Source organism: Mesorhizobium sp. P2_B5 (assembly GCF_056404775.1).
In genome coordinates this window covers 885643-1105835 of sequence record NZ_JBFUDJ010000001.1, presented here as the reverse complement: position 1 = coordinate 1105835, position 220193 = coordinate 885643, and the positions used below count along the sequence as shown (strand labels likewise).

The following is a 220193-nucleotide window of genomic DNA, read 5'->3' as shown; positions in this document are numbered from 1 at the left end:
GCGTCGTGCTGGTCGGCGACCATATCGGCGAGTTCGGGCCGGGCTATCTGGCCATTGTCGGCGGCGGGCTGCCGCATGACTGGGTGACGTCGGTGCAACCCGGCGAGCTGATCGAGGGCCGCGACATCGTTCTGCAGTTCGATCCCGAAAGGCTGCGCGGATCGGCCGGGCTGCTGCCGGAACTGCGCGAGTTGGAGCCGTTCCTGGAGCGGTCGCTGCGCGGCATCGTTTTTCACGGCAAAACCGCGCTCGAAGGCGCCGCGCTGATGGAGCGGATGGGCACGGTGCACGGGCTTGCCCGGCTCTGCCTGTTCCTTGAGCTGGTCGACCTGCTGGCCAGGACCGACGAATACGAACTTTTGTCGTCGCCGGATTTCTCACCCGCCCTCGATGCAACCTCGCTTGATATCATCCAGCGCACGCTGACCTATCTGTTCCAGCATTTCGCCGAGGACCTGAAGCTGCCGGAGGTGGCGGAACTGGCCGGCATGAGCGAAAGCACGTTTTCGCGCTTCTTCCAGAAGAACACTGGCAACTCCTTCAGCGACCACATCGCCAAGCTCCGGCTCTGGCAGGCCTGCAAGCTGCTGGCCGACACCGATATTCCGATCACCGACATCTGCTTCCAGGTCGGCTATATGAACATCTCCAACTTCAACCGCGCCTTCCTGCGCAAGCACAAGATGACACCGTCATCCTATCGCAAGCTGTCGCGGCAGCGGCTGACGATGCGTGCCTGAAAACCGCCTTTCCCGGCCCATCGGTACTCACCTGACGGACACCGTCTCCGCGGAGCCGCTTTTGCAGCGCACAATGCATAAAAGTACAGGTCTGCTGCAACGGGGCTTCTAGCGCGGCCTTTAGCAACTCCTCATTTTGGCGATGGGTGGCTTGTCGCTCGGGCGATGGCGAGGATCGCGCAATCCGAGGACTTCCGCTTCCTGCGACTGTTCCTGGAGGAGAAAATCAATGAAACCAATTCGGCTCGCTGCGAGCTTGAGCGCAGCTTTCATGCTCACCACCACCCTCTCGACCATGGCGCTGGCGGCGCCGGTCTGCTCGGCGCCGGTCAAGGTGCTGGCGCAGCCGCGCGACGGCCTGACGCTGCTGGAAGAGTCCAAGGACGAGTTCCAGAAGCTGGCCGGCGCCAGCTTCCAGATCGACTATCTCAACGAGAACGACCGCCGCGCAAAGTCGCGGGCCGACGCCTCCACCGTCGGCAATTACAACGTCTATTACGTCGACGAAGCCAATGTAGCGCTGTTCGCCTCGTCGAAGTGGATCGTGCCGCTGGCCGATTATTATCCGGCTGATTACGACTATGCCGATTTCGATCCGGGCCGACAGAAGGTCGCCACCTATGACGGCAAGGTGTGGTTCGCGCCGCTGACCGGCGGCGGCGACCTGATGGTCTATCGCAAGGATGTGCTGGAGGCCGCCGGTATCCAACCGCCGAAGACGCTGGACGAGCTGATCGCCGACGTGCCGAAGCTGACCGATCCGGACAAGGGCATGTATGGCATTGCACTTCGCGGCGCGCGTGGTTCGGGCGCCAATGTCTGGCGCTGGATGCCGTTCTTCAAGGCCTATGGTGGGAAATGGTTCGATGGCGACAAGCCGGCTTTCAACTCCGAGGCTGCCGTCAAGGCGACCGAGACTTATCTGAAGCTGTTCAAGGACTCCGCGCCCGGCACACAGACCGGCAGCTGGGATGAATCGACCGGCGCGTTCCTGTCGGGACAGGTCGCCATCCTCGTCGAATCCACACCGCTGTCGGGCATGGCGGTCGATCCCAAGACGTCGCAAGTGGTCGGCAAGATCGGCTTCCTGCCGCCGCCTTCGCCGCTCACCGGCGGCGGTTATGGTCATGGTCTTGCCATTGCTGCCAAGGCCAATGCCGATGACGCCGCGAAGAAATGCGCCGGCCTGTTCATTGCCTGGGCGACGTCGAAAGAGAACGAGAAGCGCCGGCTCGACGCGCACCAGTTCGGCGAGCTCAACCGCACCAGCATCCTGTCCAGCAAGGAGTTCGCCGACATCTATGGCGCCGATCTCGGCCAGGCACTTGCCGAGACCGGCAAGGTGACGGCGGTGAACTTCTGGCAGGATCCGCGCTGGCCGGATCTTGGCGACCGCTGGGGCATCATCCTGGAAGAGCTGGTCACCGGCACGCGCACCGACGTCAAGGGCGGCCTCGACGAGCTCGAAGCCTACGCCAACGAGTTGATGAAGAAGAAGTAATCCTCCCGCCCGCGGCGCGCGGTCCACGGCATTCGACTGATGCCGGGACTTGTGCGCCGCGGGTCTCCGCATTCCCGAAAGGCACAGCCCGAGGATAGGCAATGCGCCGACGCTCTTCCCTGCCCACGACGTTTCTCGTTCCAACGCTCGCCATTCTCCTGGTGCTGTCGATGGTGCCGACGCTTTACGCCATCGTCATCGCCCTGCAGAACCGAGAGCTGAGCTCGCCGGACTATTCCTGGGTCTGGCTGTCGAACTTCATCGATCTGTTCCTCGACCGGCGTTTCCTCAACGCCGTCTGGGTGTCGGTGAAATGGGAAATCGTCACCGTCGTGGCGACAATGGTGGTGGCGATCGGGCTCGGCGTGCTGATGTTCGAAGTGGCGTCGCCGCGGCTGCGCAACATCTACTGCCTGCTGTTCATCATCCCGGTGCTGTTGCCGCGCGTATCGGCAGCCTTCGTGTGGAAGTTCGCCTATCATCCGCTCTACGGCATCGCCACCTACCCCTACCGGCTCATCACCGGTGGACTGATCTTCGATCCGCTGTCGAAGCCGTCGACGGCCTTGTTTGCCGTCGCCTCGGTCGATGTCTGGCAGTGGGGACTGTTCTTCGCCGTCATCGTGCTGAAGCTTTTGGAGACCTTGCCGCCGCAGCCGATCGAGGCGGCGCGGCTCGACCACGCCAAACGCTGGCAGATCCATGCCTATGTGACCTTGCCGATGCTGAAGGCGCCGCTGATCAGCCTGATGTTCGTCAAGATGATCGAGTCGTTGCGTTCCTTCGACCTGATCTATGTGATGACGCGCGGCGGGCCGGGCGTGGCGACCGAGACGCTCGACATGTACGCCTTCTCGCAAGGCTTCATCGAATCCGGCAAGGTGTCCTACGCCTCGGCCATGGCGGTGCTGATGATGATCGCAACCGTCATCACCTTCACCATGCTGTGGAAGCGGGTGCAGGCATGAGGCCCCATCGCACAAGATTAGGCCTGATCATCGGCAAGACCATCCTGGCCTTTGCCGGCTTCATGGCGGTGTTTCCGCTCGCCTGGACCGCACTCAATTCGCTGAAGAACAATGTCGACATCATCACCCGCGTGCCGCGCCTGGTGTTTTCGCCGACATTCGACAACATCCGCTACATTATTGGCCGCGACAGTGTCATGACCGGGCTCTACAATTCGGTCATCGCCTGCGGCTGCGCGGTGCTGATCGGCGTCGTGCTCGGCCTGCCGGCGGCCTACACGGTGGCGCGCTATCCCAACCGCTTCGCCGGCGACATCCAGTTCTTCGTGCTGTCGCTGCGCTTCCTGCCGCCGGTCGCGGTCGCCATTCCATTGATGGTGATCTGGCTGCAGATCGGACTCTACGACACTTTGCCGGCGCTGATCGTCACCTACTCGCTGCTCACCATCTCGGTGATTATGTGGCTCGCCATCCCTGCCTTCCAGGCAGTGCCGAGGGAAATCGAGGAAGCGGCCTTTGTCGATGGCTACGGGGCCTATTCGGTGTTCTGGCGGATCGCGCTGCCGGTTGCGGCGCGCTCGCTGATCGGGGCCGTGGCCTTCAGCTTCGTGCTTGTCTGGAACGAATTCCTGATCGCACTGATGCTGTCGAGCTCCAACGCCAAAACCTTGCCGATCGTCGCTTCCGAACTGTCCCAGCAAGGCATGAACGTGCCGTGGGGCATCCTCAATGCTTCGGTCGTGCTGTTGTCGCTGCCGCCGCTGCTGTTCCTCGGCGTGCTCAGCGGCTTCCTGAATTCCGTTTTCCGGCAAAAAAAGACTTGATGCGAGGACTGACCGATGCGGGCACTGGTGCTTGAGAAAAAAGGCGAACTGTCGCTGCGCGAAATCGCGCTGCCGCTCGACGTCGGACCGGACGATGTCAAAATCGCCATCCACACGGTCGGCGTCTGCGGCAGCGACGTGCACTATTACACGCACGGCGCCATTGGCAGCTATGTCGTGCGGGCACCTATGGTGCTCGGCCATGAAGCCTCCGGAACGATCGTCGAGGTGGGCGCCAATGTGGAGACGTTCAAGGTCGGCGACCGCGTCTGCATGGAGCCCGGCGTGCCGAACCTGTCGTCGCGCGCGACAAGGCTCGGCATCTACAATGTCGATCCCGACGTCAGCTTCTGGGCGACACCGCCGGTGCATGGCGTGCTTGCTCCTCAAGCGGTGCACCCGGCCGCCTTTACCTACAGACTGCCCGACAATGTCACCTTCGCCGAAGGGGCAATGGTCGAGCCCTTTGCCATCGGCATGCAGGCGGCCAGCCGCGCCCGCATTGTTCCGGGTGATGTCGCCGTGGTCGTCGGCTGCGGCCCGATCGGCATCATGATCGCGCTTGCCGCCCTTGCCGGCGGCTGCTCGAAGGTGCTGATCTCCGATTTCTCCGCCCCCAAGCTCGAGATCGCCGCGCAATATGCCGGCATCGTGCCGGTCAATATCGGCGAGCAATCGCTGGCCGATGCCGTAGCGGCCGCGACCGACAATTGGGGCGCGGACATCGTCTTCGAGGCGAGCGGCAGCCCGAAGGCCTTTGCCAACCTGTTCGATGTCGTGCGGCCCGGCGGCGCGGTGGTGTTGGTCGGGTTGCCGGTCGAGCCGGTCAGCCTGAACGTTCCGGCGGCGATCTCCAAGGAAGTGCGCATCGAGACGGTGTTCCGCTACGCCAACATCTTCGACCGCGCGCTGCAGCTGATCGCTTCGGGCAAGGTCGACCTCAAGCCGCTGATCACCGGCACCTACGCCTTTGCCGACAGCATCAAGGCATTCGAGCGAGCGGCGCAAGGCAACCCGCAAGACGTCAAGCTGCAAATCCTCCTTACCGGCGAGAAGGGCTGATCATGTCCGCGATCGTTTGTTCCCATGTCGACAAGGCATACGGCGCCACCACCGTCATCCGCGACCTGAACCTCAGCATCGAGGAGCACGAATTCGTCGTCTTCCTCGGCCCGTCCGGCTGCGGCAAGTCGACCTTGCTGAGGATGCTGGCCGGGCTGGAGGATATCAGCGGCGGCGAGGTGTCGATTGGCGGCAGAGTGGTCAACGATCTCGAGCCTGGCGACCGTGGAATCGCCATGGTGTTCCAGAACTATGCGCTCTACCCGCACATGACGATCTTCGACAACATCGCCTTCGGCCTCAAGCGGCAGAAGGTGCCCCCGGCCGAGATCCAGAAGCGGGTCGAGGCGGTGGCCAAGACGCTGGGCCTAGAACCCTACCTGGCCCGCAAGCCGACGGAGCTTTCCGGCGGCCAGCAGCAGCGCGTGGCGATTGCGCGCGCCATGATCAAGACGCCGAAGGTGTTCCTGTTCGACGAGCCGCTGTCCAATCTCGACGCCAAACTGCGCAACCATATGCGGGTCGAGATCGCCCGGCTGCATCAGTCACTGAAGACCACCACCGTCTACGTCACCCACGACCAGCTCGAAGCGATGACGCTGGCGGACCGCATCGTTTTGCTCAAGGACGGCGTTATCGAGCAGATCGGCTCGCCGGCCGAGATTTACAGGCAGCCGGGCAATCTGTTCGTCGCCGGCTTCATCGGCACGCCGAACATGAATTTCATCGAAGTGGCGGTCGGTCGGAAGGACGACCGCTGGGCGCTGACCGGCGCCGGCACGACCTTTTCCATCGAAGGCTCCGGTTTCGACCTGCGAGGCGTCCATAGCGCGGTGCTTGGGGTCCGGCCTCCGGACCTGAAGACCGCCGACGCCGGGGACAGCACCAACCTCCTGCAAGGCACTGCCGACCTCATCGAGTTCCATGGCAATGACGCGCTGGTGACGTTCGCCTGCGGCGGCAAGGAGGTCAGCGCGCTGGTGCCGGCCCGCGAGTGCCCGGCTTTGCGCGCGCCGGTGCGTTATACATTCGAGGAGGAGAGCGTCCACCTGTTCGAGGCGACATCAGGTGTATCCTTGCGCAGAGCGCAGAAGGCCTAGCTGATCGCGTCGAGCGCCTGTCGCTGGCGGTGCATTTCGAGGAAAATCTTGTAGTCGCGGTCGAAACGACCTGAGGCGGCCGGGTTTGACCGCCGCTTCTTGCCGCCCTGCTGCATGGCGACGCAAGCCGCGTTCAGGTCCGGGAACAGTCCGGCCGCGGTGGCAGCGACCATGCCGGTGCCGAGCAGCACCGCTTCGTCGGCCAGCGGCTCGATCACTGCGCAGCCGGTGGCGTCAGCATAGAGCTCCATCAAAAGCGGGTTCTTGGTGTGGCCGCCGGTGACATGCAGCGTGTCGATCAAGTAGCCGTTCTCGTTCAGCGCCTCCAGCACGTGGCGCACGCCGAGCGCGATGCCGACGGCGGTGCGCCAATAGAGCTTGCACAGGCTGTCGAAGGAGGAATCCAGCGTCAGCCCGCTGACCACGCCGACGGCGTGCGGGTCGGCAAGCGGCGAGCGGTTGCCATGGAAATCCGGCAGCACATGCAACCTGGCGGCAAGCTTGTCGCCCTCGGCCATGCGTAGTTCGGCGACGCGCCTGGCAATTTTGGCATGCATGGCTGCATCCGGCTCGCCGCCGGCGCCGTGCCAGCGGATGATGTGGTCGAGCAGCGCGCCGGTGGCTGACTGGCCGCCTTCCGATAGCCAGAGTTTTGGAAGTGCGGCGCCATAGTACGGGCCCCAGACGCCGGCAAAGGGCTGCGGGTCGGGCGACATCGCCATGACGCAGCTCGATGTGCCGGCGATCAGCGCCAGATGGCGGCCGATATTCTGTTGATCGCCGGCAAAGCCGCCGAGCACGCCAAGCGCGCCGGCATAGGCGTCGATGACGCCGGCGCCGACCCGGCAGTTCTCGGTCAGGCCAAGGTCCGCCGCCGCTTCCGCCGAGAGCGTGCCAATATCGGCGCCGACCGCACTCGCCTTCTCCGGCAGGTTGCCATGCTCGAACAGATCGCTTAGCCCGACCGTCTCGAAGAAATCGCGACGCCAGCCGGCTTCTTCGTGCGCGAGATAGGTCCATTTGGCGGTCAGCGTGCATTGCGAACGCGCCAGCGAACCGGTCGCCTTCCAGGTCAGGAAATCGGTGAGATCAAATAGATAGCCGGCTTCATGCCATGTGCCGGGCAGATTGCGCTTCAGCCACATCAGCTTCGGCGTCGCCATCTCCGGTGACATGACGCCGCCGATATAGTCGAGCACGGCGTGACCGCTTGCCGTGCACTCGTCGGCTTCGGCAATGGCGCGGTGGTCGAGCCAGACGATGGTGTCCCAGCGCCGCTCGCCCGTCACCGACACGCTGAGCTGGCCGCCATCCCTGTTCAGCACCACCAGCGAGCAGGTGGCGTCGAACGACATGCCGACAATGTCTTCAGCTGACACGCCGGCCTTTTCGCGCGCGGCGCGCACCGCGATGCACACCGCCGACCAGATATCCTGCGAATTGTGCTCGGCGTGATCGGCCTTCGGCTGGTTCATGACGATCGGATGCTCGGCGCGGCCGAGCAAGGTGCCTGACGTGTCGAGAATGCCCGCGCGGGCGCTCCCGGTGCCGACATCGACCGCGCAAACGAAGCTTTTCGTCAAGATGCTTTTACTCTCGCTCCCAGGCCTGCAATCAGATCGGGCAATTGCAGCATGTCAGCGAATATAAAGTCCGGTTCACTCGACGCAAGCCGCGCTTTCAAGGCCGGGTTGCCGGCGTGCGAACCGCCGGTGAAGGCAAAGACGCGCATGCCGGCGGCCCGGGCCGCGGCGATGCCGGCCGGGCTGTCCTCGACGACAAGGCAGCTGCTCGGATGGGCCCGCATCGAGGCGGCGGCGTGGAGAAAAAGATCCGGCGCCGGCTTGCCGCGCGCGACCATGGCGGCGCTGAACAGATGTGGCTCGAGCAGGCCGAGCAGGCCGGTGACGTCGAGCGCATAGCGGATGCGGTCGAGCGTGCCCGAGGAGGCGACGCAGCAAGGTACGCCCAGTTTCGGCAGGACCTCCCTGATGCCGGGTATCGGTTTCAGCTCCTCGCGGAATTTGCGCATCAGTTCGACGCGCATGTCGGTCAGATGACCGTCGGTGATGTCGATCGCGAAATCGCGACCGAGAATTTCGCGCACGCTTTTCATGCTCTTGCCGAGGAAGTGCTCGTAGGCGACGTCCTCGCTGACCGAACCGCCGGCAGCCGTGATCATGCCAAGCAGGGCCGAGACCGACAGCGCCTCGCTGTCGACCAGCACGCCGTCACAGTCGAAGATGACCAGTTCGGGCGTCATTGCGGCTCGCGTCAGAGCTTGCCGGCGATGTAGCGCGTCAGCGTCGCGCGCGCACCATTCGCCCACAGAACCTTGAGCGCATGGACAAAGGCCTCGGCGAACGGCGCCGAGCGGCCGACATCGCCATAGATGTCCTCCATCGCAAGCCAGGCGCCGGGCTTGTCCTTCGCCGCCTTGGCGGTGGCCTGCAGCCGGTCCCAGCTCGGATCGTTGGCCTCGATGACGGCGCCGCTGTCGGTGGTGCCGAAGCAGTAGCGGCACCACAGTGCCGATTCCAGCGCGAGACCCGCAACGCTTTTGCCGGCTTTCAGCCGGTCGGCGATGGTTGGGATGATGAATTTCGGCTGCCGGTTGGAACCGTCGAGGCAAAGCCTTCGGATGGTATCACCGATCTTCGGGTTGGAGAAGCGGTGCTCGATGAGCTGATAATAGTCCTCCAGCACGGTGTTCGGCACTGGCGGCACGGTCGGAATGATCTCGTCATGTTCGAGCTTGGCGAGGAAGCCGCGCACCAGCGGCTCCTGCATCGCCTCGTGGACGAAATGGATGTCCATCAGTCCCGCCGGATAGGCGATGGTGGCATGGCCGCCATTGAGGATGCGGATCTTCATCAGCTCGTAAGGCGCGACGTCCTTGACGAATTGGACGCCGACCTTCTCCAGCGGCGGACGGCCGTCGGTGAAGTGATCCTCCAGCACCCATTGCTTGAACGGCTCGCAGAACACCGGCCAATTGTCCTCGAGGCCGAACTCCGTGGCCAGGATGCCGCGCTCGCGATCGGAGGTGGCCGGCGTGATGCGATCGACCATGCCATTCGGGAAGGCGACGTTGTCGCTGACCCAGTTGGCCAGATCTTCGTCGATCAGGCGGGCAAGGCCGATGACGCCGTCCGACGTGACATGGCCGTTGTGGGGGATGTTGTCGCAGGACATGACGGTGAACGGCACGATGCCGTCGGCGCGGCGGCGCTTCAGCCCGGCCAGGATGAGGCCGAACACCGTCTTCGGCGTCGTGCCGGCCTGCGCGTCGGCGACGATGTCGGGATGGGTCGGGTTGAACTTGCCGGAGGCCGGATCGATGAAATAGCCGCCTTCGGTGATGGTCAGCGAGACGATCTTGATGGCCGGATCGGCAAGCTGGTCGATGATGGCATCCGCATCTCCGGGCGTCAGGAAGTCGATCATGACGCCGGTGACGCGGGCGCTCATATGGTCGGAATCCTGCTCGACCACGGTGGTCAGCCAGTCCTGCTCCTGCAGCTTGGAACGGCCGATTTTCTCGCCCTCGAAGACGCCGGCGCCGATCAGCGCCCAATCATGGCCAATGCCCGCATTGAAGAGGTCGTCGAGATAGACGGCCTGGTGCGAGCGGTGGAAATTGCCAACGCCGAAATGGACGATGCCGGCTTTGAGCCTGGCGCGGTCATATCTGGGACCGGCAACCTTGGCGGGGAGCTTGGCGAGGATGGAGGAAGAGAGTTTCATGGTCATCTGCTTTTACCCTTTGGCCGGGCTGCGGCCTGCGTAATCCCGGCCTCTTCTCCCCGTGGAGGGACGGGGAGAAGAGTGCCTTCGCCCCTCAACTCATCCACTGGCCACCATCGACATTGCAGGTCTGGGCGACGATGTATTCGGCGTCATCGCTGGCCAGGAACACGGCCATGCCGGTCAGGTCCTCCGGCTTGCCCATGCGGCCGTAAGGCACGCCCTCGCCGACCAGCCGCTTCTTCTCGCCCTTCGGCCGGTTCTCGAATTTGGCGAACAGCGCGTCGACCTCATCCCACATGTCGCTGTCGACGACGCCCGGCGCGATGCCATTGACGTTGATGCGGTGCTTGATCAGGTCGAGCCCTGCCGACTGGGTGAGCGAAATGACCGCGGCCTTGGTGGCGCAGTAGACGGCGACCAGCGGCTCGCCGCGCCGTCCGGCCTGGCTGGCGATGTTGATGATCTTGCCGCCTTTGGCGCGTGCGATCATTGAGCGGGCTGCGGCCTGCAGCATGAACAGCGTACCGGCGACGTTGACCGAAAACAATTTGTCGTAGCTCGCCTTGGTGATCTCGATGATCGGCGCCAGGTCGAACAAAGCGGCGTTGTTGATCAGTATGTCGAGGCCGCCGGTTTTTGTCTCGACCGCCTTGACCGCCGCCTCGATCGAAGCGAGGTCGGAGACGTCGAGCCTGACCGCATAGGCCTTGGCGCCAATCTCAGAGGCTGTCTTTTCGGCAGCCGCCAGATTGATATCGGCAATGGCGACGGTCGCGCCCTCGCGCACATAGGCTTCGGCGAAGGCCCTGCCGATGCCGCGCGCGGATCCGGTAATCAGCGCCGATTTGCCTTTCAGCCTCACTGCGTCAGCGCCTTTCCGTCGGGGCCGAAGCGATGCATCCGAATCTTGTCGGGCGTGAGGTAGATGGTGTCGCCGTGACGGACAGGCATTTCGCCGTCGGCGCGCACGGTCAGCGTGCCGACGCCATCGGCCTGGACGTGCAGGAAGGTGTCGGATCCGAGATGTTCGGCAACGCCAACAGTGGCCTTCCAGTCGCCCGCCGTGGTCGAGATGTTCATGTGCTCGGGACGGATGCCGATGGTCTTGGCGTTGTATTTGGCGGCCGGCGCGCCTTCGATCAGGTTCATCTTCGGCGAACCGATGAAGCCGGCCACGAACAGGTTCTTCGGCGACTTGTAGAGCTCCATCGGCGAGCCGACCTGTTCGATGTTGCCGGCGTTGAGCACGACGATCTTGTCGGCCATGGTCATGGCTTCGATCTGGTCGTGGGTTACGTAGATCATCGTCGTCTTGAGCTGATGGTGCAGCTCGCTGATTTCCAGCCGCATGGTGCCGCGCAGTGCGGCATCAAGGTTGGACAGCGGTTCGTCGAACAGGAATGCCGAGGGCTGGCGCACGATGGCGCGGCCGATGGCGACGCGCTGGCGTTGGCCGCCGGAGAGTTGGCCGGGTCGGCGTTCGAGATAGTTGGTGAGGTTCAGCACCCGGGCCGCATCCTTCACCTTCTTGTCGATCGTCGCCACATCCTCGCCCGCCATCTTCAGCGGGAAGCCGATGTTCTTGGCCACCGTCATATGCGGGTAGAGCGCATAGGACTGGAACACCATGGCCAGCTTGCGCTTGGCCGGCGCCTCGCCGGTGACGTCGCGGCCATCGATGTTGATGGTGCCGCCGCTGGTGTCCTCAAGGCCGGCGATGAGGCGCAGCAGCGTGGACTTGCCGCAACCCGACGGACCGACGAAGACGACGAACTCGCCATTCTCGATGACCAGGTCGAGGCCTGGAATGATGACCGTCGATCCGAAATGCTTGGAGACGTTCTTGAGCGTGATGTTTCCCATGGTTTCCTCCCCGAGGGGTAACTATTTGGTTTACGCAATTCCGGACGGAAAACCGCTACACACTTTTCCTGGAATTGCTTTAGCCGGTTGCTTCAGGCAGTTTCGGTTTACTTCACGGCTCCGAACGTCAGGCCGCGCACCAGCTGCTTCTGGCTGAACCAGCCCATGATCAGGATCGGGGCGATCGCCAGCGTCGAGGCCGCCGAAAGCTTGGCCCAAAACAGGCCTTGCGGGCTTGAGAACGAACTGATGAAGGCCGTCAGCGGCGCGGCCTCGGTGGTGGTCAGACGGATGGTCCAGAACGCTTCGTTCCATGCCAGGATGATGTTGAGGAGCATGGTCGACGCTATGCCTGGTACCGCCATCGGGGTCAGCACATAGGCGATCTCGCCCCACAGGGTAGCGCCGTCCATGCGCGCGGCTTCGAGGATTTCGCCAGGGATTTCGCGGAAGTAGGTGTAGAGCATCCAGATCACGATCGGCAGGTTGATCAGCATCAGCATGACCATCAAGCCGATACGGCTGTCGAGCAGGCCGGTGTCGCGGAAGATCAGGTAGATCGGGAACAGCACCGCGACCGCCGGCATCATCTTGGTCGAGAGCATCCACATCAGGATGTCCTTGGTCCGTTTGCCCGGCGAGAAGGCCATCGACCAGGCGGCCGGAACCGCGACGATCAGGGCCAGGATGGTCGAGCCGACCGAGAGCAGCACTGAGTTGAAGAAGAACTTGAAGTAGCCGCTCTGCGCCTGGACCTCGGTATAGCTCTCGAACGTCCCCGATGGGATCAGGGCAAAGCCCTGGATGGCCTCCTGCTCCGACTTGAACGAGGTGATGATCGTGTAGAGGATCGGGAAGAAGATCAGCAGGGCGACGATCCAGGCGGCGCCGGTCGCAATGACCTTGTGTTGGGTGGTGACTGCACGTGCCATCGTATCCTCCCTTACTTGTCCAGGTTCTTGCCGACCGCGCGCATGGCGAAGAAGGCGACGATGTTGGCGAGAATGACGGCGATGACACCGCCGGCGGATGCCTGGCCGATTTTGAACTCCAGCAGCGCCTTCTGGTAGACGAGGAAGGGCAGGTTGGTGGAGGCGTAGCCGGGGCCGCCATTGGTGGTGACCAGGATCTCGGCATAGACCGACAGCAGGAAGATGGTCTGGATCAGGATGACGACGGTGATGGCGCGCGACATGTGCGGCAGCGTCAGATAGATGAAGCGGCTGACGAAGCCGGCGCCGTCCATCTCGGCGGCTTCCTTCTGCTCGCCGTCAAGCGACTGCAGGGCAGTCAAAAGGATCAGCGTCGCGAAAGGCAACCATTGCCAGGCGACGATGATGATGATCGCCATCATCGGATGCTGCCCGAACCAGTCGATCGGTTGAGCCCCGAAGAAGCGCGCAATGTCGGCGAAGACGCCGTATTGCGGATGCATGATCATGTTCTTCCAGACAAGCGCCGCCACCGGCGGCATGACGAAGAACGGCGAGATGACGAGGATGCGCACGATCCCCTGTCCCCACATCGGCTGATCGATCAAAAGCGCCAGCAGGATGCCGCCGATGACGGTGATCAGCAGCACGCTGCCCACCAGAACAAGCGTGTTGAGGATCGACTGCAGGAAGGCCGGGTTGGAATAGAACAGCGCGTAGTTGGAGAAGCCGACGAACCCGTCGCGGATCGGATTGAGCGGATTGTACTGCTGGAAGGAGAACCACAGGGTGATGACCAGCGGCACGATCATCCAGACGAACAGCAGCACCACGGATGGCGCCATCATGAAACGGGCAAGCGAACGGGTCTGCTGAGTAGCCATGACGGTCACCCTTCAAGGTCAGCCAAATTTTCAAGTGCGTGAAAGAGGCCGCCCGAACTGGGATTCGGGCGGCCGTTGCCGGCCGGGAAGGCGGCCGGCAGTCGGCACCGGGAGGAGCCTTACTTGATATAACCGCCTTCGGTCATCGTTGCCGTGGCGGCGTCCTGGGCCTGCTTGAGCGCATCGTCGACGCTCGACTGGCCGGCAAGCGCCGCCGAGAAGAGCTGGCCGACGGTGGTGCCCAGGCCCTGGAACTCAGGGATGGCGACGAACTGGACGCCGACATAGGGCACCGGCTTGACGGTCGGATGCGTCGGGTCGGCAGCGTTGATGGAGTCCAGCGTCATCTTGGCGAACGGAGCCGCCTTCTGGTACTCGGCATTGGCGTAGAGCGAGGAGCGCGTGCCCGGAGGAACGTTGGCCCAGCCTTCCTTCGCCGCGACGAGCTCAGCGTAGTGCTTGCTGGTCGCCCAGGAGACGAACTTCTGAGCCGCATCAGCCTTCTGCGTACCGGCGGGAATAGCCAGAGACCATGCCCACAGCCAGTTGCCGCGTTTGCCCAGACCGTTGTCGGGAGCAAGAGCATAACCGACCTTGTCGGCGACAGTGGAAGCTTTCGGGTCAGAGACGAATGAGGCGGCGACGGTGGCGTCGATCCACATGCCGCACTTGCCCTGCTGGAACAGCGCCAGGTTTTCGTTGAAGCCGTTGGACGAGGCGCCCTCAGGACCGTCGGCCTTCATCAGATCGACATAGAACTGCAGCGTGTTCTTCCATTCCGGCTGGTCGAACTGCGGCTTCCAGTTCTCGTCGAACCAGCGTGCGCCGAAGGAGTTCGACATGGCGGTCAGGAAGGCCATGTTCTCGCCCCAGCCGGCCTTGCCGCGAAGGCAGACGCCGTTCACGCCATTGGCGCGGTCGGTCATCTTGTCGGCGGCCTGCTTGATGAAGTCCCAGGTCGGGGCATCGGGCATGGTCAGCCCTGCCTTCTCCATCAGGTCCTTGCGGTACATGACGAAGGAGCTTTCGCCGTAGAAGGGCGCAGCATAGAGCTTGCCGTCGACCGAGAGGCCGCCGGCGATGGCCGGGATGATGTCCTTGGCGTCATAGTCGTCGCCGAGCTTGTCGAGCGGCAACAGCCAGCTCTGCTTGGCCCAGATCGGAACCTCGTAGGTGCCGATGGTCATCACGTCATACTGGCCACCCTTGGTGGCGATGTCTGTGGTGACACGCTCCCGCAGCACGTTCTCTTCGAGCGTGACCCAGTTGAGCGTGATGTCGGGGTTAGCCTTGGTGAAGTCGTCCGTCAGCTTCTGCATGCGGACCATATCGCCGTTGTTGACGGTGGCGATGGTGATGGATTCGGCATGCGCGGCGAAAGCGAAAGCGCTGGCCGACAACAAGCCCAAAGTGAGCGTGCGAAGTTTCATCAAATTCCTCCCATGAACCAAGATGAGCATTTGCCTTGGTACTGAGCAATTACTCACTTGGGATTAATTATGTCAAGACGGATTCGATGCTGCAGCGCAGCAAGTGGGGTGCCGCGCGGTGTCGGGCGGGGAGAGAATATTGAATGGATTCGGGGTAGCCCGTCGGGGCGCGAACATCAGGGCGGCTTGCCATCGCAACCCCATCAATCATGGGGCTAGGGGCCAGCCCTCAGCCGTGGGCCGGGTAGCTTCCGATGGAATATTCGAAAACCCGGCCGTCGCGAGTTTGATTGGCTCTGGTCAGCGTTTCCGTCACCCGGATCCAGCTAGGTTCGTCCTTGCGCAGCCTAACTTCCCGGCCGATTGCCTTTACGGCAGCTTGAAATGGCGTGAATGCTTCGATCGCGTGCGTCACGCGCACGGTGTTGTTTTCGATTTCTTCAACGCGATAGACTTTCATCAGCCCGCTGATCGGTCCTGTTTTCAACTTGCACAGGATTGATCCCGTTCAATTGGCCGCCACAACCACGAGCCCAAGCCAGACAGGCGATATCGACAGTGTTTTTCTCAGGCTTGGTTAACCGGGCTGCCCGATAGCCTGCTTGTCCCCGAAAAGCGAAGCTTTCGTGGATCTGCGACTCGACCTTGCAGAGTTCACTCCTGGAACCATTCCGCGAATCGCTCGGCCTTATGCGCAGGCGATCTCGGCCAGGATCCAGTCGCGGAAGGCCTTTATCTTCGGCACGTTGCGGCGGGCCGTCGGGTAGACCAGCCAATAGGCGTGGCCGTCGTCGCCAACCAGGTCGAAGGGCTGGATCAGGCGGCCGGCGGCGAGCTCGGTCTTGAACAGCGCCGTGGTCAGGATCGCCACGCCATGGCCGGCGATCGCCGCATTCGCCTCATAAGCCTGCGCGCCCATGCTGGTACCGGTGCGATTGGCAAGTTCGTCCGCCGGCACGCCGGCAAGGGCGAACCATTCCCGCCACCATATGTCGCCGGGATCGAGAATGGGCAGTTTGAAAAGGTCGGCCGGTTCGTGGACGCCACCAATGCTGGCGGCGAGCGCCGGGCTGAGCACCGGGGTGAAATCGGCCTTGAACAGAAGGTGCGTTTCCACCCCCGGCCATTTGCCGCTGCCGGAGCGGATGGCGATGTCCATGTCCTCGCGGGTGAAATCGATGACCCTGTTCGAGGTATCGACGCGCACCGCAAGCGACGGGTGCGACAGTTGGAAGGAGCCGAGGTGCTGCGCCAGCCAGTTCGAGGCGAAGGTCAGCAGCGTCGACACGCAAAGCACGCCATCGGCGCCGCCGCGTGCGGCCGAATACGCGCTGCTGATCAGACTGAACGCCTCGCTGACGGCGGGCGCCAGGCGCTGTCCGGGTTCGGTCAGCACGATCTGGCGCGGCCGGCGCAGGAACAGCGGCGAGCCGATGCGCTCTTCCAGCAGCTTGATCTGATAGCTGGCGGCGGCCTGGGTCATGCCCAGTTCCTCCGCGGCCTTGGTGAAGGATAGATGCCGCGCGACGGCTTCGAACACCCTGATGGCCTGCAGCGGCGGCAGCTGGGCAAGCTGTGGTGCCTTGAGTTCGGGCATAAGCCCTCCTTATGAGTCATAATCGACGTTTGATTGGAAGCCGGAGCCGATCAGACCGATATCTGGTGTCGACGATCAATCCAGTTCAAGCATAGCGGAGGCTGAAGATCATGACCACGGTACAGGAAAGACTGCATTCTACCCCGGCACAGAGCTGGTTTTCCGTGCTGGCGCACGAATTTTCCCAGCTTGTGAACCGCAAGCGCGGCTATGTCGACGTCAGGGACCTGTCGCCGCATCTGCAGCGCGACATGGGTTTCCTCGATGGCAACGACGTTCGCGGGCGGCATAAATAGCCGTGCCGATTTTTGTCGCCAGCTCAGGCGCTGTCGAGCAGGGCCGTGGCGGTCCGCTCGTCGGTGATGAGGCCGTTGACCAGCCGCCGGTTCACCGCCGCCAGAATGCCCGGCAGCTTGCGCTCGCCCATGGCCAGCGCAATGACGAGCGACTTTTCGCGTGACGGCAAAGCGGCCGACGATACCCGGTCGTTGGTGATGCCCTCGATCATGCGGCCTTCCCGGTCGAACACCCAGCCGACGATCTCGGCGACGCCGCCGGCCTTTTGCAGCGCCTTCAATTCACTTTCCGAGATGAATCCGTCCTCGTAGAGCGGCGCCTTCGGGCCGAGATCGCCAATGCCGACAAAGGTGACGTCGGCTTCCGCGGCAAGCGCCAGCGTCGGCTGGATCATCGGCTGGGCGAGCAGCATCTCGCGCTCCTCCGGCGATGAGGCGATGACCGGCAGCGGCATCGGGAACGAGCGCGCCTTGACCCTGTCGGCCATGGTGAAGATGACGTTGTAGAAGGCGGCAGAACCGTCGGGCGAGATGTTGCCGGTCAACGACACCACCTTGTGCTGCGAGCATTCCATCGGCGGCAACTGCTCGATCGCCGCCTTCAGCGTACGGCCGGTTCCGATGGCCATGACGATCGGCGTCGGCGACCTGAGCCGCCGTTCGATCTCGGCCGCGGCCGCCTCGGCAATGCCGATCGTGGTCGAGGACGAGGTCGGATCGCTCGGCACTACTTCGACCAGGTCAAGCGCGAAGCGCGACCTCAGCCGTGCGGCAAGGTCGAGGCAGTTGGCGATCGGGTGATCAACGCGCACCTTGATCAGCCCTTCCGACACCGCCAGCGACACCAGCCGCTGCGCTGTCTGCCGGGAAATGCCGAGCGTGGTGGCGATCTGGTCCTGCGTGTTGCCGGCAACATAATATAGCCAGCCGGCGCGCGCCGCCTCATCCAGCCTGTTGCTGCCACCGTCCTGCCGCGAATTCAAAGTCTTCCTCCCAGGCCCGCCCCTTTTGGGCGATGCCCATAGTCTTGCAGGGAATGGGCCGGTGCGCAATTGTCTATGCAAAGGGCAATTGCTTGCCGCGTTAACCCGATTGCGACGAGGCAATCGCCACGCCCAAAATCGCCTGCATATGGCTTCGGCGGTTTATCTCCCGGTACAAACGCTTTAAGGGGATCGGCAAAAGGAGCCTCGCGCATGACGCCGAAAGCGGTTTTCTGGGATATGGACGGCACACTGGTCGACAGCGAGCCGCTGCATGAGTCCGCCCTGGTGGCGGCGCTGCGCAGCGTCGGCATCGCGCCGCCGGTCGACCTGCATGAGCGGGTGCTGGGCATCGCCGCCGGACCGGTCTACGAGATGCTGCGCAGCGAGTTCGGCCTCGACCTGCCCTTCGACGACTGGATCGTACGCAAATATGACCACTATCTGCCGATGGCCGAGACGCTGAAGCCGCGCCCCGGCGCGATCGAGGTGTTCAACGCATTGCGCGCGCTCGGCGTGCAGCAGGCGGTTGTGTCCAATTCCGACCGGGTGATCGTCGACGCCAATCTAAGCGCCGTCGGCCTGATCTATCCCGGCATGCGCACGATCAGCCGCAACGACGTGCGCGAAGGCAAACCCCACCCCGAGCCCTTCCTGCGCGCCGCGTGGCTGGCCGGCGTCGATCCTGCGGATGCGGTGGCGGTCGACGACAGCGTGACCGGCGCCACATCCGGCCTGGCGGCGGGGATGCGCACGATCTTCTGGCCGGAAGCGCCAATGGAAGGACCGCCCGGGGCTGTGGTGATCAACAGCGCGGAAGAGTTGCGGGCTCAGTTGGGGCTCTAAGCGTCAGCATTGGGGGAAGGGCGGCGAGACTGAAACCAGCCCCCTTCTCCCCGTCACTATACGGGGAGAAGGTGCCGGCAGGCGGATGAGGGGCAGCGCTGACTTGGCAAAGCGTCGGCGTCCAGATGCTGATTTCTGAAACCTTGGCGCTGCCCCTCATTGTCCTGCCGGACATTTCTCCCCGTATAGTCACGGGGAGAAAGTGGCTGTGTTGATGGTTTCGCCAACTACCGGCGTTGCGAAATGACCTCTCAGCTCCGGTAAACCGGCTCCTCCTCGTCGAGGATCGCCTTGAGCTCGGCAAGATGACGCTCGGCCTGGCCTGGATAGTCGTCCATTTCGCTGGCGGCCTTTTCGGCAATCGCGTCGGAGAGCGTGCGCAGCGGACGGCCGGTCCACAGCGCCTTGATGTAGGTTTCGGCGGCGCGCTCGAAATAGAACATGCGGTTGAAGGCATCGGCGACGGTATCGCCGATGACCATCACGCCATGATTGCCCATCACCATCACCTTGACCTTGGGGTCGGTGAGCAGCTGCGAGCAGCGCTCGCCCTCTTCCTCGAAGGCCAGCCCGCCATAATGGGCGTCGACGACATGGCGGTTGAAGAACATTGCCGAGTTCTGGTCGATCGGCGGCAGGGTCGAATCGGCCAGCGATGCCAGCACGGTGGCGTGGATCGAATGCACATGCATGGCGCAGCGCGCATGCGGGACGTTGCGGTGGATGGCGCCGTGCAGGCCCCAGGCGGTCGGGTCCGGCGCATTCGGGCCGGACAACGTCTCGGGATCGTTGGCGTCGATCAGCAGAAGGTCGCTCGCCTTGATGCGCGAGAAATGCACCTGGTTGGGGTTCATCAGGAATTTGGTGCCGTCCTCGTTGACCGACAGCGAGAAATGATTGGCCACCGCCTCATGCATGTTGAGCCGCGCCGTCCAGCGGAAGGAAGCGGCGAGATCGACGCGCTCTTCGTAGTAGGGCAGGTTGGTCAGCGTTTCCTTCTGCAGGCGGGCGATGCTCATCTGAAAACCTCCGTTTTCGAGAGAATGCCGCGCCCGACCGTGGCCAGCAACGGCAAACTGCTGGGTCAGGCTGTCTTGCGTCAGGCCGCCGTGCGAGCCGACTGCAGCCCGCCATGCTCGACGATGAAGTCGATGACCTCCTGCAGGCCCTTGCCGCGCGACAGGTCGGTGAAGCCGAACGGGCGCTTGCCGCGCATGCGGGCGGCGTCGCTCTCCATGACATCGAGGTTGACGTTCACATAGGGCGCGAGATCGCTTTTGTTGATGATGAGGAAATCGGAACGGGTGATCGCCGGCCCGCCCTTGCGCGGGATTTCCTCGCCCTGGCAGACCGAGATGACATAGAGGGTCAAGTCGGCAAGGTCGGGCGAGAAGGTGGCGGCAAGATTGTCGCCACCGGATTCGATGAAGACGATGTCGAGATCCGGAAATCTTTTGTTCAGCCCGGCGATCGCCTGCAGATTGATCGAGGCGTCCTCGCGGATGGCGGTGTGCGGGCAGCCGCCGGTCTCGACGCCGACGATGCGGTCTTCGGGCAGCGCCTGCAGGCGGGCCAGCATCATGGCGTCTTCCTTGGTGTAGATGTCGTTGGTGACCACGGCGATGGAAAAGTCGTCGCGCAGCGCCTTGCAGAGCTTTTCCGTCAGCGTCGTCTTGCCGGAGCCGACGGGGCCGCCGATGCCGATGCGAAGGGGACCGTTGGCCTGGGTCATGCCGAAAACTCCGTTATGGCGAGAATTGCGAAGCTGAGCCCGATCAACAGGCACAGCGGCGAATAGAGACTGGTATCGAGCCGCGCAAAAGGTTGCTCCGGCGCCAGCCGGCGCCACCAAGGGGTGAAGCCGGCAATGCCACGACCGAGGAAAACCAGCCCGATGAGCAGCGCTGTGGCGGCGAGGCCTTCCCTTGGAAAGGGCGAAGCAAAGACGTCTTCAAGCGCCAGCGGCCACAGCGTTGCCAGGCACAGGCACGCGGCAACGGCAAAACAGGCAAAGGGCGTCGGCATTTCGTCGACGCCGCGAAAGCCGACAACGGCGTGGGCGCAGGAAGCACCGTCCCTGCCCGGCCAGATGCCGCCAAGACCCCAATAGACATGCAGCGCGGTGATCAACAGCAGGACGGCCGAAAGGGCGAAGGCGAGCGTGGTCATGAGCGGAACAGCCTGGAGTATTGGGTCTCGTGCTTCATCGCCATGACATCGGAGACGAAGGCGCAGCCGCCGAGATCGTCCAATGTCGAGCCGGCGGCACGCACCGCGGTCGCCAGCGCCAGCGGCTCGAAGCCGGCGAGCAGGGCGGTGGCTCCACTCTGACCGACCACGCCGAGCCGGATAGCCGCCTGGACGAGGTTGGAGAAGAAGGCCTGCAGGAAGGCGGACAGCGCGTCCTGAAGCGCGATGCCATTGCCGCCGGCAATTGCGCCGACAGCGACACAGTAGGCGCATTCGGCCGGCAGACGCTCCAGCACCGGATTGGGCCATGCCGAGGCCGCTTTCAGGAAGGCGGCGCCTTGCAGCATGGTTTCGGTGTGGCGCTCCTGCGAGCCGGCCAGCGCTTCGGCGAGATCGGTGATCTCGGCGAGATCGCCGCCGTCGCGGGCGCGGCGCCAGGCCTCTGTGAACAGCACGGCGTCGTTCCAGCCCGAGCCCATCTCGACCAGCGTTTCGAGCCAGGCGGCGAGACTTCCGCTGTCGGCCACCAATCCGTCATGCACGGCGCGCTCGAGACCATGGCTGTAGGAGAAGCCGCCAACCGGAAAGGCCGGCGACAGCCACGCCATCAGCCGCAGCAGAGCGATGCCGGAAGGCTGGTCAATCATGATCGTGATGATGCCCGTCATGGGAATGGCTGTGGGAATGAGAATGCGATTCGCTATGTGAGTGAGAGTGAGCTTCGGCGTGGCCGTGTGCATGCGCTTCGGTATGCGCGTGACCATGATCATGCCCACCGGAGTAAGCGCCGCGCACCGGCTTGAACGGTTCGGAGACGTCGCGCACCGTTGCGCCGAGCCCTTCCAGCATCGCCTTGATGACATGGTCACGCAGGATCAGGATACGGCCGGCCTCGATCGCCGCCGCCAGATGCCGGTTGCCGATATGCCAGGCAAGCTCGGTCAGGTGCAGGCCATCGCGGGCGCGGATGTCGTAGACCTCTTCGGGTGCTGCTGTGATTTCGACATGGCGGCCGTCTTCCAGCACCAGCCGGTCGCCATCGTTCAGGGTCACAGGCTCGGGCAGGTCGACCAGCACCTTGCTGCCGTCGGTAAGTTCGATGGCGCGGCGGCGCAGATGGCGCTCGTCATGGGGCAGAACGGCGCGGCCGGATGGCGAAGCGGCACCGGTTTTGCCGGCAGGCAGCACCGAGACGGCGCGCGGAAATTTGGTGAAGTCGGTGTTGAGGTTGAGTTTCATCGCATGGCTCCACCATTGGCTTGCGCCCGCGCCCGGGCAGGCCGCGACAGCACGCGGTCGAAATAGGCGTTGACCCGCTCGGACTCGATCGGGAATTTTCCGGCGCGGGCCCAGTTGCCCATGTCGCCCAACAACACGTCGACGGCGGAGAACCGGTCGCCGAGCGCAAATGGCTTGTCGCCCAGCCGGCGATCAAGCGCCTTGGTCTCGGAGGCGAAATCGTAGACGGCAGCAGGGCCGACATCGACCCGCACTTCTTTCGGCAGCAGGAAGCGATGGCGCACCTTGTTCCACAGCGGCGCCTCGAACTCCGACTGGGCAAAATGCATCCAGGAATCCATCTCGGCGCGTCCGGCGAGGCCGGGATTGGCGCCCAAACCCTTGTCGACATGTTTGTCGGCGAGATAGACGCAGATCGCCGCCGAATCCGTCACCGTCAGTTCGCCGTCGATGAGGATCGGCACCTTGCCCGACGGATTGAGCGCATAGGCTTCCGGCGAGCGCAGTTTGACCTCGACGAATTCATAGGGCTGACCGAGTTCCTCGAGCATCCAGAGAACGCGGCTGACCCGGGATCCACGCGATCCGATGGCCTTGTACATGGTTGAACCCTCTTTCTCCTGGACCGTAGACCATCGCGCTCGCTCAGACGATGGTGTCGAAGAGCCGCAGGATGAACGAGACCTGGTAGATCAGCGTGCCGACGACAAAGGCGATGTGGAAGCGGCGGTCCCGCACCAGGATGGCGGCAATGCACAGCAGGACGAAAACCGGCGTTCGGAACAGATATTCATTGCCGTAGCGGGCAAAATGCTCGGGACCTTTCAGCAGCGTGTCGACGACATCGAGCAGATAGGTCGTGGCCAGCAGGCCGAAGAACCAGCCGCGGCGCGAATAGAAGAAATCCTCGTAGCTGGTGTAGTCGAGCATCGAATCCGGAAACAGCAGCGCGCACAGCAGGAACAGCGTGATGGCGTAGAAGATCAGGAACAGGTACTTGCCGAAGGTCCAGACCTCTATGGTGTAAAGGCCGAACTCCCACCACCAGAAATGCACCAGCAGCAACAGCATGGAGGCGACCCAGGCGAGGTGCACGGGATAGAGCCTGTATTGGCCGGGATGCTGGACAATGCGCGCGAGCCCAGACAGCAGGCGCGTGACGCCGAGGCCGATCACCATGCCCATGACGATGCGGATATGCGGGAAGATGTCGTGGGCGGACGCTATTTCGGTGGCCATTCGTCCGTTCTACCGGCTGCTTCGACAATTGCAGCTAATCATACCAGAGCCACAGCTTTCGGTAACCGGCCGGAACGTCAACCTGCTCAGCGGGCAGATGATCTACATCTCCCTCCCAGGTTTCGTCCGGCTCAAAGCCTGACGGCAGCCAGCCAATGACGTGTTCTTCGCTGGCGCGCGTTGTTATGACGACCTTGTCCGAGAACGGCCATTCTCCATCGTCACATTGCACGATTGCTATTCGAACGTCGTGAACGTCAGGCCTTTTTCGTATCGACTGAAATGCCGCCAGAACCGTATCATTGTCTGGATCTTCCGGGCTGTTGCACAGCAATCCGGCTTCGCCCTCAGCTCCATCGAAATATTCTTCCAAAGTGACAAGCGGCATGGCAAGCGGAGCGACGCCGCCATTGTATTTTTGCAGCGCGCCCATCCTGGAAATCAGGGCTAGTTTCTTTTGCTCGTCCATGATGGGTCCGATGCTTCGCGGGCGCACCGACCCTAAAACAGAAAATACCGCTGCGCCATCGGCAGCACGGTTGCCGGCTCGCAAGTGAGCAACTCGCCGTCGGCACGGACTTCGTATGTCTCGGGGTCGACCTCGACATGCGGCGTAGCGTCGTTGAGCACCATCGAGTGCTTGCCTATACCGCCGCGGGTGTTTTCCACCGCAACGAACTGCTTGTCGACGCCGAGGCGGCCATGCAGGCCCGACTCCAGTGCTGCCTTGGAGACGAAAGTCACCGACGAATTGGTCCTGGCCTTGCCATAGGCGCCGAACATCGGGCGATAGTGCATGGGCTGCGGGGTCGGGATCGAGGCATTGGGATCGCCCATCGGGGCCGCGGCGATCATGCCGCCGATCAACACCATGTCAGGCTTCACACCGAAGAAGGCCGGGTTCCACAGCACCAGATCGGCGCGTTTACCGACCGCGATCGAGCCGATGTCCTTCGACAGGCCGTGGGCGATGGCCGGGTTGATGGTGTATTTGGCGATGTAGCGGCGGACGCGGAAATTGTCGTTGTTGCCGGTCTCCTGCGGCAGCGAGCCGCGCTGGCGCTTCATCTTGTCGGCGGTCTGCCAGGTGCGGATCGCCACTTCGCCGACACGGCCCATGGCCTGCGAGTCCGAGGAGATGATCGAAAAAGCGCCAATGTCGTGCAAAATGTCTTCCGCGGCGATGGTCTCCTTGCGGATGCGGCTTTCGGCGAAGGCGATGTCCTCGGGGATCGATGGCGACAGATGGTGGCAGACCATCAGCATGTCGAGATGCTCGGCCAGCGTATTGACGGTGTAGGGCCGGGTCGGGTTGGTCGAGGACGGGATGACGTTGGGCAGGCCGCAGACCTTGATGATGTCAGGCGCATGGCCGCCGCCTGCGCCTTCGGTGTGGAAGGCATGGATGGTGCGGCCCTTGATTGCCGCGACGGTGTTTTCGACAAAGCCGGATTCGTTCAGCGTGTCGGTGTGGATCATCACCTGCACGTCGTAGTCGTCGGCGACCGACAGGCAGCAGTCGATGGCCGCCGGCGTCGTGCCCCAGTCCTCATGCAGCTTCAGCGAACAGGCGCCGCCCAGCACCATTTCCTCAAGCGCCGCCGGCAACGAGGCATTGCCCTTGCCCGACAGGCCGATGTTCACTGGAAAGGCGTCGAACGACTGGATCATGCGCGCCATGTGCCAGGGGCCTGGTGTGCAGGTCGTGGCCAGCGTGCCATGCGCCGGGCCGGTGCCGCCGCCAAGCATGGTGGTGATGCCCGACATCAGCGCCTCGTCGATCTGCTGCGGGCAGATGAAGTGGATATGCGCGTCGAAGCCGCCGGCGGTGAGGATCTTGCCCTCGCCGGCGATGATCTCGGTGCCGGGGCCGATGATGATGGTGACGCCGTCCTGCGTGTCCGGATTGCCGGCCTTGCCGATGGCCGCGATGCGCCCGTCGCGAAGGCCTATGTCGGCCTTGAAGATGCCGGCTGTGGCATCGATCACCAGCGCGTTGGTGATGACGGTGTCGACCGCGCCGCCGGCGCGCGACACCTGGCTCTGGCCCATGCCGTCGCGGATGACCTTGCCGCCGCCGAATTTCACCTCTTCGCCATGGATGGTGAGGTCCTTTTCGACCTCGATGAACAATTCGGTGTCGGCAAGCCTGACCTTGTCGCCGACGGTGGGACCGTACATCTGCGCATAGGCGGCGCGGGTGATTCTAGCCATCAGTCAATGCTCCTCAAAACGGTCTGGCTTCAGCCGAATTCCACATCGTCGCCATCCAATGGTCATGCAATGACCCGCTCGGCGACACCTTCTGATCCCATTTGGCCGTTGAGGTGGGCGTGCCACCCCAAACCAACCGTTTGCCAAATCCTTGGCCCATTCGATGGAAGGAAAATCCATGCGCAAAATCATCGTTCTTGCAGCCGCCGCCACGCTCGCCTCCGCGACCATTGCCGGCGCCCAGCAGCAGCCGGCGCCGCAACCGAAACCAACCGCACCTAGCGCTCAGCCGGCGGCGCCGGCGATCCAGAGCGTCAACATCGTCGATATCACCGAGCTGCCGGAGGCCACCCAGACGCAGGTCAACCAGGTGATCGCCAAGCGCGGCGATGCCGGGCTGCAAAAACTGCGCAGCTCGATCGATGCGACACCGCAGCTCAAGTCGGCGCTCGAAGCCAAGGGGCTCACCTCGGCACAGGTGGTCGCCGCCAGCATGACCACCAATGGCGCGCTGACCCTGGTCACCAAGAAGGCGAGCTGACGACAGCGCCCGGCGGGCCGATACCCGGCCTGCCGGCCCTATTGCGGAGGGAACCTTCGCCGGACGGGAGTCGTTTGGCTTCTTTGGCGCCGAACGGCGTTGCGCAGAAAAGTTCGCCAGGAGCGATCTATGCCGACCATTCCCTTTGCCGACCCCAGATGGCTCCAGACCATAGCCACTTGCGTGTTCCTCGCGGCCTACGGACCGCCCGCCGCGCAGGCCGTTGAAAGCGCGGACACCGTCAACCGGATCGTCGGCTCCGATGTCCGCCAGGAAGAGGCGCGGACGACGACGGAGACCGGAAAGCTCATCGCCGCGATCGAGCGGACGCGTGAAAACATCGGCACGGTACGCAAGACATCCAAGCTCGACACGGTGGATATCGTCTTCCTCACCGACGCGGCGCGCAGCGAAGGCGGCCCGCCGCCGGCCGTCGAGAGCAAGGTCAGGCAGCATCAGGACGATATTGCGGAATTGCGCAAGGAGATCGACGCCAACGCGCTGCTGTTCAATGCTATCGATTCCAGGCGCGTGCTTGCCGAGGACGTCCTCGCCGTCGAATTCGACGGCCCCGCAGGAATCGTCATCTATGCAGCGGCCAGGCCATCGAACTGATCTCAGGGCGTTCGACCCTGTCGATCTCACAGCTTACCCATGATTTTCTGCTGGAAACCGTAGACCTCGCGTTTTCCGCCGAGCGGCACCAGCGTGACGTCGCGCTGCTGGCCCGGCTCGAAGCGCATCGCCGTGCCGGCGGCGATATCGAGACGCATGCCGCGGGCTTTGTCGCGGTCGAATTTCAACCCCTCATTGGTTTCGAAGAAATGGTAGTGGCTGCCGACCTGGATCGGCCGGTCGCCGCTGTTGGCGACTTTGAGCGTTACGATCGGCAAACCCTTGTTGAGCTCGATGTCGCCGCTTGTGGTGATGATTTCGCCGGGGATCATCTCAGGCCTCACAGAACGCCGAAGACCAGGCCAACGCCGACCGCAGCACACGCCGCGCCGGCGGCACGGGCAAGGCCGCGAAAGCGCATGCCGAGACCGAGGCCGGCGGCGATGCCTATGGCATGGAGAAGCACAGTGGCAGCGGCAAAGCCTGCCATATAGTCAAGCCCGCCGGCATTTTCCGGCACTTCGGTGCCATGGGCATGGCCATGGAACAGCGCGAACAGGCCGATGATGGCGACGCCGGCCGAGACCGGTAGGTCGACCGCCAGCGCAACCAGCAGGCCAAGCGCGACGACGGAGGCCAAAATGCCCGGTTCGACGAAAGGCAACGGCATGTGCAGCATGCCGAGCGCGCCGCCGACCAGCATGACGCCGACAAAGACCAGCGGCCAGGTCCAGATCGCCTTGCCACCCTTGAGCGCGGCCCACAGGCCGACGGCGATCATCACCGTCATATGGTCGAGCCCGGACAGCGGATGCGCAAAGCCCGCCGTGAAGGACGAGGTGGCGCCGATGCCGACATGGGCATAGGCGGGCATGGCCGCCGCCAGCAGCAGGATTGCGGCGAGCGTGGTGCGTTTGGTTGAGCCAGATATCATCGGTCTTCCCTTCCAAGTCACGGTAACAATCACGCGGCCTTGCAGCCCTCGGCCTTGAGCACACGTTTGGTCGAGGCCGGATATTTCTTCAGCTTCTCTGCCGGCCGGATTGGGCGGGCGGAAAAATTGCCGCCGCAATTCGGACAGACGCCGCCCAGCACATTTTCAGCGCAGTCGGCGCAAAAAGTGCATTCGAAGGTGCAGATCAGCGCATCCGTCGCTTCCGGTGGCAGGTCCTTGTCGCAGCATTCGCAGTTGGGCCTGAGTTCGAGCATCGTTTCCTCCTCACCTGATCGGTTCGTGCACGGTGACCAGCTTGGTGCCGTCGGGAAAGGTCGCCTCGACCTGGACGTCGTGGATCATCTCGGCGATGCCTTCCATCACCTGCGCGCGAGTGACGACATGGGCGCCGGCCTCCATCAGTTCGGCGACCGGGCGGCCGTCGCGGGCGCCCTCGACGACGAAATCGGTGATCAGCGCGATCGCTTCGGGGTGATTGAGCTTGACCCCGCGTTCCAGCCGCTTGCGTGCCACGATCGCCGCCATGGCGATGAGCAGCTTGTCTTTTTCACGCGGCGTAAGGTTCATGCGCTTTCCTGGATTTGGCCTGGATTTGGCTCAGAGTGACCATAATTTGGGCAGACCGGCCCGCCCGTTGAGCAGTTCGACGAGCGGAACCAGCCGCTTGCGCAGCTGGTAACCGTCCTCGGCAAACAGCCTCGCAAGAAGCTTGCCAGATCGTTTCACGCTCCAGGCGCTGGCATCGCCGTCGGCGCCGATAATGTCGCGGGCCGGCTTGAGCAAGGTTTCGGCATGCGGCGAAACCATCAGCAGCGTCGCCACGGCAATGGCGCCGCCGGCAACCGCCGGGCGGCCAAGGGCGGCTGCAATCGCCGGCCCGATGCGGAAATCCTCGGCATGAATGAGCGCGCCGTCCCGGCGGACCCGCCAGCGGTCGTGGAAATGGCCTTGCGTTGCCTGTTCGCCCATGGCCAGGCGGCCAAAGACGGTGGCCTCGAGCAGCAATGCCTCGCCGCCTGCGGCAAGATCGACTTCCAGCGTGCGGGCAAAGGCCGAGCGGTCGAAGGCGATGGTTTCCTGCGGCAGCCAGGCAATACGGCCATCCGCGCCGACGCCCAGCTTTACCCGCACTTCGGCACGGTCGCTTTCGGCGCGATAGATCTTTTCGCAGGCCTGGGTGGTGATCGAAGCGGAGGCACCTGGCCCGACATCGATCTCCCAGCCGAGCCGATCACCGCCAGTCAGCCCGCCCGCGGTGTTGATGAGCACGGCTTCGAGCGGATCGGCCGCGACGGCCGGCATCCGGATCTTGGCCGATCCATCCTGATAGAGGCGCGACAGCCTGGTGCGGCCGGCACTGACGCCGCATGCAAGCCGAGCAGCACCAGCGACGCGCTGGGCCGGCAGCACCGCGGTCAAGCCATGTTGCAACGTATCCATCGCCCCAACGTTAAGCACTCCGGCTGCTTTGTCGATATGTAGCTTGTCGATATAGCTTGTTGCTTGACAGCGTTTCCGTTTCTATAGAGGGAGCCTCTTTGGAACGGTCATGCCGCGCCTGGCGGGGTTTTGAAGGCGACGGCGATTTTCAGTCCAGGCAACAGGGGCGCCAACCAATCGGCACCCGAAATGATAAAATTGGGGAAGGAATCGAATGGCTGACGAGCTGGCAACGGAAATCATCGCCAAGATCAGGGCACATGCGGAGCCCGGCGGCGAAGAGATCACCACCAATACGGAATTGACCGCGCTTGGCATCCATTCCCTGGAACTGACCGAGATCATCTTCGATCTCGAGGAGCAGTACGGCATCGAGATCGAGATGAACACGGTCGATGCCTGGAGCAATCTGAAGAATGTCGGCGACATGGTCGAGGCTGTTCGCGCGCTGATCGCGAAGAAAGCCTGAATGCACAAGCGAGTCGTCATTACCGGCATAGGCGGCATATGCGGGCTTGGCACCAATGCGCCTGCGATCTGGAACGAAATGCGCGCAGGACGATCGGCGATCGGCCAGATCGACAACCCGCTGCTGCATGATTTGAAGGTCAAGGTCGGCTGCGAGATCAAGGCGATGCCGGACCATGGCATCGGCCACAAGCAGACCGTGTCGATGGACCGCTTCAGCCTGCTGGCGGCGATAGCCGCGCGCGAAGCCATGCAGCAGGCCGGACTGACGTCGGATGAAGCCACTACGTATCGCATGGGCACCGTCGTCGGCGTCGGCGTTTGCGGATGGGAGGCGATCGAGGAGAACTATCGCGCCATCCTGATCGACGGAAAGAACCGTGCCGGCATCTTCACCGTACCGAAAGTGATGCCAAGCGCTGCGGCCGGCCAGGTCAGCATGGTGCTTGGCCTGCGCGGGCCGGTGTTCGGCGTCACCTCGGCCTGTTCGTCGTCGAATCACGCCTTCGCCTCGGCGGTCGATCAGATCCGGCTTGGCCGCGCCGACGTCATGGTCGCCGGCGGCACCGATGCGCCGCTGGTCTGGGGCATTCTAAAGGGTTGGGAAGCGCTGCGCGTGCTGGCGCCCGACACCTGCCGGCCGTTCTCGGCCGACCGACAGGGCCTGTCGCTGGGCGAAGGCGCCGGCATGGCGGTTCTGGAAACCTACGAACACGCCATGGCGCGCGGTGCCGACATTCTGGCCGAAATTGCCGGCGCCGGGCTTTCCGCCGACGCATCCGACATCGTCGCGCCGACTGTCGAAGGGCCTACGGCGGCGATGCGCGCCTGCCTGGCCGACGCCGGGCTCAACCCCGAGGACGTCGACTATCTCAACGCCCACGGCACCGGCACCAAGGCCAACGACCAGATCGAGACGGCAGCGATCAAGCGCGTGTTTGGCGACCACGCCTACAAACTCTCGGTGTCCTCGACCAAATCCATGCATGCACATTGCCTCGGTGCCTCGGGTGGCCTGGAGATGATCGCCTGCGTGATGGCGATCCGCGAAGGCATCGTGCCGCCGACGGCCAATTTCCGGCAGGCCGACCCCGATTGCGATCTCGACGTCACGCCCAATGTGGCGCGCGAGCGCAAGGTGCGGGCGGCGATCAGCAATGGTTTTGCCTTTGGCGGCACCAATGCCGTGATTGCGTTCAAGTCGGTCTGACGGCGGGCGGCTGGCCGTGAACCGTTGGTAAACACGGTGTGTGCATCGCCGGCCGGTTGATCGGCAAACACGTGGCGGATAATCCTTCGCAACCCGCCAAACGGCGCGACGCCAGCGCCAAATTCCCGACCGGAGCTTTCGATGACCGACCTGTCCGCTTTTCCGATCACCAAGCGTTGGCCGGCCAGCCATCCCGATCGCCTGCAACTCTATTCGGCGACGACGCCGAACGGGGTGAAAGTGTCGATCGCGCTGGAAGAACTCGGCCTGCCCTACGAGGCGCATCTGGTGGACATCGGCAAGGACAAGAGCTGGACGCCGGAATTCCTGTCGCTGAACCCGAACGGCAAGATTCCGGCCATCATCGATCCCAATGGCCCGGGCGGCAAGCCGTTTGGCCTGTTCGAATCCGGCGCGATCCTGCTCTACCTCACCGACAAGACCGGCAAGCTGATCCCGGCCGATCCGGTGCGGCGCTACGAAACCATCCAGTGGGTGTTCTTCCAGATGGCGGCGATCGGGCCGATCTTCGGACAGGTCGGGTTTTTCAACAAATTCGCCGGACGCGAGATCGCCGACAAGCGGCCGCTGGATCGCTATCGCAACGAATCGCGGCGGCTGATCGGCGTGCTAGAGACAAGGCTGAAAGGCCGCAGCTGGATCATGGATGACGATTTTACCATCGCCGACATTTCAATACTGGGCTGGGTGCGCAATCTGATCGGCTTCTACGAGGCGCGGGAACTCGTCGGCTTCGACGATTTCCCCACCGTTGCGGCATGGCTGGAGCGCGGCCTGGCGCGGCCTGCGGTGCAACGAGGCCTCACCATTCCAGCTAAAGGCTGACGAGCCGAGCTACTTTGCCTTGGCTTTGGCCTTGGAGCCGCCTCTGCCCATGACAGACGAGGCGAGCGATGCAGCGCCTCTGGCCGTGGCGACAACCGCGCCGGCGGCAACGTTGGCTACATTGCGCATGGTGCCCACCGGGCTGCCGCTGGCTGCCGGCTTCTTGGCCTTGGCAGGCTTTGCCGCCACCTTGGCCGCTACGCCTGGCACCACCTTCTTCGGCGCCGCCTTGCCGAAGGCCGGCTTTGCATCCTTGGAGCGCTCCGCAATTGCCGGGCCGGCGCCTGCTTTTGCCTGGGTGGCCTTGGCTGGCGTTGCCCTGGATTTGGCGGCTGCGGGTTTTCTTGCTTTGGTTGCCATCGGACGAAATCCCTCTGTGGCTAAGTTGCCTCGTCAGCGATAACGACCTGAAAGTCTTAAGGTTCCCGTTCGGAAATCCTGAGAATTATGCGGGATCGCCCACAACAAGGTCGGCGGACCTTCGCCGGCCAAGCACGCGGTCGATGTTGGGCATGTCGTTGGAGGCGATCCAGGCGCGTGCGTCTTCGTCCGAACGGCCATGTTCGTGCCAGCGCTCCAGCAGGCGGCGCTCGAGTTCGGCGCGCGGCACATCGACAAAGATGGTGAAGTCGAACAAAGGCGCCAGCCGCGACCACGGCTCCTCGTCGAGCAGCAGGTAATTGCCCTCGACCAGGATGAACTTGGCCTCGGCGGCGACGATAGAGGCTGCGGCGCGCGACAATTCCATGCTGCGGTCGAACACCGGAATGGCGATGTCGGGTTCGCCCGAACGGATGCGCTTCAACAGCGCCTCAAAACCGGCGAAATCGAAGGTTTCGGGAGCGCCTTTTCTTGGCCGCAGGCCGCGCTGGTTGAGCACGATGTCGTCATAGTGAAACCCGTCCATCGGCACGACTTCCGAGGCGCCTTCCGGCAACAGATCATGCAGGCCGGCCGACAGCATCGACTTGCCGGCGCCGGGCGGGCCGGCAATGGCGACGATGAAGCGCTTCGCCTTGCCGGCGCGCTTGAAGATGGTGGCGGCGAGGTGGGCGATTTCGGACATGAGAGCCTCTTTTGCAGCCAGATGGTTTCAGCCGCATCTTGGCGGCTGTTGGCGGAAATTTCAAACCGGGATTTGGATCGTCTGGCCAACAGCCAACGGTCCAGGTCAGCGCCGCCCCTCATCCCCCTGCCGGGACCTTCTCCCCGTATAGTGACGGGGAGAAGGGGCTGGCCGCGACCTCGCGCATTTCTTGCAATGTCGAAGATTAGCGAAACCGTCGGCGACATCACCCCTCTCCCCGTCACTATACGGGGAGAGGATGCCGGCAGGCAGGTGAGGGGCAGCGCTAGCGTTCGAAAATCAGCCGTGCTTGCCGATACGCAGGAAATCGCTGTCGAAGGCGACGTCGCGGGTCGAACCATCGGCTCCGGTGAGACGCATGTGACCTGATGTTGTCGCGATATCGCGCGGCGGCTCGCCGCTAGCCTGCGGCAGCGCGCCGATGACATGGCGGAAGGAGACTTCGCCGCCGAGCGCAAAGGCGGTCGCCACGCCTTCGCGCTTCAGCCAGTTGTCGCCGATCGAGGCGGCATGGCCGACGGCGGCGCGGCCGTCCTCGATGCCGAGCACGCCGCGATGGCGGCCGCTCCACGGCGCATAGTCGCGGCCGCCATTGCTGAACCACAGCATGGTGACCGGCAATTCGACCGGGTTCTTCAACACCAGCACCAGGTCCTGTTCGGCCCGGCGCGCCAGCGCCGTCCAGCCCGGACCGCCATGATCGGCCTCAACCATGGTGATGAAATCCTCGCGCTGATCCTCCATGCGGTAGTCGGTGAGATCGAGCGTGCCGCCGCCGGTGGCCGGGAAGCGCGTCAGATCGGTGGTGCGCGCGGGATAGGCAAGCTTGAAGCGGCCGCGGGCCGGATCGGGCTCCAACGGTGTGTCCAGCGTTGCGGCAAAGCGCTTGGGCGAAAAGGCCAGCCGGCCGCCGTCGCGCATCGCCGTCATCGGATGGTGAGCGGCGGACACCGCGCCCGACCCACCGGAAAAGACATGCTCCTGGTAGAGGAAGGGATGGCCATCCCGAAGCGTAAAGATCTTGTCGACCGAGGCGCCCATGACCTGGCGGCGCAGCCGGAAGATGGCCCGCCAGCCATCGGATGTCGCTTCGCTGGCAACGATATCCCAACCGCTGTTGGCCGGCCAGCCATGCAAGGGTGCTGCCTCGATGTCGCTGGCCGAAAACGGCGCGCAGAGGAAATCGCCGGAAAGCCGCACGGTGCCTTCGGGCAGGTCCGGCGGCAGCGTCTCGCCGGCGTCGATCCAGGGCGCGCGGTGCAACGGTTTCAGCTGGCGGCCATCGCTGTCGACGGTCATGTCGGCGATATGGCCAACGGTGAGGTCGACCGTGACCGAGATGCCTTTTGCCTTGATCGTGACCGTATCCATCCGCGCACCTGCTGATTCTGATGGCAGCGAACAAACCCGCTCCGCGCAGCTTGCGCAAGCGCAGCTTCCGGCATTTTGCATCATACCAGTTCGCTGCCGTCCTGGAGGGCGCCAAGGTTGTCAAAGGTCGGCGCCGCCCCTCACCTGCCTGCCGGCATCCTCTCCCCGTATAGTGACGGGGAGAGGGGCGCTTTCGTCGCGACTTTCGCCAATCACCAGCGCTGCAAGAAGGGCGCCGGCGTTGCGGCCAGCCCCTTTCTCCCCGTCACTATACGGGGAGAAATGCCCGGCAGGGCAATGAGGGGCGGCGCAAACGGTCGGAACGGCAAGGCATATAGACCAAGACCGGCCCTGCCCCCTACTGCCGCTTGTATTCCCTGACCGGCGACTTGGTGCCGTCGGTGTAGGTGACCTGCACCGCCATCGACGTCACGCTGTCGGCGACCTTGAAGTAAGGCTGGTAGTCATAAGGGATGGCGTAGGGATCCTTCTTGTCGCAAGGCGGCAGCTTGATCTCCTTGTCGAGCGCGGTGCCGTTCAGGCTGTAGCGCAGCTCCTTTATGCCGCAACGGTATGACAGCATCTGCGAGAAATAGACCAGGCCGTGATTGCCGCTGGCATCGAAGGCGATCCACGAGGTCCAGAACTGGTCGAGGATCTGCTTGTTGCCCTGCTGGAGTGCGGCTTCCGGATCGAAACTTATGTTGAACGGCCCGGTCTCGCGGCCCCTGAGATCGAGATATTTTACCCCGATGATGGTGGCCGTGGTGCTGTCGGGCAATTCGAAGCTCGGATTGGGCATCGGCTTGCCGGTGCGCTGGTCGTTCATCGCCATCAGCCCGGTGTCGGTGAACGGACCTGATTCACCCAGGCGCCAGGAGATGCCGGTCGCCGCCTCGGGCAGCGAGATGGAAATTGTCCAGCCGGCATTGGAGCGCATCGGCGTCAGCGACGGGGCAAAACGGGTGGAGTCGAGCACGTCGCCAAGGGCCGTTAGCCGGCTGCGGCTGTGGTCGAGCCAGTCGGCAAGCTCCCTCTGGTCGACGAAATGTTTGAGCAGCCCGCCATCCTTTTCATAGGAGACGAATTTGGTCAGCGCCTCGGCTTCGCCGCGCTTGTCGGACAGCGACTGGACACCGAGGCGATCCTCGGAAAACTCCTGCGCGAGCAGATAATAGGCCGGCGCGAAATCCGGATTGGCCGCGATGAAGGCGTTGAGCTTGTCGAGACGCTGGGCATCGTCGAACTGCAGGATATGGACCAGCTTGATCGACAGCGCCTTGCCCTTGTCGGCCAACTGGCCGAACACTTCGCGCGCACCGGCCTTGCCGTCCTGCACGCGCAGCAGCGTGGCAAAGCGGGTGTAGGGGTCGACGGCGTCGACGTCGAAGCCGGCAAAGGCGAGGTAGGAGCGGCGGGCATTGAGCATGTCGCCGGACAGCTCGTAGACGCGGGCATTGTGGTAGAATTCGTCCGGCCGCTTCGGCTCGGCGATCGCGCCGCCTTGCGCGGCCAGTGCGGCAAAGCCCTTGGCGATGGTGTCGATCGAGGCGGCGATCTGCTCGGTGGTCGCCTGCAGCTTGTCGGCCTGCTCGGCCTGTTTTTGCTGCCCGGCAGCGAGCGTTTCGGTGGTCTGCTTGACCTGATCGACGGTCTTTTGCGTCTGCGCGCCCTGCTCGGTCTGCTGCTGCTGATTCGACGCAATCTCCTCGCTCTTTTTCGCTACGGCATCGGTCGATTGCTTGACCTGGTCGACCGTCTGCTGGGTCTGCGTGACGGTTTGCTCGATTTTGGCCACCCTGGCCGAGACGATGCCCATCTGCTGCTGCAGTTGCGCGATGGCCGGCACCAGGCCGGCGATGATCCCGTTCTGCGAATTGGTCTGCTGCTGCAGGCCGTAGACGCCGCCGGCGACGGCGGCCGCACTGGTGGCAAAGATCAGCGCCGGCAGCGCCTTGGCGGCCAGCACCAGTCGCAGAACAATGGCGATGGCGATGATGGCGGCGGCAACCGAGGCGACCAGCGCGATATAGGCGGCGAACGGCGCCAGCGGATTGAGAATGTCGGAAGCAGCACCACCGATGAAGGCGACGCTGCCGGCCCATTTGCCGGTGCGGCCGAGTGAAGCCCTGATAAGAGATGGCGCAGCCGCGCCGATGTCACCGGTCGTCATGTCAAACCCCCAAAGCAATTGCCGCGCGCAGTGTAGCAGCGCAACCCCGTCGGCAAAACAGGACAGGAAACGGGCGATTTCGGGGCGGGCACCAAGCGCGAGTTCCTCGCCCCCACAAAGTGGGGGAGAGGTGGCCGCGAAGCGGCCGGAGAGGGGGCTTCGTAAAGCGCCATCCGGCAAACGAAGATCCTGGAGCCTGTTCTGCGCGGTCGGCGCCATTCCCCCTCTCCGTCTCGGCTTCGCCGAGCCACCTCTCCCCCGCTCCGCGGGGGCGAGGAAAACCAGGCTTGTGCGTTAACCAAATGGACGAAGGCAATGGGTTAGGCTAGGTTCCGGCCCTCTCAGCAACGCCGGACTTGCCTTGCCCGATTTCCATTTCCCCGCCCTCCTCCAGAGATTTGTCGCCGCCTTGGCGCTGCTGGTGTTCGTTGCCGGCTGCAGCACCACGGCGCCGCCGGAAAGCGTGCTGGCGGTGCCGGCGCCGCAGGCGAAATATGCGGCCATCGTCGTCGATGCCAGCGGCAAGACGCTGTTCGAGGTCAGTTCGACGGCGCAACGCTATCCGGCGTCGCTGACCAAGATGATGACCCTCTATCTGCTGTTCGAGGCGCTGGAGTCCGGCCGCGTCTCGAAGGAGACGCAGATCGCGGTCTCCGACAATGCAGCCCGGCAGCCGCCGACCAAGCTGCGCTTCAGGCGCGGCGAGAGCATCGATGTCGATTCGGCGATACGGGCGATCGTGGTCAAATCGGCCAATGACGTGGCGGTGGCGGTGGGCGAATATCTTGGCGGCTCGGAGGACCAGTTCGCCGCCATGATGACATCGAAGGCGCGCCAGATCGGCATGACCAGCACCGTCTTCCGCAATGCATCCGGCCTGCCCGACGCCGGCCAGCACACGACGGCGCGCGACATGGCGGTGCTGGGCATGGCGCTGCGCGCCCGCTTCCCGCAACAGTTCCACTATTTCTCCGAAAGCGATTTCATGTTCCGCGGACGGCTGGTGCGCGGGCACAACGACATGCTCGGCCGGGTGCGCGGCGTCGACGGCATCAAGACCGGCTATATCAGGGCCTCCGGCTACAACATCGTCACCTCCTACAATGCTGACGGCCGCAGGCTGATCGTGGTGGTGATGGGCGCTGACAGCGCCCGCCAGCGCAACGACCATGTCGAAGCGCTGATCCAGCGCAGCCTCTCGCCAGCGATGGCCGATACGAAGACGCGGCTGACGTTTGCAGGAGGCCAGCCGGCCGCGTCGCCGCTTCCCGGTCTGCCGCCACCTGGCTCGTCGCTTCCTGGCTTGCCTGGCTTGCCGCCGCCCGGTTTGCCGACGCAGTAGACCTTGTCGTTGCGGGAGAGAAACTCGGAAACGCCGGCRGGACAGCACCCCCCTCTGCCCTGCCGGGCATCTCCCCCTCAAGGGGGGAGATCAGACGTCACAATGGCTTTCGCCAGCCTCCAATCGAGAAGCAGAGCCGCCGGAGCTGCCAATCTCCCCCCTTGAGGGGGAGATGTCCGGCAGGACAGAGGGGGGCCGCGAAGGATCGCTGCCTCTCTTAACTCTGCGGCAGGCGCGCTTGCCCCTACCGCACCACCAGCACCGGGATCTCCGTCAGCGACACGACTTCCGCGGTCTGGCTGCCCAGCACCAGCCTGCCCAGTCCGCGGCGGCCGTGCGAGGCCATGACGATGAGGTCGCAGGCCTCGGAGCGGGAGACGTCGAGGATGGCCTCTGCCGGCGTCCTGTTCTCGATGTGCAGGGTCTTTGCACGCACACCGAGCGCGTCGGCCCGGGCCTTGCACTTGTCCAGCACCTCGCGGCCATATTTGCGGGCGTTTTCCTCGTAATTGACCAGCTCTTCGGCGGCGACATAGCCGGCCATTGCCCCGCCCCAGGCCAGTGCCGGGAACGGCTCGGAGACGTTGACGAAGGTAACAGTGGCGCCGAGGCCCTTGGCCAGTTCGAGGCCGTGGGCGACGCCCTTGGCAGCGAGTTCCGAACCGTCGGTGGCGATCAGGATATGTTTGTACATGACGACAACCCCTGTTGTGGGGCGATCCAGTGCCCCTGATGGCCTGACCAAGCTTTTGTGGGCGATCAGACTTGGTACTGATGTAGTTCGCCGAGCCGGCCTACCACAGGGTCAAGATGAGGCCAGCCGCCGATGACCATGACGCCAGGGTGGACCATCGCAGATGGCGCTCCCCCTCTCCGTCTCGGCTTCGCCGAGCCACCTTGCCGGGGCGAGCCACGGGTCTCGCCCGTCCTTCGGACCCCCCGCTCCGCGGGGGCGAGGAACCCAGGCTTTTGGAGGCCGCGACATTGGAGATTAGCGTTTCCTCGCCCCCATGAAATGGGGGAGAGGTGGCCGCGCAGCGGACGGAGAGGGGCTGCCACTGCCCTATGCGATTGCAGGCAGGCTGGCGGGGCCTGATCACAAGAACTTGCACGGACGCTCGATTTGCGCCGCAGCGATAGCTATGCCGCGCCGGCTTGGCGTATCGTGGGGCCGACAGCAGGAGCCGGTATCATGAGCACCGTCCCAAAACCATCCGAGCAGGCCGACAGCGAAAACGACAGCGGCGGCGAGTATTTCGAGGCGCCGCCCGCCCACGAAGCCGAACTGGTTGCCGACGAGGCGCTCGAAGCGCCCGATGTGCCTGATACCGAACCCGCCGAACCTGGGCGCCTGAAGCCGAAGCGAAAACCGTCGGCGATATCGGGCCGAAAATTCCGCAAGCGTGACCTGGTGCGCATCGACGACCTCAGGCCGAGCCTGGCCGACCGCATCCGCGCCGACCATCCCGACCTGCCGCGCGGCGCCCGCATCAGCCGCGAGGAGCTCGGCCGCTACCGCATGCGCTACATGGAGGAGTTGCTGCAGCAGGAGCATGGCGAATTCTCCGAGCTCGACCGCCAGGTGGTCGAATCGATCGCCAGACAGGACACGATTTCGGAAAACTCGGAAGAGGAGTTCGAGGAGCACAGGTCGTTCGCCGACCGTGTCTCCGACAATATGGCGGCCTTCGGCGGCAGCTGGTGGTTCCTGATCTCGTTCGGCAGCGTGCTTGCGGTATGGATCGGCATCAACCTGCTCGAGGGCTTGCAGAGCGCTTTCGACCCCTACCCCTTCATCCTGCTCAACCTTCTGCTCTCCTGCATCGCCGCCATCCAGGCGCCGATCATCATGATGAGCCAGAGACGGACGGAGGCCAAGGACCGCCTGCGCTCCTTCAACGACTACCGGGTGAACCTGAAAGCCGAGCTGGAAGTGCGCCATCTGCACGAAAAGCTCGACTATCTGATCTCGCGCCAATGGACGCGGCTGGCCGAAATGCAGCAGATGCAGCTGGATGCGATGCATGAGTTGACGGGGGCGAAGAAGGCGAAGCGCACCACGCGCCGGGTGCGCAGGAGGGTGGCGAAGGTGGAGGCGGCGAGGTGAGGCCCGCGTGCCGGACGATAAGCCAATTGCCTGGCTTTTCGAGCAATGAGCGGTGAAGCGCCGCCTTCGGGCGGAGTCCTCGCGGGCCTTTTGAAGGGCGCCCGAAAGACGGAGAGCCCGCGATGGGCGCTCGCGATCGATTGCCCGGTGACGGCAATTGTGCTATTATTTTGGACATGGTGCTGATTTGCGCCAGCGACCCGCCGCCGAGGCGGGTTTTTCGTTTTCCGGCTTGCGGGCCTTCGGGCTTGGCTACCCATCGGTTGGATCCTGAAGGATTCGAACCTGCTTGCCTGAGGGCGCCATTTCAATTGCCCGTTGAAGCCCGCGCCGGCTTCCGCTAAGAAGCCGTGGCTGGCCGGCCTATCGGCTGGTTCGTTTTCAGGTCTCCTGAAGGCACCCGTAGCTCAGCTGGATAGAGCGCTGCCCTCCGAAGGCAGAGGTCACAGGTTCGAATCCTGTCGGGTGCGCCAAGTCTAATCTTCGAACCCGGTAGATTCCATCTTGAATCTCAATTGCTTTGCGTTGTCACGCACCACGCCGACTTCACTCTCGGCAAAGCCGTCGCTCGCCTCGGCCTCGATTTCGAGCGTCAGTTTCACCTTGGCGCCGTGTGTGCGCTGAAGCTCCATCACCACAGCGTTGAGGATTGCGTCGAACGATTTGACAGGACGAACCATGTCGAGCTCGACGGAGCCATAGAAACGTCGAGGCTTGCCGGGCGCGGACGATAGAGTCACGGCAGGATCGAGACCGCTCGGCTGGGGCGTGGGACCAGGCAATGACCCTGGCTCTGGCTGCGTCGCCGCCACGCCTTGGTCCTTCAGTTGCTTCTGCGCCTCGGCTTCACGGACGATCATCGCCGTCGGAGGGAGGAATTCGGGAGGGTTTTTTGCCCAGATGAGCTTATGGTACTTTTCTGTAGCCTCGTCGAAGCCATCGGCATAACCGAACTGTGGATCGAATTTCGCAACAGCATCGCGAATGGAGCCCTCCAGTACGACCCTATCGCGCAGCTTCGGCAGGTAAACATAAGCCGCAAACCAATCGGCGATTTCGGCGACCGTCAGGTGCGGGCGATCTTCTGGCCAGATCGGTCTGAGCGCGAGCCAGAGGCGCTCGGTGCCCAGCTTCTCCAGGACGATCCCGTCAGCCTTTGCCTTATCATAGACGACATGTGGGATGGCGGCCCTGTCGCGAGACGAGATCAGGCTGTGTTCTAGATCGAAGGGTTTTCCGGCTGTTTCGCTCTTCACCGGATAAAGAATATGGCTCCAGGCAGCGCGGATCGCTTTTATCGCCGACTCGCGGTTCGTCTTAGCCTTGTCCTTTGCGTCAGCGGCTTGCGCCTGCGTCATTTGCTGCTGAAGGCGATCGTCCTTGTCGATGGAGGCCCAAGCGATCGACTTGCGCGTTACTTCACGGGCGGTGTCTAGGTTCGCCTCATCGGAAGCCACAAAAATAAGCGTATTACGCAGGCGTCGCTGGGAAGCACGGCAACGCATCAGTGCGTCGGTCACTGCGTCTGTCGCCGACGACTTTAGAGCGCCTCTTCCGGCATGAGCCAAAGCCGGGCTCAGGATTACCAGCGAAAGCGATTGCGCCTCATCGATCGTCACTGGATCGTCCGGTGCTGCGAAGATGCGATGGAAGCCGGCTTTGCTGCCCGCGTCTTCGCGAAGCACGTCAGCTATTGCCGCGTCGACTTCGTGATCCGGCAGCGCCTTTGCACGATCATCGGCCAGACGGTTCAGCGTAGGCTGGGTCGAAAACCAATAGCGACCGGCTTCTTCATAGAGATAGGTGGCTCGCTCCGTCAGTTCCCGAAGCGCTTCACCGAAGATCGCCAATTGATCTCCAGGCTCAGCGCAGGCGAGGCGCAGACCCTGACCTGTGAGACCGGCATTCGGTTGGCCGACCAACGGGGCCGAGCAGATGAATACAGACCGCGCAGCACGGGTCGCGGCGCGCAGCTGCGAAATTCGTCGCGAAGGATTTGCTTCCATCCGGTTCGGTAGGGAGCCGTCGCCGTCGACCTCCTTGTCGACGACCGAGCCGAAGGCCGGATCGAGAGGATAGAGGACGCTCACTCGCACGCGTTCATGCGCAACTGGCACCCGCGCCGGCGTGATCAACGGATCACGCATCTGTCCATGCCAGAGGACGCCGATAACGTTCGCCATGAAGCGCAGCACGCCGCGCGTACGCTGAAATTTTTCCAGGCTGGCCCAATCCTTTGACAACCGATCGAAGAGTTCAGGGTGGATCGGATAGGAAAGGCGCAGCAGTTCGAGATAGCGTGCTTCCTTGGCCTCGGGAGGGAATTCAGCAGGGTTTTTCCTATAGAGATCATGGAAGGCTTTGACGGTTTCGTCTCGCGCCTTCTCCCCGTCCGCATCAAGTGGCTGGAACAGACGCCGCCTGATGATCTCATAGGTTTCGTCGCCGGAGGCGGGCAGCCAAGCTGATTGTACGCGGCCAAAGATTTTTTCAAGGCGAAGCAGTGCCGCCTCGCCGCGCGGTCCACCGGCCTCCGCATTGCTTTCTGGCAGTGATCCGACGATCAGAATGCCAGGCACCATCTTTGCCGCTTCGGTGAGCGACTGGATGAAGGACAAGAAGGCCTCGAAGCGGTCGTCGTCAAGTTGGCGGGCGAACATCGTCAGTTCGTCGAGCAGGATCACGCTCGGTCCGGCGAGCTTAAAGACTTCGACCATCAGTTCGGAGCCGGGGCTTGTGCGCGCGGCTTCGGCTTCAGCGACAAGCTTCAACCCAGCATCGCCCGCAATCCGCCAGGCGATGTAGCCCCAGAGCGTATTGACGCGAGGACCCTCTTTGAGGTTCAGCGACACGTCGGCGCCCTTGGAAGAGCCAACAAACACCGCCATCTTCGGCTTCGCCAGCGACGTCACGCCTGCCCGATCAAGAACCTCCGCCAGGCCGGGAAGACCTCGTGGGTCGCCCCCTTCTTTCAGATGTTTTACAAGATGGAAGATCGCCAACATGGTGTGCGTCTTGCCGCCGCCAAAGGCAGTTTGCAGGCCAATTACCGGATCGCCGCCGCTGCCGCCAAGCCTTTGCGCCGCTGTGGTCAGGACACGCTTCAAGCCTTCGGTGAGAAAGGTGATACCGTAAAAGGCGCTCGGCGTCGCATAGCCTTCGCCAGCATAGCCGGCGTCGACGGCGAACAGATCGGCGGCGAATTCGGCTTCCTTGAAACGGTTTGCGATCACATCGGGGTGTGGTAGCGCGACTTCGATCCAGGGCTTCAGGGTCTTGCCGGGTTGACCATCCTCGTCAGCGCCTCGTGACAGTGTCAACGTGGACTGAGCTGGCGTCGGCGCCGGTGCGATTTCGTGCTCCGGTGCTCGTGCCAGTCCCGACTGGCGCTGGCCGTCATAGAGCTTCCTTAGCTCTGCGACTTCGCTTTCTGGAGCCTTCACGAGCTTTAAAAGCTGGTGCATGGCATCGAGATAGCGCAGCGCCTCGTCGTCCTGTAGGCCGAGAGCGAGATGCGAGATGGCATTCCGGGCTTCGAGCGCCATCGACGCGAAGTTGCGCGCCTTGTGCTTGTCGGGGCGCGCGAACGCGTCGTCGAACACTTCGCGCCAGCGATCGATCATGGTCTTGACGAGGCCATAGGCATCGAGTGGCGCGTTCGGCGCCCCGCCAACGGCGCGGCTGGCATAGTGCAGCCAATTTACGCCGTGGATTCCCTTCATCCGAGCCTCGACAAACGGCGTCAAGCCTCTCTGCAGATGGAAGAGCCCACCTTGAACCCGTTGCAGCGTTTCTTTTTCAGCACTCATGGCGTGAACCAACCCGCTTTGTTTTGGCCACAGAGGAAATCGACCGCGATTCCTTGCGCGTTCAATGCGGCGATATTGTCGATCCAATCGCTGTCGGTCGCGTTGGTGACAGGGACGCCAGTTTTTCGCGCCAGCGCCGCAAACTTGCGGTCGGAGGGGTCGAAATTCGCCAGTGCCGGGTCGTTTGGAAAGTCGGCATACTCGCCGCCAGCGTTTAGTGCCAGCGCGACTCTCCGAACACGCGCCGGATTGTATTGATGTTGATAGACGTGCTGCAGGAAGAGTGCGCCCAAGCCATAGGGGCGGCTTTGCTGAAGCGCCTGTGCGTATTCTTGCCGTATAGCATCGGCATCATCGATAAGCACAATATGCTCACTGCGCGCCGTGGCGATGAAGATCATGCAAGCGTCAATGCAGCTCGCCACGACACCACCGTTCTGCTGGTTCGCCACGACTGCAACGTTTGTGTCCACGATAACCTCGGTCATTGCGTGGCTTCGCTCGCGCGACGCCGCTCAATCCGCGTAAGCTCGGCGGCGGCGACCTCATCGAAGGCGTCGCCCATGAACTTGTCCGGCCAGTTGCGGATGTTTCCGAATTCGTCGAGATCCAGCGGAACCAGCGTCGAGACGCCGCCATCGGCCTTCGCAAAGAACAGCTTAACCTTGTCTGAGGACAGGTCTCGCGGTGTGGCGCTGGTTGGAGGCTTAGATTCCGCGATGCGACGTTGCAATCTCAACAGGAGATGCTCCGAATGGCTCTCCAAGATCACCTGCAAACGCCGATGAATGGCGGCCTGGATGATCGCGTCGGCAAGTCCGGCTTGGGCGAGAGGATGCAGATGAATCTCGGGCTGTTCTAAGATGACGGTGGCGCCCTCGGGAACGTATTGCAGCAGTGTGATGACGGGTAGAACTTGGGACACGCCGGTGCCGACATCCGTTAGCGGCACCGAAGGGCCACCGGCATGTGTGCGGACTTTTGCGATCCAGCGGTTCGAACCTGGAGCGACCTCCACAATCGAAAAGCTATCGATCAGCCCAAGATGCTTCAGCCAATATGCGACGACTTCCTGAAGCGGCCTCCGTCTTTTTTTCGGACCGAGGCTGCGCTGTTCGTCAACCGCAGTTGCGGCCACCAGGGCCTCGATCGTGCGTTCCCCTGCGTTCCCCACGTCGATCGGTCTTGTGCCTGTCCAGATATAGTCGCGCGAGGGGCGAACCCGCAGCGGGCCTAGATAGTAGAGATTATCTATCTCGCGCTCGTATGCGGCCTCCAAGTCGGAAAGCAATTGAGCATTCTGATAGTAGGTTCGCGCCTGATCCGGAAAGGCGTAGGATCGAACCGGTCCGGGGAGCGCCCAAGCCCGTCCACGGTTCCTGATAAACTCAAAATTGCCACCCGCCGAAACAAGCTCGTAGTCCGAAGATGAGTCCGGTTTCACTGCAAGACGAAAGCTGATGCCGCTTAGCGAGTATTCAAGAAAACTCGATCGCATCGACAGCGTGCCGGTCTTGGGGAGGCGATCCGCCACAACCTCCGAGCTTATACCGAAGATTTCTCCGCCCGCCGCAATGGCGGTCTTTGACCCCGTTGCGTCGACAAGCGTCAGCTTCTCGCGCGGCCGGAAGCGGATATCCCACTGAAGTCGCTTATCGATGTCTGCAGCGTTTATGATATCGGAATATTGCCCGAGTTCGACGTAAGACCCATTGAGTTGGAGTACTGTTGCGCGGTCGCGCTCCTCGCGCGTTTGCTTGAGCATGAGCAGGAATTGGATCAGGCTCGATTTTCCAGATGAGTTCGTCCCGAATAGACCGGTGACAGAGGCGAAGCTAATTTTGGCCTCGCGCCAGGATTTGAAATTCCGGAGATCGAGCGATTCGAGCACGGCCGGTCCCCTTACAACAGATTGAGCTGCGGCTCGTCGACGCTTGTCGAGCCGGCATCTTCGAGCTTGGGCCATTCCTGTGCGAGTTCGTTATAGACGAGTGCTTCGGCGGCCCATCCTTTCTGAGTGGCGATCTCGAACAGGCGATAGGCAAGCGCGCGCGCGTCGGCCGCTTTTGGCCCCATATCCGCAACAAGGCGCCCGGCTGCGGAACCACCACCGTCTTCGGCATTGAGAACGCGCGCCGTATGCTGCACGCACTCCCAGACCGTGAGCTGCTTGTCTGCGGACGGAAGCCAGTCCTTGGGAAGTTCGCCTCTGGGAGTGAGTGCGGTGCGGCCACGCAAGTCCTGAAATACGTCCGATGCAAAGAGAGCGTTGGTAGAGATGTTTTTGGCATTCGCCAAGGTGATCAGTTCGCCAGAGGGCTTTGCATCGAAGCCGTAAGTTGCAAACCAAGCAAGGGCGACCTGTGTCTCGGCGTCGAAGGCGGCGTCAAGCTCATTCTCGATCTCTTCCCACACGCGATTGATCACCGAAAGCGCGGTCTTAACAGGCATCGCGCTGTCGTCATCCTCCAGCACTTTTGCGTGGCGTGAGAACACACCCATGCCGGGGCCGATGACGGATTGCTGCATGTCCACCGGGCCAACACCAGCCTTTCGGATATCGTCGATCGCACCCGGTAATTCGCGCTTGAGGACACGAATAAAGTCCGCACGTGTGATGACGGCAGCGGCAGTAGCGCGCTTTCGGCAGACAAGGACGATGGAGGAGGCAAGAGCGTTTGTGCCGCTGCCGATCATGCGGTTAGCCATCTCCGTGCGCATTGGCCACGTGCCATCGATCACAAGTCCGGCTTCCACTACGGCCTGAAGGAAGGAGGCCCAGCCCGCTGAGGTGATACCATCCGCGCCGGCTTCTGCCTGCTTGAACGCGTAGTAGACTGCCAGCGGTTCTCCATCAGTCGCGGCTTCGCGCATGGCAGTTAGGGCCTCGCCCATGCCCGCCATGAAGAAGGCTTCCGCACTGTCCTTGCCTCCGTGGCGATAGGGAGTCGCGACAAGCTCGTCCGCCTTTGGCGTCGTCAGTCGTCGAAAGAGATCGGGCCAAATGCCCAATAGGGAGCGTCGGAGCCACACGTAGAAGAAGTCGGAGAGGTCAGCATATCCGATATTGTCATAGTAGGGTGGATCGGTTGAGATCACGACAGGGCGAACAGGAAATGAGTTTTTCGATGCATTGATATTGAATATCTGTCCCGATACATGCCCTTGCGACGATCCTATTCCGTCAGCTACATACTCGATTGCGGTCGTGAAGTTGCCCGACGAGGAGCTGAATATATTAGGCTCCACAAAATCCCACGTCATAGCAATTGCCTGGCGCGCGAATGTATTTCTAATGATCTCTTTTGATGAATGCCAGGTGGCAATAGCAGAATTGTAATCGACTGATTTGCTGATGCCAAACGCTAAGTAAGTCGCTATGGCATCCGCATATGCTTCCGCGCCAGTTCCGCCGTTGTGGAGACGCCGGCCGTCAGAGGTGAGGTCCGTGGCGCTGGCATCGGCGAGTGCCTTCCCCCATGCCTCACCTACCAGATCAGAGAATGTCGCTAGAGCCACGAGCTGGCGAGGGGTGAAAATGTCCACATACTGCTTCATTCCGTAGCCCGGGGGCGAGAACCAGCGTGGATTGTCGGGCATGTCTACAGCAATGGCAGAAACGTCCTCGGGGTGGGCGGACGCGGCGATTTGTTCGTGCTCGGCCGTTGGCGAGAGATAGACACGAGTCTTGTTGCCTTCCGCAACAACGGCCATGAGCCGGGCACCGAGTCGTTTTGCCATTCCTTCGCTGCGCACATGGTCTGGCGAAATAGTCGCTCCAGACAGGACGCAGTAAAAGTTCGTTCCCCGTCCCGTCTTCGTCCCGCTCTTCAAGCGCTCCTCATCTCCTTTTGTCAGCTTGCCGGTCTGCACCTCAAAACGCCAACCGTCTTGAGCGGCTGCGTCGACCACTAGCTCCACCCATGCCTTCTTGCCCTCCTTCGTAGAGAGCATGAAGGATGAGGCCAGCGGCACCATAGCGCCCTTCGCACTTGGGTCTGGGGAGCGAACGGTGCGCGCCCAAAGCCAAGCAATGACGGTCGCGTTTGATCCGTTGGTCAGGGTCGCCTTTGGATAGAGATGGCCGACGCGCTTCTCGGCTTCTTCGCGCATCCATCGGCCGTAATAGCGAACATCGTCAGCAAGACCCTGTGCCCCCTTACCGTTCCATTTGCCGCCGCGCATAATTTCGGCGCGCGACTTTGGATTCACTGGAGGCCTGCCGGCGAACTTCGGCGGGATCTCCACCAGCGCCTTGCCGATGAGAACGGCGACAGGATTCAAATCCGAACCATAGGCACGCAGGCCGAGGCGCTGCGCCTCAAGTGGAATGGACCCACCACCCGAGAAGGGATCATAAATCGGCGGCGCCTTGGTTTGCAGGTAGTCGAGGATTGCCTTGCCGTCGCCCTTGGAAGGCGGCTCTTCGCCGAGTCCCAAGGCGACCGAGCGCGCGATTTCCCAGCGGGCGGCGTTCAGAATCGTTTCGTTGTTCGAGGCCTCCCACGGAACCATGTCTTCGATGACGCGATGAAGCCGTCGACGCTCGATGTCCTGCGCTTCCTCGGTCGGGAAGCGATCGGGCCAGCTTGAGGGGTCATCTACCAGTTGCGCAAACAGAACGGCACGACAAGCGGCCAACGGGCGGCGCGCCCACCAAAGATGGAGCGTCGAAGGATGCCCGTGCCGGATCGACTTCTCCCGCGCCGAGGCGACGTTGATCGCTTCGAGCGGGATCGACACCTCGATTAGTTTCTTGCGCGGGGCCGTTACCGTCATACCAAACCTCTACTTATTCCCAAAAGGGCCGGTTCGGCTTACGCGATCACGGAAGGCCTCCGAGGGAATCAGGGCCTCAAGCCGGCCCGGAGCCTAGCGATAGCAGATCACGCACGTCGAACACTACCGCCGTTTCCGCAAAACCCAATTCCCTGTTGAAGAAACGACGCACATAGACTGGCTCGCGCACGAAACCGGCGTCAATTTGAACGATCGCAAGAATAAAGGCTTCGGCCGCATTCAGGGAGGCCAGGATCTCGTTTTTGGTCAGGATGACCTCGCGCCCGTCCGCCTGCCGACCCTTGACCTCAATGAAGCGCAGATGGCCGGCCTTGAGATCGCGGCTTTCGATATCCCAGCCCTTCTTCTCGGCCGAGACGTCCAGAGGCTCATGGCCGAGCGCGCGCTCGGCCGCGAAGACGGCCTCCATGGCAAGGCGCTCGGTCTCGGCACGCGCGATAGGGTCTTCTTCAAATACGTTCGGTTTGGTGGCTGGAGCGGTTGCAGCCCGGGACTTCAAGAGCCCGCCAGGGATCACCAGCGCGGCGCCTTTCAGAACCGGCGGCAAAGCGGAAATCTGGCGCTCCCGGTCTAGTTCCGACTGGCGTCGATGCAGCCGCTCCACGAGCCGGGCGGCCGTTGCTTCCGCGTTCTGGGCGTTGATGCGCTGTTCCTTGCCGGCGCGCTCTTCTTCGCGAAGCCTAGCGGCGCGGGCATCCCAATAGTTGATCTCACGGTTGAGGCGGGCGCGCACCTCGCGCTCCACCTTATCGATCTCGGCGATCCTACGCGTTCTCACCTCGTTGAGATGGTCGGGAACTAGCGACCGCACGGCGTAGCCGAGCGCTTGAACCTCTACATTGTCCGAAAGCCAGGGCGCGACGATTGCCTCAGCAACGGCCACGCGGTCCTCGGCGGTGATCGGGCGGCAATCTAGATAAGGAGCGGGCCCACCGTCGGTCGCTGATCCGTCTTCCTTTAGGAACAGGAACTGAAGTCGCTGGGAAATGGCGCGAGGCTCGCCCGAGCGGCCAACCCGTCCGTCGCGGATTGCATGTTCGAGATAGACGAGGAGCTTTGGCTCGACGCTTTCGTCTGCATCGTCCACCAGCACGCCGCCTTGGTTCAGGAGCGGCTGGAAACGCTCGAGGATAACGTCGACCAGCGATTCGAGCAGTGGATGACCTGGCGCCACGAGTTCGGCCTGCGGTTGTCCGATGATTAGGGATTTTTCAAAGGTGATGCGCGCGTAACGATCAAGCACCGGATCGGAACGGCCGATCAGCCGGTCGCGCTCTTTCAGGATCGACGGCACTCGCAGGATTTCGAACCGGCCTTTCTCCCGCTCGGCAATCCGCCCGCCAAGCATGGTGAAGGCTTCGCGAAAGAACGAACCGATGAAATGCGGTTGCAGGCGTCGCGCCGCCGCGCGCTCCATTTGCTCCCGGATTTCGGCGACCGAACTCGGGTTCATACCCTCGGAGGTTAGTTTGCGTTCGGCGACCAGCCTCTCGATGGCATCCACATCTACTGCGCCATCTACTTTTCGGAAAAGCTCCGCTCTCTTTTCCGGCCGGTCACCGTAGCGAATTGCCTCGACAAGGAGATCGCGCAGCGCGTGGCCTTCGAACAGTTCGCCAAGCACGTCGTAGACTTTGCCACCAAGCGCGGCGCGAGCCTCTTCAAGCTTTTCAAGCAGGCGACGATAGACTTCGCCTTCGCGCGTATTCGCAGCACAGAGGTTCCAGAGGTGGCAAACCTCAGTCTGGCCGATGCGATGGATGCGGCCGAAGCGCTGTTCGATGCGGTTGGGGTTCCAAGGGAGGTCGTAGTTGACCATCAGATGCGCGCCGCGCTGAAGGTTCACCCCTTCGCCCGCGGCGTCGTTTGCGATCATCACGCGCACGCGCGGATCGGAATTGAAGGCAGCGATGGCGCCGCGCCGCGCTTCGCGCGCGATGCCACCATGGATCACGACCACGGCCGAAGGATCGCCCACAAGTGCTGCGATTTTCTGTTGCAGATATTCGAGCGTATCCTTGGGTTCGGTGAAGATCAGCACTTTGCGACGCAGGCCGGTCGTCGCGTCGAGCATCAGCGGCTCGTCAAGGATGGATTCGAGCTCGCGCCATTTAGCGTCCTGGCCGGAAAGCTTGAGTCGTAGCGCGCGGCCCTCGAGATCCTTCAGAATAAGGATCTCGGCTTCGAGCTCGGCAAGCGTCGCAGCCGCCGTTGCCTGATCGACGATCTGTTCCTCGGCGGCTTCCGCTTCCGCGCCCGGCACCTCATCAAGGTCGTCTGGATCGTAACTGGGCAGAACCGGCGCGTGGGTTAGTGGCGCCGAGCCGGTTTGGCGCATCAGTCTTTCTTCATGCAATCGGTCCTCCAGGCGCTTGCGGCGGCGTTCCAGCGAGCGGTGGATCGCGGCCGGCGAAGAGGCAAGCCGGCGCTGAAGGATCTGCAAAGCGAAGCCAACATTCGACCGACGTTTATCGTCGCCGGTCCGATCCGCGCGGTTCATTTCCTCGCGCACATAGGTCGTCACAGCCTGATAAAGATCGGCCTCGACTGGCGACAAGGCGAAACTGGCGGTATAGGCGCGGCGCTCCGGAAACAGCGGCGTGCCGTCGAAGCGATAGAGTTCTTCCTTGGTCAGACGTCGCATCATGTCAGATACGTCGGCCTTGTGAACGCCTTCGCGGAACCGGCCTTCGAACCGGTCTGCATCGAGCAATCCCATGAACAGCTGAAAGTCGGCTTCCTTGCCGTTGTGTGGCGTTGCGGACATCAAAAGGAAGTTACGTGTGCGGGTCCCAAGCAACTTGCCAAGTTTGTGACGCTGGGTTTCCTTTACTTCGCCGCCGAAATAGGACGCGGCCATGCGATGCGCTTCGTCGCAGATGATCAGATCCCAATCGCCTGCGGCTTCAAGCTTGGCCTTCAGCTCGTCGGAACGTGCCGCCATATCCAGACGAACGATCAGACGGTTCTTTTCGACGAACGGGTTTCCAGTGACGGAGGCTTCGATTTGATCGCGCGTCAGGAGATCGAAATGGAGGCTGAACTTTTCGGCCATTTCCTCTTGCCATTGTTCGACAAGGCTTCCAGGTGCGACGATCAGGCAACGTTCAAGGTCGCCTCGAATTAAAAGCTCCTTGATCAGGAGCCCTGCCATGATCGTTTTGCCGGCGCCTGGATCGTCTGCAAGCAGGAAACGAAGCGGCTGTCGTGGCAGCATCTCTCCATAAACAGCCGTGATCTGGTGCGGCAACGCCTCGATCTGCGAAGCGCTTACTGCAAGATAGGGATCAAAGAGGTGGGCGAGGCGGATGCGATATGCTTCGGACGCTAAGCGCAGAAGGCCGCCATCCGCGTCGAAGGCGTAGGTGCGGCCAGCAGCTATGAATTCAAAGCCAATCTCTTCACCACGGTAGACGAGCCGCTCGGCGACTTTCCCGCCCACCCTGAAAACCAGGTTAAGTGCGTCAGCTCCGAATTTGGAAACAGAAACAACCTCCGCAATACCTGTGGCGTCGAGACCTTTGATCCGCGCACCGGGCCTGATTTCTTCGAACGTGCTCATCCATTTTCCTTGGTCGGAATGCTACGCGCTTGCTGTAGATAGAAATGTCGGGGCCGTTGACGGCGCGCTTAAGATCCATTCGGCCAGAAATTTGGTTAGGTCCTTCGACATTTTGGGGTAAGACCAAGTCTCGCTCCACTTTTCGGTGTGGCCATGGCGCAGCCTCACCCAATCGTAAAGAGCATCATGTGGGCACAGGTACCAGTGTCGGCTTGCGCCTAGATGATAGGTGCGATTGGGAAAAAGCATCCACAGATCGCGATTTCCATATCTCTTCAGGTCGACCGCTGCTCGCCCCTTCAGTTGAACACCCCTAAGCTCTCGGCCCGGTGCTCTAACGACCAAGTCTTCACCCTCAATATCAGCTTCTGGGCGATATACTCGGTAGCCGCATCTTATCAGCAGCGCGGTCGCCTCAGCACGATTGGCCGCCTCCACGGCATTCGATGACAACTGCATTGTGGAAATCCCCGATGCATAAACAGCATAGTCCCCAGGGCTGATAGACAACACGAATGCACCGATTTGAACAGGGATGGCGGTCGCAATGCGAATCCATAGCCTGTATCTCTTTGTTTTGGCGCAATTCCCAAGGGAAAGCGCTCACACTTTCTTGGAATTGCTCTAATCCGCGACCCTAGAGGCGGCGCGCTTCATGTGCGCGCCTACCGGGCCGGGAGCCAGCCTGCGGCTTCGAAGAACCCGGGCACGTCATCCAGCCCGTGGGCGATGGCGTCGGGCTGGTAGTCGGGTGGCGGGCGCCGGCCAGTGCCGCGGTCGACCCACACGGCGCGGAATTTGAGATCGCGTGCGGCTGTCAGGTCGAGATGCGGGCTGGCGCAGATGTGCACCAGCTCGTCCCTGGTCACACCGAGGGTTCGCCAGGCATGTTCGAAAATCTGCCGCGACGGCTTGTAGGCCTGCGCCTGCTCGGCGGTGATGACCCGGTCGATGGCGCCACCCAGCTGCGCGACGTTGCCGGCGATGATGGCGTCATCGGTGTTGGAGATGATCGCCAGCCTGAAGCCGGCATCCTTTAGCCGGCGCAGCGTTGCGACGACTTCGGGAAAAGGCGGCATCTTGCCGATCGACGAGGTCAGCAGTTCGGCGTCATCGGCCGCCGCTTCCAGCGAGAATTCACGCAGCGCCAGCCGCAAGGCCTTTGCCGTGACGGCGGCGAAGGACAAATGCGGCCTGGTGTGCTCAAGCTCGTGCTCGTGCCGGTCATAGACGGGGATGAAGTCTTCCGCTTCGATCTTGCGGCCCTTGCGCGCAAGGATCGTTTCCATCGCCGCCATCAGGCCTTCGTCCCACTGGATCAGCGTTCCGTAGCAATCGAATGTCAGCCAGGTCGGGCGCGGCCCGTTCAATGCCATTTGGAGAAACCTCAGGGGAAAGTCGCCTGGACACTGGCAGCGATTTCAGTCATTTGAAAATTAAATGTTGCGATAGGCTCAAGTGGAAATTCGAATGGATCTGGATCTCGATCTGTTACGCAGCTTCGTCGCGGTGGTCGAAACCGGCGGTTTTACGCGCGCGGCGGAGCGCGTTCACCTGACGCAGTCTACCATCAGCCAGCAGATCAAGCGGCTGGAGGACAGCGTCGGCCACAGCCTGCTGGTGCGCGAGCGCGCGCCGGGCGGCGTGCAGGTCACCGAAGAGGGCGAGGTGCTGCTCGGCTATGCGCGCCGGCTGCTGTCGATCTCGGCGGAGGCGGAAGCGGCCCTGCGGCAGCCCACGGCGCCGAAGACAGTGCGGCTCGGCGTGCCGGAAGATTTTGCCGGCCGCCGGCTGATCGACCTGCTGTCGGGATTCTCCAGGGCCTCGCCGCATCTGCGGCTCGACACCGTCAGCGGCTGGAGTTTCGAGCTGCGGCGCCTGCTGGACAATGGCGAGATCGACCTGGCGCTGATCAAGCGCGAGCCAAGCGACGCGCCTTGCCTGGGGCGCTGGGAGGAGACGCTTGCCTGGGTAGCCGGCCCGTCCGGTGCGCTCGACGCCGACCCCGTGCCGCTCGCCATGTTTCCGCAAGGCTGCATCTACCGGCAAAGGGCGACGCGCGCGATCGAGGCGGCCGGGCGGATGTGGCGCATCGCCTATACAAGCCAGGGGCTGATCGGCGTGCAGGCGGCGGTGGCGTCGGGGCTGGGCATCAGCCTGCTGCCGGTGGATGCAGTGCTTCCCGAGCACCGGCTGCTGCGCGCTGCCGACGGTTTTGCGGAAGAGCCGCCGTCGGAGGTGGCCTTGATCGCGCCCTCGCAACGGCTGGATGCGCCGGCGCGCGACCTGGCCGCGTTTCTGGTCGCAAACATCGGCAGCATTCTGCATGGCTCTGTCGCCCGGCCGAAGGAAGCGCGGCGCCCGGTCGCGGCCTTGCGCTAACTGGTTTCGGCGCTAAAACGGGAAAGCGTCTCGGCAGCGCGCAGGCTTGAGGCCAAGCGTGCCTGGAACAGAATAGAGCCTGCCCGGACCAAACCTTGGTTTGGTCGAACGCAAGCCCGGAGCGAACATGCGGACAAGGGATCGCTGCTCATCCTGCATCAGGATGACGGCGAATATTTCCAGGTTTCGTTCATGGCAGAGTTTGACGCATGAGGCGTAGTCAAGTGTCGCTTCATCCGCGCAGGCAGGGCCGCCACCCTGCAAATATGGACACAGCCCAAGATCCGTCTCTTGATGCCAGCGATAAAGTTGCCGCGCCCCGGGCGTAAAGCGGGTCGTTCCCTGTTGCTGCGCCTGTTGGGAGAGCAGAGCAAGGTTCGCTTCGCATTGAGCAAGCTCGCCAACCGCCCTTGTGGCAGCCGCTGACCACGATGCGCCTGCCGCAAACCCCATTGCCGGACACCGGCCGGAACTGTCGCTGGAGATTGCCGCAACTATCGGCACCGCCAAATCCAACGTAAGCCGCAGAAGCCGCAATTCCCGACCTTGTTGCCGAAGCCAGTCCTCGTAAGAAGATACAGTGTCGCTTGCCGTCGACGTCGGATCGATTCGAGGCAGAACAAGTCGATTGTACCACCAGATTGAGGTCGCATCTCGCTCTATCAGCTCGAGAAGTGCGCTCATCGCAGCGTCCTCAGGGTTGATGCCCAGCGCAAGTCCGTTCGAGTCGGCAGCCGGCAAAGATGATTGCTTGCCACCGGGATCATATCCGAGGAAACACAGCCCCGCGGGCACCCAGGCTTGCTCCGTACCGAGCTTGTCGTCACTCAGGATCCAGTCTTCAGGCGCGGAGCTATCCCAGCGGGCCGGAACCATGTTGCGGGGCTGTCGGCTCCCGGCCTCTCGCCGGTCATATTGCTCTTCGCTGAAAAGAAGGATGCCGGGCGGCTCGACGACCCGCCCATGAATCGCATTGGCACACGACCGGAGAATTCGCCCCTCGGGAACGATCTGGGCGAAGTAGGTCTCGTCCGCCTCATAGAGGCAGCCTTGCAGCGCCTGCTCGACTGTCGTGCCCCAACCAGACACGAAGTAAGTGCTCTCATCGCCATCCCTGGCGGCGCGAACGCGGCCGGCCGCCACCGTGAGAGGACAGCCGAGCAATGGGTCCGAGATCACCACCGGGCCATAGAGAAGACTAGACCCCACGCAGACCTCGAATGTGCGTATCTTTCGCGTGGCGAGCGCTTCTGAACGGATTTCGCTCTGTCGCACGCCCGAAGCTCTTGGTGCAGCAGTTTACACGCTGCCATGCGCGATAGCATCATGCAAATGTGCTAAAGTACGTTCGGACGTCCGACCCGAGGTATGGATTGACCCCAAAGCCTGGATTGACCGCAAACAACGGCACCCTGAAGCGACGCCTGACTGCGATCGTGGTCGCAGACGTTGTCGGCTATTCGCAACAAATGGCGGAAGACGAGGAAGGCACGTTCACCCGCGTCCGAGCGCTGATGCACGACGAGATCCCAGGCTACGTTCATCGGCATGACGGCCGCGTTGTAAAGAACACCGGCGACGGTATCGTAGCGGAGTTCCTCAGTGCGGTCGAAGCGGTCCGGTGTGGGGTGGCAATCCAGGCCTATCTCGCAAGCCCCGAGCGGCCGTCGCCCGGTCTGTCGCTTCGGATGGGCATAAATTTCGGCGACATTATCGTCGACGGCGACGGAGACGTGTTCGGCGACGGTGTCAACGTGGCTGCACGCCTTGAACAGATCGCGGCCCCCGGAGGCATTTGCCTTTCGGCAAAAGTGCATGAGGAGGTCCGCGCGGGGCTGCAATTGCCCTTCGAATATTGCGGTGACTTTCTGCTCAAGAACATTCCCCGACCCGTGGCAGTCTACTCGCTTATTCACAGACCCGACGGCCCCGCTCCGAGCATCGGCGCCGGGACTTCGGGCTCGAACACGCCGTCGATCCTGGTCCGCCCATTTGTCAGCACCGGCGGCGTGGAACCCTATTTCAGCGAAGGGTTCACGGAAGACGTCATCACCGAGCTGACGCGGTTCACGCAGCTCTCCGTCGCGTCATATCATACCTCGATGCGGCTCAAGGATGTGGAGCTGCCAAAGCTGGTCTCGGATATCGGACTCGATTTCGAGCTTGCGGGGCGAATCCGCAGGATGGGGAAGCGTATCCGCCTGTCGTGCGAACTGGTTGACGCGACGTCCGGCGGCGATGTTTGGGCCGAGCATTATGACAGCGACGATCAGGACATATTCGATGTGCAGGACGAACTGGTCCGCAAGATCGTGGGCACAGTTATCGGCCGCCTCAAGGCCGCGGGTGCTGAGAAGGCGCGGCGCAAGCCGCCGGCCAACCTGGCGGCCTATGAGTGCGTGCTGCGCGGCAATGCCCTGCCGCTAGGCGACCTCGCGTGTGAAGCGGAAGCAAGGCAATGGTATCAGCGCGCCATCGACCTCGATCCGACCTATGGGCGCGCCTACGCCAAGCTGGCTCACTACAAGCAGCTGGAATGGTTTCGCGACATGGGATCTTCCGATGCCCTGCTCGACGAGGCGCATGCAATTGCCAAGAAGGCGGTGGCGCTGTCTCCTAACGATCCGGTTTGCCTCAACATTCTCGGCTGGGTGTTGCTGCACCGGCGAGACTTCGACGTCGCCGCGCAACTCTACGCACGGGCCCTCTACCTCAATCCGAACGATCCCGAGCAGGTTTCCTATCTCGGCACCCTCTACACATTTTGCGGCGAACCGGATCGCGCCATGCAATGGTTCGAGCGGGCGCAAGTGCTCGATCCCCTCTATGAACCATCCTGGTATTGGCCGTTTCGCGGCATCGTCCACTTCATTGCGGGCCGGCCCGACCAGGCATTGGTCGCTTTGAGCCGTTCGTCGACAATGCCGACATGGGTTACGGCCTACATGGCCGCTTCGAGCTCGGCGCTTGGCCGGGACAGCGACGCAAAGTTGTATGCGGCTCGCGTGTTGGCGGGTACGCCCAGCTTTTCCTGCAGTCGATTCGTGGCCAAGGAGCCTTATCGGCTGGAGGAGGATCGGGCCACGCTGTTCAAGGGGCTGCTCGCCGCCGGGCTGCCGAACTGAAATTGAAGTCTGCTATCGGCAGCCGAAAAGGACCGCGGACGCAAGCTCTTCATGATAGTGCCGACCCTGTGCGTTGTTGTGGTACGTCCCGAGGTAATTTATCAGGTCCTCTCGGGTGACAACGCCTTCCGGCAGGGCCGGCAGGACCACAGTCAGCTCCGTTGGGGCATCGCACACCAGTTTCACTTTCGCGTCGACGAACTGCTCCAACACAATCTTAAGTTCGCTTAGAAGAGTAGCGTCATTCAGGTCTTTTACTTTCGACACTACGCCATTCTTTAGATCTTTGCCTTTGTAGTTGATATTGGCACCAGCAAGATCAACAACGCGAAAGGTTTTGCCCGAAGTGCCCGGGGTGATCGTCCCTACCTTCACGCTTCGAAGGCCGCCAGTCTTGTCTTCAGTGCGCAGAGCTATCACGTCACCGGACGCGAATGCGTTCTGCATGTCGACGGTTATAGTCAACTGACTTGTCGAATCTACCACTGATACAGTCGCCGTGAACGCGGGCGGCAAAGCCTTCAGCCACGCCCCCACGAGCGCCGCGCCAATCTCCTGAGCCTGTCGGCCCTGCTTGAGTTTCACCTTAGGCACAAGCGTTGCTCCCCGCGCTTTGAGGCGTGCGAAAACAACCTAGGCTGCTTTTTCTTTGGCTGCAAGAAGAGCCCTCGAGCGGTTCGCCTCCAAAGCTTTGCCGTGGACAGAAAGAGCTATTGGGAGCATGCTGCCAGTCAGTCGACCAGCAGATGGTGGGGATCCATGAGGTTCGCCTGGCTTGTGACTTTTCTCGCCGCCACCCTTTTCGCGGCCACGATCGTGCACGCGGACGAAGACCCGGACGGGCCGCAAGTAACGCAACACACATTCATCGCGCCACTTGCAGACAAGGACAGATTTGGATCGGTTATCGCCAGCCTGAACAAGATCAATCTGTCGGGGGACGCCCTGCAGGCCGTCGACATGCCGGACCTGGGATTTAGCCTGGTCACGGGAAGCTTTACCGACGAGGAAGCGGACAAGCTTCTGTCGGAAGGGTATCAGGAACCGGACTCCCTGGAAGTAAGCCTGTTCGCGGATGGCGGTTGCGAAGCACGCAGGCCGCTAGCGCCTGTGACGGGTGACAAGCTCGTGCCGCCGAGCGTTTGCAGTGTAGTCGGGTCGCCCAGTCCTGTGACCAACGGGTCCGCGGTCTGGATCATCGATAGCGGCGTCGACGAAGACATCGTCACAAAAGGGCTTCTTAATATTTCGGAACGGATCAACTGCACGGTCACTCCATGCAGCACGACCATGGGCGTGGCAGACAGTCAAGGTCACGGCACGATGGTCGCAGGCATCGTTGGTGGAATGCGCGTGCCAGGTACGACAAGTGGAGAATACCTTGGCATCGTTGGGGTCAGCCCCGGGGTGCCACTCAAGATTGTCAAGGCATTTGAAGGCGTGAAGTCGAAGATCATCGGACCGCCGCTTGTCGCCCTGAAATACGTTCTTGACAATGCGTCCCCCGGCCAAATCCTGAACATCAGCTGGGGCTCGCAGTTCATGGAGACCGCGAGGAATGGTGGCCAATTAGGCCAGCTTGGTCTGATGGACAAGCTGCTGTTTGCGATCGCAAACAAACAAGTCCGTATTGTGATTGCGGCGGGCAATGCGCGGGAAGACGACGAGGCGTCGTGGGTACAGTCCTTTTTCCCGGCGAATGCGTCGGAATATCTTTCTCCAAACCCGACGCAAGGCTTCATCAAAAGTGTCTCGGCATCCGACAGCACTTATATCCCGACCGGCACCATCGTCATTGGCGCGTGCAGCGCCGTGTCAGCCAATTGGTGTGATCTGCTTTGGGATGGCGGCGCTTTTGGCGCGGCCATGTCCGAGCCAGGCGTTGGCGTCCAGGTGCTTTGGCGGAGCAAAAATCACGAGCTAAGACAGAATATCTGTTCGGGAACGTCCCTTGCCGCTCCAGTCCTGGCGGGACTGCTGGCTCGGCCCACTGCGAATTTGCAGAAGGTCCCGATCAAAAAGAGCGTGATCCCAAATGCCGATCCACTTGGATATTCGACACGCGGAACGCCGGACGTCACTATTCCGGATTATCCGAAATGCAATTGACGCGCCGCACAGCCCTCCAGGGTTTGGGTCTTACCTCGCTGTTTGCGACCAGCGCAGGGCTTGCTTCGGCGGTTTTTGCCGGCGACAGCCACCCGCGGCTGCTGGTCGTCCACCTTCGGGGCGGACTTGATGCGCTGGCCGCGCTGCCGCCCCATGGTGATCCGGATTTCCGGCGGGGGCGAGGCAGGGCGAGAGAACTTGACACCTCCGACGACGCGTTCGGTGTGAAGCTTGATCCACTGTTTGCGCTTCATCCGGCGTTGGAACCGCTTGCTCGGTTCTATTCGGCCGGTGAATTGCTGATCCTGCCCGCGACGGGCATCCCGGGTATCGGGAAATCGCATGACGCCGCGCAGAGGGTCCTGTTCGACGGCGATATCGACGGCGGCGATTTTGGCTGGCCAGGAAGAGCCGCTTCGGTTCTGTCGCAGGGAAGGCAAACAATCTGGCGTGCAGCGCCGGCCGACGTGCCAAATGACGCGCTTTTCGATCTTGTGTTGGCCAATCCGGGACTTGACATAGCCCGCCTCTGCCTCGGTGAGGCGTGCGGTTCAGCCGGAGACGTGGTGCAGACATTGCTTGCGCGGCGACAGGCGCTGAGTGCCGCCGGCTTTGCCGCAGCTGCGACCTCCGCGGGGCAGGCGCTGTCCAAGCCGGACGGTCCGCGCGTGGCCCTGCTGCAGTTGGACGGCATCGATACCCACGTTGCTCAGGGAGAGCGTCTTTCGGCGACCCTTGGGACATTGGCGCGTGGTGTCGTCGCGTTCTCGGAAGCGGCAGCCGCAATCTGGCGCCAAACCGTTGTGCTCGGCATTACGGAATTTGGGCGCTCTGCCCACTTCAACGAACAAGGCGGCACCGACCATGGTGGTGCCAGCGTCGCGTTGTTGATGGGTGGTGCGATAGCCGGTGGGCGGATCGCGGGTCGCTGGCCCGGATTGGCGGCAGATCAGCTCCACGAGGGGACCGACTTGGCGGTCACCACCGATGCCCGCTCGATCGTCAATGCGGTGTTGAAAGATCATCTTGGACTCTCAAGCCAGGCAATGGCGATGGTCGCTCCCAGCGCATCGGGCCTTCAAGCAATCAAAGGCTTGTTTCAGACTTGATGCACCCTTGGCAGAACGCGTAGCGGCGCCGACATCAGCTTGTGGGGGACCACACGCCCGGGATCGACGCGATCGCGGCGCCTAGAAGCCGAAGAATTCCTTGCGCAGGGCGTCTTCGTATTTTGCCTTCAGGTCGAGGACCTTGCCGCGTATCTCGTCTTCCTTGAAATGCGCCGCTTCCCATGTGTCGACCTCTTCGACCGAATGATTGACGGAGGCCAGTTCCTCTTCCTGCTTGATAGCCGCTATCCACTCTTCCACCGCGGCCTTGTAGGCGCTCTGGAGTCGGTCGAGATTGTCCGCCGGCATGGCACGCTCCCTTGTTGAGACCGCCATTTTTAGGTCAACCCTATGAACGGACTAAGACAGCCAGCAGGCCACGGGCCGTGGCGTTAACCACCCTTTGTGTCGGCTAAATTGCCCCTCTGGCCTTTTGTCTCAGCCGCTCTATCTGGCTGATGTTAGCCTTATCCTCTGATGGAGGTTTTGATGGATCGGCGATCATTCTTGACAGCATTGTTCGGCGTTGCGGGGGCCGCGGCGCTTGCTACGACGGTTCGGCCGCTCGAGGCTATGGCCGGGGTTCCCAATGTCGGGAACGGCATTCTCGATGAGCTCGACAAGCAGGATGCCAATGCATTCGATGACGACGAAGGCCCGGGCGATGTCGAGCAGATCTACCATCGGCGATGGCACCATCGTCGCCACCACCGGCGGCGCGTGTGGAGACGGCACTGCCGCAGGTTCTGGCGCTATGGCCGGTGGCACAGGCGCTGCTATCGCAGGCGCTCCTATGTCATCTTGCGATTCTAGCCGCAGGCTGATCCCAGGGTTTGGATAAATCCTGCCCAGCGGCGCAAATATTGAAACAGACCCATCCCGATTTGCTTCGGGATGGGCAGATCAGGCTTGCCCCGCCACCGCTGCCACCGAGTCCCGCTCGACCAGCGGGCATTCGAGCTTGGTGATGGGATAGCGGCCGCGGCCGGGCGGCGGCGGCACTTCGAGCTGCTCGATCGCCCATTGGCCCATGGCCATGTGCGGCAGGATGGATGTCGTCAACGGCGGGAACAGATGCCTGGCGATCTCCTCATCGTCATAGCCGACGACGGAGATGTCCTGCGGTATGTGCAGGCCGGCCTCCTTCAGCGCTTCGTAGCAGCCGATGGCCGTGCGGTCGTTCTGGCAGAAGATGGCAGTCGGGCGGTCTTTCAGCGCCAGAAGCTTGACGGTCGCGGCATAGCCCGCACTTGCCGACCAGTCGCCTTCGACCACCAGCTCCGGATCGAACGGGATGTCGGCGGTGGCGAGCGCCCTGCGGTAGCCTTTCAGGCGGTCCTGCGCGGCCTGCATCCAGGGTTCGCCGGTGATGGTGGCGATGCGGCGGTGGCCGTGGCCGATCAGATGCCGGGTCGAGCTCTGGCCGCCGGCGATCTCGGAAGGAACCACGGCGGGGAAGGCATAGTCGGATGTGTAGCAGTTGAGCAGGATGACCGGGATGTCGAGGCTGTAGAGGAAGTCGGGCGCCGTGATCTCGCGGGTAAAGATGGTCATGTAGATCAGCGCCGAGATGCCGCGCTTGGTGAGGGCCGCAATGGCGCGCGGCTCCATGACGGCGTCGCCCATGGTCTGCGCCACCAGCAAGACATTGCCGGCGTTCCACGACGCCTGGCGCGCGCCCTCGATGGCGACGACGGCTTCCGGACTGGTCGCCAGCTGGTCGACGGCGAAGCCGATGACGCCATCAAGCCCTTCGAAGGCGGGAACCGGTTTGCGCAGCGCCGAGAAGGCGGGCGCGGAATAGCCGAGCGCACGCGCGGCGTCGATCACCCGCTCGCGCGTCTGCTGCGACAGCCGGATGCCGGGCGAATTGTTGAGCACGAAAGAGACGGTCGCCTGCGAGCAGCCGGCAGCCCTGGCAATATCCGTCATGGTGACGCGGCCGCCTTTGGCGGTTCTCGCCGGCGCCTTGCGCCGCCGCGCCGCGTCGCTGGCCGGGCCGTCCGGGTCAATCGTATCGCTCATGGCATTCGTGTCCCCAATCCACGGCCTGTCTAGCGGCAGCCAGTCAGGCCGACAAGATGGTTCGGCGCCATCCACTAATAGAAGTCGCCGGATATGATTATGTTTATTAGCAGCTTCAGCTCGCTGCCGCTACGCCTCTCCGTTCGGTCGTAACTCAACAATTGCAAGGCATCCGCTTGGACGCCGCCGAAGCGGCGCACCTTGGGAGAACGAGCCCCGCCGCCTTGCCAGCGCCCTCGCATGAGACCCTTTACTAATACTGTTTACTAATACAAAAATGCGCTGTAACGTCAATCCGCCGCGTCCGGTCCGGCTGGGACCCGCGCGGCGAGAAGTGCGCGTGAATGGCCTGATGGCGAGCGGGGATTGCGTCCGCAAGCTCTGTCTCGGACATGTGATATGTCAGACAAATCAGACTATTTACGAGCATGGGATGAGTCTCTAAAGTCCGTGATCGCGACTGGAACGACGCCATTCTTTCAGTGCCGGGAACCCCTGAGGAGGAGGGCGTCCAAATCGCAAGCGGCAAATCAGTGAATGCAAGATCGGTTCAGTCCGACGACTGGACCAAAACGGGAGGTTGAACATGAAATCCTTGATACGACATGCATCCGTAGCCACGGCAGCCCTGCTGCTGGGCCTGACCGCGACAGCCATTGCGCGCGCCGACGACAAGCCGACGCTGGCCTTCGTCGTCAACGGCGCGTCCGACTTCTGGAAGGCGGCGGAAGCCGGCGTCAAGAAGGCGCAAGGCGAGTTGCCCGACTACAATCTCGAACTCAAATATCCCGAGCAGTCCTCGGTCGCCATCCAGCAGCGGCTGATGGACGATCTGGTGACTGCCGGCGTCAAGGCCATCATGGTCTCGGCCGTCGACCCCAAGACCTCGACCGACGGTCTGAACAAGATCGCCTCCGAGACGGCGCTGTTCACCACCGACTCCGATGCCCCGCAGACCAAGCGCGTCGCCTATATCGGCTCGTCCAACATCGACGCCGGCAAGCAGGCGGCCGAGATCGCCAAGAAGGCGATGCCCGACGGCGGCAAATGCCTCGGCTTCGTCGGCCTGCTCGGCGCCGACAATGCCAAGGAACGCATCCAGGGCATGAAGGACGGTCTCGCCGGCAGCAAGATCGAACTCGTCGACGTGCGCGGCGACGATATCGACCAGGCGCGCGCCAAGAAGAATGTCGAGGACGCGCTGGTCGCCAGCCCCGACATCACCTGCATGGTCGGTTTCTACTCCTACAACACGCCGCGCATCTATGAAGCGCTGCGCGACGCCGGCAAGCTCGGCTCGATCACCGTCGTCGGTTTCGATGACGATCCGATCACGCTGGGCGGCGTCAAGGAAGGCACGGTGGCGGCGACCGTCGTGCAGCAGCCCTTCGAATGGGCCTACCAGGGCATGAAGCTGATGGCCGCCTATCTCAAGGGCGACAAATCCGGCATTCCGGAAGGCGGCCTGATCATCATCCCGACCAAGATCATCGGCAAGGACGATGTCGACGCCTATGCGGCCAATCTAAAGGCGATGTCCGGAAACTGAGGCTACGAGCGGTTACGCCGGCTCAAGGTTCGCCTTGGGCCGGCGATCGTGTTGACGGGCGGGCGAAGGCCCGTCAGTCTGCTGAAGGGGCCATTTTGGCCCAGCGGCTGCTGGCAAGCGCGATCAAATTGTGGCTTGATGAACTATTCCGACACATCCATTGCAGCGACTACCCCGTTCCTCGGCCTCGAGAACGTGCGCAAGACCTATCCAGGCGTTGTCGCGCTGGACGGCTTTTCCATGGAGGTCAGGCCGGGTGAGGTCATCGGCCTGGTCGGCGAAAACGGCGCCGGCAAATCGACCTTGATGAAGATCCTCGGCGGCGTCACCCGGCCGGACAGCGGCACCATTACCGTCGACGGCGTTGCGCATGACGGGCTTAGCGTCGAAGGCAGCCTGGGGTCGGGCATCGCCTTCGTCCACCAGGAACTCAACCTGTTCGAAAACCTCGACGTCGCCGCCAACATCTTTTTCGGCCGCGAGCCGTTGCGTGGCGGGCCGCTGCGGCTGGTCGACCGCGCCAGGCTGCGCGAGATGGTGGCGCCATTGTTGAAGCGCGTCGGCGCCAATTTCTCCGCCGATACGCCGGTCGCCGACCTGTCGCTGGCGCAGCAGCAGATGGTCGAGATTGCCAAGGCGCTGTCGATCAAGGCGCGGCTGGTCATCCTCGACGAGCCGACCTCAAGCCTGCCGATCGCCGAAACCGACAAGCTGCTCGACGTCATCAAGGCGCTGAAGGCCGATGGTATCAGCGTCATCTTCATCTCGCACCGGCTGCACGAGGTCGAGCGCGTCGCCGACCGGGTGGTGGTGTTGCGCGACGGCATGCTGGCCGGCACTTTGCCGAAGAGCGCCATCAACCACGACCAGATGGTCAAGCTGATGATCGGCCGCATGCTGAAGGAGCGCGAGAAAGCGTCCGAAGCGGCGCGGGCACCGGGCGCGACGGCGCTATCGGCCAAAGCTGTACGCACCCCCGCCTACCCTGCCCGGCCGGTCGATCTCGACGTCAGGCGTGGCGAAATCCTCGGCCTTGCCGGCCTTGTCGGCTCCGGCCGGACCGAACTGGCGCGGGTGTTCTTCGGCATCGACAGAACGCTTGGCGGCGAGCTCGAACTCGACGGCAAGCCGCTTGTCCTGGGCTCGGCGGCCGATGCCGTCGCGCACGGCATTTTTCTCGTCCCGGAAGACCGCAAGCTGACCGGGATACTGCTCGATTTGTCGATCGCGCAAAACATTTCGCTGCCCAATCTGCCGGCCCATGCGAAGCGCCAGCTGGTGTCGGCAAATGCCGAGACCGTCACCGCCGAGAAGCAGAAGAAGGATCTCGGCATCAAGGCGCCATCGGTGCAGACGCGCACCGGTACGCTGTCGGGCGGCAACCAGCAGAAGGTGGTGCTGGGCAAGTGGCTGGCGATGAACCCCAAGGTGATGATCCTCGACGAGCCGACGCGCGGCATCGACATCGGCGCCAAGGCCGAGATTTACGGGCTGATGCGGGCGCTGGCCGATGCCGGCGTCGCCGTGCTGATGATCTCCAGCGATATGGAGGAGGTGATCGGCGTGTCTGACCGCATCGCCGTCATGCATGAGGGCCAGATTTCCGGCATTCTCGACAAGGAACAATTCAGCCAGGAAAACGTGCTGTTGCTGGCGGTCGGCAAGAAGCCAAAATAGCATTTTGCTTTGCCGCGGGTCGCGCGGAACATTTTTGCAGAACCTGCTCAAGCGGGCATTGGGGAGAAGACGATGAGCAAGAAAGATCTCGGCCTGCTGATCCTGATCCTGGTGGTCGGAGCGGTGGTGGCGATCATCAACCCTCGCTTCCTGCTGCCGATCAACCTTGCCAACACCTCTAACCTGATCGGGCTGTTCGGCATCCTGTCGATCGGCCAGGCCTTCGTCATCATCACCGGCGGCATCGAATTGTCGGTCGGCTCGGTGGTTGCGCTGCTCGGTACGCTGTTCATCGACTTCATCGCCGTGCGCGGCCTGGGATGGCCGATTGCGCTGCCGCTGATCCTGGTGCTCGGCGGCATCATCGGGCTGGTGCATGGCTGGCTGATCACCCGGCTCAAATTGCAGCCCTTCGTGGTGACGCTCTGCGGCCTGCTGATCTATCGCGGCGTGGCGCGCTTCTACACCGCCGACGGCACCGCGGGCTTCGGCTTCGGGCAGAATTTTCCGGAGCTGGAATTCCTCACCGCGGGTCGGTCATGGGGCGTGCCCAACAGCTTCATCGCGCTGATCGTCATCGCCATCGTCATGTGGGTGGTGCTGCACCGCTCGGTATTTGGGCGCTATCTCTACGCCATCGGCAAGAACGAGGAAGCCGCGAAATATTCCGGGATCCGCACCGGCCGTGTCGTCATGGCCGCCTATGTCATCTGCGGCGTGCTGACGGCGCTGTCGGCGATCTATTTCGCCATGTATACGCGCTCGATTTCGCCGGCCAGCCATGGCCAGTTCTATGAACTCTACGCCATCGCGGCGGCGGTGCTCGGCGGCTTCTCGCTGCGCGGCGGCGAAGGCTCGCTGGTCGGCGTCATCCTCGGCACCGTGCTGCTGCAGGAGTTGCAGAACCTGGTCAATCTGCTCGGCATCCCGTCTTCGCTCAACTTCGCGGTGATGGGCGGCGTGATCCTCATCGGCGTGCTGGTCGACCAGCAATGGGGCGTGTTCCGCGCAAGACGGCTGATGCTCGACGCAAGCCGCAAGGGCGCCGTGGCGGCGGAGTAGCGCTAAATTACCCCCGACATGTCGGAGAACGCCATCGCCTTGCGCAGCACTTCGGCGAAGCGTTCGCCGGCGGCTTCGCGCGGGCCGCCATTGTCGATGGAGGTGACGCCGGGTCCGGACAAAGCGACATTGGCGCTGCGGGCGAGGCGGGCGAGCACTTCGCCGCGCGATTCGCGGCCGCGCTGGGCGAGCCGTTCGGCGAGGATCTCCGGGGCAGCGGTGATCTCGACTACAGCCAGATTGGCATAGCGCTCACGCAGAACCGGGATGACCGCGCGCGACACATTGGCGACCGCGACGTGGCCGTTGGCAATCGACCAGTCGACATCGGCCGGGATGCCGTAGCGCAGACCGTGCGCCTCCCAGGAAATGGCGAAGGCGCCATCAGCCTCGGCCTCGACAAAGGCGGCGTCGGCCAGCGTGTCGTGGTCCTCGCTCGCGGCGTCGCTCGGCCTGGTGATGACCCGGCGCACGAACTCCAGCCTTGTCTCATCGGCAAACAGCGCCTTGGCGTAGCCGATCACCGTATCCTTGCCGGCGCCGCTCGGGCCGACGACGGCGACAAAGACGCCGTTGCGGACCGGAAAGGCCTCGGCGGTGAGTTCGCGCTCGATCGACGCCGAGACCATCAGGCGACTCGGCGTCCCTGGCGCCAGACGGTGCGCACGACCGGCACATGGTCGTCGACGCGCACGCGCACCAGGTCGGCGCGGCGGCCCGGTTCGATGACGCCGCGATCGCCGAGGCCGATGGCCTCGGCCGGGTTCTTCGACACCATGGCGACCGCCTGCGGCAGTGAAATGCCTTCGACGACGTCGCCTAGAAAGAAGGCCGACTGGATCAGGCTGAAGGGAATGTAGTCGGACGACAAGATGTCGAGCAGTCCGTCGGCGGCCAGCGTGCGGGCCGAAACATTGCCGGAGTGCGAGGCGCCGCGCATGACGTTGGGCGCGCCCATCAGCACTCCGAGCCCAGCCTCCTTTGAAGCCTTGGCCGCTTCCTGCGTGGTCGGGAATTCGGCAACGCGCACGCCTTGCTCAATCGCCTCGTCGACATGGCCTGATGTGGCGTCGTCATGGCTTGCCAGCACAATGCCGCGCTCGTTGCAGGCGGCTGATATCGCTACCCGGTTCGGTCCCGAATTCTTCGCCGATTCCGACATGCGCTTGTCGCAGAACAGCTTGAAGTCGCGATCGGTCAGCTTCAGCTTGCGCTGATAGTAATAGGCGTAGGTCTCGAGGTTGACGAACTGGCGCTGTCCCGGCGCATGGTCCATCAGCGACGCCAGTTTGACCCGCTCATCGCCGTCGAAATTGGCGAAGGCCTGCAGACAGTCCGGCGCCGAGACCTCGCAGCGCAGATGCAGGAAGTGGTCGGCCCGCAGGCGATCCTGCGCCACGCTGTCCTCGATGGCATCGGCCAGCTTGCGGATGTCGTCGGAGGTGAGATCCGCATCCTCGTCCATGCCGACGCGCAAGGCGTCGAGCACCGTGGTGATGCCGGCGGTGGCGACCTGTGCGTCATGGGCGAGCACGGCGGCGATCGGGTTCCAGCGCACTTTCGGCCGCGGCGCATAATGGCCTTCGAGATGATCGGTGTGGAGCTCGACCAGGCCGGGGATGATGTAGTCGCCGCCCATATCCTCGTCGGTCCGCCCGGTGCCTGCGTCGATGCCGGCGATAAAACCGTCGCGCAGTACGAGCGAGCCCTCGACGATCTCGTCGGCAAGCACGATGCGGGCATTGGTCAAAACGGTCTCGGCAGTCATCTCAGGCAGTCCTTGGGTTTCAGGCGAAGTGGTCAGGCGGTTTTTCTCGCCGCGCGGCGGCCGAGCGCATGATGGGAGAGCACCATGAACGGGGCGCCCGGTTCGGTTTCGACAAACAGCGTCAGTGCATCCACCAGCACCGGCTGCTGCAGCACCTCTGCGAACAGGCTGTCGATTGCTGCGCGCAGACGTAGGCTTTCCTGTGGCCCGGCCCGGCCGGACAGCGTCATGTGGAAGCGAAACGTCTCGAAGACATAGGGGTAGCCCCACTGGCAGAGATTGCGGAACTCGGCCGGCTTCAGCGAATCCGGGCTGCGGCGCTCGATCTCGGCCTCGGTCAGCGGTGCGCGAAAACGGTCGAACCCAAGCACGACATCATCGGCGAAACGGTTGAGCGGCGGCAGCGGGCCTTGCGGCACCAAAGCGAAGAAACCATCGATCTGGCTGACGACAAGGCGCGGGATGGTGACGGTAGGCATCGCTTCGGCAAAGGCGTCGAGGGCGGCACGCAGCGAGGTTTCCGTCTCGTTGGCCGCCAGCCGGAAGGGCGCCTTCAGCGTCGCGTGGAAACCGTAGCGGCGCGCCGATGCGGTATGGAAGGCGACTTCCGCCGCCGACAGGTCGCCCACCGCTTCGACCGGCTTTGTGGCGGCGCCGAAAGGGTCGCGTCCCAGCCAGTTGGCGGCGAGCCGCGCCAGTGGCTCGTCCTGCCTTGGGGTGAAATAGATGGCGTAGCGCATCGAAAATCCTCGTTAAAGCGCGCCGCCTCTTGAGGGCTCGATGCGGCGCGCTTTAAGTCTATTTGCTTCGGCATGTCGTTATCCCAAAACCGCTGCGCACTTTTGGGCGACATGCACGTCCCCGCTGCCATAGGTGATTTCCATGACGGATTGACGAAGCTTCTGCGGGATTTCGAAGGCAAATCGACCAGGCAAGTCCTTAGCCGACGATTTTTCTCTGCTGAACCAATAGCTTCGGCTGTTCAGGCCTTCATCAGCCATTCGTGCTCGGCCGCGTTGTGGAATTTCCACGTCCGCTTCGGACCGGCCATGACGTTGAGATAATAGAGGTCGTAGCCATGGCAGGCGGCGCAGGGGTGGTAGCCCTTGGGCACCAGCACGACATCGCCGTCCTCGATCGCCATCGCCTCGTCCAGCTCGCGGGCGCCATTCTTGTCGGCGTCGGTGTAGACGCGCTGGAAGGCGAAGCCCTGCGGCGGGTTGAGGCGATGATAGTAGGTCTCCTCGAGATAGGATTCGGCCGGCAGATTGTCCTGGTCGTGCTTGTGCGGCGGGTAGCTCGATGTATGGCCGCCGGGCGTGATGACCTCCACCACCAGCAGCGAGTCGGCCGGCTTGCCCTCCGGCAATATGTTGGTGACGTAACGCGTGTTGGTGCCCTTGCCGCGCACTTCCTGGCCGAGATCGTCGGGTGCGATGACGCGCACCGGCAGGCCGCCGCCCAGGCCCGGCGCCGAGCAGACGGCGAGTTCGAGATCGGTGTTCGCAGTCACCGACCAGTCCGACCCCTGCGGGATATAGACCGACCATGGCTTGCCCTCGAAGGGCGACATGCGCTCGCCCAGCAGGCCGAGTTCCTGGCCGCCGGCTGTTCCCGTGCCCTTGCCGGTGACGAACACCAGGCAGACTTCGCGATCGCCCGTCTTGCCGGAAGCGGTCTCGCCCGGCTTCAGCCGGTGCAGGTCGAAGCCGACATAGGTCCAGCCGGCGCTTTTGGGCGTGACATGGGCGACGCGGCCATGGCCCTTGTCGGCTTTGACGAGCAGTTTCGACATTGCGGTCATTCCTTCGGTTCGGCGCCAGTCTTCGGCTCGACCGGAGGCTTCGCCCCGTCGACCGGCTTGTAGAGATAGAAGAACTGCCAGACGGCGTAGGCGGCGAAGCCGAGCGCGATGACGCCCCAGAACGGCGTTCCGGAGGCGAACTCTATTCCGGCCCAGATCACGCAGACGGCGACGACGGCAACGCGCCGCCACAGCGGCCGGAAGAATGGGTGTTCGTAATCTTTCATCGGGCCAATCTACAGCAAGCAGGCTCGGCGGAAAGCCATCGCATCAGACATTGGGGAACCCTTGCGTCTCGACCGTGTAGCCGGCTGCCGTCATCACCCGCATCAGCTCCTTGTAGCCTACCTGGGCCATCTTTAGCGGCGGATTCTTCTTCGGGTCCTGCTCGGCCTCGACGACGAACCAGCCTTCATAGCCATGGTCGGCGAAGCGCTGCACGATGGCGCCGAAATCCAGCGAGCCATCGCCCGGCACAGTGAAGGCACCGAGCGCCACGGCATCGAGGAAGGACTGTTTTGTGCGGTCGAGCCCGTCGATCACGGCCATGCGCACATCCTTCACATGGACATGGCTGATGCGCTTGTGGTGGTTGTCGATGGCGCGCAGCACGTCGCCGCCGGCAAAGGCGAGATGGCCGGCATCGAGCAGCAGCGGAATGCCGTCGCCGGAATGGCGCATGAAGGCATCGAGTTCCGGCTCGGTCTCGACCACCGCCGCCATGTGGTGATGATAGGACAGTGGCATGCCCTGCTCGGCGCACCATTCGCCGAACTCGGTCAGCCGCCTTGCATAGGCCTTCATCTCGTCGCCCGACAATTTCGGCTTGGTGGCAAGCGGTTTGGAACGGTCGCCCTGGATCGAGCGGCCGACCTCGCCATAGACAATGCAAGGCGCGTTGACCGCCTTGAACAGGTCGATCATCGGCTGGATGCGATCCTTGTTCTTGCCCATGTCCTCGTCGACCAGCGTGCCGGAGAACCAGCCGCCGCACAGCGTCACGTCGGCCTTCTTCAGGATCGGCAGCATGACAGCGGGATCGTTGGGGAAGCGGCGACCCATTTCCATGCCGGTGAAGCCGGCCGAGCGCGACTGGCGCAGACATTCTTCCAGCGAGACGTCGTCGCTGAGTTCGGCAAGATCGTCGTTCCACCACGCGATGGGGGACATGCCCAGTTTGGCTTTCAAGTCGTCACTCCGGATTGAAACAGTTCACTCTTTTGCCGCCGGCGCTGCCCCTCATCCGCCTGCCGGCACCTTCTCCCCGTATAGTGACGGGGAGAAGGGGTCTAGCCGCGACCTCGGCGTCTTTCTTGCGACGACGGTGATTGGCGAAACCGGTGATGACAGCGTCCCTCTCCCCGTCCCTGTACGGGGAGAGGATGCCGGCAGGCAGGTGAGGGGCAGCGCCCACTTCAGTCACCCACGCTCTGCATCTGCCGCTTTTCGTCATAGGCCTTGCGCGCCGCGTTGACCTGGCTGCGCGCGGAGACTTCCGGCACCGCCACATCCCACCAATGGCCGCCGGCATCGGTGGAAACAAGCGGATCGGTGTCGATGACCAGAACGGTGGTGCGGTCGTTCTTTTTCGACTTCTGCAGCGCGTTTTCCAGGCCGGCGATTGATGGCACTTTTTCGGCGATTGCGCCCATGCTGGCGGCATGTGCGGCGAAGTCGATGTCGGGCAGGATTTCGTGGCGCGAGTCCTTCAGGAGGTTGTTGAAGTTGGCGCCGCCTGTGGCCATCTGCAGCCGGTTGATGCAGCCATAGCCGCGGTTGTCGAGCAGCACGATGATGAGCTTGAGGCCGAGCATCACCGAAGTGGCGATCTCGGAATTCAGCATCAGGTAGGAGCCGTCGCCGATCATGACGACGACCTCCTCGTCGGGCTTGGCCATCTTGGCGCCAAGGCCGCCGGCAATCTCGTAGCCCATGGTCGAGAAGCCGTATTCAGCGTGGTAGGAGCCGGGCGCGCCAGCCTGCCAGAGCTTGTGCAACTCGCCGGGCAGACCGCCGGCGGCATGCAGCAAGGTCACGCCGGAGCCCAGGGTGCGCTGCACGGCGCCGATCACCTGAGCATCCGAGGGATAGGCGGCATTGGTCGAGGCCGTTACCTTGCCGGCATCGGCCTGCCAGGCTTTCTTGCCGGTGGCCGAATTGTCGGTCCAGGCGGAAGGCGCCTTCCAGCCCTTGAGCCCAGCACCGAGTTCGGCGAGCCCTTCGGCCGCATCGGCGACCAGCGGCAAAGCCCGGTGCTTGCCGGCATCGAAAGGCTGCACATTCAGCCCGATGATGGTCTTGCCGGAATTCTTGAACAGCGCCCACGAGCCGGTGGTGAAATCCTGCAGGCGCGTGCCGACGGCCAGCACGACATCTGCCTCTTCCGCCAGCCGGTTGGCGGCAGAAGTGCCGGTGACGCCGACCGCCGCCATGTTGAGCCGATGATTGTCGGGCAGCGAGGATTTGCCGCCTTGCGTCTCGCAGACCGGAATGCCGGCGCCCTCGGCGAATGTCGCCAGTTCGCCGGAGGCCTGCGAATAGAGCACGCCGCCGCCGGCTATGATCAACGGCTTCTTTGCGCCCTTGAGTGCCGCCACCGCGGCCGCCAGTTCGCCGCGGTCCGGGCGCGGCCGGCGCTGGTGCCAGACGCGCTCGGCAAAGAAGCTTTCGGGATAGTCATAGGCTTCGGCCTGTACGTCCTGGCAGAGCGACAGCGTCACCGGGCCGCACTCGGCCGGATCGGTCAGCACTTGCATGGCCCGGCTCAGCGCCGGAATGATCTGCTCCGGCCGGGTGATGCGGTCGAAATAGCGCGACACCGGACGGAAGCAGTCATTGACCGTCGCCGTACCGTCGGAAAAATCCTCTGCCTGCTGCAGCACCGGATCGGGGATGCGGTTGGCGAAGACATCGCCCGGCAAAAACAGGACGGGCAACCTGTTTACATGCGCAAGCGCCGCCGCCGTCACCATGTTGAGCGCGCCGGGGCCGATCGACGAGGTCGCGGCCATGAAGCGGCGGCGGAAATTAGCCTTGCCATAGGCGATCGCCGCATGCGCCATCGCCTGTTCATTGTGGGCGCGGAAGGTCGGCAGTTCATCGCGCACCTGATAGAGCGCCTCGCCGATCCCTGCGACATTGCCGTGGCCGAAAATCGCCCAGACGCCGCCGAAGATCGGCACTTTTTTGCCGTCGATCTCGGTCATCTGTTTGCTGAGAAAGCGGGTCAGCGCCTGCGCCATCGTCAGGCGGATTGTCTTCGTCATAGTGTTTTCCTCCGCAGTCCTGTGCCGCGCCTTTATGCTGCTTTACGGCCACGCGCGGCAAGCCACGCTTCGGTCAACTGTTCGAAGCGCGACGCCATGTCGGCGATCGCCTCGTCATCCGACATCTTGCCGGCCAACCACTGTTCGGCGGCGTGGACGAAGATGGTGCGGCCGACGGCGAAGCCCTTGACGATCGGCGCCTTGGCGGTCGCGGCGAAGGCAGCTTCCAGCTCGTCCTGCGGCGCTTCCAGCCCAAGCAGCACGACGCCACGGCACCACGGATCGTGCTTGAGGATGACGGCCTCGATCTTGGCCCAGGCGCCGGCCGAGGCCTGCGGCTCGAGCTTCCACCAGTCCGGCTTGATGCCAAGCGCATAGAGTTCTTCCAGCGCGCGCGGGATCGTGGTGTCGTCGAGCTTGCCGTGCTTGCCGGCGATGATTTCGACCAGCAATTCCCGCCCGACCTTCCGCGCCGCCTCGAACAGCGCGCGCAGTTTCTGCTGCTGTTCTTCCTTGAGCGCCGCCGGATCGTCAGGATGGTAGAAGCACAGGCATTTGATGCAGTGGTCGACCGGCCATTCCACCAGCTGCGAACCGATGTCCTGTGAGAATTCGAAGCGCAGCGGCCGTGAGCCCGGCAGTTCGACGGGACGGCCGAGCCAGGCAAAAGGATGGCGGGCGAATTCGAACATCGCCTCGCGGCCGTGCTTCTCATCGATTAGCATGCCATAGCCGTCACGGCCGGCGGCGACTTTTGCTGCCGCCTTGACCGCCAGCACCTTGAAGTCGCGGATGCGGGCCGGATCGGCGCCGGTCTTGGCCGCGACGTCCTCGAGCTGGACGCGATGGTCGCAGGCAAGCGCCATCATCGAGGGGATGTCGCGCCGGCGTGTCGTTGCCCAATGGATGTGGTTGATCGCCTCGTCCTTACGCAAAGCGAGATGCTTGCTGCCGTTCTTGAGGAAGAACTGCAGCTCCTCGAAGGTCGGATATTCCGGCGCGCAGAGCAGCCGCGACACGGCAAAGGCGCCGCAGGCATTGGCCCAGGTCGCCGCCGTCGCATGGTCTTCGCCACCCAGCCAGCCGCGCAGGAAGCCGGACATGAAGGCATCGCCGGCGCCGAGCACATTGTAGATCTCAATCGGAAAACCCTTGCCGACGACGCCGTCTTCCAGATCGTCGCTGATCGGCCCGTCATAGACGATGCAACCCATCGCGCCGCGCTTCAGGACGATGGTGGCCGAGGACAGCGCGCGGATGGTCTTCAGCGCGCTCAGGCAATCATCGGCGCCAGACGCGATCATGATCTCTTCCTCGGTACCGACGATGAGGTCGCAATCGGGCAGCACGGTCTTCAGCTGCGACGAGACGCGGTCGGACTTCACATAGCGCTCAAAGCCTTCGGCATGGCCGGCAAGACCCCAGAGGTTGGGGCGGTAGTCGATGTCGAACACCACCTTGCCGCCCTTGGCCTTGATGATGCGGATCGCCTTGCGCTGGGCGGCGTCGCTGTTGGGCCGAGAAAAATGCGTGCCGGTGACGACGATGGAACGCGCCGAGGCGATGAAGGCTTCGTCGATGTCTTCCGGTGCCAGCGCCATGTCGGCGCAGTCCGAGCGATAGAAGATCATCGGCGAGACGCCTTCGCTCTCGACCGAAAGCAGCACCAAAGCCGTCAGCCGTTCCTTGTCGGTCTTCAGACCGTCGACATTGACGCCTTCACGCCGCAGCTGTTCGCGGATGAAGCGGCCCATCTGCTCGTCGCCGACGCGGGTTAGCAGCGCCGAGCGCAGGCCGAGCCTAGCCGTGCCGACGGAGATGTTGGCCGGGCAGCCGCCGACCGATTTGGCGAAGGAGGTGATGTCCTCCAGCCGCGAGCCGATCTGCTGGCCGTAAAGGTCGACGGAAGCGCGACCGATGGTGATGACGTCGAGCGGCGCCTGTTTCGCGTCCACGGCTTCGCTCATTGGAACCTCCCGTCGGTCTTGTTGTCTTGGGCAACGCAGTTGGGGGACACGCGCGAGCGGCAGCGTGACGCCACCAATATGAAATAATAATTCCAATCCATAGTCAATATGGAATGAGCATTCCTTCTCTTAAAAGTGGCACAAAGGGGTGGGGACTTCGGGGCCGGCTCCGTTCACCAGGGGAGCGGGCCATCGTCGTTGAAATACCCCGCGTTCGGACCGTCGGCATCCAGGGTCGCCAACCGTATGACGATCTCAGCCGCCTGCTGCACAGTACGATGCCCCTTATAACCATTCAGGTCGGTTGCGGTATAGCCCGGCGCCGCCGCGTTTACCTTGATCCCTTGCGTAGCCAGTTCCCGGGCGAAGGCAACAGTGACGGCATTCAAGGCCGTCTTGGAGCTGCCATAGCCCAGCAGGTTGACGGCATGATTGGCGGTGGCGGGGTCAAGCGCGCGTCCGATGGACCCGGTGGAACTGCTCACCATGACGATGCGCGCGGCCGGCGCTGCAAGCAGCAGCGGCAGGAAGGCCTGGGTGACGCGGATCGGCCCGAACACATTGACCTCATAGGTAGCCTGGATGTCGGCAACACGCTGCTGGCTTGGCGGCGGGTCGTAGTTGATAGCGACACCGGCATTGTTCACCAGCACGTCAAGGCTGGCGCTTTCCGCACTGACGGTTTTGGCGGCGGCCGCCACGCTGTCGTCCTGTGTGACATCCAGCTCAAGCCATTGAACGTCCAGGCCTTCGGCGCGCAATTCCTGCGCTGCCGCCATGCCGCGTTCGGCATCCCTGGCGCCGAGCCACACCTTGAAGCCCATCGTCGCCAATCGTCGGGCAATTTCGCGGCCGATGCCCTTGTTGGCGCCGGTAACCACAGCACCTTTCGATGTCGTCATTTTAGAGCTCTCCTTCTGTGCATGTCGAAGACCCTGAGATGGCGTATCCTTGGCAACGTCGCGCGCCGAAACCTCTCCCGCTCTTGCCTGATCCTCTCACGACGGTTGCGCGGCGCGTGTGGATGCGCGATGCTCGTGCCATGAGCGAGGCGCTGCGGGAGCTGATCGATATCGCCGGCCGCCATGCGCGCGGGCGACGAACGGCTACGGCTATTCCTCGCGTTTCCATCGGCCGCAGCGAAGTCACTACGGCACCAGTGGCGGGCGTGTGGGGTTCGGGGATCCTGTTCGTGCTGCAGGGCGCCAAGACGGTTCTGATCGGCGACCGGGCTCTTCGTTACAATCCAGCCAGCTATTTCATATACACTGTCGAGACGCCGACCATCAGCCAGTTGGTCGAAGCGAGCGTCGCGCGTCCCTACCTCGCCATCGGCTTCACCCTTGACCTGCAGGCTGTTGCGGCGCTTCTCGTCGAGCACGAGCCGGCGCTTGGCGGCGACGGTTTCTCCACCTCGCCCGTCAATGACGATTTGATCGACGCATTGCGTCGCATCATGCGGCTGCTCGACCGGCCGGCCGAGATACCCGTGCTTGCGGCAGCGCTTGAACGCGAGTTGCTGTTTCGGCTCTTACAAGGACCGCAGGGCGGGAAGCTTCGCCAGCTTGCGCGCGCCGATGGCCATCTGTCCCGCATCGGCCAGGCGATCGCCTGGATCCGGACGCATTGCCATCAGCCGATCCGGGTCAGCGACCTCGCCCAGATCGCCCATATGAGCGAGGCTGCCTTTTACCGTCACTTCAAGACGGCGACCGCGATGAGCCCGATCCAGTATCAAAAACAGATAAGGCTGCTGGAGGCCCGCCATCTGCTGCTCGCCCAGCCAGGCAATGTGGCCAGCGTCGCCTTTGCCGTCGGCTATGAGAGCGCTTCCCAGTTCAGCCGGGAATATGCCCGTCAGTTCGGGTCGCCGCCGGCGCGTGACGCGGCGCGGCTTTCGGCGGCAGGCGAGACTGCCGTAGAGGTGATCTAGGCCTTGCGCTTGCGGCTTGCGCTTCGCCGCTTCTCGCCGACGCCGACGGTCAGCGCCATGGCCAGCGCCATGGTTGCCGACAACGAGCGGAAGCCGGCGAAATCGGCCTCGGCAACCTCGAACCAGACGCTAGCGAACTGCGCCAGCGGCGAAAACGAGCTGTCGGTGATGGCGACGATCGGCACGCCCTGTTCGGAAATGGTGCGGGCTTCCTCGATGGTGGCCGGCGCGTAGGGCGAGAAGCTGATGGCGATGACGGCGTCCGCCGGCGTGGCAAAGGCGACCATTTCGGCGTTGAGGCCGGCGGCGGATTCGATCAGCTGGTTGCGGATCTTCAATTTGCCCAAAGCATAGGCGATGTAGCTTGCCACCGGATAGGAGCGGCGCTTGGCGAGCACGTAGATGGTCTCCGCCTTGGCCAGCAGCGAGATCGCGTCTTCCAGATGCGCCTCGTCCAGCGTGCGCGAAATGTCGTTGAGCGAGGTGCTGGCGGCGGCGACGAAGCCGTCGAAGATGGCGCGGTGGCCCGCACCCGCATCGGCCTTGGCGCGCAGCGCCTGCAAGCGCTCGTCATAGGAGGAGTTGCGCTCGCGCAGCCGCTCGCGAAACACCTGCTGCAGGCTGGTGAAGCCGTCGAAGCCAAGCTGCTGGGCAAAGCGGATCAGGGTCGAGGGTTGCACACCGGCCGAAGCGGCGATGCTGGCGGCGGTGCCGAAGGCGATGTCATCAGGATTGTCGAGCGCGTAGGCGGCGATCTGGGCGATGCGTTTGGGCAAGGTTTCACGCCGATCGAGGATCGTGGCGCGCAGCGTCTCGAAATCGCGAGGTACCCGTTCGTCCATCGTCGGCCCGTCCAAGCTCATCTAGAGCATGATGCCGAAAAGTGTGAAGCGGTTTTCGGACAACATCATGCTCCCTCTTTGAGAACGTCCTCTGTGCCTCATCATAGCGAGCCTGCGCAAGAACGCCATAAAAAATGAGGCAGACATTCCATTTCAGAACAAAATGGACTAATTCATCCATCGAGGATTTTATCCAGTGGAGAAGAAGATGGTCGGCGTCGGTCTTATCGGCACGGGTTTCATGGGCAAGTGCCACGCCATAGCGTGGAGCGCCGTCGGTGCCGTCTTTCCGGATGTCGCCAAGCCAAAACTGGTTCATCTTGGCGAGGTCAATGAGGAGCTTGCCGAACGGAAGGCGGGCGAGTTCGGCTTTGCCAAGGCCTCCGGCGACTGGCGCGCGGTGGTCAACGATCCCGAGGTTGATATCGTCTCCTTGACCACACCCAACCAGTTCCATCCGGAAATGGCCATCGCCATCCTCGAAGCCGGCAAGCATTTGTGGTGCGAAAAGCCGATGGCGCCGAGCTTTGCCGACGCCGAGGCGATGGCGGCCGCGGCGAAAAAGTCGGGCAAGGTTGCAGCGCTGGGCTACAACTACATACAGAGTCCGGCGATCCGCCACATCGGCGCGCTGCTCGACGAGAAGATCATCGGCGAGGTCAACCATCTGCGCATCGAGATGGATGAGGATTTCATGGCCGACCCGGAAGCGCGGTTCTTTTGGAAGCATGAAGCCGCGTCGGGCTATGGCGCGCTCGACGATTTCGCTGTGCATCCGCTGTCGCTGGTCAGCACCCTGTTCGGCCGTGTTGCCCGCGTCATGTGTGACATGTCCAAACCCTATGCCGACCGCCGGGTCGACGCCGGCGGCCGCCGTGCAGTCGAAACCTACGACATCGCCAGCGTGCTGATGCATCTGGAAAACGGTGTGGCCGGCACGCTGCTGGTCAACCGCTCGGCCTGGGGTCGCAAGGGCCGCATCGCCATCCAGATCTTCGGCTCGAAGGGATCGATCCTGTTCGACCAGGAGCGGATGAACGAAATCCAGCTCTATGTCACCGCCGATCGCCCGACGGAACAGGGCTATCGCACCATATTGGTGGCGCCACACCACAAGCCCTACGACGCCTTCCTGCCGGCGCCCGGCCACGGCCTCGGCTTCAACGATCTCAAGATCATCGAATGCCACGAGCTGCTGACACGGCTTGCCGGCAAGCCGGCGCGGGTGATCGAATTTGCGGAAGGGCTGGAGATCGAGCGCACCGTGCACGCCATGGCAAGGTCGTTCGAGGAGAAGCGCTGGGTGGATGTGCGGTAGAACCGTTCACTTCACCCGGAAGCAGCCACGACGTTCGTCTCCCAGCCGTCGACCCAGACCTGCCGCAAACGATCGCCTTCGCCCTTGAAGCGCAGGCCGGTCGGCTGGCAAGCCTCGATGCGGTCGCTGCGGAAATTGCGGATCGCCTGGCGCAGTTCGCACCAGGCGACGATGTTGGCGGTCTCGGCATAGTAGATCAGTGCGATCGGGCGGATCAGCCGCTCGGAAGCGCGGCCCATTTCGTCCCGATAGGAGAGGTCGAGCTTCTCCTCATCGCGGATGGCGCGCCGCACCAGCGCCAGATCGATCGTGCCGATTGCGGGCGCGGCGAACCCCCAGACATGCAACGCATTGGCGTCGAACGCCTGACGCAAGGGCGGTGGCACCGCGCCGGCGATCTTGGCGCTGACGCGCTTGGCCGCCTGCTTGAGTTCGCTGTCGCCCGTGCGCTCCAGCAGCGCCAGCGACAGCACGATCGCCTCCATTTCCTCGATCGAAAACATCAGCGGCGGCAGATCGAAGCCGGGGCGCAATATGTAACCGATGCCGCGCCCACCCTCGATCGGCACGCGCATCGCCTGCAGTGCGGCGATGTCGCGATAGATCGAGCGGACCGTCACTTCCAGCTGCCCGGCGATCATTGCCGCCGTCACCGGCTGCCTTGCCAGCCGCAGGATCTGGATGATCTCGAACAGGCGCGACGCCTTGCGCATTTCCTCTCCCGATCAAAACGCTACTGACACATCCCCGTCAGTTGGGATGATCTATTGGACTGCCTACGGGCTTGAAAATCAACAAATTCCTCAACCGGCACACTGGCAGGAAGCGACAGGCAACTGACATGAGTTATGCAGAGAATCTCTGGCTTTTCTTTATCCTGCTGTTCGGCATCATCATCGTGCCCGGCATGGATATGCTGTTCGTGCTTGCCAATGCACTGACCGGCGGCGGCAACAGAGGGCTTGCCGCGACCGGCGGCATCATGACGGGCGGCATGGTGCATACGCTGAACGGCGCCGTCGGCGTCGGCCTGCTGATGCATTTCGTGCCGATCCTCTACAACCCGCTGCTGATCGCCGGCGCCGTCTACATGGCCTATATCGGCCTGACGCTGATACGCAGCTCGATCAAGGTCGGCCAAGACGGGCCGGCCGGCAGCCGCTCCGCATGGAAGGCGTTTCGCCAGGGGCTGGTGATCTGCCTGATCAATCCCAAAGCCTATCTCTTCGTCTTCGCGGTCTATCCGCAATTCCTGAAGCCGGCCTATGGCCCGATCTGGATGCAGGCGGCCATCATGGGATTGATGACGGTCGCCACGCAATTTGCCGTCTATGGCGGGCTCGCGGTGTCAGCCGGGCGCCGCCGCAATCTGCTGGTCGCCAATCCGCGGGCGACCATATTTGCCGGCCGGGCGGCCGGACTGCTTCTGGTTGTGGTTTCGGTGCTGACCGCCTGGCACGGTTTGAAGGCGGCGTGATTGCTGCTACCCGCCGCATTGCAATCGCCGCCTATTGCCTGGGCCCTTGCGCTTTGCGAATACCCCCACCCTTAATCCTCCCGGGGCGAGCCACGGGTCTCGCCCGTCCTTCGGACCCCCACAAGGGGGAGGGAGACTGCGTAGGCGCTGAAACCCAGCAAACCAGCAGAAGTTCGGTTTCGATGATGGTACGCGGCAGCGTTCCCTCCCCCTTGTGGGGAGGGTTAGGGTGGGGGTGCGTGCCGAGCAAACGCCGGCAAGCGTCAAGCCGCTCCCTGCCGGCTCTCCAGCATGGCGCGGCGGGTTGAGCGGCGCCATTCGACGGCGCCGGCGAGGCCGTGCAGCACCGTCTCGGTGGTCGCCCAGTCGATGCAGCCATCGGTGATGCTCTGGCCGTAGACGAGCGGCTTGCCGGGCACCACGTCCTGCCGGCCGGCGACGAGATTGCTCTCGATCATGACGCCGATGATGCGCTCGTCGCCCGCCGCGACCTGGCCGGCCACGTCGGCCGCCACCTTGGGCTGGTTCTCCGGCTTCTTGGCCGAGTTGGCATGGCTGACATCGATCATCAGACGAGGGGTGACGCCGATGCGGGCGAGTTCGGCCGAGGCCGCCTCGACGCTCGCCGCGTCATAGTTGGGCTGAACGCCGCCGCGCAGGATGACATGGCAGTCCTCATTGCCGGTAGTTGCAGCAATGGCGCTGCGCCCGCCCTTGGTCACCGCCATGAAATGATGCGGTTGGGCAGCCGATTTCACCGCCTCGGCGGCGATCCTGAGATTGCCGTCGGTGCCGTTCTTGAAGCCGACGGGGCAGGACAGGCCCGATGCCAGCTCGCGGTGGATCTGGCTTTCGGTGGTGCGCGCGCCGATGGCGCCCCAGGCGACGAGGTCGGCAATGTATTGCGGGATGGTCATATCGAGGAACTCGGTCGCTGCCGGCAGGCCGAGATTGTTGACGGCCGACAAGACGTTGCGCGCCATGCGCAACCCTTTCTCGATGTTGAAACTGCCGTCGAGGTCGGGATCGTTGATCAGGCCCTTCCAGCCAACCGTGGTGCGCGGCTTCTCGAAATAGACGCGCATGACGATCTCGAGCCGGTCGGACAGGGTCTCGCGCAGCGCCGCCAGACGGCTGGCATAGTCAACGGCCGCGACCGGATCGTGGATGGAACAAGGGCCGACGATGACAAGCAGTCGATCGTCGGCCCCCGTAAGAATGGAATGGATGGCGTTGCGCGACGTGGCGACGGTGCGCGTCGCCGTCAGCGTGCGCGGTATCTCGCGCATCACCTCTTCCGGTGTGCTCAATGCCCTGATTTCGGTGACCCGAAGGTCGTCTGTGGTGGTCAACACGGCTTTCTGCTCCTGTTTTTTAGGAGACCTGCCGGCTGAAACAAAAAAGCCGCCAGGTCTGGCGGCTGTTCGGACTTGTTGCTGCAATCTTCAGATCGAGCGCAATCCTCCCGCCGCCAGCGAGCTGCTAAAGTACCAATACGTGGCGGACAGGTTGATCATGAGGCTCATATAGTCGATGCCGGGGTGTTTGTCACGTGCCGTAAATGAGGTTGGCGAAATCGCCGGCGAGAGCGCCCCTCTCCCCGTCACTATACGGGGAGAGGATGCCGGCGCAGGCAGGTGAGGGGCGGCGCTGGCGTCGGAGGATAGGACGGGGGCGAAAAGCGCTACTTCAATCGACCCTGTAACTGTTAAAGTCGGCGCTGCCCCTCATTGCCCTGCCGGGCATTTCTCCCCGTATAGTGACGGGGAGAAAGGGGCCGGCCGCGGCGCCGGCCTTACTCCGGTGATGTCCCCGCAACATTCTGGTCGTAGTCGACCAATGACCCGGTCATGACGCCGGATTGCGGGCTCACCATGTAGCTGATCAGCCGTGCCAGTTGATCCGGCTTCACCAGCTGGCCCATCGGTTGGCCGGCCTCGGCCTTGGCCAGCCAGTCGTCGGATGCGCCGTGCCATTTCTTCTGCACGATGTCCTCGCCTTCGGTGTCCATCCAGCCGGGCAGCACGGCATTGCAGCGGATGCGGTTGAAGCGATAGGCGTTGGCGACATTCTTGGTCAGCGTCGCCAGCGCGCCCTTGCTCGAGGAATAGGGAGCCAGGAAGGACTGGCCGCAATGCGCCGACATCGACAGCACGTTGACGATCGAGCCGGGTGCCTTCTTCTCCAGCAGATGCGCCACCACGCCCTGCATCAGGAAGAACGGGCCACGCACATTGGTCTGGAAGATCTGGTCGAAAACCTCTTTGGAGGTCTCGACCAGCGAACCGCGTGCGGAGGTGGCGGCGGCGTTGACCAGCCCATTGATGGTGCCGAAATGCGAGATCGCGGTGGCGACCGCGCGCTTGCAGTCGGCCACTTTCGAAACGTCGGCGCTGATGAAGATGGCGTCGACACCGGCTTTCTTGAAGTGGGCGACCGCCTTGTCGCCCTTCTCCTGCGAACGGCCGATGAGCGCCAGCGCCCGGCAGCCCTCGTCGGCCAGCGCTGTGGCGACGGCAAAGCCGATGCCTTGCGCGCCGCCGGTGACGATGGCGCGCGTCTTCGAATTGCGATCGGCTGATGTGCTCATCGCTCTGCTCCTGTGGGTTCTTACTTGTCGAGACGGACGGTCTTGCCTGACGTCGCCGACTTCAGCGCCGCATCGGCCAGCTTCAGTGCCACGAGGCCGTCGGCGCCGCTCGGCGATGCCTTCTTGCCCGAGGTTGCGGCGGCGATGAAGGCGGCGATCTCGATGGCGTAGGCGTCGAGATAGCGGGTCATGAAGAAATCGTGCAGCGGCGGGCGCGTATAGCCCTTCTCATTGGCCAGTTCGATCGACACCGGCCGCTGGTTTTCGGCGGCGACCATGCCCTTGGAGCCATGCACCTCGATGCGCTGGTCGTAGCCATAGGTGGCGCGGCGCGAGTTGGAGATGACGGCCTGTTTGCCGGACGCGGTCTCGAGGATGACGCTGACGCTATCGAAATCGCCGGCTTCGCCGATCTTCTTGTCCACCAGCACCGAGGCATGGGCGCTGACCGCTACAACCTCCTCGCCGAGGAGGAAGCGTGCCATGTCGAAATCGTGGATGGTCATGTCGCGAAAAATGCCGCCCGAGCGCTTGATATAGTCGACCGGCGGCGCGCCCGGATCACGCGAGGTGATGGTGACCATTTCGACAGTGCCGATGGCGCCGTCGTCGATCGCCTTGCGCACGGCGGCGAAATGCGGATCGAAACGCCTGTTGAAGCCGACCATCAGCGTCGCCTTGGCCTTGTCGACCACGGCCAGGCATTTTTCCACGCGCTTGACGTTAAGGTCGATCGGCTTCTCGCAGAAGATCGCCTTGCCGGCCTTGGCGAAGCGCTCGATCAGATCGGCATGGGTGTCGGTCGGCGTGCAGATGACGACGGCGTCGATATCCTTTGATTTTTCAATCGCGTCGATGGTGCGCACTTCGGCGCCATAGGCAGTCGCCAGCTCGGTCGCCGCCTTTTCGAAGGCATCGGCGACGGCCACCAGTCTGGCCTGCGGGTTGGAGCCGACGGCGCGGGCGTGGACCTTGCCGATGCGGCCGGCACCGAGGAGGGCGAAACGAACAGTCATGGAGTATTTCCTCTAGGGGGATGGGTTCGAGAGAGTTGTGTCTCCACCTTCCCCTGAGGGGAAGGTGGCAAGGGTACTTCTTGTTTTGGCGCAATTCCGGACGGAAAACCGTTTCACACTTTCCCGGAATTGCTCAGCGCGTCGGATCGTCCCGGAAACCGGATGATCATCCTGTTTAGGCCGCGAGTTCCGCCTCCCCGGTCTTGGCGCCGGTGATGTAGGAGACGATGTCGTTGCCGTCGGTGTTTTCCTTGCGCAGATTGGCGACGATGCGGCCGCGCCGGAACACGACGATGCGGTCGCACAGGTCGAACACCTGGCGCATGTTGTGGCTGATCAGGATCAGCGGCTCGCCATTGTCCTTCAGTGTGCGGATGATGTTTTCGACCTGCGCCGTCTCTTGCACGCCGAGCGCTGCCGTCGGCTCGTCCATGATGATCAGCTTGGAGGCGAAGGTTGCGGTCCGGGCGATCGCCACGCATTGCCGCTGGCCGCCCGACATGTGGCGGATGGTGTTCGACAGATTGGGGATTTTCACCGCCGTGCGGATCAGCGCCGCCTCGGTCGCCTTGCGCATGTATTTGCGGTCGAGGATCGAGAACGGGCCGAGGTTGAACAGCACCTTTTCGCGGCCGAGGAACAGGTTCGACGGCACGTCGAGATCGTCGGCGAGCGCCAGGTTCTGGAACACGGTTTCGATGCCCGCGGTGCGGGCCTCGATCGGGCCGGCAAAATTCACTTCCTTGCCGTCGAACCAGATCTGGCCGCTGGTGCGCTGTTCGACAGCGGTGATCTGGCGCACGAAGGTCGATTTGCCGGCGCCATTGTCGCCCATGATGGCGACATGTTCGCCCTTGCGCAGCTCGAAATTGGCGCCTTCCAGCGCATGCACGCCGCCATAGCGCTTGGTGAGGTTTTCGGTCTTCAGGACGATGTCTGACATGGTCAAGCCCTCAATGCCCGCATGCGTTGACGCCACTGGTCGAGCACGACCGCGCCGACGATGATCACGCCCTTGACCATCTCCTGATAGTAGGCGTCGAGGCGCAGGAAGGTGAAGCCGGAAATGATGACGCCGAAGATCAGCGCGCCGATCACCGTGCCGATGATCGAGCCTCGGCCGCCCGACAGCGAGACGCCGCCGATGACCGCCATGGCGATGGCGTCGAGCTCGTACATCACACCCATGCCGGACTGGGCGGTCAGGTTCTTGGAGCACAACACGACCGCGGCGAGCGAGGCAAGAATGCCGGCAATCGTGTAAACGAGGATCTTGTGATTGGGGATCTTGATGCCGGACATGCGCGCGGCATCCTCGTTGGATCCGATGGCATAACAATGCTTGCCGTAGCGCGTATAGGTCAGGATCAGCTGGAACAGCACCGCCAGCGCCAGGAAGATGATGACCGGCCTCGAGCCGGTGCTGATGGCGGCAAAACTGTCGGTGGGAAACGAGATCGGCTGGCCTTTGGACCACCATTTGGCGATGCCGCGCGCGGTGATCATCATGCCGAGGGTGGCGATGAATGGCGGGATGCGCGTGTAGGCGATCAACGAGCCGTTGATCAGGCCGGCGAGCATGCCGCAGCCGATCGCAACCAGCACCGGCACGATGACCGGCAGGTCGGTCCAGCCTTGCGCCAGGAACATCGCCTTGGGGTTGGGGTTGCCGTTGACCGTCGCCACCTGGGCGAAGCTCATGGCGATCATGGCGGTGGCGCCGACAATCGAACCCGAGGACAGGTCGATGCCGCCGCAGATGATCACTTGCGTGACGCCAATGGCGATGATGCCGACGATCGACACTTGCAGGATGATGATCTGCAGGCGGGCCTCGTTGAAGATGCCGGCGACGTTGTCGCGGGTGTTGAACAGGAAGGAGTCGCCGAGAAAGATTCGACCTATCAGTTCGAAGACGACAACGAGAATGATGAGCGCCAGGAAGACGTTGAATTCGGCCGGCCATGTCCGCTTCTTCGCGTCATAACTGACCCCGCCGACGCCATGCGATGTCTGTGACAATCTTCGATCCTCCGTCAGCCACGGTCGTTCCTCGCCGCCTTGCCGGCAACGAGGGAAGAAGGAGCGGCGCTGTCTTTCGTGTGAGAGCGCCGCCCCGTATGCGTACGGCTCAGTTCTTCTTCAGGAACTTGTCGATGTTGGCAGGCGTCACGAGCTGGAAGGGCACGTAGACCTTGTGCTCGACCTTTTCGCCCTTGGCGAGCTTCAGGGCCGCATCGAGTGCGCCAGCGCCCTGGCCGGCCGCGTCCTGGAACACTGTGACGTCGAGGTCGCCGGCCTGCATGGCTGCAAGCGCGTCCTGAGTGGCGTCGACGCCGCCGACGACGACCGACTTCATGTCGACGTTGGCGGCCTTCATTGCCTGAATGGCGCCGATGGCGCTTTCGTCATTGTTGGCGATGACGCCGTCGAACGGCTTGCCGGTCGACAGCCAGTTGGTCATCAGGTTCTGCGCTTCGTCACGGTTCCAGTTCGAGGTCTGCTTGTCGATGATCTTGATGAAGCTGCACTCCGGCGTGGCGATGACATCGTCGATGTCCTTGGTGCGCTGCACGGCGGCCTGGTTGGAAAGCTCGCCCATGATGACATAGACATTGGCTTCCTTCTTGCCGGCTTCCGTAAACAGGCGGCAGACTTCCTTGGTTTCGAGCGTGCCGGAATCGGCCTCGTTCGAAGCGACGAAAGCCTGGTTGTCCGGCAGCGTGTCGACATTGACCGGCTCGCGGTTGACATAGACGAGCGGGATCTTGGCTGCCGCCGCGGCATCCGACATCGCCTGCGTGGCCGAAGTGTCGACCGGGTTGACGATGATGGCATCGACGCCCGAAGCGGCGAAGTTCTTGATCTGGTCGAGCTGCTTGGCGACGTCGTTCTGTGCGTCTTCGACCTGCAGCTCAACGCCGCTCATGCCCTTGGCCTGCTCGATCATGCCGTTGCGCAGCACGGTCAGGAAATTGTCGTCGAACTTGGCCATCGACACGCCGATCTTGGCGGCAAAAGCGGACGAACTCATCAGCGCCGCAAAGGCGACGCCCAAAATCAGTTTCTTCATTGTGTTTCTCCTCCACATTTGGTGTCCGGCTGCACCGATCTACCCGGAATCCCCGATCGCCCGAGGAATCTCTCCCTGATATCGTCTCTGTTCCGGATGGCGCTTTCCCAAGGATTGGAACGCCAGGCTCCCTGTTTGAAACAGATGTTCCGGAACGAAAGAACCAAAATCCCTAGCTGGTGAAATATTTATTCCATTTTTCGGAGACGTCAAGAGCCATTCCAAAACCGGGTGAAGGATTTTCGGGAGGGTGGATGATCGAAGCCGAGCCTAAGCTGGGACAAAAAAGGGGATCGAGACCTCTGCTGCCGACAGTCGCCACCGTCCGCGATTTGCGGAAGACCACCCTGACTTCGTCATCCTAGGGTGGAGCAGTCGCGAAGCGACGTCGCGGAAACCCTAGGATCCATGCCGCGACGGCGGCGAGGGGCACAGCGGCCCAGAATGAAGGTCGCGCTCACCAGAGTCAGTTCTGCGCCGTGGCATCGCGCAGAAGTCACGGCATGGATCCTCGGGTCTGCGCCGCGTCGCTTCGCTCCTTGCTCCGCCCGTGGATGACGAAGGCGTAGATGTTCCGGCCAATCGCCAACGTCGAGACCCCTAAATATTCTCCGGCAGATAAATATCGAACGGCAAAAACGTCTGGCCCGGCGCGTTGGCGGCGCCCGTCTCGATGGCGTGGGCCATCAGGTCGACCAGTTCGCGGCTGAGTGCCGCCAGCGGTGTCGAGATCACCATGGTCAAGATGCCGTCCGCCAAAGCCGCGCGCGACACCGCCGTGATCTCGTTGCAGATGACGGCCGGCATTTCGGTGGGCTTTGCTTGCCTCAGCGCCGCGACCGCGCCTTCCATGCCGCCGCCGGCGACATAGCAGCCGACGAGATCGGGGTGGCTGCCGAGAAGATTGAGCAGAGTGTCCTGGGTGATCTCGTTGGCCTCCAGATTGACCAGTGTTTCCAGCAAAGTGAACTCCGGCGCCTGCTCGCGGAAGAAGGAGCGGAAGCCGATCTCGCGCAGTTCATGGCCGTGGAAGCGGTGGCTGCCGACGAACAGCGCGACCTTGCCCGGTCGCTTCGCCGCTTTCGAGATCATCCATGCTGCGGTGCGCCCGACCTTTCGGTTGTCGAGGCCGACATAGCCCTCGCGAATGCCGGCCGCGAAGTCGGACAGCAGAGAGAAGACCGGCAGGCCCTTGGCCTTCATCTCCTCGACGGCGACCGTCACTGTCGGATGATCAGGCCCGACCAAAGCGACGGCCCGGCATTTGGAAGCCAACTTGCGGGTGCGCTCTACGATTTCGTCGGGGGCGAGCGAGTCGGCGAAATCGATCATGGCGACGCCACGAAAGCGCGGCGATTGAGATACGGCCAGCTCAAGTTGGCGCGCGAATTCACTGTAGAAGACGTAATTGCCCCTGAGCAGCAGGACGCCGAGCCGATATTCCGGCAATTCATGGCGCAGGCGCTGCTTGATCAGGCCGGCGGCGTGGTAGCCGATCTCGGTCGCCGCCTCGTAGACGCGGCGCGCCGTTTCCTCGCGCACCGGCAGGCGGCTGTTGAGCACGCGATCGACCGTGGCAACGCTGACGCCGGAAATGCGCGCCAGGTCCGTGATGGTCGGCCGTTTTGCCATGCTCGCCTCGTTGGATTCCTCCGAAGCACGCTACATCATTCTGATAGGAAATGATAGAAACTATCTTTGTGATGTTGAGTCTATCATCGCTCGGCGGTATTTTCACGCTCGAAGCCAGGCTGGCATTCGCTGGAGCGAGCCGCCGTTTGCCGTGGGAGGCAATCATGACCGCAACACCGTCCCGGCGGGACTACAGCCTGATTGGCCGCGACGCTCAACTCGCCGTCGAGACCGGACTTTCGGCGGCCGATTGGTATCACACCGACATTCCGCGCAAGCAGATGAAGGAGCTGATGCAGCGCTCCGACGGGCCGGCGATCCGCGACACCGCGATCTGGCTCGCCGCGCTGATCCTGAGTGCCGCCGGCGGCGCCTGGTTCTGGGGCAGCTGGTGGTGCGTGCCGTTCTTCTTCGTCTATGGCGTGCTCTACGGCTCTTCGACCGACTCGCGCTGGCACGAATGCGGCCACGGCACCGCCTTCCGCACGCAGTGGATGAACGATGTGGTCTACCAGATCGCCTGCTTCATGATCATGCGCAATCCGGTGACCTGGCGCTGGAGCCACACGCGTCACCACACCGACACCATCATCGTCGGCCGCGATCCCGAAATCGCCGTCATGCGGCCGCCGGACCTTTTGCGCGTGGTGCTCAACTTCTTCGGCATTCTCGACGCCTGGCATGCGATGACCGACATGGTGCGCAATGCCGCCGGCGTCATCAGCGCCGCCGAAAAAACCTTCATTCCCGAGCAGGAGCAGCCTAAGGCGATCCGTGTGGCCCGCATATGGCTCGCCATCTACATCGCGACCATCGGCTTGGCCCTCTACCTGCATTCCTGGCTGCCGCTGATGCTGATCGGCCTGCCCCGCCTCTATGGCGCCTGGCATCACGTCATGACCGGCCTGCTGCAGCATGGCGGCCTCGCCGACAATGTCGTCGACCACCGCCTGAACAGCCGCACGGTGCTGATGAACCCGATCAGCCGCTTCATCTACTGGAACATGAATTACCATGTCGAGCATCACATGTTCCCGATGGTGCCCTATCACGCGCTGCCCAGGCTGCATGCGCTGATCAAGCACGATCTGCCGGCGCCGACGCCGTCGATCCTGGCCGGCTATCGCGAGATGATCCCGGCTTTGCTGCGCCAGCTGCGCAACGAGGACTATTTCATCAAGCGCGAATTGCCACCGACCGCCAGGCCGTACCGCGACGAATTCCACAACGATGCCGTCGCCGCCGCGGCGGCGGAATGATAGCGGCGATCCGATTTTCGGGGAGGTACAAATGAGCGACTGGGTCGAGGCCTGCGCGGCCGGTGACATTGATGAAGAGGATGTGATGCGCTTCGATCATGGCGGCCGCACCTTCGCCATCTATCGCAGCCCCGACGACGATTATTTCGCAACCGATGGCCTGTGCACGCATGAGAAGGTGCATCTGGCCGACGGGCTGGTGATGGACGACATCATCGAATGCCCCAAGCATAATGGCCGCTTCAACTACAAGACGGGTGCTGCGCGCGGCGCGCCGGTCTGCGTCAACCTCGCGACTTATCCGGTTAAGGTCGAGGCGGGTAAAGTGCTGATCCAGATCGGATGATGGCGATGCAAGCGGGGATGGTCATCATCGGCGCCGGCGAATGCGGCGGGCGGGCAGCGCTGACGCTGCGCGAGCTCGGCTATGACGGGCCGGTGACGCTGGTCGGTGACGAACCGCATCTGCCCTATGAGCGGCCCCCTCTGTCCAAGGACGCGATGACGAGCGATGCGCCCGAGATCAAGGCGATCGCCAGCGACGCAATGCTGGCCGAGAAATCGATCCGGCACATCCATTCGGTCCAGGTGGTGACGATCGACCGTGCGGCACATGCGGTGTGGCTGTCGGACGGTTCGGTCCTGCCCTATGACAAGCTGCTGCTGGCGACAGGCTCGACACCCCGCAGGCTGCCTATGCCGGGGTTGGGTGCGCGCTGCGTCTACCTTCGCACATTTGCCGACGCACTCGCCATTCGCCAGCATCTGAGTGCAGGCAACCGCGTCGCCATCATCGGCGGTGGCTTCATCGGTCTTGAACTCGCGGCCTCGGCGCGCAAGCTCGGGGCTGCGGTCACCGTCATCGAGGCGCAGCCGCGCATCCTGATGCGCGGTGTGCCGGCGGAGATCGCCGAGATCATCCATCAGGCGCATGAGGCCGAAGGCGTGACCATTCTCACCGGTCTGGGTATCGCAGCCATCGCCGACGATGGCACCGAGGTGTGCATTGCGCTCGCCGACGGACAAGAGATCGTTGCCGATCTGGCCGTCATCGGCATCGGCGCCGTGCCGGTCACCGGGCTTGCCGTCGAAGCGGGTCTGACCATCGACAATGGCATCGCCGTCGACGCCACGCTGCGCACTGGTGACCCGGACATCTTTGCCGCCGGCGACTGTTGTTCGTTTCCGCTCGCTGTCTATGCTGGCCGCCGCGTGCGGCTGGAGGCCTGGCGCAACGCCCAGGAACAGGGTGCGCTGGCAGCGAGGAACATGCTGGGCGCCGACGAGGCGCATGCCGCGGTGCCGTGGTTCTGGTCGGATCAGTATGGGCTGTCGCTGCAGATCGCTGGGCTTTCGGACGAAGGCAACCGCACGGTGCGCCGCGACCTCAGCGATGGCGCCTTCATTCTTTTCCACCTGGCCGAGGACGGCAGGCTGGTGGCGGCAAGCGGCATCGGCCCCGGCAATGTGGTGGCACGCGACATCAGGCTGGCCGAGATGCTGATCGCCAAGCGGGCGAGGCCCGCGCCGGAGGCGCTGGGGTCGCAGGATGTGAAGCTGAAGTCGCTGCTGGCGGCTTGATTGACATAGTCGTCAGGGGTTGTGCCGCCTCCTCATCCGCCTGCCGGCACCTTCTCCCCGTATAGTGACGGGGAGAAGGGAGCTGTCGCGGCCCTCGGCGCCTCGTTGAAAATTGGCGAAAGCATAGACGAAAGCGTCTTTCTCCCCGTCACTATACGGGGAGAAATGCCCGGCAGGGCAATGAGGGGCGGCGCAGACCTATTGAAAAGGTTCGGCTTCCACGCAACAGGTCACGAACCCTGGGCGCCCCTAAAACAGCGCCTTCAGCTCGTCCAGCTTGTCGTTGACCAGCCAGCCGTAGTAATTCTCTTCCGGCAGTTTCACCGGCTCGCCGGCGGCGCGGCGCTTGTCGTTCTCGGCCTTCAGCGCATAGGCGCGCTGCTCGGGATTGCCGACATTGTAGAGCGTGGCGGTGAGCCCCGGATTGCCCGAAATGTCGAAGCCGGCAATGCTCTTGTAGGCGTCGATCGATTTCTTGATCGTCGCCGCGACGTAGGGCAGCGTCAGGTCCGGATCCATGATGGTCTTGTAGACTGAATTGGGGTCGGCGACATCGAGCTCGGGCAGTCCCGAAACCTTGTGGACGAGATCGCTCATCTGCAGCGCGGTCAGCGGGTTGAGCTGGCCGAGGCCAAAGGTCTGGCCGGCATAATAAGGCTGGAAGAAGGTGGCGCCGAAGCGGTCGTTGGGAAAGCTGGTGCCGCCGACGGTCTTGCCGCGGAAAGAGTGGTTCCACACCTGCTCACGGCATTCCCACAGATCGTAGCTGTCGGGCATTGTGCATTTCTTGAATTCCGGCCGCTGCACGAAATCGGTGATGTCCTCGCCGTCATAGGCGAAGGACAGCTTGCTGGAGAGGTAGGAGATCGCCTTGACATAATAGGTCTGCAGCCGGTCGTAGGCGTCGACATTGTAGGTGTGTTCGCCGACGATGGCGCCGACGATGTGCAAGGGGTTGATGCCGTAAGCGGCGGCCGCCTTCTTGATCTTGGCGCGCAGTTCGGCATCACTCTGCAGCAGGTCGTACACCTTGCGGTATTTGGCCTGGAACGTGGTGTTGGTGGCCCGGGTGCGACGGCTCGACGCCCCGGGTATGTCGGGCTGCACGGCGTTACGGTTGCCTGCCGGAACCAATGTTGCCGCGTCGGCGGCGAACAGCGTCGCCGCCAGCGTCAAGCCGAGAATGATCAGGATCAGTTTTTTCATGCGCCGCCGCCTGCAATAATGCCGCGCAAACTAGGGTAGTGCTCCGGGTTGAGTCGAGAGCGCCCCGTCACACGGCAAGACGAAAGGTGGCCGCATGATACCATCCGGCCACACATAATGTTGTGTGCCGGAAATTGTTGCCGAAGCATCGGCCCAAAAATCGGAACCGATTTTTGGAAAGTCCGATGCGTCGATTCAATACTGTTAGAGCGACCTTTGCGCGCCCGAAGGACGTGCGGCGCTCTACCGGCGCCGGACTGATCCGGCGCCCCCGTTTAAAGGATGAATCGCGACAAATCTGTGTTTCTGGAGAGGTCGCCGACATGCTTTTCCACATAGGCGGCGTCGATGGTGACGCTGGTGCCGTTGCGGTCCGGCGCATCGTAGGAGATCTCGTCCAGCACGCGCTCCATCACCGTCTGCAGCCGCCTTGCGCCGATGTTTTCGACGCTGGCATTGAGGTCGACGGCGATGCCGGCCAGCGAATCGATGGCGTCGTCGGTGAAGGCCAGGTCGACGCCCTCGGTCTTCATCAGCGCGATATACTGCTTGATCAGGCTGGCCTCGGTCTCGGTGAGGATGCGGACGAAATCGTCCTTTTCCAGCGCTCGCAGTTCGACGCGGATCGGCAGGCGGCCCTGCAGTTCCGGCAACAGGTCGGACGGCTTCGAGACATGGAACGCGCCCGAGGCGATGAACAATATGTGGTCGGTCTTCAACGGCCCGTATTTTGTCGCCACAGTCGTGCCCTCGATCAGCGGCAGCAGGTCGCGCTGCACGCCTTCCCGCGAAACGCCGGCGCCCATCCCGCCTTCGCGCGAGGCGATCTTGTCGATCTCGTCGAGGAAGACGATGCCGTCGTTTTCCGTCGCGTCCAGCGCCCGGCGCACCACCTCGTCCTGGTCGAGCAGCTTGTCGGACTCGTCGTTGACCAGCAGCGCGTAGGACTCCTTCACCGTCGTCTTGCGCGCCTTGGTCTTCTTGCCGCCCATCGCCTTCGACAGCATGTCGTTGATGTTGAGCACGCCAACGCTGCCGCCCGGCATGCCGGGAATCTCGAAGCCGGGCATGCCGCCAGTGCCGGTGTCGGCAACTTCGATCTCGATCTCCTTGTCGTCGAGCTCGCCGTCGCGCAGCTTCTTGCGGAAGCTGTCGCGGGTCGCCGGGCTTGCCGTCTTGCCAACAAGGGCCTCCAGCACGCGTTCCTCGGCATTGATGTGCGCGCGCGCCTTGACGTCCTCGCGCATCTTTTCGCGCACCAGGCCGATGGCGATCTCGACGAGGTCGCGGATGATCTGCTCGACATCGCGGCCGACATAGCCGACTTCGGTGAATTTGGTCGCCTCGACCTTGACGAAAGGTGCTCCGGCGAGCCGCGCCAGGCGGCGCGATATCTCGGTCTTGCCGACGCCGGTCGGGCCAATCATCAGGATGTTCTTCGGCATCACCTCTTCGCGCATCTGGCCTTCCAGCTGCTGGCGGCGCCAGCGGTTGCGCAAGGCGATGGCCACGGCGCGCTTGGCGTCCTTCTGGCCGATGATGAAGCGGTCGAGTTCCGAAACGATTTCGCGGGGAGAAAATGTCGTCATATCACTAAATTCCACTTTGCCACTGCTTGATGGACTCGAACGGATGCAGCAGCATGATCACGTTGAGCGTCAGATTGTCCCGGATGAGGTAGCCGACACCCAGTTCGAAGATGAGGGCGAGGCCGACGACGACTGATATAGGTAGCTTTCTGGCCATCACAAATCCCAACACCATGGCCAGTGTGTCGGACACTGAATTGATGATCGAGTCGCCGTAGTAATCCAGCGAAATAGTGCCGGCGCGGTAGCGCTCGATGATGAACGGGCTGTTTTCCAGGAGCTCCCAGCCGCCCTCGATGACAACCGCAAAAGCCAGGCGCAGGCCGATCGGCGAGCGCGGAAACAGGAACCAGGCCAAGGCGTAGAACAGGAAGCCGTGGATGATATGCGAGAAGGTGTACCAGTCGGAAATGTGCTGGGAATTCTCCGAACTGTTCACCACCCCGTGCCAGAGTTTGACGTAGCCGCAGGTGCAGATCGGCGTGCGGCCCATGCCGTAAAGCGCGCCCGCCTGGAAGATGAGCATAGCGAGCACGAGCAGAAGCCCCATCCGCCAGCTGTCTTCATAGGCCGAGCAGTTCTTGTCCCTGCCCCGTGTCGTCATCAGGTTATTCCCCCTCTTGCGCGTCGCCTTCGGCATCGACCGCCATCAGCACGACGTCCCCATATTGCGAGTGCCTGCGGTCGATAGGCCTGAACCCTGCCTTTTCATAGGCCCGGATGGCGCGGCCATTGTCGGGATGCGGATCGATGATGACGCGCGGCGCGCCTTCCTCGAACAGCTGTTCCACGAACTGCCTGACGATGGCCGAGCCGTGACCTTTGCCGATAAGGTCCGGCACGCCGATCGACAGATCGATGCCAAGCGTGCCGAAAGGCTGGTCGGCATAGGGATGACCGTCCTCCAGATGCGGATCGTAGCTCTGCAGATAGGCAATCGGCTTGCCGTCGAGTTCGACGATCAGCGGCTCGACGGAAATCGAGTCGATATGCTCGCGGATTCCGGCGATTTCCGTCTCCGGATCGTCCCACCACTCGGCGACATGCGGCTCGGCCAGCCAGCCTGCGATCATCGGCAGGTCTTTTTCCACAACCGGCCGAAAATCGTAGAGCACCGGCGGCTCAGGCGGCATCGAGCGTTTCGATGACGAAATTGTTGTTGGTGTAGACGCAGATGTCGGAGGCGATCTGCATCGCCTTGCGGGCGATCTCCTCGGCATCCTTGTCGGTGTCCATCAGCGCTCGCGCGGCGGCGAGTGCATAATTGCCGCCGGAGCCAATGGCCATGACGCCGAATTCAGGCTCGAGCACGTCGCCGGTGCCGGTCAGCGCCAGCGAGACCGACTTGTCGGCCACCAGCATCATGGCTTCCAGCCGGCGCAGATAGCGGTCGGTGCGCCAGTCCTTGGCGAGCTCGACGCAGGCGCGCGTCAGCTGGTCGGGATATTGTTCGAGCTTGGCTTCCAGCCGCTCCAGCAAGGTGAAGGCATCCGCCGTGGCGCCGGCGAAACCGGCAATGACATTGCCGCCCTTGCCGATGCGGCGCACCTTTTTGGCATTGCCTTTCATGATGGTCTGGCCAAGGCTGACCTGGCCATCGCCGGCGATCACCACCTTGTTGCCCTTGCGCACCGTCACGATGGTCGTGGCGTGCATGGTCAGTTCATTCGACATTTATAGCTCCGATTCGCGCGATCCCGATAAGGCGATTGGCGCGGTACGAGTGATTTCGATCGGCCATATGTATGCATGGGGCGGGTGATTGCAAACCGCCTCCGCTACCGGCGATAGCGATCCGCATCGCAACTGGCAATCGCCGGATCATGCTGCTAGAAGGCTTTCGTTTTCAAGCAAATGAGCGCTTGGAGGCATTGTGTTTCCGTTTCGCCCCCAGTCGTTTGCCCAAAGACAAGGATAAGGTCATGGCGTCCCGTTCCGCCGAAGTCAGCCGCAAGACCAAGGAAACCGAGATCGCGGTTTCGGTCCATCTCGACGGCACCGGTATCTCCGACATGTCGACGGGCGTCGGCTTCTTCGACCATATGCTCGACCAGCTGTCTCGCCATTCGCTGATCGACATCACGGTCAAGGCCAAGGGCGACCTGCACATAGACGACCACCACACGGTCGAGGACACCGGCATTGCGATCGGCCAAGCGCTGGCCAAGGCGCTGGGCGAGCGGCGCGGCATCATGCGCTATGCCTCGATCGACCTTGCAATGGACGAGACGCTGACGCGCGCTGCGATCGACGTGTCCGGCCGGCCGTTCCTGGTCTGGAACGTCGCCTTCTCGTCGCCGAAGATCGGCACGTTTGACACCGAACTGGTGCGCGAATTCTTCCAGGCGCTGGCGCAGAATGCCGGCATCACGCTGCATGTCACCAATCACTATGGCGCCAACAACCACCATATTGCCGAGACCTGCTTCAAGGCGGTGGCGCGCGCCCTGCGTTTCGCACTGGAGCGCGACACGCGCCAGCCGGACGCGGTTCCCTCCACCAAGGGATCTCTGAAAGGGTAGGCTGATGGCCATCTATGTCGTGATGGAACCGCCGGGCCGCACCGAGGCGGCCGACGCAACCATTTTTGTCCGCGACGGGTTTTCCTGGCTGGCTTTTCTGTTTGCGCCGCTGTGGCTCGCCTGGCACCGGCTGTGGGTCGAGGCCGCGCTCGCCTTCGTCGCCATGGGCCTCATCTCGCTGCTCGGCCAAAGGCTGGGACTGGATTGGGCAGGCTCGGCGCTGTCGCTGCTGGTCTCGCTCTATATCGGCCTGGAGGGCCAGGGGCTGCGCATCGCGGCCCTTCGGCGCCGGGGCTGGCATGAATGGGGCGTGATCGAAGCCGACAATCCTGACGGTGCCGACATCCGCCAGGCGCTGGACGCGGAGGCGCAGGCGGAGGAACAGGCGCCGCTGCCACGCATCGTGCCCGATGCCAGTCTTGCCCGGCCGGCGCAGACCGGCCTGACGCTCGGGCTGACCCATACGCCGGGAAAAGGCTGACATGCGGGTTGCGATCATCGATTACGGGTCGGGCAATCTGCGCTCGGCCACCAAGGCCTTCGAGCGCGCCGCGCATGAAGCCGGCATTGCGGCTGCCATCGAGCTTACCGCCGATGCCGAGCGGGTGCGCCGCGCCGATCGCATCGTGCTGCCCGGCGTCGGCGCCTATGCCGACTGCGCGGCAGGCCTGCGCGGCGTGGCCGGCATGTGGGAAGCGGTGGAGGAGGTGGCGATCGCCAAGGCGCGGCCGTTCCTCGGCATCTGCGTCGGCATGCAGCTGATGTCGCAGCGCGGCCTGGAAAAGACCGTGACCAAGGGCTTTGGCTGGATTGCCGGCGACGTCAAGGAGATCGCGCCGACAGATCCGGCGCTGAAAATCCCCCAGATCGGCTGGAACACGATCGATCTGGAGCGCAAGCACCCGCTGTTTTCCGGCATTGCGACCGGGCCCAAGGGCCTGCACGCTTATTTCGTCCATTCCTATCATCTTGACGCGACAAAGCCGGACGAGGTGCTGGCCGTTGCAGACTATGGCGGCCCGGTAACGGCTGCGGTCGCCCGCGGCAACCTCGTTGGCACGCAGTTCCATCCCGAAAAAAGCCAGGCGCTCGGCCTGGCGCTGATCACCAATTTCCTGCGCTGGAGACCCTGATGAGCAAGAAGGGCTACTGGATCGCGCTGGTCGATGTCCGCGATCCCGAGATCTACAAGCAGTACATCGAAGCCAACGCCAAAGCCTTCGCCAAATATGGCGCGAAGTTCATCGTTCGGGCCGGGCGCTATGAAAACCCTGAAACGTTGACCGGCAATCGTCATGTCGTGGTCGAGTTCGAATCCTACGATGTGGCCGTGGCCTGCTATCACTCGCCGGAGTATCAGGAGGCGTCGAAATACCGGCTTGCCGCCTCGACCGGCCATTTCGTTATCGTTGAGGGCGCCTGATCGTGATCCTGTTTCCCGCGATCGACCTCAAGGACGGCAAATGCGTGCGTCTGAAGCACGGCGATATGGCGACCGCGACGATCTACAATGACGATCCTGCCGCGCAAGCCAAGGCCTTCGAGGACCAAGGTTTCGAGTGGCTGCACGTCGTCGACCTCAACGGTGCCTTCAAGGGCCAGAGCGTCAACAGCGCGGCGGTCGGCGCCATCCTCAAGGCGACGAAGAACCCGGTGCAGCTTGGCGGCGGCATCCGCACACTGGCGCAGATCGAGGACTGGCTCGACCGCGGGCTGGCCCGCGTCATTCTCGGCACCGTGGCGGTGCGCGACCCCGACCTGGTGAAGCAGGCCTGCAAGGAATTCCCGGGCAAGATTGCCGTCGGCATCGACGCCAAGGGTGGCAAGGTGGCGGTGGAAGGCTGGGCCGAGGCCTCCAGCCTCGGCGTCATCGAACTGGCGCAGAAATTCGAGGGCGCCGGCGTTGCCGCCATCATCTACACCGACATCGACCGCGACGGGGTTCTGACCGGCATCAACTGGGATGCCACGATCGACCTCGCCGAGGCCGTGTCGATTCCGGTCATCGCCTCGGGCGGGTTGGCCTCGATCGCCGACATCGTGCGCATGACCATGCCCGACGCAAAAAAGCTCGAAGGCGCCATCTCCGGCCGCGCGCTCTATGACGGGCGCATCGACCCGGCCGAGGCGCTGGCGGTGCTGCAAGGCAGGACTATGGAGACCCGCACGTGAAAATCTCCATTATCCTGGCCTCCTATGACAGCGGCCACTATCACGGCGGCATGGGCCAGGGACCGGACGCGATCGTCGCCGGCGGGCTCGTCGATGCACTGACGCTGGCCGGCCATGACGTCGTCGTTACCGACATCGGCAGGGTTGGCGACGAGCAGGAGCGCGAGATCGCAACCGGCTTTGCGGTCTGCAATGCCGTCTGCGGCGAGGTCCGCATCGCCCTGGACCGCGGCCGCTTTCCGATCGTGCTCGCCGGCAACTGCCTGACATCGGCCGGTGCGGTCGCCGGCGAAGATGCCGATGCGATCATCTGGGCCGACCAGCATGGCGACCTCAACACGCCCGAAACCTCCGTCTACGGCTTTCTCGACGGCATGGCGCTGGCGACGGTCCTGGGCCTGTGCTGGAAGCCGATGGCCTCTTCCATCCCCGGCTTCAAACCGATCGATCCGGCACGCTGCGTGCTGGTCAATGCCCGCGACCTCGATCCGGCCGAACAGGAGCTATTGAAGACGCTGCCGGTCATCCGCGCCGAATGCCCGGACTGGGCAACCGCCTGCGGCAGGCTGAAGGCACCGGACGCAAAGCGGGTGCACCTGCATCTCGATCTCGACGTGCACGATCCCGAGGCGTTGCAGGCCAACCGTTACACCACGCCGGGTGGCCCGGAGCCGAAACAACTGCGCCAGGCTGTGTGCGGCATGGCCGGGCTGCTGCCGATTTCCGGCATCACCATCTCGGCCTACGATCCGGCCTTCGACGCGAAGGCCGAGGTTCCGCCGCTGGTCGGCGAACTGCTCACCGAATTGCTGGCGACGATGGAGAAGCGCTGATGCTGAAGGCGCGTGTCATCCCTTGCCTCGACGTCAAGAACGGCCGCGTCGTCAAGGGCGTCAACTTCGTCGATCTGATCGATGCCGGCGATCCGGTCGAGGCGGCAAAAGCCTATGATGCGGCCGGCGCCGACGAGCTTTGCTTTCTCGACATCACCGCGTCGTCCGACAACCGGGAAACCATCTTCGACGTCGTCGCCCGCACCGCCGAACAGTGCTTCATGCCGCTGACGGTCGGCGGCGGCGTGCGCCAGGTGGCCGATATCCGCAAGCTGCTGCTGGCCGGCGCCGACAAGGTGTCGATCAACACGGCGGCGGTGAAGAACCCGGATTTTGTCGCCGAGGCCGCGGACAAATTCGGCAATCAGTGCATCGTCGTGGCCATCGACGCCAAGAAGGTTTCCGCCGCGGGCGAGAGCGACCGCTGGGAGATCTTCACCCATGGCGGCCGCGAAAAGACCGGCATCGATGCGGTCGAGTTTGCGCGAAAAATGGTCGATCGTGGGGCCGGTGAGATCCTGTTGACCTCGATGGACCGTGACGGCACCAAGGCCGGCTACGACATTGCGCTGACCCGCGCGATCGCGGATGCGGTGCGCGCGCCGGTGATCGCGTCGGGCGGCGTCGGCACGCTCGATCACCTGGTCGAGGGTATTCGCGACGGCCACGCCGGAGCCGTGCTGGCGGCATCGATCTTCCATTTCGGCACCTACACGATTGCAGAAGCCAAGGCGCATATGGCCAAGGCCGGCCTGCCGATGCGGCTGGACTCATCCGTCGATCGGCCCTAGAGCGTTTCCGGCTAAGAAAGGCTTGCTACGCGCCATGGCTGAATTCTCGCTCTCCGAGCTGGAGACAATCATCGCCCAACGCGCCCAGTCCGGCGACCCGGACTCGTGGACGGCGAAACTGTTTGCCAAGGGCATGGACAAGGCCGCGCAAAAGCTTGGCGAGGAGGCGGTCGAGACCGTCATTGCCGCCGTCAAAGGCGACAAAAAAGCCCTCGTTTCCGAAAGTGCCGATCTTATATATCATTGGCTTGTCGTGCTTGGGATTGCGGAGGTTCCGCTGGACGACGTACTGCGCGAGCTCGAGAGCCGTACCGGCCGCTCGGGCGTCGCCGAAAAGGCTTCGCGGTCGAAGGGTTGACCGCTAGGGCCGGATGATTTCAGGCCAAGGCCTGAAATCTGAATCCGTCTCTAAATTAAAGAAGGAGCATGATGTCGTCCGAAAACCGCTTCACACTTTTCGGCATCATGCTCTAGAGGGCAGGAAACTCGATGGACCAGCTCGCTCCGACCGAGAAATATTCCCCCTATCGTTTCTTCTCGGCCGAGCAATGGTCGAACTTCCGCGCCGACACGCCGATGACGCTAAGCGAAGACGAGATCAACCGTCTGCGCTCGCTCAACGACCCGGTCGACCTCGAAGAGGTCAAGCGCATCTATCTGTCGCTGTCGCGCCTGCTGTCGGCCCATGTCGAGGCCAGCCAGCTGCTGTTTCGGCAACGCCAGGCCTTTTTCAACGCGCTGGATGTGGTCAAGACGCCGTTCATCATCGGCATTGCCGGTTCGGTCGCGGTCGGCAAGTCGACCACGGCGCGCGTGCTGAAGGAGCTTCTGGCGCGCTGGCCGTCGAGCCCCAAGGTCGACCTCATCACCACCGACGGGTTCCTGCTGCCCAACGAGGTGTTGCGGCGCGACAATCTGATGGAGCGCAAGGGCTTTCCCGACAGCTATGATGTCGGCGCGCTGCTGCGTTTCCTCTCGGGCATCAAGTCGGCGCAGCGCAATGTCCGCGCGCCGGTCTATTCGCATTTGACCTATGACGTCATTCCCGGCGAGTTCGTCACCATCGACCGGCCCGACATATTGATCTTCGAAGGCATCAATGTGCTGCAGCCCGGCAAATTGCCGAAGGACGGCAAGATCGTGCCGTTCCTGTCGGATTTCTTCGATTTCGCCATCTATATCGATGCCGACGAAAAGCTGATTCATCACTGGTACATCGCCCGCTTCATGCGGCTGCGCGAGACCGCCTTCCGCAATCCGGACTCCTTCTTCCACCGCTATTCGCAGCTTTCGGAAGACGCCGCGCGCGCCATTGCGGAAGGCTTGTGGGCCAACATCAACCTGAAAAACCTGCGCGAGAACATCGTGCCGACGAGGGCGCGCGCCGACCTCATCCTGCGCAAGGGCGCCAATCACCTGGTCGAGGAAGTGGCACTCAGGAAACTGTGAAATCCCACCCTATTGGTTGAAATCAAAGGCTATAACTTAAAGTCATCTTAACCCAGACTTGCCTATTGTTGCGCCTGATCCGCGGGCTTGGGCAGGCAATGAACGCGCCATTCCTTCATATCGATCGGCCAGCAGCAGGCCCCACCGTGCGTCCGCAGGACGGGACGGCGACCGTTGCGCTGATCGTACCGGTGCACAATGAGGAAGCCGCAATCGCACCTTTCCTCAGGGCGGTGTACGCAAGCATCGACCCGTTGAAGGAAACGTTCGAGCTCATCTTCGTCAATGACGGCAGCACCGACGCCACGCTCGAGCGGCTGATCGAGGCGCAGCGCGCCGATCCGCGCATCCAGGTGATCGACCTGTCGCGGAATTTCGGCAAGGAAGCCGCGATGACCGCCGGGCTCGATTGCTGCGACGCCGACGCCGCCATCCCGATCGACGTCGACCTGCAGGATCCGCCGCATGTCATTCCGCTACTGATCGAAAGATGGCGCGAAGGCTTCGAGGTGGTCCTGGCCAAGCGCACGGACAGGTCGAGCGACAGTTTTGTCAAGCAGCGCTCCGCTTCGATGTTCTACCGCGTCCACAACTGGATCGCGCAGCAGAAGATCCCGCACGATGTCGGCGACTTTCGCCTGGTCGATCGCCAGGTGATCGAGGCGCTGCGTGCCTTGCCCGAGCGCCGCCGCTTCATGAAGGGCCTGTTCGCCTGGGTCGGCTTCCGCACAGCGACTGTCGAATATGTCCGCGACCAGCGCATCGCGGGCCAGTCGAAATTCTCCGGCTGGAAGCTTTGGAATTTCGCCCTAGAGGGCATCACCAGCTTCTCCACCGCACCGCTTGAGATCTGGACCTATGTCGGCGCTGTTATCTCGGCCTTGTCGTTCCTCTACGGGCTGGTGATCGTCGCCAAGACGATGGTCTTCGGCGTCGATGTGCCGGGCTACGCATCGTTGCTGGTCAGCGTGCTCTTCCTCGGCGGTATCCAGCTGCTCGGCATTGGCATCATCGGCCAGTATCTCGGCAGGGTCTATGCCGAGATCAAACAGCGCCCGATCTACATCGTACGACGCACATTCGGGGGTACCGGCTGATGGAACTCGACGCCTATCGCAACATGGCGGCAACCGAAGACAGGCATTGGTGGTTCTGTGGACGCCGGGCCATCGCCGAGGCCGTCATTCGCAACCTCGGTCTGCCGGAAGGCGCGAAAATCCTTGAGATCGGCGCCGGCACCGGTGGCAACATATCGATGCTGGAGCAGTTCGGCGCGGTTTCCGCGGTCGAGATGAGCGATCTGGCGCGGCAGATCGCGCGCGAAAAGACCGGCCGCGACTTTCTGTCTGGCCACCTGCCCGACAACATCCCGGTCTCACCGGCAAGCTTCGACCTCATCTGCCTGTTCGACGTGCTGGAACATGTCGCCGAGGACGAGGCCTCCCTGGAGGCGATCCGCCACATGCTGAAACCGGGCGGCCGGGTGGTGTTGACGGTTCCGGCGCATCAGTGGCTGTGGAGCACGCATGACGTCGGCCTGCATCACATGCGCCGCTATTCGCGCAGCCTGCTGCGCGGACGCATCGAGGCCGCCGGCTACCGGATCGACCAGCTGACTTATACCAATGCGGCGCTTTTCCCCGTCGCTGCGCTGGCGCGGCTGGCGGACCGGATGCGCAAGCCGGCGCGACCGTCCGGCCATGCAACGCCGCCTGGGCCGATCAATGCGGTGATGCGGGCGATGTTTTCAGCCGAGCGCCGCATTGTGCCGAACGCCGCCTTGCCGTTCGGCGTTTCGTTGCTGGCGGTGTTTCGCAACGACGCCGCGTCCGATAGCCGTCGCTTCGGCGACAGGCTTGCGGCCTGACCGCATCATGCCCGGCGTTGGCTTGTATCGTCGCCTGTCGCGCTTTGCCCTGATTGGCATAGCATCGACGCTGATTTATGCGATTTGCGCTTTCCTGCTGTCAGCACTTCCGGGTTCCGCCTTGCCGGCGGCGTCGGCTTCGGTCGTCGCCTACATCATTGCGGCGTTCTTCTCCTATGCCGGCCACAAATACGTGACCTTCGTCTCGTCGGGTTCGCATGGATTCGAAGCCCCGCGCTTCTTTCTACTGACAGCGATTGGGCTCGGTTTTTCCTGGTTGCTGCCGCTGATCCTGGTCAATGGTCTTGGTGCCAAACCGGTGATGTCGATCGCTGTCATCTGCGTCGTCGTGCCGGCGTTCAACTATTTCGTCCTCGATCGGTGGGTGTTCGCGCCCGCCGCCAGGATAAGGGCAGCATCATGAGTGTCTCGAACGACGTTGGTGCCCTGAACGGCTGGCGCAGCCAGGATCTGGCGACGTCGCTGTTTTCCAGTCGCAATCTCCTCGCCTTCGCCGCCATCACGATCTTCTCGGTGGTCTATCAGACGCGCTGGGGAACGATCCCGGACACGAGCTGGCTGATCACGGTCTGCGAACGTATGCTCTCTGGCGAGCGACTTTATTCCCAAATCTACGAGACCAATCCTCCGTTCAGCGTATGGCTCTATTTACCGCCCGTGGCTGCGGCCAAGGCGCTTGGAATTGAGCCGGAAATCCTGGTTCACGCTTGGACATATCTGGCTGCACTTGTCGGGCTTTCGTTCTCGGGCGCGATCGTCAAGCGCGCCGGCTTTGCCGAAACGGCACCGTTGTTTGCGCTGGCGCCCGCCTTCTACGCGATGTTGGTGATCTTTCCCGGCAATGCCTTCAGCGAGCGCGAGCACATCGGCATTGCGCTGTTCATTCCGTTGTTGGCGCTTCATGCCTGGCGCGCACGGGTAGATGCGGCGGCGCCACCGAGTTCGGGTCTTGCCGTACTTGCCGGCCTGTCAGGCAGCGTGCTGCTTCTTGTCAAACCGTATTATGCGATCATGGTGCTGGCGCCGGCGCTGCTCGTTGCAGCGCGTCGGCGCAGCTTGAGGCCAATTTTCGCCCTGGAGCACTGGGTCATCGGCGGGGTCTGCGTTGCCTATGGCGGGCTGATCACACTGATCTACCCGGAATTCCTTCGCGACGTTTATCCGCGGCTGGCGGAGGTTTATTCAAATATCACCATTTTCTGGCCTATCGTTGGCCGCTACGTTTTCGCGTGGTTTTTTTTGCTGACCTCCGTTTGCCGGCTCTGGCCGGCCAGGCGGTTTCCCGAGTTGGCGGCGGTAGCATTGACCGCATCTATCGCCGCTATGTTTCCGTTGTTCTATCAGGCAAAAGGTTGGCCCTATCACGCCTATCCAGTCAATTTTTGCATGGTGGCATCCATTCTTTGTTTGCTGGCAATTCCGAAGTCGGAGCGGCAATCGTCGTTTTTGCTGCCCTTTTTGTCAGGTCCAACACGTGCTCTGGGGTTGGCGGGCCTGGCGGTCGCCTTCCTTCCATATTGGATCACGCTGAAGCCAGACGCGGCGCTGTTAGCCACCACGCGTGCCGCGACCTATCGACCGACGGTCGCGTTGATGGGTTCCGACCTATCGGCCGGACATCCGTTGGTTCGAATGATCGACGGGCAGTTCGTTTCTACCCATGTGAGCGATTGGCTGGGAGCGTTCTCGCTCTATCTGTCCATGGCGGCGATCCTATCCAATGATGCCGCCAAAGCGACGCATTATGATGCGATCGTGGTGCGCTATGCTGAAAGCAAGCGTGAAGAGTTCGAGCGCCTGCGTCCTGATATCATCATCGTCGAGAAAGACGACGCCTACTGGACAAACCGACTGAAGGAACGTTTTGGCTTTGGTACCATCCTGGCCCAATATCATTGGCTCGCCGAAAACGACGCTGTGCGTGTCTATCTGCGCAACGACTACATCCGTCCCACTCCTCCGCCAGATAAGCTCGTTATACCGCCCGCGTCACCCGTCGCAGCGTCAGATTGATGCGGCCGCCATTCTTCAGCAGCGCCGAGGTCGACGGGTAGATGCGGTCGACGCCGTGGAAGCAGAGCCGGCCTTCACCGCCGAGCACGACGACATCACCGCTTTTCAGTCTGAACGATTTGGTGCCACCGTCGCGCGTCGTCTGGCCGACCCGGAACAGGCAGTCGTCGCCGAGCGAAACAGAAACCACGGGCGCCGAGAAATCGGCTTCGTCGCGATCCTGGTGCAGGCCCATCTTGGCATCCTGCGTATAGAAATTGACCAGGCACGCCTCCGGCGGATGCGGATGGGCGGAGACCTCCTGCCATAATTGCATCAACGCATCGGGGATCGGCGGCCATGGCTCCCCGGTCAGCGGATGCGTCGGCTGGTAGCGATATCCCAGTTCCTTGTCGGTGACCCAGCCGAGCGAGCCGCAATTGGTCATGCGCACGCTCATCTCCTTGCCGGTGCGCGGCATCGCCGGCACGAACAGCGGCGCTTGCTGCACCACCTTCCTGACCTCTTCGACCAGCGCTTCCTGCGCCGCGCGGGGTAGGTAACCAGGCATATGGCGGACGCCTTTAGGCAGAACGAGCATGGCTCGGCGGTTTCTCCAGTTGAAGGGCCAACAATGCCACCGCCAAACACAAACGGCGACCCGAAAGCCGCCGTTTGTCGATCAGGACCGATTTTTAGAGCATGATCCCGAACCGAAGGACCGCGCCAGCGAAAAGTGGAATCCGGTTTTCGGAAAAGATCATGCTCAAACAAAGAGATAGAGTGGTTCGGCGTTTCCGTGAAACGATGAACCGCTCTAGTCAGACATCGAGGACCGGGATGCGCAGGACCTGGCCGGGGTAGATCTTGTCAGGATGGGTGAGCATCGGCTTGTTGGCCTCGAAAATAACGGTGTTCTTGGCGCCCTTGCCCTTGCCGTAGCTCTTTTCGGCGATCTTCCAGAGATTGTCGCCCTTCTTGACCGTGTAGAAGGTCGGTTCCTGGGCTGGCGCCGCCTATCGCTGCGCAATACCGGCAGGCGCCGCTCCGAAGGCCTGCGCGCACAGCGCCTGCAGCTTCGGGAACACATGCTTGCCGCCGGCGATCACCTGCGCTCCCTGGGCAAGCACGGTCATCGGGTCCGGCTTCAGCACCATGCCGCCGGCCTCTTCCACCAGAAGCATGCCGGCCAGGCAGTCCCAGGCATTCATGTGTTCCTCGACATAGCCGAGCAGCCGGCCGGATGCCGCATAGGCCAGCATCAGCGCGCCCGATGCGTTGCGGAAGAAGACGCCGCCTTCTGCCATGATCAGGCCGATCAGCACGGTGACATGCTTCGTCTCCGCGCGGTTCGACAGCCCGGTGCCGACCGATCCTTCCCCGAGGCTGGCGGTGCTGGCCTTGATTGGCCGGCCGTTGACGAAGGCACCGCCGTCGCGGCGGCCGTGAAAAGTCTCGCCGGTCGACGGCTCGTGGATGACGCCGACGACCGCCTCGCCATCCTTGGCGCAGGCGATGACCACACACCAGGCCGGAATACCGCGCACGAAGTTGGCGGTGCCATCGATCGGGTCGATGACCCAGACATGGCCCGTCGATCCCTCAACCGCGGCATGTTCCTCGCCGACAATGCCATCCTGCGGATAGGCGGCGGCGATCGCCGCGCGGATGAACAGTTCGACCTCGCGGTCGCCATCGGAAACCAGGTCCTGATGGCCCTTGCTCTCGATGGTCAGGTTTTCGAGGTCGCGGAAGTATTTCAGGCCGAGTTCGCCGGCGCGTCGCGCCAGATCGATGGCGAAATGCATGCGCTGGTCGAGGTCATGGGTCACGGCAAGGCTCTTGGCTGAGGAAGGCGTCTGCCCTTAGCAGACGAGCCTCTCCTGCAAAAGCTTCACTGGCGACTCACGCGGCTTGCGACAGCGATTTGTGCGCCTCGGCCAGGATTTCGAACGAACGCACGCGCGCCGCATGGTCGAAAATCTGCGCCGTCACCATCAGCTCGTCGGCGCCGGTGCGGCGCACGAAGGCGTCGATGCCTTGCCGGACGGTTTCGGGCGATCCGACGACGGCACAGGACAGCGCTTGGCCGAGCATGGTTTTGGCCATCGGCTCCAGCGTCTGGTCATAACCCTCGACCGGCGGCGGCAGGCGGCCCGGCCGTCCGGTGCGCAAATTGACGAAGGCCTGCTGCAGCGAGGTAAAAAGCAGTTTTGCCTCGGCATCGGTCGGCGCGGCGAAAACGTTGAGGCCGAGCATGACATAGGGCTTGTCCAGCTGTTCAGACGGCTGGAAGCGTGAGCGGTAGATGTCCAGCGCATGGTCGAGCTCGGCCGGCGCGAAATGCGAAGCAAAGGCATAGGGCAGGCCAAGCATGGCGGCGAGCTGCGCGCCATAGAGGCTTGAGCCGAGAATCCAGACCGGCACCTTCTGGCCTTCGCCGGGCACAGCATGGATACGCTGACCTGCCTCGGCCGGCTGGAAATACCCCATCAGCTCGACGACATCCTGGGGGAAATTGTCTGACGCCTCGAGGTTGCGGCGCAGCGCACGCGCCGTGCCCATGTCGGTGCCGGGCGCGCGGCCGAGGCCGAGGTCGATGCGGCCGGGGTGCAGTGCCGCCAGCGTGCCGAACTGCTCGGCGATCACCAGCGGCGCATGGTTGGGCAGCATAATGCCACCGGCGCCGACGCGGATCGTCTTGGTGCCGCCGGCGACATGGGCGATGACGACCGCGGTCGCCGCACTGGCGATGCCGGGCATGTTGTGGTGCTCGGCCAGCCAGTAGCGCTTGTAGCCGAGCTGCTCGGCATGGCGGGCGAGGTCGAGCGAATTGGCCAGCGACTGCGAGGCGTTGCTGCCTTCGACGATCGGCGACAGGTCGAGAACGGAAAGAGCGGTCATGGGCCTCAAGCCTTTACAATGTTCAACTGCCGGACCTTGGTTTCGAAGGCGGCGCGGTCGGGGATGATGATGTCGAGCTGGCTTTCCAGAATGTCGGCGAATTCCGCCGCTGTCGCGATCTCGCGTTGCTCGCTGCGGCCGCCGACATGATGCGTCGACAGCCTGGCGTTGCGCAGCGCATAGCGCCGGTCGGGCAAGGCGCGCGCCGCAGCGACGGAGGACAGGAAATGCGAGGTCGGATGGGTCGAGACGAAGTAATTGGCGACCGCATAATCGACCTCATAGGTCGGTTGCATGTCGAAGCGGTGGAGTGTCTGCCAGTCGCCGCCGACATTGGCTTGTACCCGAAAATGATCTGACGTCTCGATGATGCGGAATGTTTCGTGCGGGGTCTGTTGTTCGAGGCCCGGCTCGAGCAACAGCGGCGCGGTCATTGTCAGGCCGCCAAAGCCGACATCGGCAATGTAGGTCCTGCCGTCGAGCTCGATCCGCAACAGCATGTGGCTGCGCGGGGTAATGGCGTCCTCCGGCAGACCCCTCAGAACCCGCGCCGCGAGGCCGCTGACCTCGAAGCCCAGCGCCTTCAGCGCATGCATGAGGATCAAATTGTGTTCGAAGCAGTAGCCGCCGCGGCGGCGCGCGAAAATCTTGTCCTGCAGCGAAGCGAGATCGAGCTTCACCGCGATGCCCAGCAACGGATCCATGTTCTCGAAGGGGATCGCTTGCGGGTGCTGCCGGTGCAGCACCTTCAGCGTGTCGAGCGACGCATCGATCGGACCGCGATAACTGATCCGGGCGAAATAGGCGTCGAGGTCGAAGGAGGCGTCGGTCATGGCAGGGTCCGGCTTGACCGGCTCGATATAGGCACTCGATCGGAAGACGACAAACAAGAGACGACAAGCAAGAGGCGGCAAGCAGTACCGGCCTCTATGCCTGGGCCTCGCCATTCTCCTCGGCCGCTTCGTCCTCCACCACGACCGCCGTCTGCTGTGCGGCGAGGAAGTTGCCGACATGGCCGAGGCCTTCGAAATGGTCGCAGAACACCTTGATGACGACCAGCAGCGGCACGGCCATCAGCGCGCCGACAAAGCCCCACAGCCAGGACCAGAAGGCGATGGCAATGAAGATCGCCACGGCGTTGATCTCGAGGCGCCGGCCGACCACCATCGGCGTCACGAGCTGGCCCTCGATGATGTCGCACAATAAGACAAAGGCCGGCGCCAAAAGCGCGTAGGAGATGGTGTCGAAGCTGATCAGCGCCATCACCGAGACAAGCACGATGGTCAACATTGCGCCGACATAGGGCAGGAAGTTGAGCAGCGCGGCGGCGACGCCCCAGACCAGCGGATTGGGCATGCCGAGCGCCCACAGGCCAAGGCCGATGACGGCGCCGAGACCGGCATTTATGATCGTGACGGTAAGCAGATAGTGCGAGATTTCGCGCTCGACGTCATAGACGACGCGCAGCGCCCGCTTCTTTTCGCTGAGGCTGGCGAAGGACTGGATGATCTTCTCGTAGAACATCGTGCCCGACGCCAGCAGGAACAGCGACAGCACGAAGATGATGGTGAAGCTTGTGCCTGCCGCCAGGACATTGCTGGCGGCCGCCGACAGGATGCCGGACTGCGCCAACGCCACTTTCTGGATGCCCGGCTCCTGCGAGGTCTCGGTCATCTGTTCGATCTGATGCGAGATCTGCATGATCCTCTCGAGTGGACGCCGCAATTGCGCCAGCCGCTCCGTCAGTTGCTGGCCGATCGACGAAGTGTTGTTGAGGAGGTCGATGACCGGACCGCTGAGCAGGTAGCCGGCGATGGCAACGACGCAAACCGACAGCACGACAAGCAACGTCGCCGACACCACTTCGGGAATGCCGCGCTTGCGCAGGAAGCGCACGATCGGCGTGAGCGTGAGCGTCAGCAGGAAGGCGAGAATGACCGGCATGAAGAAGGCGCGGGCGAAATAGAGCGCGTAGATCGCCATCAGGATGAAGATGCCGATGAGCAGCGAACGCATCAGGTGCGTGTCCGCGCGGGCAACGACGCGCGCCTCTTCGGCCTCGGCAAGGACTGCGCCCAAAGCGGCGGGTTCGGCTTTCATCGTTTTCCCCCCGGCAGCGCACCGCAATTGGTGCATTCCGCTGACGGAAACGCCTCTACCGCCTCTAGGTTCCGTTAGCCGGCAAGGCCAACAATCCAGACGACGTCGTCGAATTACGCGGCGGGCGCCGTTACCGCCGGCGCCGATTTCGCCGTTTCCTTGCGCACGATCGGCGCCACCTTGGTGCCGTAGAGTTCGATCGCTTTCATGATCTTGGCGTGCGGCATGGTGCCGATCGCCATCTGCAGCAAGAAGCGATCGTTGTTGAAGATCTTGTGCTGGGCGACGATCTTTTCCGCCACAGCTTCAGGATTGCCGACGAACAGCGCGCCGTTTGGGCCACGCGACTGATCGAAATGCGCCCGCGACGTGGGACCCCAGCCGCGTTCGCGGCCAATGCGGTTCATCACTTCGGCTTGCGGCCCATAGAAATCGTCGGCCGCCTGCTCGGTGGTCTCGGCGATGAAGCCGTGCACATTGATGCTGGTGGCGAGCCCCGTGGGGTCGGTGCCGGCACGCTTGGCAGCCTCGCGGTAGATGTCAAACAGCGGCGCAAAGCGCGCCGGCTCGCCGCCGATGATGGCCAGCGCCAGCGGCAGGCCGAGCACGCCGGCGCGGGCGGCCGATTGCGGCGTGCCGCCAATGGCGATCCAGATCGGCAATTTGTCCTGCAACGGGCGCGGATAGACGCCGCGGTCATTGATCGGCGCACGCAGATTGCCGGACCAGGTGACTTTCACGCTGTCGCGTATCGCCAGCAGCAGGTCGAGCTTTTCGGCGAACAGCTCGTCATAGTCTTCGAGATTGTAGCCGAACAGCGGGAAGGATTCGATGAACGAACCGCGCCCGGCCATGATCTCGGCCCGGCCGCCCGACAGAAGGTCGAGCGTCGCGAACTGCTGGAAGACGCGTACCGGATCGTCGGAGGACAGCACGGTGACCGCGCTGGTCAGCTTGATGCGTTTGGTACGTTCAGCGGCGGCGGCCAGCGCCACCACCGGTGCTGAAGCGGCATAGTCGGGGCGGTGATGTTCGCCCAGACCGAAGACGTCGAGGCCGACCTGGTCGGCCAGCTCGATCTCTTCGATCAGGTTGCGCAGCCGCTCGTGCGGGCCGATCGCGCCGGGGCCGGGCTCGGGACTGACGTCGGCAAAAGTGTAGAGACCGAGTTCCATGATCTGTCATCCAATGGTTGGGTTTTGCGGCTAGAGGTAGCGACCGAGCCGCCTTGCCGCCAGAGGGGAGGATGGTGAACAGTGCATGTCGGTTTCAGCCAGCCTCTGTCGGCTTTGGTCGGCAAAAGCGCGTCTCCTGTCTGCAACAGCGTAGAATTTCATGGCTGGCATTCCGTTTTGGCGCTTGAACTATCGGTTTTCGCGCGTATGTAAGCGTCGCGAATTGACTTCAGGGAAGTGGACTTGGCTATCTACAGGGAAAAAGACATTTTCGAGCGGCGCAATGCCGCGAACGAGGCAAAGAAAGCGCTTCTGGAGCGCTTCAAGTCAAAGCCGGCGGCAGATGATCCTGCGGTCCTGGCAAGACAGGCCGAACGCAAGGCGATCCTCGAGGCGCGTGAAAAGCGCGAGGCCGAAAAGGCCAGGCTGAAGCAGGAAAAGCTGGCACGCGAGGCGGTCGAGAAGGCCGAGCGCGAGGCAGCAGCCGAAGCGGCGCGTATTGCCGCCGAAGAGGCAGCGCAGGCTGAAGCGAAGATCAAGGAAGCCGAAGAAAACGAGCGCATCGCCCGTTTGCTGGCCGACGAAGCCGAACGCAAGGCCAAGCGCGACGCACGCTATGCGGCGCGCAAGCAGCGCACCGGCCGGACGCCTCCGGGCTTCTCCGCCCGTTAACGCTTCGATCGAAACGATCGGACATCAGGGTCGCCTTCCAGCGGCCCTGAGCGTATTTGTGCGCCGATTTCCTCGGTTGCTTTGGCTTAAAGCAATTCCAGGAAAAGTGTGAAGTGGTTTCCCGGGAAAAGTGCGTAGCGCTTTCCCTTGGGAATTGCGAAAGACAAAGATAGAGCAGATCGCCGTTTCCGTGAAACGGTGAACTGCTCTAGGCGGCGAGCTTCAGCCCCATAATGCCGCAGACAATGAGCGCAATGCAGCCGAGCCGGATCGCGGTTGCCGGCTCGCCCAGCAGCCAGATGCCGAGCAGCGCCGTGCCGACCGTGCCGATGCCGGTCCACACCGCATAGGCCGTACCGACAGGCAGCGTCTTCAGCGCCAGACCGAGCAGCCCCAGGCTGACGATCATCGACGCGACGGTGAGCACCGTCGGCAGCGGCTTCGAGAAGCCGTCGGTGTATTTGAGGCCGATCGCCCAGCCGATCTCGAACAGGCCGGCGAAAAACAGAAAGACCCACGACATCGGGATGCCCTTCATTCCATGAGGATGGCGGGTCGTCCCGGCCGGTTTTTTCGGGGAAGGCGCGAGGTCGTCCTCGCTGCCTCGATATAGGCGGCTTCGCCTGCCCGATCAACAAAACACCGGCGGCATTGCTCATGCCGCCGGTGTAAAAATCTGCGCCGAAACGGATTGCCCGGATGTCGGTCCGAGCGACTTACTTGTCCTTGAGTCTGATCGCCTTGACGGGAGGCGCCTTGAGCGCCGGAGCCGCGGCGGGCTTCTTGGCGTCCTTCTTCGGCTTGCGGGCTTCCTTGCCGGCCTTCATCGCACCTTTAGCCATGATTCGGTCCTCCAATTGCTGGGACGCCAAGTGAAACAAGAGAAACGCCGGACTGCAAGAGGCTAGCCGCTTGTCGCCGGCGCCAGCGGCCTGCTTTCAACCGGTTTCTAATTTGCTCGTAAACCATGCCGGTCCGTGCCATGGTTGTCTTCGCACTGCAGCATCCGCCATGCCTTCGCCCGGCGATGATCAGGCAGTCCGGTCAGGACGACAATGCGAATCCGCATCGGCAGCGAGATGAGTTTCGATTTTCCGCAGGAAACGCCGCTGATCGCGATGCTCAACGTCCACTACTCCAGGGCATCCGATCTCGAGCGCCCGGATTTCCTGATCTCCAACCCGCCGGTGCCGATCCAGAGCTATCGCGACAGTTTCGGCAACTGGTGCAACCGTTTCGTCGCCCCGCCCGGCCGCTTCACCTTCGGCACCGATTCCGTGATCCGCGACCCCGGCACCTTCGAGATGGGCGACCTGATGGCCTGGCAGTACGAGGTGCGCGACCTGCCGTCAGACACACTGCTGTTCCTGTTGCCCAGCCGCTTTTGCGAGAGCGATCTGCTGGCCAGCGAAGCCTGGCGGCTGTTCGGGCACACGCCGCTCGGCATTGCGCGTGTCCAGGCGGTCTGCGACTTCGTTCACAACCACATCGTCTTCAGCTACGGCAATGCGCGGCCTACGCGCACCGCGGCCGAAGCCTATCGCGAGCAAAGCGGCGTCTGCCGCGACTTTGCCCACCTCGCCGTCACCTTCTGCCGTGCGCTCAACATCCCGACGCGCTACTGCACCGGCTACATCAGCGACATCGGCCTGCCCAAACCCTGGGCGAGCATGGATTTCGCCGCATGGATGGAGGTCTATCTCGGCGGTCGCTGGCATGTCTTCGATCCGCGCAACAATTCCCCGCGCATCGGCCGCATCCTGATCGCTTCCGGCCGCGACGCCGCCGACGTGCCGCTGACCCATATTTTCGGGCCGGGCACGCTGGCCAGCTTCAAGGTCTGGACGGACGAAATCATCGAATAGCGGCGTATTTTTCTCCAGCCAGCCTTCAAGGGCCTGAACGACCGGGCTTCTGGCGCGTTGTGATGCCCGTGGAGCGTCGGTCGCAGGGCCGTTACATTGGGTGCCTTGGAGGGACAGGATGGCAGCGCATGGCGGGTCGAAGACGGTCATCTACGCGGCACTTGCCGGCAATCTCGCCATTGCACTGACCAAGTTCGTCGCCGCCTCCTTCACCGGCAGCTCGGCCATGCTGTCGGAAGGCGTGCACTCGCTGGTCGATACCGGCAATGGCGGCCTGCTGCTCTACGGCATACACCGCGCCGCCCGCCCGCCGGACCGAACGCATCCGCTCGGCCATGCCCGCGAGCTGTATTTCTGGAGCTTTATTGTCGCTCTGCTGGTTTTTGCGCTCGGCGCCGGGGTGTCGTTCTACGAGGGGGTCATCCACATCATGGCGCCCGAGCCGGTCGCCAATCCCAAAATCAATTACATCGTGCTCGGCCTCTCGATGCTATTCGAGGGCAGCTCCTGGTATGTGGCGCTGAAGGAGTTCCGCCAGCAAAAGGGCAAGCAAGGCTGGCTGCAAGCCGTGCAGTCGAGCAAGGATCCGAGTGTCTACACGATCCTGTTCGAGGACAGCGCCGCGCTCCTTGGCTTGGTCGTTGCCTTCGCCGGCATCCTGGCAGCGGAGCTGCTGGAAATGCCTGAGCTCGACGGCGCCGCCTCGATCGGCATCGCGGTGATCCTCGGCGCCACCGCCATCTTTCTGGCGCGGGAAAGCAAGGGCCTGCTCATGGGCGAGCCGGCCTCGCCCGAGGTGCAAGCCAAGGTGCTGGCGTTTGTCCAGCAGGATCCGGCGGTGCAACGGGCCAACGGCGTTCTCACCGTCCATCTCGGCCCGCAAGAGATCGTCGCCGGCCTCAGCATCGAATTCGAGGACCATCTGACGGCGCCCGAGATCGAAGCCTGCGTCGAGCGCCTGGAGGCGCGGCTGAAGAAGGAGATGCCGGAGATCACCAGGCTGTTCGTCAAGCCGCAGACGACGGGAACCTGGGAACACAGGCGCAAACAGGTCGAGGCGGCATCGGACTAATCCTGGACCAGAAGTCCACCGTTGGCGCGGTCACCTGGTCCCGCTAAGATCACTCGACGGATTTCGGAGGAGCAACCATGAAAATCGACGGCGGGTGCCATTGCGGCGCCATCACCTACGAGGCAGAGGTCGACCCGGAAAAGACCTCGATCTGTCATTGCACCGACTGCCAGCAACTGACCGGCACGGCCTTTCGTGTCACCGTTCCCGCGTCTGAGGATCACTACCGGATCACCAAGGGCACGCCGAAGGTCTATATCAAGACAGGATCGAGCGGCGCCAAGCGCGCCCAGGCCTTTTGCGCCGACTGCGGTTCGCATCTTTACGCGACGTCGGTTGGCGACGGCCCGAAGGTCTATGGGATCAGGGCGGGAACCGCGCGGCAACGCGAGGATCTGGTTCCGACCCAACAGAAATGGCACCGGTCGGCCCTGCACTGGCTTCCGGAATTCGAGGGCATCAGCATCGTGGAGGCGCAGTAGCACCTGCCTCCCGGTTAAACGCGCCCCAAACCAGACGATGATGTGCTAGGCTCACCATCAAACGGATGGCGGGTGAAAGCGATGCTGGAAACAGACAAGATTTTTGCCGGCTCGATTCCGGAAAACTACGACCGCTATATGGTGCCGTTGATTTTCGAGCCGTTCGCCGCCGATATGGCACGGCGGGCAGCGTCCTTGTCGCCCGGCGCTGTCCTGGAAGTCGCCGCAGGGACCGGGGTCGTCACCCGCGCATTGGCGCCAAAACTGTCTCCTGGCGCAAGCTATGTCGTGACCGATCTCAACCAGCCGATGCTCGACTTTGCTGCCTCGCGGCAAGCTCCCGACAGTCGCATCCAATGGCGCCAGGCGGATGCTCTGGCGCTGCCGTTTGAAAATGCGACCTTCGATCTCGTTTGCTGCCAGTTCGGCGCGATGTTCTTTCCCGACCGCACCGCCGGCTATCGCGAAGCAAAGCGGGTCCTGAAGCCCGGAGGCCATTTCCTGTTCAACGTGTGGGATCGCATCGAGGAGAATGTGTTTGCCAATGATGTGACGAACGCTCTTGCCGAGATCTTTCCGGACGATCCGCCGCGCTTTCTCGCCCGCACGCCGCACGGCTACCATGACACGGCCCTGATCCGCAGCGAGCTGGAAAGTGCAGGCTTCTCCCGTGTGGCGATCGAGACGAGGGCCGAACAAAGCCGTGCATCGTCGCCGCGGCTTCCGGCGGTTGCCTATTGCCAGGGGACGGTTCTTCGCACCGAGATCGAGGCCAGGGATGCAGGAAAACTGCAAGCCGCAACCGACCATGCCGCAGCCGTGATTGCAGCCAGACATGGCAGCGGCGAGGTTGCGGCCAAAATTCAGGCACACGTAATCGTGGCTACGGTCTAGAGCAGACTCTAGACTAGTCGTCGCCTTCGACGACACGGAGCCTGAGCTGGCCTGTCTTGGAATCCGCCACCCGCACCCCGGGTTCGGCCTTGGCGGGCCCGCCGCCGCGCACTTCAGCGTCGCTTTCGCCAAACTCCAGCGCCTCGATCTTCTGGCCGCGTTTGGTCACCTTCGACGTCGACACCAGTATGTCGTCGATATCCTTGGCCGACTGGGTGAAATGCGTCTGCAGCCGGCGCACCCGCTCGTCGACGCGCTGAACATCTTCCATCAGCCGGATGACCTCGCCCTGGATCAGATGCGCCTGCTCGCGCATGCGGGCATCCTTGAGGATCGCCTGGATGACCTGGATCGACAGCATCAGCAGCGACGGCGAGACGATGATGACCCGGGCGCGGTGCGCCTTCTGGATGACGGCGTCGAAATTCTCGTGGATTTCGGCGAACACCGATTCCGACGGCACGAACATGAAGGCGGTGTCCTGCGTCTCGCCCTGGATCAGATATTTCTCCGAGATATCGCGGACATGGGTCTCGATGTCACGGCGGAAAGCCTGGGCGGCGACCTTCTGCAGGTCAGCGCCGTCGGCGGCGCGGATGGCGTTCCAGGCTTCCAGCGGAAACTTGGCGTCGATGGCCAGCTGCGGCGCGCCGTTCGGCATCCTGATCAGGCAGTCCGGACGGCTGCCATTCGACAGCGTCGCCTGGAATTCATAGGCGCCCATCGGCAGTCCGTCGGCGACGATCGCCTCCATGCGCGACTGGCCGAAGGCGCCGCGCGTTTGCTTGTTGGACAGGATCGCCTGCAACTGCACGACCTGGCCGGCCAGCGACTGGATGTTGCCTTGCGCGGTGTCGATGACCGCCAGCCGTTCCTGCAATTTCGCCAGGCTGTCATGCGTCGATTTGGTCTGTTCGGTCATGGTCTGGCCGAGGCGGCCGGTCATGGCGTCGAGGCGCTGGCCGATCGACTGGTTGAGTTCGGCCTGCCTTGCGCCGAACACATCGGCGATGGCGCCTATGCGGCCCTGCATCTCGGCCTGGCTTTGCAAAATGCCGGCCATCCGCGCCTCGGCGTCGCGGGCGTGGTCGGCGGCTTCCGCGGCGGCGATGGTGCGCGCCCTGGCCGACCGCCATAGGGCAACCACCAGCGCCAGGAACAGGCCGAGGAACACGATCGCGCCGAAGGCCAGCGCATGGCCGAGCGTGATCGTCGTGGCGCCAAGCCGGGCAACGGGTTCGGAAAGGATGGAGTTAAGGTCGTTCATGTCGCCAGCATAGCCGATTCGCCGGTCTGGCACAGATCAAAACGTGAACGGGCGCAAACCGCCCCGGTTGACGCTTTTCGCATGACGTCTTAGGTGAGACGCCATGTCGATCAAGCCGCTCATCATCCTTCCCGATCCCATCCTGCGCCAGGTTTCCAAACCCGTCGAACGCGTCGATGCGCCTTTGCGCAAACTGGCCGACGACATGCTGGAGACCATGTATGACGCGCCGGGGATCGGCCTGGCCGCGATCCAGATCGGCGAGCCGCTGCGCATGCTGGTCATCGACCTCGCCAAGGAAGACGAGACGCCGGCGCCGCATGTCTTCATCAATCCCGAAATCCTCGCAAGCGCCGACGCGCGCTCGGTCTACGAGGAAGGCTGCCTGTCGATCCCGGACTATTATGCCGAGGTCGAACGGCCGGCTTCGGTGCGGGTGAAATATCTCGACCGCGACGGCAAGCTGCAGGAGATCGAGGCCGAAGGCCTGATGGCGACCTGCCTGCAGCACGAGATCGACCACCTCAACGGCGTGCTGTTCATCGACCACATCTCGAAACTGAAGCGCGATATGGTGGTCAAGAAGTTCAAGAAGCTCGCCAAGGACAAGGCGCCGGGCAAGCTGGTGGGATAGGAAAAGATGCCGCTTCGCGTCATCTTCATGGGCACGCCGGAGTTTTCGGTGCCGGTGCTGCGCGCGATCGCCGAGGCCGGACACGAGATAGCAGCCGTCTACACCCAGCCTCCGCGCGCCGCAGGCCGCCGTGGGCTGGAACTGACGCCGTCGCCGGTGCAGCGCGAGGCCGAGCGGCTTGATATCGCGGTACGCACGCCGATGTCGCTGAAAAGCGAGACCGAGCAGGCCGCTTTCCGCGCGTTGCAGGCCGATATCGCGGTCGTTGTCGCTTATGGTTTGCTGTTGCCGAAGGCCATTCTGGAGGCTCCGCGGCTCGGCTGTATCAACGGCCACGCCTCGCTTTTGCCGCGCTGGCGTGGTGCAGCTCCCATCCAGCGCGCCATCATGGCCGGCGACACCGAGACCGGCATGATGGTGATGCATATGGAAGAGGGCCTGGACACCGGCCCGGTGGCACTGGTTGAAAAATGTGCCATCGACCCCGATATGACGGCCGGCGATCTGCACGATCGCTTGATGAGCATTGGCGCTACCCTGATGGTGGAAGCGCTGTCCCGATTGGAGACAAATACGCTGGCATCGACCTTGCAGGCGACTGACGGGGTGACCTACGCCAGGAAAATCGATAAATCGGAGACGCGTATTGACTGGACGCGGCCGGCTGCCGAGGTCCACAATCACATTCGCGGCCTGTCGCCGTTCCCTGGCGCCTGGTGCGAGGCCGACATTGGCGGCCGCACAGAACGGCTGAAACTCCTTCGCTCGACGCTTTCTGAAGGCACGCTTTCGGAAGGCATGGGCGAGTCGGGAGGAATTCTCGATGACCGGCTGACGGTCGCCTGCGGAACAGGCGCGGTCAGGCTGGTCGAAGTTCAACGGGCGGGCGGAAGGCCCGCCGCCGCGCAGGAGTTTCTGCGCGGGGCCAAGATCGAAAAAGGAATGAAATTCACATGAGCATGATGTCGATACGCGCGGCAACGCCGCGGGACCGCGAGGCTATCCGCCTCGTCGAGGAACACGCATTCGGCCAGCAGGCGGAGGCCGGTCTGGTCGACGCGTTGGTCACCGGCGGCGACGCCGTTGTCGAGCTTGTGGCGGAAGAAGACGGCCAGGTGGTCGGCCACATCCTGTTCTCCAGGCTGTATGTGCAGAATGGCGGCAAGAGTTTCCCGGCGGTGGCGCTGGCGCCGTTGGCGGTGGAACCTTCGTTCCACGGCTCGGGCATTGGCGGTGCGCTGATCCGCGAGGCGCATATCCGCCTCAAGGACGCCGGCGAAGTGCTCGCCGTTGTCTTGGGCGATCCGGCCTATTACGGCCGCTTCGGCTACAACCATGCGCGCGCCGAAAAGTTCGAGAGCGAATACCAGGGCGAGGCGCTGCAGGCGCTGGCCTGGGGTGACGCACCCGAAAAAGGCAAACTGGTCTACGCCCAGGCCTTTACCGCACTCGCCGCCTGAGCGGCGGGTGCAGATCGCTTATGCCGCGTTTTCGTCTCGATATCGAATATGACGGCAGCCTCTTCGCCGGCTGGCAACACCAGGCGGATCAGCCTTCGGTGCAGCAGGCGATAGAGCAGGCGATCGAGAAATTCAGCGGCGAGGCGGTGCGGTTGCGCGCCGCCGGCCGCACCGACGCCGGCGTCCACGCGACCGCCCAGGTAGCGCATGTCGACCTCGCCAAGGCGTGGCCCAACGACAAGGTGCGCGACGCCATTAACGCGCATCTGCAGGCGGCCGGCGCGCACGTCGCCATCCTGCAGGCGAGGGTTGTCCCCGACGATTTCGACGCCCGTTTCTCGGCCACCGGACGGCACTATCTCTACCGCATCCTCAACCGGCGCGCGCCGGCTGCGATGGAAAAGGGCAAGGTCTGGTGGGTGCCGAAGCGGCTCGATGCGGACGCCATGCACGAAGCGGCGAAAGTCCTGCTCGGCCGACATGACTTTACCACCTTCCGCTCGACGCAATGCCAGGCCAACAGTCCGGTGCGGACGCTGGAGCGGCTCGATGTGAGCCGCCAGGGCGACCTGATCGAGGTCAGGGCCTCGGCGCGCTCGTTCCTGCACAATCAGGTGCGCTCCATGGTCGGCTCGCTGAAACGCGTCGGCGACGGCGGCTGGACGGCTGCCGATCTCAAGGCCGCGCTCGATGCGCAGGACCGCGCCGCCTGCGGCCAGGTGGCACCGCCCGACGGGCTTTTTCTCATCGGCGTCGACTATCCGGAAAAATCCTAGGCCGGGGCGGCCGTCGGTACAGTGATGCCGAGCAGCGCCACCAAGCCGAACAAGACGGCCAGAGACACCACCAACATGCCTGTGAAAACGGCGGTGCCGACAGCCGCGCCCTTGCCGATCGCGGCGTTGGTCATCCGCCAGGTGAGCACCAGCGACAGCACCACCAAAGCCAGCCACACCAATTCGGCGAATGGGTTGCCGGACGGCAGGAAGAGCCTGATCAACGCCGATGGCAGCAGCATCCAGGCGGTGATTGCCGACGCCCAGTTGCTGGCGACGACGTAGTGGACGAAGCGGTCGCCGATGCCGGCGCGCGACGCGACCAGGGCAAGCGCGACCAGCGGCAACAGCCACGAGCCGAGGTCGACGGTTGCCAGCCGGATCAACATGCCCAGCCGCCCGGCGAACGCATTGGGGTCGCCGATCTCGTTGGCCGTGCCGACCCAGCCGACGATCATCGCCGGCGCGGCGACGACGATGGCAAAGAAGGAATTCCAGAAGCCGTCCGCCGACAGGTCGAGCAGCCGCAAGCCGTCGGCCTTGCCGAGCATCAGCCGCCAGGCGCCGGTAAGCGATGAAGAGGTCTCGTCAACCGAAAGCATGATCAGCCTTGCTCGAACCAGTCTTCTATGAAGCGCTGGTAGATCTGGGTCAGCGTTTCGAGGTCGGCCAATGCGACGCGTTCATCGACCATATGCATGGTTTTGCCGACCAGCCCGAACTCGACCACCGGGCAATAATCCTTGATGAAACGGGCGTCCGAAGTGCCGCCGGAGGTGGAGAGCGCCGGTTCCTTGCCGACCGCCGCCTTGATCGAGCCACGCAGCGTGTCGATCAGCTTGTCGTCGCGTGTCAGGAAGACATGGCTCGGCCGGTCGCGCCAGACAAGCTCATAGTCGACGTGCGTCTTCTTGCCGGTCCGGTATTTCTTGCGCTTGGCAGCCTGGTCGAGGCGGTTGTGGATCTCGGCCTGCACCGTCTCGACCGTCCAGCTGTCGTTAAAGCGGATGTTGAAGGTGGCTGTCGCCTTGGCCGGGATGACATTGGTCGCCGGATTGCCGACATCGATCGAGGTCACTTCCAGGTTGGTCGGCTGGAAATCCCTAGTGCCCTTGTCGAAGACGGGGTGGAGCAAGGCCTCGACCAGGCTCATCAGGCCGCGCACCGGATTGTCGGCAAGCAAGGGATAGGCGACATGGCCCTGGCGGCCGTTGACGGTGACGCTGCCCGACATCGAGCCACGCCGGCCGATCTTGATCATGTCGCCGAGCGCGTCCGGATTGGTCGGCTCGCCGACGATCGAGGCATCCCATTTCTCGCCCTTGGCCGCCGCCCAGTCGAGCAGTTTTGTCGTGCCGTTGATGGCCGGGCCTTCTTCATCACCGGTGATCAGCAGCGAGACCGAGCCTTTCGGGCCACCCTTGTTCTCGACATGGCGCGCCACCGCGGCGATGAAACAGGCGATGCCGCCCTTCATATCGACGGCGCCGCGGCCGTACATCTCGCCCTTGGCGATCTCGGCGGCGAAGGGCGGATGCGTCCACGATGCCTCATCGCCCACCGGCACCACGTCGGTATGGCCGGCAAACATCAGATGCGGCCCATTGCCGGAGCGGCGCGCATAAAGGTTCTCGATGTCGGGCGTGCCGTCTTCGGAAAACACCGGGCGTTCGACGGAAAAGCCGAGCGGCTTCAGCATGCCTTCCAGCGCTGCCAGCGCACCGCCCTCGGCGGGTGTTACGGAAGCGCAGCGTATGAGGGTCGCGAGGTTGGCGGCGGGATCGGTCGGCAGTTTCATCGGCAAAGCGATAATCGAAAGCGAAAGGCCTGTCACGGCCAGAGATGATGACCGGTCCTGCCGCCGACATTATGGTTTTCATGTCGTATAGTGCAGGGCCAACACGGGATTGTCGCATGGCCAATGCCGAAAAGACCATCGTCATTGCCGGCGCCGGCAGCATCGGCTGCTATGTCGGCGGCTGCCTGGCGCTGGCCGGACGCAAGGTGGTGTTTCTGGCGCGGCCGCGCATCGCGGAGGCCTTGCTGGGCGGTGGGCTGCGTGTCACCGACCTCGACGGCCGCGACCGATCCATCAAGCCAGTGTCCGTCACTGCCGAACCCGCCGCCGCCCTGGCCAATGCCGACGTGGTGCTGGTAACGGTCAAGAACGGCGCCACTGAAGAGATGGCGGCGCTCATTGCCGCACACGCGAGCAGTGATGTCGTGGTGGTCAGCCTGCAGAATGGTGTCGGCAATGCCGACCGGTTGCGCGCCGGGCTGGGCTCTCGACCGGTGCTGGCCGGCATGGTGCCGTTCAATGTCGTCCAGTCGGCCGAAGGCGACGTGCCGCTTCACGTGCATCGCGCCAGCGAGGGCAAGGTGATGATCGAAGAGGGCACGGCCGGCCTTGCCGGCCTTCTCGATGTCGAAGGCCTTGCCGTAGAAACCCATGCCGACATCAAGGCAGTGCAGTGGGGCAAGTTGCTGATCAACCTCAACAATGCGCTCGTCGCGCTGTCCGGCCTGCCGCTGGCGAGCGAGCTCGCCGACCGCCGCTGGCGGCTGATCCTGGCCGGTCAGATCGACGATGGCGGCGATGAAGGCCTCGGGCATTGCGCCGGCGCGGATCGGCGGCCTGCGTCCCGGCCTGCTGCCGAAACTGCTCCGGCTGCCGGACTGGCTGTTCCGGCTGGTGGCGCGGCGCATGCTCGCCATCGACCCGCAGGCGCGCTCGTCGATGTGGGACGATCTCCAGCGCGGCCGGCCAACCGAGATCGGCGACCTGCAGGGAACGGTCCTGAGCCTCGCCGAAAAGGCCGGCACGCCGGCGCCTTTGCTGAAGCGGGTCACCGCGCTGGTGCGGCAGGCCGAGCGGGAAAAGCGCGGGTCACCCGGGCTGACGCCGGAAGCCGTCACGGGATAGGCTGCTCGCCGCGAGCGTCAGGCCTTGGCCCGCACATGGGCCGGGAGTAGGCACGCCGGCACCGCTGCGTCACAGCTTTGGCGCGCGCCTCGGAGCCGGCGCCTTGCTCGCCGGGCCCGGCGCCGGCAGCGGCTGCAACGCCGGATGGTCCTCGATCAGCGTGATCTTCTGCCAGATCTTGCGCGACAGGTTGGATGCCAGGTTCTCGACGTCGTTGACGCCGTCGATGACCACATCGTCATTGACCGACTGCGCGAACAGCGCTGCGATCTTGCCGGTGATCGACAGCATTTCCGAGCAATAATCGAGGTAACGCGCCAGGTCGGCGGCATTGGTGATACGCGCCGGCGAATGCGCGGTCGGCCTGAAGTTGGCAGACAATGCGGCCGGATCCTTGGTCAGCTGGTGCATGTCGATGACATGGATCAGCGACCTCAGCCCGTGCAGCTGGCGAAACACCCGCTTGCGCTTGATGCGCTCCTCGGTGCGGATCAGCGCCAGCAGGCCGAGCACGGCAAGGATGATCATGTTGATCGTGGCTTCGATGCCTTGCACCGACTGCACCGCGTCGTCGGCCTGCGAGATATGGATCAGCGGCAGGATGGTGCCGACGAACAGGAAGATCAGCGCGCCGGCGACGACGGCGGCGACGATGGCGCCGCGCAGCCACCAGATCGGCGCCTCGAGCGCCTGCGCCGCCTTGGCCAGGTCGCGCGACAGCGACACCAGTTCCGCGGCGACGCCGCGCAGGCCCGCCTCGGGAAAACGCTCGGCGACGCGCCCTTCCAGCCGCTCGGCGGTGTCGATGATCAGTTTCGGATCAAGCGTGCGGTAGCGCATGGCGAGATATCCGGTCGGCCCTCAGGCTTGTGCGGGAGAATTGGTGTGCCGGCCGTAGCGATTAGGCCCGGGATCACTTCTGAAGCAGGCAAGAATGAGAAGAAGAATCGGGCCGATGATGAGAGAGATCAACGCGTAGTAAGTCGGCTTGCCGAAATCATGGAAACGTTTTGCCGTAACCGCGAAGCTCGACCAGGTCGAAATCAGCACAACGGTCCAGAACACAGTGGCCCACACTTGGCTATTTGCAGTGCCGGGCTCCAGTCTGGCAAACTGGTAAAGCGGGAAAAACTGGGCAAGCAGCAAAAGCAGGCCGGCCAGCGCATACGCACCGGGGCTGACGCGGCCTGAGGTTTTGAAGAAAAGCCAAATGAGGTCTATTTTTTCAGGCAAGCGGATCCGGTCCGTATTGATTGGCGCCCCTGTTGCCTTCGAGGATGCCCAGCTCGACGATAAGCCAGATCGCTCCGATGAAAGGCACCAGCGCGATAAGTGTCCACCAGCCCGACTTGTTGCGGTCATGCCAGCGTTTGGCGTAGACGGCGAAGACCAGATAGAGCGTGGCGATCACATAGATCAGGTAGACGAAACCATAGGGCATGTTGTTGAACGTGGTGCCGATGATGTTGTCGATGATGATGGCGATGATGGCGCCAACGAATATCACACCAACGCAAGCCCAGAATTTGGCGCGGTTGATACGGCCTTCATAGCTCGTCAGAAGATACTTCCAGTCCATGTCACCCCTCCATGCGGAATCAGCGCGACGGAATGTCGCGCCGGCGGAAGGTGCGTCCGTTTGCAAAAAAGATCAATCGCGCAGCAATTCGTTGATCGAGGTCTTGGAACGGGTCTTGGCGTCGACGCGCTTGACGATGACGGCGCAGTAGAGGCCAGGGCCTGGCTCGTTGTTCGGAAAAGCCTTACCCGGCATCGAGCCGGCGACGACGACGGAATTCGGCGGCACTTCGCCGTAAAAGACCTCGCCCGTGGCGCGGTCGACGATCTTGGTCGACTGGCCGATGAACACGCCCATGCCGAGCACCGAGCCTTCGCGCACGATGCAGCCCTCGACCACTTCCGAGCGCGCGCCGATGAAGCAATTGTCCTCGATGATGGTCGGGCCGGCCTGCATAGGCTCCAGCACGCCGCCAATGCCGACGCCGCCCGACAGGTGCACGTTCTTGCCGATCTGGGCGCAGGAGCCGACCGAGGCCCAGGTGTCGACCATGGTGCCGCTGTCGACATAGGCGCCGACATTGACGAAGGACGGCATCAGCACCGCGCCCGGCGCGACATAGGCCGAACGGCGCACGATCGACGACGGCACGGCGCGGAAACCGGCCTTCTCGAAATCGACCGCGCTCCAGCCGTCGAACTTCGACGCCACCTTGTCCCACCATACGGCATGGCCCGGGCCACCCTTGATGATCTCCATGGGATAGAGCCGGAAGGAGAGCAGCACCGCCTTCTTCAGCCACTGGTTGACATGCCACTTGCCGTCGGCCTGGCGCTCGGCGACGCGCACGGTGCCGCGGTCGAGCAGGTCGAGTGAAGACTGGATGGCGTCGCGCGTTTCGCCGCGGGTCGCGGGAGAAATCGTGTCGCGCTCCTCGAAGGCCTTCTCGATGGTCTTTTCGAGGCTTGCCAGATCAGGCTTCGACATGAATTCGCTCCGTTACCACGCTGTTAAGGCCATCGCCTTAACCTGTTTTGAAAATCGCGCGGACCCCTTGGCAGGCTTTGCCTGCCTGGGTCTTTGCATGTAGCAGGTTCTTGTCGCAAAACCGCCGAACACTTTTGCGGAACCTGCTTATGTTAAGGCGTATTGGGGGTCAATCGCGCGTGCGCCACGGGACGGCGCAAGTGAACTGTTGGGACGGGTAAAGCATATGACTCCTATGGAAAAGGCGGGATGGACGCCGCTGCCGCATTCGGACGAGGATCTGGAGCGCTCGAAAAGCGTGCCCGATACGCCGCAGACGCGCGCCGACACCTATCGTCTGGCCTGGAACGATCCCGACTTCATGACGCGTCGCGAATTGCGCGCGGTGCGGTTGCAGCTGGAACTCCTGAAGCCCGAAATGATTCTGGCCGAACGCGGCATCCGCTCGACGGTGATCCTGTTCGGCGGCGCGCGCATTCCCGAACCTGGCGGCGAGGCCTGGGCGGCCAAGAACGAGACGCAGAAGAAGAACCTCGAGGAAAACAGCAAATACTACCAGGAGGCGCGCAAATTCGCCCGACTCTGCGCGAAGCAGTCAGCCACGTCCTATTATCGCGAATTCGTCGTCGTCACCGGTGGTGGGCCTGGCGTCATGGAGGCTGGCAATCGCGGCGCCGACGATGTAGGCGCGCCGTCGATCGGCCTCAACATCGTGCTGCCGCACGAGCAGGCGCCGAATGCCTATGTGACGCCGGAGCTGTGCTTCAACTTCCACTATTTCGCCATCCGCAAGATGCATTTCGTCATGCGCGCCAAGGCTGTTGCTGTGTTTCCGGGCGGCTTCGGCACCATGGACGAGTTCTTCGAGACGCTGACACTGATCCAGACGGGCCGCATGGAGCGCGTGCCAGTGATCCTGTTCGGCAAGGCGTTCTGGAAACGCGCCATCAATCTCGATTTCCTGGCCGAACAGGGCACCATCACGCCCGGCGACCAGGACATCATCGACTTCGTCGACACCGCGGACGAGGCGTGGGGGATTATCAGCCGCTTCTACAAGTTAGGGGAGTAAGGGAGTAGGGCAGTAAGGCAGTAGGGGAATTTGATCTGGATGCGGTGAGTGCAACCGCCGCCCTATTCCCCTACTGCCCTACTGCCTCACTCCCCGCGACTATTCCCGTCAGGAAACTGGCAAGGTCGTCGGTGACGAAATCGACGTCGTCCTCATTGGCCGGATCGCGTTCCCAGATCTCGGCAAAGGTCGGCTCGAAATTGCGCGGCACCACCAGCACTGTGGTCATCCCAAGCGATTTCGGCACCTCCAGATTGCGGGCGAGATCCTCGAACATCACCGCATTGTGGCCGGTGACGGCATGCAGTTCGGCAAATTTTTCATAGGTCTGGCGCGCCGGTTTGGGGTTGAGCCCGGCAGCGACAATGTCGAAAATGTCGTCGAAATGATCAAGGATGCCGAGTTGGCGCGCGGTCCGCTCGGCATGCCTGCGATCGCCATTGGTGAAGATGAACTTGCGCCCGGGAAGCTGGCGGATGGCGGTGCCGAGCACCGGATCGGGCACCAGCCACGAATAGTCGATGTCGTGCACTTTTTCGAGGAAGTCGTCGGGGTCGATGCCGTGGCGCGTCATCAACCCGTTCAGCGTCGTACCATATTCGAGATAGAGTTCCTTCTGCAGCTTGCGGGCCTCGTCACGCGGCAGCGTCAGCAGTTCTCCGACATAGGCCGTCATCTTGACGTCGATCTGTGAAAACAGATTCGAATGGTGCGGATAGAGCGTGTTGTCGAGGTCGAACACCCAGTCGGTGACGTGAGCGAAGCGGGCGGGATCGGGCGACGTGGTCATTGCGTCCTTATGGCACGAAATATCTGCCGTTCGAACCCCTTTCTGACGTCAGGCTTATCCACAACCTATACGCATCTAGAGTTGTAAAAATGGGCTCACCATTCAAATTTTAGCCATCGCCGAAAGGTGGCCTTCAGGGCTTGCTGGCACAGAGACGGTTCAGTGGGAGCCAGCGATGAGTCGCATACTTTTAAAGTCCGCCGCCGTCGCGTTCGGCTCGGTAGCCATCTCGCTTTTGCTGACGCTTATTGTCGTTCCCGCCATGGGTTTTCCGGTCAGTCGCACCATCTGGCTGACGTCGACGGTGTGCCCGCTGGCGCTCGCCTGGATCGCCTGCGCCAGCACCTTCTGGCAGAGCGACAGACTGAAAGGCGCGCATCGCGACCTTGCCCGCGCGCATGCCCAGCTCGCCGCCGCGCATCGCCGCCTGTCGGAGAAGGCGAGCCGCGACGACATGACCGGCATGCTCAACCGCGAGAGCTTCTTTGCCGCGCTCGACGGCTCGCGGCGTAAATCCGATCGCGGCGCGCTGCTGATCATCGACGCCGACCATTTCAAGGCGATCAACGACAGCTTCGGCCATCTGACCGGCGATGACGCGCTGCTGCTGATCGCCAGCGCCATCGAGCGTGGCGTGCGCAGCGGCGACGTGCTTGGCCGCATCGGCGGCGAGGAGTTCGGCGCCTTCCTGGTCGGCGCCACCAGCGCGGAGGCCAGGCGCGTCGCCGAGCGCATCCGCCGCGAAGTCGAGCTGATCCGCTTCCGCCCGGTCGACGAGCGGACTGTGCCGCTGACCGTCAGCATTGGCGGCATCACTTGCGGCGAGGATTCCAATGTTTCGGAACTGATGCGCGCTGCCGACCTCCGGCTCTACGAGGCCAAGCACCGTGGCCGCAATTTGTCGATCCTCGACCGGGACATTTCCGAGGCCGCCTGAGGCTCGCGCCCATGCCTGCTAAGGATTTGCTAACGTCGTTTTTCACGCAACCACGCCGTTTACCCGGTTGTAAGCCGTTTACCGGCTAGGACTGGCACGGAAATGGCCTGTCTGGCCGGCACGTGTGCCGTTCAGGGAACGCCATGCGTGGATCGAGGCCCCCATCGAGAGACGTGTCATGAGTTTCTTCATCAAGAAAGTATCGCGCCGCGCCATCCTGCAGGCGCTGCTTGCGATGCCGGCGTTACGGCTGTTTCGCAAGCTGCCTGACAGCGACCGCCCCCATGCCGATCCCGACGAGATCGTCGAGGTCAATGGCTGGATCCTGAAGCGGAGCGACCTGGCATGATCTTCGACAGTTATGAGGCGTATCGCGCCTCGGATTTCAAACCCAGGGTCTGTATCCTCGGCTCGGGCCCTGCCGGCACCACCATCGCCAGGAAGCTTGGCGCCGCCGGTATTCCGGTCGTGGTGCTGGAGGCCGGCGCGCGCGAATTCAGCGACGAGTCGCAGGATTTCTACCGCGGCACCACGGTCGGCGATCCCTATTTCGATCTCGCTATCACCCGGCTGCGCTTCATGGGTGGCTCGTCGAACCATTGGGCCGGCTGGTGCCGGGTGCTCGACAGCCAAGATTTCGAACCCAAGGCGTGGGCGCCGGACACTGGCTGGCCGATCAGCCGCACCGACATCGAGCCCTATCTGAGTGAGGTGCATGATATCCTCAAGCTTCCGGACTTCCGTCCCGATGTGCCGATTTCGGACGACATACGCTGGGTGCAGTTGATCAAGAGCCCGGCCGTGCGCTTTGGCGAGAAATTCGCCGACGAGCTCGACAAGAGCAAGACCATCGCCGTCGTGCTCAACACCTATGCCACCGAACTTGCCGGCGACGGCAAGCGGGTGACTGGCGCCAGGCTATGGTCGAACGGCCAGGATGCCGGTGCCTTCAGCGCCGATTATTTCATCGTCTGCACCGGCGGGCTGGAGAATTCACGGCTGCTTCTATGGTCGAACCAGCGCTCGAATGGCGGCGTGGTGCCGAACGCCACGGCGCTTGGCCGCTACTGGATGGAGCATCCGACTTTCGAGGGCGGCAATGCCATCCTGGCCGACTACAGCGAGTTCGAGGTCGACGCCGTCAACGAGGCCTTCTTCTCGCCGACGCTGGCCGCCATGGAGCGGCTGCAGATCATGAATTTCGGCATCCGCCTGATCGAGACGCCCTATGCCGGCGTCAAGAGCCTGATTGCCGACTTGGCCTGCACCGCACCCGACGCCGCCGAATGGGTGGCGTATCAGCTCAGCCAGAACCTGCGCTGCGCGGCCCAGCTCTACGTCGCCTGGGAACAGGCGCCGCTGGCTTCGAACCGGATCGAACTGTCGAAGACCGATGTCGACCATGCCGGCGTGCCGCGCATCGAGCTGCACTGGAAGAAGTCGCCGCTGGAGCGGCGCACCATTCTGGAGGGGCTCAAACTCTTCGGCACGACGTTGATCGAGAAGGACCTCGGCCGCGTCCGCATCATGGAGTGGCTTGCCAATGGCCAGGACTATCCGACGGATGAGGAACTGGCCGGCCACCACCATATGGGCGGCACCCGCATGGGTACCGATGTGACCAGGAGCGTCGTCGACGCCAACTGCAAGGTGCACGGCATGGACAATCTCTATGTCGGCGGCTCCTCGGTGTTCTGCACCTCGGGCGAATGCAACCCGACGACGACGATCACAGCGCTTGCCTGCCGGATGGGTGATCATCTCAGCAAGATCATCACTGTGTGACGCAGTCATCATGTCTAATGTTCCAAAAAGCAGGCGGCGCCGGCGCCTGTGACGGCTGCCGGCGCCGCCTTGGCGCGCCTTTGGGAAGATGGTGCTGAGTTGTAGCGATTTACGCAATTCCGGACGGAAAACCGCTACACACTTTTCCTGCAATTGCCCTAGAGGCCGTAGACGGCGATGCGCACCAGCACAGCCGCGGCGGCCAGCGCCACCAGCAGTATGCCGAGGCCGATGGGCGAGCCCCAGCCATACCATTTCATCGCCATCTCGGCATATTTGTACTCTTCCTCGTGCGAGAGGGGTGCACGCTGTTGAATCAGGCTCATTTTTCACTCCTGGTCGGCTGGCCCCTTGCTATGTCCGGGCCGCAGCCGCATATTGATGCAATGGTCTAAATGTTAGACGGATTGATAGTTAGATGATCGAAATAAAGTCGTCAAGCCGGAATCGTGACGACATGACGACGGCCATCGGCCTGGCCATCATGCAGTGGCAGGACGCGACGCAGGCCTATGATGAAGCAGTGGGGGCAAGGCTTGGGCTGAACATGGCCGAACGCCATTGCATCGGGCTGCTTTACGGCCGCCCGCAATCGGCCGGCGCCATCGCGATCGCAACCGGCCTGACGCCGGCCGCCGTGACCGCGCTGATCGACCGGCTGGAGGCACGCGGCTACTTGACCCGGACGCGCAGTCTGGAAGACAGGCGCAAGGTGGTGATCGAGGCGACCGAGGCGACGCGCGAGCTGTCGGAGCGCTACTACGGCGCCATCGCACGCGAAGGCGAGAAGGTCGTCGCCACCTTCAGCGACGCGGAACTCGCCACCATATCGCGCTTCGTCCACGCCGCACTCGACCTGCAGCGCGACCAGCTGGCGCGACTGAAGGCCGAGGGACCGGACGCCGAGCGATAGGGATGCCTGTGTGTTTGCACTGCATATGTCGGCAGGGACGAGACTATTTCGGCTGGATCCCATAGGCGGCAAGAAACGCCTCCACCGAGGCATCCGCGTGTCGTTCGAGTTCGGCTTTGGAACGCCGGTTGCTTCCCGTGAACATGGCTTCGTTCATGGGGATCCAAAGAAGCATTCCAAAAAAATGGCTGGCTGCCAGATGGGGATCACTGGTTTGTATCAGTCCTCGACTGGTGAGCTTTTGAAAGCAGGACGCCATTGAGCCAAGCATGCGCTCGAAGCCCTTTTCGTACCAACTGCGGCCAAGCTGCGGCATTCGATCCGCGTTGGCGATAATTAGGCGCCGCAGCTTCAACAACTCTTCATCCATGAGAACCGCTATCAAACGTCGAGCAAGCTGCCGCAGGCCACCCTCCATGAATTTCGCCTCGGAAAGCAGCGTCGTCACGGACTCGATGATGTCGTTGGCTTGTGTAGCGGTCGACAGAACGACTTCGCCGAACAGCGTCTCCTTGTCGGTGAAATGCTTGTAGACGGTCTGCTTGGAAGCTCCTGCCCTGGTAGCGATTTCTTCCATGCTGGTCCCGTCATAACCCTTAGCGATGAACGCCGCCGTGGCCGCCTGGATGATTTCACGATCCTTGCGTGCCGATCTCGTCTCACCGTCGATTTTCATCGCGCCCCCTTGACCGGTACTAGACGGTACCGTTCCCACGTGATAGCCATGAAAACGGTACTGGACTGACTAGTACCTGTCAACGAAGGCAAGGCTTAGACCGATGACCAAGATGATCTTCCTCAATCTACCGGTGCGCGATCTGCAGGCAGCGACCAAGTTCTATCTCGCGATCGGGGGCACGCTCAATCCGCAGTTCTCGAACGACCAGGCCAGCTCGATCATGTTCTCAGACTCCATTGGGGTCATGCTGCTGACGCACGGACATTACAGCCAGTTCACGGCACGGCAGATCGGCGACGCCAAGCGTGACAGCCAGATGCTGATCGCGCTCACCACAGACAGCAAGGACGAGGTCAATGCGATAGTCGAGAAGGGCGTAGCGGCCGGCGGCCGCGCCGATCCCAACCCTGCGCAGGATCTCGGTTTCATGTTCAACCGCCACATCGAAGACCCCGACGGCAACGTTTGGGAGTTCCTGTGGATGAACCCGTCCGCCATGCAATAGGCCAGCGGGATCGAGCGCCCGAAGCGCGTCGCGTTGAAACGGATTCACGCGACGCGCTTCAGGTCTTTGTTTCCGGGCGCAACGCCTTAAACACCGGTTCCGGATTTGCTAGACCGTCGCCGGGTCGAGCGCGGGCTGCCCCTTGCGGCGGGCAACGATCGCCTTGAAATCGGCGGTCCGGAACGCATCGCGCAACACGTCGAAGGACGGCAGCACGAAATAGGCGCGCTGGAACTTGTCGATCTCGTAGCCGGTGCGCATCACCGTTTCGAGGTCGAAGGGCACGTGATGCGCATCCTTGCTGTCGACGGCGAACTGCAATTCGGTGAAGGACGACATCAGCCCGGCGCCGAAAGCTTTCAGCGGCTGGCCCTTCTCCTGCATCAGCCCGTATTCGGCGGTGTACCAATAAAGGCGGGTGATCATCTCGTCGCCACCCAGCGCAATCACGCTCTCGGCCTTCTCGCCGTACATCTGCATGAAATCGGCAAACACCGGCTGCGTCAGGATGGGCACATGGCCGAAGAAGTCGTGGAACATGTCGGGTTCGACGATGTAGTCGAGTTCTTCCTTCGTCCGCAGCCAGTTGGTCACCGGAAAGCGGCGATTGGCGAGATGGTCGAAGAAGGGCGCGGCCGGAATGAGGCCGGGAACGGCGACGATTTCCCAGCCGGTCAGCTTGCGCAGCTTCTCGCTGACCGCGCTGAAATCCGGGATCCTGTCCAGCAGGCCGAGCGTGGCGACGCCGTCGAGATAGGAGTGGTGCGCCAGTTTTTGGGTCAGTTTGGTCTGGCGGTCGCACAGCGTGCGCCACACCGCCTGTTCCTCGGCGCTGTAGTCATAGCCTTGCGCCACGGTGAAGTCGGAACGGCACACCGAATAGTCGCCGCGCAGGCCTTGGGCCGCGCAATCACGGGCATACTCGGCAACGCTCATCGTCGTCATGGTTCTTCTCCCCTGATCATGACACTTCGAATCTGTTCGCCAAATGTAGCGGCAGTCGGCGAGGCAATTCAGCTTTGATGATGGCTTGGAGACAGGATTTGAGGTAAAAGTCACCACACGAAAGCTGAAGGAGAGTGAAAATGCCTCAGTTTGACGATTTCGAGATCAAGATGCTCGACATCCTGCAGCGCGACGGGAGAAAACCCGTATCCGAACTGGCGCAGGAGATCGGCCTGTCGACGACACCATGCGCGCGCCGCTTCGAGGCGCTGCAGGAGGCCGGCATCATCAAGGGCTTCGCCGCCGTGCTCAGCCGCCGCGCCGTTGGCCTGATGGTCGAGGTGTTCATCGAGGTGCGGCTGGTCAGCCACAGCGACGGTTCGCCAGAAACCTTCATTGCCGCCGTGCAGCGCATGGACGAAGTGTCTTCCTGCTGGACGATGACCGGCGACCACGATTTCCTGCTGCATGTCATGGTGCCGTCGGTCGACGAGCTCAACGCCTTCGTCATGCACCGGCTGATGCGGCTTTCGGGCGTGCGCGACGTCCACACGCAGCTGGTGCTGCAGAACATCAAGGGCCCCGGCCACGTGCCGCTCGCTCATCTCAGGCGGTAAGGTTCGGCATCGCCATTTCTGCGGAAAAGCTGCACGCAAACTGCTGAACGGAGCCCAATTGCCGATCTGAAACGCCGGCTACCGCATGCGGACCGACTTAGCCAGAGGTCCGTCTTGAACATTGTGCTGATCAATCCACCGCACACCGCCATCGGCAGCCGCGTGCCCGACGACCATCTGCCGCCGCTTGGCCTTCTGGCAATTGGCGGGCCGCTGCTCGACGCCGGCCATGATGTGCGGCTGATCGATGCCGAATTCGGGCCGATGCCATTGGACACCCTTGTGCGCGATGCCCTGAGCGGCCAGCCCGACGGCATCTTGATCGGTCATTCCGGCTCGACCTCGGCGCATCCCACCGCGTTCGCCATCGCCCGCATGGTCAAGGCGCTCGAGCCGGCAACGCTGGTGATTTATGGCGGCGTGTTCCCGACCTATCACTGGCGCGACATACTGGCGGCAACGGACATTTTCGACTTCATCGTGCGCGGCGAGGGCGAGGCAACCATCGTTGCCCTCATCGAGGCGCTGGACAAGCGCCGACCGTTGGCCGAAGTCGCAGGCATCGCCTATCGCGACGATCTCGGCCGTCCCTTCGCGACGCAGCCGGCCGCCACCATCGCCGCTCTCGACGACTATCGCGTCGGCTGGGAGCTGATCGACCATCGCCGCTACAGTTATTGGGGCGGCAAGCGCGCCGTGGTCATGCAGTTTTCGCGCGGCTGCCCGCATCTGTGCAATTATTGCGGCCAGCGCGGTTTCTGGACCCGCTGGCGACATCGCGATCCCAAGAAATTTGCACAGGAGATCGCCTGGCTGCATCGCGAGCACGGCGTCGAACTGATCAACCTCGCCGACGAGAACCCGACCGTGTCGAAGAAAGCGTGGCGCGCCTTTCTCGACGCCATGATCGCCGAGAACGTGCCGGTGCTGATCGTCGGCTCGACCCGCGCCGACGACATCGTGCGCGATGCCGACATCCTGCATCTCTACCGCAAGGCCGGCGTCATCCGCTGGCTGCTCGGCATGGAAAACACCGACGAGCAGACGCTGCAGCTGATCCGCAAGGGCGGCAGCACTTCATCCGATCGTGAGGCGATCCGGCTGCTGCGTCAGCACGGCATCTTGTCGATGGCGACATGGGTGGCCGGTTTCGAGGACGAGACCTTGCGCGACCTGTGGCGCGGCTTTCGCCAGCTGCTTGCCTATGACCCCGACCAGATCCAGGCGCTCTATGTCACGCCGCACCGCTGGACGCCGTTCTTTCGCATCGCCCGGGACCGCAAGGTGATCCAGGCGGATGCCCGGCTGTGGGACTACAAGCACCAGGTGCTGCAGATGACGCGGCTGAAACCGTGGATGCTGTTCGTCTCGGTCAAGCTGATCGAAGTCGCGGTGCAGTCGCGGCCGAAGGCGTTGGCGCGCATTCTCTTCCATCCCGATCCCGAACAACGCCATTCGATGCGCTGGTATACGCAAATGGGCCGCCGCGTCTGGTTCCGCGAGGTCTGGGGCTTTTTGGCCCGGGACCACCGGCTGAAGGATGGGCCGACGCTCGTCGAATTCTGGGGCGCGCCGCAGGATGCCGAAGAGGAATCGATGGTCGTCATGCGGCCGCCGCGCAAGTCTACCGAAGCGGGCGTGGCGATCTCGCCCGAAGCATGACTGGGTTCAGCTGTATCACAAATATACGGGGCGTATGTGTATTGACATACGCCCCGTATGTGCCCATCTCAGACGTACGGGGCGTATGTAAACTGCTCCGGACAATGGAACGCAGGCCGCGATCGTCGGGAGATCCGATCTGCCACGTCTGAATGGAGTGAAAATGACCAAACGTGACGCTATCTTCCCTGCCGGCCGGCAGGCTCTGTACGAGATCAACCGCTATTCGGCGGCAATCCGCTCAGGCGACTTCCTGTTCATCTCGGGTCAGGTCGGCAGCCGCGAGGACGGCTCGCCGGAACCGGTCTTCGAAAAGCAGGTCCAGCTTGCCTTCGACAATCTCGCAGCCGTCCTGAAGGCCGCCGGCTGCACGTTCGACGACATCGTTGATGTCACCACCTTCCACACCGATCCGGCCGCGCAATGGGGCGCGATCGACGCCGTCCGGCTGAAGGCGTTCGGTGAGCCGCCCTACACCAACTGGACTGCGGTCGGCGTCAATTGGTTAGCCGGCTTCGACTTCGAGATAAAGGTCATCGCGCGCCTGCCTCAACCCGCTTGACAGAACTGGCAGCCTGATCGACGGGCTGCGGCCAGCTGCGGCTCAGGGCACGATCAGCGTGCCGGCGCCGTGTTCGGTGAACAGTTCGAGCAGCACCGAATGCGGCGTCTTGCCGTTGAGGATGACGACGCCTTCGACGCCGCGCTCGATCGCCTCGATGCAGGTCTCGACCTTGGGGATCATGCCGCCCGACACGGTGCCGTCCTTGATCAGCGCCTTGGCCTCGGCCACCGTCAGCTCATCGATCAGCTTCTTGTTCTTGTCGAGCACGCCGGGCACGTCGGTCAGGAACAGAAGGCGCGTCGCCTGGCAGGCGCCGGCAATGGCGCCGGCAAAAGTATCGGCATTGATGTTGTAGGTGTGGCCGTCGCGGCCGGGCGCCACCGGCGCCAGCACCGGGATCATTTCGGAGCGCGCCAGAAGGTCGAGCAGCGTGCGGTCGACCTCGACCGGTTCGCCGACGAAACCGAGATCGAGCACGCGCTCGATGTTGGAGTCCGGGTCGATCATGGTCTTGCGCGCCTTTTCGGCGAACACCATGTTGCCGTCCTTGCCGCACAGGCCGATCGCCCATTCGCCTTCGGCATTGATCAGCGCCACGATCTCCTTGTTGATCGAACCAGCCAGCACCATCTCGACGATCTCGACGGTCTTCTGGTCGGTAACGCGCAGGCCGCCCTCGAACTTCGATTCGATGCCCATCTTGGCCAGCATGGCGCCGATCTGCGGGCCGCCGCCATGGACGACGATCGGGTTGACGCCGGACTGCTTCAACAGCGCGATGTCGCGGGCAAAGGCCTTGCCGAGTTCGATATCGCCCATGGCATGGCCGCCATATTTCACCACCACGGTCTTGTGCTCGTAGCGCTGCATATAAGGCAGTGCCCGCGAAAGCAGGGCGGCCTGCATTTCGGCGGTGGCGGTTATCTCCGTCATCGGCGTGGTTCCCTGGATGTGGGTAAGGACGGCGGCGTCTTAGCGGGAATTGGCGCAGGCCGCAAACGGCTTTGCTGTCACAATGATGAAATCGCAGAGACGGCGCGATCTAGCCCGGCACCTTCAGCGGCGCCCGCCGCGTCAGCCAGCCAGAGCAGGCTGCGGGCACCCGGATCGAGCCGCCGCCATCCGAGGCATGCGCCGCCGGCACCACACCCGCGGCTACAAGTGCTGCCGCACCCCCGGACGAGCCGCCGCTGGTGTGGTCCGTGTTCCACGGATTGCGGGTGATGCCGAAGGCGGCCGATTCGGAGGGCGAGGTGCTGGTTGCGACCGGAATGAGCCCGGCAGCGAGATAGCGCTCGGTCATCACCGAATTGAAGTCGGCGGTGAAAGCCGGAATGCGGCTGCCGGTATGCGTCGGCACGCCCTTGATGGCGATGCCGAGGTCCTTCAGCGCAAAGGGAACGCCGGCCAAAGGCAGGGTGCGGTCGACGGATTTCGCCCGTGTCCGCGCCGCATCGTAGAGCGGCTCGGCAATGGCGTTGATGTCGGGGCGGGTGGCCTCGGCGCACGCGATCGCCGCATCGACAAGGTCTTGCGGCGAGATTTCGCCGCTATGTACCAGCTCTGCCAGGCCGGTTGCATCGTTTTCCCACAGCGTCCGTTCGGCCGACATCGCTTTCCCCTTTTGATGAGAGGCTAACGACAGCGGATTTCCTTGGCAATCGACCGACAATTACTCGCCATTCGGCTGGGACGACGTTTGCGTGGAGAACACCAATTCCGCCTTTGCAAGTAAATCGCAATCGCCTAGCTTGTCGGCATGACGCCGCAGGACATCTCCACCCTGATTGTCCGGACTTCGATGAAGGATCGGGCTGCGTTTGACCTGCTCTACCGGCAGACCAGCGCGAAACTTTTCGGCGTGTGCCTTCGTGTATTGAAGGACCGGGGAGATGCGGAAGAAGCGCTGCAGGAAGTCTTCGTCAAAGTCTGGACCAAGGCCGATCGTTTCACCGTTTCTGATCTCAGCCCAATCTCCTGGCTGGTAGCCATAGCGCGCAATCATGCGATTGATCGCATCAGATCGCGGCGCAAGCCTGCTGCCGATATCGATGCCGCGCTCGACGTCGCTGACCCGGGTCCGGGGCCTGAGGCTATGGTTGTTGCGGGCGGCGAATCCGAGCGCATCTACCAGTGCCTCGAAGAGTTGGAACAAGACCGGGCGCAAGCCGTCCGGGGTGCTTATTTGAACGGCGAAAGTTACGCCGACCTCGCGGAACGTCACAAGGTTCCTCTGAACACGATGCGAACATGGCTGCGCCGCAGCCTGTTGAAACTTAGAGAATGTCTGGAAAGATGACCCTGGCAGAAGAAAATGGACCGGAACGCGGAGGCGACGACCTGCTCGCAGCCGAATACGTTCTCGGTGTGCTGCCGGCGGATGAACGCCAGATAGCCTCCGGACGTATCGACGCGGAGACCGGGTTCGCTCGTCTCGTCGATTCCTGGGAGGTTCACCTTTCGCCTATGGCCGCCGCCTATGCGGAAGTCGAGCCGCCGGCCACGATCAAGCCGGCCATCGATCGCCGGCTGTTCTCCTCCACCGCAGCGTCGACCACCGCGGCGCCGAGCGGCAGCCTGTGGGCCAGCCTCGCCTTCTGGCGCGGCCTCACCGCAGCGGCTCTCGCCGCGCTGGTGCTTTACGTCGCCGTGCCTTACGTCAGGCCGCCGGTCGTCGTGCCGCAGGAGCGCCTTGTCGCGTCGCTGGCTGCCGATGGCAGCGATGTCAAATACCTCGTCGTCTACGACGCCGCACGCCGCGATGTCGGCCTGTCGCTGGTTTCGGGCGAACGCGCCGCCGGCAAGGACTTCGAGCTGTGGATGATCGAAGGCAAGAATGCGCCGGTCTCGATGGGCATCATTCCCGCCGGCCAGACCACGCACATCCCGGTTACACCGGCCGTGCAGCAGAAGCTGGCGCAAGGCGCCGTGCTCGCCGTCAGCGTCGAACCGACGGGTGGTTCGCCGACCGGACAACCGACCGGACCGGTCGTTGCCGCGGGCGATCTGAAGGGCATCTGATAGACCTCAAGGTCATGACGTGGTCATGAGGAGCAGCGGAAGTATATCTTCCGCTGTTTTCGTTTTGGCCGCCGGCGGCGAAAATTAATGATTCGGTCCCCCGAAAATGTAATTCGCCGACAAAATAAAGAATAATTTTTCCGGCGCGCGGAAACTCAAGCAGTTCTTCTCCGTATCTCCTTATGTTCCCGAAAGAGGAACAATAACCCGAGGAGTCCGAACAATATGCGTAGAATCGCCACCCTTTTGCTCGCCGGTACCATTGCCGTCTCCGCGCTCGCCACCACTGCCTATGCCGAGAACCCGATGGTTGGCGGCGCCGCCATGTTCGCCGACAAGAACATCGTCGAGAACGCCGTCAATTCGAAGGACCACACGACGTTGGTTGCGGCCGTCAAGGCTGCCGGCCTGGTCGAGACGTTGCAGGGCGCCGGCCCGTTCACCGTCTTCGCGCCGACCAATGACGCCTTTGCCGCCCTTCCGGCCGGCACGGTCGAGACGCTGCTCAAGCCCGAAAACAAGGACAAGCTCACCAAGATCCTGACCTGCCATGTCATCGGCGCCAAGGCGATGGGCGCGGATGTCGCCGCCATGGCCAAGGCCGACGGCGGCACCCACAAGGTCAAGACGGTCGGCGGCTGCGAGCTGTCGCTCAAGGCCGATGGCGGAAAGGTCACCGTCACCGACGAGAACGGCAATGTCGCCAATGTGACGATCGCCGATGTCGAGCAGTCCAACGGCGTCATCCACGTCATCGACAAGGTCCTGCTGCCGAAGATGTAACAAAGCGCCTGCCGCCGACGAACAGTTGTCAAGGCTCCCTGCAGGTTGCGCGGCTCGTGTCCCCGTGGGCCACGCAAACGACCGAGCGCTCCATCCCGTCCGCAGCAAGCGCGGAGCCGGTGTGGAGCGTTCGTTTGCAGAGGCCACCGTCACCGGCTTTTGATTTTCCAGTGGCGGCCAAATTTGGCAAAACAACTCGCAGGAGGATTTCTGTCATGAACCGTCGAGATTTGCTTTTGAGCGGCGCCGCCATCGCTGCCGTGGCCGGCGCGGCGGCAACGTTGCGCATGGGCGGAACCCAGACCGCCAGGGCGGCCGAAACTTTCGAGGTCACCAAGACCGATGCCGAGTGGCACGCCATCCTGTCCGACGAAGCCTTCAACGTGCTGCGCAAGGAAGGCACCGAATATCCCGGCACCAGCCCGCTGCTCAACGAGCACCGCAAGGGTATTTTCGCCTGCGCGGGCTGCGACCTGCCGGTCTATCCCTCGGAGACCAAGTTCGATTCCGGCACCGGCTGGCCGAGCTTCTGGCAAGAGATTGCCAACGCCGTCGGCAAGACCGAGGACCGTTCGCTCGGCATGACTCGCACCGAGGTCCACTGCCGCCGCTGCGGCGGCCATCTCGGCCATGTCTTCGATGATGGCCCGGCGCCGACCGGCTTGCGCCACTGCATCAACGGTGTCGCGCTCAGCTTCAAGCCGGCCACGGCCTGACCGTCCAGCGTCTTCTGGTGATGTCGGGAATTTGGGAGGCGGCGCAACGACCGCCCCCTATCCATGAAAATGGGGCCAAAACTCTTAAAATCAAGAATTGGCAGGCGGCTTTTTATGCGTAGATTCCGCAGCCCTTAACGAGAGGGCCAGGACCTATGCAACCAACTGAAGAACGCGTTCGCCAAGGCGAGCGCACATCGACCGGCCGTGCTGATGCCGACCGCTCGCAAATCTCCCATCCTGTGGTGATCGTCGGAGGCGGGCCGACCGGACTGATGCTGGCCGGCGAGCTTTCCTTGGCCGGCATCGATGCGGCCATCGTCGAGCGGCGCGTCGGACAAGAGCTCGACGGGCTGCGCTCCGGCGGCCTGCATGCACGCACCATCGAGATATTCGACCAGCGCGGCATTGCCGACCGGTTTCTGGCGCAAGGGCGGACTGCCCAGGTCGCTGGCTTTGCCGGCGTTTCGCTCGACATCAGCGACTTTCCCACCCGCCACAACTACGGGCTCGCCTTGTGGCAGAAACATATAGAGCGCATCCTTACCGACTGGGTCGAAGAGCTTGGCGTCACGATCTACCGTCGCTGCGAGGTGACGGCTTTCGTGCAGGATGACAGCGGCGTCGACGTCGCGCTCAGCGATGGCCGGTCGCTTCGTGCCGATTACCTCGTCGGGTGCGACGGCGGCAGAAGTCTCGTGCGCAAGGCATCGGGCATCGAGTTCGCGGGTTCGGATCCGACGACCAGCAACCTGATTGGCGAGGTCGAGGTAACAGAGGAGCCGAACTGGGGCATCCACCGTGATGCAACGGGCATTCATGGTCTCAGCAGGCTGGACGACGAGACCGTGCGGGTAATGGTGACCGAACGCGAGGTTGGGGCTGTCGCGCCGCCCACGCTGCGCGATCTGAGCGAAGCGCTCATTGCTGTCTTCGGAACCGACTATGGCGTCCACAATCCGGCGTCGCTTTCCCGTTTCACCGATATGGCCCGGCAGGCAGCGTCATACCGCAAGGGACGGGTGCTGCTGGCCGGAGATGCAGCGCACGTGCATCCGCCGGACGGCGGACAGGGCATGCAGCTTGGCGTGCAGGACGCGGTCAATCTGGGCTGGAAGCTCGCCCAGGTGGTCAGGAAAACAGCGCCGGAAAGTCTGCTCGACACCTATCAGGCCGAGCGCCACCCGGTTGCCGCGCGTGTGTTGAAAAACACCATGGCGGCGGTCGTGCTGCGCCGTGAAGACGAACGCATAAAGGCGCTGCGAGACATGGTATCCGATCTTCTCGCCATGGAAGAGCCGCGCAGGCGTTTTGCGGGCATGATGTCCGGCCTGGATATTCGCTACGATTTCGGCGAGGGCCACGAATTGCTGGGACGTCGCATGCCGGATCTCGACCTCGTCACCGCCGACGGCCCGCAAAGGGTCTTTGCGCTGCTGCACGACGCGCGACCGTTGTTGCTCAACTTTGGAAAACCCCGCGCTTTCGACATCGGCCCATGGGCGGATCGGGTTCGCTCGTTCGACGCTAGATATGATGGTGCATGGGAGCTGCCTGTGCTGGGCGCGGTCGAAGCGCCCGGCGCCGTATTGGTTCGGCCCGACGGTCATGTGGCCTGGGTCGGTGGCCCGACATCGGCTGGACTGGCCGACGCGCTGACCAGATGGTTCGGACCGCCTGCCGCGGCATAAAGGTCGGGAAATCTCGATAGCGGTTGATGCTTAAGCATGACCCCGAAAATCGGGGGTGATTTTCGGGGTCATGCATGAGGGCGCCAGGCGGGGGGTCCGGCGCGCTCAATGGCCTCCGCCGCCACCGCCCGCAGGCGGCGCCGGCTTGGAGATGACCATGGTGAAAACAGCCATGATCGCGAACAGAGCGGTCAGCATGGTGAACACGTCCATGAACGACAGCAGCGACGCCTGCTGCTGGACCATGCCCGACAGCTTCGAGATCGCCGCCTTGGTGGCGTCGAGACCGGGCGTCTGCTGGAAGTCGAGCGTCATGTTCTGCAGCTTCTGCTGGGCCGCAGCACTGCCCCATTCCACATGCTCGGCCAGCCTTGCGTAGTGGAAGGCGCTGCGGTCGATCAGCACGGTGTTGATGACGGCAAGGCCGACGGCGCCGCCGAGGTTGCGAGTCAGATTGAACAGGCCCGACGCATTCTTCAACCGGTCCGGGGGCAAGGTGCCGAGCGCGATGTTGTTGATCGGCACCATGCACAGCATCATCGAACAGCCGCGCAGGATCTGCGGGATGAGCAGCTCATAGAAATCCCAGTCTGCCGTCAGATGCGTCATCCACCAGGTGCCGGCGGCAAAGCCGAGTAGCCCGATCATCATCATGACGCGCAAATCCATCTTGCTCGACAGGATGCCGGAAATCGGCGCGGTGACGAACATCGCCAGGCCGCTGACGAACAGCGCTTCGCCGATCATCAGCGAGTCGTAGCCGCGGATGCGCCCGAGGAACACCGGGTAGAGATAGGTCAGGCCGTAGAGGCCGATGCCGATGACGAAGGAGAACAGCGAGCCGAAAGCAAAATTGACGTTGGTGAAGGCCCTGAGATCGACGATCGGCTCCTCGGCGGTGAAGGCGCGCCAGAAGAACAGCACCGCACCGACAACCATGATGATGGCGCAGATGAACACGGCCTGTTCCTGCAGCCAGTCATGGTTAGGACCTTCCTCGAGCACATATTCCATGCAGCCGAGGAACGCCGCCATGCCGGCAAGGCCCCACCAGTCGAACTTGCTGAACAGTCCGAGATTGGGCTTGTCGAAGTCGATCAGCGACCAGGTCGCGGCTGTCACCAGAATACCCGGCACGACATTGATCAGGAACAGCCAGTGCCACGACAAGGCATGGCTGATATAGCCGCCGACGGTCGGGCCGATGGTCGGCGCTAGCGTCGCCACCAGGCCGATCATCGGCGACACCATGGCGCGGCGCGATGGCGGGAAGATGGTGAAGGCAGCGGCGAAGACGCTCGGGATCATGCCGCCGCCGATAAAGCCCTGGATGGCGCGGTAGACGATCATCTGGTCGATGTTGGTGGCGGTCGCGGCCAGCGCGCTGGCCGCCGTGAAGCCGGCCGCGGCGCCTGCAAACAGCACGCGCGTCGACAGCATCCGGCTGAGGAAGCCCGACAGCGGGATCATCACCACTTCGGCGATCAGATAGGCGGTCTGCACCCACGGGATTTCATCGGAACTGGCGCTCAGGCCGGCCTGTATCTCGGCCAGCGAGGCCGAGACGATCTGGATGTCGAGGATCGCCATGAACATGCCGAACACCATCGCCAGGAAAGCGATGAGGCGGCGCGTCGAGATGGTGGTCGGCACCGCCGGCATGGCGGGTGCCGGCACGGCTCCAGCAGTGATGGTTGCGGTTGCCATGGCGTTCTCTCCCGGCGGCCGCTCAGTTCGCCGCGGCCGGAGCCGTGCGGCTGTCGACGGCGACGACGACGCTGAGGCCGGCGCGCAGCCTGCCCGCCTTCAGCACATCGGCCGGCACCTCGATGCGAACCGGGACGCGCTGCACCACCTTGGTGAAGTTGCCGGTGGCATTTTCCGGCGGCAGCAACGAGAACACCGCGCCCGAAGCCGGTGCCAGCGACGACACCGTGCCTTCGAAATCATGGCCGTCCGTGGCGTCGACCGAGACCCGCACTTTCTCGCCGGGCACCAGCTTGGCCAGCTGCGTCTCTTTGAAATTGGCGACGATATAGAGCTTGTCCATCGGCACCACGACGGCGAGCTTCTGGCCAGGGCTGACGAGGTCGCCCTGCTCGACCGAGCGATTGCCGACGACGCCGTCATACGGCGCCTTGAGCACGGTGAAGGACAGATCACGCGCTGCCTTGTCGCGGCTCAGCTGCAGCGAGGCCAGCGTGCTGGCGGATTCGGCGCGCTGCGCCTCGAACACGCCGATATTGGCCTGCGCAGCGGCGATCTGCGCGTCGGCGCCGACAAGGGCTGCATTGGCCTGGTCGAGCGCGGTCTGGGCATCGTCGAGCTGCGCCTGCGTGCCGACATGGGTCTTGACCAGTTGCGCGGCGCGCTGCTGGGCACGGGCGGCGTTGTCGGCGGCTGCCTGGTCGGCGACCTTCTGCGCCTGCGCCTGCTGCAACGACGCCTGTGCCGCCTTGGTCTGCGCATCGATGCGGTCGAGCGTCTTGGTCAGGGTGGCGATCTGGGCCTCTGCCTGGGCGACGGCAATCTTGTAGTCGCCGTCATCGATGGTCAGCAGCGGGTCGCCGGCCTTGACTTGCTGGTTCTCTGAGACCTCGACCTTGTCGACATAGCCGGAAATCTTCGGCGAAACGAATGACATGTCGGCCTGGACATAGGCGTCGTCGGTCGAGATCAGGAACCGGCCGTCGGTCCAGTAGTTATAGCCATACCAGGCGCCGGCACTCAGCAGCGCAAGCCCGATAATCGGCAACATCAGTGAGCGCGCCGAGCGCTTCTTCGCGGGGGTCTCGGCCAGAACTTCGGCGGCAGGCTTGGGGGGCGCTTCCGGAGCTTCGATGACCGGCGAGACCTTGGCGGTGGGGAAGGGCCGGACTTCGGCGGTCGTGGTTGGGGTGTTCGAGGACATGATAACTCGCTACTGTCGCTATATGAGCAAATCGTGTTATACTGAACCGTTCGGTTCGATGTGGACGTTGACATAGCGTTAAAGTGGGCCCATATCAAGGGCAATCGAACCAGTCGGTTCGAATTATTTTGCGAGGTGTGACTTTTATGGCCGACACGTTAGCCGACGCCGAAAATGATTCGTGCGATGTGCTGGACAGCGCGCGCCGCGGCCGCCCGGCGGCGGGCCAGGATCCGGTCAAGCGCAGCCAGATCATCGAGGGCGCGCGTCGTGTGTTCATCGACAAGGGCTTCGAAGCGGCGTCGATGAACGACATCACCCGCGAGGCCGGCGTCTCGAAGGGCACGATCTATGTCTACTTCGCCAACAAGGAAGAGCTGTTCGAGGCGCTGATCGAGGAAGAGCGCGGCACCATCTTCAAGAACATGTATGACATGCTCGACCGCGCCGACGATCTGCGCCAGACGCTGGTGAAGTTCGGCAAGGTGCTGTCGATGAAGATCACCTCGGCCAAGGTCATCCAGGCGCAGCGGACGGTCATCGGCGCGTCCGACAGGATACCCGACATGGGCGCCCGGTTTTACGAGCGCGGCCCCAAACGCGGCCACGACAAGGTGGCGCAGTTCCTCAATGCCGCCGTCGATCGCGGCCTGCTCAAGATCGACGATGTCGACCTTGCCGCCTATCAGTTCACCGAACTGTGCCTGGCCGGCCTGTTCCGCCAGTGCATCTTCGCCTACCGCACCAAGGCGCCGAGCCAGGATGAAATCGAACACATCGTGCGGTCGGGCGTCGGCATGTTCCTGAAGTTCTACGGCACCGAAAAGCTTGCCGAGGAAGAAAGCCACCAGCTGATCGCCCTGGAGGCAAAGGCCAAGGCAAAGGCCTAGCTGGCTCGCTCAGCCGCCATTGGCGGCCAGCACGATCGCCGCGCGTAATTCCTCGAGACCCTCGCCCTTTTCCGATGATGTGGCGAGCACGAACGGAAACGCCGCCGGCCGCTTCTTGATTTTCAGCAGCGTCTCCTCGATCAGCCTCGGCACGCCCGCCGCCTTGATCTTGTCGGTCTTGGTCAGCACGATCTGGTAGGACACCGCCGCCTTGTCGAGCAGCGACAGCACCTCGTCGTCCTTGGCCTTGATGCCGTGGCGGGCATCGATCAGCACATAGACCCGCTTCAGCGTCACCCGGCCCTTGAGATAGTCGAAGACCAGCTTGGTCCAGTCGTCGACCTTTTCCTTCGGCGCGCTGGCATAGCCGTAGCCCGGCATGTCGACCAGCGCCATTGGCGGCAGGTCGGTGCCTTCGCCGGAAAACCCGCCCGGCACGAAATAGTTGAGCTCCTGTGTGCGCCCCGGCGTGTTGGAGGTGCGCGCCAGCCCGTTATGGCCGACCAGCGCATTGATCAGCGACGACTTGCCGACATTGGAGCGGCCGGCAAAGGCGATTTCCGGCGGCCCTTCCGGCGGCAGGAATTTCATCGCCGGCACGCCGCGGATGAAGATCCACCCCTTGGTGAAAAGCTCGACGCCGATGTTGCCCAACGCGTTCAAACCGCTGCCTCCAGCCTGGAAATATCGGCGCCCCTGATGGCATTGAGGTTGCGGCCGATCTTGTCCACCGGCCAATTCCACCACGCCACGGAAAGCAGTCGCCGCACGGTCCTGTCGTCGAAGCGCATCTTCACCACCTTTGCCGCATTGCCGGCGACGATCGCATAGGCCGGCACGTCATGCGTCACCACCGATTTCGCCGCCACGATGGCGCCATGGCCGATCGACACGCCGGGCATGATCACCGCATCCATGCCGATCCATACATCATTGCCGACCATCGTGTCGCCGCGCACTTCCTGAGACCACGTTTTCGGATCGAAGCCGTGCTCCCAGCCATGGCCGAAAATGTTGAACGGATAGGTCGAGAAGCCGGACATCGCATGGTTGGCGCCGTTCATGATGAAACGCGCCCCTTCGGCGATGGCGCAGAACTTGCCGATGATGAGCTTGTCGCCGATGAACGGATAGTGATGCAGCACGCACCGCTCGGCGAATTTGTCCGGTCCGTCCGGATCGTCATAGTAGGTGAAGTCCCCGATCTCGATATTCGGCGCCGTGACCAGCGGCTTCAGGAAGCCGACCCGGGTGTGCATCGGGATCGGGTGCTTGATGTCTGGGTTGGGTCCGTCCATGGCGAGGTCCGTCGAGAAGTGGCAGCCGGCGTCGTTCAAAATAGCCTGATCCGCCCTATACCACCAATCGCCCGACGCGCGAGCCTTCGCTATCAGCCTTGCTCGATGGAGTGGAGCGGCGGTTCCCGAGCGGAACCGTGAGGGATCCTGGGGCGGTTCACCCGCTAAAACGAAACCGGGGCCCTGCGAAGGACAAGCAGGACCCCGGTCGTGTCGAAGGCGGCTTGCGCAACACATGGCACCTCGTCACGAGGCGGGATGGCAAGCCGAGAAAGCCGTCACGGACTTGCCGTCATCCCCTTTTCCGGAAGCCGTTACTTCGGCAAGAGCACCTTGTTGACGACGTGGATGACGCCGTTCGACTGGTTGACGTCGGCGATCGTCACCTTGGCGGCGCCGCCGGATTCGTCGACGATGTAGAGCGATCCGCCCTTGACCTCGGCGGTCAGCGTGTCGCCGGAGACGGTCTTCATTTCATATTTGCCGCCCATCGCCTTGGCCTTGGTCATCATCTCCTTGGCCGAGATCTTGCCGGAAACGACATGCGCGGTCAGGATCTTGGTCAGCTTATCCTTGTTCTCGGGCTTCACCAGCGTGGCGACGGTGCCGGCCGGCAGCTTCTTGAAGGCGGAATCGGTCGGCGCGAAGACGGTGAACGGACCGGCGCTCTGCAGCGTGTCGACAAGACCGGCGGCCTTCACGGCTGCCACAAGCGTCTTGTGGATCGGCGAGTTGACGGCGTTCTCGACGATGTTCTTCGTGGTCGACATGGCGGCGCCGCCGACGGCGGGATTGGCGAATGTGTAGACGGTCGTGGCGGTGAGACCGGAAGCCGCCAGGACGGCAGAGATGCAGAGAGCTTTGAGGATGGACTGTGTCATTGGAGAACCCTTCCATTGCGACAATTGTTGATTCGATTGTCGGGGAGAGTTACGCGGCATTGCCCGGGATAGTTTCAAGAATGAATGCAAAAAATATAATAGAAACAAATAGTTAAATGATATGTTGGCTGCCCGGCACCAATGTCCCCGCGACATAGGTCACGAGGATGCGGCTCCAGCGGAGCAATTTTCCAATGAAGGGTGATCCGCCCTGAACGTCCTGGAGGATACAGGATGAGACACGCCCTTCACGCGGCTCAAGTTTCGTCCTTCACGGGAACGTGATGCGCGTTTCGTCCAACAAAAAACCCCGGACAGGCCGGGGTTTTTCGATTGGAATGGGCGCCGGCTACTCAGCCGGCGATGGTTTCTTTCGAAACAGCGCCGCCAGATTGTCCCACAACTCGATCTTGGCGCCCTGGCGCTTCATGATCACGCCCTGCTGCAGGATCGACAGCGTGTTGTTCCAGGCCCAGTAAATGACGAGGCCGGCCGGGAAGCTGCCCATCATGAAGGTGAAGATCACCGGCATCCAGGTGAAGATCTGCGCCTGCGTCGGGTCCGGCGGCGTCGGGTTCATGCGCATCTGCAGGAACATGGTGATGCCCATGACCACCGCCCAGGCGCCCATATGCGGCAGGAATGCCGGCGGCGCGAAGGGCAGCAGGCCGAACAGGTTGAAGATCGAGGTCGGATCCGGCGCGGCCAGATCCTGGATCCAGCCGAAGAACGGCGCGTGCCGCATCTCGATGGTGATGTAGAGCACCTTGTAGAGCGAGAAGAACACCGGGATCTGCAGTGCCACCGGCCAGCAGCCGGCGAGCGGATTGATCTTCTCTGTCTTGTACAGCTCCATCATCGCCTGTTGCTGCTTCATCTTGTCGTCCGCGTATTTCTCGCGGATCTCGAGCATCTTGGGCTGCACCTTCTTCATGTTCGCCATCGACGCGTAGGATTTGTTGGCGAGCGGGAAAAAGATGGTCTTGACGACGACCGTCGTGGCCAGGATGGCCAGGCCGAAATTGCCGAAGAATTTGTAGAGCGTGTCGATCAGGTAGAACATCGGCTTGGTGATCCAGATGAACCATCCCCAATCGATCAACCGGTCGAACAGCCTGATCTGGCGGTCCTGGGCGTAGGCGTTGATCTTGTTGACTTCCTTGGCGCCGGCAAAAATCTCGGTCTCCACCGTCGCCGACTGACCGGCGGCAATGCTGATCGGGTCGGTGAGGAAGTCCGACTGGTAGCGCGGGCGGCCATTGTCGTAATAGGCATAGTGCGGCTGGAACGGCTGCTTCTCGGTCGGCACCAGGGTGACCGCCCAGTATTTGTCGGTGATGCCAAGCCAGCCATCGGTCGACTTGCCCGGCGTGTAGAGCTTGTTCTTCTCGATGTCGGCGTATTTGTGCTCCTGCAGGCCTTCCGTGCCGGTGACGCCGATCAGGCCTTCATGCAGCACATAGGAGCTGGCAACCGCCGGCTTGTCGAAGCGGATGACGCGGCCGTAATTCGACAGCGTGACAGTGGCAGAGCCGGAGTTCTGCACTGCGTCGGAAACGGTGAACATGTAGTCGTTGTCGACCGAAATGGTGCGCTTGAAGGTCAGGCCCTTGTCGTTGGTGAAGGTCAGCGTCACCGGCGTCGCCGGCGTCAGGGTCGCATTGCCGTCGACACTCCAGACGGTTTCCGGGCCCGGCACCGTGCCGGTCGTGTCGCTGCCGACAAAGCCGATCTCGGCATAGTAACCGGTGGGCAGCGCCTGCGGGTTGAGCAGCTGGATCTGCGGCGAGGTCTTGTCGACCGTCTCGGTGTAGTGCTTGAGCTTGAGGTCGTCGAGGCGGCCGCCGGTCAGGTTGATCGAGCCCGACAGGCTCGGCGTATCGATCTTGACGCGGGCGGTCTTGGCCACTTCCTGCGCGCGGCCTTCCGGTGTCGTGACATAGGTTCCGGGCGCGTTCGGGATGGCGCCGGGCGCCGCAGGCGCCGTCGTGCCGCCGGGATTTGCGGCCTCGGCCGCCTTCTTCTGCTCCGCCGCCCGTTGCTCTTCGATGCGCGTGGCTTCGGCTTGCCGCTCGCTGCGCGGCAGCACGTAGAAATATTGCCACAGCCCAAGGATCAGCACCGACAAGACGATGGTGATGTAGAAGTTCCGGTTGTTTTCCATCGAAAGCCCTTGGCCTATCGTGTTCCGCTGAGACGGCGGGAGAGCTCGGCCTTCAACTGGCCGAACGGAATGGTAAGCACATCTTCACGCCCGACGATGACATAGTCATTGCCGGGCGCCATGTCACTTGCGGCATGGGTGCGCACGGCTTCTTTCAGTCGCCGCCTGATGCGGTTGCGCACGACTGCATTGCCGACTTTCTTGGTGACGGTGAAGCCGACGCGCGGCGACAGGCCGTCATTGCGGTCGAGAACTTCAACGAGAAAAAGCCGCCCGCGCCGCTTTTCACCGCGGCGGACGGCCAGGAATTCCGCACGTTTCAGAAGCCGCTTGGGGTTTGGTCCCACTGGCTTGCCGGTTGCGGGCAACGATCTCGTCTTCCGTTCAGGCGCTGAGCCGCTTGCGGCCGCGGTTGCGGCGAGCTGCGACGACGCCGCGACCACCCTTGGTGGCCATGCGAGCACGAAAACCGTGCCGGCGCTTGCGGACGAGTTTGGACGGTTGGTAGGTACGCTTCATTTGTTTTAATACCGCGGGGTGCGGCCCTTCTTGATTCTGTCACTGTGTAACAGGAGCTTTGCCGGGCCGGTATTGGCGCGATCGAAACCGCGCCGGGACGAATGGCCCGAGCGTGAGCGGCTTATAGAAAGAAGGGTTTTGGGAGTCAATCCAGCGCGAACTATGAGTTCGTCGCGGCGCGAACACCAGTTCGTCGCGGCGCGAACGACCAGTTCGATGCGGTTTTATTGCTGGTACCATCGTCCAACGAAGGATGAAATTGGCAAAAAAGCCGCAATCGCCTAATCTCAACCGATCAAGCGTTTGTGAAGACAGGCCTTAATGAGCGAACTTGCCCCCGCGGATGAAGGGACCGGCCCGGCGAAAGCCGACGCCAGCCCGGCGTCTGCTCGCCCGGCTCCGAGCCGTTCGGTGCCATTGGCGCGCGGCCTGTCGACCAAGCTGCTGTTGCTCACCATCGTCTTCGTGCTCCTGGCCGAAGTCCTCATTTTCCTGCCCTGGATCGCCAGCTACCGCCTGGCCTGGCTGAAGGAGAGGCTCAGCACCGCCGCCGCCGTGTCAATCGTGCTGGTGCAGGGCGAGCCCAATTCGCTCTCCCGCGCCGCCCAGAACGACGTGCTGATGGCGATCGGCGCCAAGGCGATCGCGGTGCGGGACGGCGGCGTCTCGCGCCTCCTGGTAGTGGCCGAAATGCCGCCGCAGGTCGACGAGCATATCGACATCGCCAATGTCGGCATGATCAAGGGCATGACCGGGGCGCTCGACACGCTGTTCTTCGGCGGCAAGCGTATGCTGAGGGTCTTTGGCCCGGTCGGCGAAAGCGACAAGGAATTCGAGCTGATCATGCCCGACTATTCCTTGCGCAACGCCATGCTGCGCTATTCGCGCAATGTCGCCTTCGTCTCGCTGCTGATCTCGCTGTTCACCGCCATGCTGGTCTATGCCGCGATCGACCTGATCATGATCGGCCCGATCCGCACCATGACGCGCTCGATGCTATCCTTCTCCGAGGCGCCCGACGATCCCGGGCGCATCATCCATCCGGCTGCCCGCGCCGATGAGATCGGCGTTGCCGAACGCGAACTGTCGCAGATGCAGGAGCGGCTGCAAAAGATGCTGTCGGAGCAGAAGCATCTTGCCGATCTCGGCCTCGCCGTCTCCAAGATCAACCACGACATGCGCAACATCCTGGCTTCGGCGCAGCTGATGTCGGACCGCCTGCGCCTGGTCAAGGACCCGACCGTGCAGGCCTTCGCGCCAAAACTGCTGCGCGCGCTCGACCGCGCCGTGTCCTATTCCGAAGGCGTGCTGGCCTATGGCCGCACCCAGGAGCCGGCGCCCTCGCGCCGCCGCTTGCGGCTGCGCCAACTGGTCGACGACGTCCACGGTCTGCTCGACATCGAGGACGGCATCGAATTCGTCAACGCCGTCGAGCTCGCTTTCGAGGTCGATGCCGATTCCGACCAGCTGTTTCGCGTGCTCACCAATCTGTGCCGCAACGCGGTGCAGGCGATGGCAGCCGACTCGGAGAGCGCGCTGGTGCGCCGGCTCGCCGTGTCGGCCGAGCGCATGGGCAGCGTCAGCCGCATCATCGTCACTGACACCGGCCCCGGCCTGCCGCCCAAGGCGCGCGAAAACCTGTTCGCGGCGTTTCGCGGTTCGGCCCGCAGCGGCGGCACCGGCCTTGGCCTGGCCATCGCCCATGAACTGATCCGCGCCCATGGCGGCACAGTGGAGCTGGTCGAATCGATCGGCGGCCGCACCACCTTCGCCGTCACCATCCCCGACCAGCCCGTCCGCCTCGACCAGGCGCGCAACGGGCTGCGCCGCCCCGCCTAGGTGTGTCGGCGTTCAACCGAGGCCGGCCTGCGCTGAATCTCGTCGCACCTTGATCTGCACCGTCGAAAGCGCCTGCGACAAAACTTTTGTCGGATCGGCTTGCTTTTCGGAAATTCAGTCGTTAGGGAACACGTCTCGTCGCGGCCGGTCGCCAGGATCGGATCGCGGGGCTATGCAAAGCATGGCCTGTTGCGCGCCCGTAGCTCAGCTGGATAGAGCACCAGACTACGAATCTGGGGGTCAGGAGTTCGAATCTCTTCGGGCGCGCCAATAAAACCGGGCATCCCACCTATTGCCTGCGACGCTTCCCCGACGAAGCAAGATGACCCAGCGCAAGCGTCATAATGGCGACCGCGATCCCGACGCTGATCACACCTGCCGGCGTTATCCTAGCACTGCCTTGCAAGACAACATGCTTGCCCAAACGCAGATCGAAAACTGATTTGATTTCCTCAGGATGTGAGGGGACCGCGGGGGAAGGTTCTTCCTGGGCTACTGACATTTGTGCCTCCGGTTTGCGCCACGGATACTTCTTAGCAAGGGCGCGACCTCTCGCGACCTCCGCCACCTCAAGACCGAACTCGAGCGTGCTTAGCGGAAATTGCGAGTGTCTACGGCATCAGAGCGCTATGAAGACACCATCAGGCTCGCGACTGTAACTCCTATCGGATTCCCGCCCTCCCCAGAAGCCGGGGACCAATCTGTGCCGCACGCGACGGGAATAATCGTCATATCCGGGAAGTTCGGCCCGCAGCAGCCGGTCTTCCCATGCGGTGCGCAAGACGAGGACCGACGACGCCAGCGCCGCGGGCACCAGGGCCCAGAACGAACCCAGCGCAAGCGCCATGCCGAAGAACAGAACCAGTGCGGCGATATAGCCGGGGTGGCGCACGAAACGGTATGGGCCACCGTCGATCACGCGCTGATGCCGTTCGGACTGAATGCGGACGCCCGGCTCGAAATACGGATTGACCGCTTGTGCCCATCCGGTCACCGCGACGCCCGCCAGCACGGCGATGTAACCCGAAAGCAGCGCCCAGAAGGGAACGGCCGACCAATGAAAGCGCCCGGCGTCGAGCGCCGCCACCGGCAGGATTGCCACCATCGCCGGCAGAATGACCGCGAGCAGCGCCTTGTCCCAGCCTTTCGTGCCCTGCTGAAACCGACTGCGCGCGCGGAAGATGATCGGATTGATCCGCGCGATCACCAGCGCCGAGACGCCGAACGCCGAAATCAGAACGGCAAGGAACACCCATCCGGGCCACCAGGCAATCGTGCCGGCCGGCACGAAGATCAATCCCAGCAGCCCCAGCGGCAGGCCGATCGCATAGGCAATGCCTGTGCCGCGCGACATCGCGGGCGGCTCCCGGGGCGTCTTGGTCTGTTCCATGGTGCTAGCTCCTTCGGCGAATTTGTCTCCGGACTGGAATGCCGACCGATCACGTCGATCGGGATCGCGGCTTCTTCGCGCGCCACTGCCCCAGCGCTGTCTCCATCGCTTGGCGTATCGCCAGGTAGAACGCCGCCATTTCGTCGAGGCGATCGCGCGCTGCTCCCGACGCAACGGCGTCCGTGCTGTTCTTCAGCAGATCGGCGAGCGCGTCGAGCAAGCGGTTTTGTTCGGTCAGCATGCCCTCGTAATTATCGGACACCGCGTACAGAGCGCGCTTGCTTCCGCGCTCGCCGTGGCGCTGGGCGAGCCTGTAGGCTTCCAGCAACCGCGCCGCGACGCTTGCGCTGCTTTTGCTGATCTCGAGGTCTGCCGTGATGCGGTCGAGGCTGACCGGCTCGGCGCAAAGCAGCAGGTAGCCGTAGAGGCGCGCCGCTGTCTGGGGCACGCCCCAGGGGATCAGCAACCTGGCCGCATTCTCGATGAAGCGTTGTTCGGCAGGGCGATTGTTTGACATATTCGGCATATCTCGAATATAATGCCTTTAAGGATGATGGATGACAAGGGCCTGGCCCCGGAGCCGGTTATGCTTCCCTATCTTGTGGCTGGGATCGTCATCGTCGGTTTGCCGACGATCTATGCGGCGGTGCGATTCCGCGAGTATCGAAAATTTCTGGCCGGCGCGTTCTTCGTCAGCAGCGGCATGCAGTTCTACTTTTATCTGGCGAAGATTCCGATCCCGCTGATGTGGACAAACGCCATTCAGTCCCCCGAACTCAGTGGCGTGCGCGGGACGATCCATTTTGCGCTGTTCCTGATCTGCCTCTACTTTGGCTGGTTTTTCCGCCGCAATCGTCGCACCGACTGAGTGTTCCGCTCAGGTCTTCAGGACGTTGGCGACCATCGCACGGCCTCGATTCGCTCGCCGGCGATGTCGCCGCCGTGAAAAGCTGCCTTGGCGGGGTCGGCAGCCCTGCGATCCTGGTCGGACATTCCGATAGCGGCACGCTCATCACGCACGCCGGGGCTGATCCGCGCGTGGCAGGGGTGGTTTACATCGCGGCACTGGCGCAACGCTGCACCGGCCTTTGGCTGGCGGAACCCCAAGCAAGATCTTTCAATGAATTGGAACAGATGCAGCCGGCTGCCGTTTTGCTTTCTTTCGCCATCTGAAAGGAGGTTCAGATGCCCACCCCCGCCGAACTCGGAGCCAAGTTCTGGAAATCGTTGAAATCCGACATGACAATGATGATCGGCCTTGATGGATCGAAGGTCATCCCGCGTCCGATGACCGCTCAAATTGAGAATCAAAACGGACCCATCTGGTTTTTCACGGCGACCGATACCGAGCTTGTCGAGGGCCTGAAAGATGGCAGCGGCGCGACAGCTACCTTCACATCGAAGGGTCACGACCTGTTCGCCACAGTGCAGGGGAAGCTTTTTCTGGACAACAACCCAGTGGTCATCGATCGGCTTTGGAATCGTTTTGTCGCCGCCTGGTTTGAAGGCGGGAAAGACGACCCGAGGCTGGCACTGCTTAGGTTCGACCCGCAGGAAGCTGAGATCTGGCTCGACGGCTCAAGCTTGACGGCAGGCATAAAAATGCTGCTCGGGTTCGATCCGAAAGAGGAATACAAGGACAAGGTCGCCAAGGTGTCCCTCTGAGGCGACACAACTTTGGCAATGCGGGGCTGTTGAGCGATGGACACCAAGTCCTCGTTGATCGATACCGAAGCGGCCAATCGTGCGTTGGCCACGTCGGAAACCAGCAAGGCCGCCATAAGGGCAGAGGATGGGGACCGTGGTCGCGATGCGGCCTGGCCGTCACAGATTCCTGCACTCGGCTGGAGGGATATCGTCTGGCGGCTCTGGGAAGAGTTCAACAAGGACCGGGTTCTGCTGGTCGCGGCCGGCGCCACCTTCTATCTGCTGCTCGCGCTGTTTCCGGCGTTGGCGGCCTTCATCTCGATCTACGGCTTTGTCGCCGATCCTGTGACAGTCGCGGACCATGTCGCCTATCTCGGCGGATTGCTGCCGTCGGAGGGACTGGATCTCATTCGCGGACAATTGCAGGCTTTGGCCAGTCAGAAACCGGGAGCGCTCGGAACAGGTTTCTTCGTCGGCCTTGCGATTGCGCTGTGGAGCGCCAACAGCGGAATGAAGGCGCTCTTCGATGCAATGAACATCGCCTATGAGGAAAGCGAGAAGCGCAGCTTCATCACGCTCAATCTGATGTCGATCCTGTTCACGATGGGAGCCCTGGTGATCGGCATCGTACTGTTGCTGACGGTTGGCGTTGTCCCGGCCTTGTTGCGCTTCTTCTACCTTGACGCCTGGACAGAGACCCTTGTTGCGGTGTCTCGCTGGCCGATCCTGACAGGCTTCATGCTTACAGGCATTTCCCTGCTCTACCGTTTCGGGCCGAGCCGCGAACATGCGAAGTGGCGATGGCTGAGCTGGGGTGCCTTGATTGCGACCGCCGTCTGGATCGCCGCATCGTGGCTGTTCTCGTTCTACCTGCAGCATTTTGCCAACTACAACGCCACCTACGGATCGCTGGGCGCTGTCGTTGGCTTGATGATGTGGACATGGATTTCCGTCATCATCCTCATCGCGGGCGCCGCAATCAATGCCGAGATGGAACATCAGACGGCAATCGACTCGACCACGGGTCCCGCTCTGCCAATGGGAGAGCGTGGCGCGGTGGTTGCCGATACGCTGGGCAAAACAGCTGATTAGGTGCTGGGATCGCTTATCCGGCAAAGAGCCGACGCGGCTTGCTCTCGCCCTTTCCCGATCAGGAACCAGCTTGGCCAATCGGCCTCGCACCGGCCAGATACCGCTCATTGTCGAACGGCTCGGCCTGGTTGCTATCCGGGCTCCACATATGGCGGTCAATCTCCGTCAGATCGCCGAGATAGACATGCAGCGCGCCGGAGCGGGCGCTGCCGGTGTTGGCGACGGCGTGCACAGTATCAGGGGCCATGTGCACCACGGCGGGGGCCGCGATGTCCTGTCGTTCCGGTGTATCGATCTCGCTGCCGTCGACGGGATAGATGAAGTTGGTCTCGCTGCCCTTGTAGATGCCGATCAGCGCATCCATCAGATGGTTGTGCGCGGGATACTGCAGGCCGGGCGACAGCGTGATGTGGTAGATCGTCAAATCAGGGCTGGCATGCAGCAGCACCTCATCGTCTTCCTCCTCATGGGCAAGCACGCCTGAGGCGTGAAAACGATCAGTGTGTTCGCGCAACACCGCCTTGACCCGATCGAAGGCATCATGACCTTTGGCTGCGTTGACGATATCGGCGGTTACGGCGTAGAGAGGCGAGTTGGCGGCAAGAGGCATTGTCAGCTATCCCGCTTAAGAAGCTTAATACTCATAACTGAGATGCTCAGGCTAGCGAATGCCGGAACCAGCGTCAACTGCCCAGGAAGACCTGACATGATCGCCCCGAAATCCGCAGCCGCATCACCCTCGACCGCCGACATATTGCGCAGCGAGGAGGCCTACGAGCAGCTGAAGAGCGACATCGTCGCCTGCGTGCTGCGCCCCGGCGAAAGCCTGACCGAAAAGCAGATCGGCGATCGCTACCAGATCAGGAAGGCGACGATCCGCTCGGCCCTTGCCCGGCTGACGCAGGAAGGGTTGATCAAAAGCGAGCCCAGGCGCGGCTACGTCATCGCACCGCTCAGCCTGCGCGACGTCAACGAGATTTTCGATGTCCGCGGCCTGATCGAGCCGGAAGTGTTCCGCGTGGCGGCCGCCAACATCACCGAGCGCGGGCTCGACGACATCAGGCTGGCGGCGCAAAAGGTGCTGAAGCCTGAGACGCTGCGCAGCCATGTCGCCTTCCTCGCCGCCGACCGCGCCTTTCGCCTTGCGCTGGCCGAGCTCTCGGGCAATCTGCGGCTGGCGCGCCTGCTCGACCAGATCCTCGACCAATCGGAGCGCGTTCTCCATCTCGGCTTCAAATCGCGCGACTTCACGCAAATGATCATCGGCCAGCAAAAGGAGCTCGTCCTTGCCTGTGAGGTGGCCGAGGTCTCGGCCATCGCAAAGCTTGCCCGTTCGCAGTGCCTGTCGCTCAAGAAGCAGGTGCTCGAGGCCCTGCTTGCCGGCTCCAAGCTGCAGGACGCCAATTTGCAAAGCTTCGCCTGAGGCGGCGAGGCCTGCGCTCACCGGTGGCACTCACTCGTCAATGAAGCGGATGTCCGCGTCGGCGAGGCAATAGGGCGCATAGCGGAAATCTCTGATATGGCTGACCTTTCCGTCCTGCCAGTCGACCAACATGAAACCGCGCACGGCATCATCTCCCGCTTGCGGGTTGCGGATCAGGATCGCCGCCCTGCCGTCGACGAAGCCCAACGACAGCGCCCAGTCGCCGACGCGGTCGTAATTGCCGAAATAGTTGGAAACCTGCGCCTTGCCGCGCATCCGGGTGCGGTTGACGACCTCTAGCTGGATGTCCTCGGCGATCAAAGCGCGCACGGCGTCGAAGTCGCGCGCGTTGAACAGGTCGACATAGCGGCGCAGACGCCGCTCGTCGTCGGCGTCGAGTTTTGGGGCGGGCGTCTGTTCGTCCTGCGCCGCCAGCAGCCGCAGCTGTGCGCGGCCGCGATGCAGCGCCGCCTTGGTCGCCGCCAGCGTCGCGCCGGAGACCTCGCAGGTTTCGTGCAGGCTGAGGCCAAGCACGTCGACCAGGATCACGGCGCTGCGCTGCGCCGTCGCAAGCTGCATGAAGCTACGCAGGCTGGCAGCGGTGGCGAGCCTCGCATCGGCGCTTGCGGAGGGGTCTTCGATCGTCGTCATGTCGGTCTCGCTCATGCGCGCCTGCTCCCGCTGGCGCCGGCGCAGATGATCCTGCGCGGCATTGTGGGCGATGCGAAACAGCCATTGCTCGGGACGCTCGACAGAGGCGTCGGCGTCAATGGCCTGCAGCGCCTTGATCAAGGTCTCCTGGACGATGTCCTCGCCATCGATCACCGAGCCGGCCATGCGGGCGCAATAGCGGTGCAGCTTCGGCCGCAATTCGCCGAGCATCGCCTCCAGGGCCACGCGGTCGAGTTTTGCCGTGTTCATCCTGTCCATTCCCAAAATGCCGGTCTTGGTAGTCAGGCCGGCACGACCTCGCCGGCCAGCATACGATAATTGCCGACGATCTTTACCGGCGATCTGGCAAGCGGCGTCGAGCGTCGCGCGGCATGATCGGCGCTGAAAGCCTTGAAGGCGTCGAGCCCGGTCAGGCCGTCGCCGTCCTGGCTGACAAGATGGACGAACTCGCCATTCTCCAGTTCCAGGACCAGGTAGCGCACGGATTGCGGCCTGGTTTCGGCGAGCGCCTCGAACACCTTTGCAACCAGCATACGGTTCTGCGCGATGCTTTCATCCTTCACGCCGTAGCGGATGAGATTGTAGCCCATGTGTCGTCTCCTGTTTTTCAAGTCTGCAGGGAGAAGACGTTTCGCGGCGTCGAAAAGATTCTCACCGCCGGCGAATCTTTTTGATCGCTCGGATCGTCTTTCCCCTGTGGACGGCTGCCAGGCAGCCATCGAGGAGCAGGAGAGACCCATCATGCACATCCAGTTTGCCGAGTTGCCCGTCATCGACCAGGACCGCGCCAAAGCCTTCTATACCGATCATCTTGCCTGCCAGGTGGCAGCCGACCAGCCGATGGGCGATGGCGGCTGGCGCTGGATCGAACTGACATTTCCCGGCGCCGTCACCAATTTGCATTTCGTCAAACGCTCCGATGACTCTCCGGGCGCCGAACCAGTTCTGGTGCTCGTCGATGACGATGTCGAGGCAACGATCGCCGCGTTGAAGGCGCGCGGCGTCGAAATCATCACCGAGCCGCAGGAAGCGCCGTGGCAGCCGGGCCGCACCGTCGCCGAGTTCCGCGACAGCGAGGGCAACCGCATGGTGGTTGCCAGCAAATGAATAGGATCGTTGCTGAACGCAATTTTGATATAACAGGAGAGAGGGACATGACCCCCCAATCGTCGACGCTGAAAGTACCGGGCGCCAGCCTCTATTATGAAACCCGTGGCTCCGGCCCCGTTCTGCTGATCATCCCCGGCGGACCGCAGGACGCCGGCGTTTTCGCCGATATCGCGCACCATCTTGCCGACCGCTACACGGTGGTCGCCTACGACCCGCGCGGCAATTCGCGCAGCACCTTCGACGGGCCGCCGCAGGAACAGGACCTCGATGTCCATGGCGACGATGCCGCCCGGCTGATCGACGCGCTCGGCGCCGGGCCGGCCTACGTGTTCGGCACCAGCGGCGGCGCCCAGATCGGCCTAAACCTCGCCGCCCGCCATCCCGGCCGGGTGCGTGCGCTGGTGGCGCATGAGCCACCCAGCATGATGCTGCTCGAAGACCCGGCGCCGGCGCTGGCCGGCATGCGCGACCTCCACGACACCTATCGCAGCCACGGCGTCGAGGCGGCGATGCAGAAATTCTTCAGCGAGAACGGCCTGTCGGAAGGGCCCGGCCAGGATGAAGCCGGACCGCAGGACGGGCCACCTTCGTTCGAACCGTCGCCCGAAGAAGCCGAGACCTTTGCCAGGGTCAGCGGCAATTTCGAATACTGGCTGGCGCATGGCGTCATGCCGCTGTCGCTCTACCGCCCCGACGTCGAAGCGTTGCGCGGCCGCCCGGTCGTGGTCGGCATCGGCGAAGAGTCCATCGGCCAGCCGATCGACGGCATGGGCAAGGCGCTGGCCGACAGGCTCGGCACCAAGCGCGCCGCCTTCCCCGGCGACCATATGGGCTTTGCCCCCTATCCCGACCGCTTCGCCGAGACTTTGCACCTGGCGCTCAGCGGTGCGTGAGATCGTCAGTTCAACAGGAAAGGGCGTCCGCGTGCTTGATGCGGGCGCCCTTTTTCCGTGAGATTAACCGGCTAAATACTGCGGATCAGACCGTCTCCCAGCCTTCCTTGTCGCCGGCGCGGAAGATGGCGTCGATGACCTTCTGGTTGAGCACGGATTCCTCCAGCATGAAGACGCGCTCCTTGCCGCCCTCGGCCGCCCTGGCAAAGGTCTCGACCTCGCGCCGGTATTGCTGCGTGCCTGGAAAGCGGAACACCTGCGCCTCGGTGTGGTTCTGGTTGTGCAGTTCGATGCGGTGATGGTCGTAGAGCCCGGCATTGAACGGCGAAAACACCTCGATGAAACCCTTCTCGCCGTGGAACACCATCACCTGCCGCGCCGCCATCTGCGTCGACAGATAGAAGGACAGTTCGAAATCGCCGAAATCGGCGCGGATCGAGGAATAGATGTCGGTGCCGAACTTCTTGTCGCGCTCGATCGTCGCCTGCACGCGCAACGGCTCCTTGTCGGTGCAAAAGCGTGTCGAGACCGTCGGGTAGACGCCGATGTCGGGCAGCGCGCCGCCGCCGAGATCGAGCTGGTTGCGCATGTTGGTGGGGTCGACATTGTAGTAGGAGAACGCGCCCTGCACATGGCGCAGCCGACCGATGGCACCGTCGGCGATGAGGTCGCGCACCTTGATCCATTGCGGGTGGTAGATGACCATGAACGCTTCGCAAACCAGCACCTTCTTCTGGTCGCGCAGCTTGATCAGCGGCAGGATGTCCTTGGCGTCGAGTGCCAGCGGCTTTTCCACCAGCACATGCTTTCCCGCTTCGATCGCCTTGGCCGTCCATTCCACGTGCTGCGAGGTCGGCAGTGGAATGTAGACGCCGTCGACCTCTTTGGAAGCCAGCAGTTCCTCATAGGAGCCGAAAGCGTGGCGGGCGCCGAAACGCTCGCCCAAAGCCTTGGCCTTCGACAGGTCGCGGCTGGCGATCGCTGACAGCACGCCATTCTCGGCCTCGACGATTGCCGGCAGTAACTGCTCGCGGCCGATCTTGGCCGTCGACAAAACACCCCATCGGAACATCAGGCTTCTCCTATCGATTTTACAGGCGAGGAGGTTTGCCCGAAATTGGGGGAAAAGCCAATCAGCGACAGGCGCGCTAACCCTTCTTCCCCGTCAGCGTCATGTCGAAATCGACGATGTTGGAATAGATCGGCGTGCCGACATCCATGCCGTAGCGGGAGCGGAGCACCTTGCCGGTGACGTGGAATTTGATCGTGCCGCCCTTCAGCCCGCCGAGCTCGGCGGTGAACTTTTCCGCAAACGTCTTGCCGCGCGCCGTCAGCCGGCCGCTGACCAGCGCCGTGGTGTCGCTGGTGCGCGTCACGCTGGTCGAGCGGAACTGGATTTCCGGATTGTTGGCGGCATCGAACACCGCGTCGGAGCGCAGGAAGGCATCGATGCGGCCCTGGCCTGTGCCGACGCTTTCGGGATAGATGGTGAAATTGACCTGCGAACGCCCGACATCGCTGTTGTCGATACGGATCGAGCCCTTGAACCGGCCGAAGGCGCCGTTGAGCCCGCCGCCGCCGACCTTGCCGATGGAAAAGCGGATGCTGGAACTGGCCGGGTTGACCGTATAGCTGCCGGCTGCGTCGTTAAGGTCGACCGCGGCCAAGACAGGCATGGCAAGGCAAGCGGCCATAGCCGCCAATCCGAAGATGCGCGCATACATGGGTTTTGTCCTTCTGGGGCAGGCAAAGTCCTGCGTCTTTCCTCCATGAACGAATACGCGGCGCGCCCTATTCCATGTCGGGCGCTGACGAAGGCGTGATCATGCGGGTGAGCACGTTGTCGCGCAGCCAGAAATGATGGCGCAGCGCCGCCAGCGCATGCAGCACGACCAGCGCAATGCCGGCATAGGCAAGATACCAGTGTAGGGCTGCCCAGAAGTTTTCCGCCGTGTCGGACAGGCCGAGCGGCAGGTTCGGCATCACGAACAGGTTGAACGGCATGCTGGGGATCTCCAGCATCGACACCGAAACCAGCGCCCAGCCGGACAAAGGCAAAGCGAGCTGGAAGGCATAAAGCGCCAGATGCGCCAGCGGCGCGGTGCGACGCTCCAGCGCCCCGGTTGATGCTGGCAGCGCCGGCGCCGCATTGCCGAGCCGCCAGCCGATGCGCAGGATGATGAGACCGATCAGCAGAAAGCCGAAGGATTTGTGCAACTGGATGAGCTCGAACGCGGTGCGCTGGCTGGTCAATCGCACCATGACGAAGCCGAGCATGAACTGGCCAATGAAGATGATGCCGATCAGCCAGTGGAGGATGATTGCCACCCAGCCGTAGCGGGTCGTGCTGTTGGTGATGGATGCCTGCATGGTTGGTGAACGAATGCCGGATGGGCTTTCTTCCGGCGCGCCTTACCCTCCCCCTTGTGGGGAGGGTCGATCCGCGTAGCGGATCGGGGTGGGGGTCCTCGTAGGGCGCAGCCCCCCACCCCGTCGCTTCGCGCCGACCCTCCCCACAAGGGGGAGGGTGGGCTAACCGCCGACCTTGAAGAAATCGACAAACGCCCGCAGCGCCGGGCGCATCTGCCTGCGGCTGGGATAGTAGACGAAGAAGCCCTCGAAGGGCGGGCACCAGTCGTCCAGCACGCGGATCAGCCTTCCGTCGGCGAGCGGGCCCCGCACATAAGGCTCGAAGACGAAGGCCAGTCCGGCGCCGTCGATGGCCGCCTGGGCGATCAGATGGTCCTCGTCGAGGATCAGCGGTCCTTGTGCGGCGATCTCGATCTCCTCGCCGTCCTTCTCGAACTCCCAGCGGTAGAGGATGCCGCTGGAGAAGCGGAAGCGGATGCAGCGATGGTCGGCCAGCTCGCGCGGGTGACGCGGTTTCGGCATTTTTTCGAAATAGGACGGTGCACCGACGACGGCACCGCGAAGGTCCGGCCCGATGCGCACCGCGATCATGTCGCGTTGCAGGCTCTCGCCGAGCCGCACGCCGGCGTCGAAGCCGCCCTCGACCACATCGGTAAAGCGATCCTCGACGACGATCTCCAGCACGATGTCGGGATAGGCCGATGCAAAGGCGCCGAGTCTGGGCGTCAGCGTAAGGTGGGCCGCGGTGCGCGGCACGGTCAGCCGCAGATTGCCGGCCGGCCGGTCGCGCGCCTCGATCGCTGTTTCCAGCGCCAGGTCGATCTCCGACAGTGCCGGCCGCAGCCGCTCCAGCAACTGCGCCCCTTCCTCGGTCGGCGCAACGCTGCGCGTGCTGCGTGCCAAGAGGCGAACGCCGAGCCGTGCCTCCAGGCTGGACACCGCATGGCTGACGGCCGAGGGCGCTATGGCCAATTCCCTGGCGGCGCCGCGAAAGCTGCCGCATTGGGCGACGGTGGCCAGCACCGCCAGTTGCGAAAGATGAGCACGATTCATTGATCTATCTCTTGGAACAGCCCGTACAAATAAGAGACGATTATCGAACGTGGTTCAAGGCATTACCTCAGTCGCATCGCAACAAGGAGACACGTGATGCAAACCCGCAAGCTAGGAGCAGAATTGAAGGTCTATCCCGTCGGCCTCGGCTGCATGGGCATGAGCTTCGCCTATGGCGGCCAGGCAGAGGCCGACGCAATCGCCACGCTGCGCCGCGCCGTCGACATCGGCGTCACCTTCTTCGACACGGCCGAAGTCTACGGCCCCTATGAGAACGAGATCCTGCTCGGCAAGGCGCTGAAGCCGGTACGCGACAAGGTGACGATCGCCACCAAATTCGGCTTCAAGATCTCCGAGGAAGGCTCAGGCATCGAGCGCATGGTCGGAGTCGACAGCCGCCCCGAGCACGTCAAGGCGGTGGCCGAAGCCTCGCTGAAGCGGCTCGATACCGATGTCATCGACCTCTACTACCAGCACCGTGTCGACCCCAATGTGCCCATCGAGGACACGGTCGGCGCCATGGCCGAGCTGGTGCGCGAGGGCAAGGTGCGGGCGCTCGGCCTGTCGGAGGTCAGTGCCGCCACCATCCGCCGGGCGCATGCCGTGCATCCGATCGCTGCCGTCCAGAGCGAATATTCGCTGTGGAGCCGTGATCCGGAAGACGAGGTGTTCGATGTCTGCCGCGAACTCGGCATTGGCTTTGTCCCCTACAGCCCGCTCGGCCGCGGCCTGCTCACCGGCACCATCGCCAAGCCCGAGGCCTTGAGCGACGACGACTGGCGCCGCACCTTGCCACGCTTCCAGGCCGACGCCATGGCGGCCAACGCTAAGGTCATTGCCACGCTGGAAAAGCTGGCGACGCAAAAAGGCGTCACCTCGGCGCAACTGGCGCTGGCCTGGGTGTTGCACCAGGGCGATTTCATCGTGCCGATCCCCGGCGCAAGAAAGCTCCGCCATCTCGAGCAGAACACCGCGGCGGCCGGGATCGAGCTGAGTGCTGCCGAGGTGGCAGCGATTGGCGATGCGCTGTCGCCGGATAAGGTGGTCGGCAAGCGCTACACGGAGGAGCTGCTGGCGCTCGTGAACGGGTGAAAAAAGGCCCCCTCATCCGGCCGCTACGCGGCCACCTTCTCCCCGAGGGGAGAAGAGCCTGCCACCGGCGCCAGCTCCTCTCCTCGGGGAGAGGTTGGATTGTCCCGAATTGCCCTTCGCAATTCGGCTGACAATCCGGGTGAGGGGGCCTTTCGTTTCGCTTTCAGGGGCGCTTTGGCGCCCTTTTTTAATCACCAATCCACCACCGTAATCTCCGGCCAGCACTCTCTCGCCCGCGCGCCCTTCACCTCATGCGTCTGCTGATTATCCATCACCCGGTTCGGCGTGATGCGAAACGAGAAGATGTCATCCAGCCCGAACGGCGCCACCAGCTGCAGCTGCCCGTCGGCATCGAACCGAACCCCGACCGCATGCGTCTTCGACGCAAAATGGCTGACGGATTCGCCGGAACTCGTATAGCGCGGGCAGGGCCGGCCGAATTTCTGCGGATACCACAGATGCACCCGCGCCTGGTTGCGCACCTCGACCGGCAGCGCCAGCCCTTTGAAATGCTGCGCCGCCCGGCGAATGACGACGTCCTCAGCCTCGTAGGACAGGTCGCTGTCATCGAAGTAGAAGAGGTCGACATCCCTAATGCCGTAACCCGATGGCCTGCCGGTCAGATGGTTCCAGACGCTGTTGTAGAGCGCGCCGGACACCACCAACCAGTCGGGCAATGCAAGCGCGCGAGCCCGCGCCAGCGCCTCGCGGACCAGCGGGTCGGCCGATACGATGGCGAGGAACGCTTCCCGTTGTGCTTCGAACGAGAGTCCGGAATAGCGCAGATGGTCCATCGCCCTTTGGAGAGCGATTCGCCATCGCTCGGCAATCCTTGGAAGGAAAATGCGTAGAGCGGCGTTAGCCGCTCTACGTCCTCAGCACGCCGCCCGTCTGCTTGCCGACATTGTCGACGATGCGCTTGGCCAGCGCCTCGAAATCCTCGTCGGTCAGCGTCTTCTCGACCGGCTGGATCGACACCTCGATGGCGATCGACTTCTTGGCGGTACCGAGCGATGCGCCTTCGAAGACGTCGAACACCGAAACGGAGGTGACCAGCTTCTTGTCGGCGGCGAGCGCCGCGCGCACCAGTGTGCCGGCTTCCACCGTCTTGTCGACGACAAAGGCGAAATCGCGCTTCACCGCCTGGAAGGCGGAGAGCTCCAGCTTCGGCTTGGTTTTCGTCGGCTTGGCCTTCGGCTCCGGCACGGCGTCGATATACACCTCGAAGCCGCAGATCGGTCCGGAAACGTCGAGGCCTTCCAGCGTCTTCGGGTGGAATTCGCCGAACGTGCCGAGCACCGTCTTCGGCCCGAGCTTGATCGTGCCGGAACGGCCGGGATGATACCAGGCCGGGCCGCCCGGTTCGATCTGCAGCCGGTCGACCGGCGCGCCGCAGGCTTCGAGCGCCGCAATCGCGTCGGCCTTGGCGTCGAACACGCCGACCGGACCGGAATTGCCGGCCCAGCTGCGGCCGGGGCCGTCGAGCTTGGCGGTGCCGCGGCGCACGCCGGCGGCAACGCGCCGCTGCTGGTCGGGGCCGTCGCCCTCATAGGTGCCGGAGACCTCGAACAGCGCCACGTCGCCAATGCCCTTGTCGGCATTGCGCTGCGCAGCGGACATCAGCCCCGGCAGCAGCGACGGCCGCATATCGGACATGTCGGCGGCGATCGGGTTGGCGAGTTTCAGCACCGTTTGGCCGCCGCCGAACAGTTCGGCATGCCTGGCCGGGATGAACGACCAGGTGACGGCCTCCATCATGCCCCGCACGGCAAGCGAGCGCTTTGCCGTGCGGGTGCGCACCTGCAGCGTCGTCAGAATCTTTGAATTGACGGCATCGTGGGCGCCAAGCGGCTGAGGAGCGATGTTGTCGACACCGTGGATGCGCATGACTTCCTCGACCAGGTCGGCCTTGCCATCGACATCCGGCCGCCAGGATGGCACCGCCACATCGACGACGTCGCCCGAGCCCTGTGGCTTGAAGCCGAGGCGCGACAGGATGTCGAGGCTCTCCGCCTTGGGCACCTCGATGCCGGTCAGCCGCTTCACTTCCGACAGCGGGAAGGCAATGATCTTCGGTTTGTGTCCGGCGTAGCCGACCACTTCGGTTTCCGTCGGCTCGCCGCCGCAGAATTCGAGCACCAGCTTGGTCGCCAGTTCGACGCCCGGCACCATGAACTCCGGGTCGACGCCGCGCTCGAAGCGGTAGCGCGCGTCGGTAATGATACCGAGCGTGCGGCCGGTGCGCGCCGTGGTGATCGGGTCCCAAAGCGCGGATTCGATCAGCACGTCGGTGGTGTTTTCATCGCAGCCGGAATGCTCGCCGCCCATCACGCCGGCGATCGATTCGACACCATTGTCGTCGGCAATGACGCACATGTCAGGCGTCAGCGTGTATTCACGCCCGTCGAGCGCCATTACCTTTTCGCCGTCTTTGGCGCGGCGCACGACGAGATTGCCGGCGACCTTTTTGGCATCGAACACATGCAGCGGCCGGCCGCGGTCGAAGGTGACGTAATTGGTGATGTCGACCAGCGCGCTGATCGGGCGCAAGCCAATGGCGATCAGCCTTTGTTGCAGCCATTTCGGCGAGGGTCCGTTCTTGACGCCGCGCACCAGACGAAGCGCGAAGCCGGGGCAGAGGTCCGGCGCCTCGATCGTCACCTTGACCGGCGTCGCGCCCTTGCCCTTGACCGCCTCGACCGGCGCGGTCTTGAGCCGGCCAAGCCCGCTTGCCGCCAGATCCCGGGCGACGCCGTAAATGCTGGTCGCATCCGGCCGGTTCGGCGTCAGATTGATTTCGATCACCGGATCGTCAAGATGCGCGTAAGCCGCGAAGCTTGTGCCGACCGGCGCATCGGCCGGCAGGTCGATGATGCCATTATGCTCATCCGACAGCTCCAGCTCGCGCTCCGAGCACATCATGCCATGGCTTTCGACGCCGCGGATCTTGCCGACCGTCAGCGTCACGTCGATGCCGGGCACATAGGTACCGGGCGCAGCGAAGGCGCCGATCAGGCCGGCGCGCGCATTCGGCGCGCCGCACACCACCTGGACAGGCGCCTTGCCGTCACCGGTGTCGACGGTCAGCACCCGCAGCCGGTCGGCGTCGGGATGCTGCACAGCGGTCAGCACCTTGGCGATGACGAACGGCCTCAGGCTGGCCTTGTCGTCGACATGCTCGACTTCGAGACCGATCGAGGTCAGCCGCTCGACGATTTCGCTAAGCGTGGCGTCGGTCTCCAGATGATCCTTGAGCCAGGAAAGGGTGAGTTTCATCACTGTGTTCCGTTTTGTCTGTGCCCGTCAGGTCTGGGCACGCTTGTCTTCAAATGGCGCGGCAAATCGTCGGGCATATGCAGGAAAGGCAGCTGCTCGCGCACATGGGCATGGTGCGTCGGCCGGAAATAGGCCGGCATGTCCATGGCGCCGAGCATGAAATAAATGTGGTCTTCCAGCCGCTCGTCGACATAGGCGATCGGCGAACCGCAAATGCCGCAGAATGAGCGCGTCACCGGGCCGTTCTCGTACATTTTCAGCGCCTTGCCGGTGAAAGCCACCTGCTCGGTCAGAAAGCCGACAAAGGCCGACACCGGTGCGCCGCTGGCCCGCCGGCAATCGCCGCAATGGCAATAGCTGATGTGGTGCGGTTCGGCCGAGGCCTCGAACCGCACCGCGCCGCAGCGGCAGCCGCCGGTGTGCGGCGCCGTCATGCGGAGAGGCCTCCGAACAGCGTCGGCATGTCGAGCGGCCTAAACCCGTAATGCGACAGCCAGCGCACATCGGCGTCGAAGAAGGCGCGCAAATCCGGCATGCCGTATTTCAGCATGGCGATGCGGTCGATGCCCATGCCCCAGGCAAAGCCCTGATACTCGTCGGGATCGAGCCCGCCGGCGCGCAGCACATTGGGATGCACCATGCCGCAACCGAGGATCTCCATCCAGTCGGTGCCTTCGCCGAAGCGCACTTCGCCCGGCCGCGAGCGGTCGCACTGGATGTCGACCTCGAGGCTTGGCTCGGTGAACGGGAAGAAGGACGGCCGGAAGCGCATCTTCACCTGCGGCACCTCGAAGAACGCCTTGCAGAACTCTTCCAGCACCCACTTCATATTGGCGACATTGGCCGTCTTGTCGATCACCAGCCCCTCGACCTGATGGAACATCGGCGAGTGGGTGGCGTCCGAATCCTGCCGGTAGGTCTTGCCGGGGATGACAATGCGGATTGGCGGCTTCTGCTTCTCCATGGTGCGGATCTGCACGGGCGAGGTGTGCGTGCGCAACAGCTTGCGCTCGCCCTTCTCGTCCGGCTGGAAGAAGAAGGTGTCGTGCATCTCGCGCGCCGGATGCCCCTCGGGAAAATTCAGCGCGGTGAAATTGTAATAGTCGCTCTCGACATCGGGACCTTCGGCGATGGCGAAGCCGAGATCGCCGAAGATCGCCGCGATCTCGTCGATGACCTGGCTGATCGGATGGATGCGGCCGCGCTCGGCCGGCGACTGCCGCACCGGCAGTGTCACGTCGACCGTCTCGGCGGCGAGCCTGGCAGTGACTGCCACATCCTTCAGTTCGGCCTTCCGTGCCGTCAGCGCTTCGGTGACGCGGTTCTTCAGGCCGTTGATCGCCGGACCCTTGACCTGGCGCTCCTCGGCGCTCATCGCGCCCAGTGTCTTCAGCATTTCGGAGACCGAACCCTTCTTGCCGAGGGCTGCAACGCGCACCGCTTCGATCGACGCCTCGTCGCCGGCCGAAGCGATGTCGGCCATCAGGGAGTTTTCGAGAGTTTCCAAACCATTAGTTACGTCGTTCACGGTCAAACTCGCTACGTTGGAAGTCAGCCTTAAAGTGAAAATCACTTTCAAGGTGAAGGTTCAGGCATAAGAAAAACCCGCGCCAGCCGTGCCAGCGCGGGTTCCCCAAATCAAGTGTTGAATAGCTTGGGAAGCGCTGGTCTTAGGCGACAGCGCTTTCAAAAGCATTCGGCGTGGTGTTCTTCAGATATTCGAGCGCGACCTTGGCCTTGGCGACCAGGGCGGCGAAAGCCTGCGGCTCATGGATGGCCATGTCGGACAGGATCTTGCGATCGATCTCGATACCGGCCTTGTTGAGGCCGTCGATGAAGCGGCCATAGGTCAGGCCATGCTCGTGGGTCGCGGCGTTGATGCGCTGGATCCACAGCGCGCGGAACGAGCGCTTGCGGTTCTTGCGGTCGCGGTAAGCGTACTGCAGCGACTTTTCCACCGCCTGCTTGGCGATGCGGATGGTGTTCTTGCGGCGGCCGTAGAAGCCTTTCGCGGCTTTCAGGACCTTCTTGTGCTTGGCGTGCGAGGTGACGCCTCTTTTTACGCGTGCCATGTCATGATCTCCTTAAAAACGCTGTTCCGACCGAATGCTCAGAGGCCGTTCGGCAGAAAATTCTTGATGACCTTCTTGCCGTCCGGTTCAGCCAGAACCATCGTGCCGCGGGCATTTCGAATGAACTTGTTGGAACGCTTGATCATGCCGTGACGCTTGCCGGCCGCAGCCGACAGGACTTTACCCGTACCTGTGATCTTGAACCGCTTCTTGGCGGCCGATTTGGTCTTCATCTTGGGCATTTTGCTACTCCGTATTGGTGGCGCACAATCGCGCTTCTTGTTCGCTTCGGGCGGACCAAAAGCCCGAAAAGCAAATGAAACCGCCACGGCATGCCCTGCCGGGCGGTTTTTTGGAACGCGGTCCTATACGTCAAAGCAGGCGCGCGCGCAACACCTCAGGCGCTGCGACGCTCTGTCCGATTATCAAGGCAGGCGGAACAATACCGGCAGGATCCCCGACTGCTGGGCGCCATCGATGGTCTCGAACACCGGCAGCGCCACCAGAAACACCAGCCCGTCGAGCAAGGTGGTCAGCAAAAGCCGCGGCTTGAAGCTGCCGGTATCGCCCTCCTGGTAGAGCGACAGCTTGGGAAAGAAGCGCGGCACCCGTGCCAGATAGGCCTGGTAAGGGGCGCCGAGCACGTCCTTGAGATAACGCTCTTCGCGCAGGATGACGATGTGGAAGGCGCCGGCACACAAAAGCGCAAACAGGATGATGCCGGAGAACGAGCCGATCTGCGCCCCGACGCCGGCGGCAGCAATGGTCGAGAACACATAGAGCGGGTTGCGGGTAATCGAATAGGGCCCGCCGGTCACCACTTCGGAGGATTTGCGGCCGCCAATATAAAGCGTCGACCACAACCGGCCGACAATGCCGAGGAAGATCAACAGCACGCCGAACATCTCGATCGTCTCGTGCACCGGGGTCTCCGGCGGAAAAGTCGACTGGCCGAACAGCAATGCGGCAAACAGCACCACCACCAGCACGGCAAGCACCATCCTGCGCATATGCTGGTAGCCGCCAAGCTCCTTGACGGGCGCAGGATTGATTTCATTGGCCATGCCGGGAGTCCGATCGTGGAAAAGCTTCGCCGGCGATCGCGGCGTCTGCCAAGAAAACAGGCGTCCCGCCGATCGCCGGGACGCCGTGGGCCATGATTCAGGCGGATTTAGAGCGCGACACCACGTCTAGACACAACGTGATCCAAAACAATTCCAGGAAAAGTGTGAAACTGCTTTCCGCCCGGAATTGCTTCAAAACAAAGAGATTCTAGCGCGGCGCCAGCACCATCATCATCTGGCGGCCTTCGAGCTTCGGTTCGGCTTCGACCTTGGCGATCGTCGACACTTCCTCGCGCACCTTGTTCAGGAGCTGCATGCCGAGTTCCATATGCGCCATTTCGCGGCCGCGAAAGCGCAGCGTCAGCTTGACCTTGTCGCCTTCCTCGAAGAAGCGCCGCACGGCCTTCATCTTGGTCTCGTAGTCATGGCTGTCGATGTTCGGGCGCATCTTGATCTCTTTGATCTCGATGACCTTCTGGTTCTTGCGCGCCTCGGCCGCCTTCTTCTGGTTGGCGTATTTCAGTTTGCCGAGATCGAGGATTTTTACGACAGGCGGCACCGCATTGGGCGATATCTCGACCAGATCGAGCCCGGCCTCTTCGGCGAGCAGCAATGCGTCGTTGATGGAGACATCGCCTCGGTTCTGGCCTTCGGCGTCGATGAGCTGGACCCGGGGAACCCGGATATCACGGTTGGAGCGCGGGCCATCCTTGGTGGGCGCCGCTGCTTTGAAAGGTCTGCGAATGGTCGTGGTCTCCTTGGCCGTTTCGTTCAGGGTTCAAATCTAGAAATATTCAGGACGCGCCAATGTGGTGAGCGCGCGGGCGGAGTCAATAGCACAGCGCTGACGGAAAATCACCCTGAACGCTGGCCTGCACCAAACAAAGGATATAGCGGGCACTTTCCGCTTCGCCTTTGCCTGTGCCAAAAGACCGGCGAGGAAAATCAGGACCGACAGATCGCCATGACCGCGACCACCCCGACCCCGCTGGATATCCAGGGAATCAGCATCGCGGTGCGCCATGAGGCGGGCGCGACGCCCGGCATCGTCTGGCTCGGCGGCTACAAATCCGACATGCTGGGCACGAAGGCCGAGACGCTGTCGGACTGGGCGACCAAAGAAGGCCGCGCATACCTCCGCCACGACTATTCCGGCCATGGTGAGTCCGGCGGCGCCTTTGCCGACGGCACCATCTCGAAATGGCTTGGCGAGAGCCTCGCCGTCTTCCGGCGTTTCACCAAGGGCAGGCAGGTGCTGGTCGGCTCCTCGATGGGCGCATGGATTGCGCTGCGCATGGTGCAGGAACTGCGCAAGGCTGGCGACACCAGCGTCGTCGGCCTGGTACTGCTCGCCCCGGCGCCGGATTTCACCAACGAACTGGTCGAGCCGGCGCTAACCGCGGCACAGAAGCGCGACCTCAAGAAGAAGGGCTTTTTCGAGGAGCCATCGGACTACTCCGCCGAGCCTTACATCTACACGCGCGCCCTGATCGAGGACGGCCGCAACAACCGGGTGATGACCGGGCCGATCGATACCCATTGCCCTGTCCACATCCTGCAGGGTCTGGCCGATGCGGACGTGCCGGCAAGCCATGCGCTGAAGCTGGTCTCCCTGCTGCCGGCCGACGACGTCACTTTGTCGCTCATCCCCGATGGCGACCACCGCCTGTCACGGCCGCAGGATCTCGACATGCTGCTGAGAGCCGTGAGCGACATGGTCCAGCGGGCGGGTTAGGCAAGAATGCGCATTTCCATCCCGATATCCGCCTTTGTCGCGGCAATCGTCGGCTTCGGCGGCACGCTGGCCGTCGTCATTGCCGCCGCCAAGGCGGTTGGCGCCACCCAGGCCGAGACCGCGAGCTGGGTGACGGCGCTGTGCCTGGCGATGGCGATCGAGTGCCTGTGGCTGTCCTGGCGCACGAAAATGCCTGTTATCACCGCCTGGTCGACACCTGGTCTGGCGCTGATGGCGGCATCGAGCGGCTTTACCATGGCCGATGCGGTCGGCGCCTTCATCGTCACCGGCATCCTGTTGATAGCCACCGGCCTGTTCAAGCCGCTGACCCAGCTGATATCGAGGATACCGGCCTCGGTGGCGTCCGGCATGCTGGCCGGCATCGTCGTCACCTTCGCACTCAATGCCGTCAAGACCATTCCCGTCGACCCCTGGCTGATCCTGCCGCTGATCGCGGCCTTCTTCGTCATTCGCCTGTTCAATCCGGCGCTGTCGGTGCTGGCGGTGCTGATCGGCGGCGGCATTGCCGCCTTCCTTACCGGCCGTGTCGGCGGCCTGCCGACGCCGGAACTGTCGACGCTGACGTTGATTGCGCCGCATTTCAGCGCTGCGGCTATCATCGGCCTGGCGCTGCCGCTCTACCTCGTCACCATGGCCTCGCAAAACCTGTCGGGCCTCGCCGTGCTGCGCGCCGCCGGCTATCACCCCGAACCTGGCCAGCTGATCGGCGTCACCGGCCTGTTCTCGCTTCTGTCGGCGCCGTTTGGCGGCTCGACCACCAATCTGGCGGCGATTTCGGCGGCGATCTGCACCGGCCCGGATGTCCATCCCGACCCCGCCGAACGCTGGAAGACCGGCCCGTTCTATGCGCTGGCCTATCTCATCTTTGCGATTTTCGGCGCGTCGCTGGTGGCGATTTTCGCCGTGCTGCCGCAGAGCCTGATCGTGCTGGTGGCCGGCCTGGCGCTGATGGGGTCGCTAGCCAATGCGCTGTCGATCGCGCTCAAGGACGAGGACCAGCGCATGGCCGCCACGGTCACCTTCGTGGTCACCGCTTCAGGGTTGACCTTGATCGGCGTCGGCGCCGCCTTCTGGGGCCTAGTCGCCGGACTGGTCGTGCTTTTCCTCGAAGCACTCAAAAAGCGATAATCATTTCAGACCCTTGTCCGGTTTTGGCCGGCATTGTCTTGAATCGCCGTTTTCGTCTTCCCATTTCGATTCCACGCAGCCGGGTTTGGCTGTCTCCAACCGAAGGAATGGGAGAAAATGAACACATCCGCATTGATCCGCCCGGCCTGGACGCCGGCGACCATCGCGCTGATGGTGATCGGTTTCATGGTGTTCTGGCCGCTTGGCTTCGCCATGCTCGCCTACATCATCTGGGGCGACCGGCTTGACGGCTTCAAGCGCGACGTCAACCGCGCCACCGATGGCATCTTCGCCGGCTGCCGCCGCGGTTCCGACAAGGCCGCGCGCTGGGGCCATGGTTCGGCTCGCACCGGCAACGTCGCTTTCGACGACTGGCGCGAGAAGGAACTCGAGCGCCTCGCCGAAGAGCGCCGCAAGCTCGACGAGATGCTGAGCGAATTCGACGACTATGCCCGCGAATTGCGCCGCGCCAAGGACCAGGACGAGTTCGACCGCTTCATGGCCAACCGCAACAAGTCGACGGCACCGACGACCACGGGCACGACCGAAGCGACCAAGCCCGCGACCCCCAAGCGCAAGGGCCCGAACCTGCTTGACGACTGAGATCCTGCGACAGGTCTCGGCATGACAGACGGCGTCGCGCAAGCGGCGCCGTTTCTTTTTTGTTCTCTTTTCGCGTTCGCTCTACTGGCCGTTTTCCTCGAATCGCGTATCGTTCAGTCATGTCCTTCGGCTTCTTTCGCAACCTGACCAAACCAAAGCCCTCGCCCGTCGAAGAGCGGGAGCATGTCGTTGCCGGCCGCACGCTGCCGCTCAGGATCGTCGAGAGCGCCCGGGCAAGGCGGCTGACGCTGCGCATCGATTCCGGCGGCCAGGGCCTGCGCATCACCGTGCCGCCGGGCCTGCGCCGCGGCGAGGTGGAAAAATTCCTGCACCGCCACCAGGACTGGCTGGAGCAGCGGCTGGCCAAGGTGCCGACACGGCCGCAGGTGCGGCCCGGCATCAAGATCCCGATCCGCGGCGTGGCGCATCGCATCGTCCATGAACCGTCAAAGCGCGGCACCGTCACCGTCTCGCGCGACGAGCGCGGCCCGCTGCTGATCGTGCATGGCGAGCGCATACATCTGCCGCGCCGCATCGCCGATTTCCTCAAGCGCGAGGCCAAAAAGGAGATCGAGAAGCTGGTGGTCAAGCACACCGAAGCGCTCGGCAAGCGCGCCAAGGCGATCCGCTTCAAGGACACGTCGAGCCGCTGGGGTTCCTGCACCTCCGACGGCAACCTGTCCTTCTCCTGGCGCATCATGATGGCGCCGACGCCGGTCATAAACTACCTCGTCGCGCATGAGGTGGCGCATCTCAAGGAGATGAATCACGGCCCGAAATTCTGGAAACTGTGCGAGCAGCTCTGCCCCGACACCGACCGCTGCAAGGACTGGCTGAAGCGCAACGGCGGCGCGCTGCAGGCGATCGTGTTCGATTGAGCCTGATGGCGGTGCAGAAAACCTTCTGAGTTAGCGATCCTTCACACCCCCCTCTGTCCTGCCGGACATCTCCCCCGCAAGGAGGGAGATGGGCTGTTTTGAGGTGTCGCTTGTCTTTATTTGATGTCGGAGATTTGCGAAAGCGGCTGAGCGCCTAATCTCCCTCCTTGCGGGGGAGATGGCCGGCAGGCCAGAGGGGGGTGCTGTCCCGCCAACCTTTTCCGAGTAGGCGCCTCTCAATCATCATTCGCCGCGTTAAGCTCCTCCGGCCGCAGTCCTTCATCGCCATGGCGCGGCCATGGCAAAAAATTCTGCTCGAATTCATCGCTGCCGAAATAATTCAGCGCCCGATGAGCCTCCGCCCCTTCGAAGGCGGCTTTTTGTACTAGATGGGCGATGACCTCGCGCGCCTGCGCCATCTTCTGCCTGAGTTGGGCGACGGTTTCGTCTGCCATGATCTTGCTCCCGCCTGTTATGCCTCCAGGAGAAGGTAGCGCGTTCCGCCCGGGCGGCAAACAGCATGCTTTTTCTCGACTCTTGGGGTTTTTCGTGCCAATCCCCGCGCCATGGCGCTCGACATCAAGATCTGCGGGTTGAAGACCGATGAGGCAATGGCCGCGGCATTGGCCGGCGGCGCCAGCCATGTCGGCTTCATCTTCTTCGCCAAGAGCCCGCGCTATGTCGAGCCTGCGCAAGCCGGCCGCATGCGCCAGGCGGCAATCGGCAAGGCCAAGGCGGTCGCAGTCACCGTGGACGCCGATGACGCGTTTCTGGACGAGATTGTTGCTGAGATGCGCCCCGACATGCTGCAACTGCACGGCGCTGAGACGCCGGAGCGGGTGGCCGAGCTGAAAGCCCGCTACGGCCTGCCGGTGATGAAGGTGTTCTCCGTCAGCGAGGCTGCCGATCTCGAGCGACTAAAGCCGTTCATCGGCATTGCCGACCGGTTCATGTTCGACGCCAAGCCGCCGAAAGGCTCGCAACTGCCGGGCGGCAATGGCGTCGCCTTCGACTGGCGCATTCTGGCCGGCCTTGACGCCGGGCTCGATTACATGCTTTCCGGTGGGCTCAACGCCGCCAATATCGGCGACGCCTTGAGGTCAGCCAATCCGCCCGCAATAGACATTTCGTCGGGCGTGGAAAGCGCTCCGGGCGTCAAGGATCCGGCGCTGATCGAGCAGTTTTTCCGGGCCGTCAGGGCGGCGCGCGACGACCGCGCCGCCTGAATAATTCTTTCGAACCAGGAGATCGGCGATGGACCAGCCGGCGACACCTAATTCCTTCCGCACCGGACCCGACGAGCAGGGCATGTTCGGCATTTTCGGCGGCCGCTTCGTCGCCGAGACGCTGATGCCGCTGATCCTCGACCTCGAACGGCACTGGAACGAGGTCAAGAACGATCCTGACTTCAAGGCCGAGCTGACCGACCTGTCGACCCACTATGCCGGGCGGCCCTCAAAACTGTATTTCGCCGAAGGGCTGACGAAACATCTTCGTGAGGTTTCCTCGGCGAAGGGCCTCGGTGGCGGCGCCAAGGTCTATTTCAAGCGCGAGGATCTGAACCACACCGGTTCGCACAAGATCAACAACTGCCTCGGCCAGATCCTGCTGGCCAAGCGCATGGGCAAGAAGCGCATCATCGCCGAAACCGGCGCCGGCCAGCACGGCGTGGCGGCAGCCACGGTTGCGGCGCGATTCGGTTTCCCTTGTGTCGTCTATATGGGCGCCACCGACGTCGCCCGCCAAAGCCCCAACGTCTTCCGCATGAAGCTACTCGGCGCCGAAGTGCGGCCGGTCACCGCCGGCCACGGCACGCTGAAGGACGCCATGAACGAGGCCCTGCGGGACTGGGTCACCAATGTCGAGGACACCTATTACCTCATCGGCACCGCCGCCGGTCCGCATCCCTATCCGGAACTGGTGCGCGACTTCCAGTCGGTCATAGGCATCGAAGCGCGCGCCCAGATCCTCGAGCAGGAAGGCAGGCTGCCCGACACCATCATCGCCGCCGTCGGCGGCGGTTCGAACGCCATCGGCCTGTTCCATCCGTTCCTCGATGACAAGGAGGTCCGCATCATCGGCATCGAAGCCGGCGGCCGCGGACTCGACGGCATCGAGCATTGCGCCTCGATGAATGCCGGCGCGCCCGGCGTGCTGCACGGCAACCGCACCTATCTCTTGCAGAATGCCGACGGCCAGATCCTGGACGGCCATTCGATCTCGGCCGGCCTCGACTATCCCGGCGTCGGCCCCGAGCATTCCTGGCTGCGTGACTCGGGCCGCGTCGAGTATGTGCCGATCCTCGATGACGAAGCTCTGGAAGCCTTCAAGCTGACGACGCGCGTCGAAGGCATCATCCCGGCGCTGGAATCCGCGCACGCCATCGCCCATGCGGTGAAAATCGTGCCCGCCATGGACAAGGACCAGATCGTCATCGTCAACCTGTCGGGGCGTGGCGACAAGGACGTGCACACGGTGGCCTCGATGTTGGGCATGGAGATCTGATCATGGTGACCCGCATCGACCGCCGCATGGCAAAACTGAAAGCCGAAGGCCGCCCGGCGCTCGTCACCTATTTCATGAGCGGCGACCCGGACTATGACACCGCTTTATCGATCATGAAGGCGCTGCCCAAGGCCGGCGCCGATATCATCGAAATGGGCATGCCGTTTTCCGATCCGATGGCCGACGGTCCGGCGATCCAGGCCGCCGGCCTGCGGGCGCTGAAAGGCGGCCAGACGCTGGTCAAGACGCTGCAGATGGCGGCGGACTTCCGCGCTGGCGACAACGAGACGCCGATCGTGCTGATGGGCTACTACAACCCGATCTACATCTACGGCGTCGACCGCTTCCTCAAGGACGCGATCGCCAGCGGCATCGATGGGCTGATCGTCGTCGACCTGCCGCCGGAGATGGACGAGGAACTCTGCATTCCCGCGCTCAAGGCCGGCGTCAACTTCATCCGCCTGGCGACGCCGACCACCGACGACAAGCGCCTGCCCAAAGTGCTGCAGAACACGTCGGGCTTCGTCTATTACGTGTCGATGACCGGCATCACCGGCTCGGCTCTGGCCGATACCGGCAAGGTCGCGGCGGCGGTCAAGCGCATCAAGGGCCATACCGACCTGCCGGTCTGCGTCGGTTTCGGCGTCAAGACCGCCGAGCAGGCCCGCATCATCGGCGCCAATGCCGATGGCGTCGTCGTCGGCACGGCCATCGTCAATGCGGTGGCCAATGTGCTGGGGCCGAAGGGCGAAAAGACCGCCGACCCGGCCGAGGCCGTCGCCACTTTGGTCAGCGGCCTGTCGCAAGGCGTGCGTTCGGCCCGCCTTGCTGCTGCCGAATAGTTCTCCTACCTCTTTACCCAACTCTTCGTCAGGACAGGAGCCGAAGCGATGAACTGGATCACCAACTACGTTCGCCCGAGGATCAATTCGATGCTCGGCCGGCGCACCGACATGCCGGAGAATCTCTGGATCAAGGATCCCGAGACCGGCGAGATGGTGTTCCACAAGGACCTGGAATCCAACCAGTTCGTCATCCCGTCCTCCGGCCATCACATGAAGATCTCGGCCAAGGAACGGCTGAAATTCTTCTTCGACGACGGCAAATATGAGCAGCTTGAGAACCCCAAGGTCATGCAGGACCCGCTCAAGTTCCGCGACGAGAAGCGCTACACAGACCGCCTGAAGGACGCCAAGGCCAAGACCGGCCTGGAAGACGCCATCGTCAACGCGCTGGGCACGGTCGAAGGCCTGCCGGTGGTGGTGACGGTGCAGGACTTCGCCTTCATGGGCGGCTCGCTCGGCATGGCTGCGGGTGACGCCATCGTGCATGCTTTCGAGGTCGCCCTTCAGCGCAAGCGGCCGCTGATCCTGTTCGCCGCGTCCGGTGGCGCCCGCATGCAGGAGGGCATCCTGTCCCTTATGCAATTGCCGCGCACCACGGTCGGCCTCGATCGGCTGAAGGAAGCCGGCCTGCCCTACATCGTCGTCTTGACCAATCCGACCACCGGCGGCGTCACCGCCTCTTATGCCATGCTGGGCGACGTCCACATCGCCGAGCCCGGCGCGCTGATCGGCTTTGCCGGCCCGCGCGTCATCGAGCAGACCATTCGGGAAAAGTTGCCGGACGGTTTCCAGCGCTCCGAATATCTGATGGAGCACGGCATGGTCGATATGGTGGTGTCGCGGCTGGAACTGCGCGGGACGATTGCGCGGCTGTTGAAGATGCTGCTCAAGGTTCCCGAGCAAAAGCCGCTGGAGCCGGAAATCCTGCCGCCGGCCGTCATCCCGACGGAAGCCCGGCCGCAGGCCTGACGCGACATTCCTGGCCGCTATCAGTGATTGCGCGCGATGTTTCGCGCGGTATCCTCTTGTTACGCATGATCCTTTCCGAAAACCGATTCGTGTTTTTGGGCTCATGCGGTAGGATTCCCTTATGACCACACTTGCCGCAGACCGCGAAATCGACGCCTTGATGGCGCTGCATCCGAAAGGCTTCGACCTTTCGCTCGACCGCATCACCCGGCTGCTCGAACGCCTCGGCAATCCGCAGGACCGGCTGCCGCCGGTCATCCACATTGCTGGCACCAACGGCAAGGGCTCGTGCGCGGCCTTTTCGCGCGCGCTGCTCGAAGCCGGCGGCCATCTCGTCCATGTTCACACCTCGCCGCATCTGGTCAACTGGGCCGAGCGCTACCGGCTAGCGGCCGAGGGTGGCGGAAGGTTGGTCGATGACGAGACCTTTGCCGAGGCCATCGCCCGCGTCGCACGGGCCAATGAAGGCCAGAAGATCACCGTCTTCGAAATCCTCACTGCCGTCACCTTCATCCTGTTTTCCGAGCATCCGGCCGCTGCCGCCATCATCGAGGTCGGCCTTGGCGGCCGCTTCGACGCCACCAATGTCGTCACCCGGCCGGCGGTGTCGGTGATCATGCCGGTGTCGATGGACCACGAGGCCTATCTCGGCGACCGCGTCGAACTGATCGCCGCCGAAAAGGCCGGCATCATGAAGCGCGGCTGCCCGGTGGTCATCGGCGCGCAGGAGAGCGAGACAGCGCTGCAGGTGCTAATCGAAACCGCCGAGCGGCTGGATTGCCCGACCTTCGTCTACGGCCAGGATTTCCTCGCCTTCGAGGAAAACGGCCGCATGGTTTATCAGGACGAGGACGGCTTGATGGATTTGCCGCCGCCGCGCCTGCCCGGACGCCACCAGTTCGCCAACGCCGCGGCTGCGATTGCCGCCGTCAAGGCCGCCGGCTTCGAGATCAGCCACCGCGCCACCGAGAAGGCGATGGCCAATGTCGCCTGGCCGGGCCGCATGCAGAAGCTGGCACAGGGTCGGTTGGCCGAACTGGCGCCCAAGGGCGCCGACATCTGGCTCGACGGCGGCCATAATCCGGGTGCCGGCATGGTCATTGCCGAGGCGCTGGCCGAGCAGGAGGAAAAAAACCCGAGGCCGCTGTTCCTGATCTCCGGCATGATCAACACCAAGGACCAGAGCGGCTATTTCCACGCCTTCAAGGGTCTGGTCCGTCACGTCTACACAGTGCCGGTCAGCCTCAGCGACGCCGGCGTGCCGAATGACGAGTTGGCGGTCCGCGCGACGGAAGCCGGTCTCACCGCCGAACCGGTCAGCTCCGTCGCCAGCGCGCTGATGCTGCTGCGCGACACCTGGGATGGCCCGGCGCCACGAATCCTGATCGGCGGCTCCTTGTATCTCGCCGGCGCGGTGTTGGCCGAAAACGGGACGCCGCCGACCTGAAGTCAATGACAGCAAGGAGTCGCGTATGATCAAGGTGAAGCAGCTCGCTCACGTCTGTATCTTCGCGCATGATCTGGAGGCGACTCGAGCCTTCTACCGCGACGTGCTCGGCCTCGATACGCAGTTCAATTTCCTGCGCGACGGCAAGGTCTTCGGCTTCTACCTCAATTGCGGCGGCCGCAGCCATGTCGAGGTGTTCCAGAAGAACGGCACGGCATACAGCGAGCAGAACCAGATCAACCACTTTTGCCTTGAGGTGGAAAACATCGACGCTGCGATTGCCCACATCAAGTCGAAGGGCATCGATGTCACGGCCAAGAAGCATGCCTGCGACGACACGTTTCAGGCCTGGATCCGCGACCCCAACGGCGTGAAGATCGAGCTGTTCGAATACACCGCAAAAAGCGCGCAATTCACCGGCGGTGACCGCATAGCCGACTGGTAATGCTCTAGAAATCCCAAGGCGAGATCAGCTCGAGGTTGGCCGGGCCGAAGTCGTTCAGATTGCGCGTTGCCAGCCGACCGCCATTCACGCGTGCTATCGCTGCAATCATTCCGTCGGGTGCCGACATGCCTCGGCCTTGGCGGGTGGCGGTTCCCATAATCTCGCCATAAGCCAGAGCCGCCTCCTCAGTCAGCCCAAAAATGCGGTCGGCAAAGCGATGGCGCCATTGAGAGAGACCTTGCTCCAGGCGGTCGGCGCGCTCATCAGGTCGTATCTTTTGGATGCCGAAAGCGATTTCGGCAATCGCCACCGTGGGAAGAGCCAGTTCAGCATCGTTGCGGACCAGCCAAGCCATGACAGCCGCGTCAGGCGTCTTTCTAAGGGTCTCCGAAATCACATTGGTGTCGACGAAAATCAAAGCTCCGGCCCTGTATGGACCTTGCGGCTTTCCCGGATGATTTCTTCCAGATCGATGTCGACGCCAATGCTTGCCGTCAGACGGGAGTAGAAGGCGGATGCCGGTTCTCGCCCGGCTTCGCGAATCTCGTAGGATTCGAGAGCGCGTTCGACGATATCAGCTATAGAGCGGTTTTCGCGACGAGCGAGTCGATGCGCAAGATCACGTGCTTTTGCGCTGCGGACTGAAAGCTGGGGTTCGGCCATTTCAAACTCCCTTTTAAGGAAAGATATAGCCTCATCAGGGCTTGCCATCAAGATGGCAGGCGATGGCATGCCATCATTTCAGTTCGATCTCGATGAAGGCGTATTCGCCGTCATTGGCGCTGATAACGTCGTGCTCGACGCCCTCCTTGCGGAAATAGGGGGCGCCCTTTTTCATCTCGGCGAAGGACTCGCCATCCTTGGTCACCAGCTTCACCTTGCCGTCCATCAGCGGCACCACGACATAGTCGTGGCCATGGCGATGCCAGCCGGTGTTGTCGCCCGGCTGGAAGCGGTATTCGGTGACGATGACGCGCTCATTGTCGATGAAGACGGTGGCCTTGGCGGATCCGGTCATTCTGTCTCTCCTGTCCTGCCTCAAGCAGATGACATGGAGTGCGCCTATGCGAGGGCCAGAGGCGGTTGGGCGATGACGCCAAAGAAAAAGCCCGGCGCGAGGGCCGGGCTTCGATATCGAGAGTTCTGTCAGGTCAGGCGAGGCTGCCATTGATCCAGTGCGACAGCGCGGTCTTCGGCGCCGCACCGACCTTCATGTCCGCCACTTCGCCGCCCTTGAAGATCATCAACGTGGGGATCGAGCGCACGCCGAACTGCGCGGCAAGCTCGGGGTTCTCGTCGATGTTCAGCTTGGCGATCTTGATCTTGTCGCCGAGCTCATTGGCGATTTCTTCCAGCGACGGACCGATCATCTTGCACGGGCCGCACCATTCCGCCCAGAAATCCACCACGACGGGCTGCGAGGCGTTGAGCACATCGGCCTGGAAATTGCTCTTGTCGACCTTGACGGTGGCCATGCGAAAATCCTTTCGAAATTTATCTCGCACCAAATGTGGTGGTTGAGCAGCCCTTCTTCAAGCAGAACTTGTGTCACGCTCCCGTGAGTCGGGCAAGGGCGTCGTCCATTGCCTCGGCCGGCAGTTCGATCAGCCTCGGCGCCTCGGTAAACAACAGCGCTGCGGTCACTTCGCGGCCGGGATAAAGCGGTTTGAGCAGCGCGCGGTAGAGCGCCAGCTGCAGGATATAGGCCGGCGGCACCTGGGCGAGTGTAGCCGGCGCCGGCCGATTGGTCTTGTAATCGACGATCGAAACGCGCTCCGGCGTCACCGCCAGCCGGTCGATCTTGCCGGAGATCGAACGCAATCTGCCCTTGACCTCGAGGCTGCCCATGACAGCGACTTCGGCGCGGGAATTAGGCGAGAACAGTTCGGCAAAACGCGAATCCCCGAGGATCGCCATCACCGAGGCCAGCGCCTTGCTGCGTTCGGCTTCAGTCCAGTCGGCGCCGGCACGGCTCAGATATTGCCCCGCCGCGCCTTGCCGTTCGTCCTCGGCGAAGCCGGGCAGCATTTGCAGCAATTTGTGCAGCGCCAGTCCGCGCATCACCGCAAAGCCGGGCTCCGCCTCAGTGTCCAGCACCGGCGAGCGCGTATCGACAACAGCTTCCTTGCCCTCGTCGATCAGCGCCGAGGCGCCGGAGGGCGACAGCGGACGCGGCAGCTCCTCATAAGGCGGCAAGGCCCGGTAGAGGCTTTCCGGCAGCGGCAGGACCTGTTGCGGCAGCCGCGTTTCATCGGCCGCCGCTTGTGCCACAGGCGGCAGCTTGGTCATGACGAAGCGATGCACCGGCTCGCCGCTGGCGGGGTGGCGGCGCTCCGTGCTTTCCGGTGCGCCGGTCAGCGCGCGGCTGACGATCGAATGCCAGGTGCCAGTGCTGGGTGAGCGCTTGCCGTGATAGCCGCAGACAATCAGCCGGTCCTCGGCGCGTGTCATGCCGACATAGAGCAGGCGGCGGTATTCGTCGTCGGCAAGCTCGCGCGCCCGCGCCGAAGCCGTCTTGGAGAAACCGTTGGCGACGTCAGCGGCCGAGCGCCAGAGATAGCCCTTGCCGTCAAAGTTGCGGCCCGAACCATCGAACGGCATCAGCCGCGGCAAATGCTGGTCGCTGAACGGCGCCGAGCCGCCGTCGACGAGGAAGACAACGGGCGCCTCCAGCCCCTTGGCGGCGTGCACGGTCATGACGCGGACCTCGTCGCGCGTCTGGTCCATCTCGCGCTTGATTTCGGGGCCGGTGTTTTCCAGCGTCGCCAGAAAGGCTTCCAGTCCCGGCAAGCCGGTGCGTTCCTCGGCGAGGCAGAAGCTCAGGAACTCATCGAGGATGTCGCCGGCCTCCGGGCCGAGCCGGGCAATCATCTTCTTGCGCAGGCTGTCGCGCGCCAGCACGCCGGCGTAGAATTCGAACACCGGCCGGAACGCCGCCTCATTGGCCCAGCCGTCGAGCCGGGTGACGATAGCGGCCAGCGCGGGCCTGTCGCCGGCATGCTGTCGCAGTGACATTATCAGCGATGTCGCGGCCGGCCTTCCCGCGCCAAGCGCAAAAAGCGTCTCTTCCGACACGTCGAAGATCGGGCTGCGCAGCACGGCGGCAAGCGAAAGATCATCCTGCGGCTGGATGAGGAAATGGCCGAGCGCGATCAGATCCTTCACCGCAATATGGCCAGGCAAGCTCAGCCGGTCGGCGCCGGCGACAGGAATGTCGCGGTCCTTCAGCGCCCGCGACAGCGCGTGCACGAACCGGTCGCGCTTGCGCACCAGCACCAGAATGTCGCCGGCCCGCAGCCTGCGGCCCTTGCCCTCGATGATCTCGCGGTCCTTGAGCCAGGCCTGGATCGTCGCCGCCACATGTTCGGCAACGCGCACCGCCGGTGCGCTGGCGTGGTTGACCGGCAGCGTCCAGTCGTCGGGTTCCTCGATCGCATCGGCGCCAAGCGACGGCCAGACCTCGACATAGCCCGGCGCATCGTTGCGGATCGCCTTGTGGTCGAGCGGATCGGGGTCCTGGCTGATGCCGCGCCGCACGCCCGGATCGGCAAAGACACGGTCGACGGCGGCCAGCACATCGTCGGTCGAGCGGAACGACCAGGTCAGCTTGAGGTCGGCAAACGAAGCCTCGGCATCGCGCACGCGCCCGGCAAACAAAAGCCGGCTGTCGGCAAAGGAATCCGGCGCGGCGCCCTGGAACGAATAGATCGATTGCTTTTCGTCACCGACGGCAAACACCGTGCGATTGGCCGTACCGCGCTGGCCATGGCCGGCGAAAAACTCTTCCGCCAGCCGCTTCACCACCTCCCACTGGTCGGGGCTGGTGTCCTGCGCCTCGTCGAGCAGGATATGGTCGATGCCCTGGTCGAGCTTGTACTGCACCCACGGCCCAGCGTCCGGCCGCGCCAGAAGATTGACGGTGCGGGTGATGAGATCGTTGAAGTCGAGGAAGCTGCGGCCGCGCTTCAGGCGCTCGTAACGCACGATCAGCCAGTCGGCGATGGTCAGCGCCGCAACCGTGCCTTCCAGCATCCGGAACAGCGCCAGCCGGTCGGAAACCTCTGTGATCGCCTTGACGGCGGCGAGATAGCGCTCGGGTAGGTCGGGCAGCCGGTCAAGCAGCGCCTTCTTGAATGCCTTGGCGGGATCATAGGGGTCGCCATCCGCCTTGAGGAAGGCTTTGCCCAGCATCTGCAACCGGCGGATCGGGTCGGTCTCCACGAAGGCCTGACGGGCATAGGGCAGAAGATTGTTGAGAACAGTGCGGGCATCGACGGCTTCGGCTGCGCTAGCGAACACGGCAAAGAAATCAGGCAGGAAACCCGGCAGCGGCCACACCGATGCCGCTATGTCTTCGGCGCTCTGTCCGGGACGGAAATGGAATTCCTCGAACAGAGCCTGAAAGCCGGCGCCGTCGCGTCCGACCGCGTCGATGAAGCCGCGCAGGCCGTCGCGCTTGCGCACGATTTCGGAAAGCAGCGCGTCGAGCCCGTGTTCGCCGCCGCGTTCCAGCACGGTGGCGAAGGCCTCGGCCAGTCCGGCGTCGCCGGCAGAAGTGCCGGAAATCATGTCGCGGCGCGCGGCGGCGAACAGCGAGGCCTCCATCTGCGGATCGAGCATTTCGAAATGCGCCGGGATGTTGGCCTCCAGCGGGAACTGGTGCAGCACCGATTCGCAAAAGGCGTGGATGGTCTGGATTTTCAGCCCGCCCGGCGTCTCCAGCGCCTCGGCAAACAGCCGGCGCGCCCGGCGCATGGTGTCGCGGTCGGGTCGGCGATCGTCCAGCGCGGTGATCTTGGCGGCAAGCTCGACATCACCAAGCGCCGTCCATTCCGAGAGCGTCGAGAACACCCGGTTCGACATATTGGCGGCGGCGGCCCGCGTATAGGTCAGGCACAGGATCTTCGACGGATCGGTGCCGTTGAGCAGCAGCCGGATGACGCGCTGGGCCAGCACATGCGTTTTGCCGGAGCCGGCATTGGCCGATACCCAGGCCGAATTCTTCGGGTCGGAGGCGCGCGCCTGACTGGCGGCGGTCTCGGTTGGGATGGGATAGGCCTTCTTCATGCCTCCCCCGCCTCGTCGTCGCTGTCGCCGCCGGCCGACCATTCGAGCACGCGCGCCAGATGGTCGTAGTCGCCGTCGCTCTCGCCCTCGCGAAACGGCAGCGCCCGCGACAGATAGCCGGTCGTTGGGTCGGCATAATGGACAAGCAGCTTTTCCAGCCGCGCCCAGGCTTCTTCGGCGAGGTCTTCGGCGGTCCTGGGCTGGCGGTTGTAGTCGAGGATGGATTCCTCGAACACTTCGCCATTCGGCTTCAGCCGCACGAAGGCAAGTTGCGAGGGTTCGCGCGCGCCAAGCCCCTTGAAGGCGCCGCGCCGGAGCAGTGCGCCTTCCAGCGCCAGCTGCGGCGCCAGCAGCGTGTGCGCTTGCGCCTTGGATGGCGAAGAGCCGGTCTTGTAGTCCAAAATGTCGGCCATGCCGCCGGCCAGCAAATCGACACGGTCGGCATAGCCTGACAGCGTCACCCCGGTACCGCCGACAGCGGTTTTTTCTGCCCGCTCCTCGGCATGCCGCCGCGCGACGGCGGGAGCCCGGCCACGCTCCCATTCGATGATGTTGGCGGCGAGTTTTTCGAAACGCGGCCACCACACGGCCTCGACATCGGCGGGAAGGGCTACTTCTGCAAAGCATCTGCGGCCCGCCGAGATAAGCCTCTCCAGGGCTTCCGGCGCGCGCGGATCGGCAACCTCTGTCGAGAACAGGTGCAGTATGTCGTGAAACAGCGTGCCGCGCTCGGCCGCACCTGGATCGCGGATCACCGGTTCGAGCGGCAGGAGGCCGAGAATGCGTCGGGCATAGATCGCATAGGGATCGCGGCGCAGCGTCTCGATCTCGGTCACCGAGAAGTGCTGCGGCCGCATTGCCAGCGGCGGCTTCGGCTGCGGCCGTGGCGCGAAATGTTGCCGCTCGCCGGCGTCCAGCGCGCGGGCCCAGGCCAGCAATTCATCGCCGCGCTGGCGCAGCGCGGTCGCGGGGTCGTTGCCGATGAAGGTGAGGATGCGCTGCAGCCACCGCGACGGCACGGCAGGTGCGTCGCCTGCGCGGGCCGAGCGCGTCAGCACCACCTTCTTTGCCCCCATCGCCATCTGGAAATCGTGAGCGGCAAGGCCGATGCGCCGCTCCGGTGGCTCGAGGTCGATGCCGGTCTTCATCAGCCGCGACATGAAGCGGTCGCTCTCCGGCTTGCGCGGCCACACGCCCTCGTTCAACCCGCCAATGACCAGCGTGTCGACATTCTGCAGCCGCGCTTCCAGTGCGCCCCAGATGGCGATGTTGCGGTCGGTGCCTTGTCCCGGCTTCACCGTCTCGGGCGCGATCAGCGCGTCCATAACATCGGGCCATTCGTCGGCCGGGAAGTCGAAGGAGGCCGAGGCCGCGACCACGCCGCGCAGCAGGTCGGCGAGCTTCTCGCCGGCATCGCCGGCATAAAGTTCGGCGAGACTGCCGTCCGCCGTGCGGCCGAGATTTTCCAGCGCGGCGACGCTCGCCTTGGTCAGCGCGACGAGATCGGCATTCTCTTCGCCGCGAAAAGTGGTCAGCGGCGCCAGCGCCGTCGCAAGCCGGCCCAACAGGTCGCGAGCCTCCTCGACACCGCGCACGGTCAGGCGCGAAAACCAGAAGGGCTGGCGCCTGTCGCTGCTCAGGCCGGCGAGACGTTCCTCAAACAGCGCCGGTAGCGAGGCGATGTCGGGACGGCCGGTGCCGCCGCGCAGCGCCACCAGTTCGATGAGCTCGGCGGCATGGCGCACGACGGCCCGCTCCAGGCCGAGCCCAAGCAGCGGATACTTGAGCAGCGACAGCAGGCCGACGGGATCGCCGGGCCGAAACACGGCTTGCAACGTCAGCCGCAGCAGGCTGGCCGCCGGTGTGTTGGCGAGCGGCGTGCCGCCGGAATCGTCGGCGACGACGCCGAAGCGCAACAGTTCGGCCGAGACCCGCCGCGCCAGCGCCCGGTCGCCGGTGACAATGGCCGCTCGCTGTCCCGGCTGCTCGACGGCTGTCTTCAGCGCAATGGCGATTGCCACCGCCTCGTCGCGTTCGCTGGCGGCTTCGACCAGCGTCACATCGGCGAAGGCTTCGGCGATGTCGCCGGCATCGAAGGTAATGCGGGTCTCGGCCCACAATTCGGTGGTTTCTGCGGGCCGCAGCGCCTCGCCGACAAGCGCGGCACGAAGCGCCTGCGCCGGCTCGGCGGATACGACCTCCTCGACATCGCCACGCAGCACGCCGATCTTGCCGATCAGCTTGGCCATGCCGTACTGCGGATGACCGAGCAAAGCAGGCCGAGCGGCGGGGGCTGCAATCGCGGCAAAGGACGGCTCGTCCAGCATCCCATCGAGACCGGGCAGCACCACGGCGCCGTTGGGTAGGCCGGCGACCGCGGCAAGCAGTTCGGCCGTGGCCGGGATCGAGCCGGTGGAGCCGGCGGCGATCACCGGGCCTTTCGGCGGATTGCGCTCAAGCCTCTTCGCCTCGCGCCGGATCAGTGCATTGCGGTGCGCGGCCGGGTTGGAGCGGTCGCGCTCCTCCAGCAATTTCGGCCAGGCGTCGGTAACGATGCGAAGGAAATCGAGCGTCACCAGCCACCAGCCGGCAAGATTGCCGGTCACCAGATCGGCAAGCCTGGTCCAGTCCGTGCCTTCGGTTTCGATCTCGTCCATCAGCCGGGCAAGGTCGCGCGCCAGCCAGATCGCATCGGCGGCGGAGGCCGGCACGACGATCTCTTCGTCGAACATGGCCAGGACATGCGTCGGCAAGGTGCGCTTCCACGCCCGCACCAGCGGCGCCAAAAGCAGCAGGCGTTCGATCGCGGCGATCGGCGGCGCCATCTCAAGCTCGGCCGGCGTACCAGTGTCGAAGGCGGCCTCGTCCTCGTCGAACTCGCCGAGCGGGCGGATGACCGGCAGGATCGCCGAACGGCGGCTCACGCCAGGTCCGGAAAGCGCGTCGACGAAGGCGGCGCGCAGCGCACGCGCCGCACGCCGTGTCGGCACATAGATGGTGACGTCGGCCAGCGCCAGCGGATCGCCGTCGAAACGAAAGCCGGGCACCAGCCGTCCGGCCAGCAAGGCCTCGGCCAGAGTCGGCAGGAATGGCGCTCCGGGCGGGATCGAGAGAACGCGGCGCGAGCCGCTCATACCGCTCCTGCGAGGGCCGCGGCGACCGCCGCTTCCGCCTGCGGAATGGCATCGGGCGTGCCGACGGTGATCCAGCTTCCGCGCATCTGCATTCCATACAGGCGGCCAGCGGCAATCGCCTTGTCGAAATAGGCGTTGAGCGAATGTGCCCCGGCCGGCGCACCCTCAAATATGGCGGGGTCGACGATCGCGGCCCCGGCATAGATCAGTCCTGCCGGGTCGCCTTTCGAGCGCCGCAGGCCGCCATCCGGCGCCATCAGGAAATCCGTGCCGACGCAGTGTCCGGTCGCCGAGTCGAGATCGGTAAGCATCAGCAGAATATCCATTTTCGCGCTGTCCCATGCAAGGGAAAGGCGCTCCAGGCTGGGCTGGCCGCTATCGATCCAGAACGTGTCGGCATTGATGATGTAGAAGGGTTCGGTACCCAGCAGGGGCAGCGCCTTGACGATGCCGCCGGCCGAATTCAGCAGCGCGTCGCGCTCGTCGGAAATGACGATGTCAGGTACCCGCCTCCCAACGACATGAGCGACGATCTGGTCCGGCAGATAGTGCACATTGACGACGGCTTTCTCGACGCCAGCCGCCGCCAGGCTGTCCAGCCCCCAGTCGAGCAAGGTCTTGCCGGCGATCCTTACCAGCGGCTTGGGCATGGTGTCGGTGATCGGCCGCATGCGCTTGCCGAGACCAGCTGCCAGCACCATCGCGGTGGTCAAGGTCACGGTGCGCGTTCCTCCAGCAGGCCATGCGCCATATAGAACTCCTTCAGCCCGGCCAGCGCCGGGTGCGCCAGCGCCCGCCTGAGATAGTCTCGGATGCGCGGCAGGTGTTTCAGATAATAGGGCTTGCCGTCGCGCTTTTCGAGCCGCACGAAAATGCCTAGGATTTTCGAATTGCGCTGCGCCGCCATGATTGCATAGGCCTCGCGGAAAGCGGACTCGTCGAAGCCGCCGGCGGCTTGACGCGCCGCGACATAGGCTTCGACGGTGTGTTGCTCGATGTCGGGCGAGACGGTGACGCGGGCATCCATGGCCAGCGACGCGACGTCGTAGGCGGCAGGGCCGAGCAGCGCATCCTGGACATCGACGATGCCGAGACGATCGTGGCCGGTGCGGTCACCGCGCCAGATGATGTTGGGCGAATGGAAGTCGCGCAGCATCAATGTGTACTCGTCTGTGTTCAGCCGGTCGAGAACCGCGTTCCATTCCTTGTGATAGCCGGCGCGCAAGCCTTCGCTTGCGGCGCTGCCGGTCACCATCGGCACATACCAGTCGACCAAGAGGTCGGCTTCGATCAGCATGGCATCGCGATCGAAGGGGGGCACGTCGTGATAAATGCCCGGCACGGCCTCCATGCGCTGCGGCCACGCCTTGCCATGCATCATCGCCAGCAATTCGGCCGCCGCCGCATAGCGCTCCGCCACCGGCTCGCCATCGCCGCCGAGAAAGCCTTCCGAGCCCAGATGCTCCAGCAGCAGAAAGCCCTGATCGAGATCCTCGGCGTGAATCTGGGGGACGCTGACACCTTGCGCCAGCAGTGCCTTGTCGATGGCGACAAAGGCCGTCACCGATTGCGCGGTGTGGGCGATCACCGCGTAGGGTTTGCCGTCGCGCACCGGCGGTCCGAGGACCAGCCGCGGCGAGTTCATCAGCACGCGGGGCTCGAGGCCCGCGAGCGAGACGATCTCGTAAGAGCGCGCCGAGGCGTCGCCGACGAAATGGCGCCGCGCGGCCTCGCCCCAGCCGGCCGTTTCGAGGAAGTCGCGCATCGCCAGCGATCGCGCCATGCGTTCGAAGGCTGCACCTTCGCCCGACAAGTTCGCTAATCGGCCTTCGCCATGATGGATGAGTTCGATCCAGATCGACGTCTTGGGTAAGGCGGCCTCGGCCCGCTCCGGCCATTCAACCAGGGCAGCGCCTTGCAGCAGCGCTTCGTCGAAACCCAGTTCGTCGATCTCGCCGGCTGAGGACAGCCGATAGAGATCGAAATGATGGACGGAAATGCGCGTGTCGTAGCTTTGCACCAAAGTGAAGGTCGGGCTCGGCACGTCGAGGCCGGCATCGTCGGCCAGCGCCCGGATCAGAGCACGCGCCAGCGTCGACTTGCCGGCGCCGAGATCGCCCTTGAGCGCCAGCACATCGCCCGGCCGCAGCGCCATGGCCAGGTCTTCGCCGAGCCTTGCGGTCGCAGCCTCGTCGGCGAGAAAACGCTCCAGCACAGCAACAGTCATCGATCGCGCTACTCGGCCGCGGCGCGGACGCCCGACGGTGCATCGGGGAAGGTGCAGATGACGGTGGTACCCTGGTCCTTGCCGGTCTCGATGCGCACGCTGCCGCCATGCAGCTCGACAAAGCTCTTGACGATCGACAGGCCGAGCCCGGCGCCGCGCCGGCGTCCGCCATTGGTACGCGGCTCGAAGCGGCGGAACACCGAATCGAGCAGGTCCGGCGGCATGCCGGGACCGTCATCGTGGACAGAGAATTCGACACCTTGTTCCAAATGGCGGCAGGCCAGCGTGATCGTGCTCGCTTCCGGCGCGTAATTGGCCGCGTTGCTCAACAGATTGTAGAGGATCTGGCGGACCCGGGTCTCGTCGCCGTGGAAACTCTTCGGCGCGGCCGCGGCGTCTATCCTAAGCTTGATTGCATGCTCTTCCAGCCGGTCGGCGACCAGTTCGGCGGCGGCCTGGATGGTGCGATCGACGCTTACCTCCGAAATGTCGAGCTGCATGATGCCGGCGTCGACGGTGGCGAGGTCGAGTATGTCGTTGACGATGGTGAGCAGCACCGAAGACGACGAGCCGACATGCTCGACATATTCGCGCTGTTTGGGGCTAAGCGGCCCGGTCGTTGGCAGCGACAACAACTCGGTGAAGCCGATGATGTTGGTCAGCGGCGAGCGCAGCTCGTAGGAAACGTGCTGCACGAACTCGTTCTTCAGCTGGTCGGATTTCTGCAGCGCCTCGTTCTTGTCCTTCAGCGCGCGCTCGACATTGACGCTGTCGGTGACGTCGACGAAGGTCATCATCACCTGCCCGTTGGGCAGCGGGATGACGGCGTAGCTGAGCACGGTGCCGTTCTTTAGCTCGGTCTGGCCGTGGCGCTCGCGGCGCTCGTCGTCGAAACCGGTGATGGCGGCGACGAAGCCGCCCCACGGGCTGTCGACGGCGCGCTGGTCGCTGAGGTCTCGGATGGCCGAGACATGGACGTTGGGCTTGACCACATCCTGGCTCAGCCCCCACAGCGCGACAAAGGCCGGGTTGGACAGACGCAGCCGCCCATCGGGGCCGAACACCGCGACGCCCTCGGCCAGATTGTCGAGCGTCTCGCCCTGGACCCGCACGGCGGTCTGGTAACGGCTTTCCAGGTCCATCTTCTCGGTCAGGTTCTCGAACACCCAGGTCACGCCGCCCTTGGGCTGCGGGTTGGCGACCACGCGGATGGTCTTGCCGTCGGGCAGATGCCACCAGTGCTCCTGCGATTCGACCGCGCGGTAGGCGTTAAGCAGGCCTTCCTTCCAGCGCCGCCATTCCGGCTGCTCGGCGATCTTACCTTCGCTGCGCAGCCGGTCGAGCAAAAGCGCATTGTCCGGCGCGCTGTGCAGGAAGCCAGAGTCCAGCCCCCACAGCTTCTGGAAAGCCTGGTTGAAAAAGCGCAGCTTCTCGTCGGTATCGAAGATCGCCACCGCCGTGTTGAGCTGGTCGAGCGTGTCGGCATGGCTGCGCACCGTTCGCTCATATTCGCCGCGTATGGTTTCGGTGGCGCTGGTGTCGCAGGCGAGGCCTGCCGAGCCGTCGCTACCGGCGAAATCGGTGACGGCGAAGACGCGGCGGTCGCCCTCGATCACCGTCGACAGCGTCTGTTCGAAGACCGGGTGCGACTTGTGTTGTTCGGCGATCTGTTCGCGCGCCTGTCCGCCAAGGAATTCCTTGGCTTCGCGCACCGCGGTTTCGGCGTTCGGGGCCTCGACCGCTCCGGCATAGGCGCGGTTGACCCATTTCAGGCGGCCATCGGTGGCGCGCAGCCATGCCGGCATCGGCAAGGCGTCAAGCAGGCCGATCATGGTGTCGTAGTCGGCGGCCAGCCGCTGGTTCTCGATCTTCAGCCTGGCCTGGCTGCGCTGCGTTTCCGACAGCGAGACGAAGCGCACCAGCACATGGGCGGCACTCTTGCGGCCATGCACTTCGAGCGGCGCCCCGGCCTGCGATTCGATGACCAGATCAAAGGGTTTCGCTTTCTCGCGCAGGCCGGCGACGGCATTTTCGAGCGCTGCCGCCGAGCGCGGCATCAGCCAGCGGCCGAAGGCGAGGAACGCCGCACGGTCTTCCGGCGCGCCGCTTTCGAGCGGCAAAGTTCCGATCAGCTCGGGCTTCTTGTTCTCCGAAGCCCAGACGATGATGCGCTGGTCGCGCAGATTGAGCAGCGCTTCCGAACGCTGCAGCGCCGCGTTGACGTCGGCGATGCGGGCCCTGAGCTCGACATTCTGCGCCGAGGTGCGGGCTCTTTCGCGGATCAGGAAGATGGCCGAGACCAGAGCGGCGCCCATGACGCCGACGAACATGGCGAGCTGGATGACCTCGACTGCGCTGACCGACAGCCCGGCCTTCTGCGCAATAGATGGCTCGGCATGCGCGGCAAACAAAGTAAGCGGACCGGCAAGCGCGGATGTGGCGAGAAAGCCCGCGACGCGGGCGCCGACGCGCTTCTTTAGGCCGCCGCCTGTCGTGGCGGAGCCAGTGATATCGGAATCGTCATGGCCGCCGGAAACGGCCCATCCCGCGCGAGGCGGGTTTTCCCCCGGCATGTCTTGGTCCTCTTCGCCGCCTGAATGCAAGACCGCCTAGATCAGGATGACGTTGGTAGAACGCCCTCCCGATCTAACTCCTTTTTTGAAGAGCATGATCTTTTCCGAAAACCGGTTCCCACTTTTCGGGATCATGCTCTCTATGCGTGAGCCGGCCCTCGTCCCCGGCCCGCGAATCACCACAATAGCGCGTGCTGGAATCGGCGTGAAGAATCATTCCGCGCAAAAAAGAAGCCGGGCGAAATGTCAATCGCCCGGCTTCAATATCTAGTGGTAATTTGCGCTATGCTTAATAGCGGTAGTGTTCCGGCTTGAACGGACCCTGCGGGGTCACGCCGATATAGGCAGCCTGTTCGCCGGACAGTTCGGTCAGGCGGGCGCCAAGTTTGTCGAGATGCAGGCGCGCCACCTTCTCGTCGAGATGCTTGGGCAGCACATAGACCTGGTTCTGGTACTGGCCGGGCTTTGTGTAGAGTTCGATCTGCGCCAGCACCTGGTTGGTGAACGAGGCCGACATCACGAAGCTCGGATGGCCGGTGGCGTTGCCGAGGTTGAGCAGGCGTCCCTCGGACAAAAGGATCATCCGCTTGCCGTCCGGGAAAGTGATCATGTCGACCTGCGGCTTGACGTTGGTCCATTTCAGGTTGCGCAGCGACGCCACCTGAATCTCATTGTCGAAGTGGCCGATATTGCCAACGATCACCATGTCCTTCATCGAGCGCATGTGGTCGAGGGTGACGACATCCTTGTTGCCGGTCGTGGTGATGACGATGTCGGCGGTCGGGGCCGCATCTTCCAGCGTGACCACTTCAAAGCCATCCATTGCCGCCTGCAGCGCGCAGATCGGATCGACCTCGGTGACCTTGACGCGGGCGCCGGCGCCCTTGAGCGAGGCCGACGACCCCTTGCCGACGTCGCCATAACCGCAGACGACTGCGACTTTGCCGGCCATCATGGTGTCGGTGCCGCGGCGAATGCCGTCGACGAGCGATTCCTTGCAGCCATATTTGTTGTCGAACTTCGACTTGGTGACGGAGTCGTTGACGTTGATCGCCGGGAAGGGCAGCAGGCCCTTCTTTTGCAACTGGTAGAGGCGGTTGACGCCCGTCGTCGTCTCTTCGGTGACGCCGCGGATCGCTTCCTTCTGCTTGGTGAAGAAGCCGGGCGACGCCTTCAGACGCTTCTTCACCTGGGCGTAGAAGTACTCCTCTTCCTCGCTGTGCGGGTTGGACAGAACGTCCTCGCCGGCTTCGGCGCGGGCGCCGACCAGGATGTACATGGTGGCGTCGCCGCCATCGTCGAGGATCATGTTGGAGAGGCCGCCATCGGCCCACTGGAAGATCTTGTCGGTGTAGTCCCAGTACTCTTCGAGGCTCTCACCCTTGACGGCGAAAACCGGGATGCCGGCCTCGGCGATGGCTGCGGCGGCATGGTCCTGGGTCGAGAAGATGTTGCACGAGGCCCAGCGGATGTCGGCGCCGAGCGCCTTCAGCGTCTCGATCAGCACGGCCGTCTGGATGGTCATGTGCAGCGAGCCGGTGATGCGCGCGCCCTTCAGCGGCTTCTTGGCGCCGAATTCCTCGCGGCAGGCCATCAGGCCCGGCATTTCGGTTTCGGCGATATCGAGTTCCTTGCGGCCCCAGCCGGCAAGCGAGATGTCGGCGACCACATAGTCCTTGCTACCTGTCATGGCAGTGCTCCGGTGTGATTTGTCTTCAGATGCGCCTGCGCCACACGGCGCGTCGAAGGGCGCGGGAATGCCGGCCTGACTAGCAGATCGCCGCTCAGACGACAATGGGATATAAAGAAATCTTTATGCGCGTATGTGTTTTCAGCACTCTTCGCCGAAGCGCGAGGCGACCAGCTGCTCCAGCGCGTCCATCACCGCGACGGCCTCAGCGCCGCTGGCGGTGACGCGGATCGAATAGCCGGGGCTCGCCGCCAGCATCATCAGGCCCATGATCGAGGTGCCGCCGACCTTGAGGCCGTCCTTCTCGACATGGACGGTGGCGTCGAAGCCGCTGGCGACCTGGACGAACTTGGCCGAGGCGCGCGCATGCAGGCCACGCTGGTTGATGATCGGAAACTCCCTAGTGATCGAATCTTTGGCTATCTGGTCCTTTTCCGATGCCATGCTCATTTGCTGCTCAGCAGCTGGCTGGCGACATTGATGTATTTGCGCCCCGCGGCCTGTGCCTCGTCGAGCGCCGCCGCCATGTTGTCACCCTTGCGGATCGACGACAGCTTGATCAGCATCGGCAGGTTCATGCCGGCGATGACCTCGGTACGGCCGGATTCCATCACCGAAATGGCAAGGTTGGACGGCGTGCCGCCGAACATGTCGGTCAGAACAATGACGCCGGTCCCGGTGTCGACGCGGCCGACAGCGTCGACGATATCGCTCCGCCGCTGCTCCATATCGTCATCGGCGCCGATCGCCACGGTTTCGAAATTGTCTTGTGGCCCCACGACATGTTCCACGGCATGGCGGAACTCGGCGGCCAGTTGACCGTGCGTTACAAGCACGAGTCCGATCATTCTATAGTGGCTCCCGTCATCGCCGCTTCACAGGCGCTTTTTATGCTCGCCGGCCATCCCAGGCGGCGGGAGCGCTATCTTGTCGACGCGCAGCGCGTTGACAAGCCCAAAATTGCGCCTGCCATGGCCATTTTGACGCATTGCAGCAAAAAACCGGGGGCGGATCATACGAAAGGCGCAATCGCCAGCCGCGCCATGACCGCCGGCAAAGCCGCACTGACGTTGCGCTCGGCAAGGTCGATGCGCGGCACATTGCAGCCCGCGATCATCTCGCTTAACTCGTCCTGGAAACGCACCATTTGCTCGGCGGCAACCAGTTGGATCGCGAGGTCGATCACCGCGCCGGGTTCGAACAAAAGCAGCTTCGGCCCAAGCCCGGGCACCTCGGTGAGGCCGGCGATGCTGGCCGGCGCACGGCAGACCAGCCGCCCGAAATGCGCCGCGACAAACAGCTGGTCGTCGCCGATCAGCCGCGCAAACAGTCCGCGCCGGCCAAAATGATCGATCAGCGCCAGCGCCAGCGTCGTCTTGCCCGAGCCGGACGGCCCTGAAATGAGAATGCCGCGCTCGCCGATCAGGATCGCGGTGGCGTGGATATTTTCGGGCTTCACGGGGTCAGGCATACGCGGCTACTAGATCGGTATGATGTTTGGTTGAATCGTCATCCTGATCTAGCTCTTTGTTGGAGCATGATCTTTTCCGAAAACCGGCTCCCACTTTTCGGGATCATGCTCTAATCAGCCTTCGGCCGGCAGCGTCACGACGAAGCGCGCACCCTTGATGTCGCCCGGCTTGGTACCGGGGATGTTCTCGGCCGTCAGCGTGCCGCCATGGGCTTCGACGATCTGCCTAGATATCGACAGGCCAAGCCCGGAATTCTGGCCGAACGCCTCGCCGACCGGCCGATCGGTGTAGAAGCGCTCGAAGATGCGGTCGATGGCGTCGGCGCGGATGCCGGGGCCGTTGTCGTCGACGGTGACGATGTTGACCTTGCCCGAGCGTGCCAGGGAAATGGCGATATGGCCGTGGTCCTCCGGCACGAAGGAGCGGGCATTCTCGATCAGGTTGGTGATGACCTGGCCGATCCTCAGATCATGGCCGGTGACGAAATAGCCTTTGACGCCTTGCGGCAGCTTGGCGGCCTTGAACTCGATCTCGACCGCCTTCTTGTTGCGCGTCGCCTCGCGCGACACGGCGACGAGGTCGGTGATGAATTTCTTCAAATCGACGATTGCCGCATCCTCACGCGCCAGCTCGGCGTCGAGGCGCGAGGCATCGGAAATGTCGGTGATCAGCCGGTCCAGCCGCCGGACATCGTGCTGGATGATCTCCATCAGACGCGCGCGGGAATTGTCATTCTTCGCCAAGGGCAGCGTCTCCACCGCGCTGCGCAGCGAGGTCAGCGGGTTCTTCAACTCGTGCGAGACGTCGGCGGCGAAACTTTCGATGGCCTCGATGCGGGCATAGAGCGCATTGGTCATGTCGCGCACCGCGATCGACAGATTGCCGATCTCGTCCTGGCGGTCAGAAAAGTCGGGGATTTCCTCGCGGCTCTTGACGCCGCGCCGCACGCGCACCGCCGCCGCCGACAGCCGCCGCAACGGGTTGGCGATGGTGGACGCCAGCAGCATCGACAGGATGGCGGTGACCAGTGCCGCGATGCCGAACACGCGCAGGATCGCCTTGCGCTCGGCGGCGACGATCTTGTCGATGTCGCCGCCTTCGGTCGACAGCATCAGCACGCCGAGCACGGCGCGGAAGCGCTGGATCGGCACCGCCACCGAGACGATCTGCTCGCCCTGTTCGCTCACCCGCACGATCGTCGACGGGCTGCCGGTCAGCGCCTTGACCACCTCGGGGAAGGCGGCGCCGTTGCCGCCGGGCTGCTCGTGATACACAGGCAGATCCTTGTTGCGGAAGAAATCGAAGACGAATTTTTGCACCCGCTCCAGCATATCCGGCTGCTCGTCCTCGACCGGCGGCAGGTCGTAACGCAGGATCTGGCCGCGCGAGTAGAGATGGCGTGAATCGAGCAGCAAATTGGCGTCGCGGTCATAGATGCGGGCGCGCGTGCGCGTCGGCGAGATCAGCCGCCGCAAGACCGGCGCGACGCGCTCGGGATTGATCGGGAAATCGAGATTGTCGAGCTGGTCGGAGCCCGGCCCCAGGCTTTCGCCGGCCTGCAGTTCGAGCAGTTTTTCCGGATCGATGCTGATCGAATCCGTCTCGACCGTCGCCGACGCCGCGATCGCGCCGGCGATGATCTCGCCCTGCGTCATCAGGCTTTCGACGCGGGCGTCGATCAGCCCGTCGCGGAAAGTGTTGAGATAGAGGATGCCGGTGACCAGCACGGCCAGGCCGGCCAGGTTGAGGAACAGGATGCGCCGGGTCAGACTGGAAAAGATGTGATGGCCGAGGAAGCGGCGCATCGGCACCGTGATCCTCGACAGGAATGCGGGCATAATCCTGGACGGTCGCCTGCCGGCGCCCGCCCGTCTGCCTCGCTCTACGTCAACTGCCATCGAATAGCAGCTCCCGGTCCGGTCTTAAGCTTCGCGGAACCGGTACCCGACTCCGTAAAGCGTTTCGATCATTTCGAAGTCATCGTCGACGGCCTTGAACTTCTTGCGCAGCCGCTTGATGTGGCTGTCGATGGTGCGGTCGTCGACATAGACCTGCTCATCATAGGCCGAATCCATCAACGCATCACGGCTTTTTACCACGCCGGGGCGCTGCGCCAACGAGTGCAGGATGAGAAATTCGGTGACCGTCAGCGTCACCGGCTCGCCCTTCCAGGTGCAGGTGTGGCGTTCCTGGTCCATGACGAGCTGGCCGCGTTCGAGCGAGCGAGCCTGCTGGCTGGGCGCCTTTGCCGCAGCTTCGCGGGCACTGGCACGGCGCAGCACGGCGCGCACCCGCTCAACCAGCAGGCGCTGCGAGAACGGTTTGCGGATAAAATCGTCGGCGCCCATCTTGAGGCCGAAAAGCTCATCGATCTCGTCGTCCTTCGAGGTCAGGAAGATCACCGGCAGGTCGGACTTCTGCCGCATCCGGCGCAGCAGCTCCATGCCGTCCATGCGTGGCATCTTGATGTCGAGGATGGCGAGATTCGGCGGCCGCGCCGCCAGGCCTTCCAGCGCCGACGCTCCATCCGTGTAGGTCTCGACGCGATACCCCTCGGATTCGAGGGCGATAGAGACCGACGTCAGAATGTTGCGATCGTCATCGACAAGCGCGATTGTTGCCATTTCAAGCGGCTCCCTCATGAGCTGTCCCTTCTGTCTTAGAGAAGGGGCTTTTGCAGGACAAATTAGGTACAAAATGTGGCACAGGCTCCATCCGCTGTCGCGGACGGCTTTCCAGCGGCCCCATCGGAACCTCTACACGGATTGGACGAACACTGTGTGCCAATCCTTTGGGCAACCACTGTGATTTTTTGCACATATAAACGATTTAAACAACTTTCAAATCTTTTAAATCGATTAATGATTTGATATCATTCGGGTTTTCTGGTTCTGACCGTCTCAGCCACCTCGCGGGCATGCCGGAAATACGTCGGCAAACTGCGGCGAATCCAGAAGAAGGGACCCTTGATGTCGGAAGTCGGCAAACGCAATTCCGCCTGCGCGATCGATCGTATCGGCCTGAAAACCACCGGCACGGTTCATTATAATTTTGGTGCGGCCGCCCTTTACGAGGACGCGATCCGCCGTGGCGAGGCCAGGTTGACCGCAGGCGGCGCCCTGCTTGCCGAAACCGGCCAGCACACCGGCCGCTCGCCCAAGGACAAGTTTGTCGTGCGCGACGGCGCCACCGAGGCCCATATCTGGTGGGACAACAACAAGGCGATTTCGCCGGGCCAGTTCGAGACGCTGTTCGCAGATTTCCTTGTCCACGCCGCGGACAAGGATCTTTATGTGCAGGATCTCGTCGGCGGCGCCGATGCCGATCTGAAGCTGCCGACCCGGGTCATCACCGAATTCGCCTGGCACTCGCTGTTCATCCGCAACCTGCTCATTCGCCCCGATGCGGCCGAGCTCGGTGAGTTCGTGCCGGAGATGACCATCATCGACCTGCCGTCCTTCCGCGCCGATCCGGCCCGCCACGGCAGCCGCACCGAAACGGTGATTGCGGTCGACCTGATCCGCAAGATCGTGCTGATCGGCGGCACCTCCTATGCCGGCGAAATGAAGAAGTCGGTGTTCACCATGCTGAACTACCTCTTGCCGGCCAAGGGCGTCATGCCGATGCACTGTTCGGCCAATGAGGGACCGGCCGGTGACGCGGCGATCTTCTTCGGGCTTTCCGGCACCGGCAAGACGACGCTGTCGGCCGATCCGTCACGTACGCTCATCGGCGATGACGAGCATGGCTGGGGGCCGCACGGCATCTTCAATTTCGAAGGCGGCTGCTACGCCAAGACGATCCGGCTGTCGGCCGAAGCCGAGCCGGAGATCTTTGCCACCACGCAGCGTTTCGGCACGGTGCTGGAAAATGTCGTGCTCGACGCCGACCGGGTGCCGGACTTCAACGACGGAAGCCTGACCGAAAACACGCGCTGCGCCTACCCGCTCGACTTTATCCCCAATGCCTCGAAGAGCGGACGCGCCAGTCACCCCAGGAACATCATCATGCTGACCGCCGATGCTTTCGGCGTCATGCCGCCGATCGCACGGCTGACCCCGGCGCAGGCAATGTATCATTTCCTCTCCGGCTACACGGCCAAGGTGGCCGGCACCGAAAAGGGCGTGACCGAGCCTGAAGCAACGTTCTCGACCTGTTTCGGCGCGCCGTTCATGCCGCGCCATCCCAAGGAATACGGCAATCTGCTGCGCGAGCTGATCGCTCGCCACGACGCCGATTGCTGGCTGGTCAACACCGGCTGGACCGGCGGCGCCTACGGCACCGGCAAGCGCATGCCGATCAAGGCGACGCGCGCCTTGCTGGCCGCCGCCCTCGACGGTTCGCTGAAGGTGGCCGGCTTCCGCACCGATGCCAATTTCGGCTTCGAGGTGCCGGTGGCCGTTCCGGGCGTCGACAGCGCCATTCTCGACCCGCGTTCGACTTGGGCCGACAAGGCTGCCTATGACCGCCAGGCAGCAAGGCTGGTCGGCATGTTCGCCGTCAACTTCGAGAAATTCGAAAGCCATGTCGATGCCGTCGTACTCGGCGCCGCGCCGCGCCTGCAGGAGGCTGCGGAGTAATCGCGACGTCGCTCTCGGTATATCGTTGAAAGGCCCGGTCCCGATCGGGCCTTTTCTTTTTCGGTCCGCCGCGCCATGACTGCGGCATGCCGATCGACGACATCATCATTGCCGACGAAGCCGTGATCCACCAGGGCGACCTGCACGAGGATTTCATCCGCTCGTCCGGTCCCGGCGGCCAGAATGTTAACAAGGTGGCCACCGCCGTGCAGTTGCGCTTCGACGCGGCCAATGCGGCCGGCCTGTCGGAGCGCGTTCGCGCACGCACCATCAAGCTTGCCGGCCAGCGCGCCACCAAGGACGGCGTCATCGTCATCGAAGCCGGGCGCTTCCGCACCCAGGAGCAGAACCGGGCCGATGCCCGGGCAAGGCTGACGGCACTGGTCGCCAAGGCCGCCGAACCACCGCCGCCGCCGCGCAAGAAGACCAGGCCGTCGAAAGGCGCAGTGGAGCGGCGTCTGAAGAGCAAGGCCGGGCGCGGCACGATCAAGAAGCTGCGCGGCCGGGTAGAGAACGATTAAGTATTGCACCCGGCGCGTGCATAAAACGACTTCCCATTTGGTGCGGCAGATGCAAGGTTTCCCCATTGCCACAGCAAAGGGAGACCAAAGATGGGCATGTTCGATTTCGTCAAGAGCGTCGGCAAGAAACTGGGCATTGACGGTGACGAGGAAGCCGCACCCACGGCCGACACGCTCAAGAAGGAGCTCGATTCGCACAAGCTTGGCACGGATGGCGTGCAGGTCGCCGTTCAGGGCGATACGGCGGTCCTGAAGGGCGTGGTCAAGGACCAGTCGATCTTCGAAGGCCGTCGGCAACACACTCGGCGTCTCCAAGGTGCAGGCCGACGAATTGCAGGTCGCGCCTGAAGCGGGCAAGCCACTGTTCAACACATAGGCTGTGGGTTAAAAAGCGGACAGGCATTCAGGGGGATGCGCTATTGCCGGCAACGGCAATTCCATCGGTTCAAGGGCCTGCCGATGAACATGCATAACACCATCCGGCCAGACCGAACCGCGTTGGGCAGCGGGCCGGCGCAGGCGATCACCGGCATCTTTGCGCAAGAATTGCAACTGACCTCGGTCGGCCTCGACGACAATTTCTTCGATCTCGGCGGCGATTCGCTGGCTGCCGAAACTCTTGTGCTTGCGGTGCAGAGCCGGTTCGGCGTGAAGCTGCAGACCTCTGTGCTGCTGGAAGCGCCGACGCCGCGCGAATTCGGCAGGCTGATCGCGTTGCAATTGCCCGAGCACCCGGCGCGGCGGCTGGCGGTGCAGGTTTCCGGCAGCCACGGCCAGGAGCCGATCGCCATGATCCATGGCATTTCCGGTTCGGCGCTGTTCGCCAACCGTTTCGGCAAGGCGCTGAAGCAGCGCTATTCCGTTATCGCCGTGCGCGGCATGGGTCTCGAGCCCGGCGAGACGCCGTATGACAGCGTCGAGGAGATCAGCGCCAATTATTTCGACGGCTTGAGCTCGGCCACCGGCCAGCACCCGCGCGTCATCGGCGGCATCTGCCTTGGCGGGCTGCTGGCAATCGAGGTCGGAAGGCTGACCTTCGAGGCGACCGGCGAGCGGCCGGCTTTGCTGCTGATCGACCCGCCGCCGCTGGGTTCGGCCTGGCTGAAGCCGATGACGGACAACCGCATGACCGCACAAAGGCGGCGCCAAATCACCCGCAAGGTCGTCTACTGGCGGCTGCTGCGCGACACGCTGGCAGCGGTCGGGCTTGGGCAGTCGCGGCTTGGGCGTCACACCAGGCAGAAGGCCTTCAAGAGCATGCTGGTGCGCGCTGCCGCGGGTTTTTCACCGTCTTCCTACCCTTGCGACATACTGGTCGTCGCCAGCTCGGAATGGAGCGCCACCACGGTCGAGCAGTACAAAGACTGGGCGAGCGAGAACACGCGGGTGGAAACGGTCGTCATGCCGGGCACCCATGACAAGTTCCGGGCCGCCAACATGGACGCGATCGACGCTGCGATCATCGCCTTCCTCGACGCCAGGCGCGCGCCGGCCGGAATGCCGGTCCGCTAGATGGGTTTTGGCCGCGACGTACTGGCTGCCTTCGCCGGCCATGGCGACCGCGTGGCGATGGTCAGCGGCCGCGACCAGATCACCTATGCGCAAGCGCTGATCCAGATCGACCATCTCGCCGCCAATTTCAGCGCGCTCGGTATTCGCCCCGGCGATCGCGTCGGCCTGGCCATGATCGGCAACATCGACGTCGTGCTGTCGACCCTGGCCTGCTGGAAGCTCGGCGCAACAGTTTCGATTGCCGACTTTCGCGCACCGCGCAGCCAGCGGGCGCAGTTTGCGCGCGACTTCGTCCTGACGCTGATCCTCGAAAGCCGCAGCCCACCCGGGGACGATGTCTATCCAGGCGTCGCTTTCCAACAGGATTGGAAGCACGCCTCGCCCGCGCCCTATTCCGGCGCTCCTGGCGACGACAGCAATCCGGCCTTTCTGATGTTCTCGTCCGGCACGACCGGTGACCCAAAAGGCTATCTGCAATCACATGCGGCGCTAGCCGGGCGCGTGACGGGGCGCCGGCGCGGGCTGACCGGGACGGTCATGCGTCTGCTGACCCCGATGGTGATGTCCTATTCGGCGACGCGCCACCAAGTGTTCAGCTATCTGCGCCATGGCGGGACGGTCAATTTCTTTCCGCCGCTGTTCACGCCGTCGGAGCTGATCGAGGGTCTGCTGTCCTTCCAGGCCAGCGGCACGGCCCTGCCGCCACCGGTGATTACACGGCTGGTGCGCGAAGTGGGCGAACGCTCGACCCGGCTGCTGCCGGACCTGGCGGTGCTGTTCAGCATCGGCGGACCTGCAACCGTCGAAGACAAGCTGGCGGCCTACCGCAATCTTTCGCCGGGATATCGCATCAACTATGCGTCGAGCCTGACCGGCGGCATCACCACGCTGTCCGGCGCCGACGTGCTGGCCAAACCCGGCACTGCCGGGCGCCCGTTTGCCGATGTGCGTGTGGAAATCCTCGATGCGGACGGGCGCGTCCTCGGCAAGGGCGAGAGTGGGCTGATCAAGGCTTGGACATCGACAATGGTTTCAGCGGTCGTGTCGGCGGGAAACAAACCGTTCGTCGATCCCAAGGTCATGGGCGACGGTTGGGGCATTCCCGGCGACATCGGCTTCGTCGACGATGACGGCTTCCTGACCATCGTCGACCGCGAGGCCGACATGATCGTGCGCGGCGGCGTCAATGTCGCGCCACAGGAGCTGGAAAAGCTGATCCGCACCCACCCCAAGGTCAGGGATGTCGCGGTCGCCGGCTTTCCCGACGCGACGATGGGTCAGGAGATCGCCGCCTTCATCGTCGCCGACCAGGCAAGCGTGGCCGAGTTCGAGGCCTTCCTGCGCGCCAACATCTCGCCCGACCGGCGGCCGCGCGAGGTCAGACTGGTGAGTTCGCTGCCCTACAGCGACAATGGCAAGCTGCTGCGCCGCCGCCTTGTCGAAACGCTGTCGCCGGCTGCCGCCAAGCCTTAGCCGTTTGCCTCGACAGGCTACTTCAGCAGGTTTCTGGCTCGAACACCGCCGGGCCCGCCTTGAGCTCTTGCGCTACCTGCGCATCCGCGCCGCCGTTTCAGAAATCTTTGAAAAGACCGGCCAGCCAGGGCGCCGGCCAGGGCTGCGACGCCAGCAGATCGAACACCGCATAGATGCAAAGCGTCGTGCCCGCGGCGACAGCCAGCACCATATTCAGTGACCGCGATCCGAGCATCCAGATACCGCCGGCAACAAAGACGAAGGTGGCGGTGAGGTGGCCTGCCAACAGGACCAGAAAGGCGAGCGCCAGGCAGAGGCCAAGCACGGTGAGATTGCCCTTCATCGCCGGACCGTCGGAAGGCTGCCATTCGCCGACCGGCGTTACATCTGCGCCGCTGGCAGGCACCGGCTTTCGCCAGCGCAGCATGGTCTGGATAGTCGTCAACAAGGAAAACAGCGCCAGAAGGCCGGCCGTGATGGCCGGGAAGATGGCGGCCTCGAAGGGAAAATCGAGCAATGCCGTGACCAGAGCCGCGACGCCAAGCAGCGTCAGCGCACTGCTGGCGGCGATATCGGGAAACGCCGGCGGCAAGGCGTCGGCATTGCCGCGGGCTTTGATCCACGACACGGTCTGCCTGACCACGCCGGCAATGGCGAGGCCGAGCAGGATGAGCACCAGCGGCTGTTTCAGCCAGGCCCAGCCGGAAATCTGGTAGGCGAGGAAGAAATAGTTTTCGAGGCTGGGGCCGAGCACGAAGCCGAGCGAAAAGGCCGAGCGCGGCCAGTTGAGCTCCTTCATTGCCATGCCGAACGCGCCGACCAGCATCACCAGCAGGAAGTCGAAGGCGCTCATATTGGTCTGGTAGGCGCCGACGACGATAAAGGTGACCACCAGCGGCACCAGGATCGCTGCCGACACTTGCGCGATACGCGCCAACTGCCTGGTCAACAGCAGGCAAGTCACGGCGCCGACGATGTTGGCGACGGCAATCGACAGCACCATCGAAACGGTGATCGCGGCGTTCTTGCCGAGCATGTCGGGGCCGGGGACAAGGCCGTGGATGACAAAGGCGCCGAGCAGGATGCTCATCGAAGCCGATCCCGGCACGCCGAAGGCGATGGTCGGGATGAGCGAGCCACCCTCCTTGGCGTTGTTGGCGCTTTCCGGCGCAATGACGCCGCGCACATTGCCCTGGCCGAATTTCGGCCCGGGACCCGGCCGGCGCGAGGCATGGCCATAGGCGATCCAGTCGAGCACGGCGATGCCGATGCCGGGCACGGCGCCGAGCAGCGAGCCGATGGCGCTGCAGCGCAGCACCAGCGGCCATTCCCGCAGCGTATCCCTGATGCCTTGCCACATGCCGGCATAGGTCGGCCGCTCGGCGTTGCCCTGGATCGAGCCGCGCATGAGCAGCGAGGCCAGTTCGGGCAGGCCGAACAGACCGAGAAAGACCAGCGAAATCGGCAAACCATCCCAGAGGTAGATCTGGCCAAAACTCCAGCGCTCGATGCCGGCAATGCTGTCGATGCCGATGAAAGAGGCCAGCATGCCGAGCATCGCCGCCGCCAGACCCTTTAACGGCTGGCTGCCGGCAAGGATGGCGACGATGGAGAGGCCGAAGGCGCAAATGGCAAAGAAATCCGGCGTCTTGAGGTAGAGCACCAGCGGGCGCATGACGGGAATTGCCGCCGCCAGCACCAGCGCGCCGAACACGCCGCCGATCATCGAGGCCGAATAGGAGGCGCCGAAGGCGCGTGCCGCTTCGCCCTTCTTGGCCATGGCATGGCCGTCAAGCACGGTTGCCGCGGCACCGACCGAGCCCGGAACGCCGAACAGGATGGCCGGAATGGTGTCCGACGTGGTGGTGACAGAGCCCATGCCGAGCAGCAGCGCGAAGGCGGCAAAGGGGTCCATATTGTAGGTCATCGGGATCAGCAGGGCCATGGCGAACAGGCCGCCAATGCCCGGCACGACACCGACGACAAGGCCGGCGAACACGCCGGTGACCAGCATGAGCATGCGAAATGGCTGCGCCATCTCCGCAATGGCGGTAAGGATCAGATCCACATCAGGCCTATTTCACGAGTTCCCGGGCAGCGGCGAAGACCGCAGGCGTGGCTTTCAGCTGTTGCGCGACCAGCTGACTGATCGCTTCGCCGGATGTCGGGTTGAGGGTGAGGTCGCCAAGCTTCGTGGCATCGGCGAGAAAATCGGCGTCCACGACCATCGCGGAATAGGCCTTGCGCAGCGCGTCGACGATCTCTTTCGGCACGCCGGGCGGGGCGACGAGCGGATGGTGGATGTGCAGCGCCGATTCGATGAGATCGGCCGCCTGACGTGCCGTCGGGTCGGCGATGGTTGCCGAAATGCTCGGCGTCGCGCCGGAACCGCCCTGCCCGAACGTGCCGATAATGTTGATCGCGGCGCGATCGCTTCTGAGCAGGGAGCTCGATACCCCGCACATGCCGGCGATCTCGCCGCGTTGCATGGCGAGTTCGATGTCGGCGGTGCCGTCGAAGCCGGTGACGATCTTGTATCTGGCCTTCATGCCATTCTTGGCCAGTGCGGCGAAGATGTAGGTCGTGCTGTTCTTGCCTGTCGCTCCGATCAGGAAATCCGACTGCAGGAACTTTTCCATCGTGTCGATGCCGGATTGCTTGCTGGTCAGGCAATAGGCTGGATCATCGACCAGCGAACCGATCCACTGCAAGGCAAGCGGGTCGAAAGTCGCGTTTTCGGGATCGAGGATCGGGGCGTAGAACATAGCCTCGCTGATCGACGCGATAACGCTGCCGTCGGCCGGTTCGCTGCCCACGAGCATCTTGGTGAGCTTCAGACTGCCGCCGCCCGGCACATTCTGCACAATGATGTTGGGCTGCCCGGGCAGAAACCGGCCGAGATGACGCGCAATCAGCCTCGACGTCTGGTCATAGCCGCCACCCGCGCCATAGCCGACCTTGATGGTGATTGTCTGGAATTCGACTGCCTGGGCCGGCGGGCATGTGACCCATGAAAGGCTGGCAACGGCAAAAAGGGCGAGCAATCGCGCAAAAATCCAACGCATTATCCAATCCCCAAACGAAATGGCACTATAGCTGCGGCAAAAACGATGAGAAGCGGCCTTTTCGTCCATAATGCTGCCCGCTCGACCGCTTCCGCCCGACGGAGGGTTCGATTTGGCACAAAGAGACGCATCGTGGACGCCATGCGCAGAATGCTTGCGCCCGATGCCGCCTGTTCTTATATACGCGCCAAGCCGCCCAGCGCCGGAATGCCGGTAGCCGGGGCGGAATTTCTTGTGAACAGGGGCTTTCGTCGGAACGCCTTACGGGTCCTGAGAGCCTGCTTAGCGGAGAGACTAGAAAAATGGCAAAAGTAATCGGTATCGATCTCGGCACCACCAACTCCTGCATCGCCATCATGGATGGCAAGGAACCCAAGGTAATCGAGAATGCGGAAGGCGCGCGCACGACGCCTTCCATCGTCGCCATCTCGGGCGACGGCGAACGTCTCGTCGGCCAGCCGGCCAAGCGCCAGGCGGTCACCAATCCTGAAAACACCATCTTCGCGGTCAAGCGCCTGATCGGCCGCCGCTATGACGATCCGGTGACGGAGAAGGACAAGAAGCTTGTCCCCTACAAGATCGTCAAGGGCGACAATGGCGATGCCTGGGTCGAAGCCGGCGGCAAGAAGCAGTCGCCCTCGCAGATCTCGGCCATGATCCTGCAGAAGATGAAGGAAACGGCGGAAGCCTATCTCGGCGAGAAGGTCGAGAAGGCGGTCATCACCGTTCCGGCCTATTTCAACGACGCCCAGCGCCAGGCCACCAAGGACGCCGGCAAGATCGCCGGCCTGGAAGTGCTGCGCATCATCAACGAGCCGACGGCAGCCGCGCTCGCCTACGGCCTCGACAAGAAGGATGGCAAGACCATTGCCGTCTATGACCTTGGCGGCGGTACGTTCGACATTTCGGTGCTCGAGATCGGCGACGGCGTGTTCGAGGTGAAGTCGACCAATGGCGACACCTTCCTCGGCGGCGAGGATTTCGACATGCGTCTCGTCGAATATCTGGCGGCCGAGTTCAAGAAGGAACAGGGCATCGACCTGAAGAACGACAAGCTTGCCCTGCAGCGCCTCAAGGAGGCGGCTGAAAAGGCCAAGATCGAGCTGTCGTCGACGACGCAGACCGAAATCAACCTGCCCTTCATCACCGCCGACGCAACCGGCCCGAAGCACCTGACGCTGAAGCTGACCCGCGCCAAGTTCGAGCAGCTGGTCGACGACCTCGTCCAGCGCACCATCGAGCCGTGCAAGGCGGCGCTCAAGGATGCCGGCCTGAAGGCTGGCGAAATCGACGAAGTGGTCCTGGTCGGCGGCATGACCCGCATGCCCAAGATCCAGGAGATCGTGAAGCAGTTCTTCGGCAAGGAGCCGCACAAGGGCGTCAACCCGGATGAGGTCGTCGCGCTCGGCGCCGCCATCCAGGCCGGCGTGCTGCAGGGCGACGTCAAGGACGTACTGCTGCTCGACGTGACGCCGCTGTCGCTCGGCATCGAGACGCTGGGTGGCGTGTTCACCCGCCTGATCGAACGCAACACGACGATCCCGACCAAGAAGAGCCAGGTGTTCTCGACCGCTGAGGATTCGCAGTCGGCCGTGACCATCCGCGTCTTCCAGGGCGAGCGTGAAATGGCCGCCGACAACAAGGCGCTCGGCCAGTTCGACCTGGTCGGCATCCCGCCGGCGCCGCGCGGCGTGCCGCAGATCGAGGTCACTTTCGACATCGACGCCAACGGCATCGTCAATGTTTCGGCCAAGGACAAGGGCACCGGCAAGGAGCACCAGATCCGCATCCAGGCCTCGGGTGGTCTTTCGGACGCCGACATCGAAAAGATGGTCAAGGACGCCGAAGCCAATGCCGAGACCGACAAGCAGCGGCGTGCGCTGGTCGAGGCCCGCAATCAGGCCGAGGCGCTGGTGCATTCGTCCGAGAAGTCGCTGAAGGAGTATGGCGACAAGGTTTCGGAGACCGAGCGCACGGCGATATCGGATGCGATCACCGCGCTGAAGACCGCGGCGGAAGGCGACGACGCTGCCGATATCGAGGCCAAGTCGCAGACCCTTGCCGAAGCTTCGATGAAGCTTGGCCAGGCCATGTACGAGGCCTCGCAGAAGGAAGCGGCGGAAGCCGACGCCAAGGCGGACGCTGCCAAGGATAGCGACGTGGTCGACGCCGATTTCGAAGAAATCGACGAAGACGACGACAAGAAGAAGTCGGCCTGAACGGCCTGACGGCAAGATAGTGCGGAAAGCCCGGCGCAGGCCGGGCTTTTTTGCAACCCTCGCTGAAAAAAGTGCGGGCCCTGCCGAAAAAGTCGCCGAAAAAACACAGACAAGTCCGCGCCGGCCCTAGCATCCGGGCAGCACCGCTCCTAAATCGAGACAACGTGCCGGCAAACGACGCAACATGCATCAAGATGTTGAGCATCCGGACTGCGGGAAAAGATGAAAGCTGATTTCTACGAAACGCTGGGCGTACAAAAGGGCGCGGACGACAGGGAGCTCAAGAGCGCTTTCCGCAAGCTCGCCATGCAGTTCCATCCCGATCGCAACCCCGGCGATCATTCCTGCGAGCACAAATTCAAGGAAATCAACGAAGCCTACGAGACGCTGAAGGATCCGCAGAAGCGCGCGGCCTATGATCGTTTCGGTCACGCCGCCTTCGAGCAAGGCGGCATGAATGGCAGCGCGCAAGGTTTTGGCGCCGGCGGCTTCGCCGACATTTTCGAGGATATTTTCGGCGACATGATGGGCGGGCGCCAGCGCCGCTCTTCCGGCGGCCGCGAGCGCGGCGCCGATCTGCGCTACAATATGGAAATCACGCTGGAAGAGGCGTTTGCCGGCAAGACCGCGCAAATCCGCGTGCCGGCCTCGATCTCGTGCACGGAATGCTCCGGCAGCGGCGCCAAGCCCGGTACCCAGCCGGTGACGTGCTCGATGTGCCATGGTCACGGCAAGGTCCGCGCCACGCAGGGTTTCTTTTCGATCGAGCGCACCTGCCCGCAATGCCAGGGCCGCGGCCAGACGATCAAGGACCCGTGCCCGAAATGCGCCGGCCAGGGTCGTGTCACCGAGGAACGCTCGCTGTCGGTCAACATTCCGGCCGGCATCGAGGACGGCACCCGCATCCGGCTTGCCAATGAGGGCGAAGCCGGCCTGCGCGGCGGCCCCTCGGGCGACCTCTATATTTTCCTGGCGGTGAAGCCGCACGAATTCTTCCAGCGCGACGGCGCCGACCTTTACTGCAAGGTGCCGATCTCGATGACGACGGCAGCGCTCGGCGGCTCGTTCGAGGTGACCACGCTGGACGGCAGCCAGACCAAGGTGAAAGTGACCGAGGGCACCCAGAACGGCCGCCAGTTCCGTCTCAAGGGCAAGGGTATGCCGGTGCTGCGCCAGCCCAATGTCGGCGACCTCTACATCCAGACCGCGGTCGAGACGCCGCAGAACCTGTCGCGGCGCCAGCGGGAGCTGCTGGAGGAGTTCGAACAGCTGTCGTCAAAGGAAAACTCGCCCCAGTCGAGCGGTTTCTTCGCCCGCATGAAGGACTTTTTCGAATCCTTCAGCGAGCGCTGACATTTTTCCTGACGCAAGACGTTGTCCCAAAACCGCTTCACACTTTTGGGCGACTTGCGTTAGCGCTTCCCGAACGTCATCAACATCTTATGCCAGATCGTGCCTTGCCTTGGACCTGTTAGCTGCTAAGTAGCATGCAGGGGGGTGGTTGAGGAGAACTTGCATGGCACGTGGTCCGGGATTGCGGAAGGCGCTGGCGGAAAAGTTCGACGACGAGCTGAAATTCTTCAAAGGCTGGATCGACAAGCCGAAGACCGTCGGCTCGATCGTTCCGACAAGCTCCATCACCGCCCGCAAGATGGCTTCGATCGTCAATCCGAAGTCCGGCCTGCCGGTGCTTGAGGTCGGCCCGGGCACGGGCGTCATCACCCGCGCCATCCTCGCCCAGGGCGTTCGGCCCGAAAACCTCTACGCGGTCGAATACAACACCGATTTCGTGCGCCATCTGCGCCAGCTCTATCCCGGTGTCAACGTCATCGAGGGCGATGCCTTCAATCTCAACGCGACGCTTGGCGAGAAGAGCGGGATGGTCTTCGATTCCGTCGTCTCCGGCGTGCCGCTGCTCAACTTCCCGGTCGCACAGCGCATCGCCTATATCGAAAGCCTGCTCGACCGCATCCCGGTGGGGCGGCCGATCGTACAGCTGACCTACGGGCCGCTGTCGCCGATCCCGCCCGGCCGCGGCGACTACACGGTCAAGCATTTCGATTTCATCTTCCGCAACATCCCGCCGACGCAGCTGTGGATCTACCGCCGCGAGGCGCATTGATTTGAGTGATCCTTGGCTGTACCTGTCCCGGGACAAGGTTGGCCAATGGCAGTGATTCCGAAAATCCTCGTCTTTGCCGGCTCGGTGCGCAGCGGCGCCTTCAGCGGCAGGACCGCCGATGTGGCGCAGAAGGAGCTGGCCATGCAGGGCGCCGAGGTGACGCGCATTTCGCTGGCCGACTATACGCTGCCGATCCTGGACGAAGATCTCGAAAAGGAAAAAGGCGTTCCCGACAATGCCGTGAAGCTTGGCCGTCTGATCGCCGCCCATGACGGACTGCTGATCGCGACGCCGGAATATAACGGCTCGATCCCGCCGCTGCTCAAGAACACGATCGACTGGGTAAGCCGGGTGCGCACGGATAGCGGCCGCACGTTCAGGCCGTTTGCCGGCAAGGTCGCCGGGCTGTGCTCGTCTTCCAACGGACATTTCGCCGGGATACGCTGCATCAACCATCTGCGCGCCGTGCTGGTGCGCTGCCGGATGGAAGTGGTGACGCCGGAATGCTCGGTAGCTGATGGCGGCAGTGCCTTCGACGCCGACGGCAATTTCAGGGATGAGAGACTGAACAAATCGATGGAGCACCTATGCCGCACGCTGATCGAAACCTCGCGCATGCTGTCGACCCGGATCGGGGCATGATTGCCGGAGCCATGCAGGCACAGACCATGAGAGACAGACTGATTGTCGGCCTCGACTTGCCGACGGTGAAAGAAGCCGAACATGCGGTGCGCGAGCTCGATGGCGTCGTCTCCTTCTACAAGATCGGCTACCAGCTGGCCTTCGCCGGCGGGCTAGACTTCGCCAGGGAGCTGGCCAGCGGCGGCACCAAGATATTTCTCGACATGAAGCTGCTCGACATCGACCACACGGTGGCCAAAGGTGTCGAGAACATCCTGCGCATGGGCATGACCATGCTCACCATCCATGCCTATCCCAAGGCGATGCGTGCCGCGGTGGAAGCCGCCAAAGGCAGCGATCTCTGCCTGCTGGCGGTCAGCGTGCTGACCTCGATGGACGAGCAGGACGTGATCGACGCCGGCTATGAATACGATCCGCACACGCTGGTGCTGAGGCGAGCCGAACAGGCGCTGCATGCCGGCATGGGTGGCGTCGTCTGCTCGGCCGAGGAGGCGGAAGCGGTGCGCCGCATCGTCGGCCCCGACATGGCGGTGGTGACACCCGGCATCCGGCCCAAGGGCAGCGACCACGGCGACCAGAAGCGGGTGGTGACGCCCGGCCAGGCAATCCGCAACGGCTCCAGCCATCTTGTTGTGGGCCGCCCTATCGTCGCTGCAAGCGACAGGCGTGCAGCGGCGGAGGCCATACTGGAAGAGATGCGCGCCGCCTGACATTTTTCGAACCAGGAGAAGAACAATGCCAAAGGGATACTGGATCGCCCGCGTCGATGTGCGCGATGCTGAAGGCTACAAGGACTATGTCGCGGCCTCAAAACTTGCCTTCGACCGCTTTGGCGCGAAATTCCTGGCGCGCGGCGGCGAGCACGAAAAGGCCGAGGGCCAAGGCCGCGCCCGCAACGTCATCATCGAATTCGAATCGCTCAGCGTGGCGCATGATTGCTATCACTCGCCGGAATACCAGCGCGCCGTCGCCATCCGCCAGAAGGTGGCCGACGGAGAGATCGTGCTGGTCGAGGGGGTCTAGCGCTTGAACCGGTTGGTGGCGGTTGCGGCCATCGCATCGGTCAGTGTCATGCCCCACTGTGCCCGACAATAGGCACGGAAATCGAAGCAGGGCAGACCGGGGCAGACCTCGAACTCGATGAGGTGGACGTGATCGTCGGCCTCGACCCTGAAGTCGATGGAAAACACGTCGCGCAGGCCAAGCCCGCTCATTAGTCGCTCGGCAATACGACGGATGGTTGCCGCGGCAGCCGGCTGGGCATCGACGACCGGCTCCAGCACCGGTTCGCTGTAGAGCCCGGCTGCCTTGGCGGCCTCGCCGGTGTCGCCGTAAAGCGCCATCGAGTCGGCCATGGTCTGGAAATCGCCGCCGGAATCGACAAAGGCGATGCCGAGCGCTTCGGCGCCGGTTTCCGGCTCAAGCCCGAGGAAGCTGGCGCGGGCATTGCGGCCGGCGACATAGGGCTGGACGACGATATCGTCGCGATAGGCGGCATAGACACGCCGGCTAAGTTCCAGCGCGTGCTGCAGCTCGTGGCAGCGCGAATCCGGCCAGATGCCGACCTTGGAGCCGAGCCGGTTCGGCTTGACGAACCAGCCGGCGGCTGATGGCGGCGGCTCAGCCAGCCAGCGGCCGTCGCGGGCAAGGCCGGCCTGCGGCACCGGCAGGCCGAGCGCGCCGAGCACAGCGCCGGAACGGAACTTGTCCTGGCAGAGCGCGAACAGCGCATCGTCGGCGCCGATGGTCCTGAGTCCATTCAGCCTGGCAAGTGCAGGCGCCGCAGCGCCGCGGAAATAGGCGATACCGTCGGTCAGCGTCCAGACCAAGGTCGTTTCAGGATCGGCTTTCGCCAGCGTTGCTGCCGCATCGTCGAGTTCGACCGGCAGGAAGGCGAGACTGCGTCGCTCGCAAGCGGCGGCAAGTTCATCGAATTCGGGGGCAAGATCGGTCGATTGCGCCAAATAGGACGAGATTTCCAGGGCACGCTCGGCAGGAAAGCCGTCGGCAACCAGCCGGTCGAAACAGGCCTTTTCCGGCTCGTGGACGAGGATCAAGGTCGGGTGGTTCTGCGGCATTGAATGGTCGGCTCCCGGCGATAGAGGCTATTACCATCGCACGGCAGGCACCATCGGCTTGCGTGAAACCGACCGGGCCGGGCGGTTGCGTGACAGCCTGGGGCAGACGATCGTCAGGCGATCAGCACGCGCGGCTCGAAGCGGCCGTTGACGGGGATGTCAAGCAGGAAGGTCATGCCGGCCTGCGGATCGAGCTTGCGTTGCTTGTCGTCCTTGCCCTTCCAGGCCGAGGTCACCGCCAACCGGTCGGCCTTGAAACCGACAAAGGCCGGGCAGGAGGACTGCGTCGCCGGCATCGGGATTTCGCGCAGCAGCGTGCCGTCGGGCGCATAAGCCTTGACCGCCTTGCCGCCCCAGACGGCGTTCCACAACACGCCGTCGCGGTCGACGACCGAGCCGTCGACATAGCCCTTCGAGGAGCGGTGGTCGACGAACACTTTCGATTCGCCAACCGGCAGGCCGGTCGCGGGGTCGCAGGCGACGCGCATCAAAAGGCCGGTCGCGGTGTCGGTGTAGTAGGCGATCGTCCCATCCTGCGAGAAACAAATCGAGTTCGACACGGTGATGCCGGTGTAAAGCGTACGCAGCTCGCCTTTGAAGAACCAGTAGATCGAGCCGGCGCCCTTGCCCTCGTTTTTGGCCATGGTGCCGACCCAGAAGGCGCCGCAAGGGTGGACGCGCGAATCGTTGGAGCGCGTCAGCGCATTGTCGGCTTCGATGGCCGTATGCAGCGTCAGCTTGCCGGTCGCCACATCGCGGACGTGCAGGCCGGTCTCGGTGGCGATAAGCTGGCGCTTGTCGTCGATGATGGCGATGGCGCTGGCCATTTGGCCGAGCTCATGGACTTTCAGCACACCTGAGGTGACGCCCTGCTCCAGCAACAGCCCGTTGACGATGTCGAACCAGAACAGCGTATCGGTGGCCGGATCGTAGCTCGGCCCCTCGCCGAGTTCGCAGATATGATCCGAGAAGACCGAAACCTTGTCCATCATGCCTCTCCGCCGAACGCCGCATCCCAGGCCGTCACCGCCGCCCGGGCACGCGTGGCCACCTCGTCGACGCTCATGCCGGGTTTGAACAGGCTGGAGCCGAGGCCGAAAGCGGTCACCCCAGCCGACTTGTAGCCGGCAAAGTCTTTCTCCGAAACGCCACCGACCGCGCCGACCACGGTGTCGGCAGGTAGCA

The 220193-nt window shown here is 63.1% G+C and carries 225 protein-coding genes, 2 tRNA genes and 3 pseudogenes (2 of these 230 only partly in view); 99 read left to right on the top strand and 131 right to left on the bottom strand.

The genetic code is table 11. The annotated features are described in order from the left end of the window. The 6 genes from AC1D1N_RS05680 to AC1D1N_RS05655 all read left to right on the top strand — a co-directional run. Positions 1–740, top strand: the 3' portion of a protein-coding gene (locus tag AC1D1N_RS05680; RefSeq protein ID WP_477342786.1) for an AraC family transcriptional regulator. Its footprint begins 178 nt before the window's first position; only the last 740 of its 918 coding nucleotides appear in the window; its start codon lies beyond the left edge, outside the window; the stop codon is at positions 738–740. Positions 741–969: 229 nt separating this feature from the next. Next, positions 970–2241 carry an extracellular solute-binding protein gene (locus AC1D1N_RS05675; protein WP_477347116.1) on the top strand — a complete coding sequence of 424 codons (1272 nt, stop codon included), beginning with the start codon at positions 970–972 and terminating at the stop codon, positions 2239–2241. 101 nt (positions 2242–2342) lie between these two features. Further along, complete coding sequence (locus AC1D1N_RS05670) at positions 2343–3209, top strand: carbohydrate ABC transporter permease (protein ID WP_436257627.1); 867 nt, start codon at positions 2343–2345, stop codon at positions 3207–3209. Further along, positions 3206–4033: a carbohydrate ABC transporter permease gene (locus AC1D1N_RS05665; protein ID WP_112560010.1), complete on the top strand. Its 828-nt coding sequence runs from the start codon at positions 3206–3208 to the stop codon at positions 4031–4033. Before AC1D1N_RS05670 ends, AC1D1N_RS05665 begins: the two co-directional genes overlap by 4 nt. Positions 4034–4048: 15 nt before the next feature. Further along, positions 4049–5095 carry an NAD(P)-dependent alcohol dehydrogenase gene (locus AC1D1N_RS05660; RefSeq protein WP_477347114.1) on the top strand — a complete coding sequence of 349 codons (1047 nt, stop codon included), beginning with the start codon at positions 4049–4051 and terminating at the stop codon, positions 5093–5095. Between the two features lie 2 nt (positions 5096–5097). After that, a complete protein-coding gene (locus AC1D1N_RS05655; RefSeq protein WP_477347112.1) occupies positions 5098–6195 on the top strand; it encodes an ABC transporter ATP-binding protein in 1098 nt (365 codons plus the stop codon). Here AC1D1N_RS05655 and AC1D1N_RS05650 read toward each other — a convergent pair. From AC1D1N_RS05650 to AC1D1N_RS05605, 10 genes are all read right to left on the bottom strand, one after another. Continuing rightward, positions 6192–7778, bottom strand: a complete 1587-nt coding sequence (locus AC1D1N_RS05650) for an FGGY-family carbohydrate kinase (protein WP_477347110.1) — start codon at positions 7776–7778, stop codon at positions 6192–6194. The genes AC1D1N_RS05655 and AC1D1N_RS05650 overlap by 4 nt on opposite strands. Further along, positions 7775–8458, bottom strand: a complete 684-nt coding sequence (locus tag AC1D1N_RS05645) for an HAD family hydrolase (RefSeq protein WP_477347108.1) — start codon at positions 8456–8458, stop codon at positions 7775–7777. Before AC1D1N_RS05645 ends, AC1D1N_RS05650 begins: the two co-directional genes overlap by 4 nt. 11 nt (positions 8459–8469) lie before the next feature. After that, positions 8470–9948, bottom strand: a complete 1479-nt coding sequence (locus AC1D1N_RS05640; protein ID WP_477347106.1) for a mannitol dehydrogenase family protein — start codon at positions 9946–9948, stop codon at positions 8470–8472. 88 nt (positions 9949–10036) lie between these two features. Further along, positions 10037–10807 (bottom strand): L-iditol 2-dehydrogenase, encoded by a 771-nt coding sequence (locus tag AC1D1N_RS05635; protein ID WP_477347104.1) that lies wholly within the window; start codon positions 10805–10807, stop codon positions 10037–10039. Further along, the gene (locus AC1D1N_RS05630) at positions 10804–11808 is read right to left on the bottom strand and encodes an ABC transporter ATP-binding protein (protein ID WP_477347102.1); all 1005 of its coding nucleotides are present in this window, start codon (positions 11806–11808) and stop codon (positions 10804–10806) included. The genes AC1D1N_RS05635 and AC1D1N_RS05630 overlap by 4 nt, the downstream gene beginning before the upstream one ends. 107 nt (positions 11809–11915) lie before the next feature. After that, on the bottom strand, positions 11916–12740 hold the full coding sequence (locus tag AC1D1N_RS05625; protein WP_112560002.1) for a carbohydrate ABC transporter permease: 825 nt from the start codon (positions 12738–12740) through the stop codon (positions 11916–11918). Positions 12741–12751: 11 nt separating this feature from the next. After that, positions 12752–13624: a carbohydrate ABC transporter permease gene (locus AC1D1N_RS05620; protein WP_112560001.1), complete on the bottom strand. Its 873-nt coding sequence runs from the start codon at positions 13622–13624 to the stop codon at positions 12752–12754. A gap of 119 nt (positions 13625–13743) precedes the next feature. After that, entirely contained in the window at positions 13744–15054 is a 1311-nt protein-coding gene (locus AC1D1N_RS05615; RefSeq protein WP_112560000.1) for an ABC transporter substrate-binding protein, read from the bottom strand. A gap of 229 nt (positions 15055–15283) precedes the next feature. Next, entirely contained in the window at positions 15284–15514 is a 231-nt protein-coding gene (locus AC1D1N_RS05610) for a hypothetical protein (RefSeq protein ID WP_112559999.1), read from the bottom strand. Between the two features lie 228 nt (positions 15515–15742). Continuing rightward, positions 15743–16651, bottom strand: a complete 909-nt coding sequence (locus tag AC1D1N_RS05605) for a LysR substrate-binding domain-containing protein (RefSeq protein ID WP_436257620.1) — start codon at positions 16649–16651, stop codon at positions 15743–15745. A gap of 110 nt (positions 16652–16761) precedes the next feature. Between AC1D1N_RS05605 and AC1D1N_RS05600 the strand changes: the two genes are divergently transcribed. Continuing rightward, complete coding sequence (locus AC1D1N_RS05600; protein ID WP_436257619.1) at positions 16762–16947, top strand: hypothetical protein; 186 nt, start codon at positions 16762–16764, stop codon at positions 16945–16947. 23 nt (positions 16948–16970) lie between these two features. Here the strand turns inward: AC1D1N_RS05600 and AC1D1N_RS05595 are convergent, their stop codons facing one another. Further along, positions 16971–17930, bottom strand: coding sequence for a sugar-binding transcriptional regulator (locus tag AC1D1N_RS05595; protein ID WP_112559996.1), 960 nt, complete (start codon positions 17928–17930; stop codon positions 16971–16973). Between the two features lie 213 nt (positions 17931–18143). Between AC1D1N_RS05595 and AC1D1N_RS05590 the strand changes: the two genes are divergently transcribed. Beyond that, positions 18144–18776 (top strand): HAD family hydrolase, encoded by a 633-nt coding sequence (locus tag AC1D1N_RS05590; protein ID WP_112559995.1) that lies wholly within the window; start codon positions 18144–18146, stop codon positions 18774–18776. 251 nt (positions 18777–19027) lie between these two features. Here the strand turns inward: AC1D1N_RS05590 and AC1D1N_RS05585 are convergent, their stop codons facing one another. The 9 genes from AC1D1N_RS05585 to ureC all read right to left on the bottom strand — a co-directional run bounded on the left by AC1D1N_RS05585 (position 19028) and on the right by ureC (position 25658). Then, a complete protein-coding gene (locus tag AC1D1N_RS05585) occupies positions 19028–19795 on the bottom strand; it encodes a class II aldolase and adducin N-terminal domain-containing protein (protein ID WP_477347098.1) in 768 nt (255 codons plus the stop codon). Positions 19796–19875: 80 nt separating this feature from the next. Then, the gene (ureG, locus tag AC1D1N_RS05580; protein WP_192255260.1) at positions 19876–20508 is read right to left on the bottom strand and encodes an urease accessory protein UreG; all 633 of its coding nucleotides are present in this window, start codon (positions 20506–20508) and stop codon (positions 19876–19878) included. Next, entirely contained in the window at positions 20505–20945 is a 441-nt protein-coding gene (locus AC1D1N_RS05575; RefSeq protein ID WP_352561974.1) for a DUF3995 domain-containing protein, read from the bottom strand. Before AC1D1N_RS05575 ends, ureG begins: the two co-directional genes overlap by 4 nt. Further along, entirely contained in the window at positions 20942–21613 is a 672-nt protein-coding gene (locus AC1D1N_RS05570) for an urease accessory protein UreF (protein WP_477347379.1), read from the bottom strand. The genes AC1D1N_RS05575 and AC1D1N_RS05570 overlap by 4 nt, the downstream gene beginning before the upstream one ends. Continuing rightward, entirely contained in the window at positions 21606–22205 is a 600-nt protein-coding gene (locus AC1D1N_RS05565) for an urease accessory protein UreE (RefSeq protein ID WP_436257616.1), read from the bottom strand. The genes AC1D1N_RS05570 and AC1D1N_RS05565 overlap by 8 nt, the downstream gene beginning before the upstream one ends. Then, complete coding sequence (locus AC1D1N_RS05560; protein ID WP_436257615.1) at positions 22202–22807, bottom strand: glutathione S-transferase family protein; 606 nt, start codon at positions 22805–22807, stop codon at positions 22202–22204. Before AC1D1N_RS05560 ends, AC1D1N_RS05565 begins: the two co-directional genes overlap by 4 nt. Before the next feature lie 43 nt (positions 22808–22850). Then, positions 22851–23444, bottom strand: a complete 594-nt coding sequence (locus AC1D1N_RS05555) for a hypothetical protein (protein ID WP_112559988.1) — start codon at positions 23442–23444, stop codon at positions 22851–22853. Positions 23445–23478: 34 nt separating this feature from the next. Continuing rightward, the gene (locus AC1D1N_RS05550) at positions 23479–23913 is read right to left on the bottom strand and encodes a hypothetical protein (RefSeq protein ID WP_477347095.1); all 435 of its coding nucleotides are present in this window, start codon (positions 23911–23913) and stop codon (positions 23479–23481) included. 32 nt (positions 23914–23945) lie between these two features. Beyond that, complete coding sequence (gene ureC, locus AC1D1N_RS05545; protein ID WP_436257613.1) at positions 23946–25658, bottom strand: urease subunit alpha; 1713 nt, start codon at positions 25656–25658, stop codon at positions 23946–23948. A 178-nt stretch (positions 25659–25836) separates the two neighbouring features. On the opposite strand from ureC, the gene AC1D1N_RS05540 reads away from it, so the two are divergent. Both AC1D1N_RS05540 and AC1D1N_RS05535 read left to right on the top strand, forming a co-directional pair. Then, complete coding sequence (locus AC1D1N_RS05540; RefSeq protein WP_112559985.1) at positions 25837–26199, top strand: hypothetical protein; 363 nt, start codon at positions 25837–25839, stop codon at positions 26197–26199. 129 nt (positions 26200–26328) lie between these two features. After that, positions 26329–26814, top strand: coding sequence for a hypothetical protein (locus AC1D1N_RS05535; RefSeq protein WP_112559984.1), 486 nt, complete (start codon positions 26329–26331; stop codon positions 26812–26814). A 26-nt stretch (positions 26815–26840) separates the two neighbouring features. On the opposite strand, the gene AC1D1N_RS05530 is transcribed toward AC1D1N_RS05535, so the two are convergent. Genes AC1D1N_RS05530 through AC1D1N_RS05510 form a run of 5 tightly spaced genes read right to left on the bottom strand, consistent with a single transcriptional unit; the run spans position 26841 to position 29209 of the window. Beyond that, positions 26841–27146, bottom strand: a complete 306-nt coding sequence (locus tag AC1D1N_RS05530) for an urease subunit beta (RefSeq protein ID WP_477347092.1) — start codon at positions 27144–27146, stop codon at positions 26841–26843. 8 nt (positions 27147–27154) lie between these two features. Further along, the gene (locus tag AC1D1N_RS05525) at positions 27155–27748 is read right to left on the bottom strand and encodes a HupE/UreJ family protein (protein ID WP_112559982.1); all 594 of its coding nucleotides are present in this window, start codon (positions 27746–27748) and stop codon (positions 27155–27157) included. 29 nt (positions 27749–27777) lie between these two features. After that, positions 27778–28023, bottom strand: a complete 246-nt coding sequence (locus AC1D1N_RS05520) for a DUF1272 domain-containing protein (protein ID WP_112559981.1) — start codon at positions 28021–28023, stop codon at positions 27778–27780. Positions 28024–28033: 10 nt separating this feature from the next. After that, on the bottom strand, positions 28034–28336 hold the full coding sequence (locus AC1D1N_RS05515; RefSeq protein ID WP_023693076.1) for an urease subunit gamma: 303 nt from the start codon (positions 28334–28336) through the stop codon (positions 28034–28036). Between the two features lie 30 nt (positions 28337–28366). Then, entirely contained in the window at positions 28367–29209 is an 843-nt protein-coding gene (locus AC1D1N_RS05510) for an urease accessory protein UreD (protein WP_477347090.1), read from the bottom strand. Positions 29210–29423: 214 nt separating this feature from the next. Between AC1D1N_RS05510 and AC1D1N_RS05505 the strand changes: the two genes are divergently transcribed. The 3 genes from AC1D1N_RS05505 (at position 29424) to AC1D1N_RS05495 (ending at position 31733) form a co-directional block, all read left to right on the top strand. Next, positions 29424–29678 carry an acyl carrier protein gene (locus AC1D1N_RS05505; protein ID WP_023671226.1) on the top strand — a complete coding sequence of 85 codons (255 nt, stop codon included), beginning with the start codon at positions 29424–29426 and terminating at the stop codon, positions 29676–29678. Next, the gene (locus AC1D1N_RS05500) at positions 29679–30887 is read left to right on the top strand and encodes a beta-ketoacyl-[acyl-carrier-protein] synthase family protein (RefSeq protein WP_352582682.1); all 1209 of its coding nucleotides are present in this window, start codon (positions 29679–29681) and stop codon (positions 30885–30887) included. Positions 30888–31028: 141 nt separating this feature from the next. Further along, positions 31029–31733 (top strand): glutathione S-transferase family protein, encoded by a 705-nt coding sequence (locus AC1D1N_RS05495; protein ID WP_436257610.1) that lies wholly within the window; start codon positions 31029–31031, stop codon positions 31731–31733. 9 nt (positions 31734–31742) lie between these two features. On the opposite strand, the gene AC1D1N_RS05490 is transcribed toward AC1D1N_RS05495, so the two are convergent. The 4 genes from AC1D1N_RS05490 to AC1D1N_RS05475 form a co-directional block, all read right to left on the bottom strand. After that, positions 31743–32093, bottom strand: a complete 351-nt coding sequence (locus AC1D1N_RS05490) for a hypothetical protein (protein WP_436257609.1) — start codon at positions 32091–32093, stop codon at positions 31743–31745. A gap of 85 nt (positions 32094–32178) precedes the next feature. Then, positions 32179–32799: a nucleoside triphosphate hydrolase gene (locus AC1D1N_RS05485; RefSeq protein WP_112559976.1), complete on the bottom strand. Its 621-nt coding sequence runs from the start codon at positions 32797–32799 to the stop codon at positions 32179–32181. A 300-nt stretch (positions 32800–33099) separates the two neighbouring features. After that, the gene (locus tag AC1D1N_RS05480; RefSeq protein ID WP_477347087.1) at positions 33100–34191 is read right to left on the bottom strand and encodes a hypothetical protein; all 1092 of its coding nucleotides are present in this window, start codon (positions 34189–34191) and stop codon (positions 33100–33102) included. Between the two features lie 358 nt (positions 34192–34549). Then, the gene (locus tag AC1D1N_RS05475) at positions 34550–36364 is read right to left on the bottom strand and encodes a methyl-accepting chemotaxis protein (RefSeq protein WP_477347085.1); all 1815 of its coding nucleotides are present in this window, start codon (positions 36362–36364) and stop codon (positions 34550–34552) included. A 361-nt stretch (positions 36365–36725) separates the two neighbouring features. Here AC1D1N_RS05475 and AC1D1N_RS05470 point away from each other — a divergent pair, with 361 nt between their 5' ends. After that, complete coding sequence (locus tag AC1D1N_RS05470) at positions 36726–37706, top strand: D-alanyl-D-alanine carboxypeptidase family protein (RefSeq protein ID WP_477347083.1); 981 nt, start codon at positions 36726–36728, stop codon at positions 37704–37706. A 244-nt stretch (positions 37707–37950) separates the two neighbouring features. Here the strand turns inward: AC1D1N_RS05470 and AC1D1N_RS05465 are convergent, their stop codons facing one another. Continuing rightward, complete coding sequence (locus AC1D1N_RS05465) at positions 37951–38400, bottom strand: universal stress protein (RefSeq protein ID WP_477347081.1); 450 nt, start codon at positions 38398–38400, stop codon at positions 37951–37953. A gap of 498 nt (positions 38401–38898) precedes the next feature. Between AC1D1N_RS05465 and AC1D1N_RS05460 the strand changes: the two genes are divergently transcribed. Beyond that, on the top strand, positions 38899–39813 hold the full coding sequence (locus tag AC1D1N_RS05460) for a DUF1003 domain-containing protein (RefSeq protein WP_477347079.1): 915 nt from the start codon (positions 38899–38901) through the stop codon (positions 39811–39813). 396 nt (positions 39814–40209) lie between these two features. After that, positions 40210–40286, top strand: a tRNA-Arg gene (locus tag AC1D1N_RS05455). 3 nt (positions 40287–40289) lie between these two features. On the opposite strand, the gene AC1D1N_RS05450 is transcribed toward AC1D1N_RS05455, so the two are convergent. From AC1D1N_RS05450 to AC1D1N_RS05425, 6 genes are all read right to left on the bottom strand, one after another. Then, positions 40290–43622 carry a DUF499 domain-containing protein gene (locus AC1D1N_RS05450; protein ID WP_477347077.1) on the bottom strand — a complete coding sequence of 1111 codons (3333 nt, stop codon included), beginning with the start codon at positions 43620–43622 and terminating at the stop codon, positions 40290–40292. Beyond that, positions 43619–44110: a hypothetical protein gene (locus AC1D1N_RS05445; protein WP_477347075.1), complete on the bottom strand. Its 492-nt coding sequence runs from the start codon at positions 44108–44110 to the stop codon at positions 43619–43621. Before AC1D1N_RS05445 ends, AC1D1N_RS05450 begins: the two co-directional genes overlap by 4 nt. After that, on the bottom strand, positions 44107–45513 hold the full coding sequence (locus AC1D1N_RS05440) for a DUF3696 domain-containing protein (RefSeq protein WP_477347073.1): 1407 nt from the start codon (positions 45511–45513) through the stop codon (positions 44107–44109). The genes AC1D1N_RS05445 and AC1D1N_RS05440 overlap by 4 nt, the downstream gene beginning before the upstream one ends. 11 nt (positions 45514–45524) lie before the next feature. Then, entirely contained in the window at positions 45525–48401 is a 2877-nt protein-coding gene (locus AC1D1N_RS05435) for a DUF1156 domain-containing protein (protein ID WP_477347071.1), read from the bottom strand. Positions 48402–48477: 76 nt separating this feature from the next. Then, entirely contained in the window at positions 48478–51984 is a 3507-nt protein-coding gene (locus tag AC1D1N_RS05430; protein WP_477347069.1) for a protein NO VEIN domain-containing protein, read from the bottom strand. A gap of 665 nt (positions 51985–52649) precedes the next feature. Beyond that, on the bottom strand, positions 52650–53360 hold the full coding sequence (locus AC1D1N_RS05425) for a haloacid dehalogenase type II (protein WP_477347067.1): 711 nt from the start codon (positions 53358–53360) through the stop codon (positions 52650–52652). Positions 53361–53448: 88 nt separating this feature from the next. Between AC1D1N_RS05425 and AC1D1N_RS05420 the strand changes: the two genes are divergently transcribed. After that, entirely contained in the window at positions 53449–54366 is a 918-nt protein-coding gene (locus tag AC1D1N_RS05420; RefSeq protein WP_477347377.1) for a LysR substrate-binding domain-containing protein, read from the top strand. A gap of 12 nt (positions 54367–54378) precedes the next feature. Here AC1D1N_RS05420 and AC1D1N_RS05415 read toward each other — a convergent pair whose 3' ends face one another. Continuing rightward, complete coding sequence (locus AC1D1N_RS05415; RefSeq protein ID WP_477347065.1) at positions 54379–55641, bottom strand: YcaO-like family protein; 1263 nt, start codon at positions 55639–55641, stop codon at positions 54379–54381. 116 nt (positions 55642–55757) lie between these two features. Here AC1D1N_RS05415 and AC1D1N_RS05410 point away from each other — a divergent pair, with 116 nt between their 5' ends. Next, complete coding sequence (locus tag AC1D1N_RS05410) at positions 55758–57491, top strand: adenylate/guanylate cyclase domain-containing protein (RefSeq protein ID WP_477347063.1); 1734 nt, start codon at positions 55758–55760, stop codon at positions 57489–57491. A gap of 12 nt (positions 57492–57503) precedes the next feature. On the opposite strand, the gene AC1D1N_RS05405 is transcribed toward AC1D1N_RS05410, so the two are convergent. After that, positions 57504–58085, bottom strand: a complete 582-nt coding sequence (locus tag AC1D1N_RS05405) for a hypothetical protein (protein WP_477347061.1) — start codon at positions 58083–58085, stop codon at positions 57504–57506. 165 nt (positions 58086–58250) lie between these two features. Here AC1D1N_RS05405 and AC1D1N_RS05400 point away from each other — a divergent pair, with 165 nt between their 5' ends. Beyond that, positions 58251–59600, top strand: a complete 1350-nt coding sequence (locus AC1D1N_RS05400; RefSeq protein ID WP_477347060.1) for a S8/S53 family peptidase — start codon at positions 58251–58253, stop codon at positions 59598–59600. Beyond that, positions 59591–60709, top strand: a complete 1119-nt coding sequence (locus AC1D1N_RS05395) for a DUF1501 domain-containing protein (protein WP_477347058.1) — start codon at positions 59591–59593, stop codon at positions 60707–60709. The genes AC1D1N_RS05400 and AC1D1N_RS05395 overlap by 10 nt, the downstream gene beginning before the upstream one ends. Before the next feature lie 81 nt (positions 60710–60790). On the opposite strand, the gene AC1D1N_RS05390 is transcribed toward AC1D1N_RS05395, so the two are convergent. Next, positions 60791–61018: a hypothetical protein gene (locus tag AC1D1N_RS05390; RefSeq protein WP_477347056.1), complete on the bottom strand. Its 228-nt coding sequence runs from the start codon at positions 61016–61018 to the stop codon at positions 60791–60793. Between the two features lie 168 nt (positions 61019–61186). On the opposite strand from AC1D1N_RS05390, the gene AC1D1N_RS05385 reads away from it, so the two are divergent. Continuing rightward, positions 61187–61522, top strand: coding sequence for a twin-arginine translocation signal domain-containing protein (locus AC1D1N_RS05385; protein ID WP_477347054.1), 336 nt, complete (start codon positions 61187–61189; stop codon positions 61520–61522). A gap of 90 nt (positions 61523–61612) precedes the next feature. Here AC1D1N_RS05385 and AC1D1N_RS05380 read toward each other — a convergent pair whose 3' ends face one another. Beyond that, positions 61613–62734: a LacI family DNA-binding transcriptional regulator gene (locus tag AC1D1N_RS05380; RefSeq protein WP_477347051.1), complete on the bottom strand. Its 1122-nt coding sequence runs from the start codon at positions 62732–62734 to the stop codon at positions 61613–61615. A gap of 586 nt (positions 62735–63320) precedes the next feature. Between AC1D1N_RS05380 and AC1D1N_RS05375 the strand changes: the two genes are divergently transcribed. The 3 genes from AC1D1N_RS05375 (at position 63321) to AC1D1N_RS05365 (ending at position 67022) form a co-directional block, all read left to right on the top strand. Next, the gene (locus tag AC1D1N_RS05375) at positions 63321–64283 is read left to right on the top strand and encodes a sugar-binding protein (protein ID WP_112560035.1); all 963 of its coding nucleotides are present in this window, start codon (positions 63321–63323) and stop codon (positions 64281–64283) included. A gap of 138 nt (positions 64284–64421) precedes the next feature. Beyond that, positions 64422–65960: a sugar ABC transporter ATP-binding protein gene (locus AC1D1N_RS05370; RefSeq protein ID WP_436257596.1), complete on the top strand. Its 1539-nt coding sequence runs from the start codon at positions 64422–64424 to the stop codon at positions 65958–65960. Between the two features lie 72 nt (positions 65961–66032). Further along, positions 66033–67022, top strand: coding sequence for an ABC transporter permease (locus AC1D1N_RS05365; protein ID WP_192255331.1), 990 nt, complete (start codon positions 66033–66035; stop codon positions 67020–67022). Between the two features lie 2 nt (positions 67023–67024). Here the strand turns inward: AC1D1N_RS05365 and phnN are convergent, their stop codons facing one another. The 9 genes from phnN to AC1D1N_RS05320 all read right to left on the bottom strand — a co-directional run bounded on the left by phnN (position 67025) and on the right by AC1D1N_RS05320 (position 76729). After that, entirely contained in the window at positions 67025–67654 is a 630-nt protein-coding gene (phnN, locus tag AC1D1N_RS05360) for a phosphonate metabolism protein/1,5-bisphosphokinase (PRPP-forming) PhnN (RefSeq protein ID WP_185970399.1), read from the bottom strand. Next, positions 67651–68790: an alpha-D-ribose 1-methylphosphonate 5-triphosphate diphosphatase gene (locus tag AC1D1N_RS05355; protein WP_436257595.1), complete on the bottom strand. Its 1140-nt coding sequence runs from the start codon at positions 68788–68790 to the stop codon at positions 67651–67653. Before AC1D1N_RS05355 ends, phnN begins: the two co-directional genes overlap by 4 nt. A 32-nt stretch (positions 68791–68822) precedes the next feature. Then, on the bottom strand, positions 68823–69530 hold the full coding sequence (locus AC1D1N_RS05350) for a DUF1045 domain-containing protein (RefSeq protein ID WP_112559933.1): 708 nt from the start codon (positions 69528–69530) through the stop codon (positions 68823–68825). A gap of 242 nt (positions 69531–69772) precedes the next feature. Then, positions 69773–70585, bottom strand: a complete 813-nt coding sequence (gene iolB, locus AC1D1N_RS05345; protein ID WP_436257594.1) for a 5-deoxy-glucuronate isomerase — start codon at positions 70583–70585, stop codon at positions 69773–69775. Positions 70586–70590: 5 nt separating this feature from the next. Beyond that, complete coding sequence (locus tag AC1D1N_RS05340) at positions 70591–70821, bottom strand: DUF3329 domain-containing protein (RefSeq protein WP_352582715.1); 231 nt, start codon at positions 70819–70821, stop codon at positions 70591–70593. Between the two features lie 43 nt (positions 70822–70864). After that, entirely contained in the window at positions 70865–71782 is a 918-nt protein-coding gene (gene iolE, locus AC1D1N_RS05335; protein WP_352582717.1) for a myo-inosose-2 dehydratase, read from the bottom strand. A 227-nt stretch (positions 71783–72009) separates the two neighbouring features. Continuing rightward, positions 72010–73860, bottom strand: coding sequence for a 3D-(3,5/4)-trihydroxycyclohexane-1,2-dione acylhydrolase (decyclizing) (iolD, locus tag AC1D1N_RS05330; protein WP_477347047.1), 1851 nt, complete (start codon positions 73858–73860; stop codon positions 72010–72012). Positions 73861–73892: 32 nt separating this feature from the next. Further along, positions 73893–75827 (bottom strand): bifunctional 5-dehydro-2-deoxygluconokinase/5-dehydro-2-deoxyphosphogluconate aldolase, encoded by a 1935-nt coding sequence (locus AC1D1N_RS05325; protein WP_477347045.1) that lies wholly within the window; start codon positions 75825–75827, stop codon positions 73893–73895. Positions 75828–76000: 173 nt separating this feature from the next. Continuing rightward, positions 76001–76729 carry an SDR family oxidoreductase gene (locus tag AC1D1N_RS05320; RefSeq protein WP_477347043.1) on the bottom strand — a complete coding sequence of 243 codons (729 nt, stop codon included), beginning with the start codon at positions 76727–76729 and terminating at the stop codon, positions 76001–76003. 122 nt (positions 76730–76851) lie between these two features. Between AC1D1N_RS05320 and AC1D1N_RS05315 the strand changes: the two genes are divergently transcribed. Beyond that, on the top strand, positions 76852–77760 hold the full coding sequence (locus tag AC1D1N_RS05315) for an AraC family transcriptional regulator (protein ID WP_477347041.1): 909 nt from the start codon (positions 76852–76854) through the stop codon (positions 77758–77760). Here AC1D1N_RS05315 and AC1D1N_RS05310 read toward each other — a convergent pair. Next, positions 77757–78602, bottom strand: coding sequence for a MurR/RpiR family transcriptional regulator (locus AC1D1N_RS05310; protein WP_477347039.1), 846 nt, complete (start codon positions 78600–78602; stop codon positions 77757–77759). The genes AC1D1N_RS05315 and AC1D1N_RS05310 overlap by 4 nt on opposite strands. Positions 78603–78810: 208 nt before the next feature. Here AC1D1N_RS05310 and AC1D1N_RS05305 point away from each other — a divergent pair, with 208 nt between their 5' ends. Beyond that, positions 78811–79920, top strand: a complete 1110-nt coding sequence (locus tag AC1D1N_RS05305; RefSeq protein ID WP_112560033.1) for a Gfo/Idh/MocA family protein — start codon at positions 78811–78813, stop codon at positions 79918–79920. 11 nt (positions 79921–79931) lie between these two features. Here AC1D1N_RS05305 and AC1D1N_RS05300 read toward each other — a convergent pair whose 3' ends face one another. Next, positions 79932–80633, bottom strand: coding sequence for a helix-turn-helix transcriptional regulator (locus AC1D1N_RS05300; RefSeq protein WP_477347037.1), 702 nt, complete (start codon positions 80631–80633; stop codon positions 79932–79934). A gap of 128 nt (positions 80634–80761) precedes the next feature. On the opposite strand from AC1D1N_RS05300, the gene AC1D1N_RS05295 reads away from it, so the two are divergent. Continuing rightward, positions 80762–81397 carry a LysE family translocator gene (locus AC1D1N_RS05295; RefSeq protein ID WP_477347035.1) on the top strand — a complete coding sequence of 212 codons (636 nt, stop codon included), beginning with the start codon at positions 80762–80764 and terminating at the stop codon, positions 81395–81397. A gap of 263 nt (positions 81398–81660) precedes the next feature. Here AC1D1N_RS05295 and AC1D1N_RS05290 read toward each other — a convergent pair whose 3' ends face one another. From AC1D1N_RS05290 to AC1D1N_RS05260, 7 genes are all read right to left on the bottom strand, one after another. Then, positions 81661–82752, bottom strand: coding sequence for a 3-deoxy-7-phosphoheptulonate synthase (locus tag AC1D1N_RS05290; RefSeq protein ID WP_477347033.1), 1092 nt, complete (start codon positions 82750–82752; stop codon positions 81661–81663). Positions 82753–83192: 440 nt separating this feature from the next. Beyond that, a complete protein-coding gene (locus tag AC1D1N_RS05285; RefSeq protein ID WP_477347031.1) occupies positions 83193–83987 on the bottom strand; it encodes an SDR family oxidoreductase in 795 nt (264 codons plus the stop codon). A 20-nt stretch (positions 83988–84007) separates the two neighbouring features. Then, a complete protein-coding gene (gene iolG / locus AC1D1N_RS05280) occupies positions 84008–85003 on the bottom strand; it encodes an inositol 2-dehydrogenase (protein WP_352561261.1) in 996 nt (331 codons plus the stop codon). 175 nt (positions 85004–85178) lie between these two features. Beyond that, entirely contained in the window at positions 85179–85946 is a 768-nt protein-coding gene (locus tag AC1D1N_RS05275) for an ATP-binding cassette domain-containing protein (protein WP_112559919.1), read from the bottom strand. Positions 85947–85948: 2 nt separating this feature from the next. Then, positions 85949–87025, bottom strand: a complete 1077-nt coding sequence (locus tag AC1D1N_RS05270) for an ABC transporter permease (protein WP_112559918.1) — start codon at positions 87023–87025, stop codon at positions 85949–85951. A 109-nt stretch (positions 87026–87134) separates the two neighbouring features. After that, positions 87135–88076, bottom strand: coding sequence for a sugar ABC transporter substrate-binding protein (locus tag AC1D1N_RS05265; protein ID WP_112559917.1), 942 nt, complete (start codon positions 88074–88076; stop codon positions 87135–87137). 600 nt (positions 88077–88676) lie between these two features. Next, positions 88677–89708 (bottom strand): LacI family DNA-binding transcriptional regulator, encoded by a 1032-nt coding sequence (locus AC1D1N_RS05260; protein WP_477347028.1) that lies wholly within the window; start codon positions 89706–89708, stop codon positions 88677–88679. Positions 89709–89872: 164 nt separating this feature from the next. Here AC1D1N_RS05260 and AC1D1N_RS05255 point away from each other — a divergent pair, with 164 nt between their 5' ends. Genes AC1D1N_RS05255 through AC1D1N_RS05245 form a run of 3 tightly spaced genes read left to right on the top strand, consistent with a single transcriptional unit; the run spans position 89873 to position 92548 of the window. Then, the gene (locus AC1D1N_RS05255; protein WP_477347026.1) at positions 89873–90967 is read left to right on the top strand and encodes a fatty acid desaturase family protein; all 1095 of its coding nucleotides are present in this window, start codon (positions 89873–89875) and stop codon (positions 90965–90967) included. A gap of 31 nt (positions 90968–90998) precedes the next feature. After that, positions 90999–91313: a MocE family 2Fe-2S type ferredoxin gene (locus AC1D1N_RS05250; RefSeq protein WP_023744927.1), complete on the top strand. Its 315-nt coding sequence runs from the start codon at positions 90999–91001 to the stop codon at positions 91311–91313. Beyond that, on the top strand, positions 91310–92548 hold the full coding sequence (locus AC1D1N_RS05245; protein ID WP_477347024.1) for an NAD(P)/FAD-dependent oxidoreductase: 1239 nt from the start codon (positions 91310–91312) through the stop codon (positions 92546–92548). Before AC1D1N_RS05250 ends, AC1D1N_RS05245 begins: the two co-directional genes overlap by 4 nt. Before the next feature lie 249 nt (positions 92549–92797). Here AC1D1N_RS05245 and AC1D1N_RS05240 read toward each other — a convergent pair whose 3' ends face one another. The 5 genes from AC1D1N_RS05240 to hslV all read right to left on the bottom strand — a co-directional run bounded on the left by AC1D1N_RS05240 (position 92798) and on the right by hslV (position 97017). Then, positions 92798–93754 carry a DUF1402 family protein gene (locus AC1D1N_RS05240; RefSeq protein ID WP_477347022.1) on the bottom strand — a complete coding sequence of 319 codons (957 nt, stop codon included), beginning with the start codon at positions 93752–93754 and terminating at the stop codon, positions 92798–92800. Between the two features lie 275 nt (positions 93755–94029). Then, positions 94030–95343 (bottom strand): ATP-dependent protease ATPase subunit HslU, encoded by a 1314-nt coding sequence (gene hslU, locus AC1D1N_RS05235; RefSeq protein ID WP_477347020.1) that lies wholly within the window; start codon positions 95341–95343, stop codon positions 94030–94032. Positions 95344–95347: 4 nt separating this feature from the next. Next, positions 95348–95947 carry a DUF2585 domain-containing protein gene (locus tag AC1D1N_RS05230; protein WP_477347019.1) on the bottom strand — a complete coding sequence of 200 codons (600 nt, stop codon included), beginning with the start codon at positions 95945–95947 and terminating at the stop codon, positions 95348–95350. A 4-nt stretch (positions 95948–95951) separates the two neighbouring features. Further along, positions 95952–96476, bottom strand: a complete 525-nt coding sequence (locus tag AC1D1N_RS05225) for a GNAT family N-acetyltransferase (protein ID WP_477347017.1) — start codon at positions 96474–96476, stop codon at positions 95952–95954. After that, on the bottom strand, positions 96466–97017 hold the full coding sequence (hslV, locus tag AC1D1N_RS05220) for an ATP-dependent protease subunit HslV (RefSeq protein ID WP_112559910.1): 552 nt from the start codon (positions 97015–97017) through the stop codon (positions 96466–96468). Before hslV ends, AC1D1N_RS05225 begins: the two co-directional genes overlap by 11 nt. Positions 97018–97265: 248 nt before the next feature. Here hslV and hisB point away from each other — a divergent pair, with 248 nt between their 5' ends. The 13 genes from hisB to AC1D1N_RS05155 all read left to right on the top strand — a co-directional run bounded on the left by hisB (position 97266) and on the right by AC1D1N_RS05155 (position 107011). Next, complete coding sequence (gene hisB, locus AC1D1N_RS05215) at positions 97266–97865, top strand: imidazoleglycerol-phosphate dehydratase HisB (protein WP_477347015.1); 600 nt, start codon at positions 97266–97268, stop codon at positions 97863–97865. A 4-nt stretch (positions 97866–97869) separates the two neighbouring features. Then, on the top strand, positions 97870–98346 hold the full coding sequence (locus AC1D1N_RS05210; RefSeq protein ID WP_112559909.1) for a DUF2628 domain-containing protein: 477 nt from the start codon (positions 97870–97872) through the stop codon (positions 98344–98346). A 1-nt stretch (position 98347) separates the two neighbouring features. Further along, on the top strand, positions 98348–98998 hold the full coding sequence (hisH, locus tag AC1D1N_RS05205) for an imidazole glycerol phosphate synthase subunit HisH (RefSeq protein ID WP_477347012.1): 651 nt from the start codon (positions 98348–98350) through the stop codon (positions 98996–98998). After that, the gene (locus AC1D1N_RS05200) at positions 98998–99288 is read left to right on the top strand and encodes a DUF1330 domain-containing protein (protein ID WP_142868705.1); all 291 of its coding nucleotides are present in this window, start codon (positions 98998–99000) and stop codon (positions 99286–99288) included. The genes hisH and AC1D1N_RS05200 overlap by 1 nt, the downstream gene beginning before the upstream one ends. A gap of 2 nt (positions 99289–99290) precedes the next feature. Further along, positions 99291–100037 carry a 1-(5-phosphoribosyl)-5-[(5-phosphoribosylamino)methylideneamino]imidazole-4-carboxamide isomerase gene (gene hisA, locus AC1D1N_RS05195; protein ID WP_477347010.1) on the top strand — a complete coding sequence of 249 codons (747 nt, stop codon included), beginning with the start codon at positions 99291–99293 and terminating at the stop codon, positions 100035–100037. Beyond that, entirely contained in the window at positions 100034–100870 is an 837-nt protein-coding gene (locus tag AC1D1N_RS05190) for an arginase family protein (protein ID WP_477347008.1), read from the top strand. Before hisA ends, AC1D1N_RS05190 begins: the two co-directional genes overlap by 4 nt. Further along, a complete protein-coding gene (gene hisF / locus AC1D1N_RS05185) occupies positions 100867–101661 on the top strand; it encodes an imidazole glycerol phosphate synthase subunit HisF (RefSeq protein WP_436261860.1) in 795 nt (264 codons plus the stop codon). Before AC1D1N_RS05190 ends, hisF begins: the two co-directional genes overlap by 4 nt. Before the next feature lie 34 nt (positions 101662–101695). Continuing rightward, a complete protein-coding gene (locus AC1D1N_RS05180; RefSeq protein ID WP_436257580.1) occupies positions 101696–102019 on the top strand; it encodes a phosphoribosyl-ATP diphosphatase in 324 nt (107 codons plus the stop codon). A gap of 131 nt (positions 102020–102150) precedes the next feature. Further along, a complete protein-coding gene (gene coaA, locus AC1D1N_RS05175; protein WP_142868700.1) occupies positions 102151–103110 on the top strand; it encodes a type I pantothenate kinase in 960 nt (319 codons plus the stop codon). Positions 103111–103208: 98 nt separating this feature from the next. Then, positions 103209–104207: a glycosyltransferase family 2 protein gene (locus AC1D1N_RS05170; protein WP_477347006.1), complete on the top strand. Its 999-nt coding sequence runs from the start codon at positions 103209–103211 to the stop codon at positions 104205–104207. Further along, a complete protein-coding gene (locus tag AC1D1N_RS05165) occupies positions 104207–104977 on the top strand; it encodes a class I SAM-dependent methyltransferase (protein WP_112559901.1) in 771 nt (256 codons plus the stop codon). The genes AC1D1N_RS05170 and AC1D1N_RS05165 overlap by 1 nt, the downstream gene beginning before the upstream one ends. Then, the gene (locus tag AC1D1N_RS05160; RefSeq protein ID WP_436257578.1) at positions 104967–105401 is read left to right on the top strand and encodes a GtrA family protein; all 435 of its coding nucleotides are present in this window, start codon (positions 104967–104969) and stop codon (positions 105399–105401) included. The genes AC1D1N_RS05165 and AC1D1N_RS05160 overlap by 11 nt, the downstream gene beginning before the upstream one ends. Then, positions 105398–107011: a hypothetical protein gene (locus AC1D1N_RS05155; protein ID WP_112559899.1), complete on the top strand. Its 1614-nt coding sequence runs from the start codon at positions 105398–105400 to the stop codon at positions 107009–107011. Before AC1D1N_RS05160 ends, AC1D1N_RS05155 begins: the two co-directional genes overlap by 4 nt. Here the strand turns inward: AC1D1N_RS05155 and AC1D1N_RS05150 are convergent. The 7 genes and pseudogenes from AC1D1N_RS05150 to AC1D1N_RS05120 form a co-directional block, all read right to left on the bottom strand. Next, on the bottom strand, positions 106974–107591 hold the full coding sequence (locus AC1D1N_RS05150) for an alpha-ketoglutarate-dependent dioxygenase AlkB (RefSeq protein WP_112559898.1): 618 nt from the start codon (positions 107589–107591) through the stop codon (positions 106974–106976). The genes AC1D1N_RS05155 and AC1D1N_RS05150 overlap by 38 nt on opposite strands. Positions 107592–107811: 220 nt before the next feature. Next, positions 107812–108003: pseudogene (locus tag AC1D1N_RS05145) on the bottom strand (LysM peptidoglycan-binding domain-containing protein); the annotation flags it as partial. A gap of 3 nt (positions 108004–108006) precedes the next feature. Further along, positions 108007–108822 carry an inositol monophosphatase family protein gene (locus AC1D1N_RS05140; protein WP_477347003.1) on the bottom strand — a complete coding sequence of 272 codons (816 nt, stop codon included), beginning with the start codon at positions 108820–108822 and terminating at the stop codon, positions 108007–108009. 73 nt (positions 108823–108895) lie between these two features. After that, positions 108896–109894, bottom strand: coding sequence for an LLM class flavin-dependent oxidoreductase (locus tag AC1D1N_RS05135; RefSeq protein ID WP_477347001.1), 999 nt, complete (start codon positions 109892–109894; stop codon positions 108896–108898). Between the two features lie 5 nt (positions 109895–109899). After that, positions 109900–110727 carry an arylamine N-acetyltransferase family protein gene (locus AC1D1N_RS05130; RefSeq protein WP_477346999.1) on the bottom strand — a complete coding sequence of 276 codons (828 nt, stop codon included), beginning with the start codon at positions 110725–110727 and terminating at the stop codon, positions 109900–109902. 94 nt (positions 110728–110821) lie between these two features. Further along, positions 110822–111994: an AI-2E family transporter gene (locus tag AC1D1N_RS05125; protein WP_436257506.1), complete on the bottom strand. Its 1173-nt coding sequence runs from the start codon at positions 111992–111994 to the stop codon at positions 110822–110824. 113 nt (positions 111995–112107) lie between these two features. Then, positions 112108–113169: an LLM class flavin-dependent oxidoreductase gene (locus tag AC1D1N_RS05120; RefSeq protein ID WP_436257507.1), complete on the bottom strand. Its 1062-nt coding sequence runs from the start codon at positions 113167–113169 to the stop codon at positions 112108–112110. 243 nt (positions 113170–113412) lie between these two features. Here AC1D1N_RS05120 and AC1D1N_RS05115 point away from each other — a divergent pair, with 243 nt between their 5' ends. Next, positions 113413–113841, top strand: coding sequence for a DUF6481 family protein (locus AC1D1N_RS05115; protein WP_112559037.1), 429 nt, complete (start codon positions 113413–113415; stop codon positions 113839–113841). 208 nt (positions 113842–114049) lie between these two features. Here AC1D1N_RS05115 and sugE read toward each other — a convergent pair whose 3' ends face one another. Together sugE and AC1D1N_RS05105 are read right to left on the bottom strand one after the other, a co-directional pair. Further along, on the bottom strand, positions 114050–114364 hold the full coding sequence (gene sugE, locus AC1D1N_RS05110) for a quaternary ammonium compound efflux SMR transporter SugE (RefSeq protein ID WP_477346998.1): 315 nt from the start codon (positions 114362–114364) through the stop codon (positions 114050–114052). Positions 114365–114557: 193 nt separating this feature from the next. After that, entirely contained in the window at positions 114558–114683 is a 126-nt protein-coding gene (locus tag AC1D1N_RS05105) for a hypothetical protein (RefSeq protein ID WP_112559036.1), read from the bottom strand. A gap of 213 nt (positions 114684–114896) precedes the next feature. On the opposite strand from AC1D1N_RS05105, the gene AC1D1N_RS05100 reads away from it, so the two are divergent. The 4 genes from AC1D1N_RS05100 (at position 114897) to AC1D1N_RS05085 (ending at position 118154) form a co-directional block, all read left to right on the top strand. Further along, the gene (locus tag AC1D1N_RS05100; RefSeq protein WP_436257508.1) at positions 114897–115706 is read left to right on the top strand and encodes a transglutaminase-like domain-containing protein; all 810 of its coding nucleotides are present in this window, start codon (positions 114897–114899) and stop codon (positions 115704–115706) included. Positions 115707–115824: 118 nt separating this feature from the next. Beyond that, positions 115825–116778, top strand: coding sequence for a cation diffusion facilitator family transporter (locus AC1D1N_RS05095; RefSeq protein ID WP_436257509.1), 954 nt, complete (start codon positions 115825–115827; stop codon positions 116776–116778). Between the two features lie 77 nt (positions 116779–116855). Then, positions 116856–117260: a GFA family protein gene (locus AC1D1N_RS05090; RefSeq protein ID WP_112559033.1), complete on the top strand. Its 405-nt coding sequence runs from the start codon at positions 116856–116858 to the stop codon at positions 117258–117260. Between the two features lie 81 nt (positions 117261–117341). Beyond that, positions 117342–118154: a class I SAM-dependent methyltransferase gene (locus AC1D1N_RS05085; protein ID WP_477346996.1), complete on the top strand. Its 813-nt coding sequence runs from the start codon at positions 117342–117344 to the stop codon at positions 118152–118154. A 13-nt stretch (positions 118155–118167) separates the two neighbouring features. Here the strand turns inward: AC1D1N_RS05085 and AC1D1N_RS05080 are convergent, their stop codons facing one another. Beyond that, entirely contained in the window at positions 118168–119421 is a 1254-nt protein-coding gene (locus tag AC1D1N_RS05080; RefSeq protein ID WP_477346994.1) for a DNA recombination protein RmuC, read from the bottom strand. A gap of 103 nt (positions 119422–119524) precedes the next feature. On the opposite strand from AC1D1N_RS05080, the gene def reads away from it, so the two are divergent. Genes def through truA form a run of 4 tightly spaced genes read left to right on the top strand, consistent with a single transcriptional unit; the run spans position 119525 to position 122291 of the window. Continuing rightward, a complete protein-coding gene (gene def / locus AC1D1N_RS05075; protein WP_192257020.1) occupies positions 119525–120055 on the top strand; it encodes a peptide deformylase in 531 nt (176 codons plus the stop codon). Between the two features lie 6 nt (positions 120056–120061). Then, positions 120062–121012, top strand: a complete 951-nt coding sequence (gene fmt, locus AC1D1N_RS05070) for a methionyl-tRNA formyltransferase (protein ID WP_477346992.1) — start codon at positions 120062–120064, stop codon at positions 121010–121012. Next, complete coding sequence (locus AC1D1N_RS05065) at positions 121009–121515, top strand: GNAT family N-acetyltransferase (RefSeq protein WP_142867367.1); 507 nt, start codon at positions 121009–121011, stop codon at positions 121513–121515. Before fmt ends, AC1D1N_RS05065 begins: the two co-directional genes overlap by 4 nt. A 20-nt stretch (positions 121516–121535) precedes the next feature. Beyond that, the gene (gene truA, locus AC1D1N_RS05060) at positions 121536–122291 is read left to right on the top strand and encodes a tRNA pseudouridine(38-40) synthase TruA (RefSeq protein WP_477346990.1); all 756 of its coding nucleotides are present in this window, start codon (positions 121536–121538) and stop codon (positions 122289–122291) included. On the opposite strand, the gene AC1D1N_RS05055 is transcribed toward truA, so the two are convergent. Both AC1D1N_RS05055 and dapE read right to left on the bottom strand, forming a co-directional pair. Beyond that, positions 122288–122893 (bottom strand): transporter, encoded by a 606-nt coding sequence (locus tag AC1D1N_RS05055; protein WP_112559026.1) that lies wholly within the window; start codon positions 122891–122893, stop codon positions 122288–122290. The two genes, truA and AC1D1N_RS05055, sit on opposite strands and share 4 nt — an antisense overlap. 2 nt (positions 122894–122895) lie before the next feature. Next, on the bottom strand, positions 122896–124089 hold the full coding sequence (gene dapE, locus AC1D1N_RS05050; RefSeq protein WP_477346988.1) for a succinyl-diaminopimelate desuccinylase: 1194 nt from the start codon (positions 124087–124089) through the stop codon (positions 122896–122898). Between the two features lie 116 nt (positions 124090–124205). Between dapE and AC1D1N_RS05045 the strand changes: the two are divergent. Next, a pseudogene (locus tag AC1D1N_RS05045) lies at positions 124206–125214 on the top strand (2-dehydropantoate 2-reductase). 69 nt (positions 125215–125283) lie between these two features. On the opposite strand, the gene AC1D1N_RS05040 reads toward AC1D1N_RS05045, so the two are convergent. The 4 genes from AC1D1N_RS05040 to dapD form a co-directional block, all read right to left on the bottom strand. Continuing rightward, positions 125284–126054 (bottom strand): hypothetical protein, encoded by a 771-nt coding sequence (locus tag AC1D1N_RS05040; protein WP_477346986.1) that lies wholly within the window; start codon positions 126052–126054, stop codon positions 125284–125286. A 21-nt stretch (positions 126055–126075) separates the two neighbouring features. Further along, on the bottom strand, positions 126076–126447 hold the full coding sequence (locus AC1D1N_RS05035) for a DUF805 domain-containing protein (RefSeq protein ID WP_436257518.1): 372 nt from the start codon (positions 126445–126447) through the stop codon (positions 126076–126078). After that, complete coding sequence (locus tag AC1D1N_RS05030; protein WP_112559022.1) at positions 126440–126793, bottom strand: DUF805 domain-containing protein; 354 nt, start codon at positions 126791–126793, stop codon at positions 126440–126442. The genes AC1D1N_RS05035 and AC1D1N_RS05030 overlap by 8 nt, the downstream gene beginning before the upstream one ends. A gap of 72 nt (positions 126794–126865) precedes the next feature. Next, positions 126866–127720 (bottom strand): 2,3,4,5-tetrahydropyridine-2,6-dicarboxylate N-succinyltransferase, encoded by an 855-nt coding sequence (gene dapD / locus AC1D1N_RS05025; protein ID WP_477346983.1) that lies wholly within the window; start codon positions 127718–127720, stop codon positions 126866–126868. 226 nt (positions 127721–127946) lie between these two features. Here dapD and AC1D1N_RS05020 point away from each other — a divergent pair, with 226 nt between their 5' ends. After that, the gene (locus AC1D1N_RS05020; RefSeq protein WP_477346980.1) at positions 127947–128792 is read left to right on the top strand and encodes an LOG family protein; all 846 of its coding nucleotides are present in this window, start codon (positions 127947–127949) and stop codon (positions 128790–128792) included. A 70-nt stretch (positions 128793–128862) separates the two neighbouring features. Here the strand turns inward: AC1D1N_RS05020 and AC1D1N_RS05015 are convergent, their stop codons facing one another. Then, positions 128863–129582 (bottom strand): pyrimidine 5'-nucleotidase, encoded by a 720-nt coding sequence (locus AC1D1N_RS05015; RefSeq protein ID WP_436257521.1) that lies wholly within the window; start codon positions 129580–129582, stop codon positions 128863–128865. A gap of 175 nt (positions 129583–129757) precedes the next feature. Here AC1D1N_RS05015 and AC1D1N_RS05010 point away from each other — a divergent pair, with 175 nt between their 5' ends. The 3 genes from AC1D1N_RS05010 to AC1D1N_RS05000 all read left to right on the top strand — a co-directional run bounded on the left by AC1D1N_RS05010 (position 129758) and on the right by AC1D1N_RS05000 (position 132304). Beyond that, positions 129758–130519, top strand: a complete 762-nt coding sequence (locus tag AC1D1N_RS05010; RefSeq protein ID WP_477346978.1) for a GGDEF domain-containing protein — start codon at positions 129758–129760, stop codon at positions 130517–130519. Positions 130520–130697: 178 nt separating this feature from the next. Next, the gene (locus tag AC1D1N_RS05005) at positions 130698–130868 is read left to right on the top strand and encodes a hypothetical protein (protein ID WP_112559017.1); all 171 of its coding nucleotides are present in this window, start codon (positions 130698–130700) and stop codon (positions 130866–130868) included. Next, positions 130865–132304 (top strand): GMC oxidoreductase, encoded by a 1440-nt coding sequence (locus AC1D1N_RS05000; protein WP_477346976.1) that lies wholly within the window; start codon positions 130865–130867, stop codon positions 132302–132304. The genes AC1D1N_RS05005 and AC1D1N_RS05000 overlap by 4 nt, the downstream gene beginning before the upstream one ends. Positions 132305–132462: 158 nt before the next feature. Here AC1D1N_RS05000 and AC1D1N_RS04995 read toward each other — a convergent pair whose 3' ends face one another. Beyond that, positions 132463–132630, bottom strand: coding sequence for a hypothetical protein (locus AC1D1N_RS04995; protein WP_181059834.1), 168 nt, complete (start codon positions 132628–132630; stop codon positions 132463–132465). 92 nt (positions 132631–132722) lie between these two features. On the opposite strand from AC1D1N_RS04995, the gene AC1D1N_RS04990 reads away from it, so the two are divergent. After that, on the top strand, positions 132723–133217 hold the full coding sequence (locus tag AC1D1N_RS04990) for a MarR family winged helix-turn-helix transcriptional regulator (protein ID WP_477346975.1): 495 nt from the start codon (positions 132723–132725) through the stop codon (positions 133215–133217). 43 nt (positions 133218–133260) lie between these two features. Here AC1D1N_RS04990 and AC1D1N_RS04985 read toward each other — a convergent pair whose 3' ends face one another. After that, positions 133261–133893: a TetR/AcrR family transcriptional regulator gene (locus AC1D1N_RS04985; protein ID WP_436257527.1), complete on the bottom strand. Its 633-nt coding sequence runs from the start codon at positions 133891–133893 to the stop codon at positions 133261–133263. Positions 133894–133996: 103 nt separating this feature from the next. Here AC1D1N_RS04985 and AC1D1N_RS04980 point away from each other — a divergent pair, with 103 nt between their 5' ends. Continuing rightward, entirely contained in the window at positions 133997–134401 is a 405-nt protein-coding gene (locus AC1D1N_RS04980; RefSeq protein ID WP_352582868.1) for a VOC family protein, read from the top strand. 108 nt (positions 134402–134509) lie between these two features. Here AC1D1N_RS04980 and phhA read toward each other — a convergent pair whose 3' ends face one another. Next, positions 134510–135346 (bottom strand): phenylalanine 4-monooxygenase, encoded by an 837-nt coding sequence (phhA, locus tag AC1D1N_RS04975; protein WP_436257528.1) that lies wholly within the window; start codon positions 135344–135346, stop codon positions 134510–134512. Positions 135347–135486: 140 nt separating this feature from the next. On the opposite strand from phhA, the gene AC1D1N_RS04970 reads away from it, so the two are divergent. The 3 genes from AC1D1N_RS04970 to AC1D1N_RS04960 all read left to right on the top strand — a co-directional run bounded on the left by AC1D1N_RS04970 (position 135487) and on the right by AC1D1N_RS04960 (position 138187). After that, positions 135487–135963, top strand: a complete 477-nt coding sequence (locus AC1D1N_RS04970) for an Lrp/AsnC family transcriptional regulator (protein ID WP_112559150.1) — start codon at positions 135487–135489, stop codon at positions 135961–135963. 114 nt (positions 135964–136077) lie between these two features. Then, on the top strand, positions 136078–137625 hold the full coding sequence (bchE, locus tag AC1D1N_RS04965) for a magnesium-protoporphyrin IX monomethyl ester anaerobic oxidative cyclase (RefSeq protein ID WP_436257529.1): 1548 nt from the start codon (positions 136078–136080) through the stop codon (positions 137623–137625). 163 nt (positions 137626–137788) lie between these two features. Continuing rightward, entirely contained in the window at positions 137789–138187 is a 399-nt protein-coding gene (locus AC1D1N_RS04960) for a RidA family protein (protein ID WP_436257530.1), read from the top strand. A 42-nt stretch (positions 138188–138229) separates the two neighbouring features. Here AC1D1N_RS04960 and argB read toward each other — a convergent pair whose 3' ends face one another. Next, a complete protein-coding gene (gene argB, locus AC1D1N_RS04955; protein WP_112559011.1) occupies positions 138230–139123 on the bottom strand; it encodes an acetylglutamate kinase in 894 nt (297 codons plus the stop codon). A 109-nt stretch (positions 139124–139232) separates the two neighbouring features. Further along, positions 139233–139802 (bottom strand): amidase family protein, encoded by a 570-nt coding sequence (locus AC1D1N_RS04950; protein WP_436257531.1) that lies wholly within the window; start codon positions 139800–139802, stop codon positions 139233–139235. Between the two features lie 147 nt (positions 139803–139949). On the opposite strand from AC1D1N_RS04950, the gene AC1D1N_RS04945 reads away from it, so the two are divergent. The 5 genes from AC1D1N_RS04945 (at position 139950) to AC1D1N_RS04925 (ending at position 144401) form a co-directional block, all read left to right on the top strand. Then, positions 139950–140489 (top strand): sigma-70 family RNA polymerase sigma factor, encoded by a 540-nt coding sequence (locus tag AC1D1N_RS04945; protein ID WP_436257532.1) that lies wholly within the window; start codon positions 139950–139952, stop codon positions 140487–140489. After that, the gene (locus tag AC1D1N_RS04940; protein ID WP_112559009.1) at positions 140486–141211 is read left to right on the top strand and encodes an anti-sigma factor; all 726 of its coding nucleotides are present in this window, start codon (positions 140486–140488) and stop codon (positions 141209–141211) included. The genes AC1D1N_RS04945 and AC1D1N_RS04940 overlap by 4 nt, the downstream gene beginning before the upstream one ends. 225 nt (positions 141212–141436) lie before the next feature. Continuing rightward, complete coding sequence (locus tag AC1D1N_RS04935) at positions 141437–141994, top strand: fasciclin domain-containing protein (protein ID WP_112559008.1); 558 nt, start codon at positions 141437–141439, stop codon at positions 141992–141994. A gap of 215 nt (positions 141995–142209) precedes the next feature. Next, the gene (gene msrB / locus AC1D1N_RS04930) at positions 142210–142710 is read left to right on the top strand and encodes a peptide-methionine (R)-S-oxide reductase MsrB (protein WP_142870185.1); all 501 of its coding nucleotides are present in this window, start codon (positions 142210–142212) and stop codon (positions 142708–142710) included. Between the two features lie 155 nt (positions 142711–142865). Next, the gene (locus AC1D1N_RS04925; protein WP_436257533.1) at positions 142866–144401 is read left to right on the top strand and encodes an FAD-dependent monooxygenase; all 1536 of its coding nucleotides are present in this window, start codon (positions 142866–142868) and stop codon (positions 144399–144401) included. Positions 144402–144506: 105 nt separating this feature from the next. Here the strand turns inward: AC1D1N_RS04925 and AC1D1N_RS04920 are convergent, their stop codons facing one another. Beyond that, positions 144507–146108, bottom strand: a complete 1602-nt coding sequence (locus tag AC1D1N_RS04920) for a DHA2 family efflux MFS transporter permease subunit (protein WP_112559005.1) — start codon at positions 146106–146108, stop codon at positions 144507–144509. Between the two features lie 22 nt (positions 146109–146130). Beyond that, a complete protein-coding gene (locus AC1D1N_RS04915; protein ID WP_477346969.1) occupies positions 146131–147312 on the bottom strand; it encodes an HlyD family secretion protein in 1182 nt (393 codons plus the stop codon). 146 nt (positions 147313–147458) lie between these two features. Between AC1D1N_RS04915 and AC1D1N_RS04910 the strand changes: the two genes are divergently transcribed. Then, positions 147459–148202: a TetR/AcrR family transcriptional regulator gene (locus AC1D1N_RS04910; protein ID WP_477346967.1), complete on the top strand. Its 744-nt coding sequence runs from the start codon at positions 147459–147461 to the stop codon at positions 148200–148202. A 9-nt stretch (positions 148203–148211) separates the two neighbouring features. Here AC1D1N_RS04910 and yihA read toward each other — a convergent pair whose 3' ends face one another. The 6 genes from yihA to rpmH form a co-directional block, all read right to left on the bottom strand. After that, the gene (yihA, locus tag AC1D1N_RS04905) at positions 148212–148865 is read right to left on the bottom strand and encodes a ribosome biogenesis GTP-binding protein YihA/YsxC (RefSeq protein WP_352582849.1); all 654 of its coding nucleotides are present in this window, start codon (positions 148863–148865) and stop codon (positions 148212–148214) included. Then, positions 148862–149500 (bottom strand): CatB-related O-acetyltransferase, encoded by a 639-nt coding sequence (locus AC1D1N_RS04900; RefSeq protein ID WP_192256958.1) that lies wholly within the window; start codon positions 149498–149500, stop codon positions 148862–148864. The genes yihA and AC1D1N_RS04900 overlap by 4 nt, the downstream gene beginning before the upstream one ends. A gap of 314 nt (positions 149501–149814) precedes the next feature. Next, positions 149815–150381 carry a fasciclin domain-containing protein gene (locus AC1D1N_RS04895; RefSeq protein WP_352582847.1) on the bottom strand — a complete coding sequence of 189 codons (567 nt, stop codon included), beginning with the start codon at positions 150379–150381 and terminating at the stop codon, positions 149815–149817. A 349-nt stretch (positions 150382–150730) separates the two neighbouring features. After that, complete coding sequence (gene yidC, locus AC1D1N_RS04890; protein ID WP_477346964.1) at positions 150731–152545, bottom strand: membrane protein insertase YidC; 1815 nt, start codon at positions 152543–152545, stop codon at positions 150731–150733. Positions 152546–152559: 14 nt separating this feature from the next. Beyond that, positions 152560–152913, bottom strand: a complete 354-nt coding sequence (gene rnpA / locus AC1D1N_RS04885; RefSeq protein WP_112559842.1) for a ribonuclease P protein component — start codon at positions 152911–152913, stop codon at positions 152560–152562. A gap of 16 nt (positions 152914–152929) precedes the next feature. Continuing rightward, on the bottom strand, positions 152930–153064 hold the full coding sequence (gene rpmH, locus AC1D1N_RS04880) for a 50S ribosomal protein L34 (RefSeq protein WP_008833937.1): 135 nt from the start codon (positions 153062–153064) through the stop codon (positions 152930–152932). A 321-nt stretch (positions 153065–153385) separates the two neighbouring features. Between rpmH and AC1D1N_RS04875 the strand changes: the two genes are divergently transcribed. Together AC1D1N_RS04875 and AC1D1N_RS04870 are read left to right on the top strand one after the other, a co-directional pair. Then, complete coding sequence (locus AC1D1N_RS04875) at positions 153386–154903, top strand: ATP-binding protein (RefSeq protein ID WP_477346962.1); 1518 nt, start codon at positions 153386–153388, stop codon at positions 154901–154903. Positions 154904–155096: 193 nt separating this feature from the next. After that, a tRNA-Arg gene (locus AC1D1N_RS04870) sits at positions 155097–155173 on the top strand. A 349-nt stretch (positions 155174–155522) separates the two neighbouring features. On the opposite strand, the gene AC1D1N_RS04865 is transcribed toward AC1D1N_RS04870, so the two are convergent. Continuing rightward, on the bottom strand, positions 155523–156293 hold the full coding sequence (locus tag AC1D1N_RS04865; RefSeq protein ID WP_477346960.1) for a methyltransferase family protein: 771 nt from the start codon (positions 156291–156293) through the stop codon (positions 155523–155525). Between the two features lie 49 nt (positions 156294–156342). Beyond that, the gene (locus tag AC1D1N_RS04860) at positions 156343–156810 is read right to left on the bottom strand and encodes a GbsR/MarR family transcriptional regulator (RefSeq protein WP_477346958.1); all 468 of its coding nucleotides are present in this window, start codon (positions 156808–156810) and stop codon (positions 156343–156345) included. Between the two features lie 33 nt (positions 156811–156843). Between AC1D1N_RS04860 and AC1D1N_RS04855 the strand changes: the two genes are divergently transcribed. The 4 genes from AC1D1N_RS04855 to AC1D1N_RS04840 all read left to right on the top strand — a co-directional run bounded on the left by AC1D1N_RS04855 (position 156844) and on the right by AC1D1N_RS04840 (position 159032). Then, positions 156844–157161, top strand: a complete 318-nt coding sequence (locus tag AC1D1N_RS04855) for a hypothetical protein (RefSeq protein ID WP_477346956.1) — start codon at positions 156844–156846, stop codon at positions 157159–157161. 74 nt (positions 157162–157235) lie between these two features. Then, a complete protein-coding gene (locus AC1D1N_RS04850) occupies positions 157236–157466 on the top strand; it encodes a hypothetical protein (RefSeq protein WP_477346954.1) in 231 nt (76 codons plus the stop codon). 12 nt (positions 157467–157478) lie between these two features. After that, on the top strand, positions 157479–157958 hold the full coding sequence (locus AC1D1N_RS04845) for a pyridoxamine 5'-phosphate oxidase family protein (protein WP_477346952.1): 480 nt from the start codon (positions 157479–157481) through the stop codon (positions 157956–157958). A 36-nt stretch (positions 157959–157994) separates the two neighbouring features. Beyond that, positions 157995–159032 carry a YihY/virulence factor BrkB family protein gene (locus AC1D1N_RS04840; RefSeq protein ID WP_477346950.1) on the top strand — a complete coding sequence of 346 codons (1038 nt, stop codon included), beginning with the start codon at positions 157995–157997 and terminating at the stop codon, positions 159030–159032. A 58-nt stretch (positions 159033–159090) separates the two neighbouring features. Here AC1D1N_RS04840 and AC1D1N_RS04835 read toward each other — a convergent pair whose 3' ends face one another. Then, positions 159091–159642, bottom strand: a complete 552-nt coding sequence (locus AC1D1N_RS04835; RefSeq protein WP_477346949.1) for an autotransporter — start codon at positions 159640–159642, stop codon at positions 159091–159093. Positions 159643–159738: 96 nt separating this feature from the next. Between AC1D1N_RS04835 and AC1D1N_RS04830 the strand changes: the two genes are divergently transcribed. Continuing rightward, entirely contained in the window at positions 159739–160455 is a 717-nt protein-coding gene (locus AC1D1N_RS04830; protein ID WP_352557752.1) for a GntR family transcriptional regulator, read from the top strand. A 30-nt stretch (positions 160456–160485) separates the two neighbouring features. Here the strand turns inward: AC1D1N_RS04830 and AC1D1N_RS04825 are convergent, their stop codons facing one another. Both AC1D1N_RS04825 and AC1D1N_RS04820 read right to left on the bottom strand, forming a co-directional pair. Next, positions 160486–161376, bottom strand: coding sequence for a sigma-70 family RNA polymerase sigma factor (locus AC1D1N_RS04825; protein ID WP_477346947.1), 891 nt, complete (start codon positions 161374–161376; stop codon positions 160486–160488). Positions 161377–161408: 32 nt separating this feature from the next. Beyond that, positions 161409–161717 (bottom strand): hypothetical protein, encoded by a 309-nt coding sequence (locus AC1D1N_RS04820; RefSeq protein ID WP_477346945.1) that lies wholly within the window; start codon positions 161715–161717, stop codon positions 161409–161411. Positions 161718–161868: 151 nt separating this feature from the next. Here AC1D1N_RS04820 and AC1D1N_RS04815 point away from each other — a divergent pair, with 151 nt between their 5' ends. Both AC1D1N_RS04815 and AC1D1N_RS04810 read left to right on the top strand, forming a co-directional pair. After that, complete coding sequence (locus AC1D1N_RS04815) at positions 161869–162234, top strand: VOC family protein (protein WP_477346944.1); 366 nt, start codon at positions 161869–161871, stop codon at positions 162232–162234. Positions 162235–162281: 47 nt separating this feature from the next. Continuing rightward, positions 162282–163130, top strand: a complete 849-nt coding sequence (locus AC1D1N_RS04810) for an alpha/beta fold hydrolase (protein WP_477346942.1) — start codon at positions 162282–162284, stop codon at positions 163128–163130. Positions 163131–163215: 85 nt separating this feature from the next. Here AC1D1N_RS04810 and AC1D1N_RS04805 read toward each other — a convergent pair whose 3' ends face one another. The 4 genes from AC1D1N_RS04805 to AC1D1N_RS04790 form a co-directional block, all read right to left on the bottom strand. Beyond that, complete coding sequence (locus tag AC1D1N_RS04805; protein WP_477346940.1) at positions 163216–164202, bottom strand: Gfo/Idh/MocA family protein; 987 nt, start codon at positions 164200–164202, stop codon at positions 163216–163218. Positions 164203–164278: 76 nt separating this feature from the next. Continuing rightward, on the bottom strand, positions 164279–164854 hold the full coding sequence (locus tag AC1D1N_RS04800) for a YceI family protein (protein ID WP_477346939.1): 576 nt from the start codon (positions 164852–164854) through the stop codon (positions 164279–164281). A gap of 67 nt (positions 164855–164921) precedes the next feature. Further along, a complete protein-coding gene (locus tag AC1D1N_RS04795; protein ID WP_477346937.1) occupies positions 164922–165500 on the bottom strand; it encodes a cytochrome b in 579 nt (192 codons plus the stop codon). A 162-nt stretch (positions 165501–165662) separates the two neighbouring features. Beyond that, on the bottom strand, positions 165663–166553 hold the full coding sequence (locus AC1D1N_RS04790; RefSeq protein ID WP_477346935.1) for a LysR family transcriptional regulator: 891 nt from the start codon (positions 166551–166553) through the stop codon (positions 165663–165665). A gap of 96 nt (positions 166554–166649) precedes the next feature. Between AC1D1N_RS04790 and AC1D1N_RS04785 the strand changes: the two genes are divergently transcribed. After that, a complete protein-coding gene (locus AC1D1N_RS04785; protein ID WP_477346933.1) occupies positions 166650–167645 on the top strand; it encodes an aldo/keto reductase in 996 nt (331 codons plus the stop codon). Between the two features lie 191 nt (positions 167646–167836). On the opposite strand, the gene AC1D1N_RS04780 is transcribed toward AC1D1N_RS04785, so the two are convergent. From AC1D1N_RS04780 to infC, 8 genes are all read right to left on the bottom strand, one after another. Next, entirely contained in the window at positions 167837–168439 is a 603-nt protein-coding gene (locus AC1D1N_RS04780; RefSeq protein ID WP_477346931.1) for a nucleotidyltransferase family protein, read from the bottom strand. Positions 168440–168512: 73 nt separating this feature from the next. Next, positions 168513–170921 carry a phenylalanine--tRNA ligase subunit beta gene (pheT, locus tag AC1D1N_RS04775; protein ID WP_477346929.1) on the bottom strand — a complete coding sequence of 803 codons (2409 nt, stop codon included), beginning with the start codon at positions 170919–170921 and terminating at the stop codon, positions 168513–168515. Then, complete coding sequence (locus AC1D1N_RS04770; protein ID WP_112559869.1) at positions 170921–171355, bottom strand: GFA family protein; 435 nt, start codon at positions 171353–171355, stop codon at positions 170921–170923. Before AC1D1N_RS04770 ends, pheT begins: the two co-directional genes overlap by 1 nt. Continuing rightward, positions 171352–172404 (bottom strand): phenylalanine--tRNA ligase subunit alpha, encoded by a 1053-nt coding sequence (gene pheS, locus AC1D1N_RS04765; protein ID WP_477346927.1) that lies wholly within the window; start codon positions 172402–172404, stop codon positions 171352–171354. The genes AC1D1N_RS04770 and pheS overlap by 4 nt, the downstream gene beginning before the upstream one ends. 187 nt (positions 172405–172591) lie before the next feature. Continuing rightward, a complete protein-coding gene (gene rplT / locus AC1D1N_RS04760) occupies positions 172592–172993 on the bottom strand; it encodes a 50S ribosomal protein L20 (RefSeq protein ID WP_006201247.1) in 402 nt (133 codons plus the stop codon). Positions 172994–173031: 38 nt separating this feature from the next. Beyond that, positions 173032–173235, bottom strand: a complete 204-nt coding sequence (rpmI, locus tag AC1D1N_RS04755; protein ID WP_006201248.1) for a 50S ribosomal protein L35 — start codon at positions 173233–173235, stop codon at positions 173032–173034. A 183-nt stretch (positions 173236–173418) separates the two neighbouring features. Next, positions 173419–174057: a methyltransferase family protein gene (locus AC1D1N_RS04750; RefSeq protein WP_477346925.1), complete on the bottom strand. Its 639-nt coding sequence runs from the start codon at positions 174055–174057 to the stop codon at positions 173419–173421. Between the two features lie 208 nt (positions 174058–174265). Beyond that, positions 174266–174802, bottom strand: a complete 537-nt coding sequence (gene infC / locus AC1D1N_RS04745; protein ID WP_112559872.1) for a translation initiation factor IF-3 — start codon at positions 174800–174802, stop codon at positions 174266–174268. 219 nt (positions 174803–175021) lie between these two features. Between infC and AC1D1N_RS04740 the strand changes: the two genes are divergently transcribed. The 4 genes from AC1D1N_RS04740 (at position 175022) to AC1D1N_RS04725 (ending at position 178422) form a co-directional block, all read left to right on the top strand. Continuing rightward, a complete protein-coding gene (locus AC1D1N_RS04740) occupies positions 175022–175792 on the top strand; it encodes an alpha/beta hydrolase (protein WP_477346923.1) in 771 nt (256 codons plus the stop codon). Between the two features lie 6 nt (positions 175793–175798). Further along, on the top strand, positions 175799–176941 hold the full coding sequence (locus tag AC1D1N_RS04735) for a benzoate/H(+) symporter BenE family transporter (RefSeq protein WP_477346921.1): 1143 nt from the start codon (positions 175799–175801) through the stop codon (positions 176939–176941). 117 nt (positions 176942–177058) lie between these two features. Then, complete coding sequence (locus tag AC1D1N_RS04730; protein WP_192255437.1) at positions 177059–177544, top strand: DUF2852 domain-containing protein; 486 nt, start codon at positions 177059–177061, stop codon at positions 177542–177544. A gap of 119 nt (positions 177545–177663) precedes the next feature. Continuing rightward, on the top strand, positions 177664–178422 hold the full coding sequence (locus AC1D1N_RS04725) for a M48 family metallopeptidase (protein WP_436257562.1): 759 nt from the start codon (positions 177664–177666) through the stop codon (positions 178420–178422). Positions 178423–178658: 236 nt separating this feature from the next. On the opposite strand, the gene AC1D1N_RS04720 is transcribed toward AC1D1N_RS04725, so the two are convergent. Next, entirely contained in the window at positions 178659–178877 is a 219-nt protein-coding gene (locus AC1D1N_RS04720; RefSeq protein WP_477346918.1) for a hypothetical protein, read from the bottom strand. Positions 178878–178988: 111 nt separating this feature from the next. Here AC1D1N_RS04720 and AC1D1N_RS04715 point away from each other — a divergent pair, with 111 nt between their 5' ends. From AC1D1N_RS04715 to AC1D1N_RS04690, 6 genes are all read left to right on the top strand, one after another. Continuing rightward, a complete protein-coding gene (locus AC1D1N_RS04715; RefSeq protein WP_477346916.1) occupies positions 178989–179648 on the top strand; it encodes a phosphoribosylanthranilate isomerase in 660 nt (219 codons plus the stop codon). A gap of 28 nt (positions 179649–179676) precedes the next feature. Continuing rightward, complete coding sequence (trpB, locus tag AC1D1N_RS04710) at positions 179677–180927, top strand: tryptophan synthase subunit beta (RefSeq protein WP_477346914.1); 1251 nt, start codon at positions 179677–179679, stop codon at positions 180925–180927. A 2-nt stretch (positions 180928–180929) separates the two neighbouring features. Continuing rightward, positions 180930–181769 carry a tryptophan synthase subunit alpha gene (trpA, locus tag AC1D1N_RS04705; RefSeq protein ID WP_112559880.1) on the top strand — a complete coding sequence of 280 codons (840 nt, stop codon included), beginning with the start codon at positions 180930–180932 and terminating at the stop codon, positions 181767–181769. Positions 181770–181817: 48 nt separating this feature from the next. Further along, positions 181818–182741 carry an acetyl-CoA carboxylase, carboxyltransferase subunit beta gene (gene accD, locus AC1D1N_RS04700; RefSeq protein ID WP_352561315.1) on the top strand — a complete coding sequence of 308 codons (924 nt, stop codon included), beginning with the start codon at positions 181818–181820 and terminating at the stop codon, positions 182739–182741. 121 nt (positions 182742–182862) lie between these two features. Further along, complete coding sequence (locus tag AC1D1N_RS04695; protein ID WP_477346912.1) at positions 182863–184188, top strand: bifunctional folylpolyglutamate synthase/dihydrofolate synthase; 1326 nt, start codon at positions 182863–182865, stop codon at positions 184186–184188. Positions 184189–184213: 25 nt separating this feature from the next. After that, a complete protein-coding gene (locus AC1D1N_RS04690; protein ID WP_477346910.1) occupies positions 184214–184633 on the top strand; it encodes a VOC family protein in 420 nt (139 codons plus the stop codon). A gap of 4 nt (positions 184634–184637) precedes the next feature. On the opposite strand, the gene AC1D1N_RS04685 is transcribed toward AC1D1N_RS04690, so the two are convergent. The 15 genes from AC1D1N_RS04685 to AC1D1N_RS04615 all read right to left on the bottom strand — a co-directional run bounded on the left by AC1D1N_RS04685 (position 184638) and on the right by AC1D1N_RS04615 (position 203420). Continuing rightward, a complete protein-coding gene (locus tag AC1D1N_RS04685) occupies positions 184638–185051 on the bottom strand; it encodes a type II toxin-antitoxin system VapC family toxin (protein WP_192255421.1) in 414 nt (137 codons plus the stop codon). Next, the gene (locus AC1D1N_RS04680) at positions 185048–185296 is read right to left on the bottom strand and encodes a plasmid stabilization protein (RefSeq protein WP_112560027.1); all 249 of its coding nucleotides are present in this window, start codon (positions 185294–185296) and stop codon (positions 185048–185050) included. The genes AC1D1N_RS04685 and AC1D1N_RS04680 overlap by 4 nt, the downstream gene beginning before the upstream one ends. Before the next feature lie 73 nt (positions 185297–185369). Further along, positions 185370–185651 (bottom strand): cupin domain-containing protein, encoded by a 282-nt coding sequence (locus AC1D1N_RS04675; protein ID WP_023681396.1) that lies wholly within the window; start codon positions 185649–185651, stop codon positions 185370–185372. Positions 185652–185784: 133 nt separating this feature from the next. Further along, positions 185785–186108 carry a thioredoxin gene (gene trxA, locus AC1D1N_RS04670; protein WP_023672297.1) on the bottom strand — a complete coding sequence of 108 codons (324 nt, stop codon included), beginning with the start codon at positions 186106–186108 and terminating at the stop codon, positions 185785–185787. 73 nt (positions 186109–186181) lie between these two features. Beyond that, positions 186182–189700 carry a double-strand break repair helicase AddA gene (gene addA / locus AC1D1N_RS04665; RefSeq protein WP_477346908.1) on the bottom strand — a complete coding sequence of 1173 codons (3519 nt, stop codon included), beginning with the start codon at positions 189698–189700 and terminating at the stop codon, positions 186182–186184. After that, the gene (addB, locus tag AC1D1N_RS04660) at positions 189697–192834 is read right to left on the bottom strand and encodes a double-strand break repair protein AddB (RefSeq protein WP_436257570.1); all 3138 of its coding nucleotides are present in this window, start codon (positions 192832–192834) and stop codon (positions 189697–189699) included. The genes addA and addB overlap by 4 nt, the downstream gene beginning before the upstream one ends. Continuing rightward, positions 192831–193535 carry a nucleotidyltransferase family protein gene (locus AC1D1N_RS04655; protein ID WP_112560028.1) on the bottom strand — a complete coding sequence of 235 codons (705 nt, stop codon included), beginning with the start codon at positions 193533–193535 and terminating at the stop codon, positions 192831–192833. The genes addB and AC1D1N_RS04655 overlap by 4 nt, the downstream gene beginning before the upstream one ends. Positions 193536–193549: 14 nt before the next feature. After that, complete coding sequence (gene tsaE / locus AC1D1N_RS04650; protein ID WP_436257571.1) at positions 193550–195061, bottom strand: tRNA (adenosine(37)-N6)-threonylcarbamoyltransferase complex ATPase subunit type 1 TsaE; 1512 nt, start codon at positions 195059–195061, stop codon at positions 193550–193552. A gap of 8 nt (positions 195062–195069) precedes the next feature. Then, entirely contained in the window at positions 195070–197634 is a 2565-nt protein-coding gene (locus tag AC1D1N_RS04645; RefSeq protein ID WP_436257572.1) for a sensor histidine kinase, read from the bottom strand. A 289-nt stretch (positions 197635–197923) separates the two neighbouring features. After that, the gene (ahcY, locus tag AC1D1N_RS04640) at positions 197924–199324 is read right to left on the bottom strand and encodes an adenosylhomocysteinase (protein WP_192255409.1); all 1401 of its coding nucleotides are present in this window, start codon (positions 199322–199324) and stop codon (positions 197924–197926) included. A gap of 141 nt (positions 199325–199465) precedes the next feature. Continuing rightward, a complete protein-coding gene (locus AC1D1N_RS04635; RefSeq protein WP_434221253.1) occupies positions 199466–199768 on the bottom strand; it encodes an HPr family phosphocarrier protein in 303 nt (100 codons plus the stop codon). 2 nt (positions 199769–199770) lie between these two features. Then, positions 199771–200172 (bottom strand): PTS sugar transporter subunit IIA, encoded by a 402-nt coding sequence (locus AC1D1N_RS04630; RefSeq protein WP_112559892.1) that lies wholly within the window; start codon positions 200170–200172, stop codon positions 199771–199773. Positions 200173–200336: 164 nt separating this feature from the next. After that, positions 200337–200795, bottom strand: coding sequence for an HPr kinase/phosphorylase (locus AC1D1N_RS04625; protein ID WP_436257573.1), 459 nt, complete (start codon positions 200793–200795; stop codon positions 200337–200339). Between the two features lie 114 nt (positions 200796–200909). Next, entirely contained in the window at positions 200910–202694 is a 1785-nt protein-coding gene (locus tag AC1D1N_RS04620) for a stimulus-sensing domain-containing protein (RefSeq protein WP_436257574.1), read from the bottom strand. Between the two features lie 24 nt (positions 202695–202718). Continuing rightward, positions 202719–203420 carry a response regulator transcription factor gene (locus tag AC1D1N_RS04615; RefSeq protein WP_010912942.1) on the bottom strand — a complete coding sequence of 234 codons (702 nt, stop codon included), beginning with the start codon at positions 203418–203420 and terminating at the stop codon, positions 202719–202721. Between the two features lie 345 nt (positions 203421–203765). On the opposite strand from AC1D1N_RS04615, the gene AC1D1N_RS04610 reads away from it, so the two are divergent. From AC1D1N_RS04610 to AC1D1N_RS04590, 5 genes and pseudogenes are all read left to right on the top strand, one after another. Continuing rightward, positions 203766–205376 (top strand): phosphoenolpyruvate carboxykinase, encoded by a 1611-nt coding sequence (locus AC1D1N_RS04610; protein WP_436257575.1) that lies wholly within the window; start codon positions 203766–203768, stop codon positions 205374–205376. 86 nt (positions 205377–205462) lie between these two features. Continuing rightward, entirely contained in the window at positions 205463–205897 is a 435-nt protein-coding gene (gene arfB / locus AC1D1N_RS04605; protein ID WP_112560029.1) for an alternative ribosome rescue aminoacyl-tRNA hydrolase ArfB, read from the top strand. A gap of 90 nt (positions 205898–205987) precedes the next feature. After that, positions 205988–206258, top strand: a pseudogene (locus AC1D1N_RS04600) (BON domain-containing protein); the annotation flags it as partial. A 98-nt stretch (positions 206259–206356) separates the two neighbouring features. Next, positions 206357–207409 (top strand): thioesterase domain-containing protein, encoded by a 1053-nt coding sequence (locus tag AC1D1N_RS04595; protein ID WP_436257502.1) that lies wholly within the window; start codon positions 206357–206359, stop codon positions 207407–207409. Beyond that, positions 207410–208882: a class I adenylate-forming enzyme family protein gene (locus AC1D1N_RS04590; protein WP_477346903.1), complete on the top strand. Its 1473-nt coding sequence runs from the start codon at positions 207410–207412 to the stop codon at positions 208880–208882. It begins immediately after the preceding gene. A 97-nt stretch (positions 208883–208979) separates the two neighbouring features. Here AC1D1N_RS04590 and AC1D1N_RS04585 read toward each other — a convergent pair whose 3' ends face one another. Further along, entirely contained in the window at positions 208980–210950 is a 1971-nt protein-coding gene (locus tag AC1D1N_RS04585; RefSeq protein WP_477346901.1) for a tripartite tricarboxylate transporter permease, read from the bottom strand. A 7-nt stretch (positions 210951–210957) separates the two neighbouring features. Continuing rightward, positions 210958–211947, bottom strand: coding sequence for a Bug family tripartite tricarboxylate transporter substrate binding protein (locus AC1D1N_RS04580; RefSeq protein ID WP_477346899.1), 990 nt, complete (start codon positions 211945–211947; stop codon positions 210958–210960). Between the two features lie 302 nt (positions 211948–212249). Between AC1D1N_RS04580 and dnaK the strand changes: the two genes are divergently transcribed. The 6 genes from dnaK (at position 212250) to AC1D1N_RS04550 (ending at position 217953) form a co-directional block, all read left to right on the top strand. Beyond that, on the top strand, positions 212250–214166 hold the full coding sequence (gene dnaK, locus AC1D1N_RS04575) for a molecular chaperone DnaK (RefSeq protein WP_112559044.1): 1917 nt from the start codon (positions 212250–212252) through the stop codon (positions 214164–214166). 222 nt (positions 214167–214388) lie between these two features. Continuing rightward, a complete protein-coding gene (dnaJ, locus tag AC1D1N_RS04570) occupies positions 214389–215519 on the top strand; it encodes a molecular chaperone DnaJ (protein WP_436257498.1) in 1131 nt (376 codons plus the stop codon). A 163-nt stretch (positions 215520–215682) separates the two neighbouring features. Then, positions 215683–216288 carry a phospholipid N-methyltransferase PmtA gene (gene pmtA, locus AC1D1N_RS04565; RefSeq protein ID WP_477346897.1) on the top strand — a complete coding sequence of 202 codons (606 nt, stop codon included), beginning with the start codon at positions 215683–215685 and terminating at the stop codon, positions 216286–216288. 45 nt (positions 216289–216333) lie between these two features. Then, positions 216334–216930, top strand: coding sequence for an NADPH-dependent FMN reductase (locus tag AC1D1N_RS04560; protein WP_112559047.1), 597 nt, complete (start codon positions 216334–216336; stop codon positions 216928–216930). Next, entirely contained in the window at positions 216927–217640 is a 714-nt protein-coding gene (gene pyrF, locus AC1D1N_RS04555; protein ID WP_477346895.1) for an orotidine-5'-phosphate decarboxylase, read from the top strand. The genes AC1D1N_RS04560 and pyrF overlap by 4 nt, the downstream gene beginning before the upstream one ends. A gap of 25 nt (positions 217641–217665) precedes the next feature. Further along, positions 217666–217953, top strand: coding sequence for a DUF1330 domain-containing protein (locus AC1D1N_RS04550; RefSeq protein ID WP_112559048.1), 288 nt, complete (start codon positions 217666–217668; stop codon positions 217951–217953). Here AC1D1N_RS04550 and AC1D1N_RS04545 read toward each other — a convergent pair. The 3 genes from AC1D1N_RS04545 to AC1D1N_RS04535 all read right to left on the bottom strand — a co-directional run. Continuing rightward, positions 217950–219008 carry a D-alanine--D-alanine ligase family protein gene (locus AC1D1N_RS04545; RefSeq protein WP_477346893.1) on the bottom strand — a complete coding sequence of 353 codons (1059 nt, stop codon included), beginning with the start codon at positions 219006–219008 and terminating at the stop codon, positions 217950–217952. The genes AC1D1N_RS04550 and AC1D1N_RS04545 overlap by 4 nt on opposite strands. A gap of 113 nt (positions 219009–219121) precedes the next feature. Beyond that, positions 219122–219997 (bottom strand): SMP-30/gluconolactonase/LRE family protein, encoded by an 876-nt coding sequence (locus AC1D1N_RS04540; RefSeq protein ID WP_112559050.1) that lies wholly within the window; start codon positions 219995–219997, stop codon positions 219122–219124. Continuing rightward, a protein-coding gene (locus AC1D1N_RS04535; protein ID WP_436257494.1) for a 2-dehydro-3-deoxy-6-phosphogalactonate aldolase crosses the window boundary here: on the bottom strand, positions 219997–220193 show its end. The gene runs 445 nt beyond the window's last position; only the last 197 of its 642 coding nucleotides appear in the window; the start codon falls outside the window, past its right edge; its stop codon occupies positions 219997–219999. Before AC1D1N_RS04535 ends, AC1D1N_RS04540 begins: the two co-directional genes overlap by 1 nt.

What these genes read in the sequence shown, in the direction of transcription:
- AC1D1N_RS05675 (WP_477347116.1), top strand. Translation starts at nt 970, where the DNA reads ATGAAACCAATTCGGCTCGCTGCGAGCTTGAGCGCAGCTTTCATGCTC.
- AC1D1N_RS05670 (WP_436257627.1), top strand. Translation starts at nt 2,343, where the DNA reads ATGCGCCGACGCTCTTCCCTGCCCACGACGTTTCTCGTTCCAACGCTC.
- AC1D1N_RS05665 (WP_112560010.1), top strand. Translation starts at nt 3,206, where the DNA reads ATGAGGCCCCATCGCACAAGATTAGGCCTGATCATCGGCAAGACCATC.
- AC1D1N_RS05660 (WP_477347114.1), top strand. Translation starts at nt 4,049, where the DNA reads ATGCGGGCACTGGTGCTTGAGAAAAAAGGCGAACTGTCGCTGCGCGAA.
- AC1D1N_RS05655 (WP_477347112.1), top strand. Translation starts at nt 5,098, where the DNA reads ATGTCCGCGATCGTTTGTTCCCATGTCGACAAGGCATACGGCGCCACC.
- AC1D1N_RS05645 (WP_477347108.1), bottom strand. Translation starts at nt 8,458, where the DNA reads ATGACGCCCGAACTGGTCATCTTCGACTGTGACGGCGTGCTGGTCGAC.
- AC1D1N_RS05640 (WP_477347106.1), bottom strand. Translation starts at nt 9,948, where the DNA reads ATGACCATGAAACTCTCTTCCTCCATCCTCGCCAAGCTCCCCGCCAAG.
- AC1D1N_RS05630 (WP_477347102.1), bottom strand. Translation starts at nt 11,808, where the DNA reads ATGGGAAACATCACGCTCAAGAACGTCTCCAAGCATTTCGGATCGACG.
- AC1D1N_RS05625 (WP_112560002.1), bottom strand. Translation starts at nt 12,740, where the DNA reads ATGGCACGTGCAGTCACCACCCAACACAAGGTCATTGCGACCGGCGCC.
- AC1D1N_RS05620 (WP_112560001.1), bottom strand. Translation starts at nt 13,624, where the DNA reads ATGGCTACTCAGCAGACCCGTTCGCTTGCCCGTTTCATGATGGCGCCA.
- AC1D1N_RS05615 (WP_112560000.1), bottom strand. Translation starts at nt 15,054, where the DNA reads ATGAAACTTCGCACGCTCACTTTGGGCTTGTTGTCGGCCAGCGCTTTC.
- AC1D1N_RS05610 (WP_112559999.1), bottom strand. Translation starts at nt 15,514, where the DNA reads ATGAAAGTCTATCGCGTTGAAGAAATCGAAAACAACACCGTGCGCGTG.
- AC1D1N_RS05605 (WP_436257620.1), bottom strand. Translation starts at nt 16,651, where the DNA reads ATGCCCGAACTCAAGGCACCACAGCTTGCCCAGCTGCCGCCGCTGCAG.
- AC1D1N_RS05600 (WP_436257619.1), top strand. Translation starts at nt 16,762, where the DNA reads ATGACCACGGTACAGGAAAGACTGCATTCTACCCCGGCACAGAGCTGG.
- AC1D1N_RS05590 (WP_112559995.1), top strand. Translation starts at nt 18,144, where the DNA reads ATGACGCCGAAAGCGGTTTTCTGGGATATGGACGGCACACTGGTCGAC.
- AC1D1N_RS05585 (WP_477347098.1), bottom strand. Translation starts at nt 19,795, where the DNA reads ATGAGCATCGCCCGCCTGCAGAAGGAAACGCTGACCAACCTGCCCTAC.
- ureG (WP_192255260.1), bottom strand. Translation starts at nt 20,508, where the DNA reads ATGACCCAGGCCAACGGTCCCCTTCGCATCGGCATCGGCGGCCCCGTC.
- AC1D1N_RS05575 (WP_352561974.1), bottom strand. Translation starts at nt 20,945, where the DNA reads ATGACCACGCTCGCCTTCGCCCTTTCGGCCGTCCTGCTGTTGATCACC.
- AC1D1N_RS05570 (WP_477347379.1), bottom strand. Translation starts at nt 21,613, where the DNA reads ATGATTGACCAGCCTTCCGGCATCGCTCTGCTGCGGCTGATGGCGTGG.
- AC1D1N_RS05565 (WP_436257616.1), bottom strand. Translation starts at nt 22,205, where the DNA reads ATGAAACTCAACCTCAACACCGACTTCACCAAATTTCCGCGCGCCGTC.
- AC1D1N_RS05560 (WP_436257615.1), bottom strand. Translation starts at nt 22,807, where the DNA reads ATGTACAAGGCCATCGGATCGCGTGGATCCCGGGTCAGCCGCGTTCTC.
- AC1D1N_RS05555 (WP_112559988.1), bottom strand. Translation starts at nt 23,444, where the DNA reads ATGGCCACCGAAATAGCGTCCGCCCACGACATCTTCCCGCATATCCGC.
- AC1D1N_RS05550 (WP_477347095.1), bottom strand. Translation starts at nt 23,913, where the DNA reads ATGGACGAGCAAAAGAAACTAGCCCTGATTTCCAGGATGGGCGCGCTG.
- ureC (WP_436257613.1), bottom strand. Translation starts at nt 25,658, where the DNA reads ATGGCTAGAATCACCCGCGCCGCCTATGCGCAGATGTACGGTCCCACC.
- AC1D1N_RS05540 (WP_112559985.1), top strand. Translation starts at nt 25,837, where the DNA reads ATGCGCAAAATCATCGTTCTTGCAGCCGCCGCCACGCTCGCCTCCGCG.
- AC1D1N_RS05535 (WP_112559984.1), top strand. Translation starts at nt 26,329, where the DNA reads ATGCCGACCATTCCCTTTGCCGACCCCAGATGGCTCCAGACCATAGCC.
- AC1D1N_RS05530 (WP_477347092.1), bottom strand. Translation starts at nt 27,146, where the DNA reads ATGATCCCCGGCGAAATCATCACCACAAGCGGCGACATCGAGCTCAAC.
- AC1D1N_RS05525 (WP_112559982.1), bottom strand. Translation starts at nt 27,748, where the DNA reads ATGATATCTGGCTCAACCAAACGCACCACGCTCGCCGCAATCCTGCTG.
- AC1D1N_RS05520 (WP_112559981.1), bottom strand. Translation starts at nt 28,023, where the DNA reads ATGCTCGAACTCAGGCCCAACTGCGAATGCTGCGACAAGGACCTGCCA.
- AC1D1N_RS05515 (WP_023693076.1), bottom strand. Translation starts at nt 28,336, where the DNA reads ATGAACCTTACGCCGCGTGAAAAAGACAAGCTGCTCATCGCCATGGCG.
- AC1D1N_RS05510 (WP_477347090.1), bottom strand. Translation starts at nt 29,209, where the DNA reads ATGGATACGTTGCAACATGGCTTGACCGCGGTGCTGCCGGCCCAGCGC.
- AC1D1N_RS05505 (WP_023671226.1), top strand. Translation starts at nt 29,424, where the DNA reads ATGGCTGACGAGCTGGCAACGGAAATCATCGCCAAGATCAGGGCACAT.
- AC1D1N_RS05500 (WP_352582682.1), top strand. Translation starts at nt 29,679, where the DNA reads ATGCACAAGCGAGTCGTCATTACCGGCATAGGCGGCATATGCGGGCTT.
- AC1D1N_RS05495 (WP_436257610.1), top strand. Translation starts at nt 31,029, where the DNA reads ATGACCGACCTGTCCGCTTTTCCGATCACCAAGCGTTGGCCGGCCAGC.
- AC1D1N_RS05490 (WP_436257609.1), bottom strand. Translation starts at nt 32,093, where the DNA reads ATGGCAACCAAAGCAAGAAAACCCGCAGCCGCCAAATCCAGGGCAACG.
- AC1D1N_RS05485 (WP_112559976.1), bottom strand. Translation starts at nt 32,799, where the DNA reads ATGTCCGAAATCGCCCACCTCGCCGCCACCATCTTCAAGCGCGCCGGC.
- AC1D1N_RS05480 (WP_477347087.1), bottom strand. Translation starts at nt 34,191, where the DNA reads ATGGATACGGTCACGATCAAGGCAAAAGGCATCTCGGTCACGGTCGAC.
- AC1D1N_RS05475 (WP_477347085.1), bottom strand. Translation starts at nt 36,364, where the DNA reads ATGACGACCGGTGACATCGGCGCGGCTGCGCCATCTCTTATCAGGGCT.
- AC1D1N_RS05465 (WP_477347081.1), bottom strand. Translation starts at nt 38,400, where the DNA reads ATGTACAAACATATCCTGATCGCCACCGACGGTTCGGAACTCGCTGCC.
- AC1D1N_RS05460 (WP_477347079.1), top strand. Translation starts at nt 38,899, where the DNA reads ATGAGCACCGTCCCAAAACCATCCGAGCAGGCCGACAGCGAAAACGAC.
- AC1D1N_RS05450 (WP_477347077.1), bottom strand. Translation starts at nt 43,622, where the DNA reads ATGAGTGCTGAAAAAGAAACGCTGCAACGGGTTCAAGGTGGGCTCTTC.
- AC1D1N_RS05445 (WP_477347075.1), bottom strand. Translation starts at nt 44,110, where the DNA reads ATGACCGAGGTTATCGTGGACACAAACGTTGCAGTCGTGGCGAACCAG.
- AC1D1N_RS05435 (WP_477347071.1), bottom strand. Translation starts at nt 48,401, where the DNA reads ATGACGGTAACGGCCCCGCGCAAGAAACTAATCGAGGTGTCGATCCCG.
- AC1D1N_RS05430 (WP_477347069.1), bottom strand. Translation starts at nt 51,984, where the DNA reads ATGAGCACGTTCGAAGAAATCAGGCCCGGTGCGCGGATCAAAGGTCTC.
- AC1D1N_RS05425 (WP_477347067.1), bottom strand. Translation starts at nt 53,360, where the DNA reads ATGGCATTGAACGGGCCGCGCCCGACCTGGCTGACATTCGATTGCTAC.
- AC1D1N_RS05400 (WP_477347060.1), top strand. Translation starts at nt 58,251, where the DNA reads ATGAGGTTCGCCTGGCTTGTGACTTTTCTCGCCGCCACCCTTTTCGCG.
- AC1D1N_RS05395 (WP_477347058.1), top strand. Translation starts at nt 59,591, where the DNA reads ATGCAATTGACGCGCCGCACAGCCCTCCAGGGTTTGGGTCTTACCTCG.
- AC1D1N_RS05390 (WP_477347056.1), bottom strand. Translation starts at nt 61,018, where the DNA reads ATGCCGGCGGACAATCTCGACCGACTCCAGAGCGCCTACAAGGCCGCG.
- AC1D1N_RS05385 (WP_477347054.1), top strand. Translation starts at nt 61,187, where the DNA reads ATGGAGGTTTTGATGGATCGGCGATCATTCTTGACAGCATTGTTCGGC.
- AC1D1N_RS05380 (WP_477347051.1), bottom strand. Translation starts at nt 62,734, where the DNA reads ATGAGCGATACGATTGACCCGGACGGCCCGGCCAGCGACGCGGCGCGG.
- AC1D1N_RS05375 (WP_112560035.1), top strand. Translation starts at nt 63,321, where the DNA reads ATGAAATCCTTGATACGACATGCATCCGTAGCCACGGCAGCCCTGCTG.
- AC1D1N_RS05370 (WP_436257596.1), top strand. Translation starts at nt 64,422, where the DNA reads ATGAACTATTCCGACACATCCATTGCAGCGACTACCCCGTTCCTCGGC.
- AC1D1N_RS05365 (WP_192255331.1), top strand. Translation starts at nt 66,033, where the DNA reads ATGAGCAAGAAAGATCTCGGCCTGCTGATCCTGATCCTGGTGGTCGGA.
- AC1D1N_RS05355 (WP_436257595.1), bottom strand. Translation starts at nt 68,790, where the DNA reads ATGACTGCCGAGACCGTTTTGACCAATGCCCGCATCGTGCTTGCCGAC.
- AC1D1N_RS05350 (WP_112559933.1), bottom strand. Translation starts at nt 69,530, where the DNA reads ATGCGCTACGCCATCTATTTCACCCCAAGGCAGGACGAGCCACTGGCG.
- iolB (WP_436257594.1), bottom strand. Translation starts at nt 70,585, where the DNA reads ATGTCGAAACTGCTCGTCAAAGCCGACAAGGGCCATGGCCGCGTCGCC.
- AC1D1N_RS05340 (WP_352582715.1), bottom strand. Translation starts at nt 70,821, where the DNA reads ATGAAAGATTACGAACACCCATTCTTCCGGCCGCTGTGGCGGCGCGTT.
- iolD (WP_477347047.1), bottom strand. Translation starts at nt 73,860, where the DNA reads ATGACGAAGACAATCCGCCTGACGATGGCGCAGGCGCTGACCCGCTTT.
- AC1D1N_RS05325 (WP_477347045.1), bottom strand. Translation starts at nt 75,827, where the DNA reads ATGAGCGAAGCCGTGGACGCGAAACAGGCGCCGCTCGACGTCATCACC.
- AC1D1N_RS05320 (WP_477347043.1), bottom strand. Translation starts at nt 76,729, where the DNA reads ATGACGACATCGAAAGGTGCTGTGGTTACCGGCGCCAACAAGGGCATC.
- AC1D1N_RS05315 (WP_477347041.1), top strand. Translation starts at nt 76,852, where the DNA reads ATGCGCGATGCTCGTGCCATGAGCGAGGCGCTGCGGGAGCTGATCGAT.
- AC1D1N_RS05310 (WP_477347039.1), bottom strand. Translation starts at nt 78,602, where the DNA reads ATGGACGAACGGGTACCTCGCGATTTCGAGACGCTGCGCGCCACGATC.
- AC1D1N_RS05305 (WP_112560033.1), top strand. Translation starts at nt 78,811, where the DNA reads ATGGTCGGCGTCGGTCTTATCGGCACGGGTTTCATGGGCAAGTGCCAC.
- AC1D1N_RS05300 (WP_477347037.1), bottom strand. Translation starts at nt 80,633, where the DNA reads ATGCGCAAGGCGTCGCGCCTGTTCGAGATCATCCAGATCCTGCGGCTG.
- AC1D1N_RS05295 (WP_477347035.1), top strand. Translation starts at nt 80,762, where the DNA reads ATGAGTTATGCAGAGAATCTCTGGCTTTTCTTTATCCTGCTGTTCGGC.
- AC1D1N_RS05285 (WP_477347031.1), bottom strand. Translation starts at nt 83,987, where the DNA reads ATGAGCACATCAGCCGATCGCAATTCGAAGACGCGCGCCATCGTCACC.
- iolG (WP_352561261.1), bottom strand. Translation starts at nt 85,003, where the DNA reads ATGACTGTTCGTTTCGCCCTCCTCGGTGCCGGCCGCATCGGCAAGGTC.
- AC1D1N_RS05275 (WP_112559919.1), bottom strand. Translation starts at nt 85,946, where the DNA reads ATGTCAGACATCGTCCTGAAGACCGAAAACCTCACCAAGCGCTATGGC.
- AC1D1N_RS05265 (WP_112559917.1), bottom strand. Translation starts at nt 88,076, where the DNA reads ATGAAGAAACTGATTTTGGGCGTCGCCTTTGCGGCGCTGATGAGTTCG.
- AC1D1N_RS05260 (WP_477347028.1), bottom strand. Translation starts at nt 89,708, where the DNA reads ATGGCAAAACGGCCGACCATCACGGACCTGGCGCGCATTTCCGGCGTC.
- AC1D1N_RS05255 (WP_477347026.1), top strand. Translation starts at nt 89,873, where the DNA reads ATGACCGCAACACCGTCCCGGCGGGACTACAGCCTGATTGGCCGCGAC.
- AC1D1N_RS05250 (WP_023744927.1), top strand. Translation starts at nt 90,999, where the DNA reads ATGAGCGACTGGGTCGAGGCCTGCGCGGCCGGTGACATTGATGAAGAG.
- AC1D1N_RS05245 (WP_477347024.1), top strand. Translation starts at nt 91,310, where the DNA reads ATGATGGCGATGCAAGCGGGGATGGTCATCATCGGCGCCGGCGAATGC.
- AC1D1N_RS05240 (WP_477347022.1), bottom strand. Translation starts at nt 93,754, where the DNA reads ATGAAAAAACTGATCCTGATCATTCTCGGCTTGACGCTGGCGGCGACG.
- hslU (WP_477347020.1), bottom strand. Translation starts at nt 95,343, where the DNA reads ATGACGACATTTTCTCCCCGCGAAATCGTTTCGGAACTCGACCGCTTC.
- AC1D1N_RS05230 (WP_477347019.1), bottom strand. Translation starts at nt 95,947, where the DNA reads ATGACGACACGGGGCAGGGACAAGAACTGCTCGGCCTATGAAGACAGC.
- AC1D1N_RS05225 (WP_477347017.1), bottom strand. Translation starts at nt 96,476, where the DNA reads ATGCCGCCTGAGCCGCCGGTGCTCTACGATTTTCGGCCGGTTGTGGAA.
- hslV (WP_112559910.1), bottom strand. Translation starts at nt 97,017, where the DNA reads ATGTCGAATGAACTGACCATGCACGCCACGACCATCGTGACGGTGCGC.
- hisB (WP_477347015.1), top strand. Translation starts at nt 97,266, where the DNA reads ATGGCGTCCCGTTCCGCCGAAGTCAGCCGCAAGACCAAGGAAACCGAG.
- AC1D1N_RS05210 (WP_112559909.1), top strand. Translation starts at nt 97,870, where the DNA reads ATGGCCATCTATGTCGTGATGGAACCGCCGGGCCGCACCGAGGCGGCC.
- hisH (WP_477347012.1), top strand. Translation starts at nt 98,348, where the DNA reads ATGCGGGTTGCGATCATCGATTACGGGTCGGGCAATCTGCGCTCGGCC.
- AC1D1N_RS05200 (WP_142868705.1), top strand. Translation starts at nt 98,998, where the DNA reads ATGAGCAAGAAGGGCTACTGGATCGCGCTGGTCGATGTCCGCGATCCC.
- AC1D1N_RS05180 (WP_436257580.1), top strand. Translation starts at nt 101,696, where the DNA reads ATGGCTGAATTCTCGCTCTCCGAGCTGGAGACAATCATCGCCCAACGC.
- coaA (WP_142868700.1), top strand. Translation starts at nt 102,151, where the DNA reads ATGGACCAGCTCGCTCCGACCGAGAAATATTCCCCCTATCGTTTCTTC.
- AC1D1N_RS05170 (WP_477347006.1), top strand. Translation starts at nt 103,209, where the DNA reads ATGAACGCGCCATTCCTTCATATCGATCGGCCAGCAGCAGGCCCCACC.
- AC1D1N_RS05165 (WP_112559901.1), top strand. Translation starts at nt 104,207, where the DNA reads ATGGAACTCGACGCCTATCGCAACATGGCGGCAACCGAAGACAGGCAT.
- AC1D1N_RS05155 (WP_112559899.1), top strand. Translation starts at nt 105,398, where the DNA reads ATGAGTGTCTCGAACGACGTTGGTGCCCTGAACGGCTGGCGCAGCCAG.
- AC1D1N_RS05150 (WP_112559898.1), bottom strand. Translation starts at nt 107,591, where the DNA reads ATGCTCGTTCTGCCTAAAGGCGTCCGCCATATGCCTGGTTACCTACCC.
- AC1D1N_RS05135 (WP_477347001.1), bottom strand. Translation starts at nt 109,894, where the DNA reads ATGACCGCTCTTTCCGTTCTCGACCTGTCGCCGATCGTCGAAGGCAGC.
- AC1D1N_RS05130 (WP_477346999.1), bottom strand. Translation starts at nt 110,727, where the DNA reads ATGACCGACGCCTCCTTCGACCTCGACGCCTATTTCGCCCGGATCAGT.
- AC1D1N_RS05125 (WP_436257506.1), bottom strand. Translation starts at nt 111,994, where the DNA reads ATGAAAGCCGAACCCGCCGCTTTGGGCGCAGTCCTTGCCGAGGCCGAA.
- AC1D1N_RS05120 (WP_436257507.1), bottom strand. Translation starts at nt 113,169, where the DNA reads ATGGAACTCGGTCTCTACACTTTTGCCGACGTCAGTCCCGAGCCCGGC.
- sugE (WP_477346998.1), bottom strand. Translation starts at nt 114,364, where the DNA reads ATGTCGTGGGTCTTTCTGTTTTTCGCCGGCCTGTTCGAGATCGGCTGG.
- AC1D1N_RS05105 (WP_112559036.1), bottom strand. Translation starts at nt 114,683, where the DNA reads ATGGCTAAAGGTGCGATGAAGGCCGGCAAGGAAGCCCGCAAGCCGAAG.
- AC1D1N_RS05100 (WP_436257508.1), top strand. Translation starts at nt 114,897, where the DNA reads ATGCGAATCCGCATCGGCAGCGAGATGAGTTTCGATTTTCCGCAGGAA.
- AC1D1N_RS05095 (WP_436257509.1), top strand. Translation starts at nt 115,825, where the DNA reads ATGGCAGCGCATGGCGGGTCGAAGACGGTCATCTACGCGGCACTTGCC.
- AC1D1N_RS05090 (WP_112559033.1), top strand. Translation starts at nt 116,856, where the DNA reads ATGAAAATCGACGGCGGGTGCCATTGCGGCGCCATCACCTACGAGGCA.
- AC1D1N_RS05085 (WP_477346996.1), top strand. Translation starts at nt 117,342, where the DNA reads ATGCTGGAAACAGACAAGATTTTTGCCGGCTCGATTCCGGAAAACTAC.
- AC1D1N_RS05080 (WP_477346994.1), bottom strand. Translation starts at nt 119,421, where the DNA reads ATGAACGACCTTAACTCCATCCTTTCCGAACCCGTTGCCCGGCTTGGC.
- def (WP_192257020.1), top strand. Translation starts at nt 119,525, where the DNA reads ATGTCGATCAAGCCGCTCATCATCCTTCCCGATCCCATCCTGCGCCAG.
- fmt (WP_477346992.1), top strand. Translation starts at nt 120,062, where the DNA reads ATGCCGCTTCGCGTCATCTTCATGGGCACGCCGGAGTTTTCGGTGCCG.
- AC1D1N_RS05065 (WP_142867367.1), top strand. Translation starts at nt 121,009, where the DNA reads ATGAGCATGATGTCGATACGCGCGGCAACGCCGCGGGACCGCGAGGCT.
- truA (WP_477346990.1), top strand. Translation starts at nt 121,536, where the DNA reads ATGCCGCGTTTTCGTCTCGATATCGAATATGACGGCAGCCTCTTCGCC.
- AC1D1N_RS05055 (WP_112559026.1), bottom strand. Translation starts at nt 122,893, where the DNA reads ATGCTTTCGGTTGACGAGACCTCTTCATCGCTTACCGGCGCCTGGCGG.
- dapE (WP_477346988.1), bottom strand. Translation starts at nt 124,089, where the DNA reads ATGAAACTGCCGACCGATCCCGCCGCCAACCTCGCGACCCTCATACGC.
- AC1D1N_RS05040 (WP_477346986.1), bottom strand. Translation starts at nt 126,054, where the DNA reads ATGCGCTACCGCACGCTTGATCCGAAACTGATCATCGACACCGCCGAG.
- AC1D1N_RS05030 (WP_112559022.1), bottom strand. Translation starts at nt 126,793, where the DNA reads ATGGACTGGAAGTATCTTCTGACGAGCTATGAAGGCCGTATCAACCGC.
- dapD (WP_477346983.1), bottom strand. Translation starts at nt 127,720, where the DNA reads ATGTCGAAGCCTGATCTGGCAAGCCTCGAAAAGACCATCGAGAAGGCC.
- AC1D1N_RS05020 (WP_477346980.1), top strand. Translation starts at nt 127,947, where the DNA reads ATGACTCCTATGGAAAAGGCGGGATGGACGCCGCTGCCGCATTCGGAC.
- AC1D1N_RS05015 (WP_436257521.1), bottom strand. Translation starts at nt 129,582, where the DNA reads ATGACCACGTCGCCCGATCCCGCCCGCTTCGCTCACGTCACCGACTGG.
- AC1D1N_RS05010 (WP_477346978.1), top strand. Translation starts at nt 129,758, where the DNA reads ATGAGTCGCATACTTTTAAAGTCCGCCGCCGTCGCGTTCGGCTCGGTA.
- AC1D1N_RS05005 (WP_112559017.1), top strand. Translation starts at nt 130,698, where the DNA reads ATGAGTTTCTTCATCAAGAAAGTATCGCGCCGCGCCATCCTGCAGGCG.
- AC1D1N_RS05000 (WP_477346976.1), top strand. Translation starts at nt 130,865, where the DNA reads ATGATCTTCGACAGTTATGAGGCGTATCGCGCCTCGGATTTCAAACCC.
- AC1D1N_RS04995 (WP_181059834.1), bottom strand. Translation starts at nt 132,630, where the DNA reads ATGAGCCTGATTCAACAGCGTGCACCCCTCTCGCACGAGGAAGAGTAC.
- AC1D1N_RS04990 (WP_477346975.1), top strand. Translation starts at nt 132,723, where the DNA reads ATGATCGAAATAAAGTCGTCAAGCCGGAATCGTGACGACATGACGACG.
- AC1D1N_RS04985 (WP_436257527.1), bottom strand. Translation starts at nt 133,893, where the DNA reads ATGAAAATCGACGGTGAGACGAGATCGGCACGCAAGGATCGTGAAATC.
- AC1D1N_RS04980 (WP_352582868.1), top strand. Translation starts at nt 133,997, where the DNA reads ATGACCAAGATGATCTTCCTCAATCTACCGGTGCGCGATCTGCAGGCA.
- phhA (WP_436257528.1), bottom strand. Translation starts at nt 135,346, where the DNA reads ATGACGACGATGAGCGTTGCCGAGTATGCCCGTGATTGCGCGGCCCAA.
- AC1D1N_RS04970 (WP_112559150.1), top strand. Translation starts at nt 135,487, where the DNA reads ATGCCTCAGTTTGACGATTTCGAGATCAAGATGCTCGACATCCTGCAG.
- AC1D1N_RS04960 (WP_436257530.1), top strand. Translation starts at nt 137,789, where the DNA reads ATGACCAAACGTGACGCTATCTTCCCTGCCGGCCGGCAGGCTCTGTAC.
- argB (WP_112559011.1), bottom strand. Translation starts at nt 139,123, where the DNA reads ATGACGGAGATAACCGCCACCGCCGAAATGCAGGCCGCCCTGCTTTCG.
- AC1D1N_RS04950 (WP_436257531.1), bottom strand. Translation starts at nt 139,802, where the DNA reads ATGTCGGCCGAACGGACGCTGTGGGAAAACGATGCAACCGGCCTGGCA.
- AC1D1N_RS04945 (WP_436257532.1), top strand. Translation starts at nt 139,950, where the DNA reads ATGACGCCGCAGGACATCTCCACCCTGATTGTCCGGACTTCGATGAAG.
- AC1D1N_RS04940 (WP_112559009.1), top strand. Translation starts at nt 140,486, where the DNA reads ATGACCCTGGCAGAAGAAAATGGACCGGAACGCGGAGGCGACGACCTG.
- AC1D1N_RS04935 (WP_112559008.1), top strand. Translation starts at nt 141,437, where the DNA reads ATGCGTAGAATCGCCACCCTTTTGCTCGCCGGTACCATTGCCGTCTCC.
- msrB (WP_142870185.1), top strand. Translation starts at nt 142,210, where the DNA reads ATGAACCGTCGAGATTTGCTTTTGAGCGGCGCCGCCATCGCTGCCGTG.
- AC1D1N_RS04925 (WP_436257533.1), top strand. Translation starts at nt 142,866, where the DNA reads ATGCAACCAACTGAAGAACGCGTTCGCCAAGGCGAGCGCACATCGACC.
- AC1D1N_RS04920 (WP_112559005.1), bottom strand. Translation starts at nt 146,108, where the DNA reads ATGGCAACCGCAACCATCACTGCTGGAGCCGTGCCGGCACCCGCCATG.
- AC1D1N_RS04915 (WP_477346969.1), bottom strand. Translation starts at nt 147,312, where the DNA reads ATGTCCTCGAACACCCCAACCACGACCGCCGAAGTCCGGCCCTTCCCC.
- AC1D1N_RS04910 (WP_477346967.1), top strand. Translation starts at nt 147,459, where the DNA reads ATGGCCGACACGTTAGCCGACGCCGAAAATGATTCGTGCGATGTGCTG.
- AC1D1N_RS04900 (WP_192256958.1), bottom strand. Translation starts at nt 149,500, where the DNA reads ATGGACGGACCCAACCCAGACATCAAGCACCCGATCCCGATGCACACC.
- AC1D1N_RS04895 (WP_352582847.1), bottom strand. Translation starts at nt 150,381, where the DNA reads ATGACACAGTCCATCCTCAAAGCTCTCTGCATCTCTGCCGTCCTGGCG.
- yidC (WP_477346964.1), bottom strand. Translation starts at nt 152,545, where the DNA reads ATGGAAAACAACCGGAACTTCTACATCACCATCGTCTTGTCGGTGCTG.
- rpmH (WP_008833937.1), bottom strand. Translation starts at nt 153,064, where the DNA reads ATGAAGCGTACCTACCAACCGTCCAAACTCGTCCGCAAGCGCCGGCAC.
- AC1D1N_RS04875 (WP_477346962.1), top strand. Translation starts at nt 153,386, where the DNA reads ATGAGCGAACTTGCCCCCGCGGATGAAGGGACCGGCCCGGCGAAAGCC.
- AC1D1N_RS04865 (WP_477346960.1), bottom strand. Translation starts at nt 156,293, where the DNA reads ATGGAACAGACCAAGACGCCCCGGGAGCCGCCCGCGATGTCGCGCGGC.
- AC1D1N_RS04860 (WP_477346958.1), bottom strand. Translation starts at nt 156,810, where the DNA reads ATGTCAAACAATCGCCCTGCCGAACAACGCTTCATCGAGAATGCGGCC.
- AC1D1N_RS04855 (WP_477346956.1), top strand. Translation starts at nt 156,844, where the DNA reads ATGATGGATGACAAGGGCCTGGCCCCGGAGCCGGTTATGCTTCCCTAT.
- AC1D1N_RS04845 (WP_477346952.1), top strand. Translation starts at nt 157,479, where the DNA reads ATGCCCACCCCCGCCGAACTCGGAGCCAAGTTCTGGAAATCGTTGAAA.
- AC1D1N_RS04840 (WP_477346950.1), top strand. Translation starts at nt 157,995, where the DNA reads ATGGACACCAAGTCCTCGTTGATCGATACCGAAGCGGCCAATCGTGCG.
- AC1D1N_RS04835 (WP_477346949.1), bottom strand. Translation starts at nt 159,642, where the DNA reads ATGCCTCTTGCCGCCAACTCGCCTCTCTACGCCGTAACCGCCGATATC.
- AC1D1N_RS04830 (WP_352557752.1), top strand. Translation starts at nt 159,739, where the DNA reads ATGATCGCCCCGAAATCCGCAGCCGCATCACCCTCGACCGCCGACATA.
- AC1D1N_RS04825 (WP_477346947.1), bottom strand. Translation starts at nt 161,376, where the DNA reads ATGAACACGGCAAAACTCGACCGCGTGGCCCTGGAGGCGATGCTCGGC.
- AC1D1N_RS04820 (WP_477346945.1), bottom strand. Translation starts at nt 161,717, where the DNA reads ATGGGCTACAATCTCATCCGCTACGGCGTGAAGGATGAAAGCATCGCG.
- AC1D1N_RS04815 (WP_477346944.1), top strand. Translation starts at nt 161,869, where the DNA reads ATGCACATCCAGTTTGCCGAGTTGCCCGTCATCGACCAGGACCGCGCC.
- AC1D1N_RS04810 (WP_477346942.1), top strand. Translation starts at nt 162,282, where the DNA reads ATGACCCCCCAATCGTCGACGCTGAAAGTACCGGGCGCCAGCCTCTAT.
- AC1D1N_RS04805 (WP_477346940.1), bottom strand. Translation starts at nt 164,202, where the DNA reads ATGTTCCGATGGGGTGTTTTGTCGACGGCCAAGATCGGCCGCGAGCAG.
- AC1D1N_RS04800 (WP_477346939.1), bottom strand. Translation starts at nt 164,854, where the DNA reads ATGTATGCGCGCATCTTCGGATTGGCGGCTATGGCCGCTTGCCTTGCC.
- AC1D1N_RS04795 (WP_477346937.1), bottom strand. Translation starts at nt 165,500, where the DNA reads ATGCAGGCATCCATCACCAACAGCACGACCCGCTACGGCTGGGTGGCA.
- AC1D1N_RS04790 (WP_477346935.1), bottom strand. Translation starts at nt 166,553, where the DNA reads ATGAATCGTGCTCATCTTTCGCAACTGGCGGTGCTGGCCACCGTCGCC.
- AC1D1N_RS04785 (WP_477346933.1), top strand. Translation starts at nt 166,650, where the DNA reads ATGCAAACCCGCAAGCTAGGAGCAGAATTGAAGGTCTATCCCGTCGGC.
- AC1D1N_RS04780 (WP_477346931.1), bottom strand. Translation starts at nt 168,439, where the DNA reads ATGGACCATCTGCGCTATTCCGGACTCTCGTTCGAAGCACAACGGGAA.
- pheT (WP_477346929.1), bottom strand. Translation starts at nt 170,921, where the DNA reads ATGAAACTCACCCTTTCCTGGCTCAAGGATCATCTGGAGACCGACGCC.
- AC1D1N_RS04770 (WP_112559869.1), bottom strand. Translation starts at nt 171,355, where the DNA reads ATGACGGCGCCGCACACCGGCGGCTGCCGCTGCGGCGCGGTGCGGTTC.
- pheS (WP_477346927.1), bottom strand. Translation starts at nt 172,404, where the DNA reads ATGGCCGACATCGCTTCGGCCGGCGACGAGGCGTCGATCGAAGCGGTG.
- rplT (WP_006201247.1), bottom strand. Translation starts at nt 172,993, where the DNA reads ATGGCACGCGTAAAAAGAGGCGTCACCTCGCACGCCAAGCACAAGAAG.
- rpmI (WP_006201248.1), bottom strand. Translation starts at nt 173,235, where the DNA reads ATGCCCAAGATGAAGACCAAATCGGCCGCCAAGAAGCGGTTCAAGATC.
- AC1D1N_RS04750 (WP_477346925.1), bottom strand. Translation starts at nt 174,057, where the DNA reads ATGGCCAATGAAATCAATCCTGCGCCCGTCAAGGAGCTTGGCGGCTAC.
- AC1D1N_RS04740 (WP_477346923.1), top strand. Translation starts at nt 175,022, where the DNA reads ATGACCGCGACCACCCCGACCCCGCTGGATATCCAGGGAATCAGCATC.
- AC1D1N_RS04735 (WP_477346921.1), top strand. Translation starts at nt 175,799, where the DNA reads ATGCGCATTTCCATCCCGATATCCGCCTTTGTCGCGGCAATCGTCGGC.
- AC1D1N_RS04730 (WP_192255437.1), top strand. Translation starts at nt 177,059, where the DNA reads ATGAACACATCCGCATTGATCCGCCCGGCCTGGACGCCGGCGACCATC.
- AC1D1N_RS04725 (WP_436257562.1), top strand. Translation starts at nt 177,664, where the DNA reads ATGTCCTTCGGCTTCTTTCGCAACCTGACCAAACCAAAGCCCTCGCCC.
- AC1D1N_RS04720 (WP_477346918.1), bottom strand. Translation starts at nt 178,877, where the DNA reads ATGGCAGACGAAACCGTCGCCCAACTCAGGCAGAAGATGGCGCAGGCG.
- AC1D1N_RS04715 (WP_477346916.1), top strand. Translation starts at nt 178,989, where the DNA reads ATGGCGCTCGACATCAAGATCTGCGGGTTGAAGACCGATGAGGCAATG.
- trpB (WP_477346914.1), top strand. Translation starts at nt 179,677, where the DNA reads ATGGACCAGCCGGCGACACCTAATTCCTTCCGCACCGGACCCGACGAG.
- trpA (WP_112559880.1), top strand. Translation starts at nt 180,930, where the DNA reads ATGGTGACCCGCATCGACCGCCGCATGGCAAAACTGAAAGCCGAAGGC.
- accD (WP_352561315.1), top strand. Translation starts at nt 181,818, where the DNA reads ATGAACTGGATCACCAACTACGTTCGCCCGAGGATCAATTCGATGCTC.
- AC1D1N_RS04695 (WP_477346912.1), top strand. Translation starts at nt 182,863, where the DNA reads ATGACCACACTTGCCGCAGACCGCGAAATCGACGCCTTGATGGCGCTG.
- AC1D1N_RS04690 (WP_477346910.1), top strand. Translation starts at nt 184,214, where the DNA reads ATGATCAAGGTGAAGCAGCTCGCTCACGTCTGTATCTTCGCGCATGAT.
- AC1D1N_RS04680 (WP_112560027.1), bottom strand. Translation starts at nt 185,296, where the DNA reads ATGGCCGAACCCCAGCTTTCAGTCCGCAGCGCAAAAGCACGTGATCTT.
- AC1D1N_RS04675 (WP_023681396.1), bottom strand. Translation starts at nt 185,651, where the DNA reads ATGACCGGATCCGCCAAGGCCACCGTCTTCATCGACAATGAGCGCGTC.
- trxA (WP_023672297.1), bottom strand. Translation starts at nt 186,108, where the DNA reads ATGGCCACCGTCAAGGTCGACAAGAGCAATTTCCAGGCCGATGTGCTC.
- addA (WP_477346908.1), bottom strand. Translation starts at nt 189,700, where the DNA reads ATGAAGAAGGCCTATCCCATCCCAACCGAGACCGCCGCCAGTCAGGCG.
- addB (WP_436257570.1), bottom strand. Translation starts at nt 192,834, where the DNA reads ATGAGCGGCTCGCGCCGCGTTCTCTCGATCCCGCCCGGAGCGCCATTC.
- AC1D1N_RS04655 (WP_112560028.1), bottom strand. Translation starts at nt 193,535, where the DNA reads ATGGTGCTGGCAGCTGGTCTCGGCAAGCGCATGCGGCCGATCACCGAC.
- tsaE (WP_436257571.1), bottom strand. Translation starts at nt 195,061, where the DNA reads ATGACTGTTGCTGTGCTGGAGCGTTTTCTCGCCGACGAGGCTGCGACC.
- AC1D1N_RS04645 (WP_436257572.1), bottom strand. Translation starts at nt 197,634, where the DNA reads ATGCCGGGGGAAAACCCGCCTCGCGCGGGATGGGCCGTTTCCGGCGGC.
- ahcY (WP_192255409.1), bottom strand. Translation starts at nt 199,324, where the DNA reads ATGACAGGTAGCAAGGACTATGTGGTCGCCGACATCTCGCTTGCCGGC.
- AC1D1N_RS04635 (WP_434221253.1), bottom strand. Translation starts at nt 199,768, where the DNA reads ATGGCATCGGAAAAGGACCAGATAGCCAAAGATTCGATCACTAGGGAG.
- AC1D1N_RS04630 (WP_112559892.1), bottom strand. Translation starts at nt 200,172, where the DNA reads ATGATCGGACTCGTGCTTGTAACGCACGGTCAACTGGCCGCCGAGTTC.
- AC1D1N_RS04625 (WP_436257573.1), bottom strand. Translation starts at nt 200,795, where the DNA reads ATGCCTGACCCCGTGAAGCCCGAAAATATCCACGCCACCGCGATCCTG.
- AC1D1N_RS04620 (WP_436257574.1), bottom strand. Translation starts at nt 202,694, where the DNA reads ATGGCAGTTGACGTAGAGCGAGGCAGACGGGCGGGCGCCGGCAGGCGA.
- AC1D1N_RS04615 (WP_010912942.1), bottom strand. Translation starts at nt 203,420, where the DNA reads ATGGCAACAATCGCGCTTGTCGATGACGATCGCAACATTCTGACGTCG.
- AC1D1N_RS04610 (WP_436257575.1), top strand. Translation starts at nt 203,766, where the DNA reads ATGTCGGAAGTCGGCAAACGCAATTCCGCCTGCGCGATCGATCGTATC.
- arfB (WP_112560029.1), top strand. Translation starts at nt 205,463, where the DNA reads ATGCCGATCGACGACATCATCATTGCCGACGAAGCCGTGATCCACCAG.
- AC1D1N_RS04595 (WP_436257502.1), top strand. Translation starts at nt 206,357, where the DNA reads ATGAACATGCATAACACCATCCGGCCAGACCGAACCGCGTTGGGCAGC.
- AC1D1N_RS04590 (WP_477346903.1), top strand. Translation starts at nt 207,410, where the DNA reads ATGGGTTTTGGCCGCGACGTACTGGCTGCCTTCGCCGGCCATGGCGAC.
- AC1D1N_RS04580 (WP_477346899.1), bottom strand. Translation starts at nt 211,947, where the DNA reads ATGCGTTGGATTTTTGCGCGATTGCTCGCCCTTTTTGCCGTTGCCAGC.
- dnaK (WP_112559044.1), top strand. Translation starts at nt 212,250, where the DNA reads ATGGCAAAAGTAATCGGTATCGATCTCGGCACCACCAACTCCTGCATC.
- dnaJ (WP_436257498.1), top strand. Translation starts at nt 214,389, where the DNA reads ATGAAAGCTGATTTCTACGAAACGCTGGGCGTACAAAAGGGCGCGGAC.
- pmtA (WP_477346897.1), top strand. Translation starts at nt 215,683, where the DNA reads ATGGCACGTGGTCCGGGATTGCGGAAGGCGCTGGCGGAAAAGTTCGAC.
- AC1D1N_RS04560 (WP_112559047.1), top strand. Translation starts at nt 216,334, where the DNA reads ATGGCAGTGATTCCGAAAATCCTCGTCTTTGCCGGCTCGGTGCGCAGC.
- pyrF (WP_477346895.1), top strand. Translation starts at nt 216,927, where the DNA reads ATGATTGCCGGAGCCATGCAGGCACAGACCATGAGAGACAGACTGATT.
- AC1D1N_RS04550 (WP_112559048.1), top strand. Translation starts at nt 217,666, where the DNA reads ATGCCAAAGGGATACTGGATCGCCCGCGTCGATGTGCGCGATGCTGAA.
- AC1D1N_RS04545 (WP_477346893.1), bottom strand. Translation starts at nt 219,008, where the DNA reads ATGCCGCAGAACCACCCGACCTTGATCCTCGTCCACGAGCCGGAAAAG.
- AC1D1N_RS04540 (WP_112559050.1), bottom strand. Translation starts at nt 219,997, where the DNA reads ATGGACAAGGTTTCGGTCTTCTCGGATCATATCTGCGAACTCGGCGAG.